Annotated in this window: 196 protein-coding genes, 3 tRNA genes, 4 rRNA genes, 3 pseudogenes and 1 riboswitch (2 of these 207 running past the window's edge); of the genes and pseudogenes, 113 read left to right on the forward strand and 93 right to left on the reverse strand. The window is 66.6% G+C overall.

Features of this window, described 5'->3' with window-relative positions; genetic code table 11:
- Both ubiB and ACZ0AE_RS00735 read left to right on the forward strand, forming a co-directional pair.
- Nucleotides 1-730, forward strand: partial view of a ubiquinone biosynthesis regulatory protein kinase UbiB gene (ubiB, locus tag ACZ0AE_RS00730; RefSeq protein WP_038691196.1) — the 3' end only. 929 nt of this gene lie to the left of the window's left edge; the window shows 730 of its 1,659 coding nt (coding positions 930-1,659); its start codon lies off the left edge, out of view; it ends in the stop codon at nt 728-730.
- Between the two features lie 138 nt (nt 731-868).
- The gene (locus tag ACZ0AE_RS00735) at nt 869-1,609 is read left to right on the forward strand and encodes a pseudouridine synthase (RefSeq protein WP_463600151.1); all 741 of its coding nucleotides are present in this window, start codon (nt 869-871) and stop codon (nt 1,607-1,609) included.
- A 375-nt stretch (nt 1,610-1,984) separates the two neighbouring features.
- Here ACZ0AE_RS00735 and ACZ0AE_RS00740 read toward each other — a convergent pair whose 3' ends face one another.
- Nucleotides 1,985-2,548 (reverse strand): DUF2059 domain-containing protein, encoded by a 564-nt coding sequence (locus tag ACZ0AE_RS00740; protein WP_463600152.1) that lies wholly within the window; start codon nt 2,546-2,548, stop codon nt 1,985-1,987.
- A 139-nt stretch (nt 2,549-2,687) separates the two neighbouring features.
- Between ACZ0AE_RS00740 and arfB the strand changes: the two genes are divergently transcribed.
- The 3 genes from arfB (at nt 2,688) to dcp (ending at nt 6,026) form a co-directional block, all read left to right on the forward strand.
- A complete protein-coding gene (arfB, locus tag ACZ0AE_RS00745; RefSeq protein WP_038691194.1) occupies nt 2,688-3,119 on the forward strand; it encodes an alternative ribosome rescue aminoacyl-tRNA hydrolase ArfB in 432 nt (143 codons plus the stop codon).
- Nucleotides 3,120-3,123: 4 nt separating this feature from the next.
- The gene (locus ACZ0AE_RS00750) at nt 3,124-3,726 is read left to right on the forward strand and encodes a lysophospholipid acyltransferase family protein (protein WP_038691192.1); all 603 of its coding nucleotides are present in this window, start codon (nt 3,124-3,126) and stop codon (nt 3,724-3,726) included.
- Between the two features lie 143 nt (nt 3,727-3,869).
- A complete protein-coding gene (gene dcp, locus ACZ0AE_RS00755; RefSeq protein WP_038691190.1) occupies nt 3,870-6,026 on the forward strand; it encodes a peptidyl-dipeptidase Dcp in 2,157 nt (718 codons plus the stop codon).
- Between the two features lie 369 nt (nt 6,027-6,395).
- On the opposite strand, the gene ACZ0AE_RS00760 is transcribed toward dcp, so the two are convergent.
- Together ACZ0AE_RS00760 and ACZ0AE_RS00765 are read right to left on the reverse strand one after the other, a co-directional pair.
- Complete coding sequence (locus ACZ0AE_RS00760) at nt 6,396-6,845, reverse strand: 3-dehydroquinate dehydratase (RefSeq protein WP_038691188.1); 450 nt, start codon at nt 6,843-6,845, stop codon at nt 6,396-6,398.
- A gap of 3 nt (nt 6,846-6,848) precedes the next feature.
- Entirely contained in the window at nt 6,849-7,256 is a 408-nt protein-coding gene (locus tag ACZ0AE_RS00765; protein ID WP_137191325.1) for a hypothetical protein, read from the reverse strand.
- A gap of 185 nt (nt 7,257-7,441) precedes the next feature.
- Between ACZ0AE_RS00765 and lepB the strand changes: the two genes are divergently transcribed.
- Both lepB and ACZ0AE_RS00775 read left to right on the forward strand, forming a co-directional pair.
- Nucleotides 7,442-8,071: a signal peptidase I gene (gene lepB, locus ACZ0AE_RS00770; protein WP_425533053.1), complete on the forward strand. Its 630-nt coding sequence runs from the start codon at nt 7,442-7,444 to the stop codon at nt 8,069-8,071.
- Nucleotides 8,072-8,203: 132 nt separating this feature from the next.
- Nucleotides 8,204-9,475 carry an MFS transporter gene (locus ACZ0AE_RS00775; RefSeq protein WP_463600153.1) on the forward strand — a complete coding sequence of 424 codons (1,272 nt, stop codon included), beginning with the start codon at nt 8,204-8,206 and terminating at the stop codon, nt 9,473-9,475.
- 21 nt (nt 9,476-9,496) lie between these two features.
- Here ACZ0AE_RS00775 and ACZ0AE_RS00780 read toward each other — a convergent pair whose 3' ends face one another.
- From ACZ0AE_RS00780 to ACZ0AE_RS00790, 3 genes are read right to left on the reverse strand one after another with little or no spacing between them, the layout of a single operon-like run.
- A complete protein-coding gene (locus ACZ0AE_RS00780; RefSeq protein WP_463600154.1) occupies nt 9,497-9,955 on the reverse strand; it encodes a hypothetical protein in 459 nt (152 codons plus the stop codon).
- A 50-nt stretch (nt 9,956-10,005) separates the two neighbouring features.
- The gene (locus ACZ0AE_RS00785; protein ID WP_038691181.1) at nt 10,006-10,911 is read right to left on the reverse strand and encodes a LysR substrate-binding domain-containing protein; all 906 of its coding nucleotides are present in this window, start codon (nt 10,909-10,911) and stop codon (nt 10,006-10,008) included.
- Nucleotides 10,912-10,924: 13 nt separating this feature from the next.
- Entirely contained in the window at nt 10,925-11,890 is a 966-nt protein-coding gene (locus tag ACZ0AE_RS00790; RefSeq protein ID WP_463600155.1) for a LysR family transcriptional regulator, read from the reverse strand.
- Between the two features lie 106 nt (nt 11,891-11,996).
- On the opposite strand from ACZ0AE_RS00790, the gene aceB reads away from it, so the two are divergent.
- Nucleotides 11,997-13,646, forward strand: a complete 1,650-nt coding sequence (aceB, locus tag ACZ0AE_RS00795; protein ID WP_038691177.1) for a malate synthase A — start codon at nt 11,997-11,999, stop codon at nt 13,644-13,646.
- A 293-nt stretch (nt 13,647-13,939) separates the two neighbouring features.
- Complete coding sequence (gene aceA / locus ACZ0AE_RS00800) at nt 13,940-15,232, forward strand: isocitrate lyase (RefSeq protein WP_137191320.1); 1,293 nt, start codon at nt 13,940-13,942, stop codon at nt 15,230-15,232.
- 112 nt (nt 15,233-15,344) lie between these two features.
- Here aceA and ACZ0AE_RS00805 read toward each other — a convergent pair whose 3' ends face one another.
- From ACZ0AE_RS00805 to ACZ0AE_RS00815, 3 genes are all read right to left on the reverse strand, one after another.
- On the reverse strand, nt 15,345-15,905 hold the full coding sequence (locus ACZ0AE_RS00805) for a hypothetical protein (RefSeq protein ID WP_463600156.1): 561 nt from the start codon (nt 15,903-15,905) through the stop codon (nt 15,345-15,347).
- A gap of 92 nt (nt 15,906-15,997) precedes the next feature.
- On the reverse strand, nt 15,998-16,693 hold the full coding sequence (locus ACZ0AE_RS00810; RefSeq protein ID WP_463600157.1) for a hypothetical protein: 696 nt from the start codon (nt 16,691-16,693) through the stop codon (nt 15,998-16,000).
- Between the two features lie 5 nt (nt 16,694-16,698).
- Nucleotides 16,699-17,367, reverse strand: coding sequence for a contractile injection system protein, VgrG/Pvc8 family (locus tag ACZ0AE_RS00815; protein ID WP_463600158.1), 669 nt, complete (start codon nt 17,365-17,367; stop codon nt 16,699-16,701).
- A gap of 387 nt (nt 17,368-17,754) precedes the next feature.
- Between ACZ0AE_RS00815 and ACZ0AE_RS00820 the strand changes: the two genes are divergently transcribed.
- The gene (locus ACZ0AE_RS00820; protein WP_448132734.1) at nt 17,755-18,798 is read left to right on the forward strand and encodes a GGDEF domain-containing protein; all 1,044 of its coding nucleotides are present in this window, start codon (nt 17,755-17,757) and stop codon (nt 18,796-18,798) included.
- Nucleotides 18,799-18,814: 16 nt separating this feature from the next.
- Entirely contained in the window at nt 18,815-21,325 is a 2,511-nt protein-coding gene (locus tag ACZ0AE_RS00825) for a putative peptide modification system cyclase (RefSeq protein ID WP_448132735.1), read from the forward strand.
- A gap of 12 nt (nt 21,326-21,337) precedes the next feature.
- Here ACZ0AE_RS00825 and ACZ0AE_RS00830 read toward each other — a convergent pair whose 3' ends face one another.
- Nucleotides 21,338-21,643, reverse strand: a complete 306-nt coding sequence (locus tag ACZ0AE_RS00830) for an NHLP-related RiPP peptide (RefSeq protein ID WP_159498909.1) — start codon at nt 21,641-21,643, stop codon at nt 21,338-21,340.
- Between the two features lie 144 nt (nt 21,644-21,787).
- Between ACZ0AE_RS00830 and ACZ0AE_RS00835 the strand changes: the two genes are divergently transcribed.
- Nucleotides 21,788-22,957 carry a putative peptide maturation dehydrogenase gene (locus ACZ0AE_RS00835; RefSeq protein WP_448134802.1) on the forward strand — a complete coding sequence of 390 codons (1,170 nt, stop codon included), beginning with the start codon at nt 21,788-21,790 and terminating at the stop codon, nt 22,955-22,957.
- A gap of 31 nt (nt 22,958-22,988) precedes the next feature.
- On the opposite strand, the gene ACZ0AE_RS00840 is transcribed toward ACZ0AE_RS00835, so the two are convergent.
- From ACZ0AE_RS00840 to ACZ0AE_RS00850, 3 genes are all read right to left on the reverse strand, one after another.
- Nucleotides 22,989-24,977, reverse strand: coding sequence for an acetyl/propionyl/methylcrotonyl-CoA carboxylase subunit alpha (locus ACZ0AE_RS00840; RefSeq protein ID WP_463600159.1), 1,989 nt, complete (start codon nt 24,975-24,977; stop codon nt 22,989-22,991).
- A 63-nt stretch (nt 24,978-25,040) separates the two neighbouring features.
- On the reverse strand, nt 25,041-26,651 hold the full coding sequence (locus ACZ0AE_RS00845) for a carboxyl transferase domain-containing protein (protein WP_038691167.1): 1,611 nt from the start codon (nt 26,649-26,651) through the stop codon (nt 25,041-25,043).
- A gap of 9 nt (nt 26,652-26,660) precedes the next feature.
- A complete protein-coding gene (locus ACZ0AE_RS00850; RefSeq protein WP_038691165.1) occupies nt 26,661-27,824 on the reverse strand; it encodes an isovaleryl-CoA dehydrogenase in 1,164 nt (387 codons plus the stop codon).
- Nucleotides 27,825-27,963: 139 nt separating this feature from the next.
- Between ACZ0AE_RS00850 and ACZ0AE_RS00855 the strand changes: the two genes are divergently transcribed.
- The 3 genes from ACZ0AE_RS00855 (at nt 27,964) to ACZ0AE_RS00865 (ending at nt 30,926) form a co-directional block, all read left to right on the forward strand.
- Nucleotides 27,964-28,569 carry a TetR/AcrR family transcriptional regulator gene (locus ACZ0AE_RS00855; protein ID WP_137191313.1) on the forward strand — a complete coding sequence of 202 codons (606 nt, stop codon included), beginning with the start codon at nt 27,964-27,966 and terminating at the stop codon, nt 28,567-28,569.
- 114 nt (nt 28,570-28,683) lie between these two features.
- Nucleotides 28,684-29,202 carry a c-type cytochrome gene (locus ACZ0AE_RS00860; protein WP_038691161.1) on the forward strand — a complete coding sequence of 173 codons (519 nt, stop codon included), beginning with the start codon at nt 28,684-28,686 and terminating at the stop codon, nt 29,200-29,202.
- Nucleotides 29,203-29,477: 275 nt separating this feature from the next.
- Nucleotides 29,478-30,926: an ExeM/NucH family extracellular endonuclease gene (locus ACZ0AE_RS00865; protein WP_463600160.1), complete on the forward strand. Its 1,449-nt coding sequence runs from the start codon at nt 29,478-29,480 to the stop codon at nt 30,924-30,926.
- Between the two features lie 145 nt (nt 30,927-31,071).
- Here the strand turns inward: ACZ0AE_RS00865 and ACZ0AE_RS00870 are convergent, their stop codons facing one another.
- Entirely contained in the window at nt 31,072-31,944 is an 873-nt protein-coding gene (locus ACZ0AE_RS00870) for an EamA family transporter (RefSeq protein WP_038691158.1), read from the reverse strand.
- A 90-nt stretch (nt 31,945-32,034) separates the two neighbouring features.
- Here ACZ0AE_RS00870 and ACZ0AE_RS00875 point away from each other — a divergent pair, with 90 nt between their 5' ends.
- The gene (locus ACZ0AE_RS00875; RefSeq protein ID WP_463602043.1) at nt 32,035-32,673 is read left to right on the forward strand and encodes an alpha/beta hydrolase; all 639 of its coding nucleotides are present in this window, start codon (nt 32,035-32,037) and stop codon (nt 32,671-32,673) included.
- Nucleotides 32,670-33,770: a cell division protein ZapE gene (gene zapE, locus ACZ0AE_RS00880; protein ID WP_447591308.1), complete on the forward strand. Its 1,101-nt coding sequence runs from the start codon at nt 32,670-32,672 to the stop codon at nt 33,768-33,770. Before ACZ0AE_RS00875 ends, zapE begins: the two co-directional genes overlap by 4 nt.
- A gap of 31 nt (nt 33,771-33,801) precedes the next feature.
- Here the strand turns inward: zapE and ACZ0AE_RS00885 are convergent, their stop codons facing one another.
- The gene (locus ACZ0AE_RS00885; RefSeq protein ID WP_463600161.1) at nt 33,802-34,620 is read right to left on the reverse strand and encodes a DUF2884 family protein; all 819 of its coding nucleotides are present in this window, start codon (nt 34,618-34,620) and stop codon (nt 33,802-33,804) included.
- A gap of 582 nt (nt 34,621-35,202) precedes the next feature.
- Between ACZ0AE_RS00885 and ACZ0AE_RS00890 the strand changes: the two genes are divergently transcribed.
- Both ACZ0AE_RS00890 and ACZ0AE_RS00895 read left to right on the forward strand, forming a co-directional pair.
- Nucleotides 35,203-37,614, forward strand: coding sequence for a ribonucleoside-diphosphate reductase subunit alpha (locus ACZ0AE_RS00890; RefSeq protein ID WP_038691154.1), 2,412 nt, complete (start codon nt 35,203-35,205; stop codon nt 37,612-37,614).
- 239 nt (nt 37,615-37,853) lie between these two features.
- Nucleotides 37,854-38,873, forward strand: coding sequence for a ribonucleotide-diphosphate reductase subunit beta (locus ACZ0AE_RS00895; RefSeq protein ID WP_038691153.1), 1,020 nt, complete (start codon nt 37,854-37,856; stop codon nt 38,871-38,873).
- 154 nt (nt 38,874-39,027) lie between these two features.
- Here the strand turns inward: ACZ0AE_RS00895 and ACZ0AE_RS00900 are convergent, their stop codons facing one another.
- Nucleotides 39,028-39,828, reverse strand: coding sequence for a hypothetical protein (locus ACZ0AE_RS00900; protein ID WP_463600162.1), 801 nt, complete (start codon nt 39,826-39,828; stop codon nt 39,028-39,030).
- 164 nt (nt 39,829-39,992) lie between these two features.
- Here ACZ0AE_RS00900 and ACZ0AE_RS00905 point away from each other — a divergent pair, with 164 nt between their 5' ends.
- Genes ACZ0AE_RS00905 through ACZ0AE_RS00915 form a run of 3 tightly spaced genes read left to right on the forward strand, consistent with a single transcriptional unit; the run spans nt 39,993 to nt 42,478 of the window.
- Entirely contained in the window at nt 39,993-40,406 is a 414-nt protein-coding gene (locus ACZ0AE_RS00905) for an acyl-CoA thioesterase (RefSeq protein WP_038691150.1), read from the forward strand.
- Between the two features lie 41 nt (nt 40,407-40,447).
- The gene (locus tag ACZ0AE_RS00910; RefSeq protein WP_314402981.1) at nt 40,448-41,269 is read left to right on the forward strand and encodes an NAD-dependent protein deacetylase; all 822 of its coding nucleotides are present in this window, start codon (nt 40,448-40,450) and stop codon (nt 41,267-41,269) included.
- Nucleotides 41,270-41,329: 60 nt separating this feature from the next.
- Nucleotides 41,330-42,478, forward strand: coding sequence for an NADH:flavin oxidoreductase/NADH oxidase (locus ACZ0AE_RS00915; protein ID WP_463600163.1), 1,149 nt, complete (start codon nt 41,330-41,332; stop codon nt 42,476-42,478).
- A gap of 44 nt (nt 42,479-42,522) precedes the next feature.
- Here the strand turns inward: ACZ0AE_RS00915 and ACZ0AE_RS00920 are convergent, their stop codons facing one another.
- Nucleotides 42,523-43,455, reverse strand: coding sequence for a LysR family transcriptional regulator (locus ACZ0AE_RS00920; RefSeq protein ID WP_038692646.1), 933 nt, complete (start codon nt 43,453-43,455; stop codon nt 42,523-42,525).
- A 177-nt stretch (nt 43,456-43,632) separates the two neighbouring features.
- On the opposite strand from ACZ0AE_RS00920, the gene aceE reads away from it, so the two are divergent.
- The 3 genes from aceE (at nt 43,633) to purU (ending at nt 47,892) form a co-directional block, all read left to right on the forward strand.
- Entirely contained in the window at nt 43,633-46,305 is a 2,673-nt protein-coding gene (gene aceE / locus ACZ0AE_RS00925) for a pyruvate dehydrogenase (acetyl-transferring), homodimeric type (protein WP_463600164.1), read from the forward strand.
- A gap of 167 nt (nt 46,306-46,472) precedes the next feature.
- Complete coding sequence (locus ACZ0AE_RS00930; RefSeq protein WP_463600165.1) at nt 46,473-46,904, forward strand: hypothetical protein; 432 nt, start codon at nt 46,473-46,475, stop codon at nt 46,902-46,904.
- 136 nt (nt 46,905-47,040) lie between these two features.
- A complete protein-coding gene (gene purU, locus ACZ0AE_RS00935) occupies nt 47,041-47,892 on the forward strand; it encodes a formyltetrahydrofolate deformylase (protein WP_137191303.1) in 852 nt (283 codons plus the stop codon).
- A gap of 257 nt (nt 47,893-48,149) precedes the next feature.
- Here purU and pncA read toward each other — a convergent pair whose 3' ends face one another.
- From pncA to pnuC, 9 genes are all read right to left on the reverse strand, one after another.
- A complete protein-coding gene (gene pncA / locus ACZ0AE_RS00940; RefSeq protein ID WP_038691145.1) occupies nt 48,150-48,779 on the reverse strand; it encodes a bifunctional nicotinamidase/pyrazinamidase in 630 nt (209 codons plus the stop codon).
- Nucleotides 48,780-48,836: 57 nt separating this feature from the next.
- Entirely contained in the window at nt 48,837-49,523 is a 687-nt protein-coding gene (locus ACZ0AE_RS00945) for an epoxyqueuosine reductase QueH (protein WP_463600166.1), read from the reverse strand.
- Nucleotides 49,524-49,592: 69 nt separating this feature from the next.
- The gene (metE, locus tag ACZ0AE_RS00950; protein ID WP_463600167.1) at nt 49,593-51,890 is read right to left on the reverse strand and encodes a 5-methyltetrahydropteroyltriglutamate--homocysteine S-methyltransferase; all 2,298 of its coding nucleotides are present in this window, start codon (nt 51,888-51,890) and stop codon (nt 49,593-49,595) included.
- Nucleotides 51,891-52,104: 214 nt separating this feature from the next.
- Nucleotides 52,105-52,336, reverse strand: a riboswitch (cobalamin riboswitch).
- A 155-nt stretch (nt 52,337-52,491) separates the two neighbouring features.
- Nucleotides 52,492-52,788 carry a HigA family addiction module antitoxin gene (locus tag ACZ0AE_RS00955; protein WP_038691139.1) on the reverse strand — a complete coding sequence of 99 codons (297 nt, stop codon included), beginning with the start codon at nt 52,786-52,788 and terminating at the stop codon, nt 52,492-52,494.
- A gap of 11 nt (nt 52,789-52,799) precedes the next feature.
- The gene (locus ACZ0AE_RS00960) at nt 52,800-53,081 is read right to left on the reverse strand and encodes a type II toxin-antitoxin system RelE/ParE family toxin (protein ID WP_038691137.1); all 282 of its coding nucleotides are present in this window, start codon (nt 53,079-53,081) and stop codon (nt 52,800-52,802) included.
- Between the two features lie 165 nt (nt 53,082-53,246).
- The gene (locus ACZ0AE_RS00965) at nt 53,247-54,689 is read right to left on the reverse strand and encodes a nicotinate phosphoribosyltransferase (RefSeq protein ID WP_038691135.1); all 1,443 of its coding nucleotides are present in this window, start codon (nt 54,687-54,689) and stop codon (nt 53,247-53,249) included.
- A 62-nt stretch (nt 54,690-54,751) separates the two neighbouring features.
- Nucleotides 54,752-55,807 carry a bifunctional nicotinamide-nucleotide adenylyltransferase/Nudix hydroxylase gene (locus tag ACZ0AE_RS00970; protein WP_102100650.1) on the reverse strand — a complete coding sequence of 352 codons (1,056 nt, stop codon included), beginning with the start codon at nt 55,805-55,807 and terminating at the stop codon, nt 54,752-54,754.
- Nucleotides 55,808-55,879: 72 nt separating this feature from the next.
- On the reverse strand, nt 55,880-56,947 hold the full coding sequence (locus ACZ0AE_RS00975) for an AAA family ATPase (RefSeq protein ID WP_463600168.1): 1,068 nt from the start codon (nt 56,945-56,947) through the stop codon (nt 55,880-55,882).
- Nucleotides 56,940-57,536, reverse strand: a complete 597-nt coding sequence (gene pnuC, locus ACZ0AE_RS00980; protein ID WP_463600169.1) for a nicotinamide riboside transporter PnuC — start codon at nt 57,534-57,536, stop codon at nt 56,940-56,942. Before pnuC ends, ACZ0AE_RS00975 begins: the two co-directional genes overlap by 8 nt.
- A gap of 153 nt (nt 57,537-57,689) precedes the next feature.
- Here pnuC and ACZ0AE_RS00985 point away from each other — a divergent pair, with 153 nt between their 5' ends.
- From ACZ0AE_RS00985 to ACZ0AE_RS01045, 13 genes are all read left to right on the forward strand, one after another.
- On the forward strand, nt 57,690-58,466 hold the full coding sequence (locus ACZ0AE_RS00985; protein ID WP_463600170.1) for a hypothetical protein: 777 nt from the start codon (nt 57,690-57,692) through the stop codon (nt 58,464-58,466).
- 70 nt (nt 58,467-58,536) lie between these two features.
- The gene (locus ACZ0AE_RS00990) at nt 58,537-59,106 is read left to right on the forward strand and encodes a sigma-70 family RNA polymerase sigma factor (protein ID WP_038691127.1); all 570 of its coding nucleotides are present in this window, start codon (nt 58,537-58,539) and stop codon (nt 59,104-59,106) included.
- Nucleotides 59,103-59,888: an anti-sigma factor gene (locus tag ACZ0AE_RS00995; RefSeq protein ID WP_051598928.1), complete on the forward strand. Its 786-nt coding sequence runs from the start codon at nt 59,103-59,105 to the stop codon at nt 59,886-59,888. The genes ACZ0AE_RS00990 and ACZ0AE_RS00995 overlap by 4 nt, the downstream gene beginning before the upstream one ends.
- A gap of 490 nt (nt 59,889-60,378) precedes the next feature.
- Nucleotides 60,379-61,338 carry an acyl-CoA desaturase gene (locus ACZ0AE_RS01000; RefSeq protein WP_051598927.1) on the forward strand — a complete coding sequence of 320 codons (960 nt, stop codon included), beginning with the start codon at nt 60,379-60,381 and terminating at the stop codon, nt 61,336-61,338.
- Nucleotide 61,339: 1 nt separating this feature from the next.
- Nucleotides 61,340-62,620 carry an NAD(P)/FAD-dependent oxidoreductase gene (locus tag ACZ0AE_RS01005; RefSeq protein ID WP_038691125.1) on the forward strand — a complete coding sequence of 427 codons (1,281 nt, stop codon included), beginning with the start codon at nt 61,340-61,342 and terminating at the stop codon, nt 62,618-62,620.
- The gene (locus tag ACZ0AE_RS01010) at nt 62,617-63,384 is read left to right on the forward strand and encodes a DUF1365 domain-containing protein (RefSeq protein WP_463600171.1); all 768 of its coding nucleotides are present in this window, start codon (nt 62,617-62,619) and stop codon (nt 63,382-63,384) included. The genes ACZ0AE_RS01005 and ACZ0AE_RS01010 overlap by 4 nt, the downstream gene beginning before the upstream one ends.
- Complete coding sequence (locus tag ACZ0AE_RS01015) at nt 63,381-64,637, forward strand: class I SAM-dependent methyltransferase (protein ID WP_448132760.1); 1,257 nt, start codon at nt 63,381-63,383, stop codon at nt 64,635-64,637. The genes ACZ0AE_RS01010 and ACZ0AE_RS01015 overlap by 4 nt, the downstream gene beginning before the upstream one ends.
- 1 nt (nt 64,638) lies before the next feature.
- A complete protein-coding gene (locus ACZ0AE_RS01020; RefSeq protein ID WP_038691119.1) occupies nt 64,639-65,193 on the forward strand; it encodes a DUF2878 domain-containing protein in 555 nt (184 codons plus the stop codon).
- Nucleotides 65,190-65,987, forward strand: a complete 798-nt coding sequence (locus ACZ0AE_RS01025; protein ID WP_038691117.1) for a DUF1295 domain-containing protein — start codon at nt 65,190-65,192, stop codon at nt 65,985-65,987. Before ACZ0AE_RS01020 ends, ACZ0AE_RS01025 begins: the two co-directional genes overlap by 4 nt.
- Nucleotides 65,984-67,057 carry a class I SAM-dependent methyltransferase gene (locus ACZ0AE_RS01030; RefSeq protein WP_463600172.1) on the forward strand — a complete coding sequence of 358 codons (1,074 nt, stop codon included), beginning with the start codon at nt 65,984-65,986 and terminating at the stop codon, nt 67,055-67,057. Before ACZ0AE_RS01025 ends, ACZ0AE_RS01030 begins: the two co-directional genes overlap by 4 nt.
- 25 nt (nt 67,058-67,082) lie before the next feature.
- A complete protein-coding gene (locus ACZ0AE_RS01035) occupies nt 67,083-67,619 on the forward strand; it encodes a lipocalin family protein (RefSeq protein ID WP_038691114.1) in 537 nt (178 codons plus the stop codon).
- A 148-nt stretch (nt 67,620-67,767) separates the two neighbouring features.
- Nucleotides 67,768-69,663, forward strand: coding sequence for a patatin-like phospholipase family protein (locus ACZ0AE_RS01040; RefSeq protein ID WP_463600173.1), 1,896 nt, complete (start codon nt 67,768-67,770; stop codon nt 69,661-69,663).
- Nucleotides 69,664-69,831: 168 nt separating this feature from the next.
- Nucleotides 69,832-70,269 (forward strand): hypothetical protein, encoded by a 438-nt coding sequence (locus tag ACZ0AE_RS01045; RefSeq protein WP_448132765.1) that lies wholly within the window; start codon nt 69,832-69,834, stop codon nt 70,267-70,269.
- A 177-nt stretch (nt 70,270-70,446) separates the two neighbouring features.
- Here the strand turns inward: ACZ0AE_RS01045 and ACZ0AE_RS01050 are convergent, their stop codons facing one another.
- Nucleotides 70,447-71,817: a helix-turn-helix domain-containing protein gene (locus tag ACZ0AE_RS01050; protein ID WP_463602044.1), complete on the reverse strand. Its 1,371-nt coding sequence runs from the start codon at nt 71,815-71,817 to the stop codon at nt 70,447-70,449.
- Between the two features lie 111 nt (nt 71,818-71,928).
- On the opposite strand from ACZ0AE_RS01050, the gene ACZ0AE_RS01055 reads away from it, so the two are divergent.
- The 5 genes from ACZ0AE_RS01055 to mmsB are packed head-to-tail and all read left to right on the forward strand — an operon-like array spanning nt 71,929 to nt 77,473.
- Complete coding sequence (locus ACZ0AE_RS01055; protein WP_463600174.1) at nt 71,929-73,434, forward strand: CoA-acylating methylmalonate-semialdehyde dehydrogenase; 1,506 nt, start codon at nt 71,929-71,931, stop codon at nt 73,432-73,434.
- 31 nt (nt 73,435-73,465) lie between these two features.
- Complete coding sequence (locus ACZ0AE_RS01060; RefSeq protein ID WP_463600175.1) at nt 73,466-74,620, forward strand: acyl-CoA dehydrogenase family protein; 1,155 nt, start codon at nt 73,466-73,468, stop codon at nt 74,618-74,620.
- Nucleotides 74,617-75,414, forward strand: coding sequence for an enoyl-CoA hydratase (locus ACZ0AE_RS01065; protein ID WP_463600176.1), 798 nt, complete (start codon nt 74,617-74,619; stop codon nt 75,412-75,414). Before ACZ0AE_RS01060 ends, ACZ0AE_RS01065 begins: the two co-directional genes overlap by 4 nt.
- Nucleotides 75,411-76,586, forward strand: a complete 1,176-nt coding sequence (locus ACZ0AE_RS01070) for an enoyl-CoA hydratase/isomerase family protein (protein ID WP_463600177.1) — start codon at nt 75,411-75,413, stop codon at nt 76,584-76,586. Before ACZ0AE_RS01065 ends, ACZ0AE_RS01070 begins: the two co-directional genes overlap by 4 nt.
- A complete protein-coding gene (gene mmsB / locus ACZ0AE_RS01075) occupies nt 76,583-77,473 on the forward strand; it encodes a 3-hydroxyisobutyrate dehydrogenase (RefSeq protein WP_038691101.1) in 891 nt (296 codons plus the stop codon). The genes ACZ0AE_RS01070 and mmsB overlap by 4 nt, the downstream gene beginning before the upstream one ends.
- Nucleotides 77,474-77,763: 290 nt before the next feature.
- Here the strand turns inward: mmsB and ACZ0AE_RS01080 are convergent, their stop codons facing one another.
- Nucleotides 77,764-78,189, reverse strand: coding sequence for an organic hydroperoxide resistance protein (locus tag ACZ0AE_RS01080; protein WP_228884588.1), 426 nt, complete (start codon nt 78,187-78,189; stop codon nt 77,764-77,766).
- Between the two features lie 111 nt (nt 78,190-78,300).
- Here ACZ0AE_RS01080 and ACZ0AE_RS01085 point away from each other — a divergent pair, with 111 nt between their 5' ends.
- Nucleotides 78,301-79,143 (forward strand): AraC family transcriptional regulator, encoded by an 843-nt coding sequence (locus ACZ0AE_RS01085; RefSeq protein ID WP_448132770.1) that lies wholly within the window; start codon nt 78,301-78,303, stop codon nt 79,141-79,143.
- A 64-nt stretch (nt 79,144-79,207) separates the two neighbouring features.
- On the opposite strand, the gene ACZ0AE_RS01090 is transcribed toward ACZ0AE_RS01085, so the two are convergent.
- The 4 genes from ACZ0AE_RS01090 to ACZ0AE_RS01105 form a co-directional block, all read right to left on the reverse strand.
- Nucleotides 79,208-79,651, reverse strand: coding sequence for a hypothetical protein (locus tag ACZ0AE_RS01090; RefSeq protein WP_463600178.1), 444 nt, complete (start codon nt 79,649-79,651; stop codon nt 79,208-79,210).
- Nucleotides 79,652-79,847: 196 nt separating this feature from the next.
- The gene (locus ACZ0AE_RS01095; protein WP_038691093.1) at nt 79,848-80,804 is read right to left on the reverse strand and encodes a cation diffusion facilitator family transporter; all 957 of its coding nucleotides are present in this window, start codon (nt 80,802-80,804) and stop codon (nt 79,848-79,850) included.
- A gap of 157 nt (nt 80,805-80,961) precedes the next feature.
- Nucleotides 80,962-81,465 carry a hypothetical protein gene (locus tag ACZ0AE_RS01100; protein ID WP_185753395.1) on the reverse strand — a complete coding sequence of 168 codons (504 nt, stop codon included), beginning with the start codon at nt 81,463-81,465 and terminating at the stop codon, nt 80,962-80,964.
- Between the two features lie 96 nt (nt 81,466-81,561).
- A complete protein-coding gene (locus ACZ0AE_RS01105) occupies nt 81,562-82,338 on the reverse strand; it encodes a hypothetical protein (RefSeq protein ID WP_185753394.1) in 777 nt (258 codons plus the stop codon).
- Between the two features lie 161 nt (nt 82,339-82,499).
- On the opposite strand from ACZ0AE_RS01105, the gene dusA reads away from it, so the two are divergent.
- The 5 genes and pseudogenes from dusA to ACZ0AE_RS01130 all read left to right on the forward strand — a co-directional run bounded on the left by dusA (nt 82,500) and on the right by ACZ0AE_RS01130 (nt 86,302).
- Nucleotides 82,500-83,516 (forward strand): tRNA dihydrouridine(20/20a) synthase DusA, encoded by a 1,017-nt coding sequence (gene dusA / locus ACZ0AE_RS01110; protein WP_463600179.1) that lies wholly within the window; start codon nt 82,500-82,502, stop codon nt 83,514-83,516.
- Between the two features lie 211 nt (nt 83,517-83,727).
- Nucleotides 83,728-84,099: a hypothetical protein gene (locus ACZ0AE_RS01115; protein WP_038691089.1), complete on the forward strand. Its 372-nt coding sequence runs from the start codon at nt 83,728-83,730 to the stop codon at nt 84,097-84,099.
- A gap of 71 nt (nt 84,100-84,170) precedes the next feature.
- A pseudogene (locus ACZ0AE_RS01120) lies at nt 84,171-84,449 on the forward strand (response regulator); the annotation flags it as partial.
- 162 nt (nt 84,450-84,611) lie between these two features.
- Nucleotides 84,612-84,854, forward strand: a complete 243-nt coding sequence (locus tag ACZ0AE_RS01125) for a winged helix-turn-helix domain-containing protein (protein WP_392732909.1) — start codon at nt 84,612-84,614, stop codon at nt 84,852-84,854.
- A gap of 23 nt (nt 84,855-84,877) precedes the next feature.
- Nucleotides 84,878-86,302, forward strand: coding sequence for an ATP-binding protein (locus tag ACZ0AE_RS01130; protein WP_038692635.1), 1,425 nt, complete (start codon nt 84,878-84,880; stop codon nt 86,300-86,302).
- Nucleotides 86,303-86,460: 158 nt separating this feature from the next.
- Here ACZ0AE_RS01130 and ACZ0AE_RS01135 read toward each other — a convergent pair whose 3' ends face one another.
- The gene (locus ACZ0AE_RS01135; protein WP_463600180.1) at nt 86,461-87,282 is read right to left on the reverse strand and encodes a M90 family metallopeptidase; all 822 of its coding nucleotides are present in this window, start codon (nt 87,280-87,282) and stop codon (nt 86,461-86,463) included.
- Nucleotides 87,249-87,521, reverse strand: coding sequence for a hypothetical protein (locus tag ACZ0AE_RS01140; RefSeq protein ID WP_038692631.1), 273 nt, complete (start codon nt 87,519-87,521; stop codon nt 87,249-87,251). The genes ACZ0AE_RS01135 and ACZ0AE_RS01140 overlap by 34 nt, the downstream gene beginning before the upstream one ends.
- A 130-nt stretch (nt 87,522-87,651) precedes the next feature.
- Between ACZ0AE_RS01140 and birA the strand changes: the two genes are divergently transcribed.
- The 4 genes from birA to ACZ0AE_RS01160 all read left to right on the forward strand — a co-directional run bounded on the left by birA (nt 87,652) and on the right by ACZ0AE_RS01160 (nt 90,274).
- A complete protein-coding gene (gene birA, locus ACZ0AE_RS01145; RefSeq protein WP_463600181.1) occupies nt 87,652-88,617 on the forward strand; it encodes a bifunctional biotin--[acetyl-CoA-carboxylase] ligase/biotin operon repressor BirA in 966 nt (321 codons plus the stop codon).
- The gene (locus tag ACZ0AE_RS01150; protein WP_463600182.1) at nt 88,614-89,351 is read left to right on the forward strand and encodes a type III pantothenate kinase; all 738 of its coding nucleotides are present in this window, start codon (nt 88,614-88,616) and stop codon (nt 89,349-89,351) included. The genes birA and ACZ0AE_RS01150 overlap by 4 nt, the downstream gene beginning before the upstream one ends.
- Before the next feature lie 9 nt (nt 89,352-89,360).
- The gene (locus tag ACZ0AE_RS01155; RefSeq protein ID WP_463600183.1) at nt 89,361-90,182 is read left to right on the forward strand and encodes an SPOR domain-containing protein; all 822 of its coding nucleotides are present in this window, start codon (nt 89,361-89,363) and stop codon (nt 90,180-90,182) included.
- A gap of 16 nt (nt 90,183-90,198) precedes the next feature.
- A tRNA-Thr gene (locus ACZ0AE_RS01160) sits at nt 90,199-90,274 on the forward strand.
- Nucleotides 90,275-90,304: 30 nt separating this feature from the next.
- On the opposite strand, the pseudogene ACZ0AE_RS01165 reads toward ACZ0AE_RS01160, so the two are convergent.
- Both ACZ0AE_RS01165 and ACZ0AE_RS01170 read right to left on the reverse strand, forming a co-directional pair.
- Nucleotides 90,305-90,427 (reverse strand): annotated as a pseudogene (locus ACZ0AE_RS01165) (GTP-binding protein); the annotation flags it as partial.
- Nucleotides 90,428-90,554: 127 nt separating this feature from the next.
- Entirely contained in the window at nt 90,555-91,619 is a 1,065-nt protein-coding gene (locus tag ACZ0AE_RS01170; RefSeq protein ID WP_463600184.1) for a hypothetical protein, read from the reverse strand.
- A gap of 242 nt (nt 91,620-91,861) precedes the next feature.
- On the opposite strand from ACZ0AE_RS01170, the gene rocF reads away from it, so the two are divergent.
- The 3 genes from rocF (at nt 91,862) to ACZ0AE_RS01185 (ending at nt 93,564) form a co-directional block, all read left to right on the forward strand.
- Complete coding sequence (rocF, locus tag ACZ0AE_RS01175) at nt 91,862-92,782, forward strand: arginase (RefSeq protein ID WP_448132817.1); 921 nt, start codon at nt 91,862-91,864, stop codon at nt 92,780-92,782.
- Between the two features lie 233 nt (nt 92,783-93,015).
- Entirely contained in the window at nt 93,016-93,153 is a 138-nt protein-coding gene (locus tag ACZ0AE_RS01180) for an entericidin A/B family lipoprotein (RefSeq protein ID WP_038691079.1), read from the forward strand.
- A 189-nt stretch (nt 93,154-93,342) separates the two neighbouring features.
- A complete protein-coding gene (locus tag ACZ0AE_RS01185) occupies nt 93,343-93,564 on the forward strand; it encodes a CsbD family protein (RefSeq protein ID WP_038691077.1) in 222 nt (73 codons plus the stop codon).
- 92 nt (nt 93,565-93,656) lie between these two features.
- Here the strand turns inward: ACZ0AE_RS01185 and ACZ0AE_RS01190 are convergent, their stop codons facing one another.
- On the reverse strand, nt 93,657-94,478 hold the full coding sequence (locus tag ACZ0AE_RS01190) for a hypothetical protein (protein WP_463600185.1): 822 nt from the start codon (nt 94,476-94,478) through the stop codon (nt 93,657-93,659).
- 108 nt (nt 94,479-94,586) lie between these two features.
- Here ACZ0AE_RS01190 and ACZ0AE_RS01195 point away from each other — a divergent pair, with 108 nt between their 5' ends.
- From ACZ0AE_RS01195 to ACZ0AE_RS01210, 4 genes are all read left to right on the forward strand, one after another.
- Nucleotides 94,587-95,876, forward strand: coding sequence for a tryptophan--tRNA ligase (locus ACZ0AE_RS01195; protein WP_038691073.1), 1,290 nt, complete (start codon nt 94,587-94,589; stop codon nt 95,874-95,876).
- A 138-nt stretch (nt 95,877-96,014) separates the two neighbouring features.
- Nucleotides 96,015-96,353, forward strand: coding sequence for a hypothetical protein (locus ACZ0AE_RS01200; RefSeq protein WP_463600186.1), 339 nt, complete (start codon nt 96,015-96,017; stop codon nt 96,351-96,353).
- Between the two features lie 31 nt (nt 96,354-96,384).
- On the forward strand, nt 96,385-97,320 hold the full coding sequence (locus ACZ0AE_RS01205; RefSeq protein ID WP_463600187.1) for an MBL fold metallo-hydrolase: 936 nt from the start codon (nt 96,385-96,387) through the stop codon (nt 97,318-97,320).
- A gap of 122 nt (nt 97,321-97,442) precedes the next feature.
- Nucleotides 97,443-99,095: a M28 family metallopeptidase gene (locus ACZ0AE_RS01210; protein ID WP_463602045.1), complete on the forward strand. Its 1,653-nt coding sequence runs from the start codon at nt 97,443-97,445 to the stop codon at nt 99,093-99,095.
- Nucleotides 99,096-99,101: 6 nt separating this feature from the next.
- Here ACZ0AE_RS01210 and ACZ0AE_RS01215 read toward each other — a convergent pair whose 3' ends face one another.
- Complete coding sequence (locus ACZ0AE_RS01215) at nt 99,102-99,674, reverse strand: hypothetical protein (protein WP_463600188.1); 573 nt, start codon at nt 99,672-99,674, stop codon at nt 99,102-99,104.
- A gap of 153 nt (nt 99,675-99,827) precedes the next feature.
- Nucleotides 99,828-101,171: an MFS transporter gene (locus ACZ0AE_RS01220; protein WP_038691065.1), complete on the reverse strand. Its 1,344-nt coding sequence runs from the start codon at nt 101,169-101,171 to the stop codon at nt 99,828-99,830.
- A 183-nt stretch (nt 101,172-101,354) separates the two neighbouring features.
- Here ACZ0AE_RS01220 and yedA point away from each other — a divergent pair, with 183 nt between their 5' ends.
- Nucleotides 101,355-102,254, forward strand: coding sequence for a drug/metabolite exporter YedA (gene yedA, locus ACZ0AE_RS01225; RefSeq protein WP_463600189.1), 900 nt, complete (start codon nt 101,355-101,357; stop codon nt 102,252-102,254).
- Nucleotides 102,251-103,156 (forward strand): EamA family transporter RarD, encoded by a 906-nt coding sequence (rarD, locus tag ACZ0AE_RS01230; protein WP_141058158.1) that lies wholly within the window; start codon nt 102,251-102,253, stop codon nt 103,154-103,156. Before yedA ends, rarD begins: the two co-directional genes overlap by 4 nt.
- A gap of 672 nt (nt 103,157-103,828) precedes the next feature.
- Here the strand turns inward: rarD and ACZ0AE_RS01235 are convergent.
- From ACZ0AE_RS01235 to ACZ0AE_RS01255, 5 genes are all read right to left on the reverse strand, one after another.
- Entirely contained in the window at nt 103,829-106,651 is a 2,823-nt protein-coding gene (locus ACZ0AE_RS01235; protein WP_463600190.1) for a TonB-dependent receptor plug domain-containing protein, read from the reverse strand.
- 896 nt (nt 106,652-107,547) lie between these two features.
- Nucleotides 107,548-108,858, reverse strand: a complete 1,311-nt coding sequence (locus ACZ0AE_RS01240; RefSeq protein WP_463600191.1) for an ABC transporter permease — start codon at nt 108,856-108,858, stop codon at nt 107,548-107,550.
- Nucleotides 108,859-108,868: 10 nt separating this feature from the next.
- Entirely contained in the window at nt 108,869-110,029 is a 1,161-nt protein-coding gene (locus ACZ0AE_RS01245) for an ABC transporter permease (protein ID WP_038691047.1), read from the reverse strand.
- 14 nt (nt 110,030-110,043) lie between these two features.
- Nucleotides 110,044-110,733: an ABC transporter ATP-binding protein gene (locus ACZ0AE_RS01250; RefSeq protein WP_038691046.1), complete on the reverse strand. Its 690-nt coding sequence runs from the start codon at nt 110,731-110,733 to the stop codon at nt 110,044-110,046.
- A gap of 218 nt (nt 110,734-110,951) precedes the next feature.
- Nucleotides 110,952-112,187 carry an efflux RND transporter periplasmic adaptor subunit gene (locus ACZ0AE_RS01255; RefSeq protein ID WP_463600192.1) on the reverse strand — a complete coding sequence of 412 codons (1,236 nt, stop codon included), beginning with the start codon at nt 112,185-112,187 and terminating at the stop codon, nt 110,952-110,954.
- Nucleotides 112,188-112,390: 203 nt separating this feature from the next.
- Here ACZ0AE_RS01255 and ACZ0AE_RS01260 point away from each other — a divergent pair, with 203 nt between their 5' ends.
- From ACZ0AE_RS01260 to ACZ0AE_RS01280, 5 genes are read left to right on the forward strand one after another with little or no spacing between them, the layout of a single operon-like run.
- On the forward strand, nt 112,391-113,290 hold the full coding sequence (locus ACZ0AE_RS01260; protein ID WP_463600193.1) for an ABC transporter ATP-binding protein: 900 nt from the start codon (nt 112,391-112,393) through the stop codon (nt 113,288-113,290).
- Nucleotides 113,287-114,054 (forward strand): ABC transporter permease, encoded by a 768-nt coding sequence (locus ACZ0AE_RS01265; protein ID WP_463600194.1) that lies wholly within the window; start codon nt 113,287-113,289, stop codon nt 114,052-114,054. Before ACZ0AE_RS01260 ends, ACZ0AE_RS01265 begins: the two co-directional genes overlap by 4 nt.
- A gap of 18 nt (nt 114,055-114,072) precedes the next feature.
- Nucleotides 114,073-115,311 carry a sensor histidine kinase gene (locus ACZ0AE_RS01270; RefSeq protein WP_448132827.1) on the forward strand — a complete coding sequence of 413 codons (1,239 nt, stop codon included), beginning with the start codon at nt 114,073-114,075 and terminating at the stop codon, nt 115,309-115,311.
- Nucleotides 115,308-115,910, forward strand: a complete 603-nt coding sequence (locus ACZ0AE_RS01275; RefSeq protein ID WP_038691041.1) for a response regulator transcription factor — start codon at nt 115,308-115,310, stop codon at nt 115,908-115,910. The genes ACZ0AE_RS01270 and ACZ0AE_RS01275 overlap by 4 nt, the downstream gene beginning before the upstream one ends.
- 44 nt (nt 115,911-115,954) lie before the next feature.
- The gene (locus tag ACZ0AE_RS01280) at nt 115,955-116,920 is read left to right on the forward strand and encodes a hypothetical protein (RefSeq protein WP_051598923.1); all 966 of its coding nucleotides are present in this window, start codon (nt 115,955-115,957) and stop codon (nt 116,918-116,920) included.
- Nucleotides 116,921-117,298: 378 nt separating this feature from the next.
- Here ACZ0AE_RS01280 and ACZ0AE_RS01285 read toward each other — a convergent pair whose 3' ends face one another.
- From ACZ0AE_RS01285 to ACZ0AE_RS01330, 10 genes are all read right to left on the reverse strand, one after another.
- On the reverse strand, nt 117,299-117,868 hold the full coding sequence (locus ACZ0AE_RS01285) for a cytochrome b (RefSeq protein WP_051598922.1): 570 nt from the start codon (nt 117,866-117,868) through the stop codon (nt 117,299-117,301).
- Entirely contained in the window at nt 117,865-118,977 is a 1,113-nt protein-coding gene (locus tag ACZ0AE_RS01290; RefSeq protein WP_463600195.1) for a catalase family peroxidase, read from the reverse strand. The genes ACZ0AE_RS01285 and ACZ0AE_RS01290 overlap by 4 nt, the downstream gene beginning before the upstream one ends.
- 309 nt (nt 118,978-119,286) lie before the next feature.
- Complete coding sequence (locus ACZ0AE_RS01295; RefSeq protein WP_038691039.1) at nt 119,287-120,654, reverse strand: leucyl aminopeptidase family protein; 1,368 nt, start codon at nt 120,652-120,654, stop codon at nt 119,287-119,289.
- A 23-nt stretch (nt 120,655-120,677) separates the two neighbouring features.
- Complete coding sequence (locus ACZ0AE_RS01300) at nt 120,678-121,388, reverse strand: HAD family hydrolase (protein ID WP_038691038.1); 711 nt, start codon at nt 121,386-121,388, stop codon at nt 120,678-120,680.
- A 66-nt stretch (nt 121,389-121,454) separates the two neighbouring features.
- The gene (locus tag ACZ0AE_RS01305; RefSeq protein WP_463600196.1) at nt 121,455-121,931 is read right to left on the reverse strand and encodes a hypothetical protein; all 477 of its coding nucleotides are present in this window, start codon (nt 121,929-121,931) and stop codon (nt 121,455-121,457) included.
- An 84-nt stretch (nt 121,932-122,015) separates the two neighbouring features.
- Nucleotides 122,016-123,107: an AI-2E family transporter gene (locus ACZ0AE_RS01310; RefSeq protein WP_038691037.1), complete on the reverse strand. Its 1,092-nt coding sequence runs from the start codon at nt 123,105-123,107 to the stop codon at nt 122,016-122,018.
- A gap of 192 nt (nt 123,108-123,299) precedes the next feature.
- Nucleotides 123,300-123,764 carry a protein sip-5 gene (locus ACZ0AE_RS01315; RefSeq protein WP_463600197.1) on the reverse strand — a complete coding sequence of 155 codons (465 nt, stop codon included), beginning with the start codon at nt 123,762-123,764 and terminating at the stop codon, nt 123,300-123,302.
- The gene (locus tag ACZ0AE_RS01320) at nt 123,761-124,261 is read right to left on the reverse strand and encodes a phage holin family protein (RefSeq protein WP_038691035.1); all 501 of its coding nucleotides are present in this window, start codon (nt 124,259-124,261) and stop codon (nt 123,761-123,763) included. The genes ACZ0AE_RS01315 and ACZ0AE_RS01320 overlap by 4 nt, the downstream gene beginning before the upstream one ends.
- 6 nt (nt 124,262-124,267) lie before the next feature.
- Nucleotides 124,268-124,633 (reverse strand): hypothetical protein, encoded by a 366-nt coding sequence (locus ACZ0AE_RS01325; protein ID WP_019185548.1) that lies wholly within the window; start codon nt 124,631-124,633, stop codon nt 124,268-124,270.
- Nucleotides 124,634-124,744: 111 nt separating this feature from the next.
- On the reverse strand, nt 124,745-126,172 hold the full coding sequence (locus tag ACZ0AE_RS01330; protein ID WP_448132833.1) for a Do family serine endopeptidase: 1,428 nt from the start codon (nt 126,170-126,172) through the stop codon (nt 124,745-124,747).
- A gap of 714 nt (nt 126,173-126,886) precedes the next feature.
- Here ACZ0AE_RS01330 and ACZ0AE_RS01335 point away from each other — a divergent pair.
- The 7 genes from ACZ0AE_RS01335 (at nt 126,887) to ACZ0AE_RS01365 (ending at nt 138,043) form a co-directional block, all read left to right on the forward strand.
- Nucleotides 126,887-127,852, forward strand: a complete 966-nt coding sequence (locus ACZ0AE_RS01335) for a histone (protein ID WP_314402636.1) — start codon at nt 126,887-126,889, stop codon at nt 127,850-127,852.
- Nucleotides 127,853-128,014: 162 nt separating this feature from the next.
- Complete coding sequence (locus ACZ0AE_RS01340) at nt 128,015-130,270, forward strand: type VI secretion system Vgr family protein (protein WP_463600198.1); 2,256 nt, start codon at nt 128,015-128,017, stop codon at nt 130,268-130,270.
- A 22-nt stretch (nt 130,271-130,292) separates the two neighbouring features.
- On the forward strand, nt 130,293-131,915 hold the full coding sequence (locus tag ACZ0AE_RS01345) for a hypothetical protein (RefSeq protein WP_463600199.1): 1,623 nt from the start codon (nt 130,293-130,295) through the stop codon (nt 131,913-131,915).
- Nucleotides 131,912-132,037 carry a hypothetical protein gene (locus ACZ0AE_RS01350; protein ID WP_258223862.1) on the forward strand — a complete coding sequence of 42 codons (126 nt, stop codon included), beginning with the start codon at nt 131,912-131,914 and terminating at the stop codon, nt 132,035-132,037. Before ACZ0AE_RS01345 ends, ACZ0AE_RS01350 begins: the two co-directional genes overlap by 4 nt.
- Nucleotides 132,038-132,056: 19 nt before the next feature.
- Nucleotides 132,057-136,685 carry an RHS repeat-associated core domain-containing protein gene (locus tag ACZ0AE_RS01355; protein ID WP_463600200.1) on the forward strand — a complete coding sequence of 1,543 codons (4,629 nt, stop codon included), beginning with the start codon at nt 132,057-132,059 and terminating at the stop codon, nt 136,683-136,685.
- A 14-nt stretch (nt 136,686-136,699) separates the two neighbouring features.
- A complete protein-coding gene (locus tag ACZ0AE_RS01360) occupies nt 136,700-137,113 on the forward strand; it encodes an SMI1/KNR4 family protein (RefSeq protein ID WP_447591426.1) in 414 nt (137 codons plus the stop codon).
- Between the two features lie 321 nt (nt 137,114-137,434).
- Nucleotides 137,435-138,043 carry a pentapeptide repeat-containing protein gene (locus ACZ0AE_RS01365; protein WP_463600201.1) on the forward strand — a complete coding sequence of 203 codons (609 nt, stop codon included), beginning with the start codon at nt 137,435-137,437 and terminating at the stop codon, nt 138,041-138,043.
- A 67-nt stretch (nt 138,044-138,110) separates the two neighbouring features.
- Here ACZ0AE_RS01365 and ACZ0AE_RS01370 read toward each other — a convergent pair whose 3' ends face one another.
- Nucleotides 138,111-138,617 (reverse strand): hypothetical protein, encoded by a 507-nt coding sequence (locus ACZ0AE_RS01370; protein ID WP_463602123.1) that lies wholly within the window; start codon nt 138,615-138,617, stop codon nt 138,111-138,113.
- Between ACZ0AE_RS01370 and ACZ0AE_RS01375 the strand changes: the two are divergent.
- From ACZ0AE_RS01375 to ACZ0AE_RS01395, 5 genes and pseudogenes are all read left to right on the forward strand, one after another.
- Nucleotides 138,600-139,039 (forward strand): annotated as a pseudogene (locus ACZ0AE_RS01375) (DUF4303 domain-containing protein). The gene ACZ0AE_RS01370 and the pseudogene ACZ0AE_RS01375 overlap by 18 nt on opposite strands.
- Complete coding sequence (locus ACZ0AE_RS01380) at nt 139,040-139,501, forward strand: Imm26 family immunity protein (RefSeq protein ID WP_463600202.1); 462 nt, start codon at nt 139,040-139,042, stop codon at nt 139,499-139,501.
- A gap of 28 nt (nt 139,502-139,529) precedes the next feature.
- Nucleotides 139,530-140,087, forward strand: coding sequence for a hypothetical protein (locus ACZ0AE_RS01385; RefSeq protein ID WP_463600203.1), 558 nt, complete (start codon nt 139,530-139,532; stop codon nt 140,085-140,087).
- A 247-nt stretch (nt 140,088-140,334) separates the two neighbouring features.
- Nucleotides 140,335-140,667: an SMI1/KNR4 family protein gene (locus ACZ0AE_RS01390; RefSeq protein WP_051598920.1), complete on the forward strand. Its 333-nt coding sequence runs from the start codon at nt 140,335-140,337 to the stop codon at nt 140,665-140,667.
- 123 nt (nt 140,668-140,790) lie between these two features.
- Nucleotides 140,791-141,468, forward strand: a complete 678-nt coding sequence (locus ACZ0AE_RS01395) for a hypothetical protein (RefSeq protein ID WP_463600204.1) — start codon at nt 140,791-140,793, stop codon at nt 141,466-141,468.
- A 28-nt stretch (nt 141,469-141,496) separates the two neighbouring features.
- Here the strand turns inward: ACZ0AE_RS01395 and ACZ0AE_RS01400 are convergent, their stop codons facing one another.
- Nucleotides 141,497-142,066, reverse strand: coding sequence for a metal-dependent hydrolase (locus tag ACZ0AE_RS01400; protein ID WP_463600205.1), 570 nt, complete (start codon nt 142,064-142,066; stop codon nt 141,497-141,499).
- An 88-nt stretch (nt 142,067-142,154) separates the two neighbouring features.
- Entirely contained in the window at nt 142,155-142,517 is a 363-nt protein-coding gene (locus ACZ0AE_RS01405) for a DUF1428 domain-containing protein (protein ID WP_137191826.1), read from the reverse strand.
- Between the two features lie 689 nt (nt 142,518-143,206).
- Here ACZ0AE_RS01405 and ACZ0AE_RS01410 point away from each other — a divergent pair.
- Nucleotides 143,207-143,779, forward strand: coding sequence for an OmpO family porin (locus ACZ0AE_RS01410; protein WP_038691013.1), 573 nt, complete (start codon nt 143,207-143,209; stop codon nt 143,777-143,779).
- A gap of 93 nt (nt 143,780-143,872) precedes the next feature.
- Here the strand turns inward: ACZ0AE_RS01410 and ACZ0AE_RS01415 are convergent, their stop codons facing one another.
- The 3 genes from ACZ0AE_RS01415 to ACZ0AE_RS01425 are packed head-to-tail and all read right to left on the reverse strand — an operon-like array spanning nt 143,873 to nt 146,729.
- On the reverse strand, nt 143,873-144,808 hold the full coding sequence (locus tag ACZ0AE_RS01415; protein WP_463600206.1) for an alpha/beta hydrolase: 936 nt from the start codon (nt 144,806-144,808) through the stop codon (nt 143,873-143,875).
- Nucleotides 144,805-145,674 (reverse strand): alpha/beta fold hydrolase, encoded by an 870-nt coding sequence (locus ACZ0AE_RS01420; protein ID WP_463600207.1) that lies wholly within the window; start codon nt 145,672-145,674, stop codon nt 144,805-144,807. Before ACZ0AE_RS01420 ends, ACZ0AE_RS01415 begins: the two co-directional genes overlap by 4 nt.
- On the reverse strand, nt 145,674-146,729 hold the full coding sequence (locus ACZ0AE_RS01425) for a sugar phosphate isomerase/epimerase family protein (RefSeq protein ID WP_463600208.1): 1,056 nt from the start codon (nt 146,727-146,729) through the stop codon (nt 145,674-145,676). The genes ACZ0AE_RS01420 and ACZ0AE_RS01425 overlap by 1 nt, the downstream gene beginning before the upstream one ends.
- 112 nt (nt 146,730-146,841) lie before the next feature.
- Here ACZ0AE_RS01425 and ACZ0AE_RS01430 point away from each other — a divergent pair, with 112 nt between their 5' ends.
- Both ACZ0AE_RS01430 and ACZ0AE_RS01435 read left to right on the forward strand, forming a co-directional pair.
- Nucleotides 146,842-147,438: a TetR/AcrR family transcriptional regulator gene (locus ACZ0AE_RS01430; RefSeq protein ID WP_463600209.1), complete on the forward strand. Its 597-nt coding sequence runs from the start codon at nt 146,842-146,844 to the stop codon at nt 147,436-147,438.
- The gene (locus ACZ0AE_RS01435; RefSeq protein ID WP_463600210.1) at nt 147,431-147,856 is read left to right on the forward strand and encodes an NUDIX domain-containing protein; all 426 of its coding nucleotides are present in this window, start codon (nt 147,431-147,433) and stop codon (nt 147,854-147,856) included. The genes ACZ0AE_RS01430 and ACZ0AE_RS01435 overlap by 8 nt, the downstream gene beginning before the upstream one ends.
- A gap of 14 nt (nt 147,857-147,870) precedes the next feature.
- Here the strand turns inward: ACZ0AE_RS01435 and ACZ0AE_RS01440 are convergent, their stop codons facing one another.
- From ACZ0AE_RS01440 to ACZ0AE_RS01465, 6 genes are read right to left on the reverse strand one after another with little or no spacing between them, the layout of a single operon-like run.
- Nucleotides 147,871-148,974, reverse strand: coding sequence for a sugar kinase (locus ACZ0AE_RS01440; protein ID WP_463600211.1), 1,104 nt, complete (start codon nt 148,972-148,974; stop codon nt 147,871-147,873).
- Nucleotides 148,971-150,152 carry a GDSL-type esterase/lipase family protein gene (locus ACZ0AE_RS01445; RefSeq protein WP_448132844.1) on the reverse strand — a complete coding sequence of 394 codons (1,182 nt, stop codon included), beginning with the start codon at nt 150,150-150,152 and terminating at the stop codon, nt 148,971-148,973. The genes ACZ0AE_RS01440 and ACZ0AE_RS01445 overlap by 4 nt, the downstream gene beginning before the upstream one ends.
- 35 nt (nt 150,153-150,187) lie before the next feature.
- On the reverse strand, nt 150,188-150,943 hold the full coding sequence (locus ACZ0AE_RS01450) for an SDR family NAD(P)-dependent oxidoreductase (RefSeq protein ID WP_314402652.1): 756 nt from the start codon (nt 150,941-150,943) through the stop codon (nt 150,188-150,190).
- 43 nt (nt 150,944-150,986) lie between these two features.
- Nucleotides 150,987-152,279 carry an MFS transporter gene (locus ACZ0AE_RS01455; RefSeq protein WP_137191816.1) on the reverse strand — a complete coding sequence of 431 codons (1,293 nt, stop codon included), beginning with the start codon at nt 152,277-152,279 and terminating at the stop codon, nt 150,987-150,989.
- Nucleotides 152,276-154,510, reverse strand: coding sequence for an oligoalginate lyase (locus ACZ0AE_RS01460; protein ID WP_463600212.1), 2,235 nt, complete (start codon nt 154,508-154,510; stop codon nt 152,276-152,278). Before ACZ0AE_RS01460 ends, ACZ0AE_RS01455 begins: the two co-directional genes overlap by 4 nt.
- Complete coding sequence (locus tag ACZ0AE_RS01465) at nt 154,507-156,732, reverse strand: polysaccharide lyase 6 family protein (protein WP_463600213.1); 2,226 nt, start codon at nt 156,730-156,732, stop codon at nt 154,507-154,509. Before ACZ0AE_RS01465 ends, ACZ0AE_RS01460 begins: the two co-directional genes overlap by 4 nt.
- Before the next feature lie 281 nt (nt 156,733-157,013).
- On the opposite strand from ACZ0AE_RS01465, the gene ACZ0AE_RS01470 reads away from it, so the two are divergent.
- Both ACZ0AE_RS01470 and ACZ0AE_RS01475 read left to right on the forward strand, forming a co-directional pair.
- A complete protein-coding gene (locus ACZ0AE_RS01470; RefSeq protein ID WP_463600214.1) occupies nt 157,014-159,896 on the forward strand; it encodes a TonB-dependent receptor in 2,883 nt (960 codons plus the stop codon).
- A gap of 90 nt (nt 159,897-159,986) precedes the next feature.
- The gene (locus ACZ0AE_RS01475; protein WP_038692607.1) at nt 159,987-160,730 is read left to right on the forward strand and encodes a FadR/GntR family transcriptional regulator; all 744 of its coding nucleotides are present in this window, start codon (nt 159,987-159,989) and stop codon (nt 160,728-160,730) included.
- Between the two features lie 21 nt (nt 160,731-160,751).
- On the opposite strand, the gene ACZ0AE_RS01480 is transcribed toward ACZ0AE_RS01475, so the two are convergent.
- A complete protein-coding gene (locus tag ACZ0AE_RS01480) occupies nt 160,752-161,141 on the reverse strand; it encodes a DUF6165 family protein (protein ID WP_128096007.1) in 390 nt (129 codons plus the stop codon).
- 190 nt (nt 161,142-161,331) lie between these two features.
- Here ACZ0AE_RS01480 and ACZ0AE_RS01485 point away from each other — a divergent pair, with 190 nt between their 5' ends.
- On the forward strand, nt 161,332-162,021 hold the full coding sequence (locus ACZ0AE_RS01485) for a TorF family putative porin (protein WP_463602046.1): 690 nt from the start codon (nt 161,332-161,334) through the stop codon (nt 162,019-162,021).
- A gap of 119 nt (nt 162,022-162,140) precedes the next feature.
- Here the strand turns inward: ACZ0AE_RS01485 and ACZ0AE_RS01490 are convergent, their stop codons facing one another.
- On the reverse strand, nt 162,141-163,316 hold the full coding sequence (locus ACZ0AE_RS01490) for an MFS transporter (RefSeq protein ID WP_038690993.1): 1,176 nt from the start codon (nt 163,314-163,316) through the stop codon (nt 162,141-162,143).
- 112 nt (nt 163,317-163,428) lie between these two features.
- Here ACZ0AE_RS01490 and ACZ0AE_RS01495 point away from each other — a divergent pair, with 112 nt between their 5' ends.
- Nucleotides 163,429-164,355: a LysR substrate-binding domain-containing protein gene (locus ACZ0AE_RS01495; protein WP_463600215.1), complete on the forward strand. Its 927-nt coding sequence runs from the start codon at nt 163,429-163,431 to the stop codon at nt 164,353-164,355.
- Here the strand turns inward: ACZ0AE_RS01495 and ACZ0AE_RS01500 are convergent.
- Nucleotides 164,330-164,800 carry a YehS family protein gene (locus ACZ0AE_RS01500; RefSeq protein WP_038690991.1) on the reverse strand — a complete coding sequence of 157 codons (471 nt, stop codon included), beginning with the start codon at nt 164,798-164,800 and terminating at the stop codon, nt 164,330-164,332. The two genes, ACZ0AE_RS01495 and ACZ0AE_RS01500, sit on opposite strands and share 26 nt — an antisense overlap.
- Nucleotides 164,801-164,902: 102 nt before the next feature.
- Here ACZ0AE_RS01500 and ACZ0AE_RS01505 point away from each other — a divergent pair, with 102 nt between their 5' ends.
- Together ACZ0AE_RS01505 and ACZ0AE_RS01510 are read left to right on the forward strand one after the other, a co-directional pair.
- Nucleotides 164,903-165,442: a hypothetical protein gene (locus ACZ0AE_RS01505; protein WP_463600216.1), complete on the forward strand. Its 540-nt coding sequence runs from the start codon at nt 164,903-164,905 to the stop codon at nt 165,440-165,442.
- 298 nt (nt 165,443-165,740) lie between these two features.
- Nucleotides 165,741-166,490 carry an SDR family NAD(P)-dependent oxidoreductase gene (locus ACZ0AE_RS01510; protein WP_128096768.1) on the forward strand — a complete coding sequence of 250 codons (750 nt, stop codon included), beginning with the start codon at nt 165,741-165,743 and terminating at the stop codon, nt 166,488-166,490.
- 139 nt (nt 166,491-166,629) lie between these two features.
- Here ACZ0AE_RS01510 and ACZ0AE_RS01515 read toward each other — a convergent pair whose 3' ends face one another.
- The 7 genes from ACZ0AE_RS01515 to ACZ0AE_RS01545 form a co-directional block, all read right to left on the reverse strand.
- Entirely contained in the window at nt 166,630-166,986 is a 357-nt protein-coding gene (locus tag ACZ0AE_RS01515; protein WP_447591487.1) for a VOC family protein, read from the reverse strand.
- Between the two features lie 70 nt (nt 166,987-167,056).
- On the reverse strand, nt 167,057-167,839 hold the full coding sequence (locus ACZ0AE_RS01520; RefSeq protein ID WP_463600217.1) for a helix-turn-helix domain-containing protein: 783 nt from the start codon (nt 167,837-167,839) through the stop codon (nt 167,057-167,059).
- Nucleotides 167,840-168,052: 213 nt separating this feature from the next.
- A complete protein-coding gene (locus ACZ0AE_RS01525; RefSeq protein WP_038690983.1) occupies nt 168,053-168,928 on the reverse strand; it encodes an SPOR domain-containing protein in 876 nt (291 codons plus the stop codon).
- Nucleotides 168,929-168,946: 18 nt separating this feature from the next.
- Complete coding sequence (gene argS, locus ACZ0AE_RS01530; RefSeq protein WP_463600218.1) at nt 168,947-170,635, reverse strand: arginine--tRNA ligase; 1,689 nt, start codon at nt 170,633-170,635, stop codon at nt 168,947-168,949.
- A gap of 150 nt (nt 170,636-170,785) precedes the next feature.
- Nucleotides 170,786-171,484 (reverse strand): RadC family protein, encoded by a 699-nt coding sequence (gene radC, locus ACZ0AE_RS01535; protein ID WP_463600219.1) that lies wholly within the window; start codon nt 171,482-171,484, stop codon nt 170,786-170,788.
- Nucleotides 171,485-171,773: 289 nt separating this feature from the next.
- Nucleotides 171,774-173,288 carry a hypothetical protein gene (locus ACZ0AE_RS01540; protein WP_463600220.1) on the reverse strand — a complete coding sequence of 505 codons (1,515 nt, stop codon included), beginning with the start codon at nt 173,286-173,288 and terminating at the stop codon, nt 171,774-171,776.
- A complete protein-coding gene (locus ACZ0AE_RS01545) occupies nt 173,285-178,210 on the reverse strand; it encodes an AAA domain-containing protein (RefSeq protein WP_463600221.1) in 4,926 nt (1,641 codons plus the stop codon). Before ACZ0AE_RS01545 ends, ACZ0AE_RS01540 begins: the two co-directional genes overlap by 4 nt.
- 818 nt (nt 178,211-179,028) lie before the next feature.
- On the opposite strand from ACZ0AE_RS01545, the gene coaBC reads away from it, so the two are divergent.
- From coaBC to ACZ0AE_RS01560, 3 genes are read left to right on the forward strand one after another with little or no spacing between them, the layout of a single operon-like run.
- On the forward strand, nt 179,029-180,288 hold the full coding sequence (gene coaBC, locus ACZ0AE_RS01550; protein ID WP_463600222.1) for a bifunctional phosphopantothenoylcysteine decarboxylase/phosphopantothenate--cysteine ligase CoaBC: 1,260 nt from the start codon (nt 179,029-179,031) through the stop codon (nt 180,286-180,288).
- Nucleotides 180,285-180,758: a dUTP diphosphatase gene (dut, locus tag ACZ0AE_RS01555; protein WP_038690973.1), complete on the forward strand. Its 474-nt coding sequence runs from the start codon at nt 180,285-180,287 to the stop codon at nt 180,756-180,758. The genes coaBC and dut overlap by 4 nt, the downstream gene beginning before the upstream one ends.
- A 15-nt stretch (nt 180,759-180,773) precedes the next feature.
- Nucleotides 180,774-183,113 carry a phosphomannomutase/phosphoglucomutase gene (locus ACZ0AE_RS01560; RefSeq protein ID WP_463600223.1) on the forward strand — a complete coding sequence of 780 codons (2,340 nt, stop codon included), beginning with the start codon at nt 180,774-180,776 and terminating at the stop codon, nt 183,111-183,113.
- Nucleotides 183,114-183,474: 361 nt separating this feature from the next.
- On the opposite strand, the gene ACZ0AE_RS01565 is transcribed toward ACZ0AE_RS01560, so the two are convergent.
- The 8 genes from ACZ0AE_RS01565 to pyrE all read right to left on the reverse strand — a co-directional run bounded on the left by ACZ0AE_RS01565 (nt 183,475) and on the right by pyrE (nt 193,245).
- Nucleotides 183,475-184,194: a response regulator transcription factor gene (locus ACZ0AE_RS01565; protein WP_051598917.1), complete on the reverse strand. Its 720-nt coding sequence runs from the start codon at nt 184,192-184,194 to the stop codon at nt 183,475-183,477.
- Nucleotides 184,175-186,835: a sensor histidine kinase KdpD gene (locus ACZ0AE_RS01570; RefSeq protein WP_313246546.1), complete on the reverse strand. Its 2,661-nt coding sequence runs from the start codon at nt 186,833-186,835 to the stop codon at nt 184,175-184,177. Before ACZ0AE_RS01570 ends, ACZ0AE_RS01565 begins: the two co-directional genes overlap by 20 nt.
- A 37-nt stretch (nt 186,836-186,872) precedes the next feature.
- Nucleotides 186,873-187,544 carry a potassium-transporting ATPase subunit KdpC gene (kdpC, locus tag ACZ0AE_RS01575; RefSeq protein ID WP_463600224.1) on the reverse strand — a complete coding sequence of 224 codons (672 nt, stop codon included), beginning with the start codon at nt 187,542-187,544 and terminating at the stop codon, nt 186,873-186,875.
- A complete protein-coding gene (kdpB, locus tag ACZ0AE_RS01580) occupies nt 187,541-189,592 on the reverse strand; it encodes a potassium-transporting ATPase subunit KdpB (RefSeq protein ID WP_463600225.1) in 2,052 nt (683 codons plus the stop codon). The genes kdpC and kdpB overlap by 4 nt, the downstream gene beginning before the upstream one ends.
- 11 nt (nt 189,593-189,603) lie before the next feature.
- Nucleotides 189,604-191,322 carry a potassium-transporting ATPase subunit KdpA gene (gene kdpA, locus ACZ0AE_RS01585; protein ID WP_463600226.1) on the reverse strand — a complete coding sequence of 573 codons (1,719 nt, stop codon included), beginning with the start codon at nt 191,320-191,322 and terminating at the stop codon, nt 189,604-189,606.
- 12 nt (nt 191,323-191,334) lie between these two features.
- The gene (locus ACZ0AE_RS01590) at nt 191,335-191,427 is read right to left on the reverse strand and encodes a potassium-transporting ATPase subunit F (RefSeq protein ID WP_038690964.1); all 93 of its coding nucleotides are present in this window, start codon (nt 191,425-191,427) and stop codon (nt 191,335-191,337) included.
- Between the two features lie 474 nt (nt 191,428-191,901).
- Entirely contained in the window at nt 191,902-192,564 is a 663-nt protein-coding gene (locus tag ACZ0AE_RS01595) for a hypothetical protein (RefSeq protein WP_448132860.1), read from the reverse strand.
- Nucleotides 192,565-192,585: 21 nt separating this feature from the next.
- Entirely contained in the window at nt 192,586-193,245 is a 660-nt protein-coding gene (gene pyrE / locus ACZ0AE_RS01600; protein WP_128096031.1) for an orotate phosphoribosyltransferase, read from the reverse strand.
- A gap of 194 nt (nt 193,246-193,439) precedes the next feature.
- Here pyrE and ACZ0AE_RS01605 point away from each other — a divergent pair, with 194 nt between their 5' ends.
- From ACZ0AE_RS01605 to ACZ0AE_RS01615, 3 genes are all read left to right on the forward strand, one after another.
- A complete protein-coding gene (locus tag ACZ0AE_RS01605) occupies nt 193,440-194,240 on the forward strand; it encodes an exodeoxyribonuclease III (protein WP_038690958.1) in 801 nt (266 codons plus the stop codon).
- Nucleotides 194,237-195,532 carry an AmpG family muropeptide MFS transporter gene (locus ACZ0AE_RS01610; protein WP_463600227.1) on the forward strand — a complete coding sequence of 432 codons (1,296 nt, stop codon included), beginning with the start codon at nt 194,237-194,239 and terminating at the stop codon, nt 195,530-195,532. The genes ACZ0AE_RS01605 and ACZ0AE_RS01610 overlap by 4 nt, the downstream gene beginning before the upstream one ends.
- A 105-nt stretch (nt 195,533-195,637) precedes the next feature.
- Entirely contained in the window at nt 195,638-195,865 is a 228-nt protein-coding gene (locus ACZ0AE_RS01615) for a hypothetical protein (RefSeq protein WP_038690954.1), read from the forward strand.
- A gap of 225 nt (nt 195,866-196,090) precedes the next feature.
- On the opposite strand, the gene ACZ0AE_RS01620 is transcribed toward ACZ0AE_RS01615, so the two are convergent.
- Entirely contained in the window at nt 196,091-197,218 is a 1,128-nt protein-coding gene (locus tag ACZ0AE_RS01620; protein WP_463600228.1) for an anhydro-N-acetylmuramic acid kinase, read from the reverse strand.
- Between the two features lie 89 nt (nt 197,219-197,307).
- Nucleotides 197,308-198,783, reverse strand: a complete 1,476-nt coding sequence (locus ACZ0AE_RS01625; RefSeq protein WP_447591515.1) for a M23 family metallopeptidase — start codon at nt 198,781-198,783, stop codon at nt 197,308-197,310.
- Between the two features lie 168 nt (nt 198,784-198,951).
- Here ACZ0AE_RS01625 and tyrS point away from each other — a divergent pair, with 168 nt between their 5' ends.
- The 7 genes from tyrS (at nt 198,952) to rrf (ACZ0AE_RS01660) (ending at nt 206,219) form a co-directional block, all read left to right on the forward strand.
- The gene (gene tyrS / locus ACZ0AE_RS01630; protein WP_314402673.1) at nt 198,952-200,163 is read left to right on the forward strand and encodes a tyrosine--tRNA ligase; all 1,212 of its coding nucleotides are present in this window, start codon (nt 198,952-198,954) and stop codon (nt 200,161-200,163) included.
- A 576-nt stretch (nt 200,164-200,739) separates the two neighbouring features.
- Nucleotides 200,740-202,286: ribosomal RNA gene (locus ACZ0AE_RS01635) — 16S ribosomal RNA — on the forward strand.
- Between the two features lie 95 nt (nt 202,287-202,381).
- Nucleotides 202,382-202,457: transfer RNA gene (locus ACZ0AE_RS01640), tRNA-Ala, on the forward strand.
- A gap of 48 nt (nt 202,458-202,505) precedes the next feature.
- Nucleotides 202,506-202,582: transfer RNA gene (locus ACZ0AE_RS01645), tRNA-Ile, on the forward strand.
- A 228-nt stretch (nt 202,583-202,810) separates the two neighbouring features.
- Nucleotides 202,811-205,689: ribosomal RNA gene (locus ACZ0AE_RS01650) — 23S ribosomal RNA — on the forward strand.
- A 169-nt stretch (nt 205,690-205,858) separates the two neighbouring features.
- Nucleotides 205,859-205,973 (forward strand): 5S ribosomal RNA (gene rrf, locus ACZ0AE_RS01655).
- 131 nt (nt 205,974-206,104) lie between these two features.
- Nucleotides 206,105-206,219 (forward strand): 5S ribosomal RNA (gene rrf / locus ACZ0AE_RS01660).
- Together the 16S, 23S and 5S rRNA genes with 2 tRNA genes alongside form the textbook arrangement of a ribosomal RNA operon.
- Before the next feature lie 139 nt (nt 206,220-206,358).
- Here the strand turns inward: rrf (ACZ0AE_RS01660) and ACZ0AE_RS01665 are convergent.
- From ACZ0AE_RS01665 to ACZ0AE_RS01675, 3 genes are all read right to left on the reverse strand, one after another.
- On the reverse strand, nt 206,359-206,538 hold the full coding sequence (locus tag ACZ0AE_RS01665) for a hypothetical protein (RefSeq protein WP_447591519.1): 180 nt from the start codon (nt 206,536-206,538) through the stop codon (nt 206,359-206,361).
- Between the two features lie 147 nt (nt 206,539-206,685).
- Entirely contained in the window at nt 206,686-208,425 is a 1,740-nt protein-coding gene (locus ACZ0AE_RS01670; protein ID WP_463600229.1) for a M28 family metallopeptidase, read from the reverse strand.
- 52 nt (nt 208,426-208,477) lie between these two features.
- Nucleotides 208,478-209,140, reverse strand: a complete 663-nt coding sequence (locus ACZ0AE_RS01675; protein ID WP_038690946.1) for a DUF4097 family beta strand repeat-containing protein — start codon at nt 209,138-209,140, stop codon at nt 208,478-208,480.
- A 97-nt stretch (nt 209,141-209,237) separates the two neighbouring features.
- Here ACZ0AE_RS01675 and ACZ0AE_RS01680 point away from each other — a divergent pair, with 97 nt between their 5' ends.
- Nucleotides 209,238-210,563: a murein hydrolase activator EnvC family protein gene (locus ACZ0AE_RS01680; RefSeq protein WP_463600230.1), complete on the forward strand. Its 1,326-nt coding sequence runs from the start codon at nt 209,238-209,240 to the stop codon at nt 210,561-210,563.
- 124 nt (nt 210,564-210,687) lie between these two features.
- Nucleotides 210,688-212,115 carry a S41 family peptidase gene (locus tag ACZ0AE_RS01685; RefSeq protein ID WP_463600231.1) on the forward strand — a complete coding sequence of 476 codons (1,428 nt, stop codon included), beginning with the start codon at nt 210,688-210,690 and terminating at the stop codon, nt 212,113-212,115.
- 132 nt (nt 212,116-212,247) lie between these two features.
- Here the strand turns inward: ACZ0AE_RS01685 and ACZ0AE_RS01690 are convergent, their stop codons facing one another.
- On the reverse strand, nt 212,248-212,940 hold the full coding sequence (locus ACZ0AE_RS01690; RefSeq protein WP_038690939.1) for a rhomboid family intramembrane serine protease: 693 nt from the start codon (nt 212,938-212,940) through the stop codon (nt 212,248-212,250).
- Between the two features lie 226 nt (nt 212,941-213,166).
- On the opposite strand from ACZ0AE_RS01690, the gene ACZ0AE_RS01695 reads away from it, so the two are divergent.
- Entirely contained in the window at nt 213,167-214,525 is a 1,359-nt protein-coding gene (locus ACZ0AE_RS01695; RefSeq protein ID WP_463600232.1) for an outer membrane protein transport protein, read from the forward strand.
- A 192-nt stretch (nt 214,526-214,717) separates the two neighbouring features.
- Here the strand turns inward: ACZ0AE_RS01695 and ACZ0AE_RS01700 are convergent, their stop codons facing one another.
- Both ACZ0AE_RS01700 and putA read right to left on the reverse strand, forming a co-directional pair.
- Entirely contained in the window at nt 214,718-215,449 is a 732-nt protein-coding gene (locus tag ACZ0AE_RS01700) for a ThuA domain-containing protein (protein WP_463600233.1), read from the reverse strand.
- A 214-nt stretch (nt 215,450-215,663) separates the two neighbouring features.
- The gene (putA, locus tag ACZ0AE_RS01705) at nt 215,664-218,888 is read right to left on the reverse strand and encodes a bifunctional proline dehydrogenase/L-glutamate gamma-semialdehyde dehydrogenase PutA (protein ID WP_447591533.1); all 3,225 of its coding nucleotides are present in this window, start codon (nt 218,886-218,888) and stop codon (nt 215,664-215,666) included.
- A gap of 506 nt (nt 218,889-219,394) precedes the next feature.
- Between putA and coxB the strand changes: the two genes are divergently transcribed.
- The 5 genes from coxB (at nt 219,395) to ACZ0AE_RS01730 (ending at nt 223,647) form a co-directional block, all read left to right on the forward strand.
- The gene (gene coxB, locus ACZ0AE_RS01710; protein ID WP_463600234.1) at nt 219,395-220,342 is read left to right on the forward strand and encodes a cytochrome c oxidase subunit II; all 948 of its coding nucleotides are present in this window, start codon (nt 219,395-219,397) and stop codon (nt 220,340-220,342) included.
- Nucleotides 220,343-220,406: 64 nt separating this feature from the next.
- Nucleotides 220,407-222,017, forward strand: a complete 1,611-nt coding sequence (gene ctaD, locus ACZ0AE_RS01715; RefSeq protein WP_038690929.1) for a cytochrome c oxidase subunit I — start codon at nt 220,407-220,409, stop codon at nt 222,015-222,017.
- A 7-nt stretch (nt 222,018-222,024) separates the two neighbouring features.
- Nucleotides 222,025-222,159, forward strand: coding sequence for a hypothetical protein (locus ACZ0AE_RS01720; protein WP_275133788.1), 135 nt, complete (start codon nt 222,025-222,027; stop codon nt 222,157-222,159).
- A complete protein-coding gene (locus tag ACZ0AE_RS01725) occupies nt 222,156-222,749 on the forward strand; it encodes a cytochrome c oxidase assembly protein (protein ID WP_038690927.1) in 594 nt (197 codons plus the stop codon). The genes ACZ0AE_RS01720 and ACZ0AE_RS01725 overlap by 4 nt, the downstream gene beginning before the upstream one ends.
- 22 nt (nt 222,750-222,771) lie before the next feature.
- The gene (locus ACZ0AE_RS01730; RefSeq protein ID WP_038690925.1) at nt 222,772-223,647 is read left to right on the forward strand and encodes a cytochrome c oxidase subunit 3; all 876 of its coding nucleotides are present in this window, start codon (nt 222,772-222,774) and stop codon (nt 223,645-223,647) included.
- Nucleotides 223,648-223,700: 53 nt separating this feature from the next.
- Here ACZ0AE_RS01730 and ACZ0AE_RS01735 read toward each other — a convergent pair whose 3' ends face one another.
- Entirely contained in the window at nt 223,701-223,919 is a 219-nt protein-coding gene (locus ACZ0AE_RS01735; protein ID WP_038690924.1) for a twin transmembrane helix small protein, read from the reverse strand.
- 57 nt (nt 223,920-223,976) lie between these two features.
- Between ACZ0AE_RS01735 and ACZ0AE_RS01740 the strand changes: the two genes are divergently transcribed.
- The 4 genes in view from ACZ0AE_RS01740 to cyoE are tightly spaced (at most 27 nt apart) and all read left to right on the forward strand, a layout consistent with a single transcriptional unit that may run on beyond the window.
- A complete protein-coding gene (locus tag ACZ0AE_RS01740; RefSeq protein WP_463600235.1) occupies nt 223,977-224,711 on the forward strand; it encodes an SURF1 family protein in 735 nt (244 codons plus the stop codon).
- Nucleotides 224,712-224,738: 27 nt separating this feature from the next.
- Entirely contained in the window at nt 224,739-225,314 is a 576-nt protein-coding gene (locus tag ACZ0AE_RS01745) for an SCO family protein (RefSeq protein ID WP_038690920.1), read from the forward strand.
- Between the two features lie 11 nt (nt 225,315-225,325).
- Nucleotides 225,326-226,534, forward strand: coding sequence for a COX15/CtaA family protein (locus ACZ0AE_RS01750; RefSeq protein ID WP_448132870.1), 1,209 nt, complete (start codon nt 225,326-225,328; stop codon nt 226,532-226,534).
- 4 nt (nt 226,535-226,538) lie between these two features.
- Nucleotides 226,539-227,411, forward strand: partial view of a heme o synthase gene (gene cyoE, locus ACZ0AE_RS01755; protein ID WP_038690917.1) — the 5' portion only. Its footprint extends 18 nt past the window's final position; only the first 873 of its 891 coding nucleotides appear in the window; the start codon lies at nt 226,539-226,541; its stop codon lies off the right edge, out of view.

Below are 227,411 nucleotides of genomic sequence, written 5' to 3' on the forward strand. Positions count from 1 at the left end.
CATCATGGGCCAGCTGTCCGAGCAGGATCAGTACTACCTCGCCGAAAACTTCATGGCCATCTTCAACAAGGACTACCGGCGCATGGCCGAGCTCCACGTTGAAGCCGGCTGGATGCCCAACAACGTGCGCATCGACGAGCTGGAAGCGGCGGCGCGCTCGGTATGCGAACCGTATTTCACCCGCCCGCTGTCGCAGATCTCGCTGGCCGAAGTACTGATCAAGCTGTTCCGCGTGGCGCAGCGCTATGAGCTGACCCTGCAGCCGCAGCTGATCCTGCTGCAGAAGACCCTGCTCAACATCGAAGGCGTGGGCCGCCAGCTCGACCCGGAGCTGGACATCTGGGCGGTGGCACGGCCGGTGCTGGAACGCATCCTGCGCGAACGTTACAGCCCGCGCCGGGTGCTGAAGGAGCTGCGCAAGCGGCTGCCGGAAATCATGACCCACACCCCCGACATGCCGCGCCTGGTGCACGCCTGGTTGAAGCAGCAGGTGGAAGGCGGGCACGAGCTGTCGATGCGCTCGCAGGACCTGGTGGCGCTCAACACCAACCTGCAGAAGCTGCAGAAGCGCGCGGTGGCGGCGATCGCCGGTGTCGGCCTGTTGATCGTGGCGGCGGTGCTGTACGGCATGCAGCCGGGCGGCTGGTACTTCGGCGATGCGCCGGTATGGAGCTGGGTGAGCGGCGCGGCCGGCCTGTTCTCGCTGGCCAGTGCGTGGTGGCGGCGCTGACCTGGGGCTGCAGGTAGTCACGGCTGCCCTCGACGCCTGCGTGCGCGATGATCCGCAACGGTGGACGGATCGCGGCACGCAGCGCCGCCTGAATCATCACCGATGGCGCTGCCCGCGCGCGGCGGGGATAATCGGTCGGTGAACGACACCGATACCGACAGCGCACTCCCCGCCACCGCCGACGCGGCCCCGCTGCAGCTGCTGCACGTGGACGATCGCCTGGCCGTGGTCAACAAGCCCGCCGGGCTGATGGTCCACGACAGCAAACTGGCCCGTGGCGAAGACGACTTCCTCGCCGACCGCCTGCGCGAGCAGCTCGGCAAGCCGATCTTCCTCGTGCATCGCCTGGACCGTGCCACCAGTGGCTGCCTGCTGCTGGCCTTCGACCGCGAAAGCGCCAGCGTGCTGGGCAAGGCGCTGATGGGCGGTGACGTGACCAAGGACTATCTGGCCATCTGCCGCGGTTGGCCGGCCGAAGAGGCGTTCACCGTCGACCACGACCTCGACGGTGGTCCGGGCAAGCCGGTCAAGAAACAGGCCATCACCCATTTCCAGCGCGTGGCCGTGGGCGAGATCGCCGTACCCGTCGGCGAGTTCGACACCTCGCGCTATGCGCTGCTGCGCTGCCAGCCGCAGACCGGCCGCTTCCGCCAGATCCGCCGCCACCTCAAGCACCTGTCGCATCACCTGATCGGCGACACCAGCCACGGCGACGGACGGCACAACCGCAGCTTCCGCATGCAGGGCATCCACCGCATGCTGCTGCACGCCGAGCGCCTGCGCTTCCCGCACCCCGATGGCACCGCGATGGATGTCAGCGCCCCGGTGGACGGTGAGTTCCGCAAGGCGATGGATCTGTTGGGGTGGGATGGGGTTTGAGCGGGGCCTGACCGCGCTGAAATGTGCCCGGAACCCAACCGGCTGAAATGTGCCCGGAATCCAACCGGCTGAAATGTGCCCGGAATCCAACCGGCTGAAATGTGCCCGGAATCCAACCGGGTAGAGCCGACCGTTGGTCGGCTGCTCTACGCGCGGCGCCAGGGTTATCAGTGCAGCCGACCAGCGGTCGGCTCTACGCCGCGGTGGCCTGCGTGTATCCGACTGCCCGGGATCCAACCGGGTAGAGCCGACCGTTGGTCGGCTGCTCTACGCGCGGTACCCGGGTTATCCGTGCAGCCGACCAACGGTCGGCTCTACCTCCGAGGTGGTGTCCGTGCAGCCGACCGACGGTCGGTTCTACCGGGACGGGGTGCGTTACCGGGCGGGCGGCGTCGTCGGCGCCGGCGCCTCGTTCATGATCGCCTCGAGGTCCTTCTGCAGGTCCACGAACAGCGGCTGCATCTTTTCCTGGATGGCCACCATCACGTTCTGCATCAGCGCTGGGGTCTTGTCGAGCAGGCTCTGGCCGGCCGAGCTCTCGTAGAACTCGGCCATCGCCAGTACGTCTTCCTTGCTGAAGCTCTTCTTGTACAGGTCCACGTACATCGGCCGCAGCTGCTGCCACGACAGCGCCTGGCGGATGGTCTGGGTGGTGCGTGCCTCCATCCGCTTCATCTGTTCCTGCTGCTGCGCGTCCAGCTGGCGCTGCTGGGCCACCTGCTGGAACTGCTGGCGCTGCATCGCCTCGATCTGCGGCAGCATGCTGTCCAGCATGGTCTGCGCACGCGAGGCGGCCAGCAGCCGGTTGATGTCGGCGTCGGACGGCGGCGCGGCCACTGCCGGCGCGATCGCGGCCAGGCCGAGCGCCAGGACAAGGCCGACACGGGTCAGCGCACGGCGGGGAGTGGTGGCAATGGCCAGGGAGCGGATCAAAAGCATGTGCGGGGCATCCTGCGTGGCATGGAACCCCGAGGATACCTGCGAAGGCGTCAGCAGGCCGTAGTTTGCGGACGTTATCGGCGTCATCGGGGATGTTTGCCCCACCCCTGGACCCGGTCCTGCCTTTACAATGCCGCCCATGGCTTCTGCACCCGTCATCATCAGCGCGCACCTGTCGATTCCCGATGCGGAACTCGTCGAGCGGTTCGTGCGCGCCAGCGGCGCCGGCGGCCAGAACGTCAACAAGGTCTCCACCGCCGTGGAACTGCGTTTCGACGTGGCCGGCTCGCCGTCGCTGCCCGAACCGCTGCGCTCGCGCCTGCTGGCACGGCGCGATCGGCGCATGACCGGCGAAGGCGTGCTGGTCATCGACGCCCAGCGCTTCCGCACCCAGGACCGCAACCGCGACGATGCCCGCGAGCGCCTGGCCGCCTTCATCCAGGAAAGCCTCAGCGTGCCCAAGCCGCGCGTGGCCACCAAGCCCTCGTATGGCGCCAAGCTGCGCCGCCTGGACGAGAAAAAAGGCCGCGCGCAGATCAAGCGCGGACGCACCACACGCAATTGGGAGTGATTGCTTGAACAACCGAAGTCCGCTGTTGCCGGCCGTTCCGCCCAACATGCCGCAGGTCAAACCGAACCGCTTCCTTCGCTGGCTGGCCCGCTGCACGTTGCGCCTGGGCGGCTGGAAGGTGGTGGGCACCTTCCCCGACGTGCCCAAACTGGTCTTCATCATTGCCCCGCACTCGTCCAACTGGGACGGGTTCTGGGGCATGGCGGCCAAGATCGCGCTGGGCATGCAGGTGAAGGTGCTGGGCAAGGCCTCGCTGTTCTGGTGGCCGCTGTCGCCGCTGCTGCGCGCGCTGGGCGTGATCCCGCTGGACCGCAGCTCGCCGCAGGGCACCGTCGAGCAGGCGGTCAGCCTGATCCGGGGATCCGAACGCATGTGGTATGCCATCACCCCCGAAGGCACCCGCAAGGCGGTGACCCACTGGAAGGCCGGGTTCCTGAAGATCGCGCGGATGGCCGACGTGCCGGTGCTGGCGGCGTACTTCCACTACCCGGAGAAGGTCATCGGGATCGGCCCGCTGTTCCACTCCAGCGGCGACGACGCGGCCGACATGGCCGCCATCCGCGCCTATTACCAGCCGTGGCAGGGCAAGAACCGCGGCACCGTCTGAGTCCCGCCGGCCCCCGCCGTGGCTGGCGCCGGGGGCTGCACAGCCATACGCCACGTCCGGCACATGCCGGTCCCGGGCAATCGGAGTAGGGTGATCGGCTGCGGTTTTTCCGCAGTCGCATCCCATTCCAAGGAGCCCGTTTCATGTCGCGTACCGTAGTTTTGGCCGCTGCCATCAGCCTGGCGCTGGCGGCCTGTTCCGGCAAGGAGTCCACCCCCGTGTCCGACACCCAGACCCCCGCCGCGCAGCAGCCGGCCGATGCCTCCACCAATCCCCTGTTGAGCGCCAGCACGCTGCCGTTCCAGGCGCCGCCGTTCGACAAGATCAAGGACAGTGACTACCTGCCGGCCTTCAACGAAGGCATGAAGCAGCACCTGGCCGAGGTCCGCAAGATCGCCGACAACCCCGAGCCGGCCACCTTCGACAACACCATCGAAGCGCTGGAGCGCAGCGGCGAGACCCTGACCCGCGTGTCGCGCATCTTCTTCGGCCTGGTCCAGGCCGATACCAACGACGCGCGCCAGAAGATCCAGGAAGAAGTCGCCCCGAAGCTGGCCGACCACCAGGACGAGATCAACCTCGACCCGAAGCTGTTCGCCCGCATCAAGAGCATCTACGACCAGCGCCAGTCGCTGGGCCTGGACCCGGTGCAGCTGCGCCTGGTCGAGCGTGACTACCAGGAGTTCGTGCGCGCCGGCGCGCAGCTCAACGACGCCGACAAGGCCTCGCTGCGCAAGCTCAACGTGGAAGAAACCACGCTGGCCACCCAGTTCCACACCCGCCTGGTGGCCGCCACCGCCGCCGGTGCCGTGGTCGTCGACGACAAGGCCAAGCTGGCCGGCCTGGACGAGGACGCGATCAACACCGCCGCGGCCGATGCCAAGGACCGCAAGCTGGACGGCAAGTACCTGCTGCCGCTGCAGAACACCACCCAGCAGCCGGTGCTCGGTTCGCTGAGCGACCGTGAGCAGCGCGCCGCCGTACTCAAGGCGTCGGAAACGCGCGCCGAAAAGGGCGATGCCAACGACACCCGCCAGACCGTACAGCGCCTGGCCCAGCTGCGTGCGCAGAAGGCCAAGCTGCTGGGCTTCGACAACTACGCCGCCTACAGCCTGGCCGACCAGATGGCCAAGACCCCGGCGGCCGCGCTGAAGCTGCTCACCGACACCGTGCCGGCGGCCACCGCCAAGGCGCGCGGCGAGATCGGCGAGATGCAGAAGGTGATCGACGCCCAGAAGGGTGGTTTCAAGCTGGCCGCGTCCGACTGGGATTTCTACGCCGAACAGGTGCGCAAGGCGCAGTACGATCTGGACGAGTCGCAGATCAAGCCGTACTTCGAGATGGACAACGTGCTGCAGAACGGCGTCTTCTACGCCGCCACCCAGCTGTACGGCATCACCTTCAAGCCGCGCACCGACATCCCGACCTACCACGCGGACATGAAGGTCTACGAAGTGTTCGACAAGGACGGCACCTCGCTGGCCCTGTTCTACACCGACTACTTCAAGCGTGACAGCAAGTCCGGTGGCGCCTGGATGGACGTGTTCGTCGAACAGGACGGCCTGACCGGTGCCAAGCCGGTGGTCTACAACGTGTGCAACTTCACCAAGCCCGCCGCCGGCCAGCCCGCGCTGCTCAGCTTCGATGACGTGACCACGATGTTCCATGAGTTCGGCCACGCCCTGCATGGGATGTTCTCGAAGGTGAAGTACCCGTCCATCGCCGGCACCAGCACCTCGCGCGATTTCGTCGAGTTCCCCTCGCAGTTCAACGAACACTGGGCGCTGGACCCGAAGGTGTTCGCCAACTACGCCAAGAACTACAAGACCGGCGAGCCGATGCCGCAGGCACTGGTCGACAAGATCCTCAAGGCGCGCACCTTCAACCAGGGCTATGCGACCACCGAGTACCTGTCGGCCGCGCTGCTTGACCTGGCCTGGCACACCCAGCCGGCCGACGCGCCGCTGCAGGACGTGGCCAGCTTCGAAGCGGGCGCGCTGAAGAAGTTCAAGGTCGACCTGCCGCAGGTGCCGCCGCGCTACCGCACCACCTACTTCGACCACATCTGGGGCGGTGGCTATTCGGCCGGGTACTACGCCTACTTCTGGGCCGAAGTGCTCGACCATGACGCCTTCGAGTGGTTCAAGGAAAACGGCGGCCTGACCGCGCAGAACGGCCAGGTGTTCCGCGACAAGATCCTCTCGCGCGGCAACAGCGTGGAGCTGTCGGACCTGTACCGCGATTTCCGCGGCAAGGACCCGTCGGTGGAACCGCTGCTGGTCAACCGCGGCCTGAAGTAACCGCGGCCGGGTACAACAAAAACGGCAGGGGAAACCCTGCCGTTTTTTTTTGCTTGTCGCGCGCGTGAGGGCCCCGTAGCGGCCGGTAGGCCCCTGGCGCAAATGTCCCCCGGCCGCGGAGCGGCCTCCTCCTTTATTTTGCCCAGGCGCCTACCGGCCGCTACGGGACTCGGCTTGCGGTAAGCAGGCAGAAGCCAAGCCTTTCTGGCGTTGGTCGGTGGGTCGGGCGCTGGGGCCCCGTGCCCTTGGAGGCGAAATAAAGGGGGAGGGGGCGGCCGCAGGCCGACGCCGGAGGACATTCGCCGGAAAGGGCATGGGGCCCCAGCGCCCGACCCACCGACCGACCCCCGCGCGTGGCGGCCGTGCCCCTCACGTCCCCACGTGCACCCCGTCCACGATCTCGCTGCACCCCAGGTGGTCCAGCGCGATCTCCAGCGCATGCATGTAGCTCTGCGCGCAGTACCCGTGCGCCACCCCGATGCGCTGGCCGATGTCCGGCGGCAGGCACGCTTCGGGGCTACGGGTGTCATCGTCGTGCACTTCCACATAGGCATTGCGCAGGTACGGCAGCAGCTGTTGAAGACGCAGGCTGCCCACGCACGCACCCGGGTCCAGCAGGGTCACCTCGCCACGGCTGTGGTCGGCCACGCGCAGTGCATCCAGCAGTTCCTGTTCGGACCCGCATGCGCGGATGGCCACCGTGGTGCCCGCATCGATCGCACGGTGCACCAGCGATTTCAGGACCGGTGCCGGCAACGGCTGCGCGGTGCGGATCAGCGCGCCGGCCGCCTCCGGACCACGGATGATGAAGATCGACATGGCTCAGGCCTCCGCCGTCAGGCGACGCGCGGCGATCGCCAGCGACAGCCGGCACGCATCGTCGCGGCCGCTGCTGCACACCACCCGCGCCGTCGGCGCGTGCTGCGGGTGCAGGTGCTCGTCCAGCGCGTCGTCGTCGTTACTGGCCATCTCGATGTAGGGCGCCGGCAGCGCCTCCAGCGCCGTGCGCAGCGCCTGCCCATAGCGCGCCCATTGCGGCGCATCGACCGCCGTGGTGGCGATCAGCACCAGCGCCGGGCGGCTGCGTTGCGCGCGCTGCAGGCAGCGCACCAGCGCCGGCAGGGAATCGCAGTCGCGGCAGGCCACGCGGTGCCCGGCCACCCGGGCAGGCAGCGGCATGGCGTCCGGTGCCGCGCCAGGCGGCGAGTGCCGGATCATCAGGATGGTCATGCAACACCTCGTTCAAGCGCCTTGCGGCGCGGTGGTGCCACGATGCGACCGGAGCGCGTAAAACCGCCATGCCCGCGGTGCCTGCAGCGCATAAATTCCGCGTAGCTTCTAGGCCCGTGGCCGGGGAACTTGGCAGGCCCCGCCACGGTCATAGCCCCACACCCCGAGAGAGCCTGGCCATGGATATGCCCGCTACCGAACCCACCGCCGCACCCTCCAACCGCATCGTGCACTGGCTGAAGAAGGAAGCACTGCCGCTGGCCGTGATGCTGGGCCTGCTGTTGGCCGCGCGCGACTCGCTGGCCAACCATTACCAGGTGCCCAGCGGTTCGATGCAGCACACCCTGATGCCGGGCGACCGGGTCGTGGTGGACATGCGCGCCTATGGCCTGCGCCTGCCGTTCACCTCGGTGGAGCTGCTGCACACCGGCCAGCCACAGCGCGGCGACGTGGCGGTGTTCGACTCCCCCGTGGACGGCATCCGCCTGATCAAGCGAATTGCCGCGGTGGGCGGCGACCGGGTCGAGCTGCATGACGGCCACCTCAGCATCAATGGTCGGCCGCTGGCAGACGCCACCCAAGGTGAGGTCGAGGACTTCGGCCAGCACGTGGCCCAGCTCGATCTGGGCCAGGGTGGCGGGCCGGACATCACCGGCCTGACCGTGCCGGATGGCAAGGTGCTGATGCTGGGCGACCACCGCGGCAACAGCGCCGATGGCCGCTTCTTCGGGCTGGTCCAGGCCAGCGCCTTGTACGGCAAGGCCTCGCACGTCTACTACCGACGAGGGGACGGCCTGACCTGGCAGGCGCTGTAACCATGGTCGCGATCTGAATCGATATGTATAACGTCTCGATGCAGACATTCCAGGTTATGGATCGACCTGCCGACGCTGCCTATCCTGAGCGCTGACTTCTCGTCCGGGCCCGCGCAGGCGGGCTTTATCCGCATGAATGGCGACACCGCAGCGGTTCCCGACCGCAGCTCCCCAGCCCCCACGGCGGGAGCGGCAGACCAGATCCAGCAGGGCACGCCCGCGTTCCGGCGCACGGCGGCCGCGCTGTTCCTGGCCGGGTTCTCCACCTTCGGCCTGCTCTACACGGTGCAGCCGCTGCTGCCCGAGTTCAGCCGGCACTTCGGCGTCTCGGCGGCCAACAGCGCGCTGACCCTGTCGCTCAGCACCGGCCTGCTGGCGGTGTCGATGCTGATCGCCGGGCTGATCTCCGACCGCATCGGCCGCCGCGGCGTGATGGTGGCGGCGCTGTTGGTCTCCAGCGTGTTGTCGGTCGCCACCGCGATGGCCACCGACTGGTCCACCCTGCTGGTGCTGCGCACGCTGCTGGGCATCGCGCTGAGCGGCGTGCCGGCAGTGGGCATGACCTACCTGGCCGAAGAAATGGACAGCCGCGCGTTGGGTCTGGCGATGGGCCTGTACATCGGCGGCAACGCCATTGGCGGCATGAGCGGCCGGCTGATCGCGGGCATCGTGGCCGACCACTGGGGCTGGCGCTGGGGCATCGGCGTGGTCTCGTTGATCGCGCTGTTCAGCACCGTGCTGCTGTGGATCCAGCTGCCGCCGTCGCGCCATTTCCAGCAGCGCCGCAGCGGCCTGCGCGAACTGCCCGCGCGCTGGGGCCGCCTGTTCGCCGACCCCGGCCTGCCGTGGCTGTTTGCCACCGCCTTCGTGCTGATGGGCGTGTTCGTCACCCTCTACAACTACCTCGGCTACCACCTGCTCGCACCGCCGTACCGGCTGAGCCAGACCGTGGTCGGCCTGATCTTCAGCGTGTACCTGGTCGGCACCTTCAGCTCGGCATGGATGGGGCAGCAGGCCACCCGGCATGGCCGCAGCCGCGTGCTGGCCATCTGCTACGGGCTGATCGCGCTGGGCATCGTGCTGCTGGCACTGCCATGGCTGGGCTGCATGGCGGCCGGCATCGCGTTGGTCACCTTCGGTTTCTTCGGCGGGCACTCGGTGGCCAGCAGCTGGGTCGGCAGCCGGGCCGGCACGCTGCGCGCCGAAGCGTCGGCGCTGTACCTGTTCGCCTATTACCTGGGGTCCAGCGTGGCCGGCGTGATCGGCGGCGTGTTCTACACCCACTGGGACTGGCTGGGCGTGTGCGGTTTCGTCGGCGTGCTGACAGTGACCGGCGGCGTGATCGCCTGGCGGCTGGGGCAACGTGTGCAACCGGCGGGCGCCGCGCTGGCGGTGAGCCGCTGACGGCCGCGTCGTCCAGACCGCCTAGCCGGCATCCACGACGCGGCGCTCCTCCAGCAGCACAACGTCTTCGGCCAGGACGTGGAACGCCACATTCTCCGCCATGAATTGAATGCTGAAGTGGCGCAGCGACGGTGGCGTATGGGACGAGATCGACTGCCATGCCGCCAGGCTGCCTGCGACCCAGTCGGACTGGGTGAATTCGGTCAGCTCACCCAGCGTGTAGCGCCCTGATCCTGCGTCGAAGGCGAACAGCGTGCTGCCCGGAAACGGCTGTTTGATCAGCGACCGAACGCGGCTGAAGCGTATCTCGCGTGTCAGCAGCGTCATCGCCTCATCCCGCTCATCGTCCGGCGCTTCTCTCTCGTAGGCCACCTCAAGGACGACATCCAGGCCTTCGGAGCGGAAGGACACCGTCGATTCGCCATACCCGGGCAGCCACTCGTAGGGATTGAAGATGGAACGTGGTGCACCGATCAACATGGCTGTCCTTGTATGGGATGTGTCTCTTCCACTGCTTGCCCCGCCCGTGCTCAACCGTGGGCCTGGCCCTGCAGCAGCTGGGTGAAATGGGCGATCAGCGGCGAGGCGGTGCCGCGTCGGCAGGCCACGTGCACTTCCGAACTGGCGGCGCGGTCGCTGAGCGCCACGAAGCGTGCGCCGTCCACCTGGATGTGGCTGCACGAGGCGGGCAGCACGGTGACCCCGAGGCCGGAGGCGGCCAGGCTGATCAGCGTCGAGGCCTCGCCGGCCTCCTGGATGATGCGGGGGGTGAAGCCTGCGCTGCGGCACAACGCGATGAAGTGATCGTGGATCCCGGCACCGACCTCGCGCAGGAATCCTACGAACGGTTCGTGTGCGAACAATCGCAGCGCCACCGACGCGTCAGCCGGCAGCGCCCGCACCAGCGGATGCTGGTCGTGCACCACCAGCGCCAGCGGATCGCTGAACAGCTTGCGCGACATCAATGGCGCCGGCAAAGCACGTTTGCGGATCAGCCCGACGTCCAGCTCGCCGGCCATCAACGCATCGATCTGCTGCAGGGTGTTCATCTCGCGCAGCTTCAACTGCACCTGTGGAAACTGCTGGCGGTAGGCAAAGATCGCGCGCGGAATCTGCGTGGAAAGCGGCGTGGCGCGGGTCAGCCCGATGCGCAGCTCGCCGGTTTCGCCGCGCTGCGCGCGCTGGGTCAGGTCGACGGCCTTGTCCATGCGTTCGAGCACCGCCGTGGCCTGTTCCTGCAGCACGCGGCCGGCTTCGGTCAGCTCCACGCGGCGGTTCGCGCGCAGGAACAAGCGTGCGCCGAGCAGTGTTTCCAGCTGGCGGATCTGCTGGCTGAGCGGCGGCTGCGACATGCCCAGGCGTTCGGCCGCGCGGCCGAAATGCAGGGTGTCGGCGACGGCCAGGAAATAGCGCAGGTGGCGCAGTTCGATCGACATGGCAGGGCAGGCGTCAGCGCTCGGAATGACCGCTTTCATCATAGCTGCGCGGATTGAACAGGTCCGGCTGGATCAGCTCGATGAAGGCACGCGCCTGGGGCGACAGGAAACGCCCGCGGCGCACGATCACCCCGTAGCTGCGCTCGGGGAACCAGGCACTCATCGAGCGCGTCACCAGCCGGTCGCGGTCGGCATCGTTGAGGCACAGCGCCGGCACGATCGAGATGCCCATGCCCATCGCCACGTACTGCTTGATCACTTCCCAGCCGCCCACTTCCAGCGCCACGGTGTAGGGCAGGCGGTGGCGCTGGAACACCTGGTCGACCAGCCGGTAGGTGATCTGGCGCTTGGGGGGCAGTACCAGGGGGTGTTGGGAGATCGCTTCCAGACTGAGCTCGCCGCGCGCCAGCGCATGCCCGGGTGGGGCGATCAACACCTGCTCGAAGCGATAGGCCGGGGCGTAGCTGAGGTCGGCCGGCACGTCGGTCATCGAACCCACCGCCAGGTCAGCCGCGTCGCTGCGCAGCAGGTCGGTGCCGTCGGCGCTGATCGCGTTGTGCAGGGTCAGGCGCACGTCCGGGTGGCGTTGGCGGAAGCGCTCCACGATGCGCGGCAGCAGGTACAGGATGGTCGAGCTGTTGGCGGCGATGTTGAGCTCGCCGGCATCCAGGCCCTTCACCTTGTCGCGGAAGCTGGCCTCCAGCCCGTCCAGGTTCTCCACCAGCGGCAAGGCCATCTCGAACAGCAGCTGGCCCTCGCGGCTGGGCACCAGGCGGCGCCCGCTGCGCTCGAACAGATCCACGCCCAGTTCGCGCTCCAGCGCCTGCAACTGCTGGCTGATGGCCGGCTGGCTGACAAACAGTGCCTCAGCCGCCCGTGAGACAGACCCCAGGCGCACCGTCTGGCAGAACGCCCGCAGCGGCTTGAGCCGGTCAGACTTGTAGGAAAAACGGGGACTTGGCGCGGGCGGTGTGGGCATGGCGTCACGAGTATAAGCACAACTTATGTAAAGCATTGCTATAACTGTTTTGTCATATACGGTACGGCGGCGCACGGTGGGGCCTACCGCAATGCAGGAGCCCGCCATGTCCGCCGTCGCCGCTTTCGCCACTGCCCAGCCCACGCCCGCCGATGCCCCGGCCACCCCCGGGATCGCGCTGACCACCCAGCTTGCCGGCCAGTCCGCGCTGCTGCCGGCGGGGGTACTGGCCTTGCTGGTGTCGCTGCACCGCGCCGTGGAGCCCGAACGCCAGCGCCGGCTGCAGGCCCGGGTGGCCCGCCAGGCCTTCTTCGATGGCGGCGGGGTGCCGGACTTCCGCGCCGACACCGCACACATCCGCAGCGAAGACTGGCGCGTGGCACCGCTGCCGGACGCGCTGCAGGACCGCCGCGTGGAGATCACCGGGCCGACCGACCCGAAGATGGTCATCAACGCGCTGAACTCCGGTGCCAAGGTGTTCATGGCCGACTTCGAGGATTCCACCGCCCCGGCCTGGGCCAACCTGCTGGCCGGCCAGCAGGCGCTGATCGGCGCGGTGCGCGGCGACCTCACCCACACCGGCCCGTCGGTGGAGGGCAAGCCGGGCAAGCAGTACACGCTGCGCCCGTTCAACGAACAGGCGGTGCTGATCGTGCGGCCGCGTGGCTGGCACCTGGACGAAAAGCACGTGCGCATCGACGGCCAGGCCATCGCCGGCGGGCTGTTCGACGCGGCGGTGTTCGCCTTCCACAACGCCCGCACGCTGATGTGCAAGCAGCGCGGCCCGTACTTCTACCTGCCCAAGCTGCAGTCGATGGAAGAAGCGGCGCTGTGGGAAACCGCGCTGTCGCACATCGAAGGCATGCTCGGCCTGCCGCATGGCCAGATCAAGGTCACCGTGCTGATCGAGACGCTGCCGGCGGCGTTCGAGATGGATGAAATCCTGCACGCATTGCGCGACCGCATCGTCGGCCTGAACTGCGGCCGCTGGGACTACATTTTTTCCTACATCAAAACCTTCCGCCAGCACGCCGACAAGGTGCTGCCCGAGCGCGGCCAGGTGACCATGACCCAGCCGTTCCTGAAGGCCTATTCGGAACTGCTGATCCGCACCTGCCACCGCCGTGGCGCGCATGCCATGGGCGGCATGGCCGCGCAGATCCCGATCAACCACGATGCCGCCGCCAACGAACAGGCGATGGCGCGGGTGCGTGCCGACAAGCTGCGCGAAGTGACCGCCGGGCACGACGGCACCTGGGTGGCGCACCCGGCGCTGATTCCGATTGCCCAGGCGATCTTCGACGCGCACATGCCCACGCCGAACCAGCACCACGTGCTGCGCAATGACGTGCAGGTGGGCCGCGACGCACTGATCGCCGCCCCCACCGGCACCATCACCCGCGCCGGCTTCGAGGGCAATGTGGAAGTCTGCGTGCGCTACCTGGCCGCCTGGCTGGACGGCAACGGCTGCGTGCCCATCCACCACCTGATGGAAGACGCGGCCACCGCCGAAATCAGCCGCAGCCAGCTGTGGCAGTGGCTGCACACCCCCGGCCAGCACCTGGACGACGGCACCGCCATCGACCTGGCGCTGCTCGATGCCACCCTGGCGCAGCTGCCCACCCGGCTCGGCGACACCCGCGCGCTGCCCGGCAGCGCCCGCCTGCCCGAGTCCATCGCACTGCTGGCCGAACTCAGCCGCCGCGACACCCTGACCGACTTCCTGACCCTGCCAGCCTACGACCGCCTCGCCTGATTCCGCTGCCCTGCACCCCGCCAGCCGGGCAGAGCCCGGCTCTACGCCCAAACACCCCGTAGAGCGGGGCTCTGCCCCGCTGCCCGGTCCCGGCCAGACCAAACGCCCGTAGAGCGGGGCTCTGCCCCGCTGCCCTGCCCCGGCCAGCCCAAACACCCGTAGAGCGGGGCTCTGCCCCGCTGCCCGGCACCCCGCCAGCCCAAACACCCGTAGAGCGGGGCTCTGCCCCGCTGCCCTTCCCACCCCAGCCCGGCGCCGCCCGGCGTCCCGCATTCCCTTCCTGGAGAACCGACATGAGCACCCTGCAGACCGCCGAACAGATCCAGCACGCATGGAACACCGACCCGCGCTGGGCCGGGATCACCCGCAACTACACCGCCGCCGACGTGGTGCGCCTGCGCGGCACCGTGCACGTGGAGCATTCGCTGGCGCGGCTGGGTGCCGAAAAGCTGTGGACCTACCTGCAGGAAAAAGACTTCGTCAACGCACTCGGCGCGCTGACCGGCAACCAGGCCATGCAGCAGGTGAAGGCCGGCTTGAACGCCATCTACCTGTCCGGCTGGCAGGTGGCCGCCGACGCCAACCTGGCCGGCCAGATGTACCCGGACCAGTCGCTGTACCCGGCCGACTCGGTGCCGGCGGTGGTCAAGCGCATCAACAACACGCTGCTGCGTGCCGACCAGCTGCACCACGCCGAAGGCAAGGACGACATCGACTTCCTGCAGCCGATCGTGGCCGATGCCGAAGCCGGCTTCGGCGGCGTGCTCAACGCCTTCGAGCTGATGAAGGCGATGATCGAAGCCGGCGCGGCGGGCGTGCACTTTGAGGACCAGCTGGCCTCGGTGAAGAAGTGCGGGCACATGGGCGGCAAGGTGCTGGTGCCCACCCGCGAGGCCATCGAGAAGCTCAACGCCGCGCGCCTGGCCGCCGACGTGATGGGCGTGCCCACCCTGCTGGTGGCGCGTACCGATGCCGAAGCCGCCGACCTGCTGACCAGCGACGTGGATGGCAACGACCAGCCGTTCACCACCGGCGAGCGGACCGTGGAAGGCTTCTACAAGACCCGCAACGGCCTGGACCAGGCGATCAGCCGCGGCCTGGCCTACGCCCCCTACGCTGACCTGATCTGGTGTGAAACCGGCAAGCCGGACCTGGAGTTCGCCCGCCAGTTTGCCGAAGCCATCCATGCCAAGTTCCCGGGCAAGCTGCTGGCCTACAACTGCTCGCCCAGCTTCAACTGGAAGAAGAACCTGGACGACGCCACCATCGCGACCTTCCAGAAGGAAATTGCCAAGTACGGCTACAAGTTCCAGTTCATCACCCTGGCCGGGTTCCATGCCCTGAACTACTCCATGTTCAACCTGGCCCATGGCTACGCCCGCCGCCAGATGAGCGCCTTCGTGGAGCTGCAGGAGGCCGAGTTCGCCGCCGCCGACCGCGGCTTCACGGCGGTCAAGCACCAGCGCGAGGTCGGCACCGGCTACTTCGACGCGGTCACCCAGGCGATCCAGCAGGGCCAGTCCTCGACCACCGCCCTGAGCGGCTCGACCGAGGAAGAGCAGTTCAACGCCGAACGGGCAGCCTGACGATCACCAAGGGCGGCCAAGGAAGGCCGGGGCGACGGGCGGTCGGGGGACCGCCCGTCGTGTCTTTGCATATGGGGAGCTGTCCGGTGCTTGGGAATACCGTCGAATGCGGTCATGGGGAGCTTATGCACACAGAAGCGGGATCCAGCTTGGGATCTTCCTCATAGCGGTAGCTTTCAGGATTGAAGCTGAGTTTGATCCTTTGCGGCGGGTCTTCCTCGTGTCCGGACGCTGCACATCCACGCGTGGCAGTCAGATCTGGCCACGGTTCCGTGATGACGACTGGCGCGATGACATCCTTGAACTGTCCCTCAAGCACGTTGATGGCCGTGCCATCCCCGCATTGCACGAATCCAAGGTAGTGGACTACGTCGACGTCACCGTAGTTAGAGCCGAAATGCTTCACAAGTTGGTCTGGGCGACCGTCGGCATTGAGATCTGGCTTGCCAGCGCTGTAGGTTTGACCAACGGTCAGGCTGTAGATGCACTCACCATCCACTCCGGGTGGGCAAGCGCTGATCGTTTCATGGCCTTGCGGAGATGCCCTAATCACAACCAGGTCGTCAACCGCTGTATTCGCGCAACGCTCTTGCAACGTTTGCGTGTGTGCAGCAGCGAAGCATGTGCCGACTGACAGGAGAAAGGGGAGAAATGGAAAAAGTGCTCGCGCCATGGATCAAACTCCGTGGTATCGATCTGCAGACTGTTGAGCGTGTCCGCAATCCACCACGTTCATTACTACAATTGAGTGTCCGATCACGCGCTTCAGTGCGAGCCTCGATCGCCTGGACCAGACTCAAATAGTCCCCTGCACTCTGCTTCCACTGCGGAGCGTTCTCCATTGAGAACAACCTTCTTGTTTTCGTGGATGTCCCAAACGCCAAGCGTCGCCTGAGCACTGCAATCCGGGTTGCCATCGACCGCGACGTATCTTCCATCGCTTGAGATCAACGGAAATGGACCAGCCTCCTCGTCATAGAAGAAGGCGTTCTCGCGCAGCGCTGAGATAGACAGCGTGTCTATGTATGCGCCCGGCAATGAAACCAGGTTCGTAGTAGATCCAAGGTGCGCAACCACTGCCAGATATGAAGCCGGTTGAACATCAACAAGCACCATCCCGACGTACACATTGCCCGGAATACTCACATCAGCTAGTGCACCCATCTCTGCTGGAACATCGATTGGATGAAGGACTTGGTTGCCACAATGGACCAAGGTGCTCTTTGGAACGTAAGCGCCCGCGGAGACCAGGATGGCGCTGCCGTCCGATGAAAATCTGGCTGGCGTTGCACCCGTTGCGATTGTGCAAGACTGATGTGTCGTCGCATCCACCAACAAAATACTCTTGCCATCATGGGAGATGGAAATGGCTTCATTGACGCGGCCAACGTCGGTGTTTGGCAAGGCCGCTGAACACGATGTGGCGAGAGTCGAGAGGAGGCCAATCAGCAGGGAATTCATGGTATTCACAGTAGAGTGAGCTTGGCTAATCGTGTCGCGTCAAGACGTCGCTCATGTGCGATACCTCCGCCGTTGATCGCGCGAGTCACCGCCAGTGACGTCCTTCTCTCAAGCCAGCTGGCGCTGCTCGGCAAACGCGGTGATGCCGTCGAGTGCTTCGGCCACGTCGGCGAAAAGCCCCAGTCGCTCACGCGGTACTGGGTAGTGATGGCCCGGGCGGGCAGGGCCAACTGTACGTCGAAGCGGAACACCGCCTGCGGGTAGTCGCCGAAGATCTGCTCGCAGATGGTGCGGGTGTCCAGCTCCTGGAAGATCACCGCGTTGCGGCGCAGCTCCAGCAGGGCTGTCCACGACTCCAGGGTGAGCCGGTGTCGGGCCAGGCCGACGTCGCTGCCCAGCTGGGCCACCTCGGGCAACAGGCCATGCCACTGACGCAGGCGGCCGTCGGCTTGCCGCGGTTGCAGGGTCAGCGGCTGCTCCAGCCACGGGTCCATGTCCAGGAACGCATCGGTGGACAGGCAGTCGATCTCGAAGCGGGTGCTGCCGCAGACCGCTTCCTGGCCCTCGAAGCGTTCGACCACCAGGTCGGGGGCGGGCCCCTGCAACTGGATCAGGCGCGCCTGTTGGGAAGGAGCGGCAAGCGCGGCCACGGCCGCAGTGCCGGAGATATCCATATCGCGACATTCCGTAGTGCAGGAAATCGAGCCTACGGACAAGGCTCCAGCCCAGCCATCGGGGAATCCTGACCCGCCCATGCAAACGGCCTGCCAGAATCAAATACGTCAATAAAATCAAAAACATAAATCTAAATGAAGTGGCAAAATTCAGAAGGGTTTCAGCGATCGAGTACTCCGCGAACGCCCACAGACGCCCTTCCGGCGCAGACGGTTGTCACCCGGATGGTGGCCGCTGGCAGGCCGGGATCGCGTCATGAAGGAGGATGTGCCGGGCCGGCCGGAAAATTTCGGCGCCCGTGCGCTGAAATGGGATGAGGCGCACACTTTTTAGGGGTGCTATTCTCCTCGGCTCACCGGGGGAACGCTGGGAAGCGGGTGCACGGGATGACCGGCAAGGTTGCGGCGATTGTGTGCGAACAGGAACCAGGCATCGCCGAGACCGCGATGGCTGAGATCGTGCACGCCATCCTGAGCAACGCCGAGTTCGCGCTGTTCGCCGAATTCGGCAAACAGCAATGCCTGACCAAAGGTGACCTGCTGTTCCAGCGCGGTCAAGCCGGCGACACCATGTATGTGGTCGTGAGCGGCAGCATCGAGCTGGATTTCGGCGACGACCTGGTGGTGAAGTCGCTCGGCCCCAACGAATTCTTCGGCGAACTGGGCCTGTTGATCGGCGACCATCCGCGCAGCGCCGACGCGCGCGCGGTAACCGACAGCGTGGTGCTGGAACTGGGCAACGCCGATTTCCAGCGCCTGGTCGACCGTGACCCGGGCCTGGTGGCCTATTTCCTGCGCCGTACCATCATGCGCGTGGTCAGCAACGAACAGGTCCTGATCCGCCAGCTGCGGCGGCGCAACCACGACCTGGAAACCGCGCTGGACAACCTGTACGTCACCACCCACCAGCTGACCCACACCCGCGAACTGGTGCGGACCGACGAGCTCACCGGCCTGCACAACCGGCGTGGCTTGGCCCTGTACCTGCAGGACTGCCGCAACCATGCCGACGGCGCGCCGCAGGGCCTGCTGCTGATCGACTGCGACCACTTCAAGCAGGTCAACGACGAGCACGGCCACCAGGCCGGCGACAGGGTCCTGCAGAGCGTGGCCAACATCCTGCGCTCGGTGGCCACCGAAGCGGACCTGGCCTGCCGGCTGGGGGGCGACGAGTTCTGCCTGCTGCTGCGCACGGCCAACGCCGACAGCCTGCAGCACGCGGCCGAATTCATCCTAAGCGCGGTGCACGGCCTCATGGACCGCGCCCACGGCGTGCCGCACGTCTGCCCGGTCAGCATCGGGGTGCGCCTGCTGGAGTCCCACACCGACTGGAGCGAGTGGTACGCTCGCGCCGACAACGCGCTGTACCAGGCCAAGCGCCTGGGCGGCAACCGGCTGCACTGGTCGCGTGCCGCGACCGCATCACCCTGATCGGGGGAAGATCGGCATGAACGGCGACAACGGAGCGTCGACCCAGGCCCCTCAGATGCGGGCGCTGTTGTTCACCGATCTATGCGACTCGATGGTCCTGGTGGAGCGCATCGGTGACGCGGCGGCGGCTGAACTGTTCCAGCATCACGACCGATTGGTGTTGGGGTTGCAGCAACTGTGGAACGGGCATCAGATTGACCGTTCTGACGGCCTGTTTCTGTTGTTTGATCGTGCGATCGACGCATTGGGGTTCGCGCTGGATTACCAGCGGGGCCTGCAGGCGATCGGCGAGGAGCGAGGGATCGTTCTGCGTGCCCGCGCCGGATTGCATGTTGGCGAGGTCTTGACCTGGGAAAACAGCCCCGAGGCGATCAAGGCAGGCGCCAAGTCCGTGGAGGTGGAAGGCCTGGCCAAGCCCATGGCCGCGCGTCTGATGACCCTGGCCAGGCCCGGGCAGCTCCTGCTGTCGGCCGGCGCCGAGTCGTTGACCCACCGGGCCGCGGGCGAGCTGGGCGAACGGGGCACGCGCCTGGTGTGGAAATCGCATGGTCGCTGGCGATTCAAGGGCATACCGACCCGGCAGGAAGTGTTCGAGGTGGGCGAAATCGGATCGGCCCCGCTGCGAATGCCACGCGGAAACGCAAAGGCCCGCCGCGACATACCGCTCTGGCGCCAGCCGACGGCCCTTGCCGCGGAGGCGGCATTGGCGCTGGTGGTAGGCATCTGTGCCTGGATGCTGCTGCGCCCCGAACCGGCCATCGCGTTCGCCGAGCGGGACTGGGTCGTGGTGGGCAAGCTTGAGAATCTGAGCAACAACGTGATGCTCGATGACGCGCTCGACCAGGCGTTCCGGATCAGCCTGGAGCAGTCGCGTTACGTTAACGTCGTCAGTGACGACCGCATTTCTCGCATTCTGGAGATGATGCGCAAGTCGCCTGAAACCGATCCATTGGACAGAAGCAATGCCACCACCGTCGCGGTGCGATCCGGTGCGCGGCTGGTGTTGCTGCCCGTGGTGGCGACCGTCGGGGGGCGCACCCGGTTCTCCGTGGAGGTGGTGGATCCGCAGACACGACAGACGCTGGCCGTCCGGTCATCGCTGGCCAGGAAAGGCGCCGTCCTCAATGCGATCGATGACGTGTCGCGCCAGCTGCGTGATGATCTGGGCGAGGAAGTGGCCGTCATCGAACGCAACAGCCAACCCCTGCCCGAGGTCACCACGAGCAGCCTCGACGCGCTGCGCGCGTATGCACTGGGACAACGCCGTTATGCGCGGGGCGACTACAAGGGCGCGCTGGCGTTTTACCAGCAGGCAACACAGATCGACGACGCCTTCGCCCTGGCGTGGCTGGGGCAGACCCGGGCGCATTTCTCCAGCGCCGACTTCGCCAGTGCGGCCAAGGCCCTGGTGCAGGCACAGCAGCGTTCCAGCCATCTTGCCAGCCGCGAGGAAATCTACGTCCGCAACTGGGCACTGCAGATCACCGACCCGGGCCGCGCCACCGACGGTTGGGTGCGCATGGCCGAGCTCTACCCGGACTACCTGCCGGCCACTTACAACGCCGCACTCAATCTGTTCGTGGAGAACCGGTTCAACGAAGCACTTCCGCTGGCACATCGCGTCAGTGAGAGTCACGTCGACCTGCCTGCCGTGGCCCTGGATCAGTACGGACGCATCCTGCTGGCGTTGGGGCAATACGACGCAGCCGACGTTGCGGCCGGCAAGGCGGCCGCTACGGGCTGGGAGGGCGCACTGATGCGGCAGGCGACGGTGGCAGCCGCCAGGCGTGACTATCCGCGCGCGGCCGTTCTGCTTGACCGCGTCACCGCAGGGAATTTCCACGCAGATGTGTTCCGCGCCTCGGTCGCACTGGACCAGGGCGATGCGGACTCGGCGGTGCGCCTGGCCCAGCGGGGAATGACGCGTAGCGGCACAAAAACCGGTGTGGACCGTTACAACTTCTACGTGCCGCTCGCCGTGGCGCACATGCAGGCCGGTCGGCGCGCATCCGCGCTGGCGCTGTTGCGTGAAGCGTCACGAGCGCCCTTGGACGACATCGCCAACATACCGCCGGTGGATCTCATCGACCGGATCGTCACCACCCAAGCTGCCGCGCTGGTCGCCTTGAGGCTCGGCGATCGCCAGCTCGCCAAAGCGGTCCCCGAGCGCATTGCGCTGTTGAAAGGGGTGCCACCCAGCCGGTTGGTCGATGAAATGAACGCGGTGTTGGCCGCCGAGCGCCTGCGTCTCGACGGGCGACCAAAGGACGCCTTGCATCACCTTGCGCCTTACATCGGTGAGCAGTCGCGTCTGCAGGTACGGGTATCGGCGCTGCAGGCCGCCCGGGATGCCGGCGATACCCTCGGCGTCGCTCAACACGCCACCTGGCTGCGCGACAAGGCGGGACTCGCCTACGCCGAGGTGGAATGCAGCTACTGCCTGCAGGCACTCAACGTGCTGGACGTGCGCAGGATAGCGGGCGATCCCGCAACGCTGCCGCCAGCGGCAGCGCGCGGAAGGCCGTGATCGACAGGACCATCAGCGCAGTGTGCGCGGACCGCCATGGCCGTGTTCGAGCATCGGAACCGTGTACGCGGTGCCACAGGTGAGCATGGCCACGATCTGCTCCTCGGCGGCCGCGATGGCTTCCTTGTCGGCCAACTGCACGTTGGCGCAGCAGAGCGTGACGAATTCTGCCAGCGACGTTTGATCTTCCGGGACATGGCCCGCAGCGATCAGGGCCGCTTCGGTCGCGGTGGCAAACTGCTGGCGGAATGCATCATCAGTGGCCAACAGGTGAACCAGGTGCCGGGCGACGGAGGGTTCGAGCTTCAACGAGGGCATGGCGGATCCTTGGATGGTCGGGACGATGTGCTGGTTTCGGCCCAGCCCGGCACATCTTGAGGCATCTGGAGCAGTCGCCATCAAGTTGTGGGCGGATGGATCGATATGGTGGAACACGAACGGGTTGCCGAAGGGGAACAGCAGATGCAGGTCAGGCGGTGTGCGGTACTGGTGCTGGAACCACGGGAAACCATCGAGTTCCGTCTTGAAAGCCTTCTACAGGGAGGTGACGGGCTGGTACGTGACCTGGCGTGGTACGCCCTGGCACCCCACCTGGACGCGCCGGTCAGGGTCGACGGCCGCGCCCAGGCGTGGTTGGGCAGCCTGAGTCCCAGTCGCTGGCACGCACTGGAGGAAGGAAGTGCCGAGGCCATGCTGGCTGCCCCACTGCTGGCGGCCGGTCTGGTGATCGCCCAGGACCCGGCTGACCCGGTGCACGCCGCGCGTGACGCGCGGCTCCGTCAGGCCCATTGGCATCCCCTTGCTGCGGTGCTGCATGCATTCTCGCGCTGGGACGGCGTGGACGCGGTGCGGAACATGAAGGAGTCCGAGACCGAAACGGCGGTCCAGATGCGTCGCACGTTAGGTGCTCCACCCGCAGAGTGCGCCCGAATCGAGGGGAGCGGCCCACCCCAGCAACTGCCCCGGTCACCCAGCGGCCGCTTCGACGACCTGTTGGCACGGCGTGTCACCTGCCGGAACTTCGACACCGGGCAGCCGTTGCCGCTGGCGCTGTTCGCCCAGGTTCTGCAGCGGACCTTCGGCAGCACCGCGCAGCAGCGCGTCGGCGAGGATCTCGTCTTCCTCAAGAAGAACGTGCCCTCGGGGGGCGGACTGCATCCGATCGAGGCCTACCTGCTGGTACAGCATGTCGAAGGCGTCGCACCCGGGATCTACCACTACCAGAGTGACAGCCACCAGATCGCGCCGGTCGGTGCGGACGCCGTGCTGGATCGCGACTTTGTCATGGAGGCCGTGGGGCAGCAGCATTGGTTCGCCGATGCGCACGTGCTGGTGGTGCTGGCGCCCCGGTTCAATCGCACCTTCTGGAAGTATCGCCAACATGCCAAGAGCTACCGCGTGGTGGCCATGGAAGCCGGCCACCTTTCCCAGACGCTTTACCTGGCCGCGACCGATGCCGGGTTGGGCGCTTTCATTACGGGCGCCATCAACGAAAAACACCTCGAACGCGCGCTCAGGCTCGATACCATCGCCGAAGGCGTGCTCGCTGTCTGCGGCTTCGGCTGGCGTGCCGCACAGATGACCACCACCGAACTCGACCCGGCGGGGGTCATCTGGCAAGCGGCGACCTGATCGCCGCCATCGCGAGGTCAGCAGGCGGAACTCAGGCCCCGTCCGCCTCGAAATCCACCAGCACCGCCCCATCGCCCACCTGGTCCCCGGCCTTGACCCGGTAGCCCTGCACCACGCCATCGGCGGGTGCCTGCAGGGTGTGTTCCATCTTCATCGCCTCCAGCACCAGCAGCGGCGCACCGCGCTTGACCTTCGTACCCGGCGTCACCACCGTGGCGACGATGCGGCCGGGCATCGGTGCCAGCAGGCTGCCGGCATCGGCCACGGCCTGGTCGGCTTCGCTGACCGGGTCGTGCAGGGTGAAGCGCTGGGCGCCATCGCTGCCGAACAGGTACACCTCGTTGCCGTCGCGGACCACGCGGGCACGGTGCAGGGCATCGCCGGCCTGCACGCGCAGCATGTCGCCGTCGAGCGCGCCGTGGGCGAGCACCCGCGCATCCCCGACGGTCACCGACCAGGTGCCGTCGTGTTCCAGCGCGGTCACCGCCTGCGCGGTGCCGCGGTATTCAAGGCTGATCGCATGCGGGGCGCGCGCGCCCAGACGCCAGCCATCCTGCCGCTGCCACGGCGAATGCGGATCGCGTGCGTCCACGCTGGCGGGCGCCTGGCTGCCGACCGCGGCAATGGCGGCCAGCGCCCACACCGTCGGGCTGCCGCTATCGGCGCTGGGTGCCAGAGCGGCCTGCTCGCGCTCGATCAGCGCCGTATCCAGGTCCGCGTGGGCGAACGAATCGGTCATCACCAGCCGGCGCAGGAACGCCGCATTGGTGGTCACGCCCACTACTTCGCACTCGGCCAGTGCCTGCTGCATGCGGCGCAGGGCCGCGTCGCGGTCCACGTCCCACACGATCAGCTTGGCAATCATCGGGTCGTAGAACGGGGTGATCGCATCGCCCTGTTCGACACCGGCGTCCACGCGCACGTGCGCGCTGTTGGCCGGCAGGCGCAGGTGGCGCAGGGTGCCGGTGGACGGCAGGAAGCCCCGGTCGGCGTCTTCGGCGTACAGGCGCGCTTCCAGCGCATGGCCGCGGATCTGCAGCTGGTCCTGCTGCAGCGGCAGCGGTTCCCCGCTGGCCACGCGCAGCTGCCACTCCACCAGGTCGGTGCCGGTGATGCACTCGGTAACCGGGTGCTCCACCTGCAGGCGGGTGTTCATTTCCATGAAGAAGAAATCGCCGTTGGGGGCGGCAATGAACTCCACCGTGCCGGCGCCCACGTAGTTCACCGCGCGCGCCGCATCCACCGCGGCCTTGCCCATCGCGGCACGACGCTCGGCGGTCATGCCGGGCGCGGGCGCTTCTTCCAGCACCTTCTGGTGGCGGCGCTGCACCGAGCAGTCGCGCTCGAACAGGTACACCACGTTGCCGTGGCTGTCGCCGAACACCTGGATCTCGATATGGCGCGGGCGCTCGACGTACTTCTCCACCAGCACGTGCGCGTTGCCGAACGCGGCCTGCGCCTCGCGCTGGCAGCTGGCCAGGGCCTCGATGAAATCGGCGCTGTCGTCCACGCGGCGCATGCCCTTGCCACCGCCACCGGCGCTGGCCTTGATCAACACCGGGTAGGTGATCGCGTCGGCCTGGGCGCGCAGGAACGGCGGATCCTGGTCATCGCCGTGGTAGCCCGGGGTCAGCGGCACGCCGGCCTGCTGCATCAGCGCCTTGGCCGCGCTCTTGTCGCCCATCGCGCGGATCGCATCGGCCGACGGACCGATGAAGACGATGCCCGCCTCGGCACAGGCCTGGGCGAAACCGGCGTTCTCGGACAGGAACCCGTAACCGGGGTGGATCGCCTGCGCGCCGGTGCGGCGGGCGGCGTCCAGGATGGCGTCGGCGCGCAGGTAGCTCTCGCGGGCCGGCGCCGGGCCGATCGCGATGGCCTCGTCGGCCAGGCGCACGTGGCGCGCGTTGCGGTCGGCATCCGAATACACCGCCACGGTGGCGATGCCCAGGCGCTGGCAGGTAGCGATGACGCGGCAGGCGATTTCGCCGCGGTTGGCAATCAGGATCTTGGTGAACATGGGAGTCTCGTTGCGCGGGCCAATGGCGAAGAAGGGGCGGCACCCAGCGGTGCCGCACGTGCCTTACATGCGGAACACGCCGAAGTCGGTTTTCCGTGCCGGTGCGTTGAGGCTGGCCGACAACGCCAGGCCCAGCACGCGGCGGGTGTCGGCCGGATCGATCACGCCGTCGTCCCACAACCGCGCGCTGGCGTAGTAGGGATGGCCCTGCTGTTCGAACTGGTCGCGGATGGGCGCCTTGAAGCCGTCCTCTTCCTCGGCCGACCACTGCCCGCCCTTGGCCTCGATGCCGTCGCGCTTGACCGTGGCCAGCACGCTGGCAGCCTGCTCGCCGCCCATCACGCCGATGCGCGCGTTCGGCCACATCCACAGGAAGTTGGGCGAATAGGCGCGGCCGCACATGCCGTAGTTGCCGGCGCCGAACGAACCGCCGATGACCACGGTGAACTTGGGCACCTTGGCGCAGGCCACCGCCATCACCAGCTTGGCCCCGTCCTTGGCGATGCCGCCGTGTTCGTACTTGCGGCCCACCATGAACCCGGTGATGTTCTGCAGGAACACCAGCGGAATGCCGCGCTGGGTGCACAGTTCGATGAAGTGCGCGCCCTTCAGCGCGGACTCGGAGAAGAGGATGCCGTTGTTGGCGATGATGCCCACCGGATAGCCATGCAGGTGCGCGAAGCCGGTCACCAGGGTGTTGCCGTAGCGCGGCTTGAACTCGTCAAAGCGCGAGTCGTCGACGAGGCGCATGATCACTTCGCGCACGTCGTACGGCTTGCGCGTGTCGGCGGGGATCACGCCATACAACTCGTTGGCCGGGTAGCGCGGTTCCACCGCGGCCTGCACGGCCAGGGCCGGCTCGGGCTTGCGCCAGTTGAGCTGGGCGATGATCGCGCGGACCCGGGCCAGCGCCTGCAGGTCGTTGTCGGCCATGTGGTCGGCCACGCCGGAGATGCGCGTGTGCACGTCGGCACCGCCCAGTTCTTCGGCTGTCACCACTTCGCCGGTGGCTGCCTTCACCAGTGGCGGACCGCCGAGGAAGATGGTGCCCTGCTCACGCACGATCACCGTTTCATCGCTCATCGCCGGCACATACGCACCGCCGGCGGTGCAGCTGCCCATCACGCAGGCGATCTGCGGGATGCCCTGTGCGGACAGGTTGGCCTGGTTGTAGAAGATCCGGCCGAAATGGTCGCGGTCCGGGAACACCTCGTCCTGCAGTGGCAGGAACGCGCCGCCCGAATCCACCAGGTAGATGCAGGGCAGGCGGTTCTGCTCGGCCACTTCCTGCGCGCGCAGGTGCTTCTTGACCGTCATCGGGTAGTAGGTGCCGCCCTTGACGGTAGCGTCGTTGGCCACGATCACGCACTCCACGCCCGACACCCGGCCGATGCCGGCCACCACGCCCGCGCTGGGGATGGGGTCGCCGTACATGCCGTGTGCGGCCAGCGGCGCGATCTCCAGGAATGCACTGCCCGCATCGAGCAGCGCATCGATGCGATCGCGCACCAACAGCTTGCCGCGTGCGGTGTGCTTGGCACGGGCCGCTTCGCTGCCGCCCAGCGCGGTCTGCGCCAGGGTGGCGCGCAGGTCATCGACCACCGCCTGCAGGGCAGTGCGGTTGGCCTCGAAAACATCACTGCCCGGTTGCAGCTGGCTGCTCAATACGCTCATGGCCTTCCCTTACTTGGTGCGCTGGAACAGTTCGCGACCGATCAGCATGCGGCGGATTTCCGAGGTGCCCGCGCCGATTTCATACAGCTTGGCATCGCGCCACAGCCGCCCGGTCGGGTACTCGTTGATGTAGCCGTTGCCGCCCAGTACCTGGATCGCCTGGCCGGTCAGCCAGGTGGCCTTCTCGGCCGAGTACAGGATCGCACCGGCGGCGTCCTGGCGGGTGGTGCGGCCCTGGTCGCAGGCGCGTGCCACCGCATACACATACGCACGGCAGGCGTTGAGGCCCACGTACATGTCGGCCAGCTTGGCCTGCATCAGCTGGAAGGTGCCGATGGCCTGGCCGAACTGCTTGCGCTCGTGCACGTAGGGCATCACCACGTCCATGGCCGCGGCCATCAGGCCCAGCGGGCCACCGGACAGCACCACGCGCTCGAAATCCAGGCCGGACATCAGCACGTTCACGCCGCCGCCGACCGCGCCGAGCACGTTTTCTTCGGGCACTTCGCAGTCCTCGAACACCAGTTCGCAGGTGTTGGAGCCACGCATGCCCAGCTTGTCCAGCTTCTGCGCGGTGGAGAAGCCCTTCATGCCCTTCTCGACCAGGAACGCGGTGATGCCCTTGGCGCCGGCCTCCACGTCGGTCTTGGCGTAGACCACCAGCACGTCGGCGTCGGGGCCGTTGGTGATCCACATCTTGTTGCCGTTGAGCACGTAGTGGTCGCCGCGCTTGTCGGCGCGAAGCTTCATCGACACCACGTCCGAGCCGGCGCCCGGTTCGCTCATGGCCAGCGCGCCAACCTTCTCGCCGCTGCACAGGCCGGGCAGGAAGCGCTGCTTCTGGTCTTCGTTGCCGTTCTTGCGCAGCTGGTTCACGCACAGGTTGGAGTGCGCGCCGTAGGACAGGCCGATGCCGCCGGAGGCACGCGAAATCTCTTCCATCGCCACCACGTGGGCCAGGTAGCCCATGCCGCTGCCGCCGTATTCTTCTTCCACGGTCAGCCCGAGCAGTCCCTGCTCGCCGAGCTTGCGCCACAGCGCATGCGGGAACAGATTCTCTTCATCGGCCTGGGCGGCCAACGGCGCGATCTCGACCGAGGCAAAATGGGCCACGCTCTGGCGCAGCAGGTCGATCTCTTCACCGAGATCGAAATTCATGGTGGGAACGTGCATGGGGCGACTCCGCAACTGCTGGATGGGCGCGCCGGTTGGGGTGGACGGCACCAGCCGTCCCGCGGGCGATATGGCCCAGCGTAGCGGGGTTCGCGGAAGAAGTGAACACAAATTCAAAAATTGAACATAGAATCAACAAATGGCCTACAAACGCTCAGCACTGATGGAAGAACGCCTGGCAGGCGCCCGTGAACGGATCCTGCTGGCCACCCGTGCGCTGGTGGCCGCCGGCGGCTACCGCAACGCACCGGTCACCGCGGTTGCGGCCGAGGCCGGGGTGTCCACCGGGCTGATCTACCGGCACTTCCCGTCCAAGGCCGAACTGTTCGTCGAGGTGCTCACTGCCGCCGTCGAGCACGAGCTGCGCATCTTCGAGGCGATCGCCGCCGAGCCGCTGCCGGCGCCCGAGCGGCTGCGCCGGGCCATCACCGCCTTCGTGCGGCGCGCGCTGGCCGGCCCCGGGCTGGCCTATGCGTTCATCGCCGAACCGGTCGACCCGGAGGTGGAGGCCGAGCGCATCCGCTGCCGCCGCCTGTTCGGCGACGTGTTCCGCCGCATCGTTGCCGAGGGCATTGAAGCGGGCACGTTCCCGCCGCAGGACACGCACGTGGCGGCGGCCTGCATCGTCGGTGCCTTCACCGAGGCGCTGGTCGGGCCGACCGCGCCCAGCCGTGACGCGCACGGCGACGAAGACCTGCTGGTGGAGTCGATCTGCGTTTTCTGCCTGCGGGCCGCCGGCGCCTGAGCCGGGGCCATGCTGCATTGCGATAGAAAGCGGCGGCTTGCAGAGCCCCGCTGACGCTGGTCATACTCGGGCGACAAGCCGTGGTCCAACGACTACCAGCCAGGGGTAAAGAGAGTGCGGAATTACGACCTCGAGTTCCTGAAACGCTTTTCCATGGTCATCGCATTATTGGTGGCCATCACGCTCGGCCTGATCGTCTTCGCCGCATACCTGCACACCAGCATTCCCGCTGAAGTCTCGCCCATGGCGGCCAAGCGCACCGAACAGCGCATCGCCCCGGCTGGCGCGGTCTATGCCGGCAGCACGGGCGCGGCAGCGCAGGCCGCCGCCAAGGCCGCGGCGCTGGCCAAGGCCGCCTCGCAGGTCGCCTACGGCGGCACCACCGACGGCAAGGTGATCTTCGACAACCTCTGCACCGCCTGCCACACCAACGGTGTGGGCAACGCCCCCACCCTGGACCACAGCCATTGGGATGCGCGCATCGCCCAGGGCAAGGACACCCTCTACAAGCACGCGCTGGAGGGCTACACCGGTCCGGACGGCGGCATCATGCCGCCCAAGGGTGGCAACCCGGCGCTCACCGAAGAGCAGATCCACGTCACCGTCGACTGGATGCTGGCCAACCTCCGGTAGAGCCGACCGTTGGTCGGCTGCCCGTAACGCCCCGTGGACCCCATCGTTGGTCGGCTACCCCGGAGCAGCCGACCAACGGTCGGCTCTACCGACGTCTGCCGACCCTCGTCGTCCGGTGATCCCCGTCGTCCGGTAATCCGACGTCGTCCACCAACCCCGCGCACCCACCGCCCCCGGGCGGTGGCGGCGTTGCATTGCTACCATCGTCGTCGGTCGCTGGCGGGTCATCTTTCGCCCCCACACTTGTATCGCCCCTTTCCGGAGTCGCCCCACCGATGCGTCGTTCCCCGCTTGTGTTCGCCCTTGCGCTGGCCTTGTCCGGCGTAGTCCACGCCGCCCAGCCGCAGCCCGCTACCGCGCCGCAGGCGCGCCCGGCCGCAGCCACCGCGTCGGCCAGCATCACCCTGACCGCGCCGCCCACCGACTGGCGCACCCTGGACGGCCAGAAGGTGCGCATCGCCGCGCCGCTGACCTTGGCCGGCACGGACGGCCTGGCCCGCTTCGGCGAACTCAGCGTGGCCTTCGATGGCCGCCTCTGGCAGCCCAGCGAAGTGGCCGCGCCGCGCAGCGCCGGCCATGCCCAGGTAACGGCCGACAACGCCCACCGCCGCTTGGTGCTCGATGACGGCAGCGACGCACGCGATCCCGGCCCGGTGGCCTACCTGCCGGCCAATGCGAACCTGCGTACCGGCATGCTGCTGCGCAACGTCGAAGGCATCGTGCGCGTTGATGCCAAGGGCACCCCGCGCCTGCAGGTGACCCGCCCGCTGGTGCTGCCCAAGCTCGACCGGCCGGCGGTGCCGGTCGTGCCCGGCAGCCTGCACGTGGCCGCCTTCAACCTGGAAAACTTCTTCAACGGCGATGGCCAGGGCGGCGGCTTCCCGACCCTGCGCGGCGCTCGCACCCTGGCCGAACACCAGGCGCAGAAGGCCAAGCTGGTGACCACCATCAACGCCCTCGGCGCCGATGTCGCCGCGCTGATGGAACTGGAAAACGACGGCTACGGCCCGCAGTCGGCGATCGCCCAACTGGTCGACGCGCTCAACACCGACCGTGGCGCCGGCGCCGACTGGCGCTTCATCGACGCCGGCAAGGGCCCGGGCGAAAACCCGATCCGGGTCGGCATCATCTACCGCGCCTCGCGGGTTACGCCGGTGGGCGCGCCGGCCACCCTCGAGCAGGGTCCGTTCGGTCCGCACAGCCGCGTGCCCCTGGCCCAGGCATTCCGTGCGGGCAAGGGCGCCCCGTTCGTGGTGGTAGCCAACCACTTCAAGTCCAAGGGCTGCTCCGATGCCACCGGCGCCGATGCCGACCAGAAGGACGACCAGGCCTGCTGGAACGCTACCCGGGTCGCATCGGCCAAGCTGCTCGACCAGTGGCTGCGCACCGATCCCACCGGCACCGGCGGCAGCGACGCCGTCCTGCTAGGCGACTTCAATGCGTACGCGATGGAAGACCCGATCCGCACCCTGCACGACGCCGGCTGGCGCGACGCGTTTGCCGTGGCCAAGATCGAGCGCCCCTACAGCTACGTCTACAACGGCATGAGCGGCCGCCTCGACCACGCCCTGCTCAGCCCGGGCATGGCCGCGCGCCTGCGCGGTGCCGCCGAATGGCACACCAACGCCGACGAAGCCGACGATGTGGGTTACCGCGACCGCAATGAAAAAGGCCCGTGGCGCAGTTCGGACCACGACCCGCTGCTGCTCGGCTTCGACCGCTGATCGATTCGCGTAACCAAGCGACCCGAAGGGTAGAGCCACGCCATGCGTGGCTGCGCCTGACCGCGTAAATCGCACCTCTCCGAAGGCAGGATCAGGCCGGCCTGGTCCTGCCCGGGTGGAGAAGCAGGCGCTGAATCGCAACCGCTCAGCCCGCCGCCGTGCCCCACGCAATCAGCCCGATCGCCACCACCGCCAGGGCCAGGCCCACGCGGTTCCACACGCTGGTGCGCTCGCCGAACGCGAGTACGCCCACCAGCGCGCCCACCACCACCACGCCGATGTTCATGCCGGCAAACACCACCGCCGGGCTGTCGGGCAGGTGCTGGTGCGCGCGCACGTAGAACAGGATGTTGCCGAAGTTCAGCAGCCCCAGCAGCGCACCGGCCCCCAGGTTGCGCCACTGCAGCGGCGAAGCACCGCTGGCATGCCGCCACAGCTGCAGCGCCAGCATCAGCACGAAGGCCAGGCCGAAGCTGGCCGTCAGCGCCGCCATCGACGGCGTGCCCGACAGGGCCACCTGCTTGAGCATGATGTCCACCAGCGCGTAGCCCACCCACACCGCCAGCAGCCACGGCCAGGCGCGTTCGCCGCTGGGTGCGGCGGCGCTGGCGCGCGGACGCACGCTGATGCCCACGATGGCCAGCAGGCCCAGCCCCAGGCCGGCCAGCTTCCAGCTGTTGGCGGTTTCGCCGAACACCAGGAACGCGGCCAGCAGGGACAGCAGCAGCGACAGGCGCTGGGCCACGTCGCTGCGGACGATGCCGGCGCGGGTCACCGCGCGGGCCATCACCAGGAAAATGGTGGGCAGCGTCACCGCCAGCCCCAGCAGCGCCAGCCACGGCGCGTGCGCGGTCTGCAGCGAGGCCAGCGACGGGCGCAGCAGCACCAGGCTGAGCACGCTGGCCAGCAGGTAGTTCCAGGTGACTACCTGGGCCATGTCCAGGCGCTGGCGCGGCGCCAGCTTCAGCAGCACCGACACCAGCACACTGCAGCACACACTGAAAACCAGATAGAGCATGACGAACCCGGCAAGCGCGGCCGTGCAGCCCGCGGAGGAGCGGTATTATGACGCCATGCACAATCCCCCTTTCCCCCCACCAGCGCCGCCCTGGTGCTGGACGGCCCGGTCGGGCCGCTGGACGTTGCCGTCGACCTGCCCACCGGTGACGCGTCGGCCCAGCCGATCGTCGCGGTGATCTGCCACCCGCTGTCCACCGAGGGCGGCACCATGCACAACAAGGTGGTGACCATGGTCGCCACCAGCCTGCGCGCGCTGGGCATCACCACGGTGCGCTTCAACTTCCGCAGCGTGGGCACCTCGGCGGGCAGCTTCGACCACGGCAACGGCGAGCAGGACGATCTCAAGGCCGTCGTCGCCTGGGTCCGCGCCCAGCGCCCCGGCGAGCAGCTGTGGTTGGCCGGTTTCAGCTTTGGCGCCTTCGTCTCGCTCAAGGCCGCCGCCGCGTTGCAGCCGGACGCGCAGATCTCGATCGCCCCGCCCGCCGGGCGCTGGGACTTCGACGGCATCCAGACGCCGGCGCAGTGGCTGGTCATCCAGGGCGAGGAAGACGAGATTGTCGACCCGCAAGCGGTCTATGACTGGCTGGGCAGCCTGCAGGCGCCGCACGAACTGGTGCGCATGCCCGACACCAGCCACTTCTTCCACCGCAAGCTGATCGACCTGCGCGGGGCCATCACCCACGGCGTCAAGCACTGGCTGCCCGATGCAGGCACCGCAGACGCATGAGTGACAGCGCACTGACCCCGTCGCAGCGCTACGCCGAAGGCGTGGCCCGGGGCGAATGGCAGAACGACCCGGCCCAGCATGCCGCGCTGGCCGAGCTGGACCGCATCCATGTGGCGCTGGTGGACAGCGCCCAGGACGGCTGGCTGGACCGCCTGTCGGCGTTCTGGAAAAAGCCCGAGCCGGTCAAGGGCCTGTATTTCTGGGGCGGGGTAGGGCGCGGCAAGACCTTCCTGGTGGACCTGTTCTATGACGGGCTGCCGATCGAGCAGAAGTACCGCACCCATTTCCACCGCTTCATGCGCGGCATCCACGAGCGGCTGCGCGAGCACCAGGGCCAGAGCGACCCGCTGGCCCGCATCGCCCAGGAATGGCGGGCCAAGCTGCGGGTGCTGGTGCTGGACGAGTTCTTCGTCACCGACATCGGCGATGCCATGCTGCTGGCACGGCTGCTGGAGCGGCTGTTCGCCGAGGGCGTGACCCTGGTGACCACCTCCAATACCGCCGTGGAGAACCTGTACCTCAACGGCCTGCAGCGCGACAGCTTCCTGCCGGCCATCGGCCTGCTGCAGACCTACTGCGTGGAGCTGTACGCCGAAGGCACCGAGGATTACCGGATGCGCGCGCTGACCCGCTCGCCGGTGTACCAGGCCCCGCGCGACGCCGGCAGCGACGCCTGGCTGGGCACGCGCTGGGCCGAGTTGAGCGGCGGCCAGCCGGCCAAGCCGGGCAACATCGAGATCGAGGGTCGCAAGATTCCGGTGCGGGCGCGCGGCAAGAGCATCGCCTGGTTCGATTTCAAGGCGCTGTGCGAGGGGCCGCGTGGCCCGTCGGACTACATCGAGATCGCGCACGAGTTCAACACCGTGCTGCTGGGCGACATCCCGCACTTCGACAAGCTCAACGAAGATGCCGCGCGCCGCTTCGTCAACCTGATCGACGAGCTCTACGACCGCCACGTCAACCTGGTCTGCACCGCCACCGATACCCCGGTGGCGCTGTACTCGGGCGTGCGCCTGCAGGGCGCGTTCGAGCGCACCGCCTCGCGCCTGATCGAAATGCAGAGCGCCGAGTATCTGGGCACCCCGCACAAGGCGTGAGGCTGCCGCTGGCGCCGGGGCCTGCCCGCCGCTATGGGGTGGGCAGGGCGACGGCCTTGCTGCGCGGCTGTTCGCGCGGGGCGGGGGTGTCCGCGTCGCGGTCCACCACCAGCATCCCCAGCGGCTGGCCCTGGTAGCGCACCTCCAGCGCCTGCTGCAGCTGGTCCAGCGCCAGCACCTGGGTGCACAGCGACTGGGCATGGGCCTCCAGCGCCTGGGCGCGGGTTTCCATGCTCCGCTCCAGTTGCGCCTCGACCTTGTTGGCACGCGCCTCCATGCGCTGCGCACCGCCGGTGAACATCGACCACATCACGCCCCGGGCCAGGGAGTCGGCCATGGATTCGGCCGCCTGCTCCACGCGCTGCTCGAAGCCGTCGCCGAAATCGGCCTGCTCCCAGATCCCGCGGCCGAGGGTGCGGTCCACGTACTGGTGGGCGTCGTCGCGCAGCCGGGCCACCTGGCGCGCCTTGCCCTTGCTGCCACTGAGGATCTCCACCGTGGCACTGAACGCATCGAAGGTGATGTCCACCACTTCGCCGGCCAGCCCGGCCACGGCGGGCACCAGCTGCCGGGTGCCCCATTCCAGCTGGCGCAGGCGCTGGGCGTCGGCGGCGCTCACCGGCACCGGGGTCCGGTCGATGTTGAGCTCGCCATCGTGGAAGAAGATCTCCGCCGGGACCTGGCCCGGCTGGCGCAGCCAGATCCCGCCGCTGTCCACCAGCACGTTGTAGGGCGTGCTCACCCCGCATTGGCGCGAGGACAGGGCCGGAACGGCGTCCTTGTCATCGGCGTGGGCGGGCAGGGCCACGGCCAGGCCCAGCAGCAGACATCCAGTCAGGGGCAGGCGCATGCGGGGGGCTCGGCAAGGGGGACGCCTGCAGGCTCGCACCCCCTGCGGTTGCCGGCGCGGGTCGGAAGTCACCCCGACCGGCGGGGACGCGTCGGATTTGTTACGTTCGTGTGAGTTCAGGGGTCTGTTTTCGGATTCAGTTTCTCACCCGGCGTGCCTCTTCCGGCCTTGACTGCGCACTCGGTTTCGACGGGTCCAGACCGTTCGTCGGACGCCCCTCAAGGCGGATCGTTGCGGCGCAAGGGATTGCTCATTTTCCCCAGATTTGGCGTTGACGATCCCCGGTACCCCCACTATCTTGTGGCCGTCGGTCCCGCCGACCACAAGTCGACGGGTGAATCGCCTTCACGCCGATGGCCTGAAAACCTACTGACAACCGCACTACACGTACAGCGTTGAGGTATCGGTCGCACCACTCTGAGGGGAGAGGACCGGTGACGCAGGGGAACCGCCCGCAGGCCTGCCTGCGCAGTCGCGGCCCATGCGACACCCCAGGTCCACTCTGAGAGTCCGAGCGCCGGTCCAGCACCTGCCCAGCAGGCAACGTTGTGCCATCCCAAATCACGCCAAGAGGAAAACGCCGTGAGCACCGAAACCAGCGCAGCCACCGAGCAGGAAAGCGAGTTCCTTCTGACCTCGCCGCCCACGGCCAACGCCATGAGTGTCACCAAGCGCAACGGCACTACCGAACTGGTGGATCTGAACAAGATCGTGCGCGCGGTGCAGCGTTGCTGCGAGGGCCTGCACGCGGTGGACCCGATGCGCGTGGCCACCCGCACCATCTCCGGCCTGTACAACGGCGCCACCACGCAGGAGCTGGACGAGCTGTCCATCCGCACCGCCGCCCTGCTGATCGGTGAAGAGCCCGAGTACGGCCGCCTGGCCGCGCGCCTGCTGGCCAACTTCATCGCCAAGGAAGTGTCCGGCCAGGAAATCCACGCGTTCTCGCAGTCGGTGGGCCGTGGCCACGAAGTGGGCCTGATCAACGCGCGCCTGCTGGACTTCGTGCAGATCAACGCACGCAAGCTCAACGATGCCATCGATCCGTCGCTGGACCTGCATTTCGATTACTTCGGCCTGCGCACCCTGTACGACCGCTACCTGCTGCGCCATCCGCACACCCGCAAGGTGATCGAGACCCCGCAGCAGTTCTTCCTGCGCATCGCCAGCGCCCTGAGCGAAGACGTGCCGGAAACCCTGGCGCTGTACAAGCGCATGGGCAACCTGGACTACCTGCCGTCCAGCCCGACCCTGTTCAACTCCGGCACCACCCACGAGCAGCTGTCCTCGTGCTTCCTGCTGGACTCCCCGCAGGATTCGCTGGAGTCGATCTACGCCAAGTACGGCGACATCGCCCAGCTGTCCAAGTTCAGCGGCGGCATCGGCGTCAGCTACAGCCGCGTGCGTTCGCGTGGTTCGCTGATCAAGTCGACCAACGGCCATTCCAACGGCATCGTGCCGTGGCTGAAGACCATGGATTCGTCGGTGGCCGCGGTCAACCAGGGTGGCAAGCGCAAGGGCGCGGCCTGCGTGTACCTGGAAACCTGGCACGCCGACATCGAGGACTTCCTCGAACTGCGTGACAACACCGGCGACGAGTCGCGCCGTGCGCACAACCTGAACCTGGCCAACTGGATCCCCGACCTGTTCATGCAGCGCGTGGAGACCGACCAGGAATGGTCGCTGTTCGATCCCAGCGTGGTGCCCGAATTCACCGACCTGTTCGGTGAAGCCTTCGAGCAGGCCTACCTGCAGGCCGAAGCCCAGGGTAAGGCCCAGCGCACCATTCCCGCGCGCAAGCTGTACTCGCGGATGATGCGCACCCTGGCCGAGACCGGCAACGGCTGGATGACCTTCAAGGACAAGTGCAACCGCGCCAGCAACCAGACCCTGCGTCCGGGCAACGTGATCCACCTGTCCAACCTCTGCACCGAAATCCTGGAAATCACCTCGGCCGAAGAGACCGCGGTGTGCAACCTGGGCTCGATCAACCTGGGCAACCATTTCGACGCCCACGGCGAGTTCGATTTCGACAAGCTGGCCAACACCGTGCGCCTGGCCGTGCGCCAGCTCGACCGCGTGATCGACCTGAACTTCTACCCGATCGAAACCGCCCGCCGCGGCAACCTGCGCTGGCGTCCGGTCGGCCTGGGCTGCATGGGCCTGCAGGACGTGTTCTTCCGCAAGCGCCTGGCCTTCGACAGTGCCGAAGCCCGCGCGCTGTCGAAGAAGATCGCCGAAGCGATCTACTTCCACGCCCTGGAAACCTCGTGCGAGCTGGCCCAGGAACGCGGCAAGCACCCGTCCTTCGCCGACACCCGTGCGGCCAGCGGCGAGCTGCAGTTCGACGCCTGGAACGTGGTGCCCGAGGACACCGCCCGTTGGGATGCCCTGCGTGACCGCATCAAGGAACATGGCCTGCGCAACTCGCTGCTGATCGCCATCGCCCCGACCGCGACCATCGCTTCGATCGCTGGTTGCTACGAGTGCGTCGAGCCGCAGGTGTCCAACCTGTTCAAGCGCGAAACCCTGTCCGGCGACTTCCTGCAGGTCAACCGCTACCTGGTGACCGAGCTGAAGAAGCTGGGCCACTGGACGCCGGAAATGCGCGACGCGATCAAGATGGCCGAAGGCTCCATCCAGGGCATCACCCAGATCCCGGAAACCCTGCGTCACATCTACCGCACCGCGTGGGAACTGCCGATGCGTTCGCTGATCGACATGGCCGCCGACCGCGGCGCGTTCATCGACCAGTCCGCCTCGCTCAACCTGTTCATGGAAAGCCCGAGCATCGGTGCGATGTCCTCCATGTACATGTACGCCTGGAAGCAGGGCATCAAGACCACCTACTACCTGCGTTCGCGTCCGGCCACCAAGATCGCCAAGACCACGATCAGCCAGGGCTCGCATGCCGCGCCGGAAAAGGTGTTCACCCCGGACGAAGCCGTGGCCTGCTCGCTGGAGAACCCGGAAAGCTGCGAAGCCTGCCAGTAAAAGGCGTGCCGGCCCACTGGGCCGGCACCCGGTAGGTACCCACCGTTGGTGGGTACGGGAAACGATCGATACCGCTTGAATGCCGGGCCCAGCCCGGCTGCTTCACCGCTCCACCCCAAACACGCTGACACCGCCGGGCGTTGCCTCTGCCCGCGGTGCCGGAAGCCCGCCGCGCACACGCGCGGGTCTTTCGACGCTTCCCCACCGGGAAGCCGCCAATTGAACCAAGGAACCCCCCCATGGCAGACACGCCGCGCCAGATGTTGCTCGATCCAGGTTTTGAACTGACCCTGCGCCCGATGCGCTACCCGCAGTTCTATGACATGTATCGCAACGCGATCAAGAACACCTGGACTGTCGAGGAAATCAATTTCCAGATCGACATCAGCGACCTGCACAGCAAGATGTCGCCGGGCGAACGCCACCTGATCCACCGTCTGGTCGCGTTCTTCGCCACCGGCGATTCGATCGTGTCCAACAACCTGGTGCTGAACCTGTACCAGCACTTGAACGCGCCCGAAGCGCGTATGTACCTGTCGCGCCAGCTGTACGAAGAAGCGCTGCACGTGCAGTTCTACCTGACCCTGCTCGACAACTACCTGCCCGATCCGGATGAGCGCGTCAAAGCGTTCGCCGCGGTGGAGAACATCGACTCGATCAAGAAGAAGGCCGATTTCTGCTTCAAGTGGATCGACTCGATCCAGGACCTGCGCCGCATCGAAACCCGCGACGAGCGCCGCCAGTTCCTGCTCAACCAGATCTGCTTTGCCGCCTGCATCGAAGGCCTGTTCTTCTTTGCCGCGTTCGCCTACGTGTACTACTTCCGTTCGCGCGGCCTGCTCAACGGCCTGGCCTCGGGCACCAACTGGGTGTTCCGCGACGAAAGCGCGCACATGGAGTTCGCCTTCGAATGCGTGGACGTGATCCGCGAGGAAGAGCCGGACCTGTTCGACGATGCCATGAAGCAGCAGGTCTATGACATGCTGGCCGAAGCCATCGAATGCGAAGTGCAGTTCGCCGAAGACGTGCTGTCCGGCGGCGTGGCGGGCATTTCCACCCGCGACATGCGCCAGTACCTGCAGCACTGCGCCGACAACCATTTCCACCGCCTGGGCATGGAGCGCAAGTACAACGTGCGCAACCCGCTGAGCTTCATGGAACTGCAGGACGTGCAGGAACTGACCAACTTCTTCGAACGCCGCTCCTCGGCCTACCAGGTGGGCGTGAAGGGCGAAGTCTCGTTCGACATGTCGTTCTGATTTCCGCGTCACACGCATCAACGAAAACCCCGGCCCAGTGCCGGGGTTTTTCGTTCCCGCGCGGCGGTAGAGCCACCCCATGGGTGGCTGCACCTGGCACCAGCACCGCGTGCAGCCACCCATGGGGTGGCTCTACCGGCGATTGCATCCGTTGCTAGAACAGGCGGTGTGCATACGTCATGCGTTGTCCGCATGCCTCGCCAAGGGCCTGCACAAACCGCTCAAGGTCATAACCGCTTCCATCCTCAAACTGGATGAAGCACCTGCCGATACCCAGGCTGTAGTCCCAGTCCAGATCCAGCAGGGCATAGCGGCGGCCACTGTCCGGATGGACCCAGTCCACGTGGAGGTCCTCGTACACGGCACCGACGAAGTCCATGTAGTCGCCAAAGGGCGGGAAATCCTCCCGTTCGGTGTCTTCCCCGGGCACCGTTGGCGCGCTGGTTCCTGCGCCGAACACGACAAAGGGCGGTTCGCCCGCGTCGATCTGGAACAGCACGATGCTCAGGTGGTCGATCTCGCCGATGCGGTCGGGATCGTACAGGCGCACCATTCCCGGTCCCGCGCGGTAGCGTGGGCTGAACCATGTGCAATCCGCATGTTTGGCGAACAACCATGCATCACCCAGCGCGATGCCATGGTCCCGGATCGCCGCGACACAGTCTTCCACGCTGCCGTCGCCGTGCACGTGCAGCGAATCGGGCAGGTTGCCCGCCTGGACATGGGAGGCGACCACGTCCGCTGCCGTTCGCCAGTCCGCATCCACCAGCAGGGCATTGGCACCCGGCAGGCGCTCAATGGCATGGCTGAGCTCGTATAACGCTTTGCCAGGGACATCCGCACCCACCGCCGGCAGGATGATCTTCTCCTGCAGCATCCATCGCTCCAGCGCAGGCATGTCAGGCGCAGGCAACTGCGGTGCGGCGGGAAATACGAAACAGTCATGCAGGGACATGCAGCGGCTCGCGCGTTGGGGCAATGGGCAGTGTCGGCGGCTGTCGTTGGCAGGGTCAACGCCGTAGTTCACGAAATGGGCACAGCCTGAACGCGTGGCGGTCATCCACGACCTTGTTCGCGCCGCTGCCGTACCATCGCGCCACACCCCAACCGGCCACCCCCATGTCCACCACCCCAGACCCCATCCCGCCCACTGAAATCAGCATGGCCGAGATCGTCTTCCCCAACCACACCAACCACCTGGGCACCCTGTTCGGTGGCCAGGCGCTGGCCTGGATGGACAAGGCCGCTTTCCTCGCCGCGGCCCGTTACTCGCGCCGCACCGTGGTCACCGCGCGTTCGGACCAGGTCGATTTCAAGCTGCCGATCCGCATCGGCCAGATGGTGGAAACCATCGGTCGCATCGTCGAAGTGGGCCGCAGCTCGATGAAGGTGGAAGTGGAACTGATCGCCGAAGACCTGCACAGCGGCGAGCGCAAGCTCTGCACCCGCGGCCACTTCGTGATGATCGCGCTGGATGCCGACGGCCACCCCATCGCCGTGCCGCCGCTGCCCGACGCCATTCCCGGGCCGTAACCGCGATTGCGTTGCCCGCCGCGCGCCCCCACCTGTAGACCATGACACGTCCGCTCGCCGACTTCATCGACCGCGCCCAGCGCCTGTTCGTGCTCACCGGGGCCGGCTGCAGCACCGATTCGGGCATCCCGGATTACCGCGATGCCGATGGCCAGTGGAAACGCACCCCGCCGGTGACCTACCAGGCCTTCATGGGCGAGCTGGCCACCCGCCAGCGCTACTGGGCGCGCAGCCTGTTGGGCTGGCCACGCTTCGGCCATGCCCGCCCGAACGGCACCCACGCCGCGCTGGCGGCGCTCGAAGCCCGCGGCCAGCTGGAAGTGCTGCTCACCCAGAACGTGGACCGCCTGCACCAGCGGGCCGGCAGCCGTGCGGTCATCGACCTGCACGGCCGGCTGGACCAGGTGCGCTGCATGGGCTGCGAAGCCCGCACCCCGCGTGAGGCGTTCCAGCAGGTCCTGCTGGCCCACAACCCCGGCTGGGACCAGCTCGACGCGGCCCTGGCCCCGGACGGCGACGCCGACCTCGACGGGGTGGACTTCAGCCCGTTCCAGGTACCGGCATGCCCGCAATGTGGCGGCATCCTCAAGCCGGATGTGGTCTTCTTCGGCGAAAATGTCCCCCGCGAGCGGGTGGCTGCCGTCCACGCGCACCTCGCCCAGGCCGATGCCGTGCTGGTGGTGGGCTCCTCGCTGATGGTCTATTCGGGCTTCCGCTTCGTCCAGGCCGCGGCCAGCGCCGGCGTGCCGGTGGCTGCGCTCAACCTGGGCCGCACCCGCGCCGACGACCTGCTCAGCCTGAAGATCGAACAGCCGTGCGCGGCCGCGCTGGCCTTCCTGCTGCCGTCGGCCAGCACCGCCTGAGCGCCGCCGCGAAACACTGATCCACCGATACGGTTGCCTTGCGCGCGCAGCAGGAGTGCAATGACGCCCGGTTTTCCCGTTTCCGCCAGAGTCCCCCACTTGAGCCAGCTCTTTTCTTCCGTTTCCTTTGGCCCGCTGTCGCTGGCCAACCGCATCGTCATCGCCCCGATGTGCCAGTACTCCTCCACCGATGGCCTGGCCAACGCCTGGCACCAGATCCACCTGGGCCAGCTGTCGCAGTCCGGCGCCGGCCTGCTGATCCTGGAAGCCACCGCCGTGCTGCCCGAAGGCCGCATCAGCTGGGCCGACCTGGGCCTGTGGAACGACGACACCGAAGCGGCACTCAAGAAGGTGATCGACGCGGTGAAGCGCTGGTCGCCCATGCCGATCGGCATCCAGCTGGGGCATGCCGGGCGCAAGGCGTCCTCGTCACGGCCGTGGGACGGCGGCGGCGCACTGCCGGCCACCGATCCGCGCGCCTGGACCACGCTCGCGCCGTCGGCGATTCCGTTCCACCCCACCGACCCGACCCCGCAGGCGCTGGACGCGGCCGGCATCGATGCGATCGTGGACGCCTTCGTGGCGGCCGCCCAGCGCGCCGAGCGCATCGGCCTGGACCTGATCGAACTGCACGCCGCGCATGGCTACCTGCTGCACCAGTTCCTGTCGCCGCTGAGCAACAAGCGCGACGACGAATACGGCGGCTCGCTGCAGAACCGCATGCGCCTGCTGGTGCGCGTGTTCGATGCCGTGCGCGAGGCAGTGTCCGACCGCATCGCAGTGGGCGTGCGCATCTCGGCCAGCGACTGGGTGGCCAGCGGCTGGGACATTGAACAGACCACCACCCTGGCGCACGTGCTGGATGGCCGGGGCTGCCAGTTCCTGCATGTGTCCAGCGGCGGCAACGACCCGCGCCAGCAGATTCCGCTGTCGCCGGGCTACCAGGTGCCGTTCGCCGAGGCGATCAAGGCGCAGAAGCTGCGCATGCCGGTGATTGCCGTCGGCCTGATCACCGACCCGGCCCAGGCCGAATCGATCCTGCGCCACAGCCACGCCGATGCCATCGCGCTGGCCCGCGGCATCCTCTACGACCCCCGCTGGCCATGGCACGCCGCCGCCGCGCTGGGCGATTCGCTGGAACCGGCCCCGCAGTACCTGCGCTGCGAACCGCGCGAAGCACGCGGCGTGTTCATCGCACCGCCGCGCTGACCCCCAGCCGCAGGCGGTGGCCACGTGCCATCGCCTGCGCGCCGCTAGGCCACGTCCACCCGCCACTCGGCTGGCAGCCCTTCGACGATGTGCGTCATCAACGCGCGCACCTTCGGGGTCAGGTCGCGGCGGTCGCTGACACACAGGAACAGCCGCATCGGCTCGGGCAACGCCTGCGCATCGCCGGCTTCATTTCCTTCGAACAGGGCCTGCAGTTCACCGCGCGCCAGGTAGGGCGCGGCCACGAACGCCGCCAGGCGGGTGATGCCGCCGCCGGCCAGCGCCATCGCGGCCAGTGCATCGATATCGTCGCTGACCAGCGCCGGACTGACGTCGGCATCGAAGCGCAGCCCGTCGCGCACGAACCCCCACCGCAGGTGCCGGCCGTCCTTGGGATGCCGGAACAACAGGCAGCGATGCTCACGCAGGGCCTCGGGCGTGCGCGGCACGCCGGTGCGCGCCAGGTACGAGGGCGCCGCACAGAACACGAACGGCACCTGCGCGATCGGCCGCGCCACCAGCCCTTCTTCCAGCTGCGGTTCGATGCGGATGCTCACGTCCACGTCTTCGCGCGCATGGTCCACCGCCCGGTCGGCCAGCAGCAGTTCGATCGCCAGCCGCGGGTAGCGCGCCTTCAGCGACGGCAGCAGCGGGGCCAGCTTGTGCCGCCCGAACGAGGTGCTGCAGGCGATCCGCAGCCGGCCCTCGGGCGTGGCGTCCAGGTCGGTCACCGCCGCCTGCGCGCGTTGCAGGTCGCGTTCGATGTAGCGCACCTGGGCCAGGTACAGCGCGCCGCGCTCGGTCAGCGCCAGCTGGCGGGTGGTGCGGTTGAACAGGCGCACGCCCAGGTGCGCCTCCAGCCGGGCGATGTTCTGCCCGACCGCCGCCGCGCTGATGCCCAGCGTGCGTGCCGCCGCGGCCAGGCTGCCGGCGTCGGCGGTACGGATGAAGCTGCGGATTGACTGGAGAATATTCATGGTGACCGCCATTCTCGCCTGTGATTGCAAAGTTTGTCTTTCGAAAGAGCCAACAGGGTCCGATCTACCGGCGGCCCGGGCCCGCTCCTAAGGTGGGTGTCCCCGCCAGCCCCGGGCTGCGCCCGCCACCCGGCGCGCGCCTGCACCGGGCCTGGCCGCCTTTGCCGGAGATGGACCATGAACCCTGCGCTCGCCCCCCTCGACACCGACCCCCAGGAAACCCAGGAATGGCGTGAAGCACTGCAGGCGGTCACCCAGGTGGCCGGGCGGCCGCGCGCGCACTACCTGCTGGACCAGCTCAGCGACCAGGACGTGGCCCACCACGGCGACCTGCATGCGCGGGCCTGGACCGCCTACGTCAACAGCATCCCGGTGGAGCGCCAGCCGGCGTACCCGGGTGACCTGGCGATCGAGCGCCGGCTCAATGCGATGATCCGCTGGAACGCGATGGTGATGGTGCTGCGCGCCGGCAAGCACTCCAACGTGGGCGGCCACATCGCCACCTACCAGTCGGCGGCCGTGCTGTACGACGTGGGCTTCGACCACTTCTTCCGTGGCCGCACCGACACATTCGACGGCGACATGATCTACATCCAGGGCCATTCGGCGCCGGGCATCTACGGCCGCGCGTTTGTCGAAGGCCGCATCGCGCCCGAGCGCATGGACAACTTCCGCCGTGAATCCGACTGTGACGGCCTGTCGTCCTACCCGCACCCGCGCCTGATGCCCGACTTCTGGCAGTTCCCCACCGTGTCGATGGGCCTGGGCCCGCTGACCGCCGCCTACCAGGCGCGCTACATGCGCTACCTGGAATACCGCGGCCTGAAGGAGCACCAGGGCCGCAAGGTGTGGGCATTCCTGGGCGATGGCGAAATGGACCAGCCCGAATCGCTGGCCGCCATCTCGGTGGCCGGGCGCGAGCGTCTGGACAACCTGGTGTTCGTGGTGAACTGCAACCTGCAGCGCCTGGACGGCCCGGTGCGCGGCAATGCCAAGGTCATCCAGGAACTGGAAGGCACCTTCCGTGCCGCCGGCTGGAACGTCATCAAGGTGATCTGGGGCGGCGGCTGGGATGCCCTGCTGGCCAAGGACCACAGCGGCCTGCTGCGCCAGCGCATGATGGAATGCGTGGACGGCGACTACCAGACCTTCAAGTCGCAGAGCGGCGCGTACGTGCGCGAGCATTTCTTCGGCACCTCGCCGGAACTGCTCGCCCTGGTCGCGGACATGAGCGATGACGAGATCTGGGCGCTGGCCCGTGGCGGCCACGACCCGCAGAAGGTGTATGCCGCCTACGCGCAGGCGGTGGCCGGCAATGGTCGCCCGAGCGTGATCCTGGCCAAGACGGTCAAGGGCTTCGGCATGGGCGAGGCCGGCGAAGGGCAGAACATCAACCACCAGCTCAAGAAGATGAGCCTGGACGCGGTGCGCGCCTTCCGCGACCGCTTCGACCTGCCGGTCAGCGATGCCGAGCTGGACGACATGCCCTACCTGCGCCCCGCACCGGACAGCCCGGAGGCGCGTTACTTCGCCCAGCGTCGCCAGGCCCAGGGCGGCCAGTTGCCGGCGCGCGTTACTCACGTCGCGCCGCTGCCGGTGCCGTCGCTGTCGGCCTTTGCCACCCAGCTGCAGGGCAGCGGCGAGCGCGGCCAGTCCACCACGATGGGCTTCGTGCGCATCCTGGGCACGCTGCTCAAGGACCCGGCGCTGGGCAAGCTGGTCATTCCGATCGTGCCCGACGAGTCGCGTACGTTCGGCATGGAAGGCCTGTTCCGCCAGATCGGCATCCACTCCTACCTGGGCCAGCTCTACACCCCGCAGGACGCCGGCCAGCTGAGCTATTACAAGGAAGCCAAGGACGGCCAGATCCTGCAGGAAGGCATCAACGAATCCGGCGCGATCTGTTCCTGGATCGCCGCCGGCACCGCCTACAGCAACCACGGCCTGGCCACGATTCCGTTCTACATCTTCTACTCGATGTTCGGCCTGCAGCGCGTGGGCGACCTGGCCTGGGCAGCAGCCGATGCGCGCACCCGCGGCTTCCTGCTGGGCGCCACCTCCGGCCGCACCACCCTGATGGGCGAGGGCCTGCAGCACGACGACGGCCACAGCCACGTGCTGTCCTCGGTGATTCCCAGCTGCATCTCCTATGACCCCACCTACAACTTCGAACTGGCGGTGATCATCCAGGACGGGCTGCGCCGCATGTATGTGGACCAGGAAGACATCTACTACTACATCACCGTGCTCAACGAGAACTACCCGCACCCGGCCATGCCCGAGGGCGCCGAGGACGGCATCCTCAAGGGCATGTACCTGCTGCATCCGTCCGCCACCGACAGCGACCCGGCGCTGCGCGTGCAGTTGATGGGCAGCGGCGCGATCCTGCGCGAAGTGGAAGCAGCCGCTGCGCTGCTGCAGCAGGATTTCGGCATCGCCAGCGACGTCTGGAGCGCCACCAGCCTGACCGAACTGCGCCGTGACGGCCTGGCCGCCGAGCGCTGGAATCTGCTGCACCCGGCCGACGAACCGCGCGTGCCGTACGTGCAGCAGCGCCTGGCCGCACACGCCGGACCGCTGGTGGTGGCCACCGACTACATGAAGATCGTGGCCGACCAGATCCGCCCGTTCGTCGACGGCCGCCGTTTCACCGCACTTGGCACCGACGGCTTCGGCCGCTCGGACACGCGCGAGTCACTGCGCACGTTCTTTGAGGTGGACCGCCACTTCATCGTGCTGGCCGCGTTGAAGGCGCTGGCTGATGATGGGCGGATCGCGCGCAGCCAGCTGCAGGTGGCGATCGAGAAGTACGGCATCAACGTGGACAAGGTGGATCCGGCGGCGGTGTAACGAAGACTCCAGCCCGGTCGATTCATCATAAGGAAACTATTGCTTCAGATCGGAATCGAGCGATTCTCCCTATCTCGTGATCGTCAACCGGTTCTGGACGAACGTGATTGATTAGCGTGGCGTTGCCGCACATGTCGCGGTAACGCCAACCCTCAAGGGGATCGGTCATGAAGATACGTCCAGTCTTGATGTCGTTCGTCGTCCTCGCTGCCTCGCTGGGCGCACTCCCGTCCTCCGCCCATGGGCTGCAGGGAGTTTCCCCTGTCGATTCTCAGGCTGAAACGCTGGCGATCGCGCAGAAAAATGCACCCATCAACAGCGCTGTACGGTTGCAGGAGCATCTACAGCGTCTCTCGCCGGACTCACCACTGCGGTCCTTCTCTGTGCCGGCGCGTCAGCGCTTCGTTGCGTCACTTCGCTTCAATGCGGCCGGAGTGACCACGCTTCGATACCAGGACATCGTTGAGGAACTGAGCTACAGCGAAGCGTATCGCGTACTCGCTCTCTTCGGCGTGACCAGGGTACTTGCAACGCTGCCGCCCCTGCGTAGCGAAACCCTTGAGGATGAAAGGATCCGCACCCTCCAGGATCCGCCCTGAGTACCCCATGCAAATGCAAGCCATGAGCTCCAGCGATCTGACTGAGACAAGGCGCTGCCCGGATCCGCAGGAGTGCAGCTTGGTTGCATCTGAGAGCATCGTCCCCCCACCGGCGGTGCTCGCTTAAACTGGTCGGATGCGCCCTGATTCCATTCTTACCCTCTCATGCCCGGACCGTACCGGGATTGTCTACCGCGTGTCTGGCCTGCTGTTCGAGCTCGGCTGCAACATCCTGGATGCCCAGCAGTTCGGCGACGAAGAGAGCGGCCGGTTCTTCCTGCGCGTGCACTTCGATCGCGCCGCCAGCCAGGCGCTGGCCGATGTCGAAGCGCGCATGGGCACGCTGGCGGCGGAGTTCCAGATGGACTGGCAACTGCACGATGCGCGCCGCCGTGCGCGGCTGCTGGTGCTGGTGAGCAAGCAGGGGCATTGCCTGAACGACCTGCTGTTCCGCGCGCACAGCCGCCAGCTGCAGGTGGATATCGCGGCGGTGGCGTCCAACCATGACGACTTCGCCGCGTTGGCCGGTTCGTACGGAGTGCCGTTCCACCACCTGCCGGTCAACGCCGACAACCGCGCCGTGCAGGAACAGCAGATCATCGACCTGGTCGAGCGCGAGCAGATCGACCTGGTGGTGCTGGCGCGTTACATGCAGATCCTGTCGCCGCGCTTGTGCCAGGCGCTGGCGGGCCGGGCGATCAACATCCACCACAGCTTCCTGCCCAGCTTCAAGGGCGCGCAGCCGTATCACCAGGCGCACGCCCGTGGGGTCAAGATCATCGGCGCTACCGCGCACTACGTCACCGAAGACCTGGACGAAGGTCCGATCATCGAGCAGGACGTGGCCCGCGTGGACCACGCCATGACCCCGCGCGACCTGGTGCGGCTGGGCAGCGACACCGAATCGCAGGTGCTGGCCCGCGCCGTGCGCCGGCATGTGGAGCATCGGATCCTGCGTAACGGGCATCGTACGGTGGTGTTCCGCTGACCGGCCCGCGCCGGGGCGCGGCGTTCCGGTAGGTACCGACCGTTGGTCGGTACGCTTTCTGGCCGGCGCCCGGGGTCGTCTGGGATGGCGGGTAGTGCCGGCCGCTGGCCGGCTCCTCGCATGCTCCAAACGGTATCGGGAGCCGGCCAGCGGCCGGCACTACCAGCGCACAGCCGGCACCCGCCGATCGTTCTTTCATCCGGTAGGTACCGACCGTTGGTCGGTACGCCGTTCCGGCCGACGCCCGGCGTCGCCCGTCAGATAACCGCGATCTTCGCCTTCGCCAACGCCTCGCGCACCATGCCGTCGTTGGCGTCGGTCACCGGACGGGTCAGGTCCCACAGGAATTTCACCCGGAACCCGGATTTCACCGCGTCCTGCGCGCTCCACAGCACGCAGTAATCGCGCGCCAACCCGCACACGTGCACCTCGCGGATGCCACGCTCATGCAGCCAGCCGGCCAGCCCGGTTGGCGGGCGGCTGCCGTCCGGACCGTGGTTCTCGCGGAACGCGCTGTAGGAGTCCACCTGCTGGCGCGTGCCCTTGCGCAGGATCAGGTCGGCCACGGTCCAGTCCACGCCCGGGTGCAGTGCTGCACCGGCGCTGCCCTGCACACAGTGGTCCGGCCACAGGGTCTGCGGCTGCGCATGCAGCAGGATTGCCTCGAACGGCAGGTGCCCCGGATGCTGGCTGGCGAACGAGGCGTGGTCGGCCGGGTGCCAGTCCTGGGTGGCCACCACCGTGCGGTAGCGGCGCTGCGCAAGCAGGTCGGCAATGGGGGCCACCAGCGCGTCGCCCTGTTCGCAGGCCAGCGCGCCACCGGGCATGAAGTCCGGCTGCAGGTCGATCACCAGCAGGGCCACATCGGCGGGTAGGGCGGCGGTCATGGCAGATCCAACACAACGGAAGCGGGGCAACCAGCGTGGCGGCCCCGCGTGCGAACGTCAATCGCCCGTGGGCGCGTCGTTGTCCTGCCCGTAATACAGCAGGCCGATCTTGATGCGCTCGCGGCCGGTTTCGCGGCGGTGACGGTTGGCGTCGCGCAGCGAGTACACGCAGCCGCAGTACTCCTGCTGGTAGAACTGCTCGCGCTTGCTGATCTCCACCATGCGCGCGGCGCCACCGCCCTTGCGCCAGTTGTAATCCCAGTACTGGATGCCCGGGTAATGCGCGGCGGCGCGGTGGCCGCAGTCGTTGATCTGGTTCATGTCCTTCCAGCGCGAGATGCCCAGCGAACTGCTGATCACCGGAAAGCCATGCTCGTGCGCATACAGCGCGGTGCGCACGAAGCGCATGTCAAAGCACATCGTGCAGCGGATGCCGCGCTCGGGTTCGGCCTCCATGCCGCGGGCACGTGCGAACCAGTTGTCGGTATCGTAGTCGGCGTCGACGAACGGCACGCCATGCTTTTCGGCAAAGCGGATGTTCTCCTGCTTGCGCAGTTCGTATTCCCTGGCCGGGTGGATGTTGGGGTTGTAGAAGAAGATCGTGTATGCGATGCCCGAGGCGGTGATGGCTTCCATCACTTCGCCCGAGCACGGTGCGCAGCACGAATGCAGCAGCAGCCGGGTATGGCCGTCGGGCAGGGACAGGGTGGGGCGGTCGATCGGGGTAACAATGGGCGTGGTCATGTACGTCTCGTCGACCGCACCGCCGGCAACGGCGGCGGTGCGGTCCTTGGCTCATTTCTACAGGGTGGGTCAGGCGGCGTTGGCGTCGGCGGTTTCCTCGCGCAGCTGGCGCGCGGCGGCCACCAGTGCTTCCAGCGCGGCGCGGGTTTCCTTCCAGCCGCGGGTCTTCAGGCCGCAGTCGGGGTTGACCCAGATCTGCTCGGGCCGGAGGACTTCGGCGGCCTTGCGCAGCAGCGCCAGCATCTCTTCCTTGTCGGGCACACGCGGGGAGTGGATGTCATACACGCCCGGGCCGATCTCGTTGGGATACTGGAAGCGCACGAACGCATCCAGCAGCTCCATGCGCGAGCGCGAGGTCTCGATCGAGATCACGTCGGCATCCATCGCCGCCACCGAGTGGATGATGTCGTTGAACTCGGAATAGCACATGTGCGTGTGGATCTGGGTCGCATCGCGCACGCCACTGGCACTGATCCGGAACGCTTCCACCGCCCAGTCCAGGTACTCGCGCCACTGCGCGCGGCGCAGCGGCAGGCCTTCGCGGATGGCCGGCTCGTCGATCTGGATCACGCCGATGCCGGCCGCCTCCAGGTCCAGTACCTCGTCGCGCAGCGCCAATGCGATCTGCCGGCAGGTGTCCGCGCGCGACTGGTCATCGCGCACGAACGACCACTGCAGCACCGTCACCGGGCCGGTCAGCATGCCCTTCATCGGGCGGTCGGTCAGCGACTGCGCGTACTGCGACCAGCGCACCGTCATCGGCCGCGGACGGGTCACGTCGCCGAAGATCACCGGCGGCTTCACGCAGCGCGAGCCATAGCTCTGCACCCAGCCGTTCTTGGTGAACGCGAAGCCGTCCAGCTGCTCGCCGAAGTACTCCACCATGTCGTTGCGCTCGAACTCGCCGTGCACCAGCACGTCCAGCCCGATCTGCTCCTGCACGCGTACGCAGTGTTCGGTCTGGGTGGCCAGGAACGCATCGTAGTCGGCGTCGGACAGCTTGCCGGACTTGTTGCTGGCGCGGGCCTCGCGTACTTCCAGGGTCTGCGGGAAAGAGCCGATCGTGGTGGTGGGGAAGCGTGGCAGCTGCAGCGCACCGGCCTGGGCCAGGTGGCGCTGCGGGTAGGGGCTGTGGCGCTGCGCATCGGCGGCGGTCAGGGCGGCCAGGCGCGCGGCCACTGCGGCCTTGTGCACGCGCGGCGAGCGCCGGCGCGATTCGATGCACGCACGCGAGTGCGCCAGCGTGTCCTCGGCGCGGGCCGGGGCGTCGATGGCATCGGCCAGCACGCGCAGCTCCTGCAGCTTCTGCCTGGAGAACGCCAGCCAGCTGTGCAGTTCGTCATCCAGCTTTTTTTCCAGGTCCAGGTCGACCGGGCTGTGCAGCAGCGAACACGACGGGGCCAGCCACAGCGCATCGCTGCCCACGTGGCCGTGCGCGTAACGGGCCAGCACCAGTGCGATGTCCAGATGCGTGCGCCAGATGTTGCGACCGTTGACCAGACCGGCCGACAGCACACGACCTGGGGGCAGCGCCTTGATCACCGCATCCAGCTGCTCCGGGGCGCGCACCAGGTCCACGTGCAGGCCATCCACCGGCAGCGAGGCGGCCAGCGGCAGGTTGTCGTCCAGCGCACCGAAGTAGGTGGCCACCAGCACCTTCGGCCGCGCCGCCTCGGCCAGTACCGCGTAGGCATGGGTGAACGCGGCGCGGGTGGCCTCGTCCAGGTCCTGCACCAGCGCCGGCTCGTCCAGCTGCACCCACTGCGCGCCAGCGTCCTTCAGCTGGCCCAGCAACTGCACGTACACCGGCAGCAGGGCGTCAAGCAGGTCCAGTGCGCGGCTGCCGTCGGTGGTCTTGGACAGCAGCAGGAAGGTCACCGGGCCGATCAGCACCGGGCGGGTCTCGATGCCCAGCGCCTTGGCCTGGCGGTATTCGGCCAGCGGCTTGTCGCCACGCAGCGCGAAGCCCTGGCCGGCCTGCAGTTCGGGCACCAGGTAGTGGTAGTTGGTGTCGAACCACTTGGTCATTTCCAGCGCGTGCAGGTCATAGCCGTCGCGTTGCACGCCCCGGGCCATGGCGAAGTACCCGGCCAGCGGTTCGGCGTCGGCCAGGGCGCGGTAGCGCGCCGGAATGGCGTCGAACAGGAAGGCCGCGTCGAGCACCTGATCGTAGAAGCTGAAGTCGTTGCTCGGCGGCACATCGACGCCGGCCTCGCGCTGCAGCTGCCAATGGCGCTCGCGCAGGCCGCTGGCGGTGTCCTGCAGCGACTGGGCGCTGCTTTCGCCGGACCAGAACGCTTCCAGCGCACGCTTGAGTTCGCGCTTGGCGCCGATGCGGGGAAACCCCAGGTTGGTAACAGTGGTCATGGAACGTGTCCTCATTGCAGTAGCGGCATTGAGGAACGAAGGAACCGCGCGCCGTGCACGACATGGCTGCCGTGTCCGCCCCGCCAGCGACCTTCGCCCCCGCGGGCGAACCGGATGTCGTGGAGCGGACGCACGGGGGCAGCGCCACGCGGGCGGCATGGCGGCAGGCCCCGGCAACCTCCCCGCGGACGTTCCAGGTCGAATCAGGGGACGGTCGTGTCCCCCGGCCGGGGCCGGTATTCGGGCTGATGGACACGGGCGCGAACGCCCACCTAGTACCTGCCGCTTCCCAGGCCGGGGCCCAGTGCTGTTGGCAGGATTCGTTTCCATTCACCGCTGCGGGGCAGCTCCGGAATGGGCGCACGAGGCGCCTTCACCGGATTCCCGTTTAAACCCATCCCTTCATCTGCATGAAGAGATGGATACCTTCGGCTCGCACAAGGTAGGCCGAAGGCGGGCGGTGGTCAAGGGGCGTCGCGCCAACGAAGGAAGGTCATGGACGATGCAACGCACGTGACAGCAATGTCCGTCGCACGGGGTGCCGGGTGCGGGAGGCCATCCACGCGTTTGCGGCAAGCAAGGGGAGGGGAATGGCGGCCGCTCAGGCCGCGTGGTGGTATGGCTCGATGCGCGCCAGGACGTCGGCCAGTTCGTCCCTGGCCTTCGCCGCGTCGTAGGCCATCTGCAGGTTGAGCCAGAAGGCCTCGCTGGTGCCGAAGAAGCGCGCCAGTCGCAATGCGGTGTCGGCGGTGATGCTGCGCCTGCCCGCGATGATCTCGCCGATGCGCGTCTGCTTCACGTCGATGGACTTGGCCAAGCGGTAAGCCGTCATCCCGAAAGGGGTGAGGAACTCCTCCTGCAGGATTTCACCGGGGTGCGGGTAGGGAATCGAACGCATGTAGGCAGCCCTCAGTGATAGTCGCAAAGCTCTACGTCTGCAGGACCTGCATCGGTCCATGTGAAGCACAATCGGTACTGGTCGTTGACGCGGATGCTGTGCTGACCCGCACGATTGGCGCGCAGTGGTTCCAGGCGGTTGGCCGGTGGAATGCGCAGGTCTTCCAGCCGGACGGCCGCATCCAGCATGGCGAGCTTCCGTATCGCAACGCGCTGGATATCCTGGAACCTTCGGATGCGCCTACCCATGAACAAGCTCTTGGTAGTAATGCATCGGAACGACACGATGGACATGACAGCTTCCTATAATGACGATACTAACGCGTGACGGTAGTATCGTCAAACGGGACCAATCCGGCCCGCTGATGCACAGGGCAGTCGATCAGCGGGCCTCGCCTGTGATGCTCGCTGAATTTCGCGCAGGCGAAAGCGGACGCGGTCACGCCCGCGGGACGGTGGTCATCGATTCGATGTATCGCTCAACCGCGCATCATCGGCCCGGCTGCGGATCTCAGCCAACGTATCGTCCTGCAGCAACGTGCCGTTCTCCCAGACCGTGACCATCGCATCCTCGTAGCCCAGCGGCAGCGCGGCGGCTGTCAGCGATTCCGCGTCGGCCGGCACCGACACCGTCCGGAACTGGCCGTACTCGCGATGGCGCAGCAGGCGCATGCGGCCGCGCTTGCTTTGCTTGCCACTGTCGGTCACCGGGTCCTTGTAGACGTCGATCCATTTCCCGTCCACGCGCGCGGCCGAGCACTTCAGCGCGAACTTCTGGGTGTCGCGGTCGAGCCGCTGCAGCAGTGCGCCGCCCATGCCGAAGGCGACGTTGTCGGCGGCGTAGCCGGCGGCGGTGATGCTGGCCAGGATCTGGCCGATGCTGGTCGGGTTGACGCCGTCACCCTGGATCACGCGCACGTGGTTGAGCACCTTGTAGCCCTTGCCGTTGACCACGTGGCCGAAGGCGTCGTCGAGCAGCTGCAGGCACTGCAGCACCACCGCCACCGGGTCGCCCGAATCCGGGCGGATCACCACGGTGGCGCCCGAGTCGATCACCTGCTGGCGCAGGGTGGTGCCCCAGTGCCGGGTGATCGCGTGGAAGATGTCGTAGCTGTCCGAGACCACGGCCACCAGCGCGCCAGGCGTGGCGAAGCGGGCCAGCATGTTGCGGTAGGCCTCCACCTCGTTGTCGCGGCCCCAGCTGGTAATCGTGCTGTGCTCGGCGGCCGGGATCGAATAGCCGGCCATGGCCTCGTGGTAGAAGGCGCGGGCGAACAGCAGAGCCGAGACAGTGTCGGTGCCGAGGAAGTTGACCAGGTGCGCCGCACCGCCGATGGCGGCCGATTCCAGGCTCGACACGCCCCGGCTGCCGAAGTCGTGCAGCTTGAACGGCAACTGGCCTTCCGGGTCGTCGCTGGTGCGCTCCAGGTACTGGCGGATGGTCTGCTTGGCGTGCCAACTGGTGGTGGCCACCGTGACCGGGTACCACACGCGCAGCAGCATCGTTTCAAGGTACGACGGTACCCAGAACGCCTGCGGGTCGGTCGATTCGATCGTCATCAGCGCGTTGTGCACCGGCACCACGCTGCCCTCGGGCACGGCGCGGATGCGGATCGGCATCAGGCCGCCGTGCGTATCGACGATGTAGCGCCAGCCCGCCTCGTTGAAGGGCTCGCCGTGGGCGGCGAAGAGATCGCGCGCCACGTCGATGTCGGCGTGGGTGATCGGCTTGGCCAGGTAGTCCTTCAGGATCGCCTGTAGGCCGAAGAACAGCGTGCGGTCGTAGTGGCCGCCGCGCGACTCCACGTAGAAGAAGGTGGCGTCGGTGCCCGGCGGATACTGCAGCCAGTGGCTGGCCTTGTAGCTGTCGGTGTTGAGGAGAAGATTGTCGAGGTAATGCATGACGGGAAGCTCCTTCGCGTCGGGTGACACCGGCGGTCTATCCGCCGGCGGGAAAGCCGGGATCAGCCCCGGCCCAGGAAGAACTCCAGAATGTGCAGGTGGTCTTCGTAAAGCTTGGGGCCCATGTCCAGTGCTTCGCTGACCGGGATCCAGCGCGCCTTGTCGGCATCGTCGCCGCCGCGCACGGCCGGCAGTTCGCCGGCGGGGAAATCGAAGTGGAAGGCGTGGGTGATGGTGCGGCCGCGCTGGCTGCGCTCGGGGTGGTCGAACACATGCTGGCCCTTGAGCGAGCCCTTGAGCACCGGCGCGGGAATCTTCAGCCGGGTCTCCTCGCGCAGTTCGCGCAGGCAGCTGTCGAGCAGACCCTGCTGCTGGCCGACGAAGCCACCGGGCAACGCCCACAGGCCCTTGCCGGGCTCGGCACGGCGACGCACCAGCAGCACGTGGCCCGAATGCACCACCACCGCATCGGTGGTGACGAACGTGGGCGCATACGGCGCGTCTTTCCAGGCGGCCTTGTACTGCTCGATGAACTGGTACTCGGCCACCAGCTGGGCGTAGGCCGGGCCGCTCTTGCGGAACGCTTCGAGCATGGCGTACACCGGCGCCGGCACGTTCCCGCGCAGCATCAGCAGCGCACCGTGGAAATCCACGCTGCCGGCTTCAAACAGGTAGCGGCGCAGTTCGGTGGCCGACAACGTCTCGGTGTGCTGCACATCCACCAGCGGCCACTGCGGGAACTCGCGCAGGTAGTAGCTCGAATCATCCTTGTCCATGCCGACCAGGCCGATCTTCGCGTCGCCCGCATGCCCGTCGGCACGCACCGCATCGGCCACCGTGCGCTGCACGCCGGCGATCCACTGCGCTTCGTTGTACAGGTGGTCCTTGAGCGGACGGATCAGCAGGCGTTCGCCCGCACCTTCAAGCGCAGCCTGGATCATCACGGCGCGTTCGGCCACGGTCCAGGGGTTGCGGAGGCTGCGGGGGGTATCGGCAGAGCCGACCAGAAAGATCAGCTTCTTGGCCCGGCTCAGTGCGAGGCGGGCAACGGCGGCATGGCCGTTATGGAAGGGCTCGAAACGCCCAATGAACACCAGATAGTCGTATTCCATGAGAATCCCCCATGTCGTTGCAGGTGCCGTGGGTCTATCCCTTGGCTGGTGCCAATGCTACTCCTCTGTCCTGTACCGTCAACAACCTGCTGCGCGTGATCCCTCCAGCGCGGTCATCACCTGCGCCACGCGCTGCTGCAGTGGGCCGCCCAGCACGGTGAACGGCATGCCGCGCGCGTCCAGTGCCTCCAGGTACGCGCGATGCTGCGCGTGCCGGAAGGCGTCATCGCGACGGGTGCCGTCCTGCACGAACGGAAAATCCGGGGCACACAGGAACAGGTGGGTGTAGCGCCGTTGCGCCAGCGCATGCAGTGCCGGTTCGGCGCGTTCGAACATGGACAGGCAGTACAGCAGCGTGGTCAGCGGCGTGGTATCGCAGACCAGCCAGCGGTTGGCCTGCGCGGCCAGCGTGTCCTCGCGCGCTACCTGCACCTGTGCGATGTGCAGCAGGTCGTCGTAGTCGAGCGCGCCACCGCGCGCCTCCCAATGCTCACGTCCGAACTCGGCGGCCCAGACGGTCTGCAGCTGCCGGGCCAGTGCGGCGGCGAGCGTGGTCTTGCCGCTGGACTCGCCGCCGAGCAGGGCGATGCGGCCGACGAAACTGGCGTACACGCGCGGGTCGAGAAAGCCGCGCAGGGCATGCGGATCGCGCCGCAACGCCGTGCCCGATACCGGCACCCTGCTGCGGGCCGGGTCCAGGCACACATGCGCCACCGGCCAGTGCATGCCCGCCAGTGCACTGAAATGGCGCTGCAGGGCGGCCGCGAATCCATCGCCGTACGCCTCGCTGGTGAACACCGCGTCCACCCGGCGCTGCCACAGCGTGCTGCACACCCAGGCCACGAACGCGCGCTGCGTGGCGTCGTCGTCGGTGTTGTCCGGCAGCGGCCGCACCGGCACGCCCTGTCGTGCGCAGTGTGCCGCCAACCGCGCCTCGTCGAGTACCAGCCGGGTTACCTGCGGGTACAGCGCCTGCAGCCAGGCCTCGCGCCGGTCAGCATCACAGGCGGGCAGTTCCGGCTGGCTCCAGCTGAGCAGCAGCACGCTGTCGCAGCGGCTCAGCGCATGGTCGATGAGGGCCTGGTGGCCACGGTGCAGCGGGCTGAACTTGCCCACCACCAACCCGGTGGCGAAACGCTCACCCATGCGCGGCATCGGCCGCTGCGGTGGCGACGCTCTGCTCGCGCATCAACCGCCGCCAGTGCCGCAGCGAGACCAGCGCGTTGATCCAGAACACGCCATACAACACCGCAGTGAGGTGCAACCCGCGGCTGGCGTACAGCGGAATGGCGATGCTGTTGACCAGCAGCCAGAACCACCACGAATCGAGCTTGCGGCGCATCATCAACAGCTGCGCCACCACGCTCAGCACCAGCACGGCCGAATCCAGGAACGGCGCGTAGGCGTCGGTCCAGGTATGCAGCAGCAGGCCATAGCCGACGCTGGCCAGCACCGCTGCCGGCAGCATCCAGCCCAGCGTGCGCAGCTGCACCCGGCTGATCGGCAGGGCATGCCCGTGGTCGCCGCGCAGCCACTGCCACCACCCGATCACGCTGGTGAGCACGAACACGCCCTGCAGCACCACGTCGGCGTACAGGCGCGCCTCGTAGAACACCAGGCCGAACAACGTGCAGCCGATGATGCCGGTCCACCAGGTGTGCACGCTGTTGCGCCCGGCCAGCAGGATCGAGGCGGCCACGGTGACGTTGGCGGCAATTTCCAGTGCGCTGGTCATGCGGCTGCGCCGGCAGGAGGGGAACGCAGCGTGGGCGTCGGCATCGGGTTCTTCAGGGGCAGGTGACAAGCCGCCCAGTTTACCCGCCGCCCGCAGTGCATCCGCCGCGGCGCTGGCTGCGTATCTGCTGGTGACCCCCACGTGGAGCCGGGCATGCGCCGATCCCTCTTACCGTCCCTGGTGCTGCTGCTGTGCCCGGTATTGCCGGCGGCGGCCCAGCAGGTGCTGCGCCAGGAAGGGCGGGCCTATGCGCCGGCCGATGGCCGCCTGCTATACCGCGAGACCCACTGGCTGCAGGGGCCGGCGGCGACCCGATCGCGGCTGGTGCTGTACCGCTGCGCCGACGGCCGCGCCTTCGCGCGCAAGTGGATGACCCCGCAGGGCAGCCCGCAGACCCCCGACTTCGCCTTCGAGGATGCCCGCAATGGCTACCAGGAAGGTCTGCAGGGCAGCGCCGCGGCCCGTACCGTGTATGTGCGTGAAGACGCGCGCGCTGACCGGGTCAGCCGTGCCATCGCGATCCCGCCCGATGCGGTGGTCGATGCCGGTTTCGACGCGGCGGTGCTGGGCCACTGGGACGCCCTGCAGGCCGGGCGCCCGGTGGCGTTCCAGTTCCTGCTGCCCAGCCGCCAGCGGCTGGTGCCGTTGAAACTACAGCGCAGCGCGGCGGTCACCTGGCAGGGCCAGCCGGCCGAACAGTTACAGATGCGGCTGGATGCCTGGTTCGGCTTCGCGGTCCCGGCGGTCACCCTGGTGTATGCGCGCAACAGCCCGCGCCTGCTGCAGTTCAGCGGCACCGGCAACGTGCGCGATGCGCAGGGGCGCTACCCGCAGGTGCGCGTTGAATTCCCCGCCGAGCCAGTCGCGGCGACCGCCGCTGAACTGGCCGCGGCACGGCAGCAGCCGCTGGTGGCCACATGCGCCGGATGAGTCCCCCCTTGCGCCCTGCGCGCGCAGCGACGACGATGCGGGCTGTCTTCCTGCCGACGTTGAGCCTGCGATGCCTGAGCTGGAGCTTGCCGACACGGGTGCCGCACGGCGCCTCGACGACCTGCTGGTCCGGGTTGCCAGCGGCGATCGCCAGGCGTTCGAGTCGGTGTATCAGCTGGCGTCCGGGCGCTTGTTCGCGATCTGCCTGCATGTCCTGCGCGACCGCAGCGACGCCGAAGAGGTGTTGCAGGATGTCTTCACCAGCGTCTGGCACAAGGCGGCACAGTTTGATCGCGCCAAGGCGGCGGCCATGACCTGGCTGTCGATGATGGCGCGCAACCGCGCGATCGACCGCCTGCGCGCGGCGCCACCGCGCCCGTTGGATGATCTGTCGGTGGCCGATGAAATCCCCGATTTCGCCCCGCAACCGGCCCAGGTGGCCGAACAGGCCTCCGACCGGCAGCGCCTGGACGACTGCCTGGACACCCTGGAACCCCGCCGCCGTTCGCTGATCCGGTTGGCGTTCCTGGACGGGGCCAGCTATGAGGAACTGGCGCGCCGGATCGGCTCGCCCCTGGGCTCGGTGAAAAGCTGGATCCGCCGCGGCCTGGGCCAACTGCGGGTGTGCCTGGAACGATGAACATCCGCGACCTCCATGACCTGCATGACGACGGGCAACCGCCCAGCGCCGACATCCTGGCCGGGGAATACGTGCTGGGCGTGCTTGATGCCGCCCAACGCAGCGAGGCCGAGCAGCGCATCGCCAACGACCCCGGCTTTGCCCGGCTGGTGAGCCAGTGGGAAAACCGCCTGGCGCCCATGCTGGACGCGCTAGGCAGTGAAGCGGTGCCCGCGCACGTGTGGCCGCGCATCCGTACCGCGCTGGGCTGGCCCTCGGTCGGTGCCGGCGCGCCGCGCGCCTGGCAGCGCACCGGGTTCTGGCAGGGCATGACCGCGCTGGCCGCCGTGGTGGCGCTGGTGGCGGTGTTCAGCCGCGGCCAGCTGGAACCGGTGGCCCCGGTTGCACCGCCGGTGGCGGTCACCCCGACCCCGCCGCCCACCCCGTCCGAACCCGAGCAGGCGACCAAGCCGGTCACCCCGCTGTTGCACGACGACGGCACGCCAGGCTGGTTGGCCTCGGTGGACAAGGCCCAGGGCAAGGTGCTGATGGTGCCGGTACCGGCCGCCGCCGATGCGGCCGGGCGCGCCCCGGAGCTGTGGCTGATCCCGGCCGGCGGCACGCCGCGTTCGCTGGGCCTGGTGTCCATCAACCGCGCCCATACGGTGACCGTGCCGGACGCACTGCGTGATGCGCTGGTGAACGGCTCCGTGCTGGCCATCACGCTGGAACCGTCCAGCGGCGCGCCGCAGGGCATCCCGACCGGCCCGATCATCGCCAAGGGCGACATCGCCACCCTGTAACGCGCTTTTTTGGTTCTTCTCCCCTCTGAGAGAAGGCGCAGATTGGATCGGCTGGCGTGCCCGATCGGGGCGCTCGCGCGCGTGAGGGCCCCGTAGCAGCCGGTAGGCCCCTGGTGCAAATGTCCCCCGGCCGCTGGGCGGCCTCCTCCTTTATTTTGCCCAGGGGCCTACCGGCTGCTACGGGGCTCGGCTTGCGGTAAGGAGGGGAAGCCAAGCTTTTCTGGCGCTGTCGGTGGGTCGGGCGCTGGGCCCCCATGCCCTTGGAGGCGAAATAAAGGAGGAGGTGGCGGCCGCAGGCCGACGCCGGAGGACATTCGCCGGAAAGGGCATGGGGGCCCAGCGCCCGACCCGCCGACGGCCGCGCGCGGAAAGCGTCAAGCCACGTTTCTGCCTGCCCCGCAGATGGGCGACGAACCTTTTTTCCGGATCCGTGCATCCGGATGGGCCTGGCTCCCGTATCTCCTGACAAGCACGCCAGGAGATACGCGATATGTCGGCCGGACCCGCCACTGCAGCACCCCGCACGGCCCGCCGTGGCCTGATGGCCACCGTGCGGCGCTGGTTCGATACCAGCGCCGGGACGGCGGTGGCCGACGAAGCGGCGCAGCGCGTGGACTGGCTGCGCGCGATCCCGTTCGCGGCCATGCACCTGGCCTGCCTGGCGGTGATCTGGGTGGGGGTCTCCTGGGTGGCGGTCGGCGTTGCGGTGGCGTTGTACGCCGTGCGGATGTTCGCCATCACCGCCTTCTACCACCGCTACTTCTCGCACCGCACCTTCCGCACCTCGCGCGCGGTGCAGTTCGTGTTCGCGGTGATCGGCGCGGCCAGCGTGCAGCGCGGCCCGCTGTGGTGGGCCGCCCACCACCGCGTCCATCACCGCCATACCGACACCGCCGCCGATCCGCACTCGCCCGGCGTGCATGGCTTCTGGTGGAGCCACATGGGCTGGTTCCTCACCACCGACGGCTTCCGCACCCGCTGGGACCGCATCCCCGACCTGGCCAAGTACCCGGAACTGCGCTGGCTGGACCGCTTCGACACGCTGGTGCCGATCGCGTTGGCCGCCGCCCTGTTCGGCCTGGGCGCGCTGCTCGAACATTTCGCGCCGTCCTGGGGCACCAGCGGCGGGCAGATGCTGGTGTGGGGGTTCTTCATCTCCACCGTGGTGCTGTTCCACGCCACGGTCACCATCAACTCGCTGGCGCACCGTTTCGGCCGCCAGCGGTTCAACACCGGTGACGACAGCCGCAACAACCTGTGGCTGGCCCTGCTCACCTTCGGTGAGGGCTGGCACAACAACCACCACTTCTTCCCCGGCACCGCGCGCCAGGGCTTTTACTGGTGGGAGATCGATGTGACCTGGTACGGCCTGCGGCTGATGGCGGCGCTAGGCCTGGTGCGCGACCTCAAACCCGTGCCGGCCTGGGTGCTGGCCAAGGCGGAGCACTGACATGCGTATCGCCGTGATCGGATCGGGCATCGCCGGCTTGGCCAGCGCCTGGTGGCTGGGCCAGCAGCACGAGGTGACGCTGTTCGAGGCCAACGACTACCTGGGCGGCCACACCCACACCCATCAGGTGCAGGTGGACGGCGCCAGCCACGCGGTGGACACCGGTTTCATCGTGTTCAACCCGCTGCACTACCCGCTGCTCACCGCGCTGTTCGACGAGCTCAACGTGGCTTCGCAGCCCACCACCATGAGTTTCTCGGTACACAGCGAGCGCAGCGGGCTGGAGTACAACGCCACCTCGCTGGATGGGCTGTTCTGCCAGCGTCGCAACCTGGTGTCCCCGCGGTTCTGGGGCATGCTCGGCGACCTGCGGCGCTTCTACCGCGAGGCACCGGCGTTGCTGCATGGCGACGATGCCGGGCCTTCACTGGGGGACTACCTGCGCGCCGGCCACTATGGGCGCACCTTCATCGACGAGCACCTGCTGCCCATGGCCTCGGCGCTGTGGTCCTCGCCCACCGCCAGCCTGGAGGCCTTCCCGGCGCGCTACCTGGCGCAGTTCATGGCCAACCACCAGATGCTGCAGGTGAGTGGTCGCGCACCGTGGCGGGTGGTGCAGGGCGGCTCGGCGCGTTACATCGACGCGATGCGGCGGCGTTGGCACGTGCGTGAACGGCTGGATTGCCGCGTGTTCGGCGTGGAGCGCCACGAGCATGGCGTGCGCGTGCACAGCGCGGCTGGGCTGGAAGGCTTCGACCAGATGGTGCTCGCCTGCCACAGCGACCAGGCCCTGGCGCTGCTGTCCGATGCCGACCGCACCGAACGCAGCGTGCTCGGTGCGATCCGCTACCAGCCCAACGAGGTGGTGCTGCACACCGATGCGCGCCTGCTGCCACGCAACCGCAAGGCCTGGGCCGCTTGGAACGCGCACGTACCGGCCAACCCGCTCGCGCCCTGCACGGTCAGCTACCTGATGAACCAGCTGCAGGGCATCGATACGCCCACGCCGCTGGTGGTCACCTTGAACCGCACGGCCGCCATCGACCCGGCCAAGGTGCTGCGCACGCTGCACTACGCGCACCCGGTGCATGACCATGCCATGGTGGCGGCGCAGCAGCGCTGGGCCGAGATCCAGGGCCAGCGCCGCACCTGGTTTGCCGGCGCGTACTGGGGCTGGGGCTTCCACGAAGACGGCATCCGCAGTGCACGGCGCGTGGTTGATGCGCTGCAGGCACTGGACGCCGAGTCGTACTGGCCGCTGGCCCAGGCGCAACCGGCATGAGCGCCAGCGCCCTCTACCGTGGCCGCATGCGCCACCGCCGCCACGCCCCGCACCCGCATGCGTTCGGCTACCCGGTGGCGCAGCTGCTGCTGGACCTGGACGAGATCGATACGCTGTTCGCGCGGCGCTGGCTGTGGTCGGTGGGACGCCGCAACCTGGCCGAATTCCGCCGCAGCGACTACCTCGGCGACCCGGCGCAACCGCTGGCCGATGCGGTACGCGCCCGCATCACCGCCGCGCTGGGCCGCGCACCGCACGGCCCGATCCGCCTGCTCACGCACCTGCGTTACGCCGGCCACGTGTTCAACCCGGTCAGCTTCTACTACTGCTACGCCGACGATGGCCGCACGCTGGACTGCATCGTGGCCGAGATCACCAACACCCCGTGGAAGGAGCGGCACGCCTACGTGCTGCCGGTGGCCGCCGCCGATGCCAGTGGCCGCGCGCTGGCCTGGGAATTCGACAAGCAGTTCCATGTATCGCCCTTCATGGCCATGGACTGCCACTACCGCTGGCGCTTCACCGCACCGGGCGACGACCTGCACGTGCACATGCAGGTGTGGCGCGCGGGCGTACGCCAGTTCGATGCCGACCTGGTGCTGCAGCGCCACCCGATCACCGCGCTCAGCTTGGCCGGCGTGCTGCTGCGCTTCCCGCTGATGACCGTCCAGGTGGTGGCCGCCATTCATTGGCAGGCACTGCGCCTGTGGCTCAAGCGCACCCCCGTCCACGACCATCCTTCGCTTGCAGGAAAACGCCCATGAACGACATGACCCGCCCGGTTGCGCTGCCGATGCCCACGGCACTGGAGCGCTTCCTGCGCGATCGCCTGCTGGCCCAGCTGGCGCCCCTGAGCGGTGGCTGCCTGCAGCTGCGCGACGCTGCCGGCGATGTACTGCTGGGCGATCCGGCAGCGAGCCTGCGCGTCACCGTGTGGGTGGATGACCCCGCCTTCTACCGGGCAGTGGCGGCGCAGGGCAGCGTGGGCGCGGGCGAGTCGTATATCCGTGGCGACTGGCGCTGCAGCGACCTGGTGGCGCTGGTGCAGCTGCTGGTGCGCAACCGCGACCTGCTCGACGGCATGGAGCGCGGCGTGGCGCGCATCGGCGGCTGGCTGCTGAAGGGCTGGAACCGGCTGCGCCGCAATACCCGCGAAGGCAGCCGCCGCAACATCGCCGCGCATTACGACCTGGGCAATCCGTTCTTCTCGCTGTTCCTGTCGCCGGACCTGATGTACTCCTCGGCGCTGTATGCCAGCCCGGCGGACTCGTTGGAAGACGCCTCGCGGCGCAAGCTGGCACGCATCTGCGCGCAGCTGCAGCTGCAACCGGGCGACCACGTGGTGGAGATCGGCACCGGCTGGGGTGGGTTCGCGTTGTACGCGGCCGGCGAGATCGGTTGCCACGTCACCACCACCACCATCTCGGTGGAGCAGTACACCCTGGCCAAGGCGCGCGTGGAAGCGGCCGGCCTGCAGGACAAGGTCACGCTGCTGCTGAAGGACTACCGCGATCTGGACGGCCAGTACGACAAGCTCGTCTCCATCGAGATGATCGAGGCCATCGGTGCGCAGTACCTGGACACCTATTTCGACACGCTCACCCGCCTGCTCAAGCCCGAGGGCCTGGCGCTGCTGCAGGCCATCACCATCGAAGACCAGCGCTACGAACAGGCGCGGCGCAGCGTGGACTACATCAAGCGCTTCGTGTTTCCCGGCAGCTTCATTCCGTCGATCAACGCGATCATGGCGGCCAAGACCCGCAGCAGCGACCTGCAGCTGATCGGCCAGCATGATTTCGGCACGTCCTACGCGCTCACCCTGCGCGCCTGGCGGCAGCGCTTCCTGGCGCAACTGCCGGCGGTGCGCGCGCAGGGCTTCGACGAACGCTTCATCCGCCTGTGGGAGTTCTACCTGGCTTACTGCGAAGGCGGCTTCCTGGAACGCTCCATCGGCGTGTCGCACCTGCTGATGGCACGCCCGGGCTACCGGCCTGCCGCGCACGGCGAAGGCGGCTGAGATGGTGCGCTTCTGGGCCAATGTGATCGGCAACCAGCTGGTGTGGCTGTGCGCGGTGGTTGGCGCCGGGCACGGCCTGCGCTGGCCCGCGCTGCTGGCCGCCGGTGTGTACGTGGGCAGCCAGCTGGCACTGTCGCCGCAGCCCGGCGTGGAACTTCGCCTGCTGGGCGTGGCACTGCTGTGCGGCCTGCTGGTGGACGGCGTGGCCGGTGGCTCGGGCTGGGTGCAGTACGCGGCCGGCAATGGCCCGGCGTGGGTGGCCCCGGTGTGGATCCTGGCCTTGTGGGCGGCGTTCGCGATGACCCTGCCGGTGTCGTTTGCGGTGCTGCAGAAGCACCTGCGCATCGCCGCCCTGGTCGGGCTGCTGCTGGCGCCGCTGGCGTATCTGTCGGCAGCGCGTGGCTGGTCGGCGGTGAGTTTCGCTACGCCCCGCTGGCAGGGCGTGCTGCTGCTTGGCCTTGGCTGGTCACTGGCGCTGCCGGTGCTGGCCGCGTGCGCGCGGCATTGGCAGCGCACGTCGCACGCCCTTTCTGATACGGCGGGAGAACACGCATGAAGTTGCTGTGGTGGGTATGGCTGTATGCCGCGTTGATCATGAGCTGGGGCTGGTGGTGGCAGCGCCGCCACCAGAACATCGGCGTGGTCGATGTGCTGTGGGCCAAGGGCGTGGGCGCGTCGGCCCTGCTGCTGGCCGTGCTGGGCAGCGGCGCACCGGCACCGCGCATCGCGCTGGCGGTGCTCGGCGGATTGTGGGGATCGCGGCTGGCGCTGCATCTCTGGCACCGCGTGCGCAGCGAACCCGAAGACGGCCGCTACCAGCACCTGCGTGCCCACTGGAACGGCCACCAGGGCAAGATCTTCGGCTTCTTCCAGTTCCAGGCGGGGCTGATCGTGCTGTTCGCGTTGCCGTTCGTTGCGGTCGCGCACAACCCCCAGCCCGATGACCTGCGCTGGATCCTGGCCGCCATCGCGGTCTGGCTGCTCAGCGTGGGCGGCGAAGCGCTGGCCGACCGCCAGCTGGCACGTTTCCGCGCCGACCCCGGCAACAAGGGCAAAACCTGCCGCGACGGGCTGTGGCGTTACTCGCGGCACCCCAACTACTTCTTCGAATGGCTGCACTGGTTCACCTACGTGCTGCTGGCCGTGCATTCGCCGCTGTGGTGGCTGGCCTGGTCCGGCCCGGTGGTGATGTACGTGTTCCTGCGCTGGGTCAGCGGTATTCCCTTCACCGAGGCCCAGGCGCTGCGCAGCCGTGGCGAGGACTACCGCGACTACCAGCGCACCACGCCGATGCTGTTTCCGTGGTTTCCCTCCCGCTCATCGAATACCCGCAAGGAGCCGTCCCCGTGAATGTCGCCAGTGACTCCCTGCCCGCGCCCGACCACGCGCCGGGCCTGACCGGCCTGGCCGAGCGCGGCCTGCTGCCCGACGCGTTGCTGCGCCTGGGCATCCGCCGCCAATGCGAGGCACGCCTGCGCGACGAACTGGCCGGTGGCCAGCAGGCGCAGTCGCAGCGCTTTGCCGCGCGCATCGCCGAACTGTCGCAGAGCGCGGTGGCCCTGCACGTGGACGCGGCCAACCGCCAGCACTACGAAGTGCCGGCCGGCTTCTTTGAACTGTGCCTGGGCAAGCGGCTGAAATACAGCAGCTGCTACTACCCCACCGGCAGCGAAACGCTGGACCAGGCCGAAGAGGCCATGCTGGCCCTGTACGGCCAGCGCGCACAGCTGGCCGATGGCCAGGACATTCTGGAACTGGGCTGTGGCTGGGGCTCGCTGACGTTGTGGATGGCCGAGCATTACCCCAACGCACGCATCACCGCGGTGTCCAATTCCAACAGTCAGCGCGAACACATCCAGGCGCAGTGCCGCCTGCGCGGGCTGGACAACGTCACCGTGCTGACCCGCGATGCCAATACCCTGGTGCTGGATACGGCCGCGTTCGACCGCTGCGTGTCGATCGAGATGTTCGAGCACATGCGCAACTACCGGCAGCTGCTGCAGCGCATCCACGGCTGGTTGCGCCCGCAGGGCAAGCTGTTCGTGCACATCTTCGTGCACCGCACGCTGATGTATCCCTTCGAGACCGAGGGCGACGACAACTGGATGGGCCGGCACTTCTTCACCGGCGGCCTGATGCCGGCCGCCGATACGCTGCTGTGCTTCCAGCAGCATCTGCAGCTGCAGCAGCGTTGGCTGCTCGATGGCACCCACTACGAGCGCACCGCCAACCATTGGCTGGCCAACCAGGACCAGAACCGCGACGCGGTGCTGGAGATCATGCGCCAGTGCTACGGCGCACCCTCGGCGGCGTTGTGGGCACAACGCTGGCGCATGTTCTGGATGGCCTGCGCCGAGCTGTTCGGCTACCAGGACGGCCAGCAATGGCAGGTGGCCCACTACCTGTTCGACCGCCCGTGACCCCGCCTGCCATGAGGATCCTGCCATGTCTTACCGCGCCCTCGCTCCCCTGTTGCTGGCCAGCCTGATGCTGGGCTGCGGCGGCAACACCCGTCCCATTCCGCCCGTGGCACACGTGGATGTGCCGCGCTTCATGGGCGACTGGTATGTGATCGCCCATATCCCCAGCCGCCCCGAGCGCGAGGCGTTCGATGCGGTGGAGTCCTACGCGCTGCGCCCGGATGGACGCATCCAGACCACCTTCCGCTACCGCAAGGGCAGCTTCGATGCGCCGGTGAAGACCATGCACCCGATCGGCAAGGTCAAGCCCGGCACCAACGGTGCTGAGTGGGGCATGCAGTTCATCTGGCCGATCCAGGCCGAGTACGTGATCGTGTACCTGGACGACGGCTACCAGCAGACCATCGTGGGGCGCAGCAAGCGCGACTACATGTGGTTGATGGCGCGCACCCCGACCATTCCGGAGGCCGATTACAAGGCCGCCATGACCCGGCTGGCCGCGCTGGGCTACGACCTGTCGCAGGTGCGCCGCGTGCCGCAGTCGGGCGCCAAACCCGAGTAAGGCGTTCCGTGCCGTGCTTCTCAGGCCGTGAGAAGGCCCCGGGCGATACTGTCGTTATCAGCCCGTTGGGTGCCGGCCCCTGGCCGGGATGCCTGCGGGGCCTGCGCGGATCGGCCGCGCATGGGCAGGCGGACGTGAGGAGTCGGGCGTGGCGGACAAGTACTGCGATCTGGTCATGAAGGGCGGCATCACCAGCGGCATCGTGTATCCCAACGCGGTGCTGTCGCTGGCGCGCGAATACCGCTTCAAGAACATCGGCGGCACCTCGGCCGGAGCGATTGCCGCGGCGGTGGCCGCGGCGGCTGCACTGGGGGATCGCCGCCGCCACGCTGGCGAGGCAGTGGACGCACAGGTCGGTTTCCCCGGCTTGTCGGCCGTGTCTGCGCAACTGTCCACGCGCGGCTTCATCTACAGCCTGTTCCAGCCTGCGCACGGCGCGCGCACTGCCTACCGCCTGCTGGTGATGCTCACCGGCAAATCCAGCCTGCCGCGCAAGATCGCCTGCCTGCTGGCCGCCGTATTCGCCATCGCGCCGCTGGAACTGCTGGCCGCGTTGATCGGCCTGCTGGGCATCGGCTGGCTGGCCGGTGGCGTGGCGGGGGTGTGGGCGACGCTGCTGCCCTCGTTGCTGTGCGCCTACGGCGCCGGCGTGCTCGCATCGGCGCTGCGGGTGGCGCGGGTGGCGCGGCGCAATCTGCTCGGGCTGTGCAATGGCAGCACCCAGGCCGACGCCGCCACCCCGGCCCTGACCGACTGGCTGCATGACCGCCTGCAGGCGCTGTCGGGTAAACCGCCGGGCCAGCCGCTCACTTTCGGCGACCTGCACCAGGCCCCGCGGTACCACGACGAGCCGGCCGGCGCGCAGGCCATCAGCCTGCAGATGATCACCACCTGCGTGTCGCATACCGAGCCGCGCACGTTGCCGTTCAGTGCGGCGCATTTCTGGTTCCTGCGCGAGGAATTCGCGCAGTTGTTCCCGGCCAGCGTGGTGGAGTGGCTGGTGGCCCAGGCCGGCGCGCCCGAACAGGTCGATGGTCGCGCGTATTACCGTCTGGTCGATGGCGATCAGCTGCCGGTACTGGTGGCCACGCGCATGAGCCTGAGCTTCCCGCTGTTGATCAGCGCGGTACCACTGCACGAACCGGCGCGTCGCGAGCGGCGCTGTGAACCACAGCCGGAGGCGTCCGCGCCGCACGACAACAGCAACGTTGCCGACAGCATGGAAGGTCTGACCAGCGGCGGCCAGAGTTGTGGCCCGGTGATCACCGCCTTCCGGGTGTGCTGGTTCTCCGATGGTGGCATCAGCAGCAACTTCCCCATCCATCTGTTCGACGCGGCGTTGCCGCGCTGGCCCACCTTCGGCATCAACCTGGTGTACCCGCGCCACGCCGATGCGGTGAGCGTGCTGGACGCCGGCAGGCATGGCGCGCAGGCGCAGCTTGAACAGGCGGTGTTCCTGCCTACCGAGAACCGCCAGGGCTGGCAGCGCAGCTACCACGCCATTGCGCGGCCGCTGGCAGCCGCGGAGATGTCCGGCTTCCTGTTCTCGATCGTATCGACCATGCAGAACTGGCGCGACGTGCTGCAGGCCCGTGCACCGGGGTATCGCGATCGCATCGTGCACGTGTCGCTGCATGGCGACGAAGGCGGCATGAACCTGGACATGCCGCAGGACGTGCTGAGCCGCATCGCCGCCAAGGGCAGCGTGGCGGGCGAACGCTTCTGCGGCTTCTCCTTCCAGAACCACTACTGGATCCGCTGGCGCAACCTGGCCTCGGCCTACCAGCGCTACACGCTGGAGATCGCCCGCACCGACGATCCTGCGCAGCGCGTGGCCGCCTGGCGTGATGCGTACCAGAGCGTGGCCACCGGCGAACCGCCGCCGCCGTCGTACCGGCTGGGCTCGGAAGACAAGCGGCGCGCCTCCCAGCAGCTGTGGCGGCTGATGGTCGAGCAGGGCCAGGCCTGGGAAGACCTCGGTCCCGACCTCACCGACGGCGCGCCACGCCCGCTGCCGCAGATGAAGGTCACGCCGATGTATTGAGCCGGGAGGGGCGCCGGCCGGGCAACGCATGGAACGCGACATGCCCGGTAGTGCCGGCCGCTGGCCGGCTCCTCATGAAACCCAGCATTACCGGTAGAGCCGACCGTTGGTCGGCTGCGCATCTCGTTTATGCTCGTTGACGCGCCGCTCTCACCAGGATGGAACCGCATGACCCCACGCATGGCCTTGCTGCAGACACTCGAACACCTCGACGCGCTCGACCCCGACCACCTGCCGGTGGTCCCGCTGGATGCGTATTTCACGGGCAATGATCAGGAAGAATCGATCGCGCCGAACCAATGGGAGTTCGGGCGCCCGCCCATCCGCGAGCTGCACGCACGCTTTCAGGCCATCGCCGCGCGCCCGGACGTCCAGGGCGTGTATGTCGGCCTGCATCAGGACTGGGGCATGGCGCTGGAAGACGACACCGATTGGCCGGCAGCGGAGAACATCCACATCCTCACCTCTGCTGACGCGCCCACCGTGCAGTCATGGCTGGAAGGCCTGGAATCGGACGGCGCCAGCGCAGGCTGGCCATACGGCCAGCATGCCGCAGCACCCGTGCCGGCCGAGGGTTTCCAGGTCTACTCGGTGTTCTGGGACTAGGACAGACGTCGACCAACGGTCGACTCTACGCGGGTGGAACGCATGCATGCCCACCCCGACCGATGGCACACACCGCATCCCGATCGATTCCAGTCACCCGGTAGAGCCGACCGTTGGTCGGCTGCCCTTCGCATCGAACATTCCTGGCGCCGGATGCAAGTCGACCAACGGTCGACTCTACCCGCGGCCTGGTAGCTGCGCGAACGCGCGTTGCATGCAATCTTCGCGCGGGCACACGCGGCAACCCGGGCCGATGGAGACCGAGTTGCCCGGGCTCTGGATGTCCAGGCCGCGCGAGTAGATCAGCCGTTCGGCATGCTGCAGGTCGCAGCCCAGCGCCACCGCGAAGGTCTTGCGCGGTTGCCCGTGCCCGATCGGGCCGCTGCTCACCTGCCGCGCCAGCCAGAAGTGGCGGCGCCCGTCGGGCATGCGCGCGGTCTGGGTCAGCACCCGACCCGGCTGGTTGAACGCCTCGTACACGATCCATAGCGGGCACGAGCCGCCCACCTGCGAGAAGTGGAAGTCGGTGGCCGAGTGGCGCTTGGACACATTGCCGGCCCGGTCCACGCGGATGAAGAAGAACGGCAACCCCGGCGCACTGCGCCGCGCGAGCGTGCTCAGCCGATGGCACACCGCTTCAAAGCCCACCCCGAAGCGGTGCGCCAGCGCATCGATGTCATAGCTGCTGTGCTCGGCCGCACGCAGGAACTGCGCATACGGCATCACCAGCGCGCCGGCGAAGTAGTTGGACATGCCGATCCGCGCCTGCGCGATCTGCTCCGCTTCGCGGAAGCCGGCGCGCGCGATCACCGCATCGATCTGCGCCGCATAGCCCAGCAGCGCCAGCTCGGCGGCCATCTGGAACGCCTGCTGGCCCGGCTCCAGATAATCGGGCAGCCATAGCGTGCGGCTGCCCCCGTCATAGACGCGCTTCTCGCGCCCGGCCTGCAGTGGCGCCACCTCCACCAGCACCCCGTGACGGTCGGCCAGCAGCTGGCGCAGCCGCGGCGCCACGTGCCCGGCCACCAGCCCCCACTCGCCGAACAGCTGCTCGGCCAGGTCGTCCAGCTCGGGGATGTGGTTGTGCATGCGGTTGAAGAAGTCGCGCACCTGGTCGCCGGCCGGCAGCGCCTGCCCGGCATGCACGTCGCCCAGCTGGAACTCCAGGGCGGCAGCGTGCTCGCGCAGCGCCAGATGGCGGCGGTGCAGGTCCAGCAGGGCCTGGCTCACCTGCGGCAGGTTGCCGGCCATGGCGCGCAGCTCGGTGCTGCTCACGTCGTCCAGGCCGAGGTCGCGCAGGGTGTCGCTCAACGCTTCCTGCAACGCGCCGGGTTCATCCACGTCGAACAGCCCGGAAACGTCGCCCAACACCTCGCGCAGCTTCTGCTGCACCGCCGGCGTCAGCGGGCGCTTGTTGCGCTCCATCTGGTTCAGGTAGCTGGCCGACAGCCCCAGCGCCCGGGCCAGCTCAACCTGGCTGTAGCCGCGCTGCTCCCGCAGCTTCAGCAGGCGCAGGCCGATCTGACGATGGGTGGGCTGGCTATTCACAGAATTCACAAGAATCGTAGCGGGCATTGGCCAGATTAAGCGTATACAGCCCGGAAATCGAGGATGGCTCTGTGAATAATGCCAACAACTTTCGACCCCCCGGGATTGTCCATGACTGTTGCAGCGCCCCGTATCCGCATGTTGATCGATGGCCAGTTCATCGAATCGGCCAGCTCGCACTGGCAGAACGTGGTCAACCCGGCCACCCAGGACGTCCTGGCCCAAGTCCCGTTCGCCACCCTGGGCGAGGTTGACGCCGCCGTGGCCTCGGCCAAGGAAGCCTTCAAGACCTGGCGCAAGACCCCGATCGGCACCCGCGCCCGCATCTTCCTGAAGTACCAGCAGCTGATCCGCGAGCACATGAGCGAGCTGGCCCACATCCTGTCGGCCGAGCAGGGCAAGACCGTGCCCGACGCCGAAGGCGATGTTTTCCGCGGCCTGGAAGTGGTCGAGCACGCCGCTGCCATCGGCAATCTGCAGCTGGGCGAACTGGCCAACAACGTGGCCAACGGCGTAGACACCTACACCCTGCTGCAGCCGCTCGGCGTCTGCGCCGGCATCACCCCGTTCAACTTCCCGGCGATGATTCCGCTGTGGATGTTCCCGATGGCCATCGCCACCGGCAACACCTTCATCCTGAAGCCGTCCGAGCAGGACCCGATGGTGACCATGCGCCTGGTCGAACTGGCGCTGGAAGCTGGCATTCCCAAGGGCGTGCTCAACGTCGTGCACGGTGGCGAAGAGGTGGTCAACGCGATCTGTGATCACCCGGATATCAAGGCTGTTTCGTTCGTCGGCTCCACCCGCGTCGGCACCCACGTGTACAACCGCGCCTCGCTGGCCGGCAAGCGCGTGCAGTGCATGATGGGCGCCAAGAACCACGCCGTGGTGCTGCCGGACGCCAACAAGGAACAGAGCCTCAACGCGATGGTCGGTGCCGCCTTCGGTGCGGCCGGTCAGCGCTGCATGGCCGCCTCCACGCTGGTGCTGGTGGGTGAGGCGCGCGAGTGGGTGCCGGACCTGGTGGCCAAGGCCAAGACCCTCAAGGTCAGCGGTGGCAGCGTCGCTGGTACCGACGTCGGCCCGGTGATCTCCTGCGCCGCGCGTGAGCGTGTCGAAGGCCTGATCGCCTCGGGCGTGGAGCAGGGCGCCAAGCTGGTGCTCGATGGCCGCAACCCGCAGGTCGATGGCTTCGAGAAGGGCAACTTCGTTGGCCCGACCATCTTCGCTGGCGTCAAGCCGGGCATGCGCGTGTACGACGAGGAAATCTTCGGGCCGGTGCTGGTGATCCTGGAAGCGGACACCCTGGAAGACGCCATCGCGCTGATCAACGCCAACCCGAACGGCAACGGCACCGCACTGTTCACCCAGTCCGGCGCGGCCGCCCGCAAGTTCCAGGAAGACATCGACGTGGGCCAGGTCGGCATCAACGTCCCGATCCCGGTGCCGGTGCCGCTGTTCTCGTTCACCGGTTCGCGCGCGTCCAAGCTTGGCGACCTGGGCCCGTACGGCAAGCAGGTGGTGATGTTCTACACCCAGACCAAGACCATCACCTCGCGTTGGTTCGACGACGAGACGCTGGGTCATGGCGTCAACACCACCATCAGCCTGAAGTAAGCAACAACGGAGTTCGACCATGAGCCACTCGATGACGACGGAACTCGACGAAGCGCAGCAGGCCTATAGAGAGGCCGCGCGTGACTTCGCCCAGGCCGAACTGGCGCCGCACGCCGCGCGATGGGATGCGGAGGGCATCTTTCCGCGCGAGGCGATCGCCAAGGCAGGGGAACTCGGGTTCTGTGGCCTGTACATGGACCCCGAGGTCGGTGGCAGCGGCCTGAGCCGTCTGGACGCCGCCGTCGTCATCGAGGAGCTCGCCAATGTGGATCCGTCCACGGCGGCCTATGTCAGCATCCACAACATGGCGTCGTGGATGGTGGACAAGTGGGGCCAGGAGAGCCTGCGTGCCGCGTGGGGCGCAGACCTGTCGTCCGGCACCAAGCTGGCCTCGTACTGCCTGACCGAACCGGGTGCCGGTTCGGATGCCGCCTCGCTGAAGACCAGCGCGGTGCGTGACGGTGACGATTACGTATTCAACGGCTCCAAGGCCTTCATCTCCGGCGCCGGTGCCACCGAACTGCTGGTGGTGATGGCGCGCACCGGCGGTGCCGGCGCAGGTGGCATCAGCGCGATCGCGGTGCCGGCCGACCTGCCGGGCATCAGCTACGGCCGCAAAGAAGAGAAGATGGGCTGGAACAGCCAGCCGACCCGTGGCATCACGTTCGAGAACGTGCGCGTGCCGGTCAGCCACCTGCTGGGCGAGGAAGGCAGCGGTTTCAAGCTGGCCATGAAGGGCCTGGACGGCGGCCGCATCAACATCGCCGCCTGCTCGCTGGGCGCTGCCCAGGGCGCACTGGATGCCGCCCGCCGCTACATGGGCGAGCGCCGCCAGTTCGGCAAGGCGCTGTCGGAATTCCAGGCGCTGCAGTTCAAGCTGGCCGACATGGCCACCCAGCTGGTGGCTGCCCGGCAGATGGTGCACACCGCCGCGCGCAAGCTCGACGCCCGTGCCAGCGATGCCAACGTGTGGTGCGCGATGGCCAAGCGCTTCGCCACCGACGCCGGCTTCAACATCTGTAACGACGCGCTGCAGATCCACGGCGGCTACGGCTATATCCGCGAATACCCCATTGAACGGTTGCTGCGCGATTCGCGCGTGCACCAGATCCTGGAGGGCACCAACGAGATCATGCGTGTGATCGTGGCCCGCCACCTGCTCAATACCGACGAGGAACTGCGATGATCGACTGGCGCACGCATGATCACACCGGCCTGAAGGTCGAGGCCGATGGCCACGTTGCCGTGGTGACGCTGGACAACCCGCCGGCCCACACCTGGACCGTGCACAGCCTGTCGGCGCTGCGCGACCTGGTGGGTGCACTCAATGCCGACAGTGGCATCTATGCGCTGGTGATCACCGGCGGCGGCGAGAAGTTCTTCTCGGCCGGTGCCGACCTCAAGCAGTTCGCCTCCGGCGACAAGGCCGCGGCGCGCGAAGCGGCGCGCCGTTTCGGCGAAGCGTTCGAAGCGCTGTCCGGCTTCCGTGGCGTGTCCATCGCCGCCATCAACGGCTATGCGATGGGCGGTGGCCTGGAATGCGCGCTGGCCTGCGACCTGCGCATCATCGAAGACCACGCCCAGGTGGCGCTGCCGGAGGCCACGGTTGGCCTGCTGCCGTGCGCCGGTGGCACCCAGAACCTGCCCCGCCTGGTCGGCGAGGGTTGGGCCAAGCGGATGATCCTGCTGGGCGAACGTATCGATGCCGATACGGCCGTGCGCATCGGCCTGGCCGAGGAGAAGGTCGGCAAGGGCGAGGCCAAGGCCCTGGCGCTGGAATGGGCGCACAAGGCCGGCAAGCAGAGCCCGACCAGCATCGCGGCCTGCAAGACCCTGGTGCAGGCCACCCGCAGCGGCACCCACGCCTCCGCACTGGTGGCCGAGCGTGAGGCCTTCGTGGACCTGTTCGACCGGGCCGACCAGGCCGAGGGCGTCAATGCCTTCCTGGAAAAGCGCGCCCCGCAGTGGAAGAACGCATGAGCACGCCGGCCGCCAGCGACGAGGCCCCGGTGCTGTTCGAAGAACGCGCGGCCGCCAACGGCACGCGCATCGGCATTGCCACGCTCAACGCACCGCGCACCCTCAATGGGTTCTCGCTGCCGATGGCGCACCTGCTCCGCGAGCGGCTCGATGCCTGGGCCCGCGATGACGGCATTGCGCTGGTGGTGTTGCAGGGCGCGGGCGAGAAGGCGTTTTGCGCCGGCGGCGACCTGCACAGCCTGTACCGCAGCATGGTCGACTACCGTGAAGCCGGAAAGACCGACATCCGCGACAACGCCTACGCTGCCGAATTCTTCGACGTCGAATACCGTGTCGACTACGCCATCCATACCTATCCCAAGCCGATCCTGTGCTGGGGCCACGGCATCGTGATGGGCGGCGGCATCGGGCTGATGTCCGGCGCCAGCCACCGCGTGGTCAGCGAGCGCTCCAAGCTGGCGTTCCCGGAGATCACCGTGGGCCTGTTCCCCGACGTGGGCGGCAGCTGGTTGCTGCCGCGCGTACCGGGCAAGGGCGGCCTGTTCCTGGCGTTGACCGGTGCAGCGCTCAATGCGGGCGATGCGATCTATGCCGGCCTGGCCGACATCCACATCGCCGAAGCGCAACGGGGGGCCGTCTTCAACGCGCTCACGCAGGTGCACTGGAGCGACGACGCCAAGCGCAACCACGACCAGCTCGATGCACTGCTGCAGCAGCACGCCAGCGACGCGGCCACCGGCCCGCTGCTGCGCAACGCGGCGGCCATCGACGCGCTGTGCACCGGGGATGACGTGCCGGCCATCGTGGCCGCCATCACCGCGCTGCAGACCGATGACCCGTGGCTGCAGACCGCGCAGGCCACGCTGGCCGCCGGTGCACCCGGCTCGGCGCGGCTGGCGTTCGAGCTACAGCGCCTGGCCGAGGGCGCAGCGCTGGCCGAGGTCTACCGCATCGAATACATCGCCGCGCTGCATGCGGCCGCCCACGGCGATTTCGCCGAAGGCATCCGCGCGCTGCTGATCGACAAGGACCGCACCCCGCAGTGGCAGCCGCGCACGCTGGCCGACGCCACCGCGCCGTGGGCCCAGACCTTCTTCGTTTCGCCGTGGTCGGACGCCGCGCATCCGCTGGCCGACCTTGGCACCTCCGTCCCTGAAAGGAGCCACGCATGAGCCGTATTGCATTCATCGGGTTGGGCAACATGGGTGGCCCGATGGCCGCCAACCTGGCCAAGGCCGGCCACGCCGTGCGCGTGTTCGACCTGGTGCCTGCCGCCGTGCAGGCCGCCGTTGATGCCGGTGCCACCGCCGCACACTCCGCGCTGGACACCCTGACCGACGCCGAGATCGTGATCTCGATGCTGCCGGCCAGCCGCCACGTCGAAGGCGTGTACCTGGGTGATGACGGCCTGCTGGGCGACATCCCGGGCGGCGCGCTGGTCATCGACTGCAGCACGATCGCCCCGGCCACCGCGCGCAAGGTGGCCGAAGCGGCCGCGGCGCGTGGCCTGCAGATGCTGGACGCGCCGGTCTCCGGCGGCACTGCCGGTGCACAGGCCGGCACGCTGACCTTCATTGTCGGCGGCGAGGAAGAGGCGCTCGAACGTGCGCGCCCGATCCTGCAGGCGATGGGCAAGAACATCTTCCACGTGGGCGCCAGCGGTGCAGGCCAGGTGGCCAAGCTGTGCAACAACATGGCGTTGGGCGTGATCATGGCCGTCACCGGCGAATCGATCGCCCTCGGTGTCGCGCACGGGCTGGACCCGAAGGTGCTGTCGCAGATGATGGCGGTCAGCACCGGCCGCAGCTGGGCCACCGAAGTGTGCAACCCGTGGCCGGGCGTGCTGGACAATGCGCCGGCGTCACGCGGCTACAGCGGCGGCTTCGGCAGCGACCTGATGCTCAAGGACATGGGCCTGGCGGTGGAAGCGGCGATGAGCGTCGGCGCGTCGATCCCGCTCGGCGAACTGGCCCGCAACCTGTACTCGATGAACCACCAGGCCGGCCGCGGCAAACTGGATTTCTCCAGCGTCGTGCAGCTGATCGCCAACGAAAAGTAACGGGTAGTGCCGGCCGCTGGCCGGCAACCTCATGAACCCGGACGCTGCCGGCCGCTGGCCGGCAACTTCACTATCGAAACCGGCGACATCCGGCTTCACCGGTAGGCAACGACCGTTGGTCGTTGCCCGCCACACCAGACGCATCCCGTGGGCGCGCCCACGGGATCCACCGCGGTGGGATGGGCGGTTGCCGGGCTATCCAGCCAGGCAGCCGCCCATTTTTTTACCCGTGCGTCAGGTGCCGCCCGTAGGCCGGTACGGCACCAGCGGCACCTGCGGCACCTGCGGCATCAGGCAACGGTCAGCGTCACGTCGATGTTGCCGCGGGTCGCGTTGGAGTACGGGCACACGATGTGCGCCTTCTGCACCAGCTCTTCCACCTGCTCGCGCGGCAGGCCCGGCACGCTGATCTCCAACGCCACTTCGATGCCGAAGCCGGTCGGGATCTGGCCGATGCCCACCTTGCCGGTGATCGCGGTCTCGGCCGGCAGCGCAACCTTGGCCTGGCCGGCCACGAACTTCAGCGCGCCCAGGAAGCAGGCCGAGTAGCCGGCGGCGAACAGCTGTTCCGGGTTGGTGCCCGGGCCGCCCGCGCCGCCCAGCTCGCGCGGGGTCGACAGCTGCACGTCCAGCACCTTGTCGGACGAGGTGGCGTGGCCTTCACGGCCGCCGGTAGCGGTGGCGGTGGCGGTGTACAGAACCTTTTCGATGGACATGGGAATCTCCTGTGGCGTGGAATGGGGTGGGCCAGATGGCAGGTGTACTTTGACCGGTCCAGGGGTACGTTGGGTTACATTTCGTCTGTCAAACTTGACCAGGAGTCCAGAATGGTCGATCGCCTCCAGTCCCTGCTTAGCCGTTTTGCGGTCAGCGCCGAAGTCTTCCACGCCGGTCCGCTGTGCGGCATCAACGACCTGCCCGCCGATGGCGAACGCGGCCAGCTGCACCTCATCCGCGAGGGCCAGGTCCGCGTCGAGCACGCCGACGGCAGCGTGCTGCAGATCGACCAGCCCAGCGTGCTGCTGTATCCGCGCCCGCTGGCGCATCGCTTCGTGACCGATCCCCAGCGCGGCGCCGACTTCGCCTGCGCCCACCTGCAGTTCGAAGGTGCCGGCAACAACCCGGTCGCCGCCGCGCTGCCGCCGGTCATCTGCCTGCCGCTGGACCAGCTCTACGGCGGCCAGCCCATCCTGTCGGTGTTGTTTGAAGAAGCCTTCGCCCAGCGCTGCGGCCGCCAGGCGTTGCTCGACCGCCTGTTTGAAGTGGTGTTGATCCAGATCCTGCGCGCGCTGATGGAAAGCGGCCAGTTGCGCGTGGGGCTGCTCGCCGGCATGGCCCATCCGCGCCTGCGCCATGCGCTGGTGGCCATGCACGAGGCACCGGCCGACGAATGGACGCTGGAATCGCTGGCCCAGCGTGCCGGCATGTCACGCAGCGCGTTCGCCGACAGCTTCCGCGACACCATCGGCAGCACCCCCGGCCACTACCTGCAGGGCTGGCGCACGCGGCTGGTGCAGCAGGCCTTGCGCAAGGGGCAGCCGCTCAAGCGCATCGCCATCGATGTGGGGTATGGCAGCGAAGCGGCGCTGTCGCGCGCCTTCAAGGCGCAGACCGGGCAGTCGCCGCGGCAGTGGAAAGAGGGCGTGCGTGCCGCGACTGATCCATCGTGACCGTGGCATCGGAAACATGCAGTGATGTATTGCCCGCCGGCCGCTCGCGAATTCACCTTCGGCGTCAGGGAGTTTCCACGGGCGCGCTTCCCTTTCGGAACGTGTAGCCCGTCAAGCCCCATTCGCCCCCTTCGCCGGCGGGCGGCGCTGCCCAGCGATAGTCCCACGTCTGGGTGGTGCCATCGGCAAATGTGCTTTTCACGCTGTAGGCATCGCCCGGGTTGCCCTTCGTCGGCACGCTGTCTGGCGCGCTGATGGAGGCAGGTGATCCGGGGACGTGCTGCTTCCTCTCCACGACGACTGCGCCATTACGGGCCAGCGGGCGTCTGTCGGGCGAGTGCGCTGCGATCCACTCAAGGACGCGGGTACCTTCGGGATCGCCCGATACATACGTGTGGCTGGTAACGACGGTGGTGTGCGCGGCGGCACCGACATCTGCCGGCATGGCAAGCACACCTGCGACGGACAAGCACAGGGCAAGCAGCCTGCCCGTTCCATGGTCGACCATATCTGCTCCTCGTGCGTCGCGCGCTGGGCTGCACGCGTTTTCAACCGTTCGACGTGAACGGTACCGAGGAGCTTAGTGGGTAAGTGTCCGGTCGGCCAATCCGATGGCGGGATGGAAATCGACGTTCAGTGCGGCAGTGACTATGCCTCGACAGGAGACGGTGTTGCTCCAAATGCGCGTGCACGACGGGCACACGTCAGATCGCCCACTCCCGATCGGTGGTGAACATGATCGTCAGCCACCGATCAGTGGACTCCTCCCCCAGCGCCTCGCCGATCTCATCGCGCAGGCGGTCCCATTCCAGCAGTGCACGCGGCGGATCGTCGGCGCGCACCACGAAGAACAACTCGATCTGCTCGCCACGCCCCACCTTGGCCACGTAGCTGCGGTATTCCAGGAAACCGTGCCGGGCCACGATGTCGCGCGCCACGGCATCCACGTGCGCCTGCAGGTCCACCGGGGTGATCAGCAGGATGTCCGACAGCGCCTGGCGCACCGTGCCCAGCGGCGCCACCATCACGAACAGGCACACCACCAGCAGGATGGCCGGATCGATGTAGGGCACCAGCCAGGCCCAGTGCGTGCCGCCCAGCAGCCAGCCGCCGATGAAGGCGACCAGGTAGGCCGCCGACATGCTGGCCGACACCACCCAGTTCTTGCCGTCCAGCGCGATGAACTCCGAGCCGATGCTGCGGTTGACGCGCCGGATGAACACCGCCAGCCCGATCTCGGCAATGATCGACAGCACCGCGAACAGGATCGCCGGCCCCAACGCGATCTCGCGCCCGCCCGACATCAGCGCGTCCACCGCATTGACCGCCGCGTACAACGCCGCGCCGATCATCAGCGTGCCGCTCACCCCCAGCACGATCGGTTCCAGGTGCCAGAAACCCATGGTGAAGCGCTGGTTCAAGCGCGACTGCAGGGTGTCCACGTTGGTCGACATACTGATCAGCCGCACCACCAGCAGCGACAGCCAGGTCATCACCACGTCGATCAACCCGTAGATGCCGTCGAAGATGATCAGCGACGAGTTGGCCAGGAAGCCAAACACCACGGCGGCGGCCGCCATCGCCAGCGAGGCGGCGATGGACAGGCGCAGCACGCCTTGTTCGGTGGTGGGGTCGAACGGGCGTGGGCGGGAAGGGGACATTCTGTGTCTTGCGGTGCGGGGCGATGCATTCTCGCTTGAATTTGGGCGACAAGGACCAAGCGCACTGCAAACGCATTCAGGTGACTGCTTCCAGCGGCGGTTAACGCCATCGTGGCCTGAGAAGCGCGGCATGAGCTGCGCTTCTCAGTGGGACAAATTACCCCATGCCTGGGCATTCCAGAATGGGGATCGAGGTCGAAACACAGTGCTCAGCACCGCCACCGGCTGAAGTGCATGCTGTCCCCGTTTGCGTCCCAGAGAAACACCCTTCCCAAGGGTTGCTGCCACTACCCCCGCTGTCACCTGATCCGCCCCAGTCCCCGCCTATTCCACCGCCGCCATCGTTGGCGCCATTGGCGATATCATTTGCCGCTTCTTTCATGGTCTTGCCGCAGGGTTTGTGCATGTTCGTTTCAACAGGGGGCGCGCATGCTACTCCAAAAGCAGCGCACAGCTGAAGGGGCACTTTTACGTTGAGCTCTACGTCCCGAAGCGCAGATCCAAATTGCGATTGCAGTTCATCGCCGATGGTGCGCCAGTGAGCGGCGACCGTGTTTGCGGCGTTGACTTTAATGGGGGCGCTCATGAGAGCACTTACGGCACACGCAACTGCTGCCGCCGACGCGAGCAAAAGAAACGGAAAAGCAAGCTTGTACCGCATGACATACGCTCCTTCGGGCACCTTCCATGAGTACCTGACGCCGTCGGCGCCCTGACGGCGACTGGCGGGTAATGCGAATGAGTCGAAGCAGCGATCTCAGCGAGATGCAGGTGCGCCGCTCTTTGCGATTTCCGAAATTAGATCGTTCAATCCTGGGCGGCTATCGATTCCAAGTGGAGGCAGTCCATTTTTCTGCCGGTCCACCTCAATATTCGCAATAACCTGGTGCGCCATCAGGGTCGCGTACATCTCTTGCTGTGGCGTCAGCTTTGACCGGCCGTTGACCAATCCTGCCGGCCAACTGCCTCGTAACTCAGCTGCCTTTCGATAGGCTGAAGCTCGTACGGGGTCAGAAATGCCATCTACACCATCCTCATGAATCCGCGCGATGGTCTCTAGTGCGTAGATCGACCCAGACTGTGCAGAAGCAGCCAGAAACTCCATCGCTTCCGTGCGTCGGGAGGAGTCAAGAAGTGCTAGCTGTTCTGCGTCCAGGATCGCAGTGGGATCCAGTAGCTCGGCTTGCTCGAGTGGGCCTCTCGCACCTCGTCGAAGCAAAGCATCGCGGGCCGCTTCAGTTGAGGGATATCCATTGCGCACCAACCACGCCACGTCGGCTTCGGTCTTCGCGCCGGAAAGAGCATCCCCAATACGTGGGGAGGCACTTGAAGCGGAGCCCGATGAGCGACTAGCGATAGGCGCGCGCGCAACTGGAGCCTTGTCCGACCCCAGGCTGACGGGCTGCTCTGAAGAAGAACCAGCCGCATGGGATTGCTTCGCGTTGGGTAGCCCACGTGTTGTCCATGTAACAGCGGCTGCAATCAAAAGTGCGGCAACGCCAACGCCAACCACAACAGGTCTTGCTGACTTCATGTCCCCCCCATGTTGACTTCATGTCTAGTTCATAAATGTTTCGCAGTTCCTCGCACGTGTCAATGCCTGACGACATGCCCCTGCCTGCGGGCAACGTTCATTCCAAGCAGGTAAACTATTGATTGCGCTGGCAATGCCAGCAGTATCCGACGCTCCGCCCGATGACCCTGCCCACCACCGACGCCGCCGCGCGTTACGCCGCCTCCCTGCGCCTGTCCGTCGCCCCGATGATGGACTGGACGGACCGCCATTGCCGGTACTTCCACCGGCTGCTGGCCCCGGGGGCGCGGCTGTACACCGAGATGGTGCACGCCAACGCGGTGATCCACGGCGACCGCGAGCGCCTGCTCGGCTTTGATGGCAGCGAGCATCCGCTGGCCCTGCAGCTGGGGGGCAGCGATCCGGCCCTGCTCGCGCAGGCTGCCCGCATCGCCCAGGACTGGGGCTATGACGAGGTCAACCTCAACTGCGGCTGCCCGTCCGACCGGGTCCAGGCCGGGCGCTTCGGTGCCTGCCTGATGCGCGAGCCGGCCCTGGTGGCCGAGTGCGTGGCGGCCATGGTCGCGGCGGTGGACATCCCGGTCACGGTGAAGTGCCGCCTGGGCGTGGATGAAGATAACGACTACGAAACCTTCCGCAACTTCGTCGATCAGTCTGCCAACGCGGGCAGTGCGATGTTCATCGTGCACGCCCGCAATGCGTGGCTGAAGGGGCTGTCGCCGAAGGAAAACCGCGAAGTGCCGCCGCTGCGCTACGACTGGGCCCACCGGCTCAAGGCCGACTGCCCGGCGCTGCAGATCGTGCTCAACGGGGGCCTGGCCACCGTGGAGGCGGCGCAGGCGCAGCTGCCGGCGCTGGACGGGGTGATGCTGGGCCGTGCGGCCTACCACGACCCCTACGTGCTGCATCAGCTGGAGGCCGCCCAGACCGGTGCGCCCGTGCAGCCGCGCGAGGCACTGTTGCGCGCCATGCGCCCGTACATCGAGGCGCAGCTCGGCCGCGGCCTGGCCCTGAAGCACATCACCCGCCACCTGCTCGGCCTGTTCCACGGCCAGCCCGGGGGCCGCGCATTCCGCCAGGTGCTCAGCGAAGGCGCGCACCGCGCAGGTGCCGATTGGGCGCTGATCGAGCAGGCGCTGGCGGTGACCCGCGCCCAGGCCGAACGCGTCGCCGCGTGAGGCGCGTCACCTTGTCGGCTTGACAAGGCACCCACTTTAGCCGCCAATGTTCACTTAGATGAACGGCGCCGAGGTGCGACCGGAAAAGTTCAGACCGGATTCACTGCGTAAAACCAAGAATTCGCTAAAGATTCGTAAAGCGCCGGCCCAGGTCGGCGGCTCCGATTCACAACTTTTGAACGTTTCGCTGTGCTCCGCTAGGATCAAACCGATGCTCTCCGTGACCCGCCAACGCCGTCTTGCCGTCCTCGCCCTGCTGGCGACGGGCGCCGCTGCCTCCATCGGCAGTGTGTCGGCGCAGGAACCGACCCCGGATCCGGCACGCGGTGAGGCCATGGTGCGGGCCGCACGCGGGGCAGCGCCGGAACGTTCGCTGTCCGACGCGGTCCGCCGCGTCCAGCGCACCACCGGCGGCCACATCCTGGGTGCCGAACGGGTGCCCTACGACGGCCGCGACATCAACCGGGTCAAATACATGGACGATCGTGGTCGGGTCCGCTACATGGACGACCCCGCGCCGGCGCGTTCACAGCCCCGCGCACCGCGATCGGATATGTCTTCACTACGCGGCGATAACCCCTGAACAGGGATAGTTGTCGTAATCAACTGTATTCCACTGGCCCCCGGCCATACCCAGGACACTAGGGAGAGTTCATGCGTATCCTTCTGGTCGAAGACGAAGCCCCGCTGCGGGAAACCCTGGCCGCCCGGCTCAAGCGCGAAGGTTTTGCCGTCGACGCTGCGCAGGACGGTGAGGAAGGTCTGTACATGGGCCGCGAAGTGCCGTTCGACGTTGGCATCATCGATCTCGGCCTGCCCAAGATGTCGGGCATGGAACTGATCAAGGCGCTGCGCGATGAGGGCAAGAAATTCCCCGTGCTGATCCTTACCGCACGCTCGAGCTGGCAGGACAAGGTCGAAGGGCTCAAGCAGGGCGCCGACGATTACCTGGTCAAGCCGTTCCATGTCGAGGAACTGCTGGCCCGCGTCAACGCGCTGCTGCGCCGTGCCGCTGGCTGGAGCAAGCCCACGCTGGAATGCGGGCCGGTTGCGCTGGATCTTGCCGCGCAGACGGTCAGCGTCAGCGGCAGCAACGTGGACCTCACCAGCTACGAGTACAAGGTGCTGGAATACCTGATGATGCATGCCGGTGAACTGGTCTCCAAGGCCGACCTCACCGAACACATCTACCAGCAGGATTTCGACCGCGACTCCAACGTGCTGGAAGTGTTCATCGGCCGCCTTCGCAAGAAGCTCGATGCCGACGGCGAACTCAAGCCGATCGAAACCGTGCGTGGCCGGGGCTACCGCTTCGCCATTCCGCGCAACGAGGGCTGAGCCGCTAGCCGGGCGAAGGGATGATGTCAGGCCGTCTGTGGTTCTTTAAACGCTGGCGGCCGCGCTCATTGCAGGCGCGCCAGCTGCTGGCCGCCTCGGTCGGCCTGGTCGCGTTTCTGGCCATCGCCGGCTACGCGCTGGATGCGGCATTCGCCGATACCGCGCGCGCCAACCTGCGCGAGCGGCTGAAGAACTATGCCACCGCCTATGCGGCCGGCATCGACTTCACCCGCGACCGCTCGCTGTACATCCGCGAACAGCCGCCGGATCCACGTTTCGACGTGCCCGGCAGCGGTCTGTACCTGCAGGTAGTGATGCCCGGCGGCAAGGGCAACTCGATGTCCGCCGAAGGCCCGATGCTGCCCACCGTGGGCGGTGGCCTGCTGGCCCCGCGCCAGGAGGTGTTCGAGGGCCCGCTGCCGATGATCCAGATCGATGGCAGCCAGGGCTCGGTGTACCGCTACGGGCTGGGCCTGGTGTGGGATGCCGACGCCGACCCGGCTACTGAATTCCCGTACACCATCTACGTGATGGAAGACTCGCGCGCGCTTGGCGCGCAGCTGCGCGTGTTCCGCGGCCGCGTCTGGTTCTGGATGGGCGGCGCTGGTCTGATCCTGCTGATGCTGCAGACGGTGATTCTGCAGTGGAGCCTGCGCCCGATGCGGCGCGTGATCACCGAGTTGACCAAGGTGCAGCGCGGCGAGACCGAGCGCATGAGCGAGCGCCATCCGCGCGAGCTGGAACCGCTGACCGACAGCATCAACGCCTTCATTGAAAGTGAGCGCGAGAATCTCGAGCGCCAGCGCAACACCCTGGCCGATCTTGCGCACAGCCTGAAAACACCCCTGGCGGTGCTGCGTACGCAGCTCGACAGCGGCGCGCAGGACCAGGACCTGCGCCAGGAGTTCGACGTGCAGCTGCGGCGCATGAACAACCTGGTGTCCTACCAGTTGGCGCGTGCGGCCTCGTCGGGGCACAAGTTGTTCTCGGCACCGCTGCCGATCGAGTCCAACGCCGAGGAAATCGTGCGCGGGCTGGAGAAGGTGTACGCCGGCAAGGGCGTGCTGTGCGAATTCGATATCGACGAAGGTGCGCGCTTCCACGGTGAGCCGGGCGACCTGCAGGAACTGCTCGGCAACCTGCTGGAAAACGCCTTCAAGTGGGCCAAGCGCCGCGTGCTGCTCACCGCCAAGCCGTTGCCGGCCCCGGGGGCACGCCGCGCCGGGCTGGTGCTGTCGGTGGACGACGACGGCCCGGGCATCGCCCCGGAAGACATCGCCAAGGTGCTGCAGCGTGGCGTCCGCGGCGACGAGCGCGTGCAGGGCCATGGCATCGGCCTGTCGATCGTGCAGGACCTGATCAAGGATTACCGCGGCGAACTGCAGGTCAAGCGCTCGCCGGAGCTGGGTGGTGCGCGGTTCGAAGTGAAGTTGCCGCCGGGGCCGTGATCGCCGCGCGGTTGCGAGCGATTACCGCGGGGGCCGGCAATGCATCGACCAACGGTCGATGCCTACCCGACGTGGCCAACGCGCCAAGCACGGGGCCGGTACGAAAACCCCCCAACATCCCACGATAGGTACCGACCGTTGGTCGGTACGAAAAACGATCAGCGCACCGCGGTAGGCACCGACCGTTGGTCGGTACCCGGCAACCCCGGCGAAGCCCCATAAAACCGACGCAGATGCGCGGCCACGCCCGGCATCTCCTGCGCCAACAGATCCGGCGCAGAAAAGTGGTATTCGGTCGCCACCGCGAAGAACTCTTCGGGCGCTTCGGCCGCATACGGGTCGATCAGCGTCTCCCGGCCACGGTCCACCTGGGCGCAGAACCTGTCATACGCCGCCTGGAAATCCTTCGCCCATTCGCGCTGCCATTCGCGCGGGAGCGGCGGGGTGCCGTCGATCGCCCCATCGAGCGCATCGATCTTGTGCGCCATCTCATGCACGGCCACGCAGTAGCCCGCATGCGGATCGGCGATGTCGGCCTGGATATCGGCCCAGGACAGAATCAGCGGACCGCTGTCCCACGATTCGCCAATCAGCTCGTCGTCCCACTGGTGCAGTACGCCGGCCGCATCCACGTGGCTGCGCTGTACGCGGAACGCGTCCGGATACACGATCAGTTGCGACCAGCCGCGCAGGCCCACCTCGCCCAGTTCCAGCAGCGGCAGGCAGCACAGCGCGGCCAGCAGGACCGCATCGCTGTCATCCAGAACCAGGCCGCCTACTGGGCTGATGGTTTTTTCATGCAGGAAGCGCGCAGCCAGGCCGGCCAGTCGGTCGCGGCGTGGTGCGTCCAGTCCCTGCAGCCACGGGCCACGCTGGCAGCTTTGCTGCCACAGAACCGGATCAATCGCGCGCGGCGTGCGCCGCAGCCAACCCCACATACGTTCGATCAGCGGAACATGCCCGGCAGGAAGCTGTGCCATTTCGGCGCGCGCAGGCGCGGCAGGACGTCGTCGTCGCCGCCACCGCCGCTGCTGGTGCCGCTGGCCGCGCTCGGCTTCACGGCCGGTGCGCGTGCGGCAGGTGCCGCCGCCGGTGCGGTGCGCTCGCTCTCGGCCGGCGAATACACACAGCCGCCCCGCCCCGTGCTGGTCAGCGCATCGGAAGCATGCGCGGCCAAGGGGGCCATCAGCAGGATCAGGCAATGGGCGAACGGGCGCATCGTCGACATCCGGAAGGGCGGGTCAGTCTTCGATTCTAGCCCGATTCAGGGCCGTGATTGGAACCCCTCCCGGCAGGCAAGCGGCGGGGCTTTCCCGCATACTTTTGCCGATCACCTGATGGAAGCTGCCGTGGACGACCGCCAACTGCTGGCCAAACTGGGCGCCGGGCGCCTGTCCGGCGACGCCCTGGCCCATGAGCTGGGCGTGACCCGGGCCGCGATTTGGAAGCGGATTCAAGGGCTTAGAGCCGCCGGGGTCGAAGTGGAGGGGCGCGCGGGCGAAGGCTACGGCCTGACCCGGCCGATGGACCTGCTGGACGCCGATGCTATCCGCGCCCGCTTGCCGAAGGACGCCCAGGCGCTGGTGCGCGACCTGCAGGTGGCGTGGACGGTGGACTCCACCAACGCCGAATTGCTGCGGTGCAGCGCGCCTGAACAGGGCGTTCGCGTCCTGTTGGCCGAGCGCCAGACCGGCGGTCGGGGTCGGCGCGGGCGTACCTGGGCCTCGCCGTTGGCCGCGCATGTGTACCTGTCGGTGCTGCGGCTGTTCTCTGGCGGGCTGGTGCGCCTGAGCGGCCTGAGCCTGGTGGCCGGCATCGCGGTGGCCGAAGCGCTGCACGACCTGGGCTATGTGCAGGCGCGGCTGAAGTGGCCCAATGACCTGATGGTCGACGGGCGCAAGCTGGTGGGGTTGCTCGCCGAGGGCGGCGGCGAATATGCCGGGCCGGCGCGGGCGGTAATCGGGATTGGCATCAACGTGCACATGCCGGCCGCCTTCGCCGAACAGATCACCCAGCCCTGGATCGACCTGGACACGCTGGCCGGCGCGCCGGTGGACCGCAATACAGTGGTCGCGGCGGTACTGGCGCGGCTGTTGCCCGCGCTGGAGACGTTCGACGCCGAGGGCTTGGCACCGTTCCTGCCGCGCTATGCCGAACTGGATCTGCTGCGCGGCCAGACCGTGCGCGTGGAGCAGGGCGGGCAATGGCGCGAAGGCACCGCGCTCGGATTGGCCGACGATGGCGCGCTGCGCGTGCGCATCGACGGGGTGGAGCAGCACGTGCATGCAGGCGAAGTCAGCGTGAGGGCGCAATGAGCGACTGGTTGTTCGACCTCGGCAATTCCCGGTTCAAATTCGCGCCGCTGCAGGGTGTGCGCGCCGGCGATGTGCAGGCCTGGCCGCACGGTGCCGAGACCATGCCCGCCGAGCAGTTGCAGGCATTGCCCAGTGGCGATGTGGCCTACGTGGCCAGCGTCGCCGCGCCTACCCTGACCCGCAGCATGCTGGCGATCCTGCAGGGCCGTTTCCGCGAGGTGCGGGTGGCCCGTACCGAGGCCCGCTGTGCGGGTGTGCGGGTGGCCTATGCCGACCCGGCGAAGTTCGGCGTGGACCGCTTCCTGGCGCTGCTGGCCGCGGCCGAACGCGGTGAAGCGGTGGTGGTGGCCGGGGTGGGCACCGCGTTGACCATCGACCTGCTGGATGCCGATGGCCTGCACCACGGCGGCCGCATCGCGGCATCGCCAACGACCATGCGCGAAGCGCTGCATGCGCGCGCGGTGCAGCTGCCGCCCACCGGCGGTGACTATAGTGAGTTCGCCAATGACACGGCCGACGCGCTTGCCTCCGGTTGCGACGGTGCAGCGGTGGCCCTGATTGAACGCAGCCGCGCGCAGGCGGCCCGGCTGCTGGGACACCTGCCGGCGCTGCTGGTGCATGGCGGCGGCGCGCCCGCGCTGATGCCGCTGCTGGAGGATGCGCATTACCAGCCTGCGCTGGTGCTCGACGGCCTGGCGCGCTGGGCCGTGCATCAGCCGGCAGGCACACGGTAGGATCGCCGCATGCTGACCCGTGCCCTGATCGTCGTGCTGGCCATCCTCAACCTGGGGGTGGCGTTGTGGTGGATGTTGCGGGGCGAACCGGCGCCCGCGCCGCCGCCGCCGACCACCGGGGTGGCCCAGCTGCAGCTGCTGCCTGCCAGTGCGAGTGCGCCCCCGGGCGCCGCCATTGCCAGCACGCCCGCCGCGGCGCTGGATGACGTGACGCCGGCACCCGTGCCGCCACCGCCGGCCGCTGCGCCGGCCAAGGCACCGGCTGCCGAATCTCCCGCGGCCACCGCTCTGGCGTCTGCGCCCGTTGCCGCGCCGCCTGCGCCCGGAGCGGCCGTAGACCAAGCACCTGCACCCGTGCCCGCCGCGCCCGCCCAATGCGTGAGCCTGGGTCCGTTCACCGACCGCGCCGCGGCCCAGGCCGCGCAGGCCAAGGCCGGCGGCACGCTGCGTGGCGCGCGTCTGCGCGAGGTGGCCGATGCCGGGGCCACCCGCTACCGGGTGGTCCTGCCCGCGGCCGCCAGCCGCGAGGACGCGCAGGCCACGGTCAAGCGCATCGTCGCCGCCGGGCTGAGCGACTACTACATCATCGCCAACGGGGAAGAGACCAACGCCATTGCCCTTGGCCAGTATCGCAACCGCGAGGGTGCTGAACGCCGCATGGCCGCGCTGAGTGCCGCCGGCTTCAACGCCCGCCTGATCGCCAGCGGTGGCGACGGCAGCGCGCAATGGTGGCTGGACGCGACCCTGGCAGCCCCGGCCGATGCCAGCGTCGCCCGGCAACGCAGCGGTGCGGCCCAGCAACGCTCGCTCGACTGTGCGCGGGTGCGTTAGAATCGCCGCGCGCCATGCCGCTTTAGCTCAGTTGGTAGAGCAACTGTCTTGTAAACAGTAGGTCATCCGTTCGATTCGGATAAGCGGCACCATCTTCTGCGCCCCTCAGCGATCGGCTCCGATCAGCTGGTTTCAGCAAACCGATACGACAACAACGACTTCACCAGGAACGTCACCTGGGTGGCCGAGCGCGCGTCCACGCGCATCACCGGCAAGCGGAAGCCGGCGTCCAGCAGCGCCTGGCGCACGCCACGGAGGGTCATCCTGGTAGCGCCGCTGCTCAGCCTTTCACCGGACCAGCCCAGGTAGTCATGCCGCTGCGCCGGAGCTCGACGGCGCACTGATGACTACCGGACGGTACTGGAGGATCCACTATCTGTCGATATCTCGAGCTGAATCTGCCGCCGGGGCAGACGCCGTGGCGGAGTCAATGCATCGATGGGTGATCTGAAAGCGCGTGCCAGACACAACCTCCTCAGGCTTGAGGGAGGTCTCGCATTCCCTGTTTCCAGTCTGCCGAACCTTGCATTCGCCCATTACGCATGCCCACGTTGTTCCCGTGGCAAAGGAGAGGTCTACAACCTTGGTGCTTCGTCCGCTGTTGACGAGGGCGTAAGTCAAGCTCGACGGGTCATCCTCGTATCGTGAGTGACCTCGACCGGTGAGCAACACCCATTTTTCGTTCGTACCCTTTCTCAACCCCTTGGACGTCAAAGCAGCAAGGGCGCTTGAGCCAAACGCCTCCTTTCCGGTCACGCGCTTGTCGAATCCGACAAGCCGAATGAATCCCTCCGACTCCAACCGGACCAGACGCTCGACAAGGACCAGGTTCGCGGAACTTGATCGGCCATCCCTCGATTTCGCCCAGAAGAGGTCCTCAAACACTGTTTCCCTTCCATGTCGCGCCGCATCTCGAACAGCATCAACGGAGGAGGGCGGGATCTCTATTCCAACGAGGACAGGTGCTGACGTTGATGCTAGTCGGCAGACGAAATCCAAGAAGATTGTTGGGCTTTGGGAATTTCCGTGGGTTTCACCGAATACGATGACGTTAAAGCCCTCTGCATCGGTCGAACTCAAGAGTGAACTTCTGCCTGGCGTGCATGCTGTCGAAAGAGGTTCACCTGAACCGGCGCATGAAGTGGAAAGGAGGGCCAGAGCCAATGGCGCGATCAGGTAGGCGGCCCTGAATCTCAATGTGAAGGCAGCAATAGAGGATGCGCTGAAAAGCGAATTTGCTGTGCCAAGCCAGCGTGAGATGGGCTGAGCAATTGATGTCTCTCCAAGCCTTCGATGCTCCGGAATGCTCGGCGCCTCGTTGCGGTACAGACGTTGCAAACCACTCTCCTTGGGTTTGAAGAACTGCCTCGCGTTACCGGGATTGGTTTGGTTGCTTGGTTCTTTGCGGATACTCAGAATTTCCACAGTTACAGTCAAGCGACGGTTGCGTGATCCAATGTAATGGCGGAGCAGACGCGTGCAGTCGCGCGATGTAGCCGATCTTCTCGATGAGCGTACCTTTTGTCCCCCGCCCACTGGTTGGAAGGGGATTGCCGTGGCGCGGCGCGGAAGTGCGCGCTCGGGGGCACCCGTTGACAGCCCTGCTGCACCGCCGCGAGTGGGTCTGCGCGGAGCTGGCTAGACTGTGGCTCTTTTTTCGCATTTGCAGGAGGCATCCCATGGCCACGTATCCCCCGGTTTCCCTGATCGGCGTTCCCACCGACATCGGCGCGGGCCATCGCGGCGCCGGTCTCGGCCCGGATGCACTGCGCATCGCCGGCCTGGGCGACGCGCTGGCCGCGCGTGGCGTGGACGTGCGCGACCTGGGCAACCTGGACGGCCCGCGCAACCCGTGGACCGCGCCGGTGGAGGGCTATCGCCACCTGGACGAGGTGGTGGCGTGGAACCGCGCGTTGATGGACGCCACCTACGCCGAACTGCAGGCCGGCCGCATGCCGATCATGCTCGGCGGCGACCATTGCCTGGGCATCGGTTCGATCACCGCGGTGGCGCGCTGGTGCCGCGAGCAGGGCAAGACCCTGCGCGTGCTGTGGCTGGATGCGCATTCGGATTTCAACACCAGCGAGGTCACCCCGTCGGGCAACGTGCACGGCATGCCGGTGGCCTGCCTGTGTGGGCTGGGCCCGGACGCGCTGACCCGGTTGGGCGGCGATGCCCCGGCGATCCGCCCGCAGCAGGTGCACCAGATCGGTATCCGCTCGGTGGACCAGGAAGAGAAGCGGCTGATCAAGCAGCACCAGGTGGATGTGTATGACATGCGCTACATCGACGAAGCCGGCATGAAGCGCACTATGGAAGCGGCGCTGCACGGCATCGACGACAACACTCACCTGCATGTCAGTTTCGATGTGGACTTCCTGGACCCCAGCATCGCTCCGGGCGTGGGCACCACGGTGCCGGGCGGGGTGAACTACCGCGAGGCGCAGTTGGTGATGGAGATGATCGCCGACACCGGCCGCATGGGGTCGCTGGACATCGTGGAACTCAATCCGCTGCTGGACAACCGCAACAGCACTGCCGTGCTGGCCGTGGACCTGGTGGAAAGCCTGTTCGGAAAATCCACCTTGATGCGCGACTGAAGACCCCGCCGGCCGGGGCTTTCCTGCGGTTTGCTGAACGCTGGCGCGGTGCGTTCACATTCGCTGCACGCGTCTCCCGCCAGATTGCACTTCACGCGGCGGCGGTGCTGGAAACAGCCACGACGTCACCGCGATCGGGAAGAGGATCTGCCATTGCCGCCGTGCGGTGGCGGGTTCATCTGACAGGTGGGACCGGATTGCCGGTGTCGACGTAGATTAAACAGGAGAACCCCATGAAGCGTGTTATTGCACTGATGCTGTTGTCGATGTTCTCGGTAGCCATGCTGTCCGGCTGCAACACCGTTGCCGGTGCTGGCAAGGACGTGCAGAAGGCCGGCGAGAAGGTCGAAGACGCCGCCAAGACCAACTGATCCACGCGATCAGGCTGCACCGAAAAAGGTCGGGAACTCCCGGCCTTTTTCGCGTCTGGGGCATGCGTCCGCCAGCACCTGTTCAACCACGTGAGCATGCGTTTCATCCGCGCTTGACCGCCACCGAACGTCGTCCATCGCATTCTGTCCGTGCGGCGAAGGTGCCGTTGCAATCAAGGAAGCGAACCCATGAACAAAGACATCATTTCCGGCAAGTGGACGCAGCTCAAGGGCAAGGCGCAGGCCAAGTGGGGCGACCTCACCGATGACGATTTCAAGGTAGCCGAAGGCAACGCCGAGTACCTGGCCGGTCGCCTGCAGGAACGCTATGGCTGGGCCCGCGACCGCGCCGAAACCGAGGTCCGCGACTTCGAAACCGCCATTCGCAAGGACTACCCAGATTACAAGTGACGCCGGCACGTACGTGCCAGCCACAGCTTCACCGGGTGTATGAAACGAAACGGGCCGCATCGCGGCCCGTTTTTTTGGATGCATGTGCCCGCTCAGCGGCGACCGCCGCCCGGCGGGTCGGGCACGTACTGCGACGGGAACGCGCGCGGACCGTCCTGGCGCGGCGGCTGCACCGGCAGGATGCCGCGTGCGCGCAGGTTGCTGGCACTGTCGTAGCGCAGCTCGGTCTGCTGCACCGGGTAGTCAGTGGAACGTTCGAAGGTGGTATCGCGGACCTGCGAGGTTTCGCGCGCGCCATGCCCGGTGCCCAGCCGCTGGGCCGGTGCAGCCGGTGCAGGCGCAGCCGAGCCACGCGCGCTGCTGTCAGCCATGGCTTCGGCCTGCGCGTCGTCATGTAGCGTGGACAAACGGCGGCGCCCCGGCACGGGCTTGAGCGCGGGCGTGGTCAGCACGGCGCCGGCTTCGCGGAACACCGCGATGCCGATCACCCCGATGTTGTCCGGGCGGCCGGTGCGCCCGGCGTAGCTTTTGCCGGGCGAAGTGAACACGAACTGCGCCACCTCGTCCTGCGATTTGCGCCAGCCGCTGATGTCGGCCGTCTGCCAGGGGTTGAGCACGTAGCCGGTCTGGCCGGGCGCGGCCACCTCGCCGCTGATGGCGTTCAGGCCATCCACCGACACCACCACCAGCACCCGCTCGGCGCTGTGGTTGCGCAGCCGCACACTGTAGCGGTGGCCCTTTTCCCCGGCGATCCAGCGCTGGCCGCCGTCGCGGTACTGCGGCAGCGTGGTGCCCGCATCGCGGTCCAGCACGGTCAGGTAGACCGGGCCGGGATCCAGGCGCGGGGGCAGCGGGGCCGGGCGGAAGCCGCACAGGGCCAGCACGGCAAGCAGGGGCAGCAACAGGCGTTTCATGGCACGGCTCCACGTTGGGGTGATGGGTTGAACGGCCTACCGCTGCCAACGGGGTTGGGCGCGGGCAGGTAAACTGGTCTGGTTCACCTGTCCGTAATGATCCCCCCTATGACCACCCGCGTTCTTACCGGCATCACCCCCTCCGGCACCCCCCACCTGGGCAACTATGTGGGCGCCATCCGCCCGGCCATCGCGGCCAGCCAGGCGTCGGAGATCGAGAGCTTCTTCTTCCTGGCCGACCTGCACAGCCTGATCAAGGCGCAGGAGCCCGAGCGCACCCAGCGTTCGACCCTGGAGATCGCGGCCAGCTGGCTGGCCTGCGGGCTGGACCCGGACAAGGTGTGGTTCTACCGGCAGAGCGACATTCCCGAAACCACCGAGCTGATGTGGTTCCTCACCGCGATCGCCAGCAAGGGCATCCTCAACCGCGCGCATGCCTACAAGGCGGCCGTGGACAAGAACCGCGAGGAGCAGCTGGACGAGGACGCCGGGATCAGCGCCGGGCTGTTCATGTACCCGGTGCTGATGGCCGCCGACATCCTGATCTTCAAGGCCAACCGCGTGCCGGTGGGCCGCGACCAGATCCAGCACATCGAGATGGCGCGTGATTTCGCCCAGCGCTTCAACCACGTGTATGGCAAGGCGTACTTCCCGCTGCCGGAGGTGGTGATCGACGAACAGGTGGCCACGCTGGCCGGCCTGGACGGGCGCAAGATGAGCAAGAGTTACCACAACACCATTCCGCTGTTCGCCCCGCGCGCGGAGCTGAAGAAGCTGGTGTTCTCCATCCTCACCGATTCGCGCGCACCGGGCGAGCCGAAGAGCACCGACGGCTCGGCGCTGTTCCAGATGTACCAGGCCTTCGCCAGCGCCGAACAGACCGCCGCGTTTGCCCAGGCCTTCGCCGACGGCATCAGCTGGGGCGATGCCAAGCAGCAGCTGTTCGAGCGCATCGACGCCGAGCTCACCCCGCTGCGCGAGCGCTATGAGGCGCTGATGGCCGAGCCGGAAAAGATCGAGGCGCTGCTGCGCCGCCGTGGCCAGCAGCTGCGCGAGCAGTACGCCGTGCCGCTGCTGAAGGAACTGCGCCATGCGGTGGGTCTGCGTGACCTGTCCAGCGCCGGCGACATCGCCGGTGACGATGCCACCGAAGCGCGCGCGGCACCGCCGCTGTTCAAGCAGTACCGTGAGCAGGACGGCCGCTTCTACTTCAAGCTGCTGGCCGGTGACGGCAGCCTGCTGATCCAGAGCGAGGGCTTCGATTCGCCGCGTGATGCCGGCCAGTTGATCGGCGTGCTCAAGCAGACCGAACACGGCGATGGCCTGCAGAGCGAGTTGTTCAAGCTGGACGCCGAAGTGGACGTGGTGCTGGCCGCATTGCAGGAACTGCGCGGGTAATGCCGGCCGCGGCGATCCGTAGTGCCGGCCGCTGGCCGGCAACCAAGCGATCGCGGTAGTGCGTGGTGCCGGCCAGCGGCCGGCGCTACCGGGTTCGGGCACGTGGCATGATGCGGGCATCCTGATGGGGAGACTGCGATGGCCTGGTTGTCGTTGTTGTTGTTCCTGCCCTGGTTCGTGCTGCTGGGTGCGCTGTATTGGCTGTTTCCGCGGCAGCCGCGTGATGCGGCGCGGCGCGCGTTCGATGCCATCGCGCTGCTGCTGGCCTTCGTGCTGAGCATCGCGGCGATGCTGTGGGGCCACCATATCGGCGTGGTGCAATCCGATGCCGGGCCGATCTGGCGCCAGGTGCTGGCGGTGCTGTATGCCTATGGCGCATTCCTGGCGGTGCTGGTCGGCGCGATCCTGCTGCGCACTTCGTGGCTGGCCCAGCGTGCGACCAAAGCCGCATCGAAGCAGGCCGGTGGATCATCCTAAGATGGAGGCGTAATCCGCCCGGGATGATCCGATGTCGTTCGACCCCAGCATCCACACCATTGATACCGGCTTCATGCAACGCGGCAGTTTCGACGCGGCCTACCTGGTCGTGGAGAACGGTCGCGCCGCCTTCATCGACTGTGGCACCGGCCTGGCCGTGCCGGCGATGCTGGCCGCGCTGCAACGCGCCGGGCTGGCCGTGGACGCGGTGGACTGGTTGATCCTCACCCACGTGCACCTGGACCACGCCGGCGGTGCCGGGCTGCTGATGCAGCAACTGCCGCACGCCCGGCTGGTGGTGCATCCGCGCGGTGCGCCGCACATGGTCGATCCAACCCGGCTGATCGCCGGGGCGACCGAGGTGTATGGGCAGACGCAGATCGAGCACAGCTACGGCCCGATTCTGCCGGTCAGCCCCGACCGCGTGGTCATCGCCGACGACGGCCATCGGGTGGATCTGGCCGGGCGCAGTCTGCTCTGCATCGACACCCCCGGGCATGCGCGCCACCACCTGTGCGTGTGGGACGCGCGCAGCCGCGCATGGTTCACCGGCGACACCTTCGGGCTGTCCTACCGCGAACTGGACAGCGACCGCGGCGCGTTCATCGTGCCTACCTCCTCGCCGGTGCAGTTCGACCCGGAACCGCTGAAGCAGTCGATCGCGCGCCTGCTGGCGGTCGCGCCGCAGGCGATGTTCCTCACCCACTACGGCCGCGTCCAGGACGTGGCCAGACTGGGCGCCGACCTGGTCGAGCAGATCGATGCGATGGTCCACATCGGGCACCAGTGCGATGCGCGCCCCGACCGCCACCGCTGCCTGGTGGCGGCGCTGACCGCGCTGTACCTGGAGCGCGCGCAGGCGCACGGCTGCCGGCTTGACGATGCGGCGGTGACGCAGGTGCTGGCGATGGACATCGAGCTCAATGCGCAGGGCCTGGCCTGCTGGCTGGACCGCGACCGCCGGTAGGCCACGACCGTTGGTCGTGATGCTCCCGGCATCGCCGCCACGGCATCGGCTGCACGGTCATGCAGGTGTCACGTTACACTCGCAGGCCCTTGCTTTCCGTGCTGGTGCCTGCCGTGAATCCGATGCGCATGTTGCTGCTGTCGTCCTGCCTGTTCGTGGGTGGCTTGGCCCACGCGGCCAATGACCTGCCCGGCGGCGGCATCGACCCGCAGGCACTGTCGCGGCACGTGCGCATCCTGGCCTCGGACGACTTCGAAGGCCGCGCCCCGGCGACGCCTGGCGAAGAGCGGACCGTTCAGTACCTGATTGAAGAATTCAAGAAGTACGGCCTGCAGCCCGGCGGCGTGGACGGCAGCTGGGTGCAGCCGGTGCCGATGGTGCGTGCCCAGGTTGAGGGCCCGGTGCGTGCACAGCTGCGCCAGAAGGGCAGCACGCGCACCCTGGCCAATGGCGAGGACGTGACCCTGCAGAGCCTGCGACCGCAGCAGGCGGTGGCCATCAAGGACGCACCGCTGGTGTTCGTCGGTTACGGCATCGACGCACCCGAGCGGCAGTGGAACGACTACAAGGACGTGGACCTGCACGGCAAGATCGCCGTGGTGCTGATCAACGATGCCGACTTCGAGGCCGACCAGCCCGGCGCGTTCGATGGCAAGGCGGTGACCTACTACGGCCGCTGGACCTACAAGTTCGAAGAGGCTGCCCGCCGCGGCGCGCAGGGCGTGCTGATCGTGCATGAAACCGCGCCGGCCGCGTATGGCTGGGCCACGGTGAAGAGCTCGGGCACCTCGCCGCTGTTCGACATCGAGCGCACCCCCGAGCAGGCGCTGGCCCAGCACGTGCCGGTGCGCGGCTGGATGCAGCGCAGCCTGGCCGAGCAGTTGTTCCGCGACGCCGGCCTGGATTTCGATGCCGAAAAGCGCAAAGCCATGACCCCGGCGTTCAAGCCGGTGGCACTGGGCGACGCGCGCCTGTCGGTGGACTTCAAGCTCAAGCGCGAGCAGGTGATCACCCGCAACGTGGTGGCCAAGCTGCCTGGCGGCGCGCATGCCGATGAAGCGGTGATCTTCTCCGCGCATTGGGACGCGTTCGGTATCGGCCAGCCCGATGCCAAGGGCGACCGCATCCGTCGCGGCGCGATCGACAACGCCACCGGCGTGGCCACCGTGCTGGAGCTGGGCCGCGTGTTCGCCGCCGGCCCGCAACCGCAGCGCACGCTGTACTTCGTGGCGCTGACCGCTGAAGAGAAGGGCCTGCTCGGCGCCAGCTATTACGCCGCGCACCCGCTCGCCCCGCTGGACAAGACCGCCGCCGTGTTGAACATCGAGATGTTCAGCCCCGATGGCCCCACCCGTGACATCGCGTCCTGGGGCAAGGGCCGGGTGTCGCTGGAAGGCGACCTGGAGCGCGTGGCCAAGGCCCGCGGCCGCAGCTATTCGCCGGACCCGAACCTGGAAGCCGGCTTCTTCTACCGCGCCGACCACTTCGCCTTCGCCCGCCTGGGCGTGCCGGCCATCACCATCGGTCCGGGGTTGGACATGACCGACGGCGGCGTGGAGAAGGGCCGTGAACTGCGCGATGCCTACTTCGCCGCGTGCTACCACCAGGCCTGCGACGCGTGGACCCCCACCTGGGATGCCAGCGGCCATGCCGCCGATACCCTGCTGGTGTACGACCTGGGCGCCGAGCTGGCCAACAGCCGCCGCTGGCCGCATTGGGAGCAGGGGTCGGAGTTCCGCAAGGTACGCGAGCAGAGCGAAGCCTCGCGCCGCTGAGGCGCCTCAGCGGCGGCGCGGTCCACGGCGTGGCCCGCGGCGCGGCAGCGGGTTCGGGGGCGGCAGCGGGCGCCCCAATCGCAGCAGGGCCCACCCGAAGCCGACCATCCCCAGCGCGAAGGCCGCCTCGATGCACTGTTGCACGGTGAAGGCCACCGGCGAGAGTTCGTACCAGAGCCAGCGCGGCGGCCCGCGCACGTTGGACAGGGTCACCCCGCGATACACCGCCACCGCGATCTTGAGCAACATCCCGGCACTCAGCGCGGCCGCCGCAACGAAGGCGTAGCCGCCCGCGCGCCCGCGATACCGCCAGCGCCACTGCCGGAACAGGGTGACCGCGCACAGCAGGGCCGCGCCCAGGAGCACCCCGGTCAACGCATGTTGTACCGGTCTCAGCCACGGCCGCAGGGGCCGGTCACGCTGCTCCAGGCGTTCGCAGGCCAGCGTATGCGCCTGCTGCTCCAGCGCGGTAGGCACGCCGGCCACGCTGCTGGGGTGGCGGTCGGGCACCGGCTGCCCGGCGCGACATTCGCGGGCACCGCCGACGGCCGGGACCAACAGCCCCAGCCCGATCAACATCCACAGGATCCATCCCCGCACCGCCACGTCCCTCTGCTGCGTCATCCAGTGCCCTGCGCCGCATCATCGGCGCAGGGTCACGGAGAAGGGTACGCGATCGGCCGGCCGTGATTGAAGCGCGGGCCGCGCGTGCGGCCCGCCACCGTGCAACGCTTACGGCTGGGTGCGGGTGCCGTCCAGCCAGTTGGGGCCTTTGTTCTTCAGGAAGAACACGTACACCACCAGCGATACCGCGATGATCGCGGTGACATACCAGGCGAACTGGCCCACCCGGTCGGTGGTCTTGGCCGCCTGGTAGAGCAGCGGCGCGGTGCCGCCGAACAGCGAATTGGCCATGGCATAGCCGAAGCCCACGCCCAGTGCACGCACGTGGGTGGGGAACAGTTCGGCCTTCACCACCGCGTTGATCGAGGTGTAGCCGGTCAGGATCACAAAGCCGATGGCCAGGATCACGAAGGCCATCAGCGGATCCTGCTGCTGGGGCAGTGCCGTGATCAGGTAGTGGCTGTACAGCACGCCGCCCACGCCGAAGAACACCAGCAGGCTCTTGCGGCCGACGATGTCGGACAACCAGCCGCCAATGGGCTGCAGCACCATCAGGAAGGTCAGCACGCCCAGGTTGATCAGCGTCCCGGTCATCACGTCGGTGCCGGCGAACGCGCTCTGGATCATCTTCGGCCCGTTCACCGAGTAGGTGTAGAAGGCCACGGTGCCACCGGCGGTGATCAGGAAGCACAGCAGCAGCGGCCGCCACTGGTGCACGAACAGTTCGTACATCGAGCCGGACGCCTTGGCCCGCCCTTCCTTGGCCGCTTCGATGGACGACACCTCCAGCGATTCGTCCATGCTGCGGCGCAGCCAGAACACCACGATGGCGGCGATGCCACCGATGCCGAAGGCGATGCGCCAGCCCCATTCGGAGATCTGCGGCTTGTCCCAGAAGGTGAGCATGCCCAGCAGGGTCAGCTGCGCCAACACGTGGCCGCCCACCAGGGTGACGTAGTGGAACGAGGACAGGAAGCCGCGCCGGCCGGGAATGGCGGCCTCGGACATGTAGGTGGCGCTGGTGCCGTATTCACCGCCGGTGGCGAAGCCCTGCAGCAGGCGCGCGAACAGCAGGATCACCGCCGCCCAGATGCCGATCTGCGAGGCGGTGGGGGTGATGGCGATGAGGAACGAACAGCCGGCCATCACCGTGACCGAGACCGTCAGCGCCAGGCGCCGGCCGTAGCGGTCGGCGAAACGGCCGAAGTACCACGCCCCGATCGGGCGCATCAGGAAGGTGGCGGCGAAGATCGCCCAGACGTACATGGTGGAGTTCTTGTCGGCGGCCGAGAAGAACTGCGATTCGAAATACACCGCGAACACGGAGTAGACGTAGACGTCATACCACTCGACGAGGTTGCCGGCCGAGCCTTTGAGGGTGTTGGAGATCGAGCGCCGCAGCGCGGCCCGCTCGGGGTGTGCCACGGCGGCGGAGGAGGAAGGGGTGCTCATGCAGGGAGGGTGTCCTGGCTGGGAAACGGTAGTGCGTCACCCTTGTTACCCTACCGCACGTCAACGACAGGTGCCCGACACCGGCGCGCCGGGCGGCCAAAGCAGACACAGCTTGCCGTTTTACTTCGTGAACCGGGCGGCGCAGTGGCCTAGAATCCGGGTTCCCCCGGATGGTGGTGTGCCATGTCTTCGCCCGAACCCTCAGCGGCTGCTCCCCGGAGCGGCCTTGTCGTACTGGCCCTGTTGCTGGTGTATGTGGTCTGGGGGTCCACCTACCTGGGCATCCGGCTGGCGCTGGAGGGCGGCGCCCTGCCGCTGACGACGGTGTCCGGCGCCCGCTTCATCATCGCCGGGTCGCTGATGTACGCGGTGCTGCGCTGGCGCGGGATGGCCGCGCCCACCGGCCGCCAGTGGCGCAACCTGGCCATCATGGGCCTGACCATGCTGGTGCTGGGCAACGGCATGGTGGTGCTGGCCGAGCGCACGGTGTCGTCGGGCCTGGCCGCCACGGCGGTGGCCTCGGTGCCGTTGTGGATGGCGCTGTTCGGGGCGATGCGCGGCACCCACGCCAGCCGTGGCGAGTGGCTGGGCATCGCGATCGGCTTCCTGGGCGTGGTCTGGCTCAACGCCGGCAGCAGCCTGACGGCGTCGCCGCAGGGGTTGATCCTGCTGCTGATCGCGCCGATCGGGTGGGCCTTCGGTTCGGTCTGGACGCGCGGGCTGGACCTGCCCAACCCGTTCATGACGGCCGCGGGGCAGATGCTGTGCGGCGGGGCGATGCTGGTGGCGCTGGGCGTGGCCACGGGCGAGCGGCCGACGACGTGGCCGAGCATGAACGGTCTGTTGGCGGTGGCCTACCTGTGCATGTTCGGTTCGATCGTGGCGTTCACGGCCTATGTGTGGCTGCTGCACAACGTGCGCCCGGCCCTGGCGGCCAGCTATGCCTATGTGAATCCGGTGATCGCGGTGATGCTGGGCGCGTTGATCGGCCACGAGCGTTTCGGGCTGCATGACATCGCGGCGATGGTGGTGATTCTGGTGGGCGTGCTGGTGCTGACGCTGGCCCGGACGCGCGCGAAATGAGCGCGCTGCCGCAGCACAGTCTGCAGGAGCAACGGCGCGGTCTGGCGATCACGGCGTTTACGTTCACGCTGTGGGGGTTGGTGCCGGTCTACTGGCACCTGCTGCAGGCGGTGCCGTCGCAGCAGATCATCGCGCACCGGATCATCTGGAGCACGGTGCTGGTGGTGGCCTGGCTGCTGCTGAGCGCGGGGACGGGCTGGTGGAAGCAGATTGCGGCGCAGAAGCGGGCGCTGCCGACGCTGGCGTTGAGCAGTGTGGCGATTGCGTTCAACTGGGGGCTGTACATCTGGGCGATCAATGCGGGCCATGTGATCGAGACGAGCCTGGGGTATTTCATCAATCCGCTGGTGAGTGTGGTGCTGGGGGTGGTGGTGCTGAAGGAGCGGCTGCGGGGGTTGCAGTGGCTGGCGGTGGGGTGTGCGGCGTTGGGGGTGGCGTGGCTGACCTACGATGCGGGCACGCCGCCGTGGATTGCGTTGGGGCTGGCCTGTTCGTTCGGGCTGTACGGGTTGTTGCGGAAGCTGATTTCGGTGGACCCGGTGGCGGGGTTGGGGGTGGAGAGTCTGTATCTGTTCCTGCCGGCGATCGGGTTTGCGTTGTGGAGCGAGAACGGGCACGGCGGGGGCTTTTTCAGCGGGTGGGGCTGGAAGAACGATGCGCTGCTGATTCTGGGCGGTGCGGTGACGGCGCTGCCGTTGATCGGGTTTGCCTACGGGGTGAAGCGGATTCCGCTGTCGCTGGTGGGGATCCTGCAGTACATCGCGCCGAGCCTGGGGTTGTTGCTGGGGGTGTTCTTCTTCCGCGAGCCGTTCGATACGGCCAAGGCGATTGGCTTTGCGGCGATCTGGACCGGGCTGTTGCTGTTTATCGGCGACAGTGTGTGGCGGTCGCGGCGGGGGTGACGGGTTTTTTTAGAAGCTTTTTGAAGAGCGCAGAGCGCAAAGCGCAAAGCGTAGAGCCGAAGCTTTGGTTGGCGCGTGCGACGGGCCGGGCGGGGCTGGGTGGGCTCGCGGGACACGCCGCAAGTACGTCCGTGTAGGCTCGTGAGCGCCATCCATGGCGCCCAACGGTCCCGCAAGCCCACCCAGCCCCACCCCCGACAGTGGATCGGTAGCCATGGGCAGGCGAAGCAAGCGGCACAAGCCAAGCAGGCCAGGCACGGCAATTGATACGAGGTAGGGTCGGTTCCCAAACGACTGCCGATACGGTTGGTCGGCGCGGCGAACGCATGCTGCCCATCGAAGAAGGCCCTGGCCACACACAATAATCTCAAGCAAGAACGCACATGGAAACAACGGGCTGTTGCTTCGGATGTTTCTGTGAGAACCGCAATGTGTCTTGGGCTGGTGGGAGGGGGTTGGCGGGACCGTTGGGCGCCATGGATGGCGCCCACGAGCCTCCAGGGATGGATTCACGGCGTGTCCCGCCAACCCCCTCCCACCAGCCCAGCCCGACAAACGCACGGTCCCGCACTGCTCTTGATTTAGGGCTTCCAGCTGAAGAAAACAAAAAAGGCGGCGCCCGAGGGCGCCGCCTTACTTCCATTCAACGGCTTGGAGAGAGTAAGCCGTGGATCAGAAACGCTGCTGGTACTTCATGTACATGTAACGGCCGATGTCGAAGCCACCGTAGTAGGTGAAGCTGCTGTTCGGCTGGCTGTACATGATCGGACCCTGGTGGTCGAACACGTTGTTCATGCCCATCGAGATGGTGCCGTTCCACGGCAGGATGTAACGCATCTGGATGTCATGGAAGGTGTTCGAACCCACCTTGTTGATGCCCTGGTTGCCGGTGTACGGCGAGCTGAAGCCCGGGTTGCTGCATTCGGTGGCGAATGCGCAGTTTTCCTGCATGCCCGAGTAGTAACGTGCCGTCCAGCCCAGGCCCAGATTGCCGTACTGCCAATCCAGATTCAGGTTCGAGCGCACGCGGAAGTTGCCTTCCCAGCCCGTGTACTGGCGCACCGGCGTGGTGTCGACGTTGTCGTTCTTGCGTTCCAGGTAATCCACGTACGTGGTGTTCCAGGTGATCGCGAACTTGCCGATCGCCAGTTCCGGCAGGCGGTAGCGCACCGAAATGTCATAGCCGGCCGTTTCCTGGTAGCCGGCGTTGAGCAGGGTGCGGTCCAGGCTGCTGACCTGACCGATGGTCTTGCCCGACTTGCTGCGGGTGAAGCGGCTGCATGCCGCGTCCACGCCCTGCACGTAGCACTGGTTGAGCATGTCCGTGGCCGACTCACCGACGATCACGTCGTTGATGCGGATCTTCCACCAGTCCAGGCTCAGGTCCAGGCCCGACACGAACTCCGGGCTGTACACCAGGCCCACGGTCCAGGTCTTGGCGGTTTCCGGCTTCAGATCGGCGTTGGAGCCGGAGGTGAAGTCGGTGCCACCCTGCTGGCCCGGCACCGTGGCGGCATTGCCGTCGGCGGCGAGCTGGTGGAAGTTGGCCGGAACGCCCTTGGCCAGGCAGCGTGCCAGCACCTGCGGGTTGTTGGCCGCAGCGCCGAAGGTCATGTCGCACGGGTCGGTGTACGAATCACGCGTGGTGACCGTGCCGCCGTACAGATCTTCCACCGTCGGTGCGCGGAAGCCGGTGCCGTAGGTGGCGCGCACCAGCAGGCTGTCGATCGGCTTCCACTTCAGGCCGAACTTGGTGTTGGTGGTCGAACCGAAGTTGCTGTAGTCCGAGTAACGGGCGGCCATGTCCAGCGACAGCTCGCGCGCGAAGGCCATGTCGGCCAGCAGCGGCACCTGCAGTTCCAGGTAGGCTTCGTTGAGCGAGTAGTCGCCACGGGTCGGCTGGCCGGAGGTGCCGGCAATCTGGCCCTTCTGCACCATCATGTCCGGGTCGTAGCTGGATTCTTCGCTGCGGTGCTCGAAGCCCATGGCGCCCATGATGTCACCGGCCGACAGGCTGAACAGCGAGCCGGAGATGTTCGCGCTGGCCACCTTGGTGGTGCTCTGCATCTTGTCGGTGAAGCGGGTGAACAGGAAGTCCTGCACGTCCTGGTTGCCCAGTGCGCCCGGGCCGGTGTAGCCCATCGGCGCCAGCGGGTTCCACGGCGTGCAGCCGGCGATCACGTTGCCGGCGCTGCCGCAGTGGGCCACGCCATTGGCATCCAGGAACGACGGACCGACCGACTGGTTGACGTTCGGCTGGTACATGCTGCCCGTACCGATGCGCTCGCCTTCGTTGCGGTTGTACATGTAGCTCACGTTCCAGTCCCAGTACCGCGAACCGGTTTCGAAGCTGCCTTCCACGCCCACGCTGGCGCGCTTGGTGGTGAGGTTGTTCTCGGTGGCGCGCGGCAGTTCCTCGGTGCGGTGCGCGAACGCCACGTCACGGCCGAACGGGTTGAACGCGCTGTCCTTGGACAGCAGCGCACGCGAGCCGGTGCTCTGGTACGGGTAGCCGGCCAGCTGCTTGGTCGACTCACGCTCGGTGTACAGCGCGTCGGCCACCAGGCGCAGGTTGTCGTTGATGGCAAAGCCACCGTTGGCAAACACCGACTTGCGCTGCAGGCCGGTGAGCAGGCTCATATTGGTCTTGGTGTTGGCGTCGTTGGCCTTGTTGGCCGGCACGAAGTTGCCCAGCTGGGTCGGGTCGCCGCCCGGGCCCACGCTCAGGTTCTTGCCGTCGACAGTGGCATAGCCCCACGGGGTGACGCCGCTCAGGCCGTCAGTCGGGTGGCGCGGGCCGTTCGGGTAGGCGGTGAACTCACGCGCGCTGCCCAGCACCGCATCTTCGTCGGAATACTCGCCGCCAACGGTGACCCAGCCGCGGTCGAAGGTCTTGCCGAAGGTGGCGCTGTAGCCGGTCTTCTGGCCGTCGCCTTCGCTGTACTGGCCGACGTAGGCGTTCACTTCCGCGCCGTCGAAGTTCTTGCGGGTGATGATGTTGACCACGCCGGCGATGGCGTCCGAGCCGTACAGCGCCGAGGCGCCGTCGGTCAGCACTTCCACGCGGTCCACGATCGAGGACGGGATCGAGGCAAGGTCGGAATAACCGGCGGCGGAAACGCCCATGCGGCGGCCGTCGATCAGCACCAGGCTGCGTTCCGGGCCCAGGTTGCGCAGGCTGACGTACATGCCGCCGAAATCGCGGCCCGACTCGAGCGAGTTGGCGCGGCTCATCGCCGGCGCACCGGCCGCGGTGACGTCCTGCAGGATGTCGGCGACGTTGACGTAGCCCTTCTTCTCAATCTCGGCGCGGTTCAGCGCGACGACCGGCTGGGCGCTCTCGACGCTGGCCTGGCGGATGCGCGAGCCGGTGATTTCAATGCGGTCCAGATTGGTGGTGCCGTCAGTGGCGGTCTGGGCGAAGGCAGGGGCACTGCAGCTGGCAACAAGCGCGATGGCAATCGCGTTGCGCAGCGGGTGGGTCTTCAAATACATCCGTGCGATATCTCTTTTCAGGAAAAACAAGCGCCCTTGCGGGCGACGTGGGGAACAACATCACGACCCGGGGGGCGGGAGTCTAATGACTTTTCAAAATTTTTACTTTCACTTGAAAGCATAAAAACCGCTAAAAATGAACGATGGCTGACAAATTCGCGGGTTCGCGAACTATCTTTTTCCAATGCGCGCCGTCGTGTGTGCAGTGCATCGCACTGATGCAGGCAGAGGCACCGATAACGGCGATGCACCCTGCAACTTGAGTGCCGGCAGACGCGCACAACGACAAGCGTTCAGCATCCGCCACCCGGTAGAGCCACCCCATGGGTGGCTACGCAAAAAAAGTTCTTCTCCCATCTGAGGGAAGCGTCTTGTTGCAATGGCCGTCGCAGAGTGAGCACGACGGGACGCGGGTCGCCGGATGTGCAGGCGCCGCGGCTGGCGTCTCCGATCGGGGAGGTCGCGAGCGTGAGGGCCCCGTAGCAGCCGGTAGGCCCCTGGCGCAAATGTCCCCCGGCCGCTGGGCGGCCTCCTCCTTTATTTTGCCCAGGAGCCTACCGGCTGCTACGGGGCTCGGCTTGCGGTGCGCAGGTGGACGCCACGTTTTTTGGAAGGCTGTCGGTGGGTCGGGCGCTGGGCCCCGATGCCCTTGGAGGCGAAATAAAGGGGGAGGGGGCGGCCGCAGGCCGACGCCGGAGGACATTCGCCGGAAAGGGTATCGGGGCCCAGCGCCCGACACGCCGACGGCTGCGCCTGGAAAGCGCCAATGCACGTTTTTGCCTGCCCCGCAGATGGGCGAAGAACCAAAAAAAACCGCACCCTTGCGGATGCGGATGCGGTTCGTGGTTTGCTATTGCGTGCGCGCCAACGCGCGCGCGGGTGCATCCTGTGCGGTGTCAGGTCTCGCGCAGTGCCGTGGTGATCGGCAGGCGTGCTGCACGCAGGGCCGGGAACAGCCCACCCACCAGCCCGATGCCCAGCGCCCACTTCAGCCCCGTCCACAACAGCTGCGGGGACACCTGGAACTGGAACACCACCTGGCTGAAGTTGTTGCCCAGCGTGGACACGGTGTAGTTGTTGAACACCAGCCAGGCCACCAGCCCGCCGAGAAGGCCGCCAAGCAGCGCCAGCAGCATGGTTTCCAGCATCACCGCCGTCACCACCGGCAGGCCACGGAACCCGATCGCGCGCATGGTGGCGATCTCCCGCGCGCGCGTCGCCACGGCCGCGTACATCGTGTTGAGGGCGCCGAACACCGCGCCGATGGCCATGATCGTGCCGATCACCGTGCCCAGGATGCTGATCAGCTTGCTCAACCCGCCGGACTGCTTGCTGTAGTACGCGCGGCTGGTTTCCACGTCCAGCTTCAGCCGCGGGTCGGCTTCCATCGCCGCCTTGAAACGGGCGAATCCGGCCGTGCCGTCGGTGCGCACATTGACCGACTGGTAGGCACTGCGGTTGTAGGTGGTGGACAGGGTCTGGGTGTCGGCCCACAGCTCGGACTCGTGCACGTCGTTGGAGGCGAACACGCCCACCACGGTCCAGTCCTGCTTGCCCAGCTGCAGGGTCTTGCCTACCTCCAGGCCCTCGAACTGCGCCTTGGCCCCCTTGCCCACCACGATCTCGCGCAGGCCGGGCTTGAAGCGGCGGCCTTCAATGATGCGGATCGTCTTGCGCACCTCCCACGCCTTGTCGCCCACCCCGCGGAACTGCACGTTGGTGTCGCTGTGGTCGCTGCGCGAGAGCAGGCTGATCACCTGCGACAGCTCGGCCGACACCAGCGGCTTGCCATCGGTGCCACGGGCCACGCCGGGCAGGCTTTGGATCAGCGGCAGCTGGTCGCGCATGATCACCGAGTTGGTTTCGGCCTGCGAACCACCGCGCAGCACGATGGCCACGTCGTCGCTGCCGCTGCGGTTGAGCGTGGCCTTGAAGCCGTCGCCCATCGCCAGCATCGCCACCAGCACGCCGACCACGCCGGCAATGCCGACCACGATCACCGACGAGGCACCCCAGCGCTGCGGCAGGCTGGCAATGCCGATGCGTGCGGCCGCCAGCGACAGCCGCCCGCTGCGGGTCAGCAGCAGCCAGGCCGCCACGCCCACCGCGATGGCCAGTACCGCCGGCCACGGCAGCACGATCCAGACCACCAGGGCCACCGCCAGCAGCAGCACGGTCAACACGTTCCACATCCAGTGCGTCTTCATGGTGGGCTCCTCAGCGTCCGGCCAGTGCGTCGACGATCTTCAACCGCTGCGCGCGCAATGCCGGCAGCAGGCCCACTACCACCCCGATCACCGCCATCAGGCCCAGCGCCATGGCCCAGGTCTGCGCAGGCACGCCCGGCAGGCTGATCATGCCCTGGCTGTTGGCGCTGATGGCCGGCATCAGGATCGCGGCCAGGCCCATGCCGATCAGCCCGCCCAGCACGATCAACAGCACCGACTCCACCATCACCAGCACCAGCACGGTGCCGTCCTTGAAGCCCAGTGTCTTCAGGATGGCCAGTTCCGGAATGCGTTCGCGTACCGCCTGGGCCATGGTGTTGCCGGTCAGCAGCACCAGGGTGAAGAACACCGCGGCCATGATGCCGGTGACGATCAGGCCGATGTCGGCGAACTGCTTGGCGAACGCCTGCGAGAACGCCGCTTCGGTCTGCGACTTGGTTTCGCGGTCGGAATTGAGCGACAGCGCATCGATCGCCTGGGCCACGCGCGAGGCGTGCGCCGGGTTGTCCAGCTGCACGGTGTAGAAGCTGACCTGGTTCTTGATGTAATCGTTGGACTCGTCGAAGTAGCTCCAGTGCAGCAGCAACTGGTTCTCCGCGCCGGCGTTGTTGCGGTCCTTGGCCCGGTAGATGCCCACCAGTTCCAGCGGCCAGTCGTTGCTGCCCTTGCGCGGGAAGATGGTGGCCTGCATCGGGATGGTGTCGCCCAGCTTCCAGCCGAAGCGCTTGGCCAGGGTCTCGCCCACGATGGCGCCGGTACGGGTGTTCTTGAACGCCTCAGCCTGCGCCGGCGGCAGCTCGAACTCCGGGTACAGGTCCATGTAGTTGTCCGACACCGAGAAACTGGGGAAGAAGTTCTTCGGGTCCTGGTAGATGCCCCCGAACCACATCGCGTAGTTCACCTTGCGCACGCCCGGGGTGGCCTCGATGTCGCGCAGCAGGCGCAATGGCAGGCTCTGGGTAATCGACAGCTTGGAGGACACCACCAGCCGCTTGGCACCTTCGATGGTCTCACCGCCGGAGTTGAACGCCACACGCACCGAATCGAGCATGCCAAACAGCAGGAACGCGGCCACCACCGACAGCAGGGTCAGCAGCGTACGTGTCTTGCTGCGGAACAGCTGGGCCCAGACCAGCGAGAAATACTTCATCGCGGCATCCTCCGTCAGTGGGCCGCTGGCGCGCTGGCCAGTTCGCCCTTGTCCAGGTGCACGGTGTGGGTGGCGTACTCGGCGGCCTTGGGGTCATGGGTGACCATGATGATGGTCTTGCCGTGCTCGCGGTTGAGCTGCTGCAGCAGGCCCAGGATCTCCTCGGCCGACTGCCGGTCCAGGTCGCCGGTGGGTTCGTCGCAGATCAGGAAGGTGGGGTCGGACACGATTGCCCGCGCGATCGCCACGCGTTGCTGCTGGCCGCCGGACAGCTCATTGGGGCGGTGGCTGCGGCGGTCGGCCAGGCCCACCAGGGTCAGCGCGATCTCGGCGTTGCGCTTGCGCTGGGCCGCGCCCAGGTGGGTGAGCAGCAGCGGCAGTTCCACGTTCTTCTGCGCGGTCAGCATCGGCATCAGGTTGTAGAACTGGAACACGAAGCCGACGTGGTGGCTGCGCCAGGTGGACAGCTGGCCGCCGCTCATGCGGTCGATGCGTTCGCCTTCGATCTCGATCTCACCGTCGCTGGGCGTGTCCAGCCCGCCGATCAGGTTGAGCAGGGTGGTCTTGCCCGAGCCGGACGGCCCCATCAACGCGACGAAATCGCCGCGCTGGATGTCCAGATCGATGCCGTGCAGCACCTGCACCTTCTCGGGGCCACGCTGGTAGGTCTTGGTGATGTTGCGGAGCGAAACCAGGGTCGACATGGATGGTTCTCCGTGGATCAAGGCGGATCGAAGACGCACCGGCATGCAGCAGCCGTGCCTGCCTGCGGCGGAATGAGGGCCGTGCCCGGGTGGGATGCGCGGTGGCAGACAGCGGCCAGCCTGCGCGCCTGCACGGCACGGGTAGCGCACGTTCGAGGCCGCGCGCGGGGGCGCGCGGGTCACACACTGGGCTGCGCCGCCTTGCGCGGCGGCGCCGCCTATTTACTGGCTTCCACGACCTTGCCGCCGTCCTTCAGCGCCGCGGGCGGGTCCAGCACCACCACCTCGCCCGCGCTCAGCCCCTGGCTGACCTGGCGGTCGGTGTTGAGCGTGGCGCCGGCGGTGACCGTGCGCTGCTCCACGCGCTGGTCGTCCTTCACCACGAAGGACACGGTTTTCTGGTCGCGCTCCACGAGGGCGGCCGCCGGCACGCGCACGCCCTTGGGCACGGCAGCCTGCGCCGGTTGTGCGGCCTCGAGGAAGCTCACCCGCACGCCCATCTCCGGCACGATGCGCGGATCTTTCACCTTCAGCGCCACGCGCACCTTGACCGTGGCCTTGCCGCGGTCGGCGGTGGGAATGATGGCGATCACCTCGGCTGGAATCTTCCAGTCCGGGTAGGCATTGAGCGTGGCTTCGACCGGCATCTTCGGTTGCACGCGGCCAATGAACGACTCGCCCACCTCCACTTCGATCTCCAGCGACTCCATGTCCACGATGGTGCCGATACCGGTGCGGGTGAAGCCACCGCCGGCCGACAACGGCGACACGATCTCGCCCGGCTGCGCGGCCTTGGCGGTGACCACGCCGGAGAACGGTGCGCGCACGGTGTTGTTGTCCACGCCCAGGTCGGCGATGGCCAGGGCATCGTTGGCCACCGTGGTGTTGCGTTCGGCGGTACGCAGCTGCGCGCGCAGGCTGTCGCGCTGGGCGATGGCCAGGTCGTACTGCGAGCGCGACACCAGTTGCTGGCCCACCAGCGTCTGCAGGCGGCCTGCTTCGGCGTTGGCCTGCGCCACCTGCGCCTGCAGCCCGGCCAGCTGGCTGCGCGCGGCCTCCAGCTGCGAGGCCGACAGGCTGCGCTGGGCGTTGGCATCGATCGGGTCGAGCGTGGCCATCACCTGGCCTTCTTCCACCCGCATGCCTTCTTCGATCATCACCTCGCGCACCTTGCCGGTGATCTTGGCCGACACCGTGGCCATGCGCCGCGCCACCACGTAGCCGCTGGCATCGAGCACCGAACCGCTGGCGCCGCCCTGCTGGATGGCCACCACCGGCGCGGTAGTCACCTCGATCGGGCGTTGCCGGCCGAACAGGAACCAGCCGATGCCAACGAGCAGGAGCACGGCGACGATGGCCACCCCGATCCACAGCCCACGGCGGGGCGCGGACGGCGGCGGGGGCGCCTTGCGGTCGATGCGGAGTTCCTTGAGCAGTTCAGCGGATGCGTTCATCGTGAGTCTGGACGGGGAATCGGGCCGAGTGTGACCGCAACGGCGGTCGGGGACAAACCGGCACCGGGCCGGGAGGTGCACAGCATGCCCACCGGCCGGGCGCGACGGCAGTGACAGCTGTCACCTGCTTGCGCTGACGGCGGCCACTGGGACCGGGCCCGCCGCGGCGCGACGCTGTGCCGAACCCGCTACGGAGTGTCCCGATGTCCGTTTCCTGCCCGACTGCCTTGGCCACGCTGCGCGATGCGCAGGTGCATTACGGTGCTGTCGCCGCACTGCAGGGCGTGAGCTTCTCGCTGCAGCGCGGCGAAGTGCTGGCCCTGCTCGGCCGCAATGGCGCGGGCAAGAGCACCGCGATTTCGGTACTGCTGGGCCTGCGCGCCCTGGATGCCGGCCAGGCCGAGCTGCTGGGCGGCGACCCGCAACAGCGGGCCAGCCGGCGGGGCATCGGGGTGATGCTGCAGAGCACCGCATTGCCGCCGGTGCTGCAGGTGGATGAACTGATTGCGCTGGCCAGCGCCTGCTACGACGACCCACGCCCGCTGGAAGAGTGCCTGGCACTGGCCGGGCTGGCCGCTCTGGCACGGCGCCGTTACGGCCAGCTGTCCGGTGGCCAGCAGCGCCGCGTGCAGTTCGCCATCGCGCTGTGTGGGCGGCCGCAGCTGCTGTTCCTCGACGAGCCCACCACCGGCCTGGACATCCAGGCCCGGCAGGCGCTGTGGCAGGCGATCCGGCAGCTGGCCAGCGAAGGCTGCGGCGTGCTGCTGACCACCCACTATCTGGAAGAGGCCGAAGCACTGGCCCAGCGCGTGGTGGTGATCGAACAGGGACGGGTGCTGGCCGACGGACCGTTGGCGCAGTTCCGCCAGCAACTGGCCCCGCGCCGGATCCGCTGCCGCAGCGCGCTGGATGCCGAGGTACTCAAAACCTGGCCCGGCGTGCGCGAGGTGCAGCGCGATGGGCTGCGCCTGCAGCTGCTGGCCGAACCGGCCGAACCGGTGGTGGCGCGGCTGCTGGCCGAAGACCCGCAGCTGCAGGAACTGGAGGTACACGGCGGCGGCCTGGCCGACGCCTTCGTCGAACTGACCCGGGAGGCCGCATGAACACCCTGACCACCGTACCGACCGCGCAGCCGCGCGCTTCCAGCTGGCGGATCTACCGCGCCGAAGCGCTGTGCGAACTGCGCCGCGCCTGGCGCACGCCGGCCTTCGCGCTGCCTTCGCTGCTGTTTCCGGTGCTGTTCTATGCGCTGTTCGGGATACTGCTCGGTCGCGGTCACGCGCCGCAGTACCTGCTGGCCACCTACTGCGTGTTCGGCGCGATGGCACCGGCGCTGTTCGGCTTCGGCGTGCAGCTGGCGCTGGACCGCGAAGGCGGCCTGCTCACGCTGAAGCGCGCGCTGCCGTTGCCGCCGATGGCCCCGTTGCTGGCGCGGCTGCTGATGGCGGTGCTGTTCGCGCTGCTGGTGGCGCTGGTGCTGCTGGGGGTGGCCGCCTTGGCCGGGGTGGGCCTGGCGCCAGCGATGGTGCTGCGGCTGCTGGCCGTGGCCGGCTTCGCCGCGCTGCCGCTGGGCGCGATCGGGCTGTGGATCGGCAGCCATGTCAGTGCCAGTGCAGCCCCGGCGGTGGTCAACCTGGTGTACCTGCCGCTGGCGCTGCTGTCGGGGCTGTGGCTGCCGCTGTCGATCCTGCCGCCGGTGTTTTCCGCGCTGGCCCCGCTGTGGCCCACCTGGCACCTGGCCCAACTGGCGCTGCCGGCGGTGGGCATGCCGGCCCAGGGCAGCACGTGGGTGCACATCGCGGTGTTGCTGGCGGTCACCGGTGTGGCGCTGGGGCTGGCGCGGCGGCGCCTGCGCCGGGTTGGCTAAGCGGCGGACGAAACTGGCATGATCGCGCCTGACCGCCCCGCCCTGGAACCGACCGTGCCTTCGCGCTGGATCGCCTCGCTGCTGCGCCCCGCGCCGGATTCGTCGGTGGCCGACAACCTGCGCCGTGGCAAGCCGGCCTGGGCCGACGCGGTCCACCTGTTGTGGACCGGCTGGGTGTTCTTCACCCCCATCTTCGGCACGGGCTACACGCTCGAGTGGTTGTGGTTGACCCTGCTCACCTACCCGGTGTTCCTGGTCCTGTATGTGCGCCTGCTGCTGGCGCCCCGCCACCACGGGCCGCGTTATGCGCTGGCCATGGTGGCCATGGGCCTGGCGCTGCTGCCGTTCTATCCCTCGGGCATCAGCTACTTCATCTTCGGGTGCGTGATGCTGCGGGTGTGCCGCGACACCAGCATGCTGCGCTACATGCTGCAGCTGCTGGCGCTCAACGGCCTGTTCGTGGTGGTCGCCTTGTGGGTGGGCTACCCGTGGCAGCTGGTGGTGTGGATTCCCTCGATGGGCCTCATCCTCGGCATCGTCATCAACGTGGAACGGGCCAACAAGGACCGCGACGCGGCGCTGCAGCTGTCGCAGGAGGAAGTGCGCCGTTTGGCCGCCACCGCCGAACGCGAGCGCATCGGCCGTGACCTGCACGACCTGCTGGGGCACACGCTGTCGCTGATCACGCTGAAGCTGGAACTGTCGCGCAAGCTGGCCGACCGCGACCCGCAGGGCTCGCGCCGCGAAGTGACCGAGGCCGAAGCGATCGCGCGCCAGGCCCTGGCCGAAGTGCGCAGCGCGGTCACCGGCATCCGCGCCAGCGACCTGGCAGCCGAGCTGGCGTCGGCGCGGCTGTTGCTGGAATGCCAGCACGTGCACCTGCATTACGCGCCGCCGCCGCCGATGCCGCCGGATGTGGAGCGCGGGTTGTCGCTGGTGCTGCGCGAGGCGGCCACCAACATCGCCCGGCACGCGCAGGCACACCAGGCCTGGATACGCTTTGAACAGGAAGGGCGCAGCTTGCTGATGGAGATCCGCGATGATGGCCGTGGCGGCGTGCAGGCCGACGGCAACGGGCTGGGTGGCATGCGCGAACGGGTGACGGCATTGCGCGGCACGCTGGTGCTGCAGTCGGTGAAGGGCGAGGGCACCTGCGTCACGGTGCGCGTGCCGCTGCCAGCGGCAACCGCGGCGGTGGCCGCCTTGCCGGCCGACCTGCCGACGGCACCATCGCTGCCCGCGGGCGGGCCGGCATGATCCGCATCGTATTGGCCGAAGACCAGGCGATGGTGCGCGGCGCGCTGTCGGCCCTGCTGGGCCTTGAGCCGGACATCGAGGTGCTCGGCAGCGCCGCCGATGGCGAGGCAGCGTGGCGCATGCTGCAGCAGCTGCAGCCGGACATCCTGGTCACCGACATCGAAATGCCCGGTCTGTCCGGGCTGGAGCTGGCCCAGCGCATCGCGCGCCAGCAGTTGCCGATCAAGGTGGTGATCGTGACCACCTTCGCGCGCTCGGGCTTCCTGCGCCGCGCGCTGGATGCCGGGGTGTGCGGCTACCTGCTCAAGGACGCCCCGGCCGAACGCCTGGCCGATGCCCTGCGCCAGGTGCAGCGCGGCGGACGCGCGATCGACCCGCAGCTGGCGCTGGATGCCTGGTCGCAGGCCGACCCGCTCAACGACCGCGAACGCCAGGTGCTGCGCTTGTCTGGCGACGGGCGTTCGGCCAGCGAGATCGCCACCCAACTAGGCTTGTCGCACGGCACCGTGCGCAACTACCTGTCCGAATGCATCGGCAAACTGGGCGTGGCCAACCGCATCGAAGCGTATCGGCTGGCGCGGCAGAAAGGCTGGCTGTAGGCAAGCGGGTATCCTGTGCGTTCCATGGACCGGATGCGCACCCGATGAAACACCACTTCGCCGATCTCATCGACCGTGCCAGCGGGGTGTGGACGATCACGCCGAACGCGCAGCGCTGGGCGTGCCATTACGAGGACGTGGCCGACGCGCCCGACGACGCCACCCGGCTCACGTTGACCCGCCACGACCGCAACTGGGTGCGCGTGCTGCAGCTGGAAGCGCTGCGCGAACTGACCCTGCACGAACCCGACCAGGCCCAGCTGGCTGCCTTGGCGCAGCTGCCGCAGCTGACCGCGTTGCGGATCAGCCATGCGCGGCCAAAGACGCTGGCGATGCTGGAGGGCATGCACGGGCTGCGCGAACTGGTGCTGGAGTACGTCTCGGCGTTTTCCGATCTGTCGCCCGTGGGCCGCCTGCCGGCGCTGCAGGCGCTGCACATGGAGAACCTACGGCGGGTGCACGATTTTTCCGGCCTGGCCGGCGCCACTGCATTGCGCGACCTGACCCTTCTGGGCACGCTGGACTGGAACCAGCCCGTGGACGATTTCGCCTTTCTTGCCGGCCTGCCGGCGCTGGAGCGACTGAATGTGTCGTGGTTCCGCGCACCGAAGGTGTCGCCGGTGATGGGCGCGCTGCTGGCGCTGCCGCGCCTGGCCAAGCTGGAGATGGGCATGGCCAGCCTGCCGCTGGAAGAGTTCGCCTGGATCGAGGCGAACCTGCCGCACGTGGAAGGCGCGGTGCGGCCGGCCACCGTTCCCACCCACGGCCAGGACCACCAAATCGGCGCCCGCGATCCGCGCGCGAGCATGCCCCTGGCCGAGTTCTACCAGCACATCGACGTGTACGTGGGGCACCAGGGAAAGCGCTTCAGAAGCACCGGCTTCGACGCCATGCTGCTGGGCAAGGGCGAGCGCTACGCCACCGGCACGCCCGAGGCAGTGCTGGCCAAATGCACCCAACACCGCCAACGCTACCGCGCCCTCGTCGAAGCCCACCGCGCCGCCCGCTAGGCACCCACCGTGGGTGGGTGCAATGCGCGCGATACCGATACCAATGGCCGTCCCGCCCAACCGGGTAGGCACCCACGGTTGGTGGGTGCAATGCGCGCGATGCCGATACCGACCGCCGTCCCGCCCAACCGGGTAGGCACCCACGGTTGGTGGGTGCAATGCGCGCGATACCGATACCGACCGCCGCCACGCCCACCCCGGTAGGCACCCACCGTTGGTGGGTGCAATGCGCGCGACGCCGATACCGACCGCCGCCACGCCCAACCGGGTAGGCACCCACCGTTGGTGGGTGCAATGCAATCACACCGGTAGTGCCGGCCGCTGGCCGGCTCCTCGCAACGCTGATCGGATGGCCATCTACCGACCAACGGTCGGTAGCTACCGGTGCTTGTCGGTGTCCAGACCGTCGGCGCGCCCCGGCCCCTTCGCCATCGCCTGGAACACCCCATCGCGGCGCACCCACAGGTGGAACAGCGCGGCCGACAGATGCACCACCACCGTGGCGAACAACGCATAGGCCAGCAGGCTGTGCGCATTGCGCAGCGCGGCGTACAGCGACGGATCATGTGGCACGATCGCCGGCAGGTTGAACCCGGACCACATCACGATCGGATACCCACCGGCCGACAACATCGACCAGCCCACCAGCGGCATCGCCAGCATCAGTCCGTACAGCACCCAGTGCGAGGCATGCGCGGCAGCGGCCTGCCAGGCCGGCAGGTCGGCCGGCAACGGCGGCGGCCGGTGGCGCAGGCGGTTGTACAGGCGCACCAGCACCAGCAGCAGGATCGCGATGCCCAGCGGCCGGTGCAGGTCCACCAGCATCGGCCGCCACTGCAGCGCGGCCACCATGCCCACGCCCACGAACAGCATGGTCAGGATCATCGCGGCCATCAGCCAGTGCAGCACCCGCGCGGTAAGGTTGAAGTGGCCGGTATCGCGGTTCATTTCGCACCTTCCTTGCCGGTGGCGGCGGCACCCTTGCCGCTGGCGATTTCGCGCTCGCGGCGGTTGAACGACTGCGAATACACCGCCGAGCGCGCCGCCAGGATCGGATCATCGGTGCCGGCGATGCCGCTGGGCAGAATCAGCGGGTCGTAGTTGAGGTCGCGGCACGCGCCCTCGGCCTGGGGCTGCATCGACACCAGGCTCAGCGTGCCCACCTTGACCTGGCGGCGCTCCGCCGGCCACACCTGCGACGGATCATCGATCGGGTCGCCCGCTTCGGCAAGCGTCACCCACATGTCCCAGCGCACTGGGCCCTGCGCCAGCCGTTGCGCGAACTCGTCGGCCAGGTAGTCCAGCCCGGCCTGCGCGCGCTGCGCGGCGGTCATCTCCACGAAGGGGGCTTGGGGGCGCATGCTCCAGCGCACGAAGTGCTGGCTGCCATCGGCGGCGGTGAAGCGGAAGCTGTTGACCCCGTTGTAGTCGGTGTTGGCCCAGCTGTTGGACCACGGCGCGGTCTTGGCCCATTCCCCGAAAGCGCGCGCGCTGGGGTATTTGGCCTGCACCGCGGCCATCTTCGCCGGGTCCGGCTTGCCGGTGGCCGGGTCGGGAATGCCGGCGCGGGTCTGTTCCAGGAAGGCCTCGGCGGTGGGCACGGCGAAGAACGGGAAGCTGTTCATCGCGGTGCGCCATTCCTGGCCGTCATCGCTCACCAGCTGTAGCGCCATGCTGCGCACGCGCGCGTTGGCATCGGCACCGTGCGGATCGCCGCCGCCGATCGACAGGCGGCCCAGCACCGGCACCTGCGCCTGGCGGAACACGCGGGCCGAACTCAACGCGGCACCGTCCGGCGTGCCCTGGAAGCTGCCACTCACGCACACGCCTTTGCTGTGCGCACGGCGGAACCCGGGGTGGGGCGGGCCGGTGGCTTCGATGCTGTCGGTGAAGGCCTGCGCGGTGGCGCGGTCACGACCGATCCAGCCGGCCAGCCAGGCAAATGCCAGGACCAGCAGGCCGGCAATCAGCGCGATCAGCGCGATCCACAGCAGCGGCGACGGGGGACGCGGGGCGCCCGGCTCCTGGCCGGCGCGGGTGTAACCAAAGAGCGACATGTCCGGAATCCTGCCTTCACGTGTGTGTGGGTGGGCGACAGGGGCATGGTGTCAGAAGGCAGCGCACGCCGATATTCACATTTTCGACAAGAGTTGGCCGGGGGGTGTAGTGCCGGGTTCTACCCGGCAGATCGATCGGCCAGGCAGCCACGTAGTGCTGGGTTCTACCCGGCAGATCGATCGGCCAGGCAGCGGGGCAGAGCCCCGCTCTACGATGTTCGGTCGGTCAGCCAGGCAGCGGGGCAGAGCCCCGCTCTACGATGTTTGGTCGGTCAGCCGGGCAGCGGGGCAGAGCCCCGCTCTACGGGGTCAGGCGTAGCGCGCCTTCAGCATTGCCCACGCCGAGCGCAGCGCCAGCGCTTCGCCACCGGCCGGGCGGCCCGGGCGTTCGCCGTCGTTCCAGGCGTATACGTCCAGGTGCGCCCAGACCTGGCCTTCGGCGATGAAACGCTCCAGGTACAGCGCGGCGGTGACCGAACCGGCCATGCGCGAGCCGGCATTGGCCAGGTCGGCAATGCCGCTGTGCAGGTAACGCAGGTACGGGCGCCACAGCGGCATGCGCCAGACCGGGTCGCGGGTCCGCTCGCCGGCCTGCAGCCACTGCTGGGCCAGGGTGTCATCGTTGCTGAACAACGCCGGCAGGTCCGGGCCCAGCGCGATGCGTGCCGCGCCGGTGAGGGTGGCGAAGTCGAGCACGATCTGCGGCTGCTGTTCGCTGGCGTAGGTGAGTGCATCGCACAGCACCAGCCGGCCTTCGGCGTCGGTATTGTCGATTTCGATGCTCAGCCCCTTGCGGGTGGCGATCACTTCGCCCGGCCGGAACGCATCCGGGCCGATCGCATTTTCCACCGCGGCAATCAGCAGGGTCAGCTGCACCGGCAGCTGCTGGGCCATGATCAGCCCGGCCAGCGCCAGCGCATGCGCCGCGCCGCCCATGTCCTTCTTCATGTTGCGCATGCCGTCGGCCGGCTTGATGTCCAGGCCACCGGTGTCGAAGCACACGCCCTTGCCCACCAGCGCCACATGCGGCTGGCCGGCGGTGCCCCAGCGCAGCGCGATCAGGCGCGGGGCACGGTGCGAGGCGCGGCCAACAGCGTGGATGGCCGGGAAGTTCTGCGCCAGCAGCGCGTCACCGGTGATCACCTCGATCTGCGCACCATGTGCGTCGGCCAGCGCACGCGCGGCGTCTTCCAGCTGCTGCGGCCCCATGTCTTCAGTGGGGGTGTTGACCCAGTCGCGCACGCGCAGGCTGGCGGTCACCACGTCGCGCACTTCGGCCGACGGCGTGGCCAGCAGCTGCGCGGGGGCGCGGTTGGGCTTGCGGTACCGCGCGAAGCGATAGCTGCCCAGACCCCAGCCCAGGTGCAGCAGGGTTTCAACATCCGCCGGCAGCGCATCGGCCACCTTCCACACGGTGCCTTCGGGCAGCGCGAACGGCGCATGCGCGTACGCATAGGCATCGCCGGGATCACCCACGCCCACGATCGCACCGGCCAGGCCATGCTCGCCGGGCAGCAGCACCACGCTGCCACCGCTGCCGTTGAAATGCTGCGCATCGATCCAGGCAACCAGCGCCTCGCTCTGCTGCGCGCGCCAGGCGGCGAACTGCGTACGCTCCATCACGTGCAGCGGAAGGGCCTTGGCGGCCTCGGTGGTGAAACCGTTGATCTGGGTCATGCGGGAAAAGGCTCCGTTCGTGGTCAGGCGTGCTGTGCCGATGCGTTCGCATCGAGCCAGTCGGCCAGCCCGGTCAGGGTGTCGAACTGCAGGTCAGGCTGCAGCGAAGGGTGGTTCCAGACATGCGCTTCACGGTTGATCCAGCAGCCGCGCAGGCCGGCCTGCATGGCGCCCACCACGTCCATTTCGGCGTGGTCGCCCACGTGCAGCACGTGGGTGGGGGCAACCCCAAGGCGGTCGCAGGCAGCGTGGAAAATGCTGGCCGCCGGCTTGGCCGCGCCGTGTTCGCGCGAGCCCAGCTGGAAGCTGAAATGGTGGGCCAGGCCGATCCGCTGCAGGTCGGCGTTGCCGTTGCTGAGCGCGGCCACCGGTACCTTCGCGGCGATGCGGGCCAGCGCGTCCAGTGCGTCCGGGTAGAACTCCACCTGGTTGCGCGCGGCGTAGAACGCCTCGTAGGCCGGCTCGAGCAGGGCCAGGTCGGCACCGCTTTTCTCCAGCGCTTCGTGCAGGGTCAACCGGCGCAGCGCGCTCAGGTCGTGGTGCAGCTGCGGGTTGTCGTGGAAGGAGCGCTCGCGCAGCTCCCGCATGGCCGCCACGGGGTACATCGCGGCGGTGGCGGGGCTGTGCTGCAGCATCCACTCAAACAACACCTGGTCGATGCGCGCGCCGATGGGGGCGAACGGCCACAAGGTGTCGTCGAGGTCGAGGGTGATGGCTTGGACTGGGAAATTCACCCCGCCATTCTACGCCTGCGCGCGCGGGCTTTCATGGCGCGCGCAGGGATCGCCGGTGAAGATCCTTCAGCGCAGGTCGTAGGAACAGCCGATGGATGCCTGGCCATCCTGCTGCCGCACGTTAAGGTCATGGCGACCCATCTCCAGGAGGTAGTCACCGGCTACATTGTCCCGGATCTTCGCCAACGCGGCGATCTGCTCGACACTGGCAGTGCTGAAGTACGCGGTGTAGCTGTCGACGCCGTCCTCGCCATTGGCGCCGTCGTACAGGTGCAAGCGGTTCACCGGCTGGCCCAGCACCAGCAGCGGCGTGGTCAACGCATACTCACCGTCGGACAGGGCGCCGTAAGCCTGCAGCTCGGTGGGCTTGAGCACCTTGGCCAGGGCGGCGAACTGCGCAGGCGTCAGGTGGCGCTTGCAGGTAACCGCCTCGACCAGCTGTTGTCCGGCGACGTCGGCGCTGGGCAGGGGAGCGGCCAACGCCGGCGCAGCGAGGGTGACAAGGCCGGCGAGGGCGAGGCAACGGGTAACGAGGGAAGACATCAAGGCCGGGTCCATCCGAAAAAAGGGCGGTTATTCTGGCAGCATCATGAGTGTGCGGCCAGCCGAATCCTCGGCATTCCGTGCTCACTCGAGCAGCCGCGCCCAGCCGTGCATGCCGTCCAGCCGCGCCAGCACCAGCTTGACGCAGACCAGCAGCGGCACCGCCAGCAGCAGCCCGATCATGCCCCACAGCCAGCCGAACACCAGCAGCGACAGGATCAGGATCAACGGCGAGATCGCCATGCGCCGGCCCAGGACGATCGGGGTGACCACCTGGCCTTCAATGGTATGCAGGGCCAGGTAGCAGGCCGCCGGCAGCAGGGCCTTGAGCGGATCGCTGAACTCCACAAAGCCCATCAGCAGCATCAGCGCCACGCCGATCAGCGGCCCCACGTACGGTGCGAAGTTCAGCAGGGCCGCCACGGTGCCCCACAGCAGCGCTTCCTGCAGGCTGATCCCGAGCAGCAGCAACACGCCGGAGAACACCAGCCCGACCAGGGCGTTGATGACGGTGATGGTGAGGACGTAACGCGATACCTCGCGTTCGATCGAACGCAGGATGTCGGTGGTGAAGCGCTGTTGCTGGCGGCTGGGGAACAACGCGATGGCATGCTTCTGCAGGTTCTGCCCATAGATCATGAAGAACAGCGTCAACAGCACCACCGCCAGCACGGACGCGGCCAGCCGTGGCGCGCGGGTCAGCACCTTGTAGGGGTCGTCCAGCTGGGTACGCACGATCTGCACGCGCCGGCTGCTCTCGCCCCCGGCGACGCGGGCGAAGTTCTCCGCGGCCTGGTTGGCCTGCTGCACCGGCTTGGTCAGGTCCTGCACCTGGCGAGCCACCTTGCGCAGCTGCTGCGGCGCTTCCTGCGCCCACTCCATGGCCGGCCCCACCAGCTGCACGCCCAGTGCGGCGGCACCACTCAGGCCCAGGCCCAGTACCAGCACCGCGCCCAGGAAGCGGGGAATCCAGAGCTTGCCCAGCAGGCGCAGGATCGGGTTGCAGACCAGCGCCAGGAACATCGCCAGCAGCACCGGCAGGATCACCTCCTGCGCGGCCCAGAGCGTGAACCCCACGGCCAGCGTGGCCAGCACCACCAGCGACATCGGCGCGCGCGGACGCGGCGGTGGGGGCGCGGTGACGGTGTCATCGAGGGAAACGGCAGGAACGCTCATGCGGGCGCCGGGCAGGAAAGGTGCGCCATTATTGGGCAAGCCGGGTGCGGGCGGCGTGTTGGTGGTGGGGTCACATGCACCCGCTCGTTGGCGGGACACAACCAGGCCCACCGCGTGCGGGGCGCGCAATAAAAAACCCCGCCGCGGCGGCGGCAGGGCTTCAGGTGCAGTGCGCCGGTGGACCGGTGCGGCTCAGCGCTCGGAAAGATCCGTCGCCGCTTCAGCCGGCTGCGGCTGGCGCTGGTCATCGGCGTCAACACGCGGCGCTGCGGTGGCCGGAGCGCGGGGTGCGGGCGGCTGGCGCGGCACGCCGCCGTCCACCGCATCGTCCACCTTCTCGGCGGCCTGCTCGGCCGTATCGGCCGCTTCATTGGCCTGCATCGACGCAAACGCGGCCTGGGTACTGGCCAACAGGTTGGACACCGAGCCGATCATCTGCAGCCAGCGCGCACCCTGCACCTTCGCCCCGAGCCCGGTGGGCTCCAGTTTGCCGGCCAGGAAACCGCCGGCCAGGCCCACGGTGATGATGCGCAACGGCGTCCAACCGGCCCGCCATGCGCCGCTGAGGGTGAACCAGCTGCTGCGGGTTTTCTCCACCCGCACCGCCACCACCAGTTCGGCACGCTGCACGCGTTGCCGCAAGGCTTCAAAATTCATCGCTTGGCCCCCGTCGTATCGACGTCGGCATCGGGATCTTCCTCGCTGGGTTCGTCATACAGCCCCAGCCGCGACAACTGGCGACGCGTGGCATGCATGCCGGTATGGCGGAAGAAGAACGATACCCGCCACATCGCATAGCCGGTCACGATCAGGCTGAGGATCGAGGTGATCAGCAGCGAGTGGAACCAGCTCATGCCCCAGCGCACCATCAGCGCGATCAGCGTGCCGGCCAGCAACAGCCAGGCCGATGCACCGAACACGATCGCCACGCCACTCCACGCCAGCGCCCGCCCGAAGGCACTGCGCGCCAACGCGAAATCGGCCGAGGCCAACCGGCGCAGGGACCGCAGGGTGTGCTTGGCCGCCTCTACCGTGTCACGACCGGCAGCACCCACCTGGCGGATGCTTTCATCCAGGTGGGGCGCCTTCTCAGCGCCGTCCGGTGGCGGGGTATCCGCGCCACCGGTGGCGGTCGACTGGGCTTGATCGCTCACGCCGGATTACTTGTCGCCGCCGCTGCGGGCCAGCTTGGCGATGATCCAGCCAGCAGCAAAGGCCACGCCGAAGGACGCCAGCGGGCGCTCGCGGATGAGCTCGGCGGCGCTGTCCACCAGGTCCTTGCCCTTGTCCATCAGGGCATCCACCTGTTCCTTGGCGGCGGCACCACCGAACTCGGCGGCAGCCAGGCCCGACAGCGCGGTGTCGGACAGCTCAGCCTTGACGTTGGCCTTGCCGATACGCAGTTCGTCGCCAGCGGCACCGGTGGCGCCCTTGATCGCGCCGCCCGCAGCCGTGGCCGCCGACTTCAGGTGCGAACCGGCTTCGCCCAGGTGTTCCTTCAGGTTCTCGGTATTGGTGGGGCTCATCGTGACTCTCCGTTATGTGCGATGGGAAGGTGACCGCAGCAGACCTGCGGTAACGAACACAAGGTAATAGCATCGGCGGGGTGTAAGGGGCGTTAGGGCTTGCTGACCCGTTCATCGCATCACCAGCACGCCCGGCGTGTTGCCGCGCACGATGCGCAGCACCAGCTGCGGTGGGCGCTGCTGGAAATTGGCCCGCCAGCTGGCCAGGTCGGCGAACTCGCCGGCCGTGGTTTCGGTGATCACATCGCCGGCGGCAAGGCCCGAGCTGGCCGCGCGGCTGCCGCGCTTGACCTCGCTGACCTGCACCCCGCTGATGCCAGCCTGGCGCAGCGACTCGGGCAGGTCGACGAAGGTGGCACCGGCCAGGCGCGGGTCCAGCGTGTCGCCGCTGACCGCGCGCGCTTGTTCCTTCAGCGTGGCCTTGAGCTGCTGCGCCTTGCCGTCGCGGCGGATGTCCAGGGTGAGCGTGCTGCCCACCGGCGCCAGCCCTTCCATGTTGTGCAGCGCCTGCGCGCTGTCCACGCGCTGGCCGTTGGCCGACACCACCACATCGCCCGGACGCAGCCCGGCGGCGGCCGCGCCGGAGCCGGCCAGCACCCGCGTCACCAGCGCGCCGCGCGCTTCGTTCAAGCCCAGGCCCTGGGCGATCTGCTGGGTCAGGTTCTGCGCTTCCACGCCCAGCGTGCCGCGCACCACCACCCCGTGCTTGACCAGCTGGTCGACCACGTCGCGCGCCAGGTTGGACGGAATGGCCAGGCCCAGGCCGATGTTGCCGGCCATGCTGCCCTGCGGATTGAAGCTGGCGGTATTGATGCCCACCAGCTGGCCCTGCAGGTTGACCAGCGCACCGCCGGAGTTGCCCGGGTTGATCGACGCGTCGGTCTGGATGAAGTTCTGGTAGCCCAGCCCGCGGATGCCGCTGCGGCCCACCGCCGACACGATGCCGGAGGTGACGGTCTGGCTGAAACCGAACGGGTTGCCGATGGCCACCACGAAGTCGCCCACGCGCAGCTGGTCGCTGTTGCCCAGCGGCAGGGCGGTGAGCTTGTCGGCGGGAATGCGGATCAACGCGATGTCGGTGTCGCGGTCCGAGCCGATGAACTCGGCCTTGACCGTGCGCCCGTCGGCCAGCGTCACCTGCACGTCGTCGGCGTTGTCGATGACGTGGTGGTTGGTCAGCACCAGCCCGGCGCTGGCGTCGATGATGACGCCCGAGCCCAGCGATTCGTTGATGCGTTCCTGCGGCACTTCCGGGAACAGCCGGCGGAAGAACGGGTCGTTGAAGTACGGGTTGCGTACCCGCACCACCTGCTTGGTGTTGACGCTGACCACCGCGGGCATGGCCCGTTCCAGCATCGGCGCCAGCGACGGCACCGGCTGCCCGGCCACCGAGGCCGGCAATGCCGCCGTGGCCGGAATGACCAGCGACGCCGGCGCTGCTTCGGCACGGTTGTCCAGGTGCACGTTGATCGCCGAAGCGACAAAGCCACCGAAGGCGGCGGCAAGGGCGAGCGTGAGCAGGGTGGGGAGCGGTCGCATGGTCCGTCGGTTCCGTAACGAAGAGCGGCGTGGGAGGCAGAAGCCTCTATAAGGTAAAGCAAGCTGAATGAGTGTGGCTGCCTGCGCCTAAACCGCGAATGAAATCCGGCCCGCCGCGCGGCTGGCGACGCCCCCGCGCCATCCGCTTTGGTGTCGTTGAAGGCCGCCGTGCAGGGGTCGGCTGCGCGCCGGCGGCGGGCTCGGCCAAGCGCGCGATGCCGCCGTCGACCAACCATCGGTGGCACGCACCCCGCTGTCCCCTGTCGCTGTCCATGCCGCTGATGCAGGTCATCGGTGACGTCATGTCTGCGACCAGGATGGGCCCGCTGCATGACCCCGTTTTCAACCCCGACCCCCGCCCTCTGCCGCATGCCCCGGCGGGTTGATCGGGCCAACACCGCCGGCCTTTTCGAGCCCGAAGGCAGCGCAGTTGTGCAGTAAAAGCCAACCAACCGAACGCGTACGACAGCCAATTGCACGTCGCGTCACTACCGCTCGACGCGCGCAGGAAAGACCGGCACGGCAACGCACGTGCCGTGCACGGAAGCTGTTTTAAAGGGGTTTGCTGCCAACGCCTGGTTTGCCGGGCAGCGCTGGCGTCGTCCCGCCAAGCACAGGTGCGGCTCACAGGCTGCGACAAGACCGTTCCACGATGGACCGCGCCGGTATAGCATCGCCAGCGATTTAACTGACCAGGCCCCTTAGGAGGCAATCATGAGCAACGGTAATGGTGTGACCGCGACCCTGTCGCAGGGCGTCGACGAAGTGAAAGAAGTGGCCGGCAACGTGGGCGAGACCATCGCTACCGCCGCTGAAGATGCCGTGGCGTCGGTGAAGAAGACCGTCAAGCGCGCACGCAAGGCTGCCACCACCCAGGTTGCCAAGGTCAAGAAGGCCGTGCAGAAGGCCGAGAAGACCGTCGCCAAGAAGGCCGACAAGGCCGCCAAGTCGGTTGGCAAGACCCTGGCCACCGCCAAGAAGAAGCTGGAAACGGCCAAGAGCAACGCCAAGGCCGAAGCCGCCTCGCTGAAGAAGCAGGTTGCCAAGAAGAAGGCCGCCGCTGAAAAGGCCGTGACCAAGACCACCAAGGCTGCCAAGAAGGTTGCCGGCAAGAAGGTCGCCACTGCCAAGAAGGCCGTGACCAAGAAGACCGCCGCCGCCAAGAAGGTTGTGGGCAAGAAGGTTGCCGTGGCCAAGAAGGCCGTGGCCAAGAAGACCGCGACCGCCAAGAAGGTCGTCGGCAAGAAGACCGCCGTGGCCAAGAAGACCGTCGGCAAGAAGGTCGCCGTGGCCAAGAAGGCTGTGGCCAAGAAGTCCGCCACCGCCAAGAAGGTCGTCGGCAAGAAGACGGCTGTTGCCAGGAAGACCGTCGGCAAGAAGGTCGCCGTGGCCAAGAAGGCTGTGGCCAAGAAGTCCGCCACCGCCAAGAAGGTGGTCGGCAAGAAGACCGCCGTTGCCAAGAAGAGCGTCGGCAAGAAGGTCGCCGTAGCCAAGAAGACCGTCGGCAAGAAGACTGCCGTGGCCAAGAAGGCCGTCGCCAAGAAGACCGCCGTGGCCAAGAAGGCTGTCGGCAAGAAGACCGCCGTTGCCAAGAAGGCCGTTGCCCGCAAGGCCGCCCCGGCCAAGCGTGCTGCCAAGCCCGTGGCCCGCAAGGCCCCGGCCAAGCGCGCCCGCAAGTAAGGCGTGACCACGGCGCCTGCCTGCGGGCGGGCGCCGTGATGGGCCACCTTCGCTTGCACAAAGCTGAAGGGGTTTACGCAATACCCGCGTCAGAATGTTGGCGCACGTCATGCAGAAATGGCAGAGTCGGGATCTCGAAGTCATGGGACGAAGGAACGCCCGATGTATGCCGAAGCCCTCACCGCCGGTCACGCGCTCACCCGCCTGCACCAGGACCACCGCCTCATCCGTGTCGACACCGTGCTGGACCCGCAGACCTTCCTGGTCAAGCGGTTCGACGGCAGCGAACGCGTGTCCCATCCCTTCGCCTACCAGGTCGAGCTGCTCTCGATCCAACCCCGGCTGGAGCTCAAACAGCTGGTGGGCCAGCCGCTGCGGCTGATCCTGGGCGACGAGTTCGGCGGCCATGGCGTCCACGGCTACGTGCGCGAATTCGCCAGCACCGGCCGCGAGGCGCAGTTCAGTGCCTACCGCGCCGAGATCGCGCCGTGGTTCGCCTTCCTGGACTACACCAGCAACTGCCGCATCTTCCAGGACATGAACGTGCTGAAGATCGTGGAAACGGTGTTCGCCGATTACCCCGACCTGGCCCGCTTCGACTACGACCTGGACACCGGCAAGCTGCCCAAACTGCCCTACTGCGTGCAGTACAACGAGTCCGATTTCGCCTTCGTCTCGCGCCTGCTTGAAGACGCCGGCATCTACTACAGCTTCCGCCACGACGAAGACGGCCACACCCTGCTGCTCAGCGACGACTCCACCCTGAGCGTGGCCTTGGGCGAACCGGCGCCGGTGTACTTCCGCGCCGACCAGGGCGTGCAGCAGCAGACCGGCCTGCACCGCTGGGGTGCCCGCCGCCGCGTGGGCCCGGGCGCGCACGCGCTGAGCAGTTTCGACTTCAAGCAGCCCAGCACGCCCTTGCGCGTGGTGCGCGGCAACGAGGCGCCGCGCGGCGTGCTGCCCGAACTCACCCAGTACCGGTACGACGGTGCGGCCCGCTTCGCCGACAGCCGCATTGGCGAGGCGCTGGCGGCGGTGCGCAATGAAGAAACCGCGTGGCCCACCAAGCTGTTCGAATGCGCCGGCAACGCCGCCGGGCTGCAGGCGGGCGGCTGCTTCACCCTGGAACAACAGCCGGACTTCATCGGCCGCGGCGCCGAAGACCGCCAGTTCTTCGTGGTGCGCCTGCAGCGCGAAGGGCGCAACAACTTCGCCAGTGATTTCGCCAGCGCCGAAGCGCCCAGCCACGCCATCGAGGCCGAGGTGCTGCGCCGCAAGATTCCCTACCGCCCGCTGCGGCAGACCCCGTGGCCGCGCATGCCCGGCCCGCAGACCGCCACCGTGGTGGGCCCGCCCGGCGAAGAACTGCATGCCGACGCGTACGGCCGGGTGAAGGTGCAGTTCCACTGGGATCGCAAGGAAGACCGCCGCGACAACGGCGCCGAGAACAGCTCCTGCTGGATCCGCAGCGCCAGCCCATGGGCCGGCGCGGACATGGGCGGGGTGTCGCCGCCGCGCGTGGGCCAGGAAGTGGTGGTGGACTTCCTCGACGGCGACCCGGACCGCCCGATCATCACCGGCCGGGTCTTCAATGAAGAGAACATGCCGCCGTTCGGCCTGGAAGTGAGCGGCCTGAAGTCCAAGACGGTCAAGGGCGCCGGCTGGAACGAAATGACCATGCACGACACCGCCGGTGGCGAGCTGCTCAACATGCGTGCCCAGCGCGACATGGTCACCACCGTGCTCAACGACCAGAACGCCAGCATCCAGAACAACAAGTCCACCGCGGTGGCGGTGAACCACAGTATGAGCGTGGGCGCCAACCAGGACATCAGCGTGGGTGCCAACCGGGGCATCACTGTCACCGGCACCGACACCCTGGGCGTCACCGGCACCCGCACCACCAACGTCACCGGCGCCGTCACCGAGGCCTACCAGTCCGGCCAGACCAAGACCATCGCCGCGGCCGGCTACACCGAAACCATCACCGGCGATTTCGGCACCACCCTCACCGGCAACTACACCAGCCAGCGCACCGGCACCTGGAAGGAAACCGTTACCTCCACCTCGCTGCGCCAGGTGATCGGCAAGGTCACCCAGGAATACTCGGCCGGCCGCGAGACCATCATCACCGGGCTGGACAAGCGCGGCGTGCAGGGCGCGGTGGAAGACACCAACATCGGCGCACGCACCGTGGGCGTGGACGGGACCTTCGAGCACGAAGTCAGTGGCACCCACAGCCAGCTGTCCAACGGCGACATGACCCTCGGCTCGGCCAGCAAGCTCACCGCGGCGGTGGGCGGTGCCTTCATCGAGATCACCGACGGCGAGATCAAGATCTCCGCCGGCGGCTCGGAAGTAGTCATCAACAGCGGTGGCGTGTCGGTCAACGGCAGCGAGATCAAGCTCAACTGCTGACCGGTCCATCGGAGGGACACCCATGCACGACACCCCCATGCTGCGCGGCATCCAACGCCTCAGCGACGCCTGGCTTGCCGCCGCCGCCGACCCCAGCCGGCGGCTGCTGGTCTGGCGGCTGCCGGCCAACGCCAGCCGCCTGCTGGCCGCCTTCTTCGAGATGCAGCGGCACGACCAGGGCCGCGACACGCCGGACTACTTCCTGCGCGTGGACACGCCCTATGAGCTCGGCTTCCGCTACAGCCGGCAGATCAAGCAGACCCTGCTCGAGCGCTACCTGGGCAGCCAGGACGAACTGCGCGGGCAGGGCATCACGCTCGGCTGGCGCGGTCCGCATGCCGAGCACCCCGACAGCGCCGCCGGCGTGGTGCAGGTACTGGACAGCTTCGCCGAGCACCACGGCAACCACCTGCGGTTGCTGGCCGCCGTGCTGGAACCCGAGCGCATGGTGCCCGGCGACGGCTTTGAACGCTGGGTGGATGCGGCGCTGGCCGCCGCCCCCGGCGACCGCCTGCGCCTGGTGCTGGTGGACACCGAGGAAGACCCGCGCTGGCAGCCGTTGCTGGAGCGCCACGCCAGCGTCGCCGCGCGGATCGACGCGCCGGTGGACATGTTTGCCATCGCCCGCGACACCGCCTCGCAGTCCGGCGGCACCGGCCCGGAAGTGCTGTACCGCCAGCTGCTCGCCGACCTGATGCTGCTGCTTGAGCGCGGCAGCCCGCAGCAGGTGGTGGCCCGCGCCGAGCGCGCGCTGGGGCTGGCCCAGCGCCACGGCTGGCAGGAGCAGGCGTCGGTGGTGCAGATGATGGTGGCCGGTGCCTGGCTCAAGGCCGGCGACCACGGCCAGGCCATCACCGCCTACCGCCAGGCGCGCAGCGCCGCCGATGCCGCCCGCAGCGCCGGCAACGCTGCCGCGCCCGAGCTGGTCATGCAGAGCTGGTTCGGCGAAGCCGGCTGCTGGCTCACCGCCAAGAACCCCGAGCGCGCCGCCCAGACCTACCTGCAGGCGTCCACCTCGGCGGCCAGCATCCCGCACCCGATGTTCCAGCTGGAAGGCCAGCGCATGGCCGGCTACTGCCTGCTCCAGCACGGCAAGCGCGAGGAAGCGCGTACCCAGCTGCTGGAAGCCATCCGCATCGCCAAGCCCCTCAGCACGCAGGACCGCAAGGCCACTACCCTGCCGCAGGCACTGTGGGACCTGCTGCAGCTGCAGGACCTGCGCCGCGCCGAGAAGATCCAGCTCACCGCCCCGGCCTATCTCGAACAGACCACCTCGCTGCACGCGCAGGCCGAAGAGGCCGCCGCCAAGCTCGGCCCCACGCCCACCCGCGTGCAGCTGGATGTCATCGACGCCCAGCTGCATGCGGGCCTGGAACAGACCTTCCACCGCATCCAGCAGGAACGCGAACGGCTGGTGCAGGGCGGCGACGAGTTCTTCCGCAAGATCGTCGCGGTGGGGCGTGAGTTCCTCGACCCGCACTGGAACGGCCTGCCCACCATCGAACACCCGCTCGACCACGAGATTCCGGTCTGGAGCGAACCGCCGGCCATGCAGCCGCTGCCCGACCCCGGCCCGCTGCTGGCCGGTACCGACCTTGCCCACGTCGCACCGCCTGCGGCCACCCCTGGAGTTGTTGCCGCATGAATACCCGCATTCTGGTCATGACCGTCGCCGTGCTGCTGGGCATGGCCATCGTGGTGTGGCTCGGCGTGGAATACCGCGACGAAGTCAAAGCCTTCCTGCGCGCCCTGCTGCGCGCGCTGTAAGCAACACAGGAGTGTTGCCGTGAGCATTGCCGCCAAGCATTTCGATCCGCAGCTGGGCATCGACATCCACATGTACGCGATGCCGCCGTGCCCGCTGCCCACGCCGCACATCGGCCTGGTGCTGGACCCGTTCGACTACATCCCGTTCATCGGCTCCACCATCAAGGTCAACGGCGTGCACCGCGGCACCGCCGGCACCGGCGGGCTGGACATCCACATTCCACTGGGCGTGTGGGGCCCGCCGCTGGCCGCGCCGATGGGCCCGCAGTTCGACGGCGAAGAGATCTTCATGGGCAGCCGCACCGTGTCGGCCGATGGCGAGCCGTTCTCTCGCCTGGCCATGCCCGTGCTGGACTGCAACCTGGCCGGCATGATCAACCCGTTCCGGGTGAAGAAGCCCAAGAAGCCGCTGCGCGCCATGTCGCTGCCCACTGGCTTGAACGTGGCCATTCCGACCAGCGTCAAGGTCGGTGGCCCGCCCACCGTGTCGTGGACGGCGATGGCCTTCCGCGCCGCCTTCGCCGGCTTGGGTAAGCTGCGCAAGACCGACTTCTTCCGCAAGAAGATGGATGCCTTCGCCGCGTGGCGCCGGGGCAAGTGGGGGCATCTGCCCTCGGGCACGCTCAAGTGCAAGATCCTGCGGGCCGAGCCGGTGGACATCCGCGACGGCAGCGTCTCGGTCAGCCACGAAGACTTCAGCATCCCCGGCCGCCTGCCGCTCAGCTGGCGCCGTGTTTACGCCTCGCGCCATGCCCAGCGCACCGGCGCCTGCGGTTACGGCTGGCAGACTCCGGCCGACATCGCGCTGGCGCTGTCGGCCGACGGCAGCGCCTGGCTGTCCGGCCCGGACGAGGTGGCCTTCTTCCCCGAGCTGCCGCGCCGGGACGGCATGGAAGCGGCCACCCTGGACTTCGTGGACGGCGCGCGTCTGTGGCGCGAAAACGGTCAGTGGATCGTGCGTTTCAAGGGCGGCCTGCAGTACCACTTCGACGCCACCCCGGCCGCCGGCGTGGCGGTGCTGCCGCACGAGCGCAGCCTGCCCATCGAGCGCATCGAAGACCGCTGCGGCAACCACTGGCGCTTCGAGCGCCGCGACGGCCACCTGGTGCGGATCGTGGAAAGCGGCGTGGACGGCCTGCAGGGCCGCTTCATCGAAGTGGACGCGCGCCAGGGCCACATCGACCGCCTGCAGCTGCACGACCCGGCCAGCGGCCTGAATCATCTTCTGGTGAGCTACCGCTACGCCAACGGCGACCTGATCGCCGCGGTGGACCCGCTGGATGCGCCGCGCACCTTCGGCTACCAGCAACACTACATGGTGCGCCACACCGATCGGGTCGGCCTGTCGTTCTATTACGCCTTTGATGCGCAGTGGCGCGTGGTGCATTCCTGGGGCGACGGCGGCCTGTACGACTACCACTTCGACTACGACGCGCTGCTGCACGAAACCCGCATCACCGACTCGCTGGGCCACGTGAGCCTGGTCAAGTTCGACGAAAACCGCCTGCCGCTGTGCGAGATCGACCCGCTCGATGGGGTGACCATCTTCGAGTACGACGACTTCGGCCGCACCGTGGCGGTGACCGACCCGGAAGGGCTGCGGACCGGGTTCGAGTATGACGAGCGCGGGAACCTGGTGGTGCTGGTGCGCGCCGATGGCACCACCCTGCAGCAGCAGTTCGACGACAACGACCAGCTGCTGGCCGTGACCGACCCCGACGGCAACACCTGGCAGCAGCACTACGACGCCCGCGGCCTGCTGATCGAGCAGACCGACCCGCTGCAGGCCAGCACCCGCTACGCCTACGACGCCCATGGCCTGCTGCAGGCGCAGATCAACGCGCGCGGGGCCGTCACCGCCGTGGGCTACGACCGGCATGGGCTGGTGGCGGTGGTGCGCGATCCGCTGGGCCATGAGAGCCGCTTCGAGCATGACCCGCTGGGCCGCCTGCAACGCCAGGTGGACCCGCTCGGCCAGCCCACGGCGTACACCTACGACGCCAAGGGCCGGCTGCTGGCCGTGCTCGCCACCGACGGCACCGGCGTACGCTGCGAATACGACGCCGAAGACCAGCTCATCACCTATCTGGACGAGGTCGGTGCGCGCACCCGCCTGCAGTACGTGGGCATCGGCCAGATCGGCAAGCGCCTGCAGGCCGACGGCCAGGTGGTGGAGTACCGCTACGACACCGAAGAACAGCTGGTGGCGGTGATCAACCAGCGGGGCGAGACCTACACGCTCACCCGCGACCCGCTCGGCCGCATCGTGGAAGAAGTGGATTACTGGGGCCAACCGCGTCGTTACGAGTACGACGCGGCCGGGCGCCTCACCGCCACCCTGGACCCGCTGGGTCAGCGCATCGGGTTTGCCACCGACAAGATGGGCCGCATCACCGCCAAGACCCTGCCGGACATCCGCCAGCCGGGGCGGCAGGTCAAGGAAACGTTCGAGTACGACAAGCGCGGCCAGCTCATCGCGTTGCGCAACCCGCACCGGCACGCCACCCGCCGCTTCGACCCGCTGGGCCAACTGCTGGAGGAACTGCAGGACGGCTTCCGCGTGGGATACGCCTACGATGAAGTGGGCAACCGCACCCAGCGCCAGACCGGCGCCGGCAACACCGTTGCCTTCGCCTACGACCTGCGCGACCAGTTGATCGAGGTGGGCATCAACGACGAAGCGCCCATCACCCTGGAGCGTGACGCGCTGGGCCGTACCACCCGCGAGCAGCTGAGCGCGCACGTGGAGCGCCGCTTCGAGTACGACGCGCGCAACCTGCTCACCGCGCAGACCGTCCTGCGCGATGCGTCACCGTTGTTCGACACCCGCTACGACTACGATCGCACCGGCAACCTCACCCGCCGCCAGGACAGCGCGCAGGGTGTGGACGAATACCGCTACGACGCGATAGGCCGGCTGCTGGCCCACACCGATCCGAAGGGCGTGCTGCACCCCTACTACAACGACCCGGCCGGCGACCGCCTGCGGACCGAAATCCGCGAAGTGCGCATGCGCAAGGTGGCCGGTGGCGACGACCAGGCAGAGCTGCTGTGGACACGCGAGGGCACCTACCAGGGCGTCCACTACGTGTTCGACCGCGCCGGCGACATGGTGCGCAAGGGCAGCCCGGGCGGCGGCGACGCCAGCGACCTGGAACTGATCTGGGACGTCAACCATCGGCTGGCCGAGAGCCGGCGCGGTGGGAAGAGCACGCACTACGGCTACGACCCGCTGGGACGACGGGTGTTCAAGCGCAATCCGGACGAGACCACGTGGTTCTTCTGGGATGGCGACGCGCTGCTGGGCGAGGTGAAGCAGGCCAACGACGCCGAAGATGCCGCGCCGGTGTGGGTGGACAACGTGGCCAGCCTGATCGAGGTGAAGCGGCGGCAGCGGCGGTTGGGGAAGCTGCATGAGGGGGTTCGGGAGTATGTGTATTACCCGGAAACGTTTGTTCCCCTCGCGACAGTGGTTCCGGGGCCGATAGCTCGCCCAGACGCGATGGTGTCTGTCCCGATGACTACTAACGTCGTCGCCCCTGACGCTCCATCTAAAAGCGACATCCATCACCTCAGTGCGCGCACAGCTACACAACCTGTTGCCCCACCACCGTCGAAGGACCGTCGTCCTCTGAGTATGGGAGGTCTAGGGTCAGCATCTCTTGGTGCACTCTCCCTCGGTGCTCCGTCAGCCAGCAGAAACAGTACGGTTTCCGAGAGAACTGGAGCGGGTTCTACGGAACTTCTTCACCCGAAAAACACGCGACCCGCTGGTCGGCCCGAGGATACTCGCGTCGAACAGGATGCGACCGCAGGGCTAAGGGCAGCGAAGTTCGAAGAATCTTGTCACTACGCCGCGCTCGGCGCATGCGTAGAGGGCGAACTGCCGGCTGGGAAGTCACTGGTCTATCAGTATCACGTTGATAGCAGTGGCTGTCCTATCAGAGCAACCAATATTTTAGGTGAGATCGTTTGGGCTGCTAGATATTCTCCCTGGGGTCAGCAGATCGACTGCGACATCGAAATTCTGCCAAACGAGCTCCGATTCCAAGGGCAGTATCATGACTGCGAAACCGATCTCCAATACAATCGATATCGATACTACGATCCACTTGTCGGGCAATATGTAGGTCAAGATGTAATAGGCCTGAGCGGCGGCCTGTCACTCTATGCGTACGTTGATAGTCCACTTACTTGGTGTGACCCATTGGGCCTCAAAGGCACGCCCACCGACAAGGCGTTCCCGCGAGGGAGGACGAATTTTACCTCCAGCAATGGTTTGACATTGGAGGTCAGGGCGGTGAGAGATCTTGGTCACCTGTCTGATAGTGAGGTGACCGGAATATGGCATGCGAACAATAACAAGATCGAGAGGGGTCGAGGTTACGGTTTGTCTCCAAAGGACGTGAATGGAGAAACGATAGTTCTGCATCACCATCGTCAGCAGATTGGCGGTCCAATCATTGAAATGCCATCGTCTCGCCATAAAATAGGGAACAAGGCCCAGCACCCCAATGGCTCAGCGAAGGGTGGGGGGATCGGCGACGCGGCCCGTGAGCAGTTTGATGATTGGCGGGCAGAGTACTGGAGGCATCGGGCGGAGTTGGAGATGACAAAACGAGGAATGCCCGTTCCTTGTCGAACTTAGGACTGGAGACTAGCTTGGAATTTATCGAAAAAGTTGCAAATTTTCTTGATGAGCCTGGTAATGAGATTTATAAAGGAAGAGGAGCTTCGATAGATGAGATCGAGGGTGCGCAGAATAAGCTTGGCGTCATATTTGACCCGGATTACATAAACTTTGTGCAGGCCTTCGGTGGGTCATTCGTCGGTGTCGCCATCTACGGATTCAACAATTCGAAGATGCTTGAGTCTTCAAGCGTGGTCGATCTGACGGATAGGTTTCGAAGGGATGGCTGGCCGGGCGCAGAAGGCGCGTATGTGATTTCCATGGATATGTCCGGAAATCCAGTGATGATAGATGCATCTGGAAGCGTGTTTACTTACGATCATGATTCTGGAGATACGCGTTCAATGGCAGCCAGCTTTCGAGATTTTGTAGAAGCAGCGCTCTAACACTCTTAGAGCGCTGCTTAAGTTTCCAATCGCGCAGCCTGATCACCGCGCAGCGCGGCCTGCGCGATAACTTGGCACTGATGTCCTTCGCAGCGGTTCTCGTCTTCCATGCCTCAGTTCGCGGAGTATGTGGCAGAGCAGTTGGACGAGCGCTTGGCCACGTGAGGGTGACTACCCCCATCACTGACGCGACTTAGGCATGTGATGTGGCCTGGATACGCACCCCCGTCCCAAACGTTCGAAGGTCTGTGATCGCGTTGAATCACGTTGTAAAGGTATGCTCGGCATTCCTGTAGTGCAGGAGGCTAAAGGAAGTGATGGATGCTTGCTAAAGAAGCTCGCAGCAGGTGGCAGGTTGAGCAGCTGAGGCTGGTCGAGAAGAAGCTCTACGACGCTGCGAAGTCGTTCAAATTGGGGCCTATGCCGGAGTCGCCCTTTGGCCTCACCGAACTAGGCATGGCCGACTTTCGCGGGGCGACTCTCGCTGAACCCTTGCGTTACCTGAAAGTGAGCAGTGTCGATCTCTCTGACGTCCTGTTCAAAGAGGGGGCCAGCATCAATGAGTCCGAGATGGAGAGGTGTCGGCTTGATCGGGTTGACATGCGTAACGTCTTCGTAAGGCGTAGCTTCAGTGACTGCAGCTTTGTCAAAGCGAAGCTCTCGGGCACTAGGATGGGCGGAGAATTCGTGCGCTGCGACTTCACCGGGGCGAATCTATCCAAGTCATTCGCTACGGACTGTAAGTTCACGGGATGCAACTTCGCCGGTGCAACACTGTCCGATGTGCACTTCATCAGTTGCACGTTCGAGGGCTGTGATTTCTCGGACGTCAAGCTGCTCACTGGATCCGTCGCCGGCAGCAAGTTCCTGGGCGGAACTTCGATTTACCAATTGGCGGGCTGTATCACCGATAGCGCAGTAATTCGGTGAGGAAGCCGCTTGGAAAGAGTACGGCACTCGTTGTCCCACGTACGCTGGGGGCTTCATGGAAGTATCGCTAACCGCCCGCTTGGGTGGCCCCGAGGTCGGCATCCTGTTCCTTGCAGGCGTAGTTTATGCTCGCAAGCGTTTGAAAGCTGTACTGGATGGGGTTTCCTTGGCGGGCCTTGATGTTATGGATATAACGCTGCATATCGGCGGTAGCATCACCGACATTTCCCCCGCAGCACCGAGTGTTGAGGCGCGCTATTTCAAGCAGCGACGGCGCCTGAAGATCTTCGTAAGCATACCGAGTGCGGATGCGCGGGAGTTGCCCGAAGAGGACGTTGGTCGGCGGGTTACGGAATGGCTGGTGGATGGCCTCGAGAGCGTCGCTCTGCCGCGGAGTGCAGCTGACATGACCCTCGGTCCGGTACTGAGTGCGCTTCGGTGAGATTTTAAGATGGAAGGTGTCAATGGTCTGGTGAACTTGGTCTGCAAGACATTTCGGCCCGCGCTGCTGGACTTGTTCAGAGGTGGCGAGAACTTCTATTACTGCACCTTCGTCATGACCGAGGAAGGCCACGCGCCATTCCTTTCAGCTTGGTCTGAAGAGGCGCTTGCAAGGGCAGTGGTCGAGAGTGGCGAAGGCCCAGAGGTAGCTGCGGATCTGAGGTGGTCGTATGCAGATTCTCCATACGTTGACTTTGGAAGCGAATACACTGAAAAGCTTCGCGCGCCCTTCCTCGCCAGGCCGAGCCTACAAGAGCTCGGTGTCGATGAGTGGAAAAAGAGATCGAGCTCCGTATGGATGCTGTAGAGCAGGCCGCACGCCAGTTGGATGCAGAGGGCGCATTCGGTGCAGGCCAGCGTCGCAGCAGGCTAATTGTTGCGGTGGAGATCATGCCTCCAGTGCCTTCCAACGTTGACCGAGTGGCTCGGCTGAACGACACCAATTCGGACATCTTCAAGCAGTGGTTGGAAGAGGCTGCAGAAGTGGATGGGTGAATGGCCGAAATGACCATAAAGATCAAGGTTGCCGTTGGTGATGTGTTTTCGATTCCGCTTCCGTCGGGCAGGTATGGGCTGGGGCGCTTGATACACATTTCAGACAGGTGGCGCCTTGCTCAGTTCTTCGCGCTTAGGCTGGATGCTCCAGAGCTACCGGCGTTGCTTCTCGATTTCGGTGACGCCATGCCAGTTCACAACATAGTTACGTTGCGTATTGAAGAAGGCGCGTGGCCCGTTCTGAAGCGCGGTGTGCTCGATGCTTTGCCAGACCTTGACTCACTGATCTTCTATCGAGGACTGCCTGCCCATCGAACGTATTTGAAATTGAATGGCGAGATTGTTCCTGCGTGTCCCTCGCAGGGCTGCTCGTCTTCCATGCCTCAGTTCGCGGAATACGTGGCGGAGCGGTTGGACGAGAGCTTGGCCAATGGAGTGCACCTGGATGCGTCTGGTGGCTAACTCTAAATTGATCCAACAGTGCTTGTTCATGACTTCACTGGATGAGAACGAATTCGCTGATGCTCTCTTGCTGGCGCGTCCCTCGATCAGGTTCATTGACATGCTGGAGCAGTCGGATACCAATCGGCCGAAATACAGAAGGCGGTTGGATGAGTGCCGGGGAGCTCATGTAACTTTCGTGGATTCATCTATAGCTTCCGAAGATTATTTTCGTGAGAAGTACGTTAAGGTCCATCCATCTGGAGATGGATGGATTTACGCGTTGGTGGGGTCAGGGATTGTCAGCCTCTTAAGATCGAGAGCTGCGGATTTCTTGCAAGGTTCTCTTCTCAATGGCGAGCTTCGAGCCTCGATTCCCGCAGGTGACGAGGCTACCAAGGCATTTGTGACAATTGTCCTTCGTGAAGCAAAGGCGCGCGGAAGGAGTGTCGTATCAATAGATACAACTACTGGTGAGCGCGGTACGAAAGCCGATCGGAAATGTCTTGTTTGGCCAGACGCGGCACTGAGGTTCGACGGAACGAAGGGTACATATCTGGCCAACGGTGCACACGCAGTGTTTGTTCCCAATGCTGGTCATAGATGAATTTCTCTTAGCACACGACATTGAGTGCTACCCCGACGCGTCAACGGAGTTGGTTGACTTGAGTCTTGAACTTACTCGGTAGGTCGCGGCCCCAGTGCCAAACGCCCCAGCATTCACAAAGGATGACCGGCAATGTTTGAACGTCTCAATGCCCTGCTAGCGCAGTCTCAGGCAGCCAAGGTATTCCCCGGGCGCCAGGTAGCGCCTGAGTGGATCGAAGACGCCCTGCGGGTGCTCCGGCCTCCCGTTGCCTGCAACGTACAGATGCTGGCTGCAGACCTACGGCGATCTCCTGGTTGGCAGCTACCCGGTCTTGACGCTTTGCGCCCCGGAGCACCGCGATCTCGCAGACGACGACCTGATCTACTACGCCAGGTTGGACGCGGTAGACGGCGTCGCGCCGAAGGGACTGATCGCGCTGCACGTGCCAGACACGGAGGAGGCGTTCTACTTCGACACCCGCACCGGCTTGAAGGAGGGCGAATACCCGATCCTCAGGTTCGACTACACCGATGGCAGCTACGCGCATTTCGCGGACTCCTTCGCGTTGTTCCTTGAGGACCTTGTGCGTCGAATCTGAGCCACCCGTCCGCCGAGGCCTGCCTACGGTCGTTGCCAACGCGGCGAGGAGCAGATCGGCTGCATCACCGCTTCACCCCACGCCAGCTATCGTTGCCAAACTCCCGCCGCCTTCCGGATCCCCATGCGCGGTCTAGACTTCAGCTCCTGGCAAGCCATGCTCTCCACCCTGCTCGGGCTGGCCGTCATCACCCTGATAGGCGTCGGCATCCGCCTGCTGGTGATGCAGACCATGCAGCAGCGCCGCGAGCGTGAGAACCGCCAGATCAACGAGCGACTGCGCACGCTGATCGCCGCCTACAAGACCCTCGGTGGTTCCTTCACCGGCGCATTGCACGTCGATCCGCGCCATCTGCGCGACCTGCGCCAGCCGGCCGCGCCCGATGCCTCGGACGATGCGATGCTGTTGCCCGCCGATGGGGTGGCCGGCAGCGACCGTGCACGGCGCATTCGCGATGCGGTGGAAGCAGCGCTGTCCGACATCATCCTGCTCGGCACCGACGACCAGGTGCGCCTGGCCGCCACTGCTGCCACCGAGTTGGCGCAGGGCAGGCCGGTGCAGACCGCCGAGCTGGTGGTATCGCTGCGCGATTTCATCCGCGAAGCACTCGACCTGGCCCCGATCCCGGCCAGCGTGGGTATTCCGCAGCAAGGGCCGGCGCGGCCGGCTGCCGGCGCCAAGGGCAAGCCGGAGGGCGACAAGACCGGGAGCAAAGGTGGAGGCGGCGGCATGGGGGGCATGGGCGGAGGTGGCATGGGCATGGGCCGCGGTGCGGATGACGACAGCAACCACGCACGCTGAGCGCGGCAGGCCAGCCGCGTTGCGCGTATTACCGCGAAAGACTGACCGACCAGGCCACGAACGCGGCCCAGATCGGCGCACTGCACAGGGCCCATAGGCGCCAGCGGCGCCAGGCCCAGCCACGCGCCATCGCGACCAACGCCGCATACACCGGTAACAGCACGCCCAGCTCGATCAACAGGTTGCGCCACAGATAGAGGTTGCCAAACCTCGGTGTGCCCGCGCTCGGCAGGACGCCGTACACGGAGACCCTTGGCTGCACCGGCCAGAACAGCGGCACCGGATGCGCGCCGACCAGCAGGTCCAGGAGCGGGTGCGACAGGCTCGCCAGCAGCAGCCACCGAAGCCGCAGGCCACTTCCCACGGTCTTTGCCACGCGGTGCACGACCACCGCCGCGACCACAGCGAACAGCAGGCTGTGGGTCACGCGTGGCTGCGCACCGTAGCCGAGCAGCCAGACTGCCAGGTAGTCCAGATCAGGGCAGGCCGCAAGGAACACGAACGGCGCGGCCGCCCATCGCGGTCGCGCCCCCGTGTTGCCGGTGCTGCACAGGTAGGCAGTGAAGCCGGCGAGTGCGTGGCCGGCAAGGGATGACATGGCGGCAGGACCGATGACCGTGGAGAGGTCATGGTCCTGCCTGCGCGTGGGCGGACGATGGGCTCACCGTGTGGCGGAGATGAAGCGCCTACTTACCGCCCAGTTCCACCACCGGCACAAAGCCGCCGTAGATCATGCGCTTGCCGTCAAACGGCATCGGGTTGTTTTCCGGGTTCATGCGCGGGTCTTCCATCATCTTCTGCATGCCGGCATCGCGGGTGGCCTTGTCGGGCCATTCGATCCAGGAAAACACCACCGTTTCATCGTCCTTGGCCTCCACGGCGCGGAAGAAGTCGGTCTGCTTGCCGTGGCTCACATCGTCGCCCCAGCATTCGACCACGCGCAGCGCGCCGTGCTCGATACAGATCGCATCGCCTTCGCGGGCGTGGGCAAGGAACTTCTCTTTGTTGGCGGTGGGTACTGCAAGCACGAAACCGTCGATATAGGACATGGCTGCCTCCAGGGGTGGGCGATGGCGCACCGGAACGGGCGCCTTCATGACATACGACGTGCGGGGAAGGGGCAGATCGACAATGCGCCCACGAGCGCGCGGCCGGCGTGATGGCAGTGCGCCTCAATTCACGCCAGTGCCAACGCGTTCAATGACTTACGGGATACGCGGCGGCGAGATTCCGTACGAGGGGTCAGAAAAATCCTAACGAGGGAGCGGAACATCCTGATATTCCAGCTGACGCGTTCAGCACACTATGGGGACGCCGGGCAGGACCTTTCCCCAAGGCCCTGCACCTTGTCGCACACCCTGCGCCGAGCGGTGCAACACGGAGATGGACGCGTTAGCCGGTTACTCCCCAAGAGCGGCTTCCCCAGCGCGTGACGCCCCGCAAGGGCATCGTCGTGACCAGAATCCTCCTCGCGCGTAGTGCCGCCGCCGTGCGCCGGCAGGTGCCTCGCACCGCCCGCGCGCATCGCTCCTCACCCCACATGCACGCCCGGCAGCTGTTTTTCCGCTGGAATCTGCGCGCGCGTATGTCACAGCGCAACTGAACCCCTGCCAAAAATTCACGCAGGTGAAGGGGGCTCACTTCAGGGCGGGTTGTGTCGAATAACGGAGAATTTACATTTCCGATGCAACCGACGTCCGCGTCAGCTGCAAGTAGTTCAAGACAGAGGTGTACCCCCATGAAGACTTCGTTGATTGCCCTGGCGCTTGCCGCCGCCCTGCCGTTCGCCGCTTCCGCTGCTGAAGGCCTGTCCTACAACTACGCCGAAGGCGACTACGTCAAGACCGACGCAGACGGCGGCAAGGCCGATGGTTGGGGCGTGAAGGGTTCCTACGCGTTCCTGCCGAACTTCCACGCCTTTGGTGAGTTCAACCAGCAGAAGAGCGACCTGGACGATGCCAAGACCGACCAGTGGCGCGTCGGCGTGGGCTACAACCAGGAAATCGGCAACAGCACCGACTTCGTGGGCCGCGTTGCCTACAACAAGTACGACCCGCGCCATGGCCTGGACTTCAACGGCTACAGCGCCGAAGCCGGTATCCGCACCGCGTTCGGCCAGCATGCCGAAGTCTACGCAATGGCCGGCTACGAAGATTTCAGCAAGAAGCACGGCATCAATCCGGATGGCCAGTTCTACGGCCGCCTGGGTGGCCAGGTGAAGTTGAACCAGAACTGGGGCATCAACGGCGACATCAAGATGGATCGCCACGGTGACAAGGAATGGTCGGTCGGCCCGCGCTTCAGCTGGTAATTCCAGCGTGACCGCATCGCCACGCGCCTGATCGGCGTGGCAGGAAAGGCCCGGCATTGCCGGGCCTTTTTCGTGGGCGCAGCGTCGGCTGGGTCAGATCGCAGCGGCCAACAGCGCCGCGCTGCGCGTCAACAGCACCCGCGATGCCGGCGCGGTGCCCAGCAGGTGCAGGCACGCGTGCACCATGCCGGGCAGGCGCTCGCAGTGCACCGCCACCCCGGCCTGCGCCAAGCGCGCGGCGTACTGCTCGCCTTCGTCTCGCAGCGGGTCGTACGCGCACACCAGCACGGTGGCCGGCGGCAGGCCGCGCAGGTCATGCGCCCGCGCGGGCACCGCCCGCCCATCGGCGTTGGCCACGCCGTCGCCCAGGTAGGCGTCCCAGCACCGCTGCATCAACGCCGTGCTCAGGTAATAGCCCTCGCCGAACTGCCGGTGGCTGTCGGTGTCGATGGCCGTGTCCAGCGCCGGGTACAGCAGCAGCTGGTGGTGGATCGGCGGCCCACCGCGTTCGCGCGCCAGCAGGGCCACCGCCGCGGCCAGGTTGCCGCCGGCACTGTCGCCGCCCACCATCAACCGCGCCGGGTCGATGTCCAGCTGCGCGGCTTGGGCATGGCTCCAGCACAGCGCGGCGTACACGTCGTCCAGCGGAATCGGGAAGCGGTGCTCCGGCGCGAGACGGTAGTCCACCGCCAGCACCACGCAGCCGGTGGCATTGGCCAGCGCCCGGCACGGACGGTCGTACACCGCCAGCGAGCACTGGAACCACCCGCCGCCATGGGCGAACAGCAGCCCCGGGCGCGCTTGGCCCTGGCAATGCCCGGCCGGCCAGTACGCGCGTACGGTGAGGGCATGGCCATCGCCGGTGGTCACGCTGAAATCGCGTACGTCGGCCACCTGTTCCATCGGGCCCTGCAGGGCGGGCAGGGCAACTTCGCTGGCCGCGCGGATCTGCTGCAGCGTCAACCCTGCCACCACCTCCGGCGGTGGCAGGGTCTGCAGGAAGCGGGCGATATCCGGGTCCAGGCTCATGCCGCGCAGTCCGGCAGCAGGAACGGCAGCAGCTGGTCCAGGAAGGCCTGCGGGGCTTCTTCCATCACGAAGTGGCCGCAGTCGGCAATCATCGTGCCGCGCAGGTCGGCGGCGTGCGCGCGCATGGTGTCCATGGGCATGTTGGCGGTGGCATGTTCGGCCCCGATGGCCAGCACCGGCATCGCCAGCGGGGTGCGTGCGCGCTGCTGGTTCTGGCGGATGGTCTCGGGAATGGCGCGGTAATAGCCGAACCCACCGCTCAGGCCGCCTGGCGCCGCATAGGCGCGGATGTACACCTCGCACGCCACCGCTTCGCGGCGGTGCGCCCAGCGGTCGAACATGAAGGTCAGGTAGGCGCGCTCGCGCCCGGCAATCAGCGCTTCGGGCAGGTCGCGCACCTGGTTGAACATGAAGTGCCACAGGAAGATGTTGTCTTCCGGGGCCACGAACACCGGCGGAGCTTCGGCCAACCCGGGAATCACCGCCTCGGTGATGGCCAGCCGCTGCACGGCATCGGGGTGGTCGCTGGCCAGCGCGTAGGCCACCCACATGCCCACGTCATGGCCCACCACCTGGTAGCGCGCATGGCCCAGCTGCTGCATCACCGCGTGCAGGGTGGCGGCGATGCCGCCGGTGTCGTAGCCGTGGGCCGGCGTGTCCGAATCACCGGTGCCGGGCGGGTCCACCGCAATGGCCTGGAAACCCTGTGCGGCCAACGCCTGCAGGATGTGCCGCCAGGCGTACCAGGTCTGCGGCCAGCCGGGAATCAGCAGCACCGGCCGGCCCTCGCCCAGGATCGCGCAATGCACGCTGCGGCCGTCGATGCGGACGTGGCGGTGGGTAATGCTGTCCAGTGAAGTGCTCATCAGTGGATCCCCAGCATGCCGTGGATCTGTGCACGGCTGACCGGCGCGCCGGCGAAGTCGTCGAAGATGCGGTCGGTCACGGTGATGATGTGCGCGTTGATGAAGGCCACGCCCTCGCGCGCACCGTCTTCCTGGTTCTTCAGGCAGCACTCCCACTCCAGCGTGGCCCAGCCGTCGTAGTCGTACTGGGCCAGCTTGGAGAAGATGCCCTTGAAGTCCACCTGCCCATCGCCCAGCGAACGGAAGCGCCCGGCGCGCTCGGTCCAGCCGCTGTAGCCGCCGTAGATGCCCTGGCGGCCGCTCGGATTGAACTCGGCATCCTTGATGTGGACCATGCCGATGAAGTCGCGGTAGATGTCCAGGAAGCTCAGGTAATCCAGCTGCTGCAGCACGAAGTGGCTGGGGTCGAACAGGATCCGGCAGCGCGGGTGGCCACCCACCGCGGCGTGGAAGCGCTCGAAACTGGTGCCGTCATGCAGGTCTTCGCTGGGGTGGATTTCGTAGCAGAGGTCGATGCCGTGCGCGTCGCACACGTCCAGGATCGGCAGCCAGCGGCGGGCCAGCTCCTCGAACGCTGCCTCGATCAGGCCGTCCGGTCGCTGCGGGAACGGGAACAGGTACGGCCAGGCGAACGAACCGGAGAAGGTGCCCATGCGGTCCAGACCCAGCCGCTGCGACGCCTTGGCCGCCAGCTTGATGCGCTCGATCGCCCAGGCGCTGCGTGCGTCCGGGTCGCCGTGCAGGGCGGCGGGGGCGAAGCTGTCGCACAGCGCGTCGTAGGCCGGGTGCACCGCCACCAGCTGGCCGAAGATGTGCGTGGTGAGCTCGCTGATCACCAGCCCGTGGCCGGCCAGCATGGCGATCATGTCATCGCAGTACTGCTGGCTGTGCGCGGCCTGTTCCACGTCGAACAGGCGTTCGTCCCACGCCGGAATCTGCAGGGCCTTGAAGCCTTGGCTGGCGGCCCAGGCGGCAATGGACGGCAGGTCGTTGAAGGGGGGCTGGTCGGCACTGAACTGGGCCAGGTGCAGGCTGGGGCCTTGGATGGTGCGCATTGGATGTCGCCTTATTGTTTGTCGAGCGACAAAGAATAGGCCGCAAGTTCGCCCCGGTCAACGCCGGGTATCGCTAGAATTGCCGCACCGCTTCTTTCCGTAGTGATGCCCCATGGCCGGCCGCCCCCGCGAATTCGACAAAGACCACGCCCTCAAGCAGGCCATGCTGCTGTTCTGGGCGCGTGGCTACGAAGGCACGTCGATGTCGGCGCTGGTGGAGGCACTGGGCATCGCCTCGGCGCGCATCTACGCCGCCTTCGGCAGCAAGGAGCAGTTGTTCCGCGAGGCGGTGGCGCTGTACGAAGCCGGCGACGGGGGCTTTGCCGACCGCGCGCTGCGCGAACAGGCGGTGCGCCCGGCCATCGAACGCATGCTGCACGACGCCGTGCTCACCTATACCAAGCGCGGGCGCGCGCAGGGCTGCCTGGTGGTGTCGGCGGCCACCAGTACCGCACCGGAGAACGAGGCGGTGATGGACTGGCTGGCCGAACACCGCCGCCAGCGCACCCAGCAGATCATCGCGCGGCTGCAGCAGGCTGCCACCGCCGGCGAACTGGCCGATGGCGCGGACGTGCAGGCGTTGGGCGACTACTTCGCCACGGTGCTGCACGGCATTTCCACCCAGGCCCGCGACGGCGCCAGCCGTGCCCGCCTGCTGGCCGCGGTGACGGTGGCGATGCAGGTGCTGCGGGAGCAGGCACATGGCTGAGGCATCTGTCCGCCACCAGCCGCGCGTGGGCTGTGGTGCGGTCATCCAGCGCGCCGATGGCGCGGTGTTGCTGGTCCAGCGCGGGCGCCCGCCCGAGCTGGGCCACTGGGGCCTGCCCGGTGGCAAGGTGGACTGGATGGAAACCGTCGAAGCTGCCGTGGTCCGCGAAGTGCACGAAGAAACCGCGCTGCGCGTGGCCATTCAACGGCTGCTGTGCGTGGTGGACCATTTTGAACCGGCGCTGCAGCAGCACTGGATCGCGCCGGTGTATCTGGCGCGCACCCTGGACGACACCGTTGCCGAACTGCAGGAACCGGACGTGCTGCTGGCGCTGGGCTGGTTCAGCCCGGACGCCTTGCCCACGCCGCTGACCCTGTCCGCGCGCGAGGGCCTGGCACAGCTGTCAGCGGCGGGCTGAGCCCACCCCACGCATCAGCGCTTGGCCGCTGCTGCATCCCCGCGCGCTACCGCTTCCACTTCCTCCAGGCTGGTGCACGCGGTGTCGCCCGGCGTGGACATCGCCAGCGCCCCATGCGCCGCGCCCAGTTCCACCGCCACCTGCTCGCCCTTGCCGGCCAGCAGCGCATGCACCACGCCGGCCACGAACGCATCGCCGCCGCCCACCCGGTCCAGCAGGTCCACCTCGCGTCGGCGCGACACGAACAGCATGTCGCGCGTACGCAGTGCGCCGGCCCAGCCGTTGCGTGCGGCGTTGCTGGCATCGCGCAGGGTGAAGGCCACGGCCTGCAGGTTCGGGAAGCGCTGCAGCGCCCGCTGTGCAGCCGCATCGGCCGGGCCCACGTCCATCGGTGTTTCGCGCTTGCCCAGGTCGGCCAGGTCCATGCCCAGGCACGCCGCGAAGGAATACTCATCGCCCACCAGCAGGTCGCACTCGGCGGCGATGGCGCAGTTGGCGTGGCGCGCCGCGTCCGGATCGGGATGGCTGTCCCACAGGCTGGCGCGGTAGTTCAGGTCGTAGGACACCGCCACGCCGTGGCGGCGTGCGGCCTGCGCGGCGGTGATGGCGGTCTGCGCGCTGTGCTCGGACAGCGCGGCGAAGATGCCGCCGGTATGCAGCCAGCGGGCGCCGTCGCGGCCGAACACCGCGTCCCAGTCGTACTCGTGCGGCTGCAATTGCGAGGCGGCCGAGTAGGCGCGGTCGGAAATGCCCAGCGGCGCGCGCACGCCGAAGCCGCGCTCGGTGAAGTTCAGGCCCATGCGCGTGTTGCGGCCGATGCCGTCGTAGTCACGCCAGACGATCTGGCTGGTATCCACGCCACCGGCCTGGATCAGCTGCTGGGCAAGCGCGCCCAGCTCGTTGCGCGGCAACGCGGTGAGCACGCCGCTGCGGTGGCCGAAGGTGCTGCACAGCCCGCGCGCCACGTTGTACTCGCCGCCGCCTTCCCACACGTTGAACTGGCGCGCGTTGCGCACGCGGCCTTCGCCCGGGTCGAAGCGCAGCATCACCTCGCCCAGTGCCAGCGCATCCCAGCGCTGGCTGCTGGAGGCCGCCACCTTGAACTGCTGGCCGCTCATCGTGCCCGGCACCCCAGCAGGCCCAGGTCGATGCCGGCGGCCATGCGCCGGTAGCCTTCATCGTTGGGATGCAGGTGGTCGCGGGTGATGTCCTCGGGCAGGTTTTCGGTGTTGGCCGGGTCGCGCAGGATGGCGTCGAAGTCGATCAGCGCGTCATAGCCGCTGCGGCCGCCGCGCATCCAGGTGTTGAGGGTGGTGCGGGTGGCCGCCGAGGTCGGCTCGTAGCGGTCCGAGCCGCCGAACGGGGTGATGGTGGCGGCGATCGCACCGATGCCGTTGCCGTGCAGGCGCTCGGCGATCTGCCGGTAGCCCAGCACCATGTCCTCGGCATTGCGGCCGGCGGTGGGCGGGGTGCCGCCGTCGTGGCGGATGTCGTTGATGCCTTCGAACACGATGACCTTGCTGACGTTCGGCAGCGCGATCACGTCGCGATCCAGCCGCGCCAGCGCGCTGTGGCTGCGGCCGTGGTCCATTACCTTGTTGCCGCTGATCCCGGCATTCACCACCACCACCTGGTCCGGGCAGGCCTGCTGCAGGCGGGTGGCCAGCAGCGCCGGCCAGTCGCCGTTGCTGCCGCGCGTGGCGGTGGCGCCTTCGGTGATCGAATCGCCCAGCGCGACCACGACCACGGGCTTGCTGGCACGTTCGGCCAGCACCGCCGACACCACGTTCTGCCGGTAGGCCAGTTTGACCTTGTCGCCCACCTCGGCCAGGCGGCCGTCGGCGATGCGCAGCGCGGTGCGGCGCACTGCCGGTTTGGTGGGCTGCGGGAAGTACACGGTGAGCGATACATCGGCCAGTGCCGGCACCGTCATCGCCACCGGGTCGCTGAGCAGGGCGGCGCCCACCGGCACCACCACTTCGCTGCGACCATTGAAGGTGACCAGCTTGGCCGGGGTGGCCGTGCCGGTGCGTTGGGCCGAGGCGCCGCCGATGGTCAGCGGCGCATCGCCCAGTTCATTGCTGATGCGGAAGCGCAGCGCGGTGGCCGAACTGGCCAGCCGCATGTCCTGGCGCACCGTCTGGTGCGCGAACTGTACCGGCGCCTCCGGGGTGCCGTCCTGGCGGTCCGGTGCGGGTGAGGCGGTCCATGCCGGCACCCACACCTGGGCATGGGCGGGCAGCGCAGCGGCGCTGGTGGCAAGTGCAATCGAAAGTGCAGTGGTCCAGCGCAGCATGGCGGCCCTCCCAGGCGGTCAGCGAAGCAAACGGATCAAGAGAAGTAGGTGCCGCCGTTGACGTCCACGTTGGCACCGGTGATGAAACCGGCGGCATCGGAGGCCAGGTACACGGCGGTGTCGGCTGCTTCCTGCGGGCGGCCCTGGCGGCGCAGCGGGGTGTTGCCGGCCACGGCGGTGCGCACTTCCGGCTTGGTGAATTCATCGTGGAAACGGGTGGCGATCATGCCGCAGCACAGCGCATTGACACGGATCCCGCGCGGGCCCAGTTCCTTGGCCATGGCGCGGGTGAAGGTCATCACCGCGGCCTTGGCGGTGGCATAGATCGCCGCGCCCGGGCCACCGCCATCGCGGCCAGCCTGCGAGGCGAAGTTGACGATCGCTGCGCCCTCGGCCATGTGCGGCACCACCGCGTGGGTGGTCAGGTAGACCGAGCTCATGTTGAGGTCCATCACCTTGTGGAAGAACGCTTCGTCGATCTCGGCCAGCGGGCGGCGCTGCACCATGCCGCCGGCCACGTTCACCAGCACGTCGATGCGCTCACCGAATGCGGCCTGGGTGGCGGCCACCATGCCGGCCACCGCCTTGGCATCGGTCACGTCCGCGCGATGCACGATGGCGGTGCCACCGGCGGCCTCGATCTGCTTCAGCGTGTCCTGCGCGCTGGCTTCGTCGTTGGCGTAGTTGATGCACACCTTGGCACCGGCGGCCGCCAGCTTGATCGAGATCTCGCGACCGATGTCACGGCCGCCACCGGTGACGATGGCCACCTTGTTGTTGAATTGGGTCATGGAAAAACTCCAGTAGTGCGTTGGGGGAAAGGAAAGAAGGGGGTCAGCGCGGCTGGGCCGGGCCGTCGAGTTTTTCGACGCGGCCGGTCACCAGCCACAGCGCCAGCAGCGAGGCCGGCACCAGCGCGGCCACCAGGATGAAAATGGGCGCGTAGGACTCGTGGGTCATGGCCGGCACCAGCCAGGTGGTGATCAGCGTGCCGGCCACTGCGGCCATGCCGCCCAGGCCGGCGACCGAGCCGACCGACTTGCCGCTGAAGATGTCGCCGGGCAGGGTCTGGATGTTGCCGATGGCGATCTGGAAGCCGAACAGCACGAAGGCGATGGTCACCACCGCCCACACCGGGTCGGTGGCCAGCACCGCGCCCAGCAGCGCCGGGGCCATGATCGCGCCGCCCAGGGTGATCACCACCTTGCGGGCCTTGTCCACGCTCCAGCCGGCGCCGATCAGCCGGCCGGACAACCAACCGCCGCCCAGGCTGCCGATCATCGCGCCCACGTAGGGCACCCAGGCGAAGATGCCGATCTGCTTGATGTCAAAACCGAAGGTGTCGGCCAGGTAGAGCGGCAGCCAGGACACGAACAGCCACCAGATCGGGTCCAGGAAGAACCGCGAAATCAGGATGCCCCAGGTCTGCCGATGACCCAGCAGCTGGCGCATGCTGGGCACGTACTCGGCCTTGGGCGTGGCCGGTTGTTCGGCGGGCGCATCCAGGATCAACGCGCGTTCGGCCGCGCTCACCCACGGGTGCTTGTCCGGGCCGGCGCGGTAGATGATCAGCCACGGCAGCAACCAGATGAAGCCGATCGCACCGATCAGGATGAACGTGCCGCGCCAGCCCAGCCACAGGAACAGCACTGCGATCAGTGGCGCCGACACGATCGCGCCGATCGACGCGCCCGCGTTGAACACGCCCTGCGCCAAGGCCCGCTCGCGCGCGGGGAACCATTCGGCGTTGGCCTTTACCGCGCCCGGCCAGGCGCCGGCCTCGCTGATGCCCAGCATCGCGCGGACCAGGCTGAAGGACAGGATGGAGTGGGTGACCGAGTGCAGCGCGATCGAGATCGACCAAACCGCAATGGACAGCGCAAAGCCCAGCCGCGTGCCGATGATGTCGAACAGGCGCCCGAACACGAACTGGCCGGCGGCGTAGAACAGCATGAACACCGTCACCAGCAGTGCGTAGTCTTCCTTGGTGGCGCCTACATCCTTGGAAATCTGCGGCCACATCACCGCCAGGGCGTTGCGGTCGATGTAGTTGATCACCGTGGCAATGGCGATGAGCGCCACGATCAGCCAACGGACGTAGGTACGGGCCTGCGTGGTCACTTTCATTTGCTGTCCTTGCCGGTGCTGCTGTCAAAGCGCTTCCAGCCGCCGTCCCAGCGCCAGCTCTGCCCACCGCCACTTACCTCATGGCTGCCGGGCTTGTCCGGTTCATCGGCAATGCCCACTGCCACCCGCTTGCCACCGGCCAGGTCCAGCACCAGCACGTCGGCATCCTTGCCGCGGTAATGCGCAATGGCATCGATGCGGCTGTTGGCACCGCGCACTGTCTCGGCCGTGCCGTCGTACTGGCCGTGCGGTTCCAGCACGCCATAGAAGGTGGTGGCGGCCTGGCCATCCACGCGCTGCAGCAGCATCGGTTCGCGGCGCAGGTTGAACGACGGGTCATTGGCCCCGCTCTCGCCGATCAGCGCCCGCGACGGCGCGGTACTGGCGAAGCGGTAGGTATAGAAGCGCCCGTTCAGAAGCCAGGTCAGGCTGCGCGCCTCGCTGCTGGGCTCGCTGGAGGCATCCACCCACACGTGCTGGTAGCCGTTGGCCTTGCCGAGCACCGGGCGGCTGGTTACCGCCGACTGGCTCTTGAAGCCCACATCCATGATGTGGCCGTTGAAGTGCAGCGGCAGGTCATAGCGCGCCGCCTTGCTGCCATTGACGCGCAGCAGGTCCAGCACCACCGGCTCGCCCAGCGAGGGGTGGGCCAGCAGCAGCTGAGTGCGGGTGAAGCTCACCCCGTCGTAGGCGCTGTCCATGCGTGCCGAGGCAATCTGGGTGTCGTCGCGGGTCGCGAACAGCAGCGGCGTCGGGGCCAGCGGCTGGCCCTTCTTCCAGTCACCGCCGAAGTGGCTCTGCTCGTTCACCACCAGCGTGTTGTGCGCGATGGTCTGGCGTGCCCAGCTGTTGTTCTCGGGCAGGTAGATTCCACCGGCCTTGGCCTCGATGTTGAGGAAGCGCGCCGCGCCGTAGTCGGTCACCACGCGCTGGCCGTTGTCGTAGAACAGCCAGTTGAGCTTGTCGAAGTGGCCGTGGCCCATGCCCTGCTTGGTGTTCTTCATCACCAGTGCCTGGCCGTTCTCACCGCCCATGCGCAGGATCGCCAGCGCCCCTTCGGTGCCGTCCGGGCCATCGCGCAGCAGCGTGGGCACGAACGCGAACGGCGTGGCCTTGTCCTGTGCCAGCGCCTGGGCCACCTGCAGGCCCTCGGGCGACAGCAGCACGCGCTTCTGCGCCTTGGCCACCGACAACAGGCGCGCATCGGTGGTGCGCGCGTAGGCGATGTCGATGCCGGCCACCAGCTCTTCGGTGTCCAGGCCCTTGTCCAGGATCGCGTCGTTGATCGGGAAGAAGTAGCCGCCGTAGCTGCTCTGCACCAGGGCATCCACCGCTTTGAGCAGCACGCCGTCGCGGCGCTTGAAGATGCCCTGCTGCGGGTCGTTGCGCTCGATCGCATTGGCGAACAGGATGAACGGTGCCAGTGCATAGCGCTGGTAGTAGGGGCCTTCCTCGTAATAGCCATCAGGCGAGAACAGCTGGTCCACCTGCTTCAGGAAACCGGCGCTGCCATCGCGCTTGCTGCCCTTCAGCGCCTTGTCCACATAGGTGGGGTCGCGCAGCACGTACCCGGTCATGCCCACCGCCGCCACCGCCCAGGTGGCATGGTTGTGGATCTTGTCGAAGTTCTCCGGCGTGCCGCTCAGGAAGTCGGCCATCGGCCGGAACACGTTGTCGTCGATGGTCTTTCGGTCCGCGGCGCTCAGGCTGTCGCGGATCGCGTCGTAGCCCTGCACCGCGCTCACCAGCCACACCGAGTCGTTGAGCGTCTGCCAGAACAGCCGGCCGGGAATCTGGCCGCGCCCCTGCGGGTGGGCGCCCAGCCCGGGGTACAGCTTGGCGTAGCCCAGCAGCAGGTCGCGTGCGTAATTGGCATAGACCTTGTCGCCGGTCAGCCGGTACAGCGCACCGGCGGCCTGGATGGCCTGGTAATTGCGCTTGTGCTGCTCGTGGGTGTAACCCCCGCCCTTGTCCTTGGGCACCGGCACATCGATGCCGGCCTTGATCATGCCGCGCACCAGGCGTTCGGCGCGCTGCTGTTCCTTGGTGAACACCGGGTAGCGGGTGCCGTCGCTGCGCATCTGCTGCCACTGCGCGGCGGTCACCAGTACCGGCGCGCAGCCTGCGCTGGCCGGTTGTTGGGTGGCGGCCGGTGCGGCGGCAACGGCGGGCAGTGCAGCGGCGCTGAAGGACGCGGCCAGCAGCAGCATCAAGGGCGTGGAACGCGTCATGGCAGGGTCTCGGCTGGAGTATCAGACTGCATTGCCGCCGTGGCGGTAAGCACGTTGTTGCGCACGCGCAGGTGGGGCTCTCCTACGCGGTGGCTGAAGCGCACGCGGCCGCTGTGCGCGAACTGGTTGTCCACCAGCGTGGCCTGCTGCACGCCCTGCAGGCGCAGGCTGGTGTCATCGGCCACGCCCACCTGCCGCAGGTGGTTGCCCTGCAACAGCAGCGACGGCCCGAAGGTGCTCTCGTCGGTGCCGCCGCGGTACAGGCTCAGCAGCGGCCCGCCGATGCGGGTGAAGTGCGAATCCACAATCTCCACCTGCTCGGCGTTGTAGGTGCCCAGGTCGTCGGTCTCGGCGGCGGCGGCAATCACGCTGCCGCTGATGTCGTCCACCGTGGTGTTGCGCAGCGTGATGCGCGCGGCCAGGCTGCCCTTGCCGGCGTTGATCACGTCGAAGGCCTTGTTGGCGGTCAGCCCGTGGATACGGCTGTCTTCAATATGCAGGGTGTAGTTGAACGCCTGGCTGCCCGGGGCGATGCGCACCACCGCGTTGCCGGCGGCATCGGGCGCCAGGGCGCCATCGATGTCCAGCCGCGACAGCTTCAACGCACCGCCCGCGCGGATCTCGAACAGGCTGGGGCGGGTGAACTGCAGGCGGGCCTGGCCACGCGCCGGCCCGATCACGCTCAGCGGGTGGTCCACGCCCAGCACCTGGTCCACCCGGTATTGGCCGCGCTGCAGCTGCAGGCGGTCGCCCGGGGCGCTGGCTGCAATGGCGCGGGTGAGGGTGTCTTCGCCCGGGGCCACCTTGCGCACGCTGCCACTGTCCAGCGCCACCGTGCTCAGTTCCTTCGGGTACCACGCCACGCCCACCTGGTCGCGGGCGATCGGTGCCAGGTCGCGCGGGGCGCCTGCGGCCACCGTTTCCACCGGGTACTGCAGGCCGTTGGCCGCGCGCTGCAGGGTGACCTGGCGCGCGCTTACGCCGGCCGGGAAGCCGGGCGACACAGTGGGGCTCTGCACGTTGCCGCTGAAGGCAATGCCGCCCAGGTCGCCCTGGCTGCGCAGCAGTGCGTTCTTGCCATCACCGATGAACAGGTTGCCCGCCATGCGGCTGTTCACCGGCATGGCGTTGCGCTCGTCATCCAGCCCCGCGCCCAGGAACAGCTGGCGCACATTGATGAAGCTGTTGCGCTCGATCACCGCGTCGTCCACCTGCTCATAGCGGTTCAGTGGCGCGTCGCGCGTGCCGGCCATCACCGCCAGCGCGGCGGCGAAGTTGTCGCCGGCGATGTTCTCGAAATAATTGTCGCGCACGATCTGGTGGCGGTTGATCACGCGCACGCCGCCGGTGTGGGCCTTGTTGTTGCCCAGGAACACATTGCGCTCCACCACGTTGCCGTGGCCATGGCGCAACACCATCGACCCGCGCGATTCAAAGAACACGTTGCCGCGGTAAAGGTTGCCGCCGGACTTGTTGGACACGATCTCCACTTCGCCGTCGCAGTGTTCGAACCAGTTGTTCTCCACCACCGTATTCGAATTGGACTGCGAGTCGGTGCTGGTACCCACGCGGATGGTCTCACCGCCGTTGCTGCCCAGGTTGGGGCGCGGGCCGAACCAGTTGTGGTCGATGCGGTGGCGGTTGTCCAACCCGCTGGTGGCGTTGCGCACCACCACCAGGGTGGTGCCGGCGTTGGTCTTGCCCACCAGCTGGTTGTGGTCGAAGCGGTTGTGCTGGCCGTACATGCCCACCCAGTTGTCCGACTGCTGGCGGTCCGGCTTGTTGTAGCCGTCGATCACCACCCCGGTCACCCGGCTGTGGGTGGCCCATTCCTTGGACGAGGCGCGGAAGGACACCACTTCGCTGCCCGGCGCCCAGCCATCGCGGAACACCAGGTTGGACACTTCCAGGTAGCTGCCAGCCAGCCGCAGCTGCGACTGGCCGCTGAGAATCACCTTGCCGGGGGTCTGCGCCGTCAACTTAATTGGTTGACCAATTGTGCCGGTGCCGCGCAGAAGCAGGTCGGTATCGCGCCACACACCGTCGGCCAGGATCACCGTATCGCCGGGTTGCAGGTTCTTGGCCACCTGCGCATAGGCGGCAGCGTCGTGGACCAGGTGATCGGCGGCGAAGGCGGGCAGGGCGCCCAACAACAGGCCCGTGGCCAGTGCCGCAGCAAGCGGGCGCAGCGCCCATGGCGCATGCGAATGGTGCAAAGTCACAGGCTTACCCTCCCAGATCAACCGTGGCGTCCAACGCGAGTCCGGATCGTAACAGGTCGGGCGCAGCGCGCGTCAACCACAATCGCATACCACTTTAGGTGCATGTGGTAGTCCGGTTGCGCATATTTCTGCTGCATCCGCACATTAAATTCGCCCAAAGTGGTCTAGGCGGATCACAGGGGTAGACTTTAGTACCAATTCATTGACATTGGTCCAGCAACCGTGAATTGTCCGGATCGAATCCGTGTAATCGGACGATCCATCCTGGGAGGGAGATCACGATGTTGCATGACCGCCGTACGGCCTCGCCACGAGGCCTCCGCCGCACCGCGCTGCATGGCGCGCTGTTGTATGCCCTGTCTGTCACCGCGGCCGTGCCGCTGGTGCACGCACAGGAGGCTGAATCACCGCCCGCGCAGGCCACCACCCTGGACCAGGTCCAGGTCACCGGTGTGCGCGGCACCATCCAGACCTCGATCGACAAGAAGCGCGAAGAGACCGTGGTGTCCGACGTGCTCGCTGCCGAGGACATCGGCGACCTGCCGGCCCTGTCCATCGGCGAGGCCATCGAAACCATCACCGGTGCCTCCACCCATCGCGAGAAGGGCGGTGCGTCGGAAATCTCGATCCGTGGCCTGGGCCCGTTCCTGGGCTCGTCCACCTTCAACGGCCGCGAAGCCACCAACGGCAGCGGCGACCGCTCGGTGAACTTCAACCAGTTCCCGTCCGAGTTGATCAACAGCGTGGCCATCTACAAGACCCAGCGCGCCGACTTCGTCGAAGGCGGCGTGGCCGGCACCGTGAACATGGAAACGGTCAAGCCGCTCGAATACGGCAAGCGCACCATCCAGGTGGACGGCCGCGGCACCTGGCAGGACTACGACGACCGCCTCAAGGACAAGGACGGCGTGGGCTGGCGTGGTACCGCCAGCTACATCGACCAGTTCGACATGGGCGGGGCCGGCAAGCTCGGCGTCTCGGTGGGCGTGCAGGCCCTGCAGGGCAGCAACCCGGAAGAAATGTTCTCCAGCAGCTCCACGTGGGTGGCCTGCGATGGCCGTGAAACCGTGGGCGCCACCCGCAACTGCACGCAGGTCAACGGCAACCAGGTCGCCAACGGCGTGCCCTATTACCTGGTGCCCAGCAGCCGCATCTACCGCCAGTTCATCGAACACGACAAGCGCGACTCACAGTTTGCCGCGCTGCAGTGGCGCCCCAACGACACGGTGGAAGTGAACTTCGATTACCAGCATTCCAAGCGCGACTACACCGAAGACCGCTCGGACCTGTCGCTGTCGTCGATGATGCGCAACCTCAACAACCGCGTGGTCACCGACGACGGCGCGCTGCTGCACCACACCGGCAGCACCACCATCGACTCCACCGGCAACTTCCTGGAGCGCAAGGAGGAATACACCGGCGGCGGCTTCAACGTCATCTTCCGGCCCACCCCGGCCTGGACGCTGTCCACCGACCTGTCCTACTCCAACACCCAGCGCGACCAGATCGAGCGTTCCACCCGCCTGCGCGCGGGCCGTACCGACGTCAACGGCAACCCGGTGGGTGGCATCAAGAACACCCGCTATGTTGATTACACCTACGACTACAGCGGCGACGTGCCCAGCATCTATCTGGATCCGGCGTTCGACGTGAACAATCCGGACAACTACACCGATTCGGCGCTGATCCGCCGCCGCCAGCAGAGCCGCGAGCACACCATCCGCGCGCAGCGCTTCGATGCAGCGTTCACCCCGGAAAGCGGCTTCTTCACCGCCATCAAGGGCGGCGTGCGCCATTCCGAAGCCACCTACACCGACTTCACCAACACCCGCGACATCACCACCACCAATGTCGCCGCCATCCGCGCGGCCAACCGCGCCTGCCGCCAGGAATTTCCGCAGAAGGACTTCCTGGCCAACGCCAGCGGCAACACCATCGACCAGTGGGCCAGCTTCGACAGCCGCTGCCTGTTCAACGCCTTCACCGGCGTGGACGACACCGGCCTGAGCGCCGACCTGCGGGACCCGGCCAACAACGATGTCACCGAGAAAACCAACGCCCTCTACCTGATGGGCGACTACAGCAGCGAGTGGTTCGGCCTGCCGGTCACCGGCAACATCGGCGTGCGCGGCGTGCGTACCGACGTGCGCTCGGTGGGCCTGCGCAGCGGCCTGGATGTCATCAACAACCCCGATGGCAGCGTGACCCTGCGCCCCACCGGCGACTTCACCCGGCAGATCCTCAAGTCCAGCAACACCGAATGGCTGCCCAGCTTCAACGCCGCCTTCGAACTGCACCCGGACCTGCTGCTGCGCGTGGGTGCCTACCGTGCCATGTCGCGCCCCGACCTGGCCGCCGAAGGCTTTGGCCGCAGCTTCACCCTGGACGAGGCCGATACCGATTTCCGCACGGTGGCTGAGGCGCTGGGCAACATCACCGCCACCGGCAACCCGCGCGCCAAGCCGCTGATGTCCTGGAACGCCGACGTCTCGCTGGAGTGGTATGCCAATGCCGATTCCATGCTGTCCACCGCGATCTACTACAAGCAGTTCAACGGCGGCTCGGTACCGGTGGTGGTGGGCGAAACCTTCGATATCGACGGCCAGAGCGTCACGGTGCCGGTGGAGCAGCTGGCCACCAGCGACCAGAAAAGCGACCTGATCGGCTTCGAGCTCACCGGCTCGCACAGCTTCAGCTACCTGCCGGGCATCTTCTCCGGGCTGGGCGTGAAGGCCAGCTACAACTACGCCCATTCCAACTTCAAGACCGAAGACCTGCGCCTGGGCGAGTCCACCGACCCCATCACCGGCGTCTTCACGCCCGGGATCGTCGAGCCGGCCAACATCTTCGGCCTGTCCAAGCACGTGGCCTCGGCCCAGGTGTATTGGGGCCTGGGCAAGCTGGACCTGCAGGCCATCTACAAATACCGCTCGGATTATTACCAGCAGTTCGTCGGCGACCCGTCGCAGAACCGCTACGTGCGCGACAATGGCTCGCTCGACTTCCGCGCCACCTACAAAGTGAACAAGCACTTGTCGCTGTCGTTGTCGGCCAGCAACCTCACCGACGAGCCGCGGGTGTCGGATATGCCCATCCTGGGCAGCTTCCGCGAGTACACCACCTACGGGCGGCGCTATTATCTCGGGGTGCGCTACCGCTTCTGAGGTCAGTGGCGCGGTTTTCCCAACCGCGCCGCTCTCTGAGGGCGCGGGTCGCATGATGGTCCCCAGCCACCGTACAGCCAGGTCTTGATGATGTCCGAACCCCGTCTCTACCAGTCCATTGCCGCCGAAATCGTCGCGCTGATCGAGAAGGGCGAATTCCCGCCGGGCTCGCGCCTGCCCGGCGAACGCGACCTGGCCGAACGCCTCGGCGTCAGCCGGGTGACCGTGCGCGAGGCGGAAATCGCGCTGGAAGCGCAGGGGCTGATCACCATCAAGACCGGCTCGGGCGTGTATGTGAAGGCGCGCCCGTCGCAGGCCCCCGGCGCGCTGCCGGACGTGTCTGCCTTCGACCTCACCGCCGCCCGTGCGGTGATCGAGGCCGAAGCGGCGGCCATGGCCGCCAGCCGCATCACCGACGCCGAACTGCAGGACCTGGCCGGCCTGATCGCGGCCATGGTCGACCCGGCCTCGGGCGAGGCCGCCGCCAGCGAAGCCGACCGCCAGTTCCACCTGTCCATTGCCCGCATTGCCGGCAACCCGGTGGTGGAGCACTGCGTGCAGCTGATCTGGCGCATGCGCAACGAACTGCCGCGGGTGAAGCAGGTGTATGCCAACGTCTGCCACAACGACGACGACACCCGCGACGAAGAGCACACCGCCATCCTGGACGCCCTGCGCCAGCGCGACCCGGCTGCCGCACGGCTGGCCATGCGCAACCACTTCCAGCGCCTGTTCGAATCCATGCTGGAAGCCACCGAAAACGAAGCGCTGGCCGAAATCCGCCGGCGCACCCAGCAGGACCGCGAACGCTTCATGGCCGCCACCGGGCACTGAGCCCGGCGCGGGCGGGGCGGGTTACTCGCCCTGGTACTGCTTTTCTTCCACCAGCTGCGAACCGGCCACGCGGTTGATCTCGTTCTTCACTTTCACCCGCTCGCCGTTGGTGCCGTACACCCCACGCGCCAGCTGGATGAACGCATCGTCGAACACCTGCGCCGCTTCCTTGTCGCGCAGCTGGTCCTGGATGTCCCACATGCGCACGTTGATCGCCTTGAGCTGATCCTTCAGGGCATCCAGCCCCGGCTGGCTGGCCAGCTGCTGCTGCCACAACGGCCACAGGCCATCGAGTTCCTTGCGGACGTTGGCGTTCTTGCCGGCATCGCTGATGCGCTCGGCCTTGATTTCCAGAATGGTGATCTTGTCGATCAGCTCGCCAATCGATACCGGGGTCAGGATCGCGTCCACGCCATTACTCGCAACAGGTCAGAGCGGCCATGATAGCGCGGCCCTTGTGCAGCATCGTGGACGCAGGATTTACGCTGATTTTGCGCCGGCACCGCCGCCGCGGCATGGCGGCTTTACGGCCCCAACAGGAACACTGCCCACCTCGACGGCGCCGCCGTCCGATGGAGTGCTTCCCGTGGTGGTTGAACAGATGAAAGGGCGCATCGTGCGCCGCTGCAGCGTGCTGCTGCTGGGCCTGGCGATGAGTGGTGCGGCGGCGGCCGCGGTGGAGGGCAACGCAACGCTCACCACCGATTACGTCTGGCGCGGCAGCTCGCAGAGCGACGGCGACCCGGCCGCGCAGGCCGGCGTCAAACTTGGCAGCGAGCGCGGCTGGTATGCATCGGTATGGGGGTCGGGGGTGTCGTTCCAGCCCGACAACGGCGCACGCAGCGAGTTCGACGTGGTGGCCGGGTGGAGCGGGGCGTTGGGCCAGGACTGGGCGCTGGACGTCAACCTTACCCGCTACCTCTACCCGTCCAGCAACGTGGACCTGAACTGGACCGAGCTCAACAGCACCCTCACCTGGCAGCAGCGCTACTGGCTGCAGGTAGGCATGTCGGACGACGCGCTGGCCGGCGGCCACACCGGCACCTACGCCCAACTGGGCGCCCGCCTACCGCTGGGCGAGCAGTGGCGGCTGGAAGCGGCGGTGGGCCATTACTGGCTGGCCAGCGCGCAGGCCGACGACTACCTGCACGGCCAGCTCAGCGCCGTCTGGAAGGTCCACGGCCCGTGGGAACTGCGCCTCACCGCGCACGACACCGACACCGCCGCCAAACGCCTGTTCCCAGGCAACGCAGCCTCCCGCGTCGAATTCGCGGTACAAACCGCGTTCTAACGGAGCGCCCGCCCACCCCGTGCGGTATTCCGACCGCCGGGCACACACCCCATCCGGTAGAGCCGACCGTTGGTCGGCTGCCCCCGGCGGCACGCAATGCAGCCGACCAACGGTCGGCTCTACCGGCGCAGCACCGCCACCGCCCACACCGCCATCGCCACCGCGGCCACGCCTGCGCCGGTCACGCACACCCCGGTCCACCCGAACGCGCCATACACCTGCGCCGACACCAGCGACCCCAGCGACCCACCAATGAAGTACCCGGTCATGTACCCCGCATTGAGCCGGTTGCGCGCCTCCGGCCGCAGCGCGAACACCACGTTCTGGTTGCTCACGTGCAGCAGCTGCGCCGCCAGGTCCAGCACCAGCACGCCCACCACCAGTGCCACCAGCGACTGCGTTGAAAAGCCCAGCGGCAACCACGACGCCGCCAGCAGCACCAGCGCCAGTGTCGTCGCCAATGCCGCCTTGCCCCGGTCGGCCATCCGCCCGGCCACCCCGGCGGCCAGCGTGCCCGCCGCGCCCACCAGCCCGAACAGCCCGATCGTCGCATCGCTGTAGTGGTACGGCGCGCCCGCCAGCAGGAAGGCCAGCGGCGTCCAGAACATCGCGAACATCGCAAAGCTCAACGCCCCCAGCAGCGTGCGCAGCCGGAACACCGGTTCCTGCGCGAACAACGTGCCGATCGAGCGCAGCAACGCCCCATAACTCAAGCCCGCATGCTGGTAGAAGCGCGGCAACGTGCGATACAGCACCCACGTGGTCAGCACCAGCGTGCCCGCCGCCATCCAGTACACCCAGCGCCAGTCGCCCAGCGACGACAACGCCCCGGCCACCGTGCGCGCCAGCAGAATGCCCAGCAGCAGCCCGCTCATCACCGTGCCCACCACCCGGCCACGCTCTTCCGGCCGCGCCAGCGTGGCTGCAAACGGCACCAGCACCTGCGCCACCACTGAAAACAGCCCGGTAATCGCCGTACCCACCAGCAGCCAGGCGAACTCATGGCTCAACGCGCTCACCACCAGCCCGGACGCCGACAGCAACGACATCACCACGATCAACCGCCGCCGCTCGAACATGTCGCCCAATGGCACCAGCAGCACCACGCCCACGCCATAGCTCAACTGTGCCGCCGTCACCAGCGTGCCCGCGCGGCCGAACGACACCCCGAACTCGCCGGCAATGGTGTGCAGCAGCGGCTGCGCGTAGTAGTTGCTGGCCACCGCCACGCCGGTGGCAAAGGCCATCAACAGCACCTGCCAGCGGCTCAACGGGGTGTGTACATCGGCGGTCATAACGCGTCCAGACTCCAGGGGGACGCCAGTGTCCGCCCACCTGTGCCATGATGGAAATGAATAGTTATCATCCAATGCATCTCAAAAATAGATGCATACCGGAGACCATGGCGTGAACCTCAAACAGCTCGAGTTCTGCGTGGCCCTGGCCGAAGAGCGCAACTTCACCCGCGCCGCCCAGCGCTGCCACGTCGTGCAGTCTGCGCTCAGCCACCAGATCGCCCACCTGGAAGAAGAACTGCAGGCCACCCTGTTCGAACGCCTGCCGCGCCAGGTACGGGTCACCCCGGCTGGCGAAGCGCTGCTCAGCCACGCCCGCCAGGTGCTCGATTCACTGCGGCACATGCGCGAAGACGTGGCCGCCGTGGCCGGCCAGGTGCGCGGCACCCTCACCATCGGCCAGATCACCTCGCTTACCGCCGTGGACCTGGTGGCCTGCCTGGCCGCCTTCCACACCCGCTACCCGCAGGTGGAATTCCGCCTGCGCATGGACAAAAGCGAAGTGCTGATGGAAGACGTGCGCGAGCGCCGCGTCGATGTTGCGCTGGTGGGCCTGTCGCCCGGTACCGCCATCGACGGGGCCTGCCACCGGCTGCTGGCCGAAGAATCCATGGTGGCCGTGCTGCCGCCCACCCACCCGCTGGCCAGCCGAAAACGCCTGTCGCTGGCCACCTTGGCTGAGTTGCCGCTGGTGGATTTCCAGTACGGCAGTGGCGCCCGCCGGCAGACCGACGAAGCCTTCGCCGCCGCCGGGCTACCGCATCGGGTGCCGTTCGAAATCAACCACATGTCGCTCATCGAGCGCTTCGTCCAGCAGGGGCTGGCGGTGGGCATCGTGCCGGTGGCCATCGCGGCCGGGTTTACCGGCGTGGCCTGCGTGGCCATCCAGGATGCGCCCGTGCGGCGTGTGCATGCGGTGTGGTCGCGGTTGCCCACGCCGGCGGCGCGGGCCTTCATGCAGGAACTGCTGCAGCACGTGGCCCCGCAGGCGGAGCCACGTGCCGGCGTGGGGCTCAGGCGCCGCGCACGCGCAGGGTGAGGCCCTTCAGGAAGTTGCGCAGCAGCTGGTCGCCGCAGGCGCGGTAGTTCTTGTGGTCCGGCTGGCGGAACAGCGCCGACAGCTCCGGCTTGGACACCGGGAAACCGGCCTGCTGGAAGATATCGTGCATGTCCACGTCCTTCAGCTGGAAGGCCACGCGCAGCTTCTTCAGCACCAGGTTGTTGGTGATGCGCTTTTCCACCGGGCGCAGCGGCTGGCTCTCGTCGCGGCCACGGAAGTGCACGATCAACCCGTCCAGGAAGTGCGCCAGGGTGCGATCGTCGCAGGCCACGAAGCCCTCTTCGTCTTCCTTGCGCAGCCAACCGGCCACATCGGCCTTGTCGATCACGAAGGCCGGATCGGCCAGGGCACAGGTGTCGGCGATCATGCCGTCGCTGAGGTCGAGCATGTAGCGGATGCTGCGCAGTACATCGTTGTTGATCATGTGACGTCCAATACCGCCGGCGCGGCTGCGCGGCTGGCCGCCATTTTACCCCCTGCCGGCCTCAGCACCCGGCGCGACCGGCCACGCTGTCATCTGGCTGACATGAAAGTGCAGCACAGTGCCGCCATCGAGCATCAACAGGCAGTGGAGCAGGCAATGCGCAGGTGGCAGGTTCTGGCGGGTGTGGGCATGGTCTGGCTGGCCGCAACGGCCGCCGCCCAGGCCCCGTATGTGGCAATCGAACAGCGCGTGGACCCGCAGGAACTGGCCCGGGTGGGGCTCAGCCCGGCCCAGCTGCAGACCCTGAACCGCCTGCTGCGCGAGGCCGACGCCCGCAGCCCGGCCCCGCCCGTAGCCCCCGCCCCGGTGGTCGCCCCCGGCGCGCCCACCCCGACGCCCATGTTCCCCGGCCTGGACGACGGCCCGATCAACGCCAAGGTCACCGGCCAGGTAGACGGCTGGGCACCCGGCACCGTGTTCACCCTCGACAACGGCCAGCAGTGGCAGGTGCTCAAGGGCGAGATGAAGCTCAAAACCAGCCGCAGCAACCCGGCCATCGTCGTCGTACCGGGCATCGCCGGCCGCTGGTTCCTGCAGGTAGACGAAGACCTGCCCAAGGCCCGCGTCTTCCGCATCCGCTGATCGCCGATCACGTAGAGCCGGGCTCTGCCCGGCTATCCGGAATCGCCGCCACCCACGTAGAGCCGGGCTCTGCCCGGCTATCCGGAATCTCCACCACCCACGTAGAGCCGGGCTCTGCCCGGCTATCCGGGATCTCCGCCACCCACGTAGAGCCGGGCTCTGCGCGGCTGCTCCAGATTTCGGCAAGCCGGGCAGAGCCCGGCTCTACGCGATCCCGCCCGCGCCCCACGTCGCCGTCCCCCGGCACACACCCCCCGCATCGGTGCGAAAATACCCGTGATTCCCACGGAGTACCCCGATGACCCGTACCGCTCTGATTACTGGCGCCACCTCCGGCTTTGGCGCTGCCGCCGTCCATCGTTTCGCCCAGGCCGGCTGGCGCGTCATCGCCACCGGCCGCCGCGCTGAACGGCTGCAGCCGCTGGTCGACGCCTACGGTCCCGAGCGTGTACATGCGGCCGTCTTCGATGTGCGCGACAGCGCCGCCATGGAGGCCGCGCTGGCCGCCCTGCCGGCCGACTTTGCCGCCATCGACCTGCTGGTCAACAACGCCGGCCTCGCCCAGGGCACCGCCCCGGCGCAGAGCGCCTCGCTCGAAGACTGGCGCACCATGATCGACACCAACGTCACCGCGCTGGTTACCCTGACCCACCGCCTGCTGCCGCAGTTGGTGGAGCGCAAGGGCGCCATCATCAACATCAGCTCGGTGGCCGGCGTGTACCCGTACCCGGGCGGCAACGCCTACGGCGGCACCAAAGCCTTCGTCAGCCAGTTCTCGCTCGGCCTGCGCGCCGACCTGCACGGCACCGGCGTGCGCGTCACCACCATTGAACCGGGCATGGCCGAAACCGAGTTCACCCTGGTGCGCACCCACGGCAACCAGGCCGCCTCGGACACCCTCTACACCGGTGCCAACCCGATGACCGCCGACGACATCGCCGAGCAGATCTTCTGGGTGGCCAACCTCCCGGCGCACCTCAACATCAACCGCCTGGAACTGATGCCGGTAAGCCAGTCGTTCGCCGGTTTCCAGGTCGCGCGCGACTGATTCAAGGCATCGCGGGCCGGTCGTGCCGACCGCTGGCCGGCACCTCGCCACGCGAACAAACCGGTAGAGCCGACCGTTGGTCGGCTGCTCTTGGCGCATACCCACCGCTGACGGCAGCCGACCAACGGTCGGCTCTACCTCAGGCGGCTGTCCACACCGCCAACTCATACCCGTCCGGATCGCGGAAATGAAACCGCCGCCCACCCGGAAACTCGAACGTTGCCCTGCAGATGTCCGCCCCGGCGGCTTCCACCCGCCGCTGCGCGTCGGCCAGATCGTCGGCATACACAATCACCAACGGCCCACCCGGCCGCACCGGCTCACCCGTGGTGAACCCGCCGCGCAACCGGCCATCGTCGAACTCGGTATACCCCGGGCCGTAATCGGTGAACGACCAGCCAAACACGCTGCCGTAGAACGCCTTGCTGCGCGCAATGTCGGCCACGTTGAATTCAATGTTGTCGATCCGGCGATCGTTGCCGTGTGCGGTGCTCATGGGGGCATCTCGTTGAAAGGAACCCCAGCATCGCCACCCCGGCCGCGCCGGTCTTGAACAAAACGGCCAGTCAGCTACGCCACTGCGCGCACAACTGCGCCGCCCCGATCCCTGCCAACGCCCGTACCTCGCGGCTCAGGTGTGACTGGTCGGCATAGCCCACGTCCGCCGCCAACCCCGCCAGCCCATCGTCCGGGCGCGCACGTGCCAGCGCCAGGAACCGCTGCAGCCGCAGAATCCGCTCCAGCATCTTCGGCCCATAGCCAAACTGCTCGTGGCACAACCGGCGCAGGCTGCGCGTGCTCACCTGCAGCGCTGAACTGATCGCGGCCAGATCGTGGCCACCGGCCCGCACCTGCCCGAACACCCGCGCCGCCACCGCGTGGCGCCCCCCGGTAGAGCGGGGAAGCCCAGCCAGCGCCTGCGCAAATAACCGCTGCCGCGCATCGCCATCGCCCACGTCATTCAAGCGCGCCGCCATCTGCCGCGCCTGCGGCCCCAGCACCGCATCCAGCTCCACGGCCATGCCCACCATCTCGCCCAGCGGCACCCCCAACCACGCCCGCGCCGCGCCCGGCTGGAACCGCGCGCCCAACACCTGCGCACCGGGCATCAACTGCGGGTGCGCAGCCACCACATCCGGCCCCACCACGTACAACCGCCCATCGCGCCACAGGATATCCACGCAGCCATCGGGCAGCACCGCCACCTCACCGCTGTGCCCCACCGGCAGATCGCTGCGCCACAGCTGCCCGAAGCAGCCTTGCAGCGCAGCCGGCGGCGTCCATTCGCGATAGCGACCGGTGGCACCGGCAACGCTTGGAAGTTCAGCAGGATCGGGGCAGGAAGACATGCATGGACGATAGCGCACTGCCAGGTGGTCGCCAGCGAGGGGGGCTGCCTGAAACAAGAACGCCGACCCAAGGGTCGGCGTCCAAGTTGCATCTGGAGCAACAGCCCCCTTGGAGTGCAAGGGCGCGCGCCGGCAGGCGCGGGGATGTGGAGGTACCAGCAGGGGCCCGAGGTTTCGCGTAGCGCAACCTTGGGGTAGTCGCGCGGCGCGCGGCTACTGCGCCTTGATCGCCATAGCCTGAAGTCCGGTCCCATCCAGCTTCTGCTTGGCTTCCGCCAGCTCCCCGGCGCTGCCATACGGTCCCATGCGCACGCGGTACACCGTCTTGCCGTTGATCTGCGCCGATTCCACCCGCGCCGCCAGACCAATCATCGCCAGCTTGGCCTTGGTCGCCTCGGCATCGCCAGACGCACCAAACGCACCGGCCTGCAGGATGTAACGCACGTTGCTGGCCGCAGGCGCAGCCGCCGCCGCAGCAGGCGTCGCTGCCGCAGTAGCCGCCGGCTTCGGTGCAACCGGGGTAGCGGCCGCCGTCTGCGCCGGCGTTGCCGCCGCAGCCGTGGTTGCCGCCGGACGCTCCGCCACCGGGGCGGGCAGCGGGGCGGTGCTCACCGGTGCCGCCGACGTGGTTGCCGCGGTGCTGGTCGGTGCCGGTGCCGGCGGCAACGGACGGCCTTCCAACGCCGCCTGCGCGCGCTGCGCCTCGGCCTTGGCACGGCGCTGGTCTTCCGCACGCGCGCTGGCCGCCAGCTCCGCATCGGACATCTCCACTTCCTTGCCAGGCAGCAAGGTGTAGAAGTCGTACTGGGTAGCCGCCGGCTTGGCCGGTTCGGCAGGCTTGGCCGCCGCGCCCGGCTTGGGCAGTTCAGCGCCCACGTCGGTATCGGCGTCGCTCACCGGGGCCGGCTGGGCGTTCGGGTTCGGCTGCGGGCCCACCCGCAGGAAGCCGTCACCGTCGCTCTTGAACAGGTTGGGTGCTGCCAAAAACACTACGGCCGCAATCGCCACACCGGCCACCAGCCACACCCATCCCGGCGTGCCCTGGTTGCTGTTGCGTCGTGCCTGGCTCTTGCCGCGTCGTGCTGCCATTTACTGCTTCTCCACTGCTTACATTTTTTCCGGGGCGGAAACGCCCAGGACGCTCAGACCATTGGCCAGCACCTGGCGCGCCGCGCAGGCCAGCGTGAGCTTGGCGTTGCGTTCGGCGTCGTCAGCCACCAGTACCTGCGTGCCGTGATACCACGTGTGGAAGGCGTGCGCCAATTCACGCAGATACTGCGCGATCAGGTGCGGCTCCAGCGCGATACCGGCCGCTTCCACCACTTCCGGGAAGCGCGACATTTCAATCATCAGCCACAGCGAGGCGTCGTCGTTCAGCGACGCCACACCCGCCAGGCCTTCGCCCGGCGTGTAGCTCAGGCCCTTCTCCTGGGCTTGGCGCAGCAGGCTGCACACCCGGGCGTGCGCATATTGGACGTAGAACACCGGGTTGTCGTTGCTCTGCGCGCGGGCCAGGTCGATATCGAAGGTCAGCTGCGAATCGGGCTTGCGCGCAATCAGGAACCAGCGGGTCGCATCGCGGCCGGCTTCTTCGATCAGGTCGCGCAGGGTCAGGTAGCTGCCGGCACGCTTGGACAGCTTCACTTCCTCGCCGCCGCGCATCACCGTCACCATCTGGTGCAGCACGTATTCCGGCCAGCCCTTGGGAATGCCCACGTCCAGCGCCTGCAGGCCGGCGCGCACGCGCGCCAGCGAGCCATGGTGGTCTGCGCCCAGCTCGGTGATGGCGCGCTCATAGCCGCGCTGCCACTTGCTCAGGTGGTAGGCCACGTCCGGCAGGAAGTAGGTGTAGGTGCCGTCGGACTTGCGCATCACGCGGTCCTTGTCGTCACCGAAGTCGGTCGAGCGCAGCCACAGCGCGCCGCCCTCCTCATAGGTGTGGCCGGCCACCTTCAGCTGGGCGACGGTCTCTTCCACCTTGCCGTCCTTGTACAGCGAGCTTTCCAGGAAGTAGATGTCGAAATCCACCCCGAACGCCGCCAGGTCCTGGTTCTGCTCGTTGCGCAGGTAGGCCACCGCGAAGCGGCGGATGCCATCCAGGTTGTCCGGGTCGCGCTCGCCCACCACCGAGTGGCCTTCCAGTTCCACCGTGGCGCCGGCCAGGTAAGCGTTGGCCACGTCCTGGATGTAATCGCCGCGGTAGCCCGCTTCCGGCCAGCCGGCGTCATCGGGCTTGAGGCCCTTGGCGCGCGCCTGGGTGGACAGCGCCAGGTTTTCGATCTGCACGCCGGCGTCGTTGTAGTAGAACTCGCGCTTGGCGTTCCAGCCGTTCACATCCAGCAGGCGCGCCAGGCAGTCGCCGATGGCGGCGGCGCGGCCATGGCCCACGTGCAGCGGGCCGGTCGGGTTGGCCGACACATACTCCACGCCCACGGTACGGCCGTTGCCGCTCAGGTTGCGGCCGTAATCGGCGCCTTCCTTGAGCACGCTGGCCGCTTCGCGCTGGTAGGCGCTGGGGGCGAGGTGGAAATTGATGAAGCCCGGGCCGGCGATCTCAACGCGCAGCACATCGGCGCTCTTGGGCAGCGCATCCAGCAGCGCCTGGGCCAGGGCGCGCGGGTTGCTGCGCGCCGGCTTGGCCAGCAGCATCGCGGCATTGGTGGCGAAATCGCCGTGCTCACGGGTCTTCGGGCGTTCGACCACGAATTCCGGGGTCAGGGTATCGGCCGGCAGAGTGCCGTTGGCGCGCAAGGCTTCGATGCCTTGGCTGATCAGGGCGCGGAGGAGATTTTTCACAAGGCCTGCTTTGGGACTGGAGCGGCGGAATCGGCAATTTTAGCCTAGATGGCGGGCCGATCCATTGAACGGGGTTGGGGCAGGGGGCTTGAGGGGTCTTGGGGCCGCTTTCGGGGCTCCGAACCGGGGTATTTGGGCTGACTGAGGCGTTCAGCCCCGGAAGGACAGGGTGGGTTCGAGCCAGCCGCGTTCAGCCATGGAGACGGGGGTGCCTTCGCCTACTACTACGTGGTCCAGGAGGCGGATGCCGACCAGATCCAAGGCCTTCTGGAGGTGCTGGGTGATCTCGCGATCCGCGCGAGAGGGCTCGGCGCTGCCGGAGGGATGGTTGTGGCTGACGATCACGCCTGCTGCGTTGTGAAGTAGCGCACGGCGGACCACCTCACGCGGGTACACCGCTGCCGCATCGATGGTGCCGGTGAATAGTTCCTCGTAGGCGAGCGCACGATTCCGAGTATCCAGAAAAAGGGCTGCAAACACCTCTTGAGGTCGGGAGCGCAGTCGCTGTTTGAAGTAGCGCGCTGCAGAGTTAGGATCGCGCATGCTGTCACCTTTATCCAGCTGTGCGCGTAGATGGCGATTGGCGAGCTCCAATGCCGCTACCAGTTTGCACGCTCGTGCAGGCCCCAGTGCTGGCAGCTGAAGGAGGCTTGCCGCATCCAAATCCAGTAACTTTCGCAGGGGGCCGTGAACATCCAACAGCTGACGAGCGCTCTCCAATACATGCTGGCCCTTGCGGCCAGTTCCCATGAACAGAATGAGAAGTTCAACGTCAGACAGGGCTGCAGGACCGCTCGCAAGCAGCTTCTCACGAGGACGTTCGTTCTTGGGCCAGTCTGCGATTGTCATGCTGACTAGTGTCGGCGAGCATGCTCTGCGCCACCATCAGTGAAACCCGCTTCGCTCAGTCGGGATTACGATGGCTACCTCTACAGCATCACTACATGGTTTGTCCATGAATGGGGGGGCGAGCTTGCGCATACCTCCGAATATTAGATTACCCGCCGAAGCTCACAGGCATTGGATGGCGCTCCGAACTGTATCGAAACAGTGAGAGCGGACCTCCCGGTTGAACTCCTACGGAGGAGTTCAACCGGGCTGCTGTCCTTTTGCGTGGTGATACCTGTGATCAGTACGCTCAATTCAGCTCAAAACCCTCTTGGGCGCCTACTTCTTCAGGCCACGCCAGATGATCGCGTAAGCCAAAATCATCCGTAGATCCGTACTTGACGATCCTCGGTGGAAGCTGACTTGATATGTAGGTGTGTACGCGACGCACCAGTGTTTTATCAAATGTCAATATTCCAAGTGGAACCGGGAAGCCCCGTCCTGGCGTGACGGGAGCATGAACTGTAACCGCTGCAATTCGTTCTGGGACAAGAAGAATCTCAAGAGAGCTCGGTATGGAGCCGTTGCTTGGCTTTATAAATGTGCATGGCAGAACTTTCGTCAAGTATCTTGCGGGCTTCTCATCACCGACTACCAGAGCACTTCTCATCTTTTGATCACCATCCTCGCCTTTGGCTGTGCCTTCTTTAGTCAGCGCTTCAACCAAATTGGGAAAAGACCTGGCAGCTCCCCACGCCGATTGGCTCGGCGGGATCCATATGAAAGCAGTGTCGTCACCGATAAGACGATTGTTCGTGTAGCCGATTGCAGTTCTTATTCTCTCAATGTTCTCCGGTTGATACATCGCGCCCACAATTCCGACCGTCGGCCTGTCCGTTCGCAGTTCACCGGCGCGCCCTGCCATCTCCTTGAAGTATCGAAGTGCAGCGAAACCGGTCCTGCTTGAGTATTCCTTCAAATAACCTGGCGCAATCTCAACTAGAACATCGAACGCGTTGTCGTCTTCCGTAGTTTTAGTCCTTCGTAGGCTCTCCATGAACTCGGCGATGCCGTGGACGACCTGATCACGATCGCTCAATTCGTGGCCAATCCTCCATGCGTCAAGAAGAGGTTCTGGCTCGCTTGGTCGCCGAGTGCTTGCCATCGCAACGAAGGGAACGGTCGAGCAGAATCGGTCACCTGCGACAACGTCATCAACAGAGTAGAGGGACCTCTTTAGGGCGTCCGCAGCCTCTTTCTCTTTTCTGCTGGATATCTCTCCATAGAATCTTCTGAAGGACTCCGGAACATGAGTAGATGCGCTTGAAGCTAGCTGAGAATCGCGGATTCCAAGCTCGGGCAGGGCTCTTTCGAAATCGGATTGATAGTCTCGATCGCACGGTGCAAGCGATAGTAGGTCGAATCCGATTCTTTCAACCTTCTTTACGACGTCGAAGATTTGGGGCTTGTCGCCGTCCTTGAACAGTGCGTGGCCAGCGTCCGTTAGCCATATGCGTCCCTCCGATCTGGAGATGTATGCCCGGGTCTCTGCATCCCTGATGACGTACGCCATCTCGATGGCATTGAAGCCGAAGAAGATCGCGACATCGTCCTCTTTAATGCCGTCCGCTGAGTTGAGTAGCCGTAGCAAGAACTCCGTAGTCAGGGACACGTCGCCAACTTCAGCTACCTTGTGGTGAACTAGGAAATGCCTCGCAGGCAACTGGACGTCGTATATGCCTACAGGAACTCGAATGTCAATGGATTCTGTCGTGCCAGCTAGTACGGCTTTTGTGAGTGACAAAATGCCACGAGAGGGCTTCATGCTCGCACCCCGCCTCGAGCATCCGCATCGGCATCCATAGCTCTTCTGCCTTTGCTCGCCTTGGGGGCCGACACCAAGTCAGCGGCGTCCAGTACTAGCGCTTCGCCGGCCTTCACCTCTTCATCAAATCCGCTTGACACCAAACCGAGTGGAGAGTCATCCCTCCACGCCGATTTTGCGCCGACGATCAGTAGTCGATCCATGGCGCGGCTTAGGGCGACATTGATTCGATTCTTCTTCGCCATAAATCCGGGGCTGATTGTGGTGGACCCGCGACACTTTATGCCATCGGAGTTATTTCTAACAAGAGACAGTATGACGATAAGATTCTCCTTTCCCTGGTAGCTATCAATGGTGTCCACCTTGATGGTCCGTCTAAATGCTTCTGGCAAGTTCTCTGACTGGAGTTTATGTCTAACTAGGTCTAGTTGGGCCGCATAAGCGCATATGACACCCACTGCCTGAGATTCTCTAGAAAGATTCTCAATCCAGGCCATGAATGGCTCGTGTTCGGACCAGCGCTTAAGCAGGGAGACAATTACGTCGGCTTCGGTAGAGTTCTGCAAGCTGCCGCGCCGTATATCACTCTTCCTCTGGTAAGCCTCCGCGCCCATGGAATCTGTACATGCCCAGGCCAGTGGTAACCTGATCTCTTCCGGAAGAATGCTAAGTGGAATATTCGATTCCGTCCGTCCATGCTGGAGGGCGCGATCATAGAACGAATTGGAGACCAGTCGTCCGATAGGTGGGAGCATTCGGTACTGTTTTCTTAGAGTGTGACCCGCTTGCTTCCCGTACGAGGAAGCAAATACCCGTTCGAAGTCACTCTTAACGACGTCGCCAATTGATAGCCTTAGTTCATCGGTGAGGGCTTCTACTACGTCGGAAGAGTGTAGTGGCTCTAGTTGCGCGTGATCTCCGACTAGCACAACCCACTTGCCTGCCTGTATTGGGACGGCGAGTTCGCTTGGTGTACAGCGCGCAGCTTCGTCGACAATTACTAAATCAAACGAAGTCTTGGTCAGGCCCAAGGATGACCGACCGAGGCCGACGCACGTACCTGCAACTACCTGACGTGTGCCGGCCAAGAAGGTTTCGTAGCTTCTCTGCCACGTGGAAACTGTGCCCACGATGTCTCGGCCGAGTTCCACAATATGTCGGAATCTCTCAACGCGATGCGCTTGGCTACTCGGTAGCTTGGAGAAGTACAAGGATGAGACATGCGGTTCTACATCAATTGCCTCAAGGCCCATCAGATCACACTCGACGCCTCTATCAACCAGGCATTGTTCGAGTGTCGCCTTCAGTGCGTTGACTCTTGAGGTGCCATCCTCTGTCTCCGCATGCTCAGAGAGGCGCGAGATCAACGGGGTGATTGTGTCCTCGTAAAAGAGGACATGATCACATTCGGACCTATCAAGTCCGAGGTGTCGCGCTAGCGTCGCCATGCGTAGGTGGCGGGTGGCGAAGAACTTATCCTTGTAAGATTTCTCTACGGTTGCCACGTGGTAAGGCCGCAATGACTCAGAGACTTGTCCTTCGGCCCCTACGCGAATCATACTCAGTGAGTCTCGATCCTCACCAAACAGATTGAGAACTGCCTCTGCTGCATTGTTGACGGCCTCGTGTGATTGACTGGCTACTAGGACGTTGCGCGCGAGTCCATTCGTCAGTGCGTAGTGGACAAGTGCACCAATAAAGTGCGTCTTGCCTGTTCCAGGGGGTCCCTGCAGGAGTCCGAGTGGTCGATGCTCCATTATTCCTTTGAGTGCATCGATCTGCGTCGGGTTCAGCTTGTAGCGCTCCCTTACAAATCCCTCGTCAACTTTCAGGTCGACTGTGTCAGGGACCTTCCCGGTGGCGGGGCTGAAAGCATCAAGGAGTCCATGGGCTACTGAGTTTCCCTTCAAAATTCTGGCTGTTGCTTCTTCGCGTCTCTGCCAACTGGTGTTCTCCAGCCGACTTTGGAAGCGCAATCGATCGCCATCTCGAACGATCGCCCCACGCGCACCTTCAGCGTAACCTTGGATTGCAAGCGTATCGGCTGATGACTTCTGTACATCTAGGGTGCCGATCTTTCTCCAGCCCCCTTTGCTGTCTAATCTCTCAACCGCAACAAGATCTTTTCGATCAAAGTCCATGTCACCCATTGCCAACTGGATGGGCAGGATGTGCAAGCGCGCCTGTGCACGGTAAGCGCTGTCACCCAACGCGAGAACTTCTGTCTTCAGTTCACCTTCGATCTTAATTGAGCGTTCCCAAAGTAGCGGAACATCCACGATAGTGTTCCCGACTGGCGGCTCAGCTCGTTCCCGTTCGGCCAAGTCGTCTTCTTTAGCCTCGATGCTTGCAACTTGTGAGGTTTCCGCTTCATCTTCACTCTGTGGATCAAAGGGGCGACGTTCAAGGGCTGTGGCAACCTCCGGCAAACTAAGGATAGAGGAGATTGCGTCAAGCTGAGCGGGGCCGTCCTCAATAATTATACTTGCGCGGAATGAGCACAGCCTCTGACGACTCCACCGCTGGATCTGAGCGTGATCTAGTTGGTTCCGCCAAGCTTTTGAAGGAGTGCCATCACTGCTCAACTCAACGGAGAGCTCTTCCAGTGCGCCGATGATCTTTAACCTTCTATCGGACTTAACAACGTAGTATCTTCCCTCGTCGGGAAGGATGAGGCCTGCCTCCGCCCGGGGGATAGAGATGGAGAAAGTATCCGATTGCTCCTCAACGGAACTGTTGCTGACGCAAGCAATGGCTTCACGAAGAGGAAGCAAGGTTCCATTGGCGGGAGTTCCTAGGCGACACTCCTCAATGGAGCGAGCTATCCGAACGAAGTCATTTTCACTGAGATGAATTTTATCGAGGAGTTCTTCGGCGATCTTCGTAACGGCGAAACGATCACGCTCATACCTTCCGCCTAGCGCTGGAGAATATGCGCGCGATTTTCGTGAGCCATCTTGGCCGCACGAGAAATCCACTAGATCTATGAGGGACGGCAGTGGATCTTCTCCGTCGGTCAAACATACGACTAGGTTGTCTGGTTTTATATCTCCATGCGCTATTGAGCGTCCGTGGAGGTTGTCCACAATGTCAATTAGCCTCGCGATGAAGTTCAGCCCTTTGGCTGGACTATCAAATGGGCTTGAGCCTTCGTACTCGGCGAGAGTTTTGCCTTCGATGTACTCCTGCACAATTACGATTGAGTCGCCTGTCCAGTGCACTTTGAGTAGTTTGGTGGCGCCTTGCAGCGGTGCTTCGACCAGCTGTTGAGCGTGATCGAGGAATGCGAGAATTCTAGCGCGCTCTTTAGCGACGTTCCCCAAAGCGGACGGTTGCCACATCTTGACCAATTGGCTGCGTCCATCTGCATCTGATCTCCAGATTATCGTCCGCTCATCCTGCCTTATAAGCTCATTTTCCGGATATGCTTTGAAGATGTCTCGCTGCGTCTTGAGGGTGCGGTAGCGATCCAACCCTTCAATCGTGGCGTTTTCGTTTGGCACGGAGGACAGCGCTTCATTGAACGCAGACAGCATATCTCCCGCATTCCCGAATCTATTTGCTTGCTCTAAGTCAAGACATGTCTCGAACCACGGATAGAGACTGGCAAAGTTCTCTTGGGAATCGATGGATTGATTCCATTCAGGCGGGTTGCCGTCTGGGAGCTGGTCAAATAGAAGAACATGAACTACGCAGCCAAGTAGAAACACGTCCTTACGCAACAAATCAACTGGCCCGCCTAGAATGTCCTCAGGCACGCTGGCGGTTGAAAGGAATTGGAAACGCGACTCTCCCAAAGTCTGGACCTCCGGCAACGAGGCGGCCATCATGTGAGATATTCTGATCGTCGTGGGAAGCTCTACCCAGACGCTGTGAACCCCTACGTCGAGATGCGCTGCATTAAGTCCGTGAATCGGGGTGATCGCGGATAGAACCTGTCGAGCAAGTTCTATTCGTTCTCCGGTGGTTAGTTCAACTAGGCCGGTCTTGGCAAAGTCGCTAAGGCGTTTCATTCTTCGACGCCGCTCGAACACCTCCCAGTAGGCGACGCCTCGTTCGGGATCTTCCGCCTTTGGCTTGAAAATGATCTCGCCACATTTCGGGTTGCGATCATCCAGCCACGCAATCACTTTGCGTTCACGCCCCGCGATTTCTGCTCGGCCCTCCTCAGTCTGGAAGCGAGTTTCAGCTTTCGTGAAGTTCCAGCGCCTTAGTAGGCCGAAAGAATTGTTTATTCCGGACTCGTCTACCTCATATTCGCTATATACATCGGTGCTATGGGCGAAAGTAGGGCTCTCGGTGCGTGCGACGAACCCTCCATATCTCCGTGCGCCCGGTAGAAAGACGCCTCCGTTGACGTTGAAGAACCTCTTGAGGCGCTGCATCCATTTTTCATTTGTAAAGTCCTCGCGCCAAGCGGGGCCGAAGGCTTTCAAGCGATCGGGGGTATTTCTCAGTATCCGGATGAAATCATCAATGTAAAAAACAAAAGAAGATTCACTTTCTGCGATGCCGGAGCGGTCCTTGGATTTTGTTAGGACTACTGCTGACTGAATCAATGGGGTGCCCAGCGGGATTGCGAGCCCCTCTCGTTTGGATTGATCTGCAAGAGATTTTTTCAGCAACGGGAAGACCTCGCGCGCGATCTCCGCAATCTTTGCAACTGGCGATCTGCCATTGTCACGATCCCCATTGAACCAATTGCCATCTCGGCTGGTAACTGGTCCCTTCCAATCTTTCAAATCCACCATCAAGATTCGATCTTCCAGCACTAGAACCACATCAATCTCTCGCATCCCCTTCCCAGGTATGGACAGATCAAGGTTTGTGAAGGCTTGCCAATTTTCTGGCAGTGCTTTGAGTTTTTCTATTCCAGGTATCTCGCGAACATGGATGCCGCGGCCGTTGTTGGTAATCCTCATGTGGTTCCCCCTTCACTTGCATTGATCAGGCTCCGCATCTGAAGGTCGGGTCGCGATTACGATCGTACCCTTCTGATGCGTGGTCGAACCCAGACTTTACAGTCGTTGGAGTGGCAGCGGAACAGGTTTGTGAGGCTCTTGCTACTAGTGAAATGCTGATTTTTCGGTTGCGGGATTGAAAGGGCGCTGGCTTACATGGATTGGAATCCATGGCTCCCGATCGGGAGCGTGAGGTGAGGGCTTCTTGCGTTCCTGACAGTCGGTACTGAGCTAAGCAGCAGGTGATGATGGTCAATGGGCTGTTCTTGAGTATTTCTGGCACTTCAGAAGCATGTAGGTTCAGATGCCCCCGTCGGCTAAGCGCTGGAATGGAGTGGTGGATGGTCCAACTCAGGCCGTTCCCGTTGCTTACCCGAAGCCACGAATGCGTGTGCTTACGTTCAACCTTCTCTTGGTTGGCCGTCAAAGTCTTGGCGCTGCGTTCGTATTTAATCAATACGCACGCTCGATCGCCTCACCGCTGGTCAACGCAAGAGGATTCTTCTTCAGCATTCAAGTGCTTCAATTGGGTGCCCAAGTTGGTTCAGGAGTCTGTCATTTTCGTTTCCAGTTCGCTGATGGGAGGGAGGCAGTTTTGACTCCGACGCATGTTTAGTCCATGTAGTGCTGGTAGGGCTTGAGAAAGCTATGGGCTTCGGAGCTGCTCCCCCACCCCGGCCCCCTCATGACCAAAAACACCCCCCTCATGCCCCTGAGGCATGAGCCTCCCACACCCCATCAGGTAAGCTAATCGCCTCAGTTCGACAGGAAATTCGCAGGTGGCTGACTCCCCCCAGGCTTCTCCGGCGTCCGCGCGCCCGCTGCAAGGCCAGAAGCTGTTGTTGTGCGTAGGGGGCGGCATCGCCGCCTACAAGTCGCTGGAACTGGTGCGTCGCCTGCGCGATGCCGGGGCCCAGGTGCAGGTCGCCATGACCGCCGGGGCCCAGCAGTTCGTCACCCCGCTGAGCTTCCAGGCCCTGTCCGGCCAGCCCACCCGCACCAGCCTGTGGGACAGCGCCGCCGAGCAGGCCATGGGCCATATCGAGCTGGCCCGCTGGGCCGATCGCATCGTGGTGGCCCCGGCCACCGCCGATCTGCTGGCCCGGCTGGCCCACGGCAACGCCGATGACCTGGTCACCACGCTGTGCCTGGCCACCACCGCGCCGCTCACCGTATGCCCGGCCATGAACCACCGCATGTGGCAGCACCCGGCCACCCAGGCCAACATCACCCTGCTGCGCCAGCGCGGCGCGCAGGTGATCGGGCCGGAAGACGGCCCGCTGGCCGAAGGCGAATCCGGCCCGGGCCGGCTGACCGAACCCAATGCGATTGTTGCGGCACTGGCCGCGCTGCAGGCGCCGGCCGGTGCCGACGCCGCGCCCGAGCAGCAGCTCCAGGGCCTGCGCGTGGTCATCAGCGCCGGCCCGACCTATGAAGACCTGGACCCGGTGCGCTACGTGGGCAACCGCAGCAGCGGCAAGATGGGCTACGCGCTGGCCGCCGCCGCCGTGCGCCAGGGCGCGCAGGTGGTGCTGGTGAGTGGTCCGGTGCAGCTGCCCACCCCGGCCGGGGTGCAGCGGGTGGATGTGCGCTCGGCCGCGCAGATGCGCGAGGCGGTGCTGGGCGCGCTGCCGGCCGACATCTATATAGGCGCGGCCGCGGTGTCCGATTACACCCCGCGCCAGGTGGCCCCGCAGAAATTGAAGAAGACCGCCGGCACCCAGACCCTCACGCTGGAGCTGGTGCGCACGCCGGACATCCTGGCCGAGGTGGCCGCGCAGACCAACGCGCTGAAGCTGGTGGTCGGCTTTGCGGCCGAAACCCACGATGTGGAGAAGTACGCGCGCGGCAAGCTGGTGGACAAGCGTCTGGACCTGGTGATTGCCAACCAGGTGGGCATTGCCACCGGCGGTTTTGAAAGTGATGAAAACGCGGCCACGGCCTACTGGCAGGGCGGCGAACAGGTGTTCCCCGGTACCTCCAAGGCGCTGCTGGCCGAACAACTGTTGTCCCTGATTGCCCAGAGGTTGCACGCATGAGCGTTGATTCCACCCTTCAGCCGTTGCAGGTAAAGCTGCTCGACCCGCGCTTCGGCGATACCTGGCCGCTGCCGGCCTACGCCACCGAGCACAGCGCCGGGCTGGACCTGCGCGCGGCGCTGGAAACCGAACTCACCCTGCAGCCGGGCGATACGGCGCTGATTCCCAGCGGTATCGCCATCCACATCGCCGACCCGAACCTGGCCGCCGTGGTACTGCCGCGCTCGGGCCTGGGCCATCGCCACGGCATCGTGCTGGGCAACGGCACCGGGCTGATCGACGCCGATTACCAAGGCCCGCTGCTGATCAGCGCGTGGAACCGCGGCCGCGAGCCCTTCACGCTGCAGCCGGGCGACCGCATCGCGCAGCTGGTTGTGCTGCCCATCGCACGCGTAAGCCTGCAGGTAGTGGATACTTTCACCGACAGCGCCAGGGGAACGGGTGGATTCGGCCATACCGGGGTGCGCTGACCAGGGGGAAGTTCCATGAGCAAGGCGAAGGCGGAAGGGCAACCGAAGCTGGCAAGCAAGCGCACCGGGCCACTGGTGGTGGCCGCGCTGGTGCTGCTGGCTGCATGGTTTGGCTGGAGCGCGGTGCGGCAGTGGCAGCAGGCCTCGGTGGGCACGGAGCTGGAACAGTCGCGTGACCAGATCGTGGGCGGGGTGCAGACGGCGCTGAGCGGCCAGCTGGACCAGCTGCGCAAGTTGGTGAAAAGCGAGCGTGTGGCAACGGCGCTGCGCAACGGCGATGGCCAAGCCACGGCCGTGGCCATCCGCGAGGGCTGGCCGGGCACCGAAGAGGTGCAGGTCATCCCCGCCAGCCTGGACGCGGCCTATGCCGACCCGAAGGCCTTCGGTTACTCGCGCCTGGCGCTGCTGGAAGCGGCCAACGCCCAGAACGAGGTGGTGGCGCGCGTGGTGCGCGATGCCGGCGGCCAGCGCCTTGGCCTGGCGGTGCCGGTGGTGCTGGGCACGCAGGGGCCGGCGCTGGTGTACGTGCGCCAGCCGCTGCTGCGGCTGACCGCCACCTTTGATCAGGTGCGCGTGCCGGGCGCAGGCTACGTGGCCCTGCGCCAGGGCAACCACAACGTGATTGAACAGGGCAACGCGGGCCTGGCCGACGGTGCCGAGGCGCTTGCGCGCCCGATCGGCAAGAGCGGGCTGCGCCTGGCCGCGGCCGTGCCGGATATTGAACCGGGCCCGCTGGGCCTGGGCGCCATTCCCAGCGCGGTGGTGGCGGTGCTGCTGCTGGCCATCGCCGGCATGCTGCAGTTCGGCAAGGGCAAGGTGCCGATGCCGCGCCGTCGCGCGTCGAAAGACGCCACCGAAGAAGACGGCCCCACGCTGCGCGAAAGCCTGGAACAGGTGCCGCTGGCGGTGGTGCCGGCCGTGGCCGAAGGCGGTCCGCCGCCGGTGCCGGGCGTGGCGGGGCAGGACGTGCCGGCCGGTATCTTCCGCGCCTACGACATCCGCGGCGTGGTCGGGCGCGAGCTCACCCCGCAGGTGGCCGCGCTGATCGGTCAGGCCATCGGTTCGGTGCTGCAGGTGCAGGGCCTGCGCGAGATCGTGGTGGGCCGCGATGGCCGCCTGTCCGGCCCGGAACTCAGTGCCGGGCTCATCGAAGGCCTGCGCCGCGCCGGCTGCGATGTCATCGACATCGGGCTGGCGCCTACCCCGGTGGTGTACTTCGCCAGCTACCACCTGCGTGCGGGCAGCTGCGTGGCGGTCACCGGCAGCCACAACCCGCCGGACTACAACGGTTTCAAGATCGTGGTGGGCGGCGAAACGCTGTCGGGCGACGCCATCACCGAACTGTTCCAGCGCATCCGCGACGGCCAGCTGCATGTGGCCACCGAGCCGGGCAGCCTGAAGCAGCGTGAGGTCAACGCCGATTACATCCAGCGCATCGCCGACGACGTGCAGCTGGACCGCCCGCTCAAGGTGGTGGCCGATGCCGGCAACGGCGTGGCCGGCGAACTGGCCCAGCCGCTGCTGGAAGCCATCGGCGCGGAGGTCATCCCGCTGTACTGCGATGTGGATGGCACCTTCCCCAACCACCACCCGGACCCGAGCGACCCGCACAACCTGGAAGACCTGATCCAGACGGTGAAGCGCTTCGACGCGGACATCGGCCTGGCCTTCGACGGCGACGGCGATCGCCTGGGCGTGGTCACCCGCGAAGGCAAGATCATCTATGCCGACCGCCTGCTGATGCTGTTCGCGGCCGACGTGCTGATGCGCAACCCGGGCGCGCTGGTCATTTATGACGTGAAGTGCAGCGGCAAGCTGTCCGACTACGTGCTGCGCAACGGTGGCAGCCCGCTGATGTGGAAGACCGGGCATTCGCTGATGAAGGCGAAGATGCGCGAAACCGATGCCGAGCTGGCCGGCGAGATGAGCGGGCACTTCTTCTTCAAGGAGCGCTGGTTCGGGTTCGACGATGGCCTGTATGCGGCGGCGCGCTTGCTGGAAATCCTGGCCCAGCGCGAGGAGACGCCGTCGGAGGTGCTGGACGAACTGCCCGACAGCGTGTCCACGCCGGAGCTGAAGGTGCCGGTGGAATCGGGCACCCCGCACGCGCTGGTGTCGTTGTTCGTGTCGGCCGCGCAGGTGGAAGAGTCGCCATTCGCCGGCGCTCGCCTGGCCACCATCGACGGCCTGCGCGCCGATTTCCCCGATGGCTGGGGGCTGCTGCGCGCGTCCAACACCACGCCGGTGCTGGTGCTGCGCTTCGAGGCCGATGATGAAGCGGCGCTGGAACGCATCAAGACCCTGTTCCGCGACCAGCTGCAGCCGTTGCTGCCGGGTGTGGACCTCGGGTTCTGATGGGCGAGGGTACCGACCAACGGTCGGTACCTACCGTCGCACCATCGGGTAGGCCACGACCGTTGGTCGTGGCGCATCCCAATCGAATACCCGCTGCGATCCTCACGCGCGCGAGTTGATCCCGCACGGCATCCCGGTTCGCACACGGACAACGAGATACCGCCGGTAGGGTCGCATCCCAATCGACCGCCGTGAAACGGGCAACGTGCGATGTCGGCATGACCGTAAATCGAAACGCGTTTCTCCGCCGGTGCTCATGCCCCAACCGAACGCGGGGAACGTATCGGCGGTCGATTGGGATGCGACCCTACCAAGTGTTCCGGCACCACGGTGACGGGCATGCAAACCACACCCCGCCGCCTCACCCCTTGAACCGCAACCCCACGCCCGGTTCGGTGAACACGTACCGCGAATCCAGCGCGGAATCGCCCAGCTTGTGCCGCAACTTCCCCACCAGAATCCGCAGGTAATGCGTGTCTTCCTGATGCGTTGGCCCCCAGATCTCCTGCAGGATCTGTGGCTGGGTCACCACGCGCCCGGCGTTGCGCAGCAACAACGACAACAACGCGTATTCCTTGCGCGTCAACGCCACCGGCGCGCCATCCAGGTGCACCTCGCGGCGCACCAGGTCGATATGCAGATGCCCGTCATCGAACTGCGGCAACACGCCATCGGCCGACACCGTGCGCGAGCGCAGCAACGCCCGCACCCGCGCCATCAGTTCCTGGGTGCCAAACGGCTTGGTCACGTAGTCGTTGGCGCCGTTGTCCAGCGCGCGCACCTTCTCGGTTTCACCGGCGCGCACGGTCAGCATGATCACCGGTACCTGGCTCCATTGGCGCAGCTCGGCCAGCACCTCGTGGCCTTCCATGTCCGGCAGGCCGATATCCAGGATCACCAGATCCGCGCCTTCGCTGACCAGCGCCTCCAACCCGGCCTGGCCGGTGGCGGCCTGCACCACGCGGTAGCCCTGCGCGCGCAGGCTGATGTCGAGGAAGCGGCGGATCTGCGCTTCATCGTCAATCACCAGCACGCGCGCCGGGGGCGCACCTTGGGGCAGGTCAGGGGTCGTCGTGGTCATCGGCAGGGTGGGGTTGCAGCAGGGGCAGCGTAATGCGGATCAGGGTACCGCGTCCGTCGCGCCCTGGCAGCGCCTGCACGCTGCCGCCATGGGCGCCGATCATGCCCTGGCAGATGGTCAGCCCCAGCCCGGTTCCATGCCGGCCGCGGTCGCCACGCTCCACGCTGTAGAACATGTCGAAGATGCGCGCGCGCTCGTCGTCGGGAATGCCGGGGCCGGCGTCCAGCACGTCGATGCGCAGCTCGCCCTCCACCAGCCGCGCCTGCACCTCCACCGCCGCGCCGGGCGGGGAGAACTTGGCCGCGTTTTCCATCACGTTGAACACGGCCTGTTCCACCAGCGCCGGGTGTACCCAGATCGGCGCCAGCGTGGCCGGGATGTCCAGCTTCAACTGCACCTCCGGCTGGTAGCGCTGCAGGCGGCGCGCGGCCGAACCCACCAGCTCGTCCACGCCGATCCAGTCGCGGTTGATCTGCAAGCCTTCGTGGCCCAGCCGGGTCATGTCCAGCAGGTTCTGGATGTAGCGGTCCAGCCGCTCGCCTTCCACCAGAATGGTGTCCAGCAGGGCGCGGCGGTCCTGCGCGTCCATCGCGTCGGCATAGCTGCCCAGGCTGTCGGCCGAGCCGATCATCGCCGCCAGCGGCGAGCGCAGGTCATGCGACACCGACGACAGCAGCGCCGAGCGCAGGCGCTCGGTCTCGTTGCTCACATGCGCCTTTTCCAGGTCGGCCACCAGCTGGGTGCGCAGCGCGGCCTGGGCAATGTCATCCACCATCGCCTCGGCCAGCTGCCGCTGCTCGGGGGTAAGGCGCGGCGCGTTGCGGGCGAAGCGCATGCCGGCCACGCCGATGGCGCGGTCGTCGCCGTCCAGCAGCGGCAGGAACCACCACTCCGCACCGGCCAGGGTGTCGGTGAAGCGGCCGCTGGGCTGGCCGTGGCGGCGTGCCCAGTCGGCGGCGGCCAGGTCGGTGTCGCCCGGCGCGGCACTGCCGCTGGTGCTGGTGTCCTGGCCGATGCGCAGCCACGCCGGTGCGTCCATGGCCTGTTCCAGCGCCTCGCGCCCGGCCTGGGCGACCTCTTCGTTGCTGGCCGCGCGGGTCAGCTGCCGGCCCAGTGCCTGGCGCGCGTTGGCATGCCGGTTGGCCGCGCGCAACGCCAGCACCTGCATGCGCAGCCGCGACGCCAGCCGCCCGGCCACCAACGCAGCGGCCAGGAACAGGAACACGGTGATCACGCCCTGCCGCGCGCTGATGGCAAAGGTGAAGCGCGGGGCGATGAAGAAGAAGTTGTAGGCCAGGAAGCACAGCGCCGCGGCAATCACCGCCGCACTGGTGCGACTGCGCGCGGCCACCATCACCACCGCCACGATGAACACCATCGACAGGTCGTACAGCCCTACCCAGCGCTCGGCCACCAATGCCACCAGGCAGGCAATCGCCGTGGCGCCCAATGCCAGCAGGGTGTCCTGGCCGGTACTGCGGCTGGGCACGCTCAACCCGGTGCGGCGCGCGCGTGCACGCGCCTGCGGGGTGCCGATGATGGTGATCTCGTAGTGCGCGCCACGCTGGATCAACTGCTGGGTGAGCGTGCGGTTGAGCATGCGCGCGACCGGGCGCTCGCGGGTGCGGCCCAGTATCAGGGTAGACACGCTGTTGTGCGCGGCATGGTCCAGCAGCGCATCGGCAATGCTGGACCCGTGCAGCAGCTCGGCCTCGCCCCCCAGGCGGCGGGCGAGGGCGAACGCCGCGTCGATCTCGCGCCGGGTGGCCTCGTCGTTGCGGCGGCCCTGCACGGTCACCACCGTCCATGGCGCATCGCGGCGCTCGGCAATGCGCCGGCCCACGCGCACCAGGTACTCGCTCTGGCCCCCGCCATCGATGGCCACCAGCACGCGGCGGCGCAGCGGCAGGTTGCCTTCGCCACGCGCGGCGCGGGTCTCGCGCAGGCTGCTGTCCACGCGGTCGGCCGCTTCCTGCATGGCCAGTTCGCGCAGCGCGGTGAGGTTGGCCGGCGAGAAGAACGCCTGCAGGGCCTGCGCGGCCTGCTCGGGCACGTATACCTTGCCCTGCTGCAGGCGCTCGATCAGCTCCCGCGGGGGAATGTCCACCAGCACGATGTCGTGCAGGCGGTCCAGCACCGCATCGGGCACGGTCTCGCTCACGCGCACGCCGGTGATGCGCATCACCACATCGTTGAGGCTTTCCAGGTGCTGGATGTTGACCGTGGTCCACACATCGATGCCGGCCTCCAGCAGTTCCATCACGTCCTGCCAGCGCCGCTCGTGGCGGCTGCCGGGCACGTTGCGGTGGGCCAGCTCGTCCACCAGCACCAGCGCCGGGTGGCGCGCCAGCACCGCGTCCAGGTCCATCTCGCCCAGCACGTGCTGCTGGTAGTCGCGTTGCACCAGCGGCACCTGCGGCAGGCCCTCCAGCAGCGCCGAGGTTTCGGCGCGGCCGTGGGTTTCCACCAGCCCCACCACCACGTCCACGCCACGGCGCAGTTGCTCGTGCGCGCGGCTGAGCATGCTGAAGGTCTTGCCCACGCCGGGGGCGGCACCGAGGAAGACGGTGAGTTTGCCGCCGGCTTCGCGTTGCAGGCGTTCAACCAGGGCATCGGCCTGGCGGGTGCGGGGGTCGCTCATGGGTGGCGATTGTGCGCCCGGGACGGTACGCAGCGCATCAAGGCATCCCGTAGAGCCCGGCCTTGCCCGGCTGCCCGTCCTGCGCATCCAGCGCCAGGTTCAACGTCATCACGTTCACCCGTGGCTGCCCGAACACGCCCCACTGCGGACCCAGCGTATGCGCCTTCACCAGCGCCGCCACCTGCTCAACCGGCAGCCCACGGCTGCGCGCCACCCGCGCCATCTGCACCTGCGCGGCGGCTGGCGACAGCTCCGGGTCCATGCCGGCGCCCGACTGCGTCACCAGGTCGCCGGGCACCTGCGCCGGCGTTATCCCTTCGCGCGCGGCCACTGTGGCGATGCTGGCCTGCACGCGTTCCTGCAGGGCCGGGTTGCTGCGCGCCAGGTTGCTGCCGGCCGCGGCCATCGGGTCGTAGTTGGCCGCCGACGGGCGCGCCTGGAAGTAGCCGTCGCCGGTGAACGGCTGGGCGATCAGCTGCGAGCCGCGCACCTGGCCGTCGCGGATGAGCAGGCTGCCATCGGCCTGCGCCGGGAACAGCAGCCGGCTGGCACCGGTGGCGGCCAACGCGTACGCCAAGCCGAGCAGCAGCAGGCTGACCAGGCCCAGCATCAGCGCCGGGCGCCACGCGCCGTGCTGCTGCAGGGTGGCCGCATCCACGGCGCGGGCGCGCGCGGTGCGGGGCAGGGAGGTTGCAAGTGAGCGGTTCATGCGCCGAATACCGAGACAAGGAAGAGGTCGATCAACTTGATGGCCGCGAACGGCAGCAGCACGCCGCCCAGGCCGTACACCAGCATGTTCCGGCGCAGCAGCGCGGTGGCCGTGGCCGGGCGGAAGCGCACCCCGCGCAGAGCCAGCGGAATCAACGCCGGAATCACCAGCGCGTTGAAGATCAGCGCTGCCAGCACCGCGTTGCGCGGGCTGGACAGGTGCATCACGTTCAATGCCGCCATCGCCGGCAGGGTGGAGGCGAACAGCGCCGGCAGAATCGCGAAGTACTTGGACACATCGTTGGCCAGCGAGAAGGTGGTCAGCGCACCGCGCGTGATCAGCTGCTGCTTGCCCACTTCCACCACCGCCAGCAGCTTGGCCGGGTCCGAATCCAGGTCGACCATGTTGCCGGCTTCCTTGGCGGCCTGCGTGCCGGAGTTCATCGCCAGGCCGATATCGGCCTGGGCCAGCGCGGGGGCGTCGTTGGTGCCGTCGCCCACCATCGCCACCAGCCGTCCACCGGCCTGTTCGGCACGGATGCGGGCCAGTTTGTCTTCCGGGCGCGCCTCGGCGATGTAGTCGTCCACGCCGGCTTCGGCGGCAATGGCCGCGGCGGTGAGCGGGTTGTCGCCGGTGATCATCACCGTGCGGATGCCCATGGCCCGCAGCTGCGCGAACTTCTCGCGCATGCCGTGCTTGACCACGTCCGACAGCTCGATCACGCCCAGCACATGCCGCCCTTCGCAGACCACCAGCGGGGTGGCGCCGTTGCGCGCCACCTGCTCCACGCGGCCCGGCAGTTCGGCCGGCACCGTGCCACCCAGCTCGCGCACATGGGCGGTGATCGCATCGGAGGCCCCCTTGCGGATGCGCCGGCCGCCGTCCAGGTCCACGCCGGACATGCGGGTCTGCGCGGTGAATGCCAGGTAGTCCGCACGGTCCGGTTCGGCAGTGGTGCAGCCCTGCTCGCGCGCCAGGCGCACGACGGACTTGCCCTCCGGGGTGGGGTCGGCCAGCGACGACAGCAGCGCCGCTTCGCGCAGCTGCGTGGCGTCGATCCCGGCCAGCGCATGGAAGTGGGTGGCCTGGCGGTCGCCGTAGGTGATGGTGCCGGTCTTGTCCAGCAGCAGCACGTCCACGTCGCCGGCCACTTCCACCGCCTTGCCCGACTTTGCCAGCACGTTGGCGGCCAGCGCCCGGTTCATGCCGGCAATGCCGATGGCCGGCAGCAGCCCGCCGATGGTGGTGGGAATCAGGCACACCAGCAGCGCGATCAGCAGCAGCGGATCAACCTGCACGCCGACGAACGCACCAATCGCCGGCAGCGTGGCCACCACGATCAGGAAGGTAAGCGTCATCGCCGCCAGCAGCAGGGTCAGCGCGACCTCGTTGGGCGTCTTCTGGCGGTTGGCGCCTTCCACCAGCGCGATCATGCGGTCCAGGAAGCTGTGGCCCGGCTCGGCGGTGATGCGCACGATGATCTGGTCCGACAGCACCTTGGTGCCGCCGATCACGCCGCTGCGGTCGGTCCCGGCCTCGCGCAGCACCGGCGCCGATTCACCGGTCACCGCCGCTTCGTTGATGGTGGCCAGGCCCTGCACGATCTCGCCGTCGGCCGGAATCAGTTCGCCGGCACTGACAATCACATGGTCGCCCGGGCGCAGCTCGGCGGCCGGTACCTGGGTTTCGCTGGCCCCGGCATGCGCGGCAGCCAGCCGGCGCGCGCTGAGGTCCTGGCGGGCCCGCCGCAACGAGGCCGCCTGGCCCCGGCCGCGCGCTTCGGCCACGGCCTCGGCGAAGTTGCCGAACAGCACGGTCAGCAGCAGGATCGCGGTGACCGCCAGCCCGAAGCCCAGCGGTGCGTTGCCACTCAGGGTGACCACCAGACTGACCACGGTGCCGGCCATCACCACGGCCATCACCGGGCTGTGCAGCAGGTGCCGGGGCGACAGCTTGATCACCGCATCGCGCAGGGCGCGGCGCCAGCCGGCCGCGTCGAGCAGGCGCTGGCGGCGGTGGGAAGAAACGTTCAAGGGATAGGTACTCATGGGGTCACATCTCAATGCAGGGTCAGCGACAGGTGGTCGGCCACCGGGCCCAACACCAGCGCCGGCATGAACTGCAATACGGTCAGGACGACGATCAGCGCGATCAGGGTCAGCGCGAAGGTCGGGGTTTCAATCTGCAGCGTGCCGGCCGATTCCGGGGCGCGCCGCTTGGCGGCCAGCTGTGCGGCCACGATCAGCGGGATCACCAGCACCGGGTAGCGGCCCAGCAACAACACCAGCGTGCAGCTCAGGTTCCACCACGGGGTGGCATCGCCCAGGCCTTCGAAGCCCGAGCCGTTGTTGGCGAACGCCGACACATACTCATAGAACACCTGGCTGACGCCGTGGAAGCCCGGGTTGGAGGTGCCGGTGATCGACGGAATGGCCAGCGTGATCGCGGTGAAGCCCAGGATGGTGATCGGCTGCAGCAGCACCAGCAGGGCCAGCAGGCGCACCTGCGGAGTTTCCAGCTTGCGGCCGAGCAGTTCCGGGGTACGCCCGGTCATCAGCCCGGCCAGGAACACGCCCAGCAGCAGGTACACGATGAACTGCTGCAGGCCGCAGCCAATGCCGCCCCAGATCGCGTTGACCAGCATGTTCACCATCGGCACCGCACCGGCCAGCGGGCTCAGCGAGTCATGCATGCCGTTGACCGAGCCGTTGGACACCTGGGTGGTGATGGCCGCCCACATGCCGGTGCCGTCCGCGCCGAAGCGCACTTCCTTGCCTTCCATCAGCAGCGGGCTGGCCGCGGTGGCCGAGTGGCCTTCCAGCCACACCGTGGCCGCCACCGACACGCTGGACATCGCCAGCATGCAACCGAACACCAGCCCGGCCAGGCGCTTGCGCCCGGTGAACGCGCCCAGCATGAAGATCACCGCGATGGGAATCAGCAGAATGCCGATCAGCTCCAGCGCGTTCGACAGCGGGGTGGGGTTTTCCAGCGGCATTGAGCTGTTGGGGCCATACCAGCCACCGCCATTGGTGCCCAGCTGCTTGGCCGCCACCATCGCCGCCGCTGGACCCAGCGGCAGTTTCTGCGTGTCCATGCCGGCGGCGGCATCGATCGGCGTGGCCTGCGGACCGGCCGCCAGCGTGGACGGCACGCCCTGGCTGGTCAGCAGCACCGCCCACAGCAGGCACAGCGGCAGCATGAAGCGCACGCACGAACGCACTACGTCGGCGTAGTAGTTGCCCACGTCCACGCGGCGGTCGGCGCTGAGCTGCGCGGCCTGCTGTGCGTCCACGTCTTCCGGACGCGCACCGAACAGGGCACGCAGGGTGGCCACCACCAGCGCCAGACCCATCATCGGCGTCACCACCTGCAGGCCGGTGATCGCGGTCATCTGCGAGAAGTACGACAGCTGCGCCTGGCCCGAATAGTGCTGCTGGTTGGTGTTGGTCAGGAACGACACCATGGTGTGCAGCGCGGTGTCCCAGCGCATGTTGGGAATCTGGTCGGGGTTGAACGGCAGCCAGGCCTGGGTCATGAAGACGGCCTGCACCAGCACCGCGATCACCACGTTGCTCAACAGGAAGGCGCCCACATAGCCGCGCCACGACATGCCGCGCGCCGGGTTCACGCCCAGCAGCCAGTACAGCGGTTTTTCAACCAGCCCGAACAGCGCATCGCCGCGCATCGGCGCACCGCGCATCACCCGGGCCAGGTACAGCCCAAGCGGAAAGGCCAGCACGATGCTGGCCAGCAGGATCAACAGGATCTCGGTCATGGTGGGCTCCGGTCAGAACGCTTCGGGCCGAAGCACGACATACAGCAGGTAGGCGGCGGCAACCAGCACCAGCACGCCGCACAGCAGGGAAAGCCAGGCAGACATGGCAATGGCCTCAGGCGCAGGAAAGAAGGGCGGCGGTGCAGGGCGCACCGGCGGCAGGGGAAACAGGCAGAAACAGGCTCATGGGACGTCCAGGTGGAACCACTCCACGTCAGGCGCCCATCGTGTTCCCCACCGGCGTAAACGCTCCACGCCGCAACCGGCCCCGCCGCGTAAAAAGTGCATAAAACCTGCGCAGGCATGCCCATCGCGCAACCCGCACACCGCCCCGTAGAGCCGGGCTCTGCCCGGCTCCCCGTAACGCATCCCCGTAGAGCCGGGCTCTGCCCGGCTGCCGTAACGCATCCCCGTAGAGCCGGGCTCTGCCCAGCTGCCCGTAACGCGTCACCTGCCCCGGATCTACGGCAGCGGGGCAGAGCCCCGCTCTACGCCGGTGGGGCGCCCACGCCCGGTACCCGCCCGCCCCCACAAAAAAAGGCGGCCCAAGGCCGCCTTCCATTCCCGGCATCCGCGCGCTTAGCCGCGCGGATTGGTCCCCACGCCCTTCAGCAGCCGGTACCGCTGCAGCGTCTCCTCGATCTCCACATCCAGCGCACGGCGCTGCTGCTCGAACGAGTTCTGCATGCGCAGCTGCGCCACCAGTTCGGTGTGCCGCTGGCGAATGCTTGCCGCCTGCTTCTCCACCACCGGCTGCCCGGCCAGTTCGCGATCGCCGGCGGTGCCCAGCAGGCTCACCAGTGCGTCGCGCAGGCTGGCCACGTTGTAGCGCGCGGTCTGCACGTTGTTGTCGATGATGCCCGTGCGCTCCACGAATACCCGGCGCAGGTCATTCTCGTTTTCATACGTGGACAGCATCGCCTGCTCGGTGCGTTGGCGGGTCTCCTGCGCGGCCAGGTCGAGCTGGTGCTGCGCGGCGGCAACCGCCGCATCCGCCCGCTCTTCCTCGGTCAGGGTGCGCTCCACCTCGCCGCGACGCAGGCCACTGGTGGCGCTGAACTCCTCGCGTGCGTTGTTGATCGCATCCTGTGGCAGCGTATCGCTGCAGATGCGCTCGGACCCCTTGTTCCAGCAATACAGCTTCTTCGCCTTCGCCTCGCCCTTGCCGCTCTGCGCGTGCACGGGCACCGTGGCGACGGCCAGCAACAGGCCGATGGCGGTGATCGAAACAATCCTGGACATGGTGGTCAGAGCCCCCTGCTCTCAACGCGTAGGACGGGTGCCGTAGCGGGACCGATAGTCCTCCAGCGGCTGCCGGTACCCCACAAGTTCCGGATTTCCGGAGGCAAAATCAAGCAGGTCGGCCAGCGTGGCTACCGCCACCACCGGAATGCCGGCTTCCTCGGCCACGGACTGGGCCGCCGAACGGCGGTCGGTCTCCGAGGCGATCTCCTGGCGGTCCAGCGCCACCACGATCCCGGCCGGGGTGCCACCGGCGTCCTTGATGATGCCCAGGGCCTCGCGGATGGCGGTGCCGGCGGTGATCACGTCGTCCACGATCAGCACGCGCTTGCCATTCATGTCCGCGCCAATCAGGTTGCCGCCTTCACCGTGGGCCTTGGCTTCCTTGCGGTTGAAAGACAGCGGCAGGTCGCGGCCGCGCTGGGCGAACTCGCAGGCGGTCGCAGTGGCCAGCGGGATGCCCTTGTAGGCCGGGCCGAACACCACGTCGAACTTCAGCCCGGTGGCTTCCACCGCATCGGCGTAGCAGGCGGCCAGCTGGACCATGCGCGCGCCCGAATCGAAGCGGCCGGCATTGAAGAAATAGGGGCTCAGGCGGCCCGACTTGAGGGTGAACTGGCCGAAACGCAGGGCATCGGCGGTCAGGGCCAGTTGCAGGAAACGGTGGCGATGGTCGCTCATCAGGACTCTATTCAATTCATTTGGACCGCAAATCCTAATGCATGGGCGCGTTTTTCGCCCTCCAGGGCCCCGCGGCGGGCGGTCGCAGCCCTGCAGGAGGCCCCGGCCGGCACACAGCGCCGCCGCATTCCGGCACGCCGCGGCAAGGTCTTCCCGGTATGCTTTCCCGGTTACCGCTTCAGACCTGGACCCGCATGCGCATCATCAGCTTCAACGCCAACGGCATCCGTTCGGCCGCCACCAAGGGCTTCCTCGACTGGTTCCGTGCCCAGGACGCCGACGTGCTCTGCATCCAGGAGACCAAGGCCCAGGAAGACCAGCTGACCGACCCGATGTTCCGCCCGGACGGCCACCACTGCTTCTACCGCGACGCCATCACCAAGAAGGGCTACAGCGGCGTGGCCATCTACAGCAAGCGTGAGCCCGACCAGGTCATCACCTCGCTGGGCTGGGCCCCGTTCGACGACGAAGGCCGCTACATCGAGGCCCGCTACGGCAACCTCAGCGTGGTCTCCTTCTATATCCCGTCGGGCAGCTCGGGCGACCTGCGGCAGGGCTTCAAGTACGAAGTGATGGAGTGGCTGCGCCCGATCCTGGCGGAGTGGCTGGCCAGTGGCCGCGACTACGTCCTGTGCGGCGACTGGAACATCGTGCGCTCGGCGCTGGACATCAAGAACTGGAAGTCCAACCAGAAGAACTCCGGCTGCCTGCCGCCCGAGCGCGACTGGCTCAACGGCCAGTGCGTGGACACCGACCAGGCGCTGGACATCGCCGCCGGCCAGGGCTGGACCGACGCCTACCGCCTGCTGCACCCGCAGGGCGAGGACTACACCTGGTGGAGCAACCGCGGCGCGGCCCGGGCCAACAACGTCGGCTGGCGCATCGACTACCAGTTCGTCAGCCCCGGCCTGCGCGACCGCCTGCGCGCGTGCTCGATCTACCGCGATGAGCGCTTCTCCGACCATGCCCCGTTTACGGTGGACTACGCCCCATGAGTGAAGCGGCGGCGCCGGTGTCCTACAAGGGCTGGGCCGGCATCAAGCGGGCCTTTGGCACCCCCTCGGCACTGACCATGGCCTTCCTGGGTTTTGGCAGCGGCCTGCCGTTCCTGCTGATTGCCTCGCAGACCCTGTCCACCCGTCTGCGCGACGTTGGGCTGGACCTGAAGAGCATCGGCCTGATCAGCCTGGCCAGCTTCTTCTACCTGATGAAGTTCGTCTGGGCACCGTTGATCGACCGCTACGCCTTCCCGTTGGTCAGCATGCTCGGTCGCCGCCGCTCGTGGCTGCTGGCCTCGCAGATCGGCGTCACCGGCGGGCTGTTCGCACTGGCCTTCGTGCGGCCCGAGCTGGGCGTCACCCCGCTGGTGCTGTGGGTCCTGGTGGCCTCCTTCGCCGGCGCCACCCAGGACTCGGTGGTGGATGCCTACCGCATCGAAATCGCCCCGGAGAGCGCACAGGCCGCGTTGGCCGCCACGTATACGTTGGGCTACCGCATCGGCCTGATCCTTGCCGGTGCCGGTGCGCTGTATCTGGCCCAGTTCGAAGGCTGGATCGTGGCCTACCTGGCCATGGCCTCGCTGATGCTGCTGCCCATCATCACCACGCTGGTCTGCCGTGAACCGGTCCAGCCGGAAGTGCGCATCCAGCGCCGCATCGATTTCTTCGGGGCGTTCTGGCAGCCCATCACCAGCTTCTTCAGCACCAATGGTGTGGTGCTGGCGCTGGCGCTGCTGGCCTTCGTGGGGCTGTACAAGTTCCCTGACCAGGTGATCGGGGTGATGTCTGGCCCGTTCTACCTCGACTCGGGCTTTACCAAGGCCGACATCGCCACGGTCTCCAAGCTGTTCGGTGTGTGGATGGGCATTGGCGGTGCGTTCCTTGGCGGCATCGCGGTGGCCGCATTCGGTTTCCGCCGCATGCTGCTGGTCGCCGCCCTCGGTGTGGCGTTGTCCAACCTGGCGTTCCTGTTGATGGCGCACAACCCCGGCCAGCTCTGGGCGTTCTATGCGGCGCTGAGCGCGGACAACCTGTTCCAGGGCTTCGCTGGCACCGTGCTGGTGGCCTTCATGTCCTCGCTGACCGACCGCAACTTCACCGCCACCCAGTACGCACTGCTGGTGTCGCTGGCCAACCTGCCGGGCAAGTTCGTTGGCGGCGCTTCCGGCTACATCGTTGAAGCCACCTCTTACAGCGCCTTCTTCATCTTCAGCGCCACCACCGTCATCCCGACCCTGCTGCTGCTGGTCTGGCTGTGGCCGCGCATCCGCGACCGCGGTACCGACTGAACCCGCTCAGGCTGGCGCTGCCCGGCCGGTTGCCCGACGCCCCCCGCTGCGCCATGATCGACCCCGTTGTGCCGTGGGGGCGGTGCTTGCCAACGGGGGAGAACAATGGTCGATCTGCTGCTGCGGGATCTGGACCCGCTGTTGAACGAACGCATCCGGCGCGTGGCCGTCGCACGCGGCTGGACCCGCGAATACACCTGTGTGGTGCTGCTGGAGCAGGGCCTGTTCACCAGTGAACTGGAGGTCCGCAGCGGCTTCCAGAGCCCGGAAGTAGACGCCCTGGCCGACGCCATCGCCGCGCTGCAGGCCTTGCCCGACGCCCAGGGCGTGTAGAGCCGGGCTCTGCCCGGCTGCGCCACGGTCCGCAATTGCCGGGCAGAGCCCGGCACTACGATCCGTCCCCACGATTGCCGGGCAGAGCCCGGCGCTACGCCCTGTCCCGCCTTTCGCTTGGGGGCGGCCGTCGGCATCCACCGGTAGGGTCGCGCCCCAGCCGACTGCCGACCCGGGATCAACGCTCGATACCGGCATGACCCTCAAACCAAACGGGCGCTCCGGTCACGCCAGATGGATCGCCCCCAGAATCCGCGGCCCACGCGCGCCACTCACGCTCGGCAGGTTCCCCGGCAACCCGTCCAGCGTGCGCTGCGCCAACCACGCAAACCCCATCGCCTCCAGGTAATCCGGGTCCAGCCCGTGCACCGCACTGGACTCGATCACCACCCCCGGCAGCCGCGCCGCCAGCCGCCGCAGCAGCTGCGGGTTGCGCACCCCGCCGCCGCACACCAACACCCGCCGGGCGCCCGGCAGGTGCGCCAGCAGCGCATCGGCCACGGTCGCGGCGGTCAGCTCCAGCAGCGTGGCCTGCACATCGGCGGCCGCATGCTGGCCCTCGGCCATCGCCGCCTCCGCCCACGCCAGGTGGAACTGCTCGCGCCCGGTGCTCTTCGGCGGCGGCAGCGCGAACCACGGCTCGTCCAGCCACTGCGCCAGCAACGCCTCATCCACCTGCCCACTGGCCGCAAATGCGCCATCGGCATCGAACGGCACCCCGCGATGGCGCTGGCACCACGCATCCATCAGCGCATTGGCCGGGCCGGTATCAAAGCCACGCGGCACACCATCGCGCGGAATCAGGGTCAGGTTGGCAATGCCGCCCAGGTTGAGAATCGCCCGGTCTTCGTCAGCGGTACCCAGCATGGCCAAGTGGAAGGCCGGCATCAGCGGCGCGCCATGGCCCCCGGCGGCCACGTCGCGGCGGCGGAAATCGGCCACGGTGGTGATGCCGGTGGCTTCGGCAATCCGGTTGGCATCGCCCAGCTGCATCGTGAAGGCCGGGTCGGCCAGCGGCCGGTGGCGCACGGTCTGCCCGTGCGAGCCGATCGCCCGCACCTGCGCCCGGTCCACGCCGCTGAGGTCCAGCAGGGCATTGGCCGCGGCGGCAAAGGTAATCCCGATCTGCGCATCGATCCGCCCCAGCGTATCCAGCGACTCGACAGCGCCGCCTTCGCCCAGTGCAATCAGCTCGGCCCGCAGCGCCGGGTCCCACGCGTGGGTGTGGCCGAAAACGAACCGGCAGCCGCCCGCCTCGGGAAACTGCACCAGCGCGGCGTCGATGCCATCGGCGCTGGTGCCGGACATCAGGCCCAGGTAGAGCGGGGTATGCGGGTCAACGACAGCGGTCATGGCAGCACAGTCAAAACGGGGTGCGCCCAGCTTCCGCGCAACCCGTTGCCGCCGTCAATGCGCGCGTGTCCGCGCGCTGTACCGGGCGATCAGCCGCGGGTGCGCTTGGCCGGCTTGGCCACGCTGGCGGTCTGCGTCTGGGCCTGGGCGTCGGCCGGGGCGGCCTGCGGCGCCGGGCTGGCATCGGCGTAGATCAGCTTTTCCATGCCCTGGATGCGGGCCAGCGCCGGTGCGGTCTGCGCGCGGAAGGCCACCAGCTCGGCACCCTTCAGCGGCTCCGGCGGCGGCATCGTCACCGACAGCGGGTTGCGGTGCTCGCCGTTGACGCGGAATTCGTAGTGCAGGTGCGGGCCGGTCGCCATGCCGGTCGAGCCCACATAGCCGATCACCGTGCCCTGGGCCACGCGCTGCCCGGTCTTGATCGCCCCGAAGCGCGACATGTGCCCGTACAGGGTGGTGTGGCCGCGGCCGTGGTCCAGGATCACCACGTTGCCGTAACCGCGCTGGGTGCCGGCGAACTGCACACGGGCATCGCCGGCGGCCATGATCGGGGTACCGGTGCGGGCGGCGTAGTCCACGCCCTTGTGCATGCGCATCTTGCCCAGCACCGGGTGCTTGCGCGCGCCGAAGCTGGAGCTCAACCGCGCGAACGGGATCGGCATGCGGATGAAGCTCTTCTTCAGCGGCCGGCCGCTCACGTCGAAGTACTCCGACTTGCCGTTGCGATCGAAGCGGAAGCCGCTGTAGGTCTTGCCGCCCGAGGTGAAGGTGGCCGCCAGGATCTTGCTGGTGTCCACCTTCTCGCCTTCGCGCCAGGTCTCATCCAGCACCACGCTGAAGCGGTCGCCCGGCTGCAGGTCCTTGGAGAAGTCGATGTCGTACTTGAAGATCTCGTCGGTCATCGTGGCAATCGCCGACGGCGACAGCCCGGCCTTGCGCGCGGCCGCATACAGCGAACTGGTGATTTCCCCGCTGGCCACGATGCGGCGGGTGGACGACTCGCGCTTGATCACCTTCTCGGCAATCTTGCCGTCGGCCAGCGACAGCTCGACCCGGTTGTCGGCATCGCGGTCGAAGCGGATGGTGCGCAGGTCGCCGGACAGCGGCAGGTCGAAGGCGATCTCCGCGCCGGGGCGCAGCTTGGTCAGCGCCTCACGCGCGCCCGGGTGCTCGAGCACCTGGTGCATCACCGTGGCCGAAATGCCGGCCTCGTCGAAGAGGTTGCTCAGGGTCTGGCCGCGCTGCACCCGCAGCACCTGCCAGCTGTCGCCCGGCACCTGCTTCTGGCGTTCCAGCGACAGCGGCGGCAACGGCAGGGCCAGGGTGGAGTGGCCCACCGAGTAGGGCGATTCAATGGTGTGCGAGAAGCCCGGCACGATCGTGGCCACCAGGGCGCCGATGGTGGCGAACAGGCTGGCGTGCATCCAGTGCCGGCGCGTCCAGCGCTGGTTGAAGGCGGCAGGAAGGTGCTGTTTGAGCTTCCGATGCAGGGCGGTGTCGTGGAGGACGTGGAGACGTTCCTTGAAGCGCGTCTTGCGCGCGCGGCCTTGATCGGAATTGAGCATCGTCGGTCTGTTCCTGGCTGGCCCGGGAGCGCGGGCCCAAACGTCGGTAACATAGACAGGTATAAATACCGCGTCAAACCCTTGTGCCTATTGGCTTTTGTGAAGCGCTTGCGGTTAACTACTACTTAACGTCATTCATATAAATAAGGCATTGCCGGGAGCTGTCACGTGTCATCGATTGAAGAAGCCATCGCCCTGATCGGTCGCGGTGCCGACGAAGTCCTCAAGCCCGAGGAGCTTCGCCAGCGCCTGGAAAGCGGCCGCCCGCTGCGGATCAAGGCCGGTTTCGACCCCACCGCGCCGGACCTGCACCTGGGCCACACCGTGCTGCTGAACAAGCTGCGCCAGTTCCAGGACCTCGGCCACCAGGTCATCTTCCTGATCGGCGACTTCACCGGCATGATCGGCGACCCGTCGGGCAAGAACGTCACCCGCAAGCCGCTCAGCAAGGACGACGTGCTGGCCAACGCACGGACCTATGAAGACCAGGTCTTCAAGGTGCTCGACCGCGACAGGACCGAAGTGCGCTTCAATTCGGAGTGGTTCGGCAAGATGGGCGCGGCCGACATGATCCGCCTGGCCGGCCAGCACACCGTGGCGCGCATGCTTGAGCGCGACGACTTCGCCAAGCGCTATGCCGCCCAGCAGTCCATCGCCCTGCACGAGTTCCTGTACCCGCTGGTGCAGGGCTACGACTCGGTGGCGCTGGAGGCCGACGTCGAGCTTGGCGGTACCGACCAGAAGTTCAACCTGCTGATGGGCCGTGGCCTGCAGGAGCACTACGGCCAGAAGCCGCAGATCGTGCTGACCATGCCGCTGCTGGAAGGCCTGGACGGCGTGGCCAAGATGTCCAAGTCGCTCAACAACTATATTGGGATCAGCGAACCGGCCATCGACATCGTCACCAAGACCATGAAGATCGGCGACGACCTGATGTGGCGCTGGATCGAGCTGCTCTCCTTTGATATCAGCCAGGCCGAAGCCCTCAGCCTGCGCCAGCAGGTGGAGGCCGGTGGCCTGAACCCGCGTGAGGTCAAGCTGCGCCTGGCCCGCGAACTGACCACCCGGTTCCATGATGCCGCTGCGGCCGAACAGGCCATCGCCGGTTGGAACATGGCGGTGACCGGGCAGGGCGATGTGACCCTGTTGCCGCTGCAGGAAGTGGTGATCCCGGCCGAAGGCCTGCGGATCGGCGCGCTGCTCACCGCTGCCGGGCTCACCCCGAGCAACTCCGAAGCCTCCCGCAAGCTCAAAGAGCGCGCGGTGAAGGTGGATGGCGAGGTCGTGGAGGACGCCCAGCAGGTGTTCGTGCCCGGTTTCGAAGGGCTGGTGCAGGTGGGCAAGCGCAACTTTGCCCGCGTCCTGCTGGTGTCGGCCTAAGCGCCACAAGGGGTTCGGGCGGTTCCGGACCCCTATAGGATGAATGGGAGGGCGGCGGCGTGAAAAAAGTCGTCTTACCCCCTTCACAAACGACCCGGATAGGGACATACTTTCCCTCCCCCGACGCAGGGGTCGCCGCAAGGCGGCAACCGCGGAAGGAACCGGACGCCAACCACTTCGAAAGAAGGTGTTGACGGAAACGAAAAGCCTGACATAATAGGCGGCTCGCAACGACGAAAGCCTCTCGAGGCAAACGACGAAGCGGCATCGGCAACAACGTTTCGCTTCGGTGAAACGGCCTTGAAAAAAGGTGTTGACGAAGCAGATAAGCCGGTCTACAATGGGCGGCTCGCAACGACGGAAACGTCGGGGCAAACGGAAGAAGGCGCTGAGGCCGATTCCAAAGTTCTTTGACAGTATGCGCAGGTATCTTGTGAAGGCGCCTGCAGGAAGGATGTATGTCCATCTTGCAGACGTTTGATCAAGCAACATATCAATTGTTTTAAAGCAAGCGAAACGTTGCCAGCGGTCAAGCATCTGCAGCTTTAAATTTTTAGTCCTCGGACTATGCGTTTTTAAGTGAAGAGTTTGATCCTGGCTCAGAGTGAACGCTGGCGGTAGGCCTAACACATGCAAGTCGAACGGCAGCACAGTAAGAGCTTGCTCTTATGGGTGGCGAGTGGCGGACGGGTGAGGAATACATCGGAATCTACCTTTTCGTGGGGGATAACGTAGGGAAACTTACGCTAATACCGCATACGACCTTCGGGTGAAAGCAGGGGACCTTCGGGCCTTGCGCGGATAGATGAGCCGATGTCGGATTAGCTAGTTGGCGGGGTAAAGGCCCACCAAGGCGACGATCCGTAGCTGGTCTGAGAGGATGATCAGCCACACTGGAACTGAGACACGGTCCAGACTCCTACGGGAGGCAGCAGTGGGGAATATTGGACAATGGGCGCAAGCCTGATCCAGCCATACCGCGTGGGTGAAGAAGGCCTTCGGGTTGTAAAGCCCTTTTGTTGGGAAAGAAAAGCAGTCGATTAATACTCGGTTGTTCTGACGGTACCCAAAGAATAAGCACCGGCTAACTTCGTGCCAGCAGCCGCGGTAATACGAAGGGTGCAAGCGTTACTCGGAATTACTGGGCGTAAAGCGTGCGTAGGTGGTTGTTTAAGTCTGTTGTGAAAGCCCTGGGCTCAACCTGGGAATTGCAGTGGATACTGGGCGACTAGAGTGTGGTAGAGGGTAGTGGAATTCCCGGTGTAGCAGTGAAATGCGTAGAGATCGGGAGGAACATCCATGGCGAAGGCAGCTACCTGGACCAACACTGACACTGAGGCACGAAAGCGTGGGGAGCAAACAGGATTAGATACCCTGGTAGTCCACGCCCTAAACGATGCGAACTGGATGTTGGGTGCAATTTGGCACGCAGTATCGAAGCTAACGCGTTAAGTTCGCCGCCTGGGGAGTACGGTCGCAAGACTGAAACTCAAAGGAATTGACGGGGGCCCGCACAAGCGGTGGAGTATGTGGTTTAATTCGATGCAACGCGAAGAACCTTACCTGGTCTTGACATGTCGAGAACTTTCCAGAGATGGATTGGTGCCTTCGGGAACTCGAACACAGGTGCTGCATGGCTGTCGTCAGCTCGTGTCGTGAGATGTTGGGTTAAGTCCCGCAACGAGCGCAACCCTTGTCCTTAGTTGCCAGCACGTAATGGTGGGAACTCTAAGGAGACCGCCGGTGACAAACCGGAGGAAGGTGGGGATGACGTCAAGTCATCATGGCCCTTACGACCAGGGCTACACACGTACTACAATGGTAGGGACAGAGGGCTGCAAACCCGCGAGGGCAAGCCAATCCCAGAAACCCTATCTCAGTCCGGATTGGAGTCTGCAACTCGACTCCATGAAGTCGGAATCGCTAGTAATCGCAGATCAGCATTGCTGCGGTGAATACGTTCCCGGGCCTTGTACACACCGCCCGTCACACCATGGGAGTTTGTTGCACCAGAAGCAGGTAGCTTAACCTTCGGGAGGGCGCTTGCCACGGTGTGGCCGATGACTGGGGTGAAGTCGTAACAAGGTAGCCGTATCGGAAGGTGCGGCTGGATCACCTCCTTTTGAGCAAAGACAGCATCGTCCTGTCGGGCGTCTTCACAAGTAACCTGCATTCAGAGTTTCACGTCGGCCTGGCCGGCGTGGATAGTCCCGTATATGGGGCCTTAGCTCAGCTGGGAGAGCACCTGCTTTGCAAGCAGGGGGTCGTCGGTTCGATCCCGACAGGCTCCACCACACGTCACACGTTTATCGGTGTGTTCGGCAATGAGCTAAACGGACATTGGGTCTGTAGCTCAGGTGGTTAGAGCGCACCCCTGATAAGGGTGAGGTCGGTAGTTCGAGTCTACCCAGACCCACCACTCTGAATGACTAGCGCATACAAAGAATTTATTACGCATCGGCATTGTGGCCGGTACGTGTTCTTTTAAAACTTGTGACGTAGCGAGCGTTTGAGATTCTATCTTGACGTGTCGTGAGGCTAAGGCGGAAGACTTAAATGTCTTCTTATTAATTGAGTCGTTATATTTCGTATCTGGGCTTTGTACCCCCAGGTCATATATGTAACCCAAGGCAACTTGCGGTTATATGGTCAAGCGAATAAGCGCACACGGTGGATGCCTTGGCGGTCAGAGGCGATGAAGGACGTGGCAGCCTGCGAAAAGTATCGGGGAGCTGGCAACAAGCTTTGATCCGGTAATGTCCGAATGGGGAAACCCACCCGCTTGCGGGTATCCTGCAGTGAATACATAGCTGCTGGAAGCGAACCTGGTGAACTGAAATATCTAAGTAACCAGAGGAAAAGAAATCAACCGAGATTCCCTGAGTAGCGACGAGCGAACGGGGACTAGCCCTTAAGCTGGAATGGTTCTAGAAAAACAGCCTGGAACGGCTGGCCATAGAAGGTGATAGCCCTGTATTTAAAAGGGCCACTCCAGTGAAGACGAGTAGGGCGGGGCACGTGAAACCCTGTCTGAACATGGGGGGACCATCCTCCAAGGCTAAATACTACTGACCGACCGATAGTGAACCAGTACCGTGAGGGAAAGGCGAAAAGAACCCCGGAGAGGGGAGTGAAATAGATCCTGAAACCGTGTGCGTACAAGCAGTAGGAGCTCGAAAGAGTGACTGCGTACCTTTTGTATAATGGGTCAGCGACTTACTGTTCGTGGCAAGCTTAACCGTATAGGGGAGGCGAAGGGAAACCGAGTCTGATAAGGGCGCATAGTCGCGGGCAGTAGACCCGAAACCGGGTGATCTAGTCATGGCCAGGGTGAAGGTGCCGTAACAGGTACTGGAGGCCCGAACCCACGTCTGTTGCAAAAGACGGGGATGAGCTGTGATTAGGAGTGAAAAGCTAATCGAACCCGGAGATAGCTGGTTCTCCTCGAAAGCTATTTAGGTAGCGCCTCATATGTATCCTCTCGGGGGTAGAGCACTGTTATGGCTAGGGGGTCATCGCGACTTACCAAACCATTGCAAACTCCGAATACCGAGACGGACTGTATGGGAGACACACGGCGGGTGCTAACGTCCGTCGTGAAAAGGGAAACAACCCAGACCCACAGCTAAGGTCCCAAATTCACTGCTAAGTGGAAAACCATGTGGAAAGGCACAGACAGCCAGGAGGTTGGCTTAGAAGCAGCCACCCTTTAAAGAAAGCGTAATAGCTCACTGGTCGAGTCGGTCTGCGGGGAAGATTTAACGGGGCTAAGCAGTGAACCGAAGCTTGGGGTGTGCATATTTATATGTACGCGGTAGAGGAGCGTTCCGTAAGCCGTTGAAGGTGGATTGAGAAGTCTGCTGGAGGTATCGGAAGTGCGAATGCTGACATGAGTAACGATAATGCGGGTGAAAAACCCGCACGCCGAAAGCCCAAGGTTTCCTTGCGCAACGTTAATCGGCGCAGGGTGAGTCGGCCCCTAAGGCGAGGACGAAAGTCGTAGTCGATGGGAAGCAGGTTAATATTCCTGCACCTCGCGTAAGTGCGATGGAGGGACGGAGAAGGTTAGGTGTACCCGGCGTTGGTTGTCCGGGGGAAAGGAGGTAGGTTTGAATCTTTGGCAAATCCGGGATTCTTCAAGACCGAGCACCGAGACGAGCCTTTAAGGCGAAGTCACTGATACCACGCTTCCAGGAAAAGCTCCTAAGCTTCAGCTTACGCAGACCGTACCGTAAACCGACACAGGTGGGTAGGATGAGAATTCTCAGGCGCTTGAGAGAACTCGGGTGAAGGAACTAGGCAACATGGCACCGTAACTTCGGGAGAAGGTGCGCCCTTTTTGGTGGCTCATGCGAGCTATAGCTGAAGAGGGCCGCAGAAACCAGGCCGCTGCGACTGTTTATCAAAAACACAGCACTCTGCAAACACGAAAGTGGACGTATAGGGTGTGACGCCTGCCCGGTGCTGGAAGGTTAATTGATGGGGTCAGCCGCAAGGCGAAGCTCTTGATCGAAGCCCCAGTAAACGGCGGCCGTAACTATAACGGTCCTAAGGTAGCGAAATTCCTTGTCGGGTAAGTTCCGACCTGCACGAATGGCGTAACGACAGCGGCGCTGTCTCCACCCGAGACTCAGTGAAATTGAAATCGCTGTGAAGATGCAGCGTTCCCGTGGCAAGACGGAAAGACCCCGTGAACCTTTACTATAGCTTTACACTGAACGTTGAGTTCGTCTGTGTAGGATAGGTGGGAGGCTATGAAACTGTGGCGCTAGCTGCAGTGGAGCCATCCTTGAAATACCACCCTGTCGTGCTTGACGTTCTAACCTGGGTCCATAATCTGGATCGGGGACCGTGTATGGTGGGTAGTTTGACTGGGGCGGTCTCCTCCTAAAGAGTAACGGAGGAGCTCGAAGGTACGCTCAGCGCGGTCGGACATCGCGCACTGTGTGCAAAGGCATAAGCGTGCTTGACTGCAAGATCGACGGATCAAGCAGGTAGGAAACTAGGACTTAGTGATCCGGTGGTTCTGTATGGAAGGGCCATCGCTCAACGGATAAAAGGTACTCCGGGGATAACAGGCTGATACCGCCCAAGAGTTCATATCGACGGCGGTGTTTGGCACCTCGATGTCGGCTCATCACATCCTGGGGCTGTAGTCGGTCCCAAGGGTATGGCTGTTCGCCATTTAAAGTGGTACGCGAGCTGGGTTCAGAACGTCGTGAGACAGTTCGGTCCCTATCTGCCATGGGCGTTGGAGATTTGAGAGGGGCTGCTCCTAGTACGAGAGGACCGGAGTGGACGAACCTCTGGTGTTCCGGTTGTCACGCCAGTGGCATTGCCGGGTAGCTATGTTCGGAAGCGATAACCGCTGAAAGCATCTAAGCGGGAAGCGCGCCTCAAGATGAGATCTCCCGGGGCACAAGCCCCCTGAAGGAACCATATAGACTATGTGGTTGATAGGTCAGGTGTGTAAGTACAGCAATGTATTGAGCTAACTGATACTAATGATCCGTGTGGCTTGACCATATAACCTCAAGTTGCCTTGGCCGACATGACATGTCGATAGATCCCAAGTGCACGCTACGTCACAAGACCAAACGAGAGGCAGGCGCTCAGGCGCGTCTCTTTGTAAAGCCGGCACACTCGTGCCCGCTCTCTGCAAAGACACGCTCTGCGGCGACACTCCAAAAGCCTCCCTGGTGAAATTAGCGCTGTGGAACCACCCGATCCCATCCCGAACTCGGAAGTGAAACGCAGCTGCGCCGATGGTAGTGTGGCTCAAGCCATGCGAGAGTAGGTCATCGCCAGGGTTTATACCCCGAAAACCCCGTTGCTTACGCAACGGGGTTTTCTTTTTTGCAGGCACCCGGTTTTCGAAGGTGTCAGTTTTCTCGGAAGAGACCCATGCCGAGCTGGCGCAACGCGCTGCTCCAACCGTCTCCCTGGTGAAATTAGCGCTGTGGAACCACCCGATCCCATCCCGAACTCGGAAGTGAAACGCAGCTGCGCCGATGGTAGTGTGGCTCAAGCCATGCGAGAGTAGGTCATCGCCAGGGTTTATACCCAAAACCCCGCTGCTCACGCAGCGGGGTTTTTTCTTTGTGCGCTTCCGGACGCGCGTAGAGCCGACCGTTGGTCGGCTGCACGCCGCACCGGCATTGCGGCGCACCACGTGGAGCCGACCAACGGTCGGCTCTACCCGAGGGTGATGCGCACGAATGCGTCTGCCGGAAAATGCGCGGCGTTGCCGACGCTTCGCGGATCTCGCTGGAAGACACACGTGAAGCTGACGCCGGCATTGCCTGTGTTGCATTGGCGCATGGACGCCTGATGCCGCGCGCCTGACATCGCTGGCGTTTCGCCGATCACGGTCATGCCATCACCGGGCGCGGTAGCGACAACGGCGGTCGATCAGGATGCGACCCCATCCGGTCACACTTCCGACGCTCCATTGGCGACATCCACCCATAAAAAAACGGCGCCCCGTAGGGCGCCGTTTCTGGTTCAAGCACTGACTGAGGCTTACTTGTTGCCCGGTGCCCGTGCCGGCGCACCTGCCGCCCCAGCCTTCGGCGCCATCATCGCGTCGCGAGCCGCCTTGAACGGGTTGCCCTCGTACCAGTTCGGCCAACGGTCGCCGCCGGCCAGTTCCTTGCCTACGCCGTACAGCAGCTGCAGGTCTTCCACCGTGCCGTCCAGCTTCCAGGTGGCCGCGTCGAACTCATCCTTCGGCCCGTGATAGCGGTCGCGGCCGTAGGCCTCGGCGGCCTTGCGGCCGGCCTCGACGCCACCGTCGCGCAGGTCTTCGCCGCCGTCGGCATACAGGGCCGGCACGCCGGCCTTGGCGAAGTTGAAGTGGTCCGAACGGAAGTAGAAGCCGCTCTGCACCGCGGTCTCGCCGTGCAGGGTGCGGCCCTGGTTGGCGGCCAGCGGCTTGAGGATGTCTTCCAGCTCCGAGCTGCCGAAGCCGGTCACCGTGAGATCCTTGGCACGGCCAGCCACCGACATCGCGTCGATGTTGATCACCCCGGCAATCTTGTCCAGCGGGAAGGTCGGGTGGCTCACGTAGTACTTGGAGCCCAGCAGGCCCGACTCCTCCAGCGTCACCGCCAGGAACACCACCGAACGCTCCGGCGGCGGCTGCTGGTGTGCCATCGCATCGGCCACTTCCAGGATGCCGGCCACGCCGGTGGCGTTGTCTACCGCACCGTTGTAGATGTTGTCGCCCTGCTCACCCTCGTGCTTGCCCAGGTGGTCCCAATGGGCCATGTACAGCACCGCTTCGTCGGCCCGCTTGCTGCCCGGCAGCACGCCAACCACGTTGCGCGACTTCTTCTCGGCGATGGTGCTCTTCAGGTCGAAGGACACCTTGGCCTTCAGCGACACCGGCTTGAAGCCGCGCTTGCTGGCGTCCTTGTAGGCCTTGTCCAGATCCAGACCGGCATCGGCGAACAGCTGGCGGGCCGCTTCTGCACTCAACCAGCCCTGTGCGGGGATGCGGGCTTCCGGGTCATCCTTGGCCGGCAGGTCGTACTGCGGGCCGGCCCAGGAGTTCTTCACCACGTCCCAGCCGTAGGAAGCACCGGCGGTGTCGTGCACGATCAGCGCCGCGGCGGCGCCCTTGCGGGCGGCTTCTTCGAACTTGTAGGTCCAGCGCCCGTAATAGGTCATGCGCTTGCCGTCGAACAGCTTGGCATCGTCGACGTGGAAGCCCGGGTCGTTGACGAACATCACCACCGTCTTGCCCTTCCAGTCCTGCCCGGCGTAGTCGTTCCACTTCTGCTCCGGCGCATCCACGCCGTAGCCGACGAACACCAGCTCACTGTTCTCGACCTTCACTTCGGGCTGGCCGCTGCGGGTGCCGATCACCATGTCGGTGCCGAACTTCAGGTCGCGCTGCTTGCCCGCCTGGTCCAGCTTCAGCACCGTCGATTCGTCGGCGCTGGTTTCGGTCATGGCCACGTCCTGGAACCAGCTGTCGCCGTTGCCCGGCTGCAGGCCGATGCGCTGCATCTGGTCGCGGATGTAGTTGACGGTCAGTTCTTCGCCCTTGCTGCCGGGGGCACGCCCCTCGAACGCGTCGGAGGAGAGGGTTTTGACCAGCTCGCCGAAATCGGCGGCGTTGATGTCGGGCGAGAACGCGTGGCCAGTGGCGGCCACCGGCGCCGGCGCGGCGGCCGTGTCGACAGGTGCGGTGGCTTCGCCCTTGCACGCGGTCAACGCGGCGGTGGCAGCAAGGCACAACAGAAGTTTGCAGGGCATCATCGATTCCTGGGTACAAGGGGCCGGTGCCGACAGGCACCGGAAGAGGGTATCAATCCTGGGGCGCGGCGTCGGTATCGAACGTCTGCGGCTGGGCGCCGCTGACCGGGCCGATGTGCGCGCTGCGGTGGACATACAGGGTGACGTCACGGTCGAACTGCAGGCTGCCGCTGACACTGGCATTGGGGCCGACGATCACGCGGGGTTTGCGGTTGCCGGTCAACGACAGGCTGAAGTTGGGCTTCTTGACCCGGATGCCGCCCTGGACCTCCGAGCCGACGCCGACGGTGATGTCGCCGTTGACCGTTTCGATGTTGCCGTTCAAGCGCGTCTCCACCAGCCCGATGCCGCCGTTGACGGTTTCCATGTTGCCTTCCACCACGCTGCCACGGTCGACGAAGATGCTGCCGTTCACCGTTTCCACGTTGCCGGCGGCGACCACGTCGCGCCCGATCCGCACGTTGCCGTTGACGGTGGACACGCCGGTGGTGCGGGCGCGGTCGTCGATCCGGATGCTGCCGTTGACGGTCTCGATCTCGCGGGTGACCACGCCCTCTTCGACCGTCACACCGCCATTGACGGTCTCCAGGTCGCCGTAGGTCTGGCCGGCCGACGCGCGGATGCTGCCGTTGACCTTGCTGATGTCTTCGCTGGCGAAGGCAGGTGCGCACGGCAGCACCAGGGCCAACAGCAGCGCGAGTGGAATATGTTTCATGGTGACCTCATGTCCGGTGTGCGGCTGGCAGGCCGCCTGTTGGGATGTCACCATGCATCGCTACAATCCGCATCTGCCTGAAGTCACTGGAAAGCCCTTGCGCCACAACGCTTTGTCCTCACGCCGGAATAACAAACCGACGCCCTGTCGCCGCGGGGGTGTCGTCCTGCGCGCGTGGGCGCATGGGCTGGTGCTGGCGCTGTCGGTCCTGGCAATGGGGCCGGTGTCGGCACAGAGTTCAAAGGAAGCCGAGCGCAAGCTGCAGAAGCTGCGGTCGGAGTTGAAGGGCGTGGCGCAGGAGCGCCGCACGCTGGAAGGCCAGCGCGGCCAGGCCTCGCGCCAGTTGCGCGACGCCGACGAGAAAGTGGCCCGAACCGGCCGCGTGCTGGCCCAGACCGAAACCGCCCTGCAGCGCGAAACCCGCGCCATGGAAGAGCTGCAGCGCAAGCGCAGCGACCTGCAGGCCGGCATGACCAAGCAGCGCGAAGAACTGGCCTCGCTGCTGCGGTCGGCCTACCGCATCGGCAACAACGCGCCGTTGAAGCTGCTGCTGTCGCAGGACCGCGTGGCCGACGCCAACCGCAGCCTGGCCTACCACCGCTACCTGCAGCGCGAGCGTGCCCGCCGCATCCAGCTGCTCACCCACGATCTGGCCGAACTGCAGGCCGTGGAAGCGCAGATCGTCGAACGCCGGCAGGCGCTGGAAGGCACCCGCCAGCAGCAGAAGCAGCAGGTGGCGACCCTGGCCGACGACCGCCGCAACCGCGCGGCCACCGTGGCCAGCCTGGACGAGCGCTACAAGGACCGCAGCGAGCGCGAAAAGGCGCTGGGCCAGGATGCCAAGGCGCTGGAAACGCTGCTGGCCAACCTGCGTGCCGCCGCTGCCCGTGCCGAGGCCGAGCGCCGGGCGGCTGCCCGCCGCGCGGCTGCCGAAAAGGCCGCCGCCGAGAAAGCGGAGAAGGCCGCTGCCGCCAACGGCACCCGCCCACCGCCGCGACCGGGCAAGACCCCGCCGGCAGTGGCCTCGGCGCCGCCGCCCAAGGTGGGCGGGCTGGGCTGGCCGTTGTCGGGCAACCTGCTGGCGCGCTATGGCGGCAAGCTGCCCGATGGCCGTACCAGCAGCGGCGTGCTGATCGGTGCCGCGGCCGGCAGCACGGTCACCGCCGTGGCCGATGGCACCGTGGTGTTCTCCGACTGGATGACCGGCTACGGCATGATCCTGATCGTCGACCACGGCAATGGCTACATGAGCCTGTACGCACACAACGACACCCTGCTGCGTGATGCCGGCGCCACGGTCAAAAAGGGCGATGCGGTGGCCAAAGTCGGCAACTCCGGTGGGCAGGGCGTGACCGCGCTGTACTTCGAGCTGCGCCGCAACGGCCAGCCGGTGGATCCGGGCAGCTGGCTGCAGCGTCGCTGACAGCCAGCCCAACGGCAGGCGCCTGTCGCACACCGGGTTCAACGGGAATTTATCGTCGCTTCGCGCATAATCGGGCGACGCACCTGGTGCGTGTTTTCCGTCCCCCGCCGACCTGGAGTGCTTCATGCGCGTAGCCCGTACCGCCACCTTGCTGCTGGCCCTGTTGCCCGCCGTGTCATGGGCGCAGCAGACCCGCGAGGCCGCCAGCAGTACCAGCGACGCAGCCAGCAACGAAGAAGCGGTGACATCGCGGGTGCCGCTGGAAGAGATCCGGCGCTATGTGGCGGTCTACAACGCGGTACGCGCCGCCTATGTGGACCCGGTGGACGACAAGAAGCTGATGCAGTCGGCCATCCGTGGCCTGTTGCTGGACCTGGACCCGCACAGCACCTATTTCGACAAGGAAGACGCCGAGGCCTTCGATGAGCAGGCCACCGGCGCCTACGACGGCATCGGCGTGGAGCTGCAGCAGCAGCCCGACAACAGCAGCCTGAAGGTGATCTCGCCCATCGACGACACCCCGGCCGCCAAGGCCGGCATCCTCGCCGGCGACCTGATCATCGCCATCGACGGCAAGCCGATCAGCGCCATCGAAGCCACCGAACCGCTGCGCGGCAAGGCGGGCAGCAAGGTGGTCCTCACCCTGGTGCGCGAGGGCAAGCCCAAGCCGTTCGATGTCACCGTGACCCGCCAGACCATCCGCGTGACCAGCGTGCGCAGTCGCATGCTGGAACCGGGCTACGGGTACATCCGCCTGAGCACGTTCCAGGCCGACACCGGTGCCGATTTCCAGAAGCACGTGGGCCAGTTGCAGCAGCAGGCGGGCGGCAAGCTCAAGGGCCTGGTGCTGGACCTGCGCAGCAACCCCGGCGGCCTGCTCACCGCAGCGGTGCAGGTGGCCGATGACCTGCTTGAGAAGGGCAACATCGTGAGCACGCGCGGCCGCATCTCGATCAGCGATGCCCGCTTCGACGCCACCCCGGGCGACCTGCTCAAGGGCGCGCCGGTGGTGGTGCTCGCCGACGCAGGCTCTGCCAGCGCCTCCGAAGTGCTGGCCGGTGCGCTGCGCGACAACGGCCGCGCCCGCGTGGTGGGCAGCCGCACCTTCGGCAAGGGCTCGGTGCAGACCGTGTTGCCGCTGGACAACGGCGATTCGGTCAAGCTCACCACCGCGCGTTACTTCACCCCCAGTGGCAAGTCGATCCAGGCCACCGGCATCGTGCCCGACGTGGTGCTGCAGCCGGAAAAGCGCGAGGGTGAGGACGACCTGCCGGCCAGCCTGGCCGACTACAGCGAAGCGACCCTGCCGGGCCACCTGCGTGGTGACGAGGAGGGCAGCGAAGGCTACAAGGCCGGCGACGTGCTGCCTGGCGATGGCCCGATCAACGATGCGCTGGCCGAGTTGAAGCAGCCCGGTTCGGTAGTGGCCAAGCAGAAGGAGGACGCCGCCAAGGCAGCGGCGCAGAAGAAGCCGGATGAGAAGAAGCCGGCAGAAGCGAAGCCGGAAGCGAAGCCCGAATCGAAGCCTGCGGACGTGCCGACCAAACCCTGATCGGTAGTGCCGGCCGCTGGCCGGCTCTGCAGTCATCCAACCGTACGAGGAGCCGGCCAGCGGCCGGCACTACCGAATGGATTCAGGCGTGCGAGGAGCCGGCCAGCGGCCGGCACTACCGGTGCGGTGGGCTTAGAAGCCGTGCCGCTTGCGCAGCCGCCGCGCGATCGCCGCGCGCACGTACACGCCATAGCCCAGTCCAAACGCGAAGCCGGCGATGTGCGCCCACCAGGCCACCATGCCGAAGCTCGGCCCGATGTAGGCAAACACGACCTGCAGCGCCGCCCAGACCCCGATCAGCAGGTACGCCGGGGCGCGCACGAATTCCAGGAACAGGCCCAGCGGGATCACCACACCCAGCCGCGCGCCGGGGAACAGGGCCAGGTAGGCCCCGATCAACGCCGACACCGCGCCGCTGGCACCGATGATGATCTGGTCCGGGCTGCCCATGGTGTAGATCGCGGTCAGGTTGGAAATTGCCCCGCCCACCAGGAACAGCAGCATCAGCCGCCACGGCCCCAGCACGCGCTCGGCCGGCAGCCCGAAGATCAGCAGGAACACCAGGTTGCCCAGCAGGTGCGACCAGTCGGCATGCAGGAACAGGGCGGTGAACAAGCGCAACACGCTGCCGTCCTGCAGGGTGGCCCACCAGTCAAGCGGGCGGGTCAGCCCGGTCGACAGCGCGCCCCAGTCCAGCCACAGGCTGCGCCGGGCGTCCCCCGGCCGCGAGATCGACCACAGGAACGCCACCCACAGCGCCGCGAACAGCAGCGGGGTAGCCCAGCGGAAGGCAGACTTCTTGCGGGAAGGGATCGACACGAACATGGGTGCGCTAGCCTAGCGCGGTGGCGCTTCGGACGGGGGATTGACGGGTTCAGCCTGAATAGCCACCAGGGCGACGCCCGTTATTGTTTCATTAACCGGTCTGGGTATACTCCAATACGGCGTCGTATGTCGGGAGGGGAATCCGGCGCGTTGTTCCCGCCCCAGGGCAGGGAAGAGCGCAGGCGCGCGTTGCCCAACATCACCGCAATTCCGGAGAGAACCAAACATGCATACCGCTTCCTCGCTTGCCCGCGTCACCGCCCTGGCCGTCGGCATCGCCGGCGCCCTGGCCGCTGGCCACGTCCACGCCGCCGCCTTCCAGCTGAAGGAAAACAGCGCCAAGGGTCTTGGCCGCGCCTTCGCCGGTTCGGGCAGCGCCCAGGGCGACGCCTCGATCATCGCCGTCAACCCGGCCGGCATGCGCCAGTTGGAAGGCATGCAGATCCAGGGTGACCTGAGCGCCATCAGCTTCTCGGCCGATTTCAAGGGCAGCGGCCGCAACGCCGGCCCGACCGGTGCCGGCACCGGCACCCCGATCTCGGGCGGTGACGGCGGCGACGCCGGCATGATCGCCCCGGTCCCGGCCGCTTACTTCCACATGCCGATCGGCGAAAAGGCCCACTTCGGCGTCTCGCTGACCGCCCCGTTCGGCTTCAAGACCGAATACGACAGCAACTGGGTCGGCCGTTACAGCGGCATCAAGACCGACCTGAAGGCCATCGACCTGGGCTTCGCCGCGTCCTATGACGTCAACCCGTACGTGTCCTTCGGCGCGTCGGTGTTCGTTGAACACCTGACCATCGAACTGACCAATGCCATCGACTACGGCGCACTGGTCAGCCAGCTGCGCGTGCCGACCTTCGCGCCGGGCTCCGATGACGGCACCCTGAAGGTCGAAGGCGACAACAACGCCGTCGGCTGGACCGTGGGCGGCCTGTTCAGCCCGGACGAGAACACCCACATCGGTATCAGCTACCGGTCGAAGGTGGAACACAAGATCACCAACGGTGAAGCCACCTTCGAGGGTGGTGAGCGTGCCCGTGCCATCCTGGCTCGCCCGAACGTGCGTCCGGGCTGGTTCGTGGACACCAGCGGTCGCGCCACGGTCACCATGCCGGCCTCGGCGACCTTCAGTGTCACCCACAACGTCAATGACCGCTGGACCGTCATGGGCGATGTGACCCGCACCGCGTGGTCGACCTCGTTCGACAAGGTGACCATCGATTACGCCTCCAACCAGGCCGACTCGAACCTCAACTTCGCCTACCGCGACACCACCTTCGTGTCGCTGGGTACGGACTTCAAGCTGAGCGACACCGTCACCCTGCGCGGCGGCGTGGCATACGACCAGACCCCGACCACCGACGCGCACCGTGACGTCCGCGTGCCGGACACCACCCGCAAGTGGCTGTCGCTGGGCGTGGGCTGGACCCCGTCGGCCAACATGGAATACAACTTCGGTTACACCCACCTGTTCACCAAGGATCCGAGCGTCAACACGACCGCGGAAACCGGTAACAAGCTGGTGGGCAAGTACGATGTGGGCGGCGACGTGATTGCCGCGTCGTTCAACTACAAGTTCTGATCGCCGTAGCAGTACTGCGTGTCTGAATGCAGAAAGCCCCGCGAAAGCGGGGCTTTTTGTTTGCCCGTCGCGCGGCGATGCCAGGCGGTGATGCACGGGCGTAACTCAGCCATCGGCAGTCGATCGGCATGCGCCGCTACCAGTGGAACGTGGAAGATCCGGTGGGCTGTGGATGCAGGGGCGATCAGCGACTCAGCAGATCGGCGAGCGGCCCGCCGCATAACGCATGCCCTGCCGCAGCTGCGCCAGGAAATGCGGGTTGCGGTACACCGCTTCGTCATGCCCCAGGCCGGTGTACCAGCTGCGCCCGCCGCCGAAACGATGGCACCAGGTGATGGGATGGTCTGCGCCCATGCTGCCGCCGTCGTAGCGCCGCTCGTCCACGGTAGCCACCACCTGCACGCGCCCGCGGGGATTCTCGCGGTAGTTGTAGAGCTCGTCGCGGATCGGCCACGGCGTGCCGTGCGCGCGGCCATCGCGCTCGGGCTGCACCTGCGTGTCCTGCAGGCCGGGCGGGTGCGCCTTGAACCATGCGCCCACCAGCTGGCCATACCACGGCCAGCCGTACTCGGTGTCGGCGGCCGCATGCACGCCGACAAAGCCGCCGCCGTGGCCGATGAAGCCTTCCAGCGCGGCCTGCTGGTTGGCGTCGAGCACATCGCCGGTGGTGCTGGCGAACACCACCACGCGGTAGCGCGCGAGGTTGGCGGCTGTGAACGCACCGGGGTCTTCGCTGTGGTCGGCGACCATGCGCTCGCCGGTGGCCAGCGTCTGCAGCGTGGCCACGGCCGTCGGGATGGAGTCGTGCCGGAACCCGGCGGTATGGGTGAACACCAGCACCCGCTCGGGCGGCGCAACGGTGGCGTGCGAAGTGCCGGGCAGGAGCACGGGAAGCAGCAGGAGTGTCCGGAGGAGGGCGCGCATGGGCGGATGATGGCACAGCGGCAAGGCACCGGCGGGAAGGCGTGCAGCCACCAGTGGGAGCGGTGCGGGATGGCGTGCAGCCACCCATGGATGGGTCTTCCGGGCGGTGCGGGATGGCGTGCAGCCACCCATGGGGTGGCTCTACCTCCTGCGGGGCACGCGAAAAAAAAGCCCCGCGTTTGCGGGGCTTTTCAGTGCTGCCTTGTGCCGTGGATCAGTCGCCCAGGGTCAGCAGCGAGGCGTTGCCACCGGCGGCCGTGGTGTTCACGGTGACGGTCTTTTCGGTGGCAAAGCGCAGCAGGTAGTGCGGGCCGCCGGCCTTGGGGCCGGTGCCGGACAGGCCCTGGCCGCCGAACGGCTGCACGCCGACCACCGCGCCGATCTGGTTGCGGTTGACGTACACGTTGCCCACGTTGATGCGCGAGGAAATGCGGTCCACGGTTTCATCAATGCGCGAATGCACGCCCAGGGTGAGGCCGTAGCCGGTGGCGTTGATCTGGTCGATCACCGCATCCAGCTGGTCGCCCTTCCAACGGATCACGTGAAGCACCGGCCCGAAGACTTCCTTGTGCAGCTGGTCCAGGTTCTTCAGTTCGTACGCACGCGGCGCGAAGAAGGTGCCATGTGCGGCGGCTTCGTCGAGTTCGGCCGCGGCGATCAGGCGCGCTTCCTTCTCCATGCGCACCGCGTGGTCCTGCAGGATCTGCAGCGCGTCGGCGTCGATCACCGGGCCCACGTCGGTCGACAGCAGGCCCGGGTCGCCGACCTTCAGTTCGGCCATCGCACCGGACAGCATGGTCATCACCTTGTCGGCGATGTCGTCCTGCACGAACAGCACGCGCGCGGCCGAGCAGCGCTGGCCGGCCGAGGTGAACGCCGAACCGATGGCGTCCTTGACCAGCTGTTCCGGCAGCGCCGAGGAGTCGGCGATGAAGGCGTTCTGGCCGCCGGTTTCGGCGATCAGCACGCCAATGGCGGCATCGCGTGCGGCCATCGCGCGGTTGATCGCGCGGGCGGTGTCGGTGGAGCCGGTGAAGGCCACGCCGGCCACGCGCGGGTCGGCGGTGAGCGCGGCACCGACGGTGGCGCCGTCGCCCGGCAGGAACTGCACCACGCCTTCGGGCACGCCGGCGTCTAGCAGCAGCTTCACTGCGTAGTAGCCGATCAGGTTGGTCTGTTCGGCCGGCTTGGCGATCACGCTGTTGCCGGCGGCAAGCGCGGCGGCCACCTGGCCCAGGAAGATCGCCAGCGGGAAGTTCCACGGGCTGATGCAGACGAACACGCCGCGGCCATGCAGCTGCAGTTCGTTGGATTCACCGGTGGGGCTGGGCAGCTTTTCGGCGTGGCCGAACTGCTCGCGCGCCTGCTTGGCGTAGTAGCGCAGGAAGTCGACCGCTTCGCGCACTTCGGCGATGCCGTCGGGCAGGCTCTTGCCGGCTTCCTTGACGCACAGCGCCATGAACTCGGGCATGCGCGCTTCCAGCTGGTCGGCGGCGTGTTCCAGGATCGCCGCGCGGCTGGCGGCCGGGGTGCGGTTCCAGGCCGGCTGCGCGGCCACGGCATTGGCCAGCGCCTTCTCGACGGTGGCGCTGTCGGCCGGCTGCCACTGGCCCACCACCTGGCGCGTGTCGGCCGGGTTGGTCACGTTCAACAGCGCGCCGGTCGGGGTGGCGCCGGGCACCAGCGGCGCGGCCTTCCACGGCTTCACGGCGGCGTTGAGCTGCTCGGCCAGCGCGCGCAGGTCGTTGTCGTTGGCAAGATTGACGCCCATGGAATTGGTCCTGTCATGGTTCTGGCTGCGCAGCAGGTCGACCGGCAGCGGGATTTTCGGGTGGGGAATGGACGCGAACGAGGACACCGCCTCGACCGGATCGCGGATCAGGTCGTCGATGGCCACCGCGTCGTCGGTGATGCGGTTGACGAAGCTGGAGTTGGCGCCGTTTTCCAGCAGGCGGCGCACCAGGTACGGCAGCAGGTCTTCGTGCGAACCGACCGGTGCGTACACGCGGCACGGCACGTTCAACCGATTGGCCGGCACCACTTCGGCGTACAGGTCATCGCCCATGCCGTGCAGCTTCTGGTGCTCGTACTGGCCCCCCTTGGCGATCGCCTTCACCGCGGCAATGGTGTGCGCGTTGTGGGTGGCGAACATCGGGTACAGCGCATCGGCATGCGAGAACAACCGCTTGGTGCACGCCAGGTAGGACACGTCGGTGTTCTGCTTGCGGGTGAACACCGGGTAGGCCGGCAGGCCGTCGATCTGCGCGCGCTTGATTTCCGCATCCCAGTACGCGCCCTTGACCAGGCGCACCTGCAGGCGGCGACCGATGCGACGGGCCAGGTCGGCCAGGTAGTCGATCGTGTACGGGGTGCGCTTCTGGTAGGCCTGCACGACCACGCCGAAGCCTTCCCAGCCGCTCAGCGACGCATCGCTGACCACCGCTTCGATGATGTCCAGCGACAGCTCCAGGCGGTCGGTTTCCTCGGCATCCACGGTGCAGCCGATGCCGTAGGACTTGGCCAGCTGCGCCAGTTCCAGCACGCCCGGGACCAGGTCGGCCATCACACGCGCGCGCTTGGCATGCTCGTAGCGCGGGTACAGCGCCGACAGCTTGATCGAGATGCCCGGGGCCGCGTTGACGTCGCCGTCCGGGCGGCCGCCACGGGCCTTGTGGTCGCCACCGATGGAGTGGATCGCGCGGCGGTAGTCTTCCAGGTAGCGCTTGGCGTCCTTCATGGTCAGCGCGCCTTCGCCGAGCATGTCGAACGAATAGCGGTAGCTGGCGTTGTCGCCCTTGTGCGAGCGCGACAGCGCCTCGTCGATGGTGCGGCCCATGACGAACTGGTGGCCCATGATCTTCATTGCCTGGCGCACGGCCAGGCGGATCACCGGCTCACCCACGCGGCCGATCAGGCGCGCGAACGCACCCGGCACGTCGGCGCGGGTGGCGTCGTTGATCTGCACCAGGCGGCCGGTCAGCATCAGGCCCCAGGTGGAGGCGTTGACCAGCACCGAGTCGCTGCCGCCCATGTGCTTCTTCCAGTCGGCATCGCCCAGCTTGTCGCGGATCAGCTTGTCGGCGGTGTCCTGGTCGGGAATGCGCAGCAGCGCCTCGGCCACGCACATCAGCAACACGCCCTCCTCGCTGCCCAGGTCGTACTGGCGCATGAAGGCTTCGATCGCGCCCTGGTCCTGGGCACGCACGCGCACGCGCTTGACCAGGTCGGCGGCGGTGGCCTGCACCTGCGCCTGTTCGTCGGCCGGCAGGCGCGCCTGCGCCAACAGCTCGCGCACGTGGCTGGCCTCGTCCTTCATCCAGGCATCGGTGATGGCCTGGCGGAACGCAGGGGGAGGCGTGCGCAGCTCAGGCGACAGCAGCGGCGGACGGAGAGCGCCGGACGGGGCCGGGGCAGGAATCGGTGCGGAAGGTGCGGTCATGCCGGTTGGCTCGTGGAGAACTTGACCATTTTAATCGTTTTTTGGCGCTTGGAAGCACTTTCACGACGCTGCCGGATCACACCCATAGCCTTTCATACAAAGGGATTCGGCGGGAACGGGGCAGCCTGTGAATAGTGTGCTGATTTCGTCAAAAGTACCGCCGGACCTCATGCTGTGTTGCACCATTCCTGAAAATGTGAATGGACCCTTGCTACTGTCGCGAGTGCAGGGCTACCATCGAGACGTTTCCTGCAGCAGGAATTGCGTCCCCCACAGGCGCTCCATGCCCCCGCTGTTCGTCCTGCTGTTTGCTGTGTTGAAGGTCCCGGAGCGCGAGGTCATCCCCGCCGCCGGGTAGTTGCCGGAGTGCGTCACCCGCCTGAATGGGCACGGTGCCGCGCCGGTGGCGAGAAGGACCGCTCGGGGCCAATCCACCGGCCCGGAAAACCAGAAGGCTTGCTCGCGGCCCGCAATGGCTGCAACCGACGACGCTAAGGGTCTAGGCAATGAAGCAACGCAGAAAGTGGGGCAGGACGTTCGCAACAGCAACAATGAGCGGGGCAGCACTGCTGGCGCCCGCATTGGCGTGGGCCCAGGCGGCCGACCCCAAACCGTGGCAGTTGAACATGGGCAAGGGGGTGACCCAGAGCGCGCGGTTGGCGTGGGAATCCAACCTGTTCTCGCTGTGGGTGTGCACCGTGATCGGCGTGATCGTGTTCGGCGCGATGTTCTACGCCATGTTCAAGTTCCGCAAATCCAAGGGCGCGGTCGCGGCCACCTTCAGCCACAACACCAAGGCCGAGGTCATCTGGACGGTGATCCCGGTGATCATCCTGGTGGTAATGGCCTGGCCGGCCACGGCCAACCTGATCAAGTTCTACGACACCCGCGATTCGGAAATGACCGTGAAGGTCACCGGCTACCAGTGGATGTGGAAGTACGAATACCTCGGTGAGGACGTCACCTTCACCAGCCGCCTGGACCGCGAGTCCGACCGCGTGCGGCAGAGCGGCACGGTGCCCACGCTGGCATCGCACCCGCACTACCTGCTGGAAGTGGACAACCGGCTGGTGCTGCCGGTGGATACCAAGGTGCGCTTCGTGATCACCTCCGACGACGTCATCCACGCCTGGTGGGTGCCGGCGCTGGGCTGGAAGCAGGATGCCATTCCCGGCTTCATCAACGAGGCCTGGACCAACATCGAGACGCCCGGCGTCTACCGCGGCCAGTGCGCCGAGCTGTGCGGCAAGGACCATGGCTTCATGCCCATCGTGGTGGAAGCGGTGTCCAAGGAGGACTTCCAGAAATGGCTGGCCTCACGCAAGCCCGCACAGGCACCGGCACCTGCGCCGGCAGCGACGCCTGCAGCACCGGCACCCGCCGATGCCGCGCCTGCCGCCACGCCGGAAGCAACGCCGCCGCCGGCACCGGCAGCAGCGGGCAGCAACGCCTGAAATCGAGCTGCGCCTGCCACCCGGCAGGCGTGGGTACCACCGGATCCAGTGAGGTGTAGTTGCGATGGCGCATTCCGCAGTTGACCACGATGGGCACCACGGGCATCAGCAGAGCTTCGTGGAGCGTTGGTTGTTCTCGACCAACCACAAGGACATCGGCACGCTCTACCTGCTTTTCAGCTTCATCATGTTCATCATCGGCGCGGCCATGAGCGTGGTCATCCGCGCCGAGCTGATGCAACCGGGCCTGCAGTTCGTCAAGCCCGAGTTCTTCAACCAGATGACCACCGTGCACGCCCTGGTGATGATCTTCGGCGGCGTGATGCCGGCCTTCGTCGGCCTGGCCAACTGGATGATCCCGCTGCAGATCGGCGCGCCGGACATGGCGCTGCCGCGCATGAACAACTGGTCGTTCTGGCTGCTGCCGGTGGCCTTCAGTTTGCTCCTGGTCACCCTGTTCCTGCCCGGTGGCGCGCCTGCCGGTGGCTGGACGCTGTACCCGCCGCTGTCGCTGCAGGGTGGCTACAACGTGGCCTTCAGCGTGTTCGCCATCCACGTGGCCGGCATCAGTTCGATCATGGGCGCGATCAACATCATCGCCACCGTGCTCAACATGCGCGCGCCCGGCATCGACCTGCTGAAAATGCCGATCTTCTGCTGGGCCTGGCTGATCACCGCCTTCCTGCTGATCGCGGTGATGCCGGTGCTGGCCGGTGCGGTAACCATGCTGCTCACCGACAAGTTCTTCGGCACCAGCTTCTTCAACGCGGCCGGCGGCGGCGACCCGGTGATGTTCCAGCACATCTTCTGGTTCTTCGGGCACCCGGAGGTGTACATCATGATCCTGCCGGCGTTCGGCGTGGTCAGTGAAATCATCCCCACCTTCAGCCGCAAGCCGCTGTTCGGCTACCAGGCCATGGTCTACGCGGTGGCGGCGATTGCCTTCCTGTCGTTCATCGTCTGGGCCCACCACATGTTCACCGTGGGCATGCCGCTGGGCGGCGAAATCTACTTCATGTTCGCCACCATGCTGATCTCCATCCCGACCGGGGTGAAGGTATTCAACTGGGTGAGCACCATGTGGCGCGGTTCGCTCACGTTTGAAGCCCCGATGCTGTGGGCGGTGGCCTTCGTGATCCTGTTCACCATCGGCGGCTTCTCCGGCCTGATGCTGGCGATTGTGGTGGCCGACTTCCAGTACCACGACACCTACTTCGTGGTGGCGCACTTCCACTACGTGCTGGTCACCGGCGCGGTGTTCGCGCTGATCGCCGCGGTGTACTACTGGTGGCCGAAGTGGACCGGGCGGATGTACAGCGAGAAGTGGGCCAAGTTCCACTTCTGGTGGTCCATCGTATTCGTGAACCTGCTGTTCTTCCCGCAGCACTTCCTGGGCCTGGCCGGCATGCCGCGCCGTATCCCCGATTACAGCGTGGCGTTCGCCGACTGGAACCTGATCAGCTCGATCGGTGCGTTCGGCATGTTCGCCACGCCCTTCATGATGGCCGCGATCCTGCTGCACTCGCTGCGCCACGGCGAAAAGGCCACCGACCGGGTATGGGAAGGCGCGCGCGGGCTGGAGTGGACGCTGCCGTCGCCGGCACCGGCGCACACCTTCACCACGCCGCCGGTGATCCGCCCGGGCGACCTGGCCCATGACGACATCACCCACTGAGGTGGCCATGACGAACGCTCCCAACAACGTGGACATGCAGGCCCTGCAGCGCCGCCGCGCGCACCGCACCGCCTGGAAGATCGGGCTGGTGGCGGTGGCGGTGTACGTCGGCTTCATCCTGACCGGGGTGATCGGACGATGAGCGACACCGGCCCGGCCGTTCCCGCACGCACAGCGGGCCTGCCCCGCCTGATCGGGGTGGCGCTGGCCGTGTTCGTGCTGACCTTCTCGCTGGTGCCGCTGTACCGCATCGCCTGCGAAAAGGTATTCGGCGTGCGCCTGGAGCGTGGTCCCGGCGCCGCGGCGGCGGGCGTCAGTGCGCCGGGCAAGCGCACCGTGCGGGTGGAGTTCGACGGCGGGGTCAATTCCAAGCTGCCGTGGGCGTTCCATCCCGAACAGCTGACCATGGACGTGGTGCCGGGCGAGCTCAACGAGGCGCTGTACTACGCCCGCAACGACAGCGACCGCGCGCTGGTGGGCAGCGCGGTGCCGTCGGTGGCACCGGCCAAGGCGTCGGGCTACTTCAGCAAGACCGAATGCTTCTGCTTCACCGCGCAGACCCTGCAGGCCGGCGAAAAGCGCGACATGCCGGTGCGCTTCATCGTCGACCCGGACCTGCCGGCCAACATCAAGACCATCACCCTGTCCTACACCTTCTACAAGAACGACGCGTTGTCGGCGCAGTTGCCTGCCGCCGTGGCGGCAACAGCCAACGCACACGCTGCTCCCTAGATACGCACCGGACCCCAAGACCATGGCCCAGCAAAGCCCCGATGCCAACGTGTACTTCGTGCCCACGCACAGCAAATGGCCGTTCATCGGTTCCATCGCGATGATGGTGACCATGGTGGGCGTGGCCAGCTGGCTCAATGATTCCGGCTGGGGCAAGTGGACCTTCTACGCCGGCATCGCGATGCTGGTGCTCACCCTGTTCTGGTGGTTCAGCGACGTGGTGCGCGAATCGCAGGCCGGCAACTACAACCGCCAGGTGGACGGTTCGTTCCGGATGGGCATGGTGTGGTTCATCTTCTCCGAAGTGATGTTCTTCGGTGCGTTCTTCGGCGCGCTGTTCTACACCCGCAACCTGGGCCTGCCGTGGCTGGGCGGCGAGGGCGACGGGGTGATGACCAACGAACTGCTGTGGGATGGTTATTCCGCCGCGTGGCCCACCAATGGCCCCGGCAGCATCGGCGGCCACTTCCAGACCATTCCGGCCTGGGGCCTGCCGCTGATCAACACGCTGATCCTGCTCACCTCCGGCGTCACCCTCACCATCGCCCACCACGCGCTCAAGGCCGGCAACCGCCGCCAGCTGCTGGTCTGGCTGGGCCTGACCGTGGTGCTGGGCGTGTTCTTCCTGACCCTGCAGGCCGAGGAATACATCCACGCCTACAAGGAACTCAACCTCACCCTGGGCTCGGGCATCTACGGCTCCACGTTCTTCATGCTCACCGGCTTCCACGGTGCGCATGTGCTGCTGGGCACCATCATGCTGGGCGTGATGTGGCTGCGCTCGGCCAAAGGGCACTTCACCCGCGACAACCACTTCGGCTTCGAAGCGGCGGCCTGGTACTGGCACTTCGTCGACGTGGTGTGGCTGATGCTGTTCCTGTTCGTCTACGTGCTGTAGCGTCGGGGCGACACCTGCCGCACCTGTCCGGGTGCGGCATCAGTGGAACGCGGTCAACCGCCGATGCCGTGGGGTTTGATCCAGCCGCTGTAGATGCCGATGGCCACCAGCGCGATCAGCGCCACCGACACCGCGATGCGGCGGGTGAGCGCATTGACGGTGCGCTTGGTCTGGCCGCGATCGACCAGCAGGTAATACAGCCCGGCGCCCAGATTCCAGACGATGACGATCAGAAACGCGATTACCAGCAGGGTCTTCAACGAATCATTCATGCGCGGCTCGATGGCAGGGCGGGTGTGCCTATATCACCGCGTTTGGCTGCCGTTGTCATGATGCGGAAGCACACACGCCTGATCGGTTGGGTGGCTGCGGTACTGGTGATCACCGGTTTCTGCCTGCTGGGCCAGTGGCAGCTGCAGCGCATGCATGAAAAGCAGGCGCTGCTCGACCAGCAGGTGCCCGCTCATGCGCAGGCGCTGAGCCTGGCCGCCGCGCTGTCGGCACCGCCAACGTTGCGCTGGGTGGAAGACCACGGGCAATACCTGCCTGGCACCGTGCTGCTGGACAACCAGACCCGCGAGGGCCGCGCCGGTTTCAAGCTGTACCAGCCTTTCCTGAGCGATGGTGGCGCGCGCGTGCTGGTCGACCTGGGCTGGCAGCCGATGCCGCCCGACCGCGTGCTGCCGCCCCTGCAGCCGCCACACGGCCACGCCCGCATCGCCGGGCTGCTGGCGCCGCCACCGGCCAGCGGCATCGCCCTGGGCCCGGCCTTGGCCACCACCGTGCAGCCCGGGATCTGGCTGGCCAACCGCATGCCCCCGGACGAGGTGGCGCGCGCGCTGGGGCTGCCCGCCGGCAGCCTGCCCACCCGCGTGCTGCGGCTGGACCCTTCGCTGCCCGGCGGCTACGCCCGCGACCTGGACCTGTTGCCCAACACGCTGCCGCCCAGCCGTCACCTGGGCTATGCGGTGCAGTGGTTCGGGCTGGCGTTGACCGTGCTGGTGGTCGCGCTGGTGCTGGAGTTGCGTTCGCGCCGCCGCGTTTCCCCCGACTCCCGGCGCTGACCGCCCCAACGTGAGAAAATGCCACCCATGAATGCCACTTCCCCGGAACGGCTGTCCCCGCGCTCACGCGGCCGCTGGACGCTGATCGCCCTGTTCGGCCTGTTCTTTGGTGCGATGGCGCTGGCCGGCGTGCTGCGCTTCTCGGGGTGGCAGCCCACCGCACACCGCAACAGTGGCCAGTTGCTGCAGCCCCCCGCCGATCTGCGCGCGCTGCCGCCTACGCTGGCCAACGGCCAGCCGTATGCATGGAATCCGGAAGCCCGCACCTGGCGCATCCTGGTGGCCCCGTCTGCCGGCTGTACAAGTGCGTGCGTCACTTTGTCGCAGGGATTGGGCAAGGTGTGGCAGCTGTTCGGGCATAACGCCGATAATGTCGAGATCCTGTGGCTGGGCACGCCGCCGGCCGAGGTCCAGGGCGTGCCCGCATTGCGCGTGCTGCGCGACCAGCCCGACCTGCGTGCCGCATTGCCCGCCGTGGATGACCCTGCCGGCACGCCGGTGTATGTGATCGATCCCAACGGTTTCGTGATCATGCGCTATGCGCCGGGATTCGATATGGCCGGTCTGCGCAAAGACCTGGCCACGCTGCTGAAACTGAAGTGAGTTCTGTTTAGATGAGCCTCTCCGCACGCCCGGTGCTGCACCGCAATTTCCACCGTCTGGCGTGGTTTGCGCTGATCATGACCGCCAGCACGATCATGTTCGGTTCGTTCGTGCGCCTGTCAGATGCCGGCCTGAGCTGCCCGGACTGGCCCACCTGCTATGGCCGCGTCACCTGGCCGCAGCACGCCGCCGACGTGGTCGGGCACGAAGCGGCCAAGATCCGCCCGCTGGAAACCCACAAGGCGTGGCGCGAGCAGGTGCACCGCTTCCTGGCCGGCGCGCTCGGCATCGAGATCCTCACCCTGGCGCTGCTGGCCACGCGCCGCCGTCGCTGGGGCAGCACTGCCGTGGTCACCGCCTGCGTGCTGGTGGCCACCGGCATACCGCTCTACATGATGGGCATGCACGTGCCGGCCAGCATCCTGGCGATCATCGGCGAGGCCATCCTGCTGGTGGCCGCGCTGCGCTGGAACAACATCGACCTGGCCCGCGCCGCGTTGCTGACCCTGGCGGTGGTGATCTTCCAGGCGTTGCTGGGCATGTGGACGGTGACCTGGCTGCTCAAGCCGATCGTGGTGATGGGCCATCTGCTGGGGGGCATGCTGATGTTCGGCCTGCTGGTGTGGATGGCATGGCGTGCCACGCACATGCCGATCACGCTGGTGGAAGCGCCGAAGCTGAAGTGGCTGATCCGCGCCGGTGTGGCCGTGCTGGTGCTGCAGATCGCGCTGGGCGGCTGGGTCAGCGCCAACTACGCCGCGCTCGCCTGCGGCGGCGGCAGTGCATCGCTGGACAACTTCCCGCGCTGCGTCAGCCAGTGGTGGCCGCAGCACGATTTCAAGGAAGGCTTCACCCTGTGGCGCGGCATCGGCGTGGACTACGAAGGCGGCGTGCTCGACGGCGCCTCGCGGATTGCCATCCAGATGGCGCACCGCATGATGGCGATCGTGGTGGCCGTGTACCTGCTGTGGCTGTCGGTGCGCCTGTTCAAGCTGCCGAGCATGCGCGGCTGGGCGAGCGCGCTGGGCCTGCTGGTGGTGGCGCAGATCACCCTGGGCATTCTCAACGTGAAGCTCGCGGTGCCGCTGGAAGTGGCCGTGGCCCACAGTGGCGGCGCGGTGGCGTTGTTGTTCGTGCTGGTCACGCTGTTGGCGCGCCTGCGCGCGCCGGACGCGGACGGCAAGGCCGGTAGCACCGCCTCTGCCGTGCAGGCAGGCTGACGGCATGGCCAGTTATCGTCAGTACTGGGACCTGACCAAGCCCAAGGTCGTCGCCCTCATCGTCTTCACCGCGCTGGTCGGTATGTTCCTGGCCATCCCGGGGCTGCCCACCGCGCAGCAGGCGCTCGACGGCGCGCTCGGTTTCCTCGGCATCTGGCTGGCGGCCTCGGCGGCCGCGGCCATCAACCAGTTGCTGGATGCGCGCATCGACGCGCAGATGGCGCGCACCTCGTGGCGCCCGCTGGTGGTGGGCAAGGTCAAGCCGTGGCAGGTACTGGTGTTTGCCGGGCTGCTGATCGCCCTGTCGATGACCATCCTGGTGGTCTGGGTCAACGTGATCACCGCCGTGCTGACCTTCGCCTCGCTGATTGGTTACGCGGTGATCTACACCGTGTACCTCAAGCGCGCGACCTCGCAGAACATCGTCATCGGCGGCCTGGCCGGCGCCACCCCGCCGATGCTGGGCTGGGCCGCGATCACCGGCATGCAGGGCCCGTGGGACTGGGCCTACGCATCGCTGCTGGTGCTGATCATCTTCATCTGGACCCCCCCGCATTTCTGGGCGCTGGCGATCTTCCGCCGCGAGGATTACGCAAAGGCCGAGATCCCGATGCTGCCGGTCACCCACGGCGTGGCGTATACCCGCAAGTCGATCATGGTGTATTCGATCGCACTGGCCGTGGTCAGCATCCTGCCGGTGGTGTTCGGCATGAGCGGCATGTTCTACCTCGGCGGTGCGATCGTGCTCAACGCGGTCTTCCTCTGGTATGCGTGGCGCATGCTGAACCCGCCGGATGAAATCTTCTCGATGAAGATGTTCGGCTACTCCATCGTCTACCTGATGGCGCTATTCGCCTTCCTGATGGTGGACCACTGG

Source organism: Stenotrophomonas sp. AC248 (assembly GCF_979258185.1).

Bases quoted from the DNA above. Each gene is read 5' to 3' on its own strand.
- ACZ0AE_RS01410 (WP_038691013.1), top strand. From the start codon at position 143,207: ATGAAGACTTCGTTGATTGCCCTGGCGCTTGCCGCCGCCCTGCCGTTC.
- ACZ0AE_RS01105 (WP_185753394.1), bottom strand. From the start codon at position 82,338: ATGAAGTCAGCAAGACCTGTTGTGGTTGGCGTTGGCGTTGCCGCACTT.
- ACZ0AE_RS01450 (WP_314402652.1), bottom strand. From the start codon at position 150,943: ATGACCCAATTCAACAACAAGGTGGCCATCGTCACCGGTGGCGGCCGT.
- ACZ0AE_RS00990 (WP_038691127.1), top strand. From the start codon at position 58,537: ATGCCTGAGCTGGAGCTTGCCGACACGGGTGCCGCACGGCGCCTCGAC.
- ACZ0AE_RS01570 (WP_313246546.1), bottom strand. From the start codon at position 186,835: ATGAGCGACCCCCGCACCCGCCAGGCCGATGCCCTGGTTGAACGCCTG.
- ACZ0AE_RS01270 (WP_448132827.1), top strand. From the start codon at position 114,073: ATGATCGCGCCTGACCGCCCCGCCCTGGAACCGACCGTGCCTTCGCGC.
- ctaD (WP_038690929.1), top strand. From the start codon at position 220,407: ATGGCGCATTCCGCAGTTGACCACGATGGGCACCACGGGCATCAGCAG.
- ACZ0AE_RS00785 (WP_038691181.1), bottom strand. From the start codon at position 10,911: ATGTCGATCGAACTGCGCCACCTGCGCTATTTCCTGGCCGTCGCCGAC.
- ACZ0AE_RS01240 (WP_463600191.1), bottom strand. From the start codon at position 108,858: ATGAAGACGCACTGGATGTGGAACGTGTTGACCGTGCTGCTGCTGGCG.
- ACZ0AE_RS01380 (WP_463600202.1), top strand. From the start codon at position 139,040: ATGGCCGAAATGACCATAAAGATCAAGGTTGCCGTTGGTGATGTGTTT.
- ACZ0AE_RS01365 (WP_463600201.1), top strand. From the start codon at position 137,435: ATGCTTGCTAAAGAAGCTCGCAGCAGGTGGCAGGTTGAGCAGCTGAGG.
- ACZ0AE_RS01220 (WP_038691065.1), bottom strand. From the start codon at position 101,171: ATGAGCACCCCTTCCTCCTCCGCCGCCGTGGCACACCCCGAGCGGGCC.
- ACZ0AE_RS00740 (WP_463600152.1), bottom strand. From the start codon at position 2,548: ATGCTTTTGATCCGCTCCCTGGCCATTGCCACCACTCCCCGCCGTGCG.
- ACZ0AE_RS01490 (WP_038690993.1), bottom strand. From the start codon at position 163,316: ATGACCGCCGATGTACACACCCCGTTGAGCCGCTGGCAGGTGCTGTTG.
- ACZ0AE_RS01685 (WP_463600231.1), top strand. From the start codon at position 210,688: ATGCGCGTAGCCCGTACCGCCACCTTGCTGCTGGCCCTGTTGCCCGCC.
- ACZ0AE_RS01425 (WP_463600208.1), bottom strand. From the start codon at position 146,729: ATGCGCACCATCCAAGGCCCCAGCCTGCACCTGGCCCAGTTCAGTGCC.
- ACZ0AE_RS01440 (WP_463600211.1), bottom strand. From the start codon at position 148,974: ATGAGCGGCCAGCAGTTCAAGGTGGCGGCCTCCAGCAGCCAGCGCTGG.
- ACZ0AE_RS01140 (WP_038692631.1), bottom strand. From the start codon at position 87,521: ATGCGCCCGTTCGCCCATTGCCTGATCCTGCTGATGGCCCCCTTGGCC.
- ACZ0AE_RS01350 (WP_258223862.1), top strand. From the start codon at position 131,912: ATGAATACCCGCATTCTGGTCATGACCGTCGCCGTGCTGCTGGGCATG.
- pnuC (WP_463600169.1), bottom strand. From the start codon at position 57,536: ATGACCAGCGCACTGGAAATTGCCGCCAACGTCACCGTGGCCGCCTCG.
- ACZ0AE_RS01540 (WP_463600220.1), bottom strand. From the start codon at position 173,288: ATGAAGCCCTCTCGTGGCATTTTGTCACTCACAAAAGCCGTACTAGCT.
- ACZ0AE_RS00865 (WP_463600160.1), top strand. From the start codon at position 29,478: ATGCGTCGTTCCCCGCTTGTGTTCGCCCTTGCGCTGGCCTTGTCCGGC.
- ACZ0AE_RS01560 (WP_463600223.1), top strand. From the start codon at position 180,774: ATGAGCAAGGCGAAGGCGGAAGGGCAACCGAAGCTGGCAAGCAAGCGC.
- ACZ0AE_RS00905 (WP_038691150.1), top strand. From the start codon at position 39,993: ATGTCCACCACCCCAGACCCCATCCCGCCCACTGAAATCAGCATGGCC.
- pyrE (WP_128096031.1), bottom strand. From the start codon at position 193,245: ATGAGCGACCATCGCCACCGTTTCCTGCAACTGGCCCTGACCGCCGAT.
- mmsB (WP_038691101.1), top strand. From the start codon at position 76,583: ATGAGCCGTATTGCATTCATCGGGTTGGGCAACATGGGTGGCCCGATG.
- ACZ0AE_RS00820 (WP_448132734.1), top strand. From the start codon at position 17,755: ATGACCGGCAAGGTTGCGGCGATTGTGTGCGAACAGGAACCAGGCATC.
- ACZ0AE_RS01135 (WP_463600180.1), bottom strand. From the start codon at position 87,282: ATGGCACAGCTTCCTGCCGGGCATGTTCCGCTGATCGAACGTATGTGG.
- ACZ0AE_RS00985 (WP_463600170.1), top strand. From the start codon at position 57,690: ATGCGCCGATCCCTCTTACCGTCCCTGGTGCTGCTGCTGTGCCCGGTA.
- ACZ0AE_RS01015 (WP_448132760.1), top strand. From the start codon at position 63,381: ATGAACGACATGACCCGCCCGGTTGCGCTGCCGATGCCCACGGCACTG.
- ACZ0AE_RS00765 (WP_137191325.1), bottom strand. From the start codon at position 7,256: ATGACCATCCTGATGATCCGGCACTCGCCGCCTGGCGCGGCACCGGAC.
- ACZ0AE_RS01310 (WP_038691037.1), bottom strand. From the start codon at position 123,107: ATGAGCGTTCCTGCCGTTTCCCTCGATGACACCGTCACCGCGCCCCCA.
- ACZ0AE_RS00895 (WP_038691153.1), top strand. From the start codon at position 37,854: ATGGCAGACACGCCGCGCCAGATGTTGCTCGATCCAGGTTTTGAACTG.
- ACZ0AE_RS01025 (WP_038691117.1), top strand. From the start codon at position 65,190: ATGAAGTTGCTGTGGTGGGTATGGCTGTATGCCGCGTTGATCATGAGC.
- ACZ0AE_RS01460 (WP_463600212.1), bottom strand. From the start codon at position 154,510: ATGACGCGTTCCACGCCCTTGATGCTGCTGCTGGCCGCGTCCTTCAGC.
- ACZ0AE_RS00995 (WP_051598928.1), top strand. From the start codon at position 59,103: ATGAACATCCGCGACCTCCATGACCTGCATGACGACGGGCAACCGCCC.
- ACZ0AE_RS01280 (WP_051598923.1), top strand. From the start codon at position 115,955: ATGAAACACCACTTCGCCGATCTCATCGACCGTGCCAGCGGGGTGTGG.
- ACZ0AE_RS01415 (WP_463600206.1), bottom strand. From the start codon at position 144,808: ATGAGCCTGGACCCGGATATCGCCCGCTTCCTGCAGACCCTGCCACCG.
- ACZ0AE_RS01340 (WP_463600198.1), top strand. From the start codon at position 128,015: ATGTATGCCGAAGCCCTCACCGCCGGTCACGCGCTCACCCGCCTGCAC.
- ACZ0AE_RS01500 (WP_038690991.1), bottom strand. From the start codon at position 164,800: ATGATCAACAACGATGTACTGCGCAGCATCCGCTACATGCTCGACCTC.
- ACZ0AE_RS01625 (WP_447591515.1), bottom strand. From the start codon at position 198,783: ATGCTCAATTCCGATCAAGGCCGCGCGCGCAAGACGCGCTTCAAGGAA.
- ACZ0AE_RS01005 (WP_038691125.1), top strand. From the start codon at position 61,340: ATGCGTATCGCCGTGATCGGATCGGGCATCGCCGGCTTGGCCAGCGCC.
- yedA (WP_463600189.1), top strand. From the start codon at position 101,355: ATGTCTTCGCCCGAACCCTCAGCGGCTGCTCCCCGGAGCGGCCTTGTC.
- ACZ0AE_RS01265 (WP_463600194.1), top strand. From the start codon at position 113,287: ATGAACACCCTGACCACCGTACCGACCGCGCAGCCGCGCGCTTCCAGC.
- ACZ0AE_RS01545 (WP_463600221.1), bottom strand. From the start codon at position 178,210: ATGAGGATTACCAACAACGGCCGCGGCATCCATGTTCGCGAGATACCT.
- ACZ0AE_RS01615 (WP_038690954.1), top strand. From the start codon at position 195,638: ATGGTCGATCTGCTGCTGCGGGATCTGGACCCGCTGTTGAACGAACGC.
- ACZ0AE_RS00960 (WP_038691137.1), bottom strand. From the start codon at position 53,081: ATGTCCATCGTGTCGTTCCGATGCATTACTACCAAGAGCTTGTTCATG.
- dcp (WP_038691190.1), top strand. From the start codon at position 3,870: ATGTCGCGTACCGTAGTTTTGGCCGCTGCCATCAGCCTGGCGCTGGCG.
- ACZ0AE_RS00870 (WP_038691158.1), bottom strand. From the start codon at position 31,944: ATGCTCTATCTGGTTTTCAGTGTGTGCTGCAGTGTGCTGGTGTCGGTG.
- ACZ0AE_RS00910 (WP_314402981.1), top strand. From the start codon at position 40,448: ATGACACGTCCGCTCGCCGACTTCATCGACCGCGCCCAGCGCCTGTTC.
- ACZ0AE_RS01205 (WP_463600187.1), top strand. From the start codon at position 96,385: ATGTCGTTCGACCCCAGCATCCACACCATTGATACCGGCTTCATGCAA.
- ACZ0AE_RS00885 (WP_463600161.1), bottom strand. From the start codon at position 34,620: ATGCGCCTGCCCCTGACTGGATGTCTGCTGCTGGGCCTGGCCGTGGCC.
- rarD (WP_141058158.1), top strand. From the start codon at position 102,251: ATGAGCGCGCTGCCGCAGCACAGTCTGCAGGAGCAACGGCGCGGTCTG.
- ACZ0AE_RS00830 (WP_159498909.1), bottom strand. From the start codon at position 21,643: ATGCCCTCGTTGAAGCTCGAACCCTCCGTCGCCCGGCACCTGGTTCAC.
- ACZ0AE_RS01455 (WP_137191816.1), bottom strand. From the start codon at position 152,279: ATGAAAGTGACCACGCAGGCCCGTACCTACGTCCGTTGGCTGATCGTG.
- ACZ0AE_RS00775 (WP_463600153.1), top strand. From the start codon at position 8,204: ATGAATGGCGACACCGCAGCGGTTCCCGACCGCAGCTCCCCAGCCCCC.
- ACZ0AE_RS01080 (WP_228884588.1), bottom strand. From the start codon at position 78,189: ATGTCCATCGAAAAGGTTCTGTACACCGCCACCGCCACCGCTACCGGC.
- ACZ0AE_RS01115 (WP_038691089.1), top strand. From the start codon at position 83,728: ATGCTCTCCGTGACCCGCCAACGCCGTCTTGCCGTCCTCGCCCTGCTG.
- ACZ0AE_RS00845 (WP_038691167.1), bottom strand. From the start codon at position 26,651: ATGAGCGTATTGAGCAGCCAGCTGCAACCGGGCAGTGATGTTTTCGAG.
- dut (WP_038690973.1), top strand. From the start codon at position 180,285: ATGAGCGTTGATTCCACCCTTCAGCCGTTGCAGGTAAAGCTGCTCGAC.
- lepB (WP_425533053.1), top strand. From the start codon at position 7,442: ATGCCCGCTACCGAACCCACCGCCGCACCCTCCAACCGCATCGTGCAC.
- ACZ0AE_RS01420 (WP_463600207.1), bottom strand. From the start codon at position 145,674: ATGAGCACTTCACTGGACAGCATTACCCACCGCCACGTCCGCATCGAC.
- ACZ0AE_RS01400 (WP_463600205.1), bottom strand. From the start codon at position 142,066: ATGTCATCCCTTGCCGGCCACGCACTCGCCGGCTTCACTGCCTACCTG.
- ACZ0AE_RS01010 (WP_463600171.1), top strand. From the start codon at position 62,617: ATGAGCGCCAGCGCCCTCTACCGTGGCCGCATGCGCCACCGCCGCCAC.
- ACZ0AE_RS01020 (WP_038691119.1), top strand. From the start codon at position 64,639: ATGGTGCGCTTCTGGGCCAATGTGATCGGCAACCAGCTGGTGTGGCTG.
- ACZ0AE_RS00835 (WP_448134802.1), top strand. From the start codon at position 21,788: ATGCAGGTCAGGCGGTGTGCGGTACTGGTGCTGGAACCACGGGAAACC.
- ACZ0AE_RS01590 (WP_038690964.1), bottom strand. From the start codon at position 191,427: ATGTCTGCCTGGCTTTCCCTGCTGTGCGGCGTGCTGGTGCTGGTTGCC.
- ACZ0AE_RS01195 (WP_038691073.1), top strand. From the start codon at position 94,587: ATGACCACCCGCGTTCTTACCGGCATCACCCCCTCCGGCACCCCCCAC.
- ACZ0AE_RS01750 (WP_448132870.1), top strand. From the start codon at position 225,326: ATGAGCCTCTCCGCACGCCCGGTGCTGCACCGCAATTTCCACCGTCTG.
- ACZ0AE_RS01190 (WP_463600185.1), bottom strand. From the start codon at position 94,478: ATGAAACGCCTGTTGCTGCCCCTGCTTGCCGTGCTGGCCCTGTGCGGC.
- aceA (WP_137191320.1), top strand. From the start codon at position 13,940: ATGAGCACCCTGCAGACCGCCGAACAGATCCAGCACGCATGGAACACC.
- ACZ0AE_RS00855 (WP_137191313.1), top strand. From the start codon at position 27,964: ATGGCCTACAAACGCTCAGCACTGATGGAAGAACGCCTGGCAGGCGCC.
- ACZ0AE_RS01385 (WP_463600203.1), top strand. From the start codon at position 139,530: ATGACTTCACTGGATGAGAACGAATTCGCTGATGCTCTCTTGCTGGCG.
- ACZ0AE_RS01305 (WP_463600196.1), bottom strand. From the start codon at position 121,931: ATGTCTTCCCTCGTTACCCGTTGCCTCGCCCTCGCCGGCCTTGTCACC.
- ACZ0AE_RS01405 (WP_137191826.1), bottom strand. From the start codon at position 142,517: ATGTCCTATATCGACGGTTTCGTGCTTGCAGTACCCACCGCCAACAAA.
- ACZ0AE_RS01505 (WP_463600216.1), top strand. From the start codon at position 164,903: ATGAAAGTGCAGCACAGTGCCGCCATCGAGCATCAACAGGCAGTGGAG.
- ACZ0AE_RS00780 (WP_463600154.1), bottom strand. From the start codon at position 9,955: ATGTTGATCGGTGCACCACGTTCCATCTTCAATCCCTACGAGTGGCTG.
- ACZ0AE_RS00900 (WP_463600162.1), bottom strand. From the start codon at position 39,828: ATGTCCCTGCATGACTGTTTCGTATTTCCCGCCGCACCGCAGTTGCCT.
- ACZ0AE_RS00945 (WP_463600166.1), bottom strand. From the start codon at position 49,523: ATGACCACGCCCATTGTTACCCCGATCGACCGCCCCACCCTGTCCCTG.
- ACZ0AE_RS01335 (WP_314402636.1), top strand. From the start codon at position 126,887: ATGAGCAACGGTAATGGTGTGACCGCGACCCTGTCGCAGGGCGTCGAC.
- ACZ0AE_RS01000 (WP_051598927.1), top strand. From the start codon at position 60,379: ATGTCGGCCGGACCCGCCACTGCAGCACCCCGCACGGCCCGCCGTGGC.
- ACZ0AE_RS01695 (WP_463600232.1), top strand. From the start codon at position 213,167: ATGCATACCGCTTCCTCGCTTGCCCGCGTCACCGCCCTGGCCGTCGGC.
- ACZ0AE_RS01255 (WP_463600192.1), bottom strand. From the start codon at position 112,187: ATGAACGCATCCGCTGAACTGCTCAAGGAACTCCGCATCGACCGCAAG.
- ACZ0AE_RS01435 (WP_463600210.1), top strand. From the start codon at position 147,431: ATGGCTGAGGCATCTGTCCGCCACCAGCCGCGCGTGGGCTGTGGTGCG.
- ACZ0AE_RS01670 (WP_463600229.1), bottom strand. From the start codon at position 208,425: ATGCCCTGCAAACTTCTGTTGTGCCTTGCTGCCACCGCCGCGTTGACC.
- ACZ0AE_RS01515 (WP_447591487.1), bottom strand. From the start codon at position 166,986: ATGAGCACCGCACACGGCAACGATCGCCGGATCGACAACATTGAATTC.
- aceE (WP_463600164.1), top strand. From the start codon at position 43,633: ATGAACCCTGCGCTCGCCCCCCTCGACACCGACCCCCAGGAAACCCAG.
- ACZ0AE_RS00975 (WP_463600168.1), bottom strand. From the start codon at position 56,947: ATGGGTGAGCGTTTCGCCACCGGGTTGGTGGTGGGCAAGTTCAGCCCG.
- ACZ0AE_RS01605 (WP_038690958.1), top strand. From the start codon at position 193,440: ATGCGCATCATCAGCTTCAACGCCAACGGCATCCGTTCGGCCGCCACC.
- ACZ0AE_RS01235 (WP_463600190.1), bottom strand. From the start codon at position 106,651: ATGTATTTGAAGACCCACCCGCTGCGCAACGCGATTGCCATCGCGCTT.
- kdpB (WP_463600225.1), bottom strand. From the start codon at position 189,592: ATGAGTACCTATCCCTTGAACGTTTCTTCCCACCGCCGCCAGCGCCTG.
- purU (WP_137191303.1), top strand. From the start codon at position 47,041: ATGCGCCCTGATTCCATTCTTACCCTCTCATGCCCGGACCGTACCGGG.
- ACZ0AE_RS01610 (WP_463600227.1), top strand. From the start codon at position 194,237: ATGAGTGAAGCGGCGGCGCCGGTGTCCTACAAGGGCTGGGCCGGCATC.
- ACZ0AE_RS01215 (WP_463600188.1), bottom strand. From the start codon at position 99,674: ATGTTGATCGGGCTGGGGCTGTTGGTCCCGGCCGTCGGCGGTGCCCGC.
- ACZ0AE_RS01315 (WP_463600197.1), bottom strand. From the start codon at position 123,764: ATGAATTTTGAAGCCTTGCGGCAACGCGTGCAGCGTGCCGAACTGGTG.
- ACZ0AE_RS01095 (WP_038691093.1), bottom strand. From the start codon at position 80,804: ATGTCCCCTTCCCGCCCACGCCCGTTCGACCCCACCACCGAACAAGGC.
- ACZ0AE_RS01045 (WP_448132765.1), top strand. From the start codon at position 69,832: ATGACCCCACGCATGGCCTTGCTGCAGACACTCGAACACCTCGACGCG.
- ACZ0AE_RS01055 (WP_463600174.1), top strand. From the start codon at position 71,929: ATGACTGTTGCAGCGCCCCGTATCCGCATGTTGATCGATGGCCAGTTC.
- ACZ0AE_RS01620 (WP_463600228.1), bottom strand. From the start codon at position 197,218: ATGACCGCTGTCGTTGACCCGCATACCCCGCTCTACCTGGGCCTGATG.
- ACZ0AE_RS01475 (WP_038692607.1), top strand. From the start codon at position 159,987: ATGTCCGAACCCCGTCTCTACCAGTCCATTGCCGCCGAAATCGTCGCG.
- ACZ0AE_RS01735 (WP_038690924.1), bottom strand. From the start codon at position 223,919: ATGAATGATTCGTTGAAGACCCTGCTGGTAATCGCGTTTCTGATCGTC.
- ACZ0AE_RS00840 (WP_463600159.1), bottom strand. From the start codon at position 24,977: ATGTTCACCAAGATCCTGATTGCCAACCGCGGCGAAATCGCCTGCCGC.
- ACZ0AE_RS01285 (WP_051598922.1), bottom strand. From the start codon at position 117,868: ATGAACCGCGATACCGGCCACTTCAACCTTACCGCGCGGGTGCTGCAC.
- ACZ0AE_RS01100 (WP_185753395.1), bottom strand. From the start codon at position 81,465: ATGCGGTACAAGCTTGCTTTTCCGTTTCTTTTGCTCGCGTCGGCGGCA.
- ACZ0AE_RS01200 (WP_463600186.1), top strand. From the start codon at position 96,015: ATGGCCTGGTTGTCGTTGTTGTTGTTCCTGCCCTGGTTCGTGCTGCTG.
- ACZ0AE_RS01250 (WP_038691046.1), bottom strand. From the start codon at position 110,733: ATGTCGACCCTGGTTTCGCTCCGCAACATCACCAAGACCTACCAGCGT.
- ACZ0AE_RS01065 (WP_463600176.1), top strand. From the start codon at position 74,617: ATGATCGACTGGCGCACGCATGATCACACCGGCCTGAAGGTCGAGGCC.
- ACZ0AE_RS01070 (WP_463600177.1), top strand. From the start codon at position 75,411: ATGAGCACGCCGGCCGCCAGCGACGAGGCCCCGGTGCTGTTCGAAGAA.
- ACZ0AE_RS01245 (WP_038691047.1), bottom strand. From the start codon at position 110,029: ATGAAGTATTTCTCGCTGGTCTGGGCCCAGCTGTTCCGCAGCAAGACA.
- ACZ0AE_RS01345 (WP_463600199.1), top strand. From the start codon at position 130,293: ATGCACGACACCCCCATGCTGCGCGGCATCCAACGCCTCAGCGACGCC.
- ACZ0AE_RS01155 (WP_463600183.1), top strand. From the start codon at position 89,361: ATGCTGACCCGTGCCCTGATCGTCGTGCTGGCCATCCTCAACCTGGGG.
- putA (WP_447591533.1), bottom strand. From the start codon at position 218,888: ATGACCGCACCTTCCGCACCGATTCCTGCCCCGGCCCCGTCCGGCGCT.
- ACZ0AE_RS01700 (WP_463600233.1), bottom strand. From the start codon at position 215,449: ATGCGCGCCCTCCTCCGGACACTCCTGCTGCTTCCCGTGCTCCTGCCC.
- ACZ0AE_RS01330 (WP_448132833.1), bottom strand. From the start codon at position 126,172: ATGCGACCGCTCCCCACCCTGCTCACGCTCGCCCTTGCCGCCGCCTTC.
- ACZ0AE_RS00915 (WP_463600163.1), top strand. From the start codon at position 41,330: ATGACGCCCGGTTTTCCCGTTTCCGCCAGAGTCCCCCACTTGAGCCAG.
- ACZ0AE_RS01740 (WP_463600235.1), top strand. From the start codon at position 223,977: ATGATGCGGAAGCACACACGCCTGATCGGTTGGGTGGCTGCGGTACTG.
- metE (WP_463600167.1), bottom strand. From the start codon at position 51,890: ATGACCACTGTTACCAACCTGGGGTTTCCCCGCATCGGCGCCAAGCGC.
- ACZ0AE_RS01445 (WP_448132844.1), bottom strand. From the start codon at position 150,152: ATGCTGCGCTGGACCACTGCACTTTCGATTGCACTTGCCACCAGCGCC.
- ACZ0AE_RS01510 (WP_128096768.1), top strand. From the start codon at position 165,741: ATGACCCGTACCGCTCTGATTACTGGCGCCACCTCCGGCTTTGGCGCT.
- ACZ0AE_RS01525 (WP_038690983.1), bottom strand. From the start codon at position 168,928: ATGGCAGCACGACGCGGCAAGAGCCAGGCACGACGCAACAGCAACCAG.
- ACZ0AE_RS01260 (WP_463600193.1), top strand. From the start codon at position 112,391: ATGTCCGTTTCCTGCCCGACTGCCTTGGCCACGCTGCGCGATGCGCAG.
- ACZ0AE_RS01665 (WP_447591519.1), bottom strand. From the start codon at position 206,538: ATGACCGTGATCGGCGAAACGCCAGCGATGTCAGGCGCGCGGCATCAG.
- ACZ0AE_RS01470 (WP_463600214.1), top strand. From the start codon at position 157,014: ATGTTGCATGACCGCCGTACGGCCTCGCCACGAGGCCTCCGCCGCACC.
- ACZ0AE_RS00810 (WP_463600157.1), bottom strand. From the start codon at position 16,693: ATGAATTCCCTGCTGATTGGCCTCCTCTCGACTCTCGCCACATCGTGT.
- ACZ0AE_RS01430 (WP_463600209.1), top strand. From the start codon at position 146,842: ATGGCCGGCCGCCCCCGCGAATTCGACAAAGACCACGCCCTCAAGCAG.
- aceB (WP_038691177.1), top strand. From the start codon at position 11,997: ATGTCCGCCGTCGCCGCTTTCGCCACTGCCCAGCCCACGCCCGCCGAT.
- ACZ0AE_RS01290 (WP_463600195.1), bottom strand. From the start codon at position 118,977: ATGTCGCTCTTTGGTTACACCCGCGCCGGCCAGGAGCCGGGCGCCCCG.
- ACZ0AE_RS01060 (WP_463600175.1), top strand. From the start codon at position 73,466: ATGACGACGGAACTCGACGAAGCGCAGCAGGCCTATAGAGAGGCCGCG.
- ACZ0AE_RS01275 (WP_038691041.1), top strand. From the start codon at position 115,308: ATGATCCGCATCGTATTGGCCGAAGACCAGGCGATGGTGCGCGGCGCG.
- ACZ0AE_RS00760 (WP_038691188.1), bottom strand. From the start codon at position 6,845: ATGTCGATCTTCATCATCCGTGGTCCGGAGGCGGCCGGCGCGCTGATC.
- ACZ0AE_RS01085 (WP_448132770.1), top strand. From the start codon at position 78,301: ATGGTCGATCGCCTCCAGTCCCTGCTTAGCCGTTTTGCGGTCAGCGCC.
- ACZ0AE_RS01690 (WP_038690939.1), bottom strand. From the start codon at position 212,940: ATGTTCGTGTCGATCCCTTCCCGCAAGAAGTCTGCCTTCCGCTGGGCT.
- ACZ0AE_RS01185 (WP_038691077.1), top strand. From the start codon at position 93,343: ATGAACAAAGACATCATTTCCGGCAAGTGGACGCAGCTCAAGGGCAAG.
- ACZ0AE_RS00930 (WP_463600165.1), top strand. From the start codon at position 46,473: ATGAAGATACGTCCAGTCTTGATGTCGTTCGTCGTCCTCGCTGCCTCG.
- ACZ0AE_RS01395 (WP_463600204.1), top strand. From the start codon at position 140,791: ATGCGCGGTCTAGACTTCAGCTCCTGGCAAGCCATGCTCTCCACCCTG.
- ACZ0AE_RS01595 (WP_448132860.1), bottom strand. From the start codon at position 192,564: ATGTCCAGGATTGTTTCGATCACCGCCATCGGCCTGTTGCTGGCCGTC.
- ACZ0AE_RS01725 (WP_038690927.1), top strand. From the start codon at position 222,156: ATGAGCGACACCGGCCCGGCCGTTCCCGCACGCACAGCGGGCCTGCCC.
- ACZ0AE_RS01130 (WP_038692635.1), top strand. From the start codon at position 84,878: ATGTCAGGCCGTCTGTGGTTCTTTAAACGCTGGCGGCCGCGCTCATTG.
- ACZ0AE_RS01720 (WP_275133788.1), top strand. From the start codon at position 222,025: ATGACGAACGCTCCCAACAACGTGGACATGCAGGCCCTGCAGCGCCGC.
- pncA (WP_038691145.1), bottom strand. From the start codon at position 48,779: ATGACCGCCGCCCTACCCGCCGATGTGGCCCTGCTGGTGATCGACCTG.
- ACZ0AE_RS01150 (WP_463600182.1), top strand. From the start codon at position 88,614: ATGAGCGACTGGTTGTTCGACCTCGGCAATTCCCGGTTCAAATTCGCG.
- ACZ0AE_RS00965 (WP_038691135.1), bottom strand. From the start codon at position 54,689: ATGCATTACCTCGACAATCTTCTCCTCAACACCGACAGCTACAAGGCC.
- ACZ0AE_RS00815 (WP_463600158.1), bottom strand. From the start codon at position 17,367: ATGGATATCTCCGGCACTGCGGCCGTGGCCGCGCTTGCCGCTCCTTCC.
- kdpA (WP_463600226.1), bottom strand. From the start codon at position 191,322: ATGACCGAGATCCTGTTGATCCTGCTGGCCAGCATCGTGCTGGCCTTT.
- ACZ0AE_RS00955 (WP_038691139.1), bottom strand. From the start codon at position 52,788: ATGCGTTCGATTCCCTACCCGCACCCCGGTGAAATCCTGCAGGAGGAG.
- ACZ0AE_RS01485 (WP_463602046.1), top strand. From the start codon at position 161,332: ATGAAAGGGCGCATCGTGCGCCGCTGCAGCGTGCTGCTGCTGGGCCTG.
- ACZ0AE_RS01520 (WP_463600217.1), bottom strand. From the start codon at position 167,839: ATGTCTTCCTGCCCCGATCCTGCTGAACTTCCAAGCGTTGCCGGTGCC.
- ACZ0AE_RS01745 (WP_038690920.1), top strand. From the start codon at position 224,739: ATGAATGCCACTTCCCCGGAACGGCTGTCCCCGCGCTCACGCGGCCGC.
- arfB (WP_038691194.1), top strand. From the start codon at position 2,688: ATGGCTTCTGCACCCGTCATCATCAGCGCGCACCTGTCGATTCCCGAT.
- ACZ0AE_RS00790 (WP_463600155.1), bottom strand. From the start codon at position 11,890: ATGCCCACACCGCCCGCGCCAAGTCCCCGTTTTTCCTACAAGTCTGAC.
- ACZ0AE_RS01090 (WP_463600178.1), bottom strand. From the start codon at position 79,651: ATGGTCGACCATGGAACGGGCAGGCTGCTTGCCCTGTGCTTGTCCGTC.
- ACZ0AE_RS01035 (WP_038691114.1), top strand. From the start codon at position 67,083: ATGTCTTACCGCGCCCTCGCTCCCCTGTTGCTGGCCAGCCTGATGCTG.
- coxB (WP_463600234.1), top strand. From the start codon at position 219,395: ATGAAGCAACGCAGAAAGTGGGGCAGGACGTTCGCAACAGCAACAATG.
- ACZ0AE_RS01675 (WP_038690946.1), bottom strand. From the start codon at position 209,140: ATGAAACATATTCCACTCGCGCTGCTGTTGGCCCTGGTGCTGCCGTGC.
- dusA (WP_463600179.1), top strand. From the start codon at position 82,500: ATGACCCTGCCCACCACCGACGCCGCCGCGCGTTACGCCGCCTCCCTG.
- zapE (WP_447591308.1), top strand. From the start codon at position 32,670: ATGAGTGACAGCGCACTGACCCCGTCGCAGCGCTACGCCGAAGGCGTG.
- kdpC (WP_463600224.1), bottom strand. From the start codon at position 187,544: ATGAACCGCTCACTTGCAACCTCCCTGCCCCGCACCGCGCGCGCCCGC.
- ACZ0AE_RS01325 (WP_019185548.1), bottom strand. From the start codon at position 124,633: ATGAGCCCCACCAATACCGAGAACCTGAAGGAACACCTGGGCGAAGCC.
- ACZ0AE_RS01295 (WP_038691039.1), bottom strand. From the start codon at position 120,654: ATGACCCAGATCAACGGTTTCACCACCGAGGCCGCCAAGGCCCTTCCG.
- ACZ0AE_RS01565 (WP_051598917.1), bottom strand. From the start codon at position 184,194: ATGACCACGACGACCCCTGACCTGCCCCAAGGTGCGCCCCCGGCGCGC.
- ACZ0AE_RS01180 (WP_038691079.1), top strand. From the start codon at position 93,016: ATGAAGCGTGTTATTGCACTGATGCTGTTGTCGATGTTCTCGGTAGCC.
- rocF (WP_448132817.1), top strand. From the start codon at position 91,862: ATGGCCACGTATCCCCCGGTTTCCCTGATCGGCGTTCCCACCGACATC.
- ACZ0AE_RS01210 (WP_463602045.1), top strand. From the start codon at position 97,443: ATGCGCATGTTGCTGCTGTCGTCCTGCCTGTTCGTGGGTGGCTTGGCC.
- ACZ0AE_RS00920 (WP_038692646.1), bottom strand. From the start codon at position 43,455: ATGAATATTCTCCAGTCAATCCGCAGCTTCATCCGTACCGCCGACGCC.
- ACZ0AE_RS00850 (WP_038691165.1), bottom strand. From the start codon at position 27,824: ATGCACGTTCCCACCATGAATTTCGATCTCGGTGAAGAGATCGACCTG.
- radC (WP_463600219.1), bottom strand. From the start codon at position 171,484: ATGACAATCGCAGACTGGCCCAAGAACGAACGTCCTCGTGAGAAGCTG.
- ACZ0AE_RS00805 (WP_463600156.1), bottom strand. From the start codon at position 15,905: ATGGCGCGAGCACTTTTTCCATTTCTCCCCTTTCTCCTGTCAGTCGGC.
- ACZ0AE_RS01730 (WP_038690925.1), top strand. From the start codon at position 222,772: ATGGCCCAGCAAAGCCCCGATGCCAACGTGTACTTCGTGCCCACGCAC.
- ACZ0AE_RS00825 (WP_448132735.1), top strand. From the start codon at position 18,815: ATGAACGGCGACAACGGAGCGTCGACCCAGGCCCCTCAGATGCGGGCG.